This is a genomic window from Streptomyces sp. NBC_00647, assembly GCF_045207245.1.
Taxonomy (GTDB): Bacteria; Actinomycetota; Actinomycetes; order Streptomycetales; family Streptomycetaceae; genus Streptomyces.
In genome coordinates this window covers 3382453-3609508 of the sequence record NZ_CP109040.1, presented here as the reverse complement: position 1 = coordinate 3609508, position 227056 = coordinate 3382453, and the positions used below count along the sequence as shown (strand labels likewise).

Sequence of the window (227056 nt, the reverse complement as noted above, 5' to 3'; positions counted from 1 at the left end):
GGAGGGGCCCCGCCTTCTGGCGGGGCCCCGGCTGACTTACGAACCGACCTTGCGCTTGTTCCACACGTCGAACCCGACCGCTGCCAGCAGGACGAGACCCTTGATGACCTGCTGCCAGTCGCTGCCGATGCCGACGAGGTTCATTCCGTTGTTCAGCACGCCCAGGACGAGACCACCGATGATCGCGCCGAGGACCGTGCCCACGCCGCCACTCATCGACGCACCGCCGATGAACGAGGCCGCGATGGCTTCGAGTTCGAAGTTCAGACCCGCCTTCGGCGAGGCCGCGTTGAAGCGGGCCGCGAAGACCAGGCCCGCGAGCGCGGCGAGCATGCCCATGTTGAGGAAGACCAGGAAGGTGACCTTCTTGTCCTTCACACCCGACAGCTTGGCCGCCGGAAGGTTGCCGCCGATCGCGTAGATGTGCCGGCCGATGACCGCGTTGCGCATCAGGTAGCCGAAGCCGGCGACCAGGACGCCGAGGATCAGCAGGACCACCGGAGCACCCTTGTAGCTGGCGAGCAGCATGGTGACGGTGAGCACGGCGGCGACCAGCGCGACGAGCTTGAGCAGGAAGAGGTTCTTCGGCAGGACCTCGAGCGAGAACTCCTGCTGCCGCTTGCGGTCGCGGACCTCCTGGAACACCACGAACGCGACCAGGCCGATGCCGAGCAGCAGCGTGAGGTTGTGGTAGTTGGTGGTGGGTCCCACCTCGGGCAGGAAGCTGTTGGCGACCTTCTGCAGGCCCTCGGGGAACGGGCCGATCGTCTGGCCCTCGAGGAAGATCTCCGTCAGACCGCGGAAGGTCAGCATGCCCGCCAGGGTCACGATGAACGACGGTATGCCGGCATACGCGATGAGGAAGCCCTGCGCCGCACCCGCCATCGCGCCCATGGCCAGGCACAGCACCACGGCTATGGGCCACGGGATGTCGTGGTTGACCATCAGCACGGCTCCCACCGCGCCCACGAACGCCGTCAGCGAGCCGACCGAGAGGTCGATGTGCCCGGCGATGATGACGAGCATCATGCCGATCGCGAGGATCAGGATGTAGCTGTTCTGCAGCACCAGGTTGGAGACGTTGCGCGGCAGCAGCAGGTCACCGTTGGTCCACACGGCGAACAGGACCACGATCAGGCCGAGGGCGAACAGCATGCCGTACTGCCGCATGTTGCGGCGCATGCCGTCCAGCATCAGCTGGATCAGGCTCTCTCCCGTGTCCGAGCCGCTCTTGCCGGCCGGCGCCGGGGCCGGCGTCTTGGCGGTCACATCCGTGCTCATCGGGTTACCTCTTTGTCCTTCGTCATCTGGCGCATCAGCGTTTCCTGCGAGGCCTCCGCCCGCGAGAACTCACCCGTCAGCCGTCCCGCGGCCATCGTGTAGATGCGGTCGCACATACCGAGCAGCTCCGGCAGCTCGGAGGAGATGAAGACGACCGCCTTGCCCTCGGCCGCCAGCTTGTCGATGACCGTGTAGATCTCGAACTTGGCGCCGACGTCGATCCCGCGGGTCGGCTCGTCGAGGATCAGCACTTCGGGCCCCGCGAAGATCCACTTGCTGAGGACGACCTTCTGCTGATTGCCGCCGGACAGCTTGCCCACCGGCTCGAAGACGGTCGGCGCCTTGATGTTCATGGAGGTGCGGAAGCCCTCGGAGACCTGCCGCTCCTCGTGCTCGTCGACCACACCACGCTTCGCGACCTTGTTCAGGGCGCTGAGCGTGATGTTGCGGTTGATGGTGTCGATGAGGTTGAGGCCGTAGTGCTTACGGTCCTCGGTGACGTACGCGATCCCGTGCTTGACCGCTTCGGACACGGACTTGGTACGGATCTCCTTGCCGTCCCTGACCACCGTGCCGCTCGCGTACCGGCCGTAGGAGCGCCCGAAGACGCTCATCGCCAGTTCGGTGCGGCCGGCGCCCATGAGTCCGGCGATGCCGACGATCTCGCCGCGCCGCACGGAGATCGACACATCGTCGACCACCTTGCGCTGCTGGTCGATCGGGTGGAACACGGTCCAGTCGCGGATCTCCAGGGCGGGCGCGGCGCCCGCCTCCGGCTCGTGCGGTGTCCGCTCCGGGAAGCGGTGCTCGAGGTCGCGGCCGACCATGCCGCTGATGATCCGGTCCTCGGTGGTCTCCGGGGCCTTCACGTCGAGCGTCTCGATCGTCCGCCCGTCGCGCAGGATCGTCACCGAGTCGGCGACCCGCTCGATCTCGTTCAGCTTGTGGGAGATGATGATCGAGGTGATGCCCTGAGCCTTCAACTCCAGGATGAGATCGAGGAGTTTGCCGCTGTCCTCGTCGTTCAGGGCGGCTGTCGGCTCATCCAGGATGAGCAGCTTCACCTTCTTGGACAGCGCCTTCGCGATCTCGACGAGCTGCTGCTTGCCCACGCCGATGTCGGCGACGCGGGTCTGCGGGTTCTCGTCGAGTCCGACCCGCCGCAGCAGCTCGGAGGCGTGCCGCAGCGTGTCGGTCCAGCTGATGAGCCCGCGCGTGGCGTGCTCGTTGCCGAGGAAGATGTTCTCCGCGATGGAGAGATAGGGCACCAGGGCCAGTTCCTGGTGGATGATCACGATGCCGTGGTGCTCACTGGCCCTGATGTCCTTGAAGGAGCAGACCTCCCCCTCGAAGAGGATGTCCCCCTCGTAACTGCCGCTCGGGTGAACGCCGGAGAGGACCTTCATGAGGGTCGACTTGCCGGCGCCGTTCTCACCGCAGATGGCGTGGACCTCGCCCTGTCGGACGGTCAGAGTGACGTCCGACAGCGCCTTGACGCCGGGAAAGGTCTTGACGATCGAGCGCATTTCCAGGACGGGTCCCGCCATGGTCGTGCCTTCCAATCACTAGGAGGTGGCGGTTACTTGAGGTCGCTGTCCTTGTAGTAGCCCGTGGCGACGAGCTCCTTCTCGTAGTTGCTCTTGTCGACGCTGACCGGCTGCAGCAGGTAGGCGGGGATCACCTTGGTGCCGTTGTCGTAGGTCTTGGTGTCGTTGAGCTCGGGCTTCTTGCCCTTGAGGGCCGCGTCGACCATGTTCCCGGCGACCTTCGCGAGCTGGCGGGTGTCCTTGTAGACGGTCATCGTCTGCTCGTCCGCGATGATCGACTTCACCGAGGCGAGCTCGGCGTCCTGGCCGGTGACGACCGGAAGCGGCTTGCTCTTGGAGCCGTAGTCGTCCGACTTCAGCGCGGACAGGATGCCGATGGAGATGCCGTCGTAGGGCGAGAGCACCGCGTCGACCCGGGCGCTCTTGTACGACGAGGTCAGGATGTCGTCCATGCGCTTCTGGGCGGTGCCGCCGTCCCAGCGCAGGGTGGTGACCTGGTTCAGCGCGGTCTGGCCGGACTTGACGACGAGCTGCTTCTTGTCGATGTACGGCTGGAGGACCTTCATCGCGCCGCCGAAGAAGTACTTCGTGTTGTTGTCGTCGTTCGAGCCGGCGAAGAGCTCGACGTTGAACGGGCCCTTCTTGGAGCCGTCCGCGAGACCGAGCTTCTGCAGGATGTAGTTGCCCTGGAGCTCGCCGACCTTCGAGTTGTCGAAGGACGCGTAGTAGTCGACGTTCTTGGTGCCGAGGATCAGGCGGTCGTAGGAGATGACCGGGATGTTCGCGTCGGCGGCCTGCTGGAGCACGTTGTTCATCGACTTGTTGTCGATGGCCGCGATGATCAGGGCCTTCACACCCTGCGTGATCATGTTCTCGATCTGCGAGACCTGCTGGTCCGGGTCGTCCTCACCGAAGGCCAGCTTGGTCTTGTAGCCCTTGGCCTCAAGGTCCTTGACCACGTTGTTGCCGTCGCCGATCCAGCGCTCGGAGGACTTCGTCGGCATCGAGATGCCGATCGTGGCGCCCTTGGTGTCTCCCGACTTGTCCTTGCTGCCGCCGTCGCCGTTCTGGCCGCAGGCGGTCAGGGTGAGGGCGAGGGAGGCTGCTCCGGCTATGGCGGTGAGTGCGGCTCTGCGGTTACGCATGATCATCATCCTTGATGTCTTGGACCGGGCTCGGTCTCGCGGAACTCGAACGCTCCGGGAGGGTGGAGAGGAAGGCCGAGAAGGTGTGTTGGATTGTGCGCGACTGTGTCGGCTTGTGTGAAGGGGGTTTGTGCGAACGTTATGAGGGAGTGTCGAACCGTGTGAGCGCGCCGGGCAGGCGGCTGCCGAGCGGCGCCATGTCGCCGTCCGCTCCGTGCCGTGCGAGGAGGTCCAGGGCGAGCCGGCCGCGCCGCACCCTCTCCCGGGCCGTGCTCAGGGTCAGGTCCCGCAGATGGTGTCCGTACGGGTACAGCCCGGGGGTCTTGGACAGCCCGAACTTCAGATAGAGCGGTGCGCCGCGCCTGATCAGCTCGGCGACCTCGTACATCCGCACGTACCCGCCGAGATCGTCGGGGGCCTCGATGTACATGTCCATGGGGGCGGCGGAGACCCGCCGTATCTCGGTGAGGTGATCGAGCGTCAGATCGCTCGGCACGTTCACCGAGTCGGCGCCGAGGTTCTCGTACACGGCGTACGAGGCCGGGTTGACCGGACCGATCAGCGCCGAGACCTTGAGGGTGGTGTCGGCCGGGATGATCCCGGCGACCCGTGCCCGGTGGAGCGTCCACAGCACGCCCTCGTCCGCGACGAGCAGGCACTTGACGCCCAGCTCCGTCGCCCGGACGGCGTCCTCGACACAGCCGGCCACCGCGTCGTGGCCGCGGGCGCGCAGCCCGCCGCCGCGCGAGTCGGTACGGACCGAGGCGCCGATGTCCCAGGTGCCGCGCGGGCCGGTGAACAGGCAGAGCTCGATGTCGCGTTCATCGGTGGCCTCGACCATCTCGGTGATCTCGGCGTCGGTCAGCATCCAGACACCGCTGCCCTGGCTGATCCGGTGGATCGGCACGTCGAGCCGCGAGGACTCCTTGAGGACCACGGCGAGCGCCTCGGGCCCCTCCACGGAGGGAACCTCGGTGCGCCAGCGACCGCCTCCGGGGAAGGTGTGCGGCGAGGCGTCGGCGGGGGAGAGGGCGGGCGCGCCCAGGCCGAGCGCGGCGAGTGCCTGCTCACCGGGTCGACGGGCTGCCGTAGGGGAGGCGTCGGTCACGAGCTGTCCTTCATGTTCGATATTTCGGGCAAGGTTCGCGGCAATGGGTGTGCGGGGGCCCGGAGTACGCCGGTACGGAGCCGTCAGGGATCCCCGTACCGGCGTACGGCTCGGGTGGCGGTCACGGCTTCAGCAGGACCTTTCCGACCTTGGGATCGCCGGACCCCACCAGCTCGATGGCCTCCGGGAAGGAGGCGAGCGGCAGCTCGTGCGTCACCAGCGGCGACGGGTTCAGCAGGCCGGCGCCGAATACCCGCACCGTGTGCGCCCAGGCCTCCGGCGGAGCCCCGAACACGGTGTGCACCTCCAGCTGCCGTACGACGAGATCGGTCGGGTCGAGCCCCTCGGCACCCGGCGCCGGGATTCCGGTGAGGACCAGGCGTCCGCCGCGCCGCAGCAGGGAGGCGGCGGTGCGCGCGGCGGACGCGGAACCGGCGGTCTCGATGACGACGTCGAAGTCGTCGGGCAGTTCCTGGTCCCTGGTACGGAAGTCGGTGGCGCCGAAGTCCTTCGACAGCGTGGCCCGGTCCGGGCGGGTGCCCACCACGAGCAGCTCGGCCGGGGAACCCGCCCTCAGGAACTGCACGGCGAACATTCCGAGCGTTCCGGTGCCCACCACGGCCACGCGCTCACCGGGCCGCGCGTTCGCCTTGAGCGCGGCGGCCGCGATGCAGGCGGCCGGTTCGAGCAGGGCGGCGGCGGTCAGGTCGGCGTCGTCGGGCAGGACGTGGAGCAGTCGCGCGGGGAGCGTCAGCGTGCTCGCCATCGCGCCCGGCTGGGTGAAGCCCGTCTCCTCGTACCCGGCCGTGCACAACGTTGTCTCGCCCGCGTGGCAACGGTCGCAGACCTGGCAGTTGCGGAAGCCCTCACCGACGACCTTGCGGCCGACCAGCGTCCCGGGGACACCGGCGCCGACCTCCTCGACGGTGCCGGACCACTCGTGACCCGGGGTGAGGGGGTAGCGGACGTACCCCTCGGGCCGGTTGCCCTGGTAGACCTCGCGGTCGCTGCCGCAGATGCCGACCGCGTGCACCCGCACGAGCGCCTCGCCCGCCGCCGGCCGCCGCGGTTCGTGCGCGGTCAGCCGGTGCTCGCCCGGCCCCTCGACGACGACCGCGGTGCTCACTGTGCCCCCTTGGGCTTGCGCTGCTCCCAGCCGTCGGCCCACAGGTCGAACCGCGCCTGCTGCTGCGGGAACTCGGCCGCCGCGTCGACGTCCAGCTCGACGCCGAGACCGGGCTCGTGGGACAGCTGGAAGTAGCCGTCGACGACCTGCGGGGCGCCCTTCACCACCTTCTTGATCTCCGCGTCCGCGAAGTCGTTGAAGTGCTCCAGGATCTTGAAGTTCGGCGAGGTGAAGCCGACCTGGAGGGAAGCGGCGGTCAGGACCGGGCCGCCGACGTTGTGCGGCGCGACCAGGACGTAGTGGGCCTCGGCGGTGGCCGCGAGCTTCCGGGTCTCCCAGATGCCGCCGATGTGGCCGACGTCGGGCTGGATGATGTCGACCGCCTGGCTCTCGAAGAGCTCGCGGAACTCGATGCGGTCGTGGATCCGCTCACCCGTGGCCACCGGGATGTCGACCTTGGCGGCCACCTTCTCCAGCGCCTTGAGGTTCTCCGGCGGCACCGGCTCCTCCAGCCATGCGGGCTTGAAGGGCGCGAGTTCGTGGGCGAGCCGGACGGCGGTGGACGGCGAGAAGCGGCCGTGCATCTCCAGCATCAGCTCGGTGTCGGGCCCGATCGCGTCGCGCACCGCCTCGATGAGCGACACCGAGTAGAGGGTGGCCTCGTGGTCGAGCTCGAAGTGGCCGGTGCCGAAGGGGTCGATCTTGAGGGCCTTGTAGCCCCGCGCGACGACCTCCTGCGCGGCCTTGTGGTAGGCCTCCGGCGTCCGTTCGGTGGTGTACCAGCCGTTGGCGTAGGCCTTGACCTTGTCGGTCACCTTGCCGCCGAGAAGCTGCCAGACCGGCACCCCGAGCGCCTTGCCCTTGATGTCCCAGCACGCCATCTCGATGACCGCGATGCCGGACATCACGATCTCGCCGGCACGCCCGTAGTCGCCGTACTTCATCCGGCGGACCAGGTCCTCGACGGCGAACGGGTCCGAGCCGAGAATATGGTTGGCCTGCGCCTCGTGCAGATAGCCGAGCAGCGCGTCGGTGTGGCCCAGCATGCGGGTCTCGCCGACTCCGGTGATGCCCTCGTCGGTGTGCACCTGGACGTAGGTCAGGTTCCTCCAGGGTGTCCCGACCACGTGTGTGGTGATTCCCGTGATGCGCACGGCAGATGCCCCCTGTGCTTGAGCTTTGTTCGAAATTTCGTCACACGTTCGAAATGCTGGCGTGACAGTAAGGACGCGGCCCCGCGAGTGTCAATGGGTCGGGCACATAACGGTTTCGATGAGATGGGCGCAGGATGGCGGGGAATGTTCGGGGGTGTCTCCATCTGCCGTACCGGAACCTGGGATTCCGCACAGAACATTCACAACTGCGCCTAGGAACGTTACCCATGGCGAACTTAGTCTTCCCGCGTCATGGACTACTGCCACGTGTGCCGCAGGCACCTCAACGGCGCCCTCGCCTGTCCTGGGTGCGGCACTCCGGTCGAAGAACTCGACGCGGATGCGGAGGACACCGACGCGCGCCCCGAGGCGGGCGCCGACGCGTACGACGGCGGGCACGACGATGCCGAGGACGACGACGAGGAGCGCTCCGGACGGGCCCCCGCCCGCCGGCGCGGCCGCAGCCGCGGCCGGGACGCCGGGAGCCCGAGCGGCCCGCAGGGCCCGGCCGCTCCGGCCGGTACCAGCCGGCGCGACCGCAAGGCCGCCGCGCACCGCCGGCGCCGTCGCCGCACCCTGTTCGTCGCGGTGGGCTTCGTCCTCGCGGCCGCCGGTCTGAGTCTCGCCGAACTCGGCGTCGACGCACCCGGGTTGGGCCCCGGCCCCACCGCGGCCGGAGGCGAGTCGCCGGACGGTTCCGCCTCGGCGGCTGCGACCTCCCACGCGAAGAAGGCCCCGTCCGGCCGCGCCAGCGCCTCGGCCGGTACGCCCGACGCGTCGGCGTCGGCCTCCGGTTCCGCCTCCGCGTCCCCCTCCGTGTCCGCCTCGGCGACGAGCGAGAAGAGTGCCGACGGCGAGCAGTCGCCGACCGCGGGTACGCTCCCGGGCCGCTTCACCTCGGCCCCGGCGGTCTCTTCGCCACCCCGGACGTCGGCACCCGCCACGGCGGCACCGGCGACCTCGGGCCCCGGATCGGACCCCTCGCCGTCGGAGACGTGCAACCGCTTCCTGTGGTGGTGCAGCTGACGCCCGCCGTCGTACGCCGGGGCCCGCGCCGGCCCCGGCACGGCAACGGCGGCGCGACGCCGGGCTCTTGAGCCGGTCGCGCGACGGTCCGCGTTCCGGGACATCCACGGCGATTCCGTCCTGCGGGCATCGATGGACCGCGGCCAACACCCGAACCCCGACGGGCATCGAGCGCCCCGTGACCGCCCGTGAGCCACCACCCCGCGCCCGCGAGCCGCTGCACGCCACCGCGGCGCCGCGTTCCGTTCCGGTTCCGGCGCGTCGATCCGTTCCGCTTCCCGCGCTGGTCCGTTCCGGTTCCTGTGCGGCGACGTGCCGCGTTTCCTGTGCCGCCGGTCCGCTGCCGCGCCGCCGTGCCTTCGGTGGCCCCGGCCGCCCCCGCCGCGCCGCCGCCCCTGCCGCGCCCCCGCGCCGCCGCGCGGAGACTCAGCCCTCCGTGTCGTCCGTGCCCAGCATGCGGCGCAGCAGGTCGCGCAGCGTCAGGCGTTCCTCGTCCGAGAGTTCCGCGAGGGGTTCGCGGGCGAAGTTCAGCGATTCGCGCAGGCCGCGGGCGACGCCGCGCCCCTCGGTCGTCGCCGCGGCCAGTTTCACCCGGCGGTCCGCCGGGTCGGGGCGACGCTCCACCAGGCCCCGCGCCTCCAGCCGGTCCACGATCCCCGTGACGTTCGACGGCTCGCACTTCAGCTGCTGCGCCAGACGGCGCATCGGCAGCGGCTCCAGCGAGAGCAGGCTCAGCAGTCGCGCCTGCGCGCCGGTGAGGGCGTGCTCGGCGGCGGCGTCCTCGTACTCGTCGTGGTAGCGGGCCACGACCGTGCCGATCAACTCGACGACCTCCATGGTCAAAGGGTCGATCCGGGGTCTCTTTTGGGTGGCCATGCCTCCGAGCGTACCGCGTTACTTGACATCATGAAATATTCAGGCGCATGGTTGTTTCAGGTACTGAAGTATTAGAACCGCTCGCCGGTCACCGTGAAAGGCGCACCTCATGTCCGAGACCCCCCAGCTTCCCTCCACCGGTCGTGCATGGCACCTCGTCAGCCGTCCGGTCGGCTGGCCCGAGCCCGCGGACTTCGCCCTGGTCGAGGCCGAGGTCCCGCAGCCGGGTCCGGGCGAGGTCCTGGTGCGGAACAGCTATGTGTCCGTCGACCCGTACATGCGCGGCCGCATGAGCGCCGCCAAGTCCTACGTCGCTCCCTTCGAGCTCGGCAAGACCATGCAGGGCGGCGCGGTCGGTGAGGTCATCGCCTCGAACGCCGAGGGCGTCGACGTCGGCGACCACGTGCTGCACTTCTTCGGCTGGCGCGAGTACGCCGTCGTGGACGCCAAGCAGGCCGTCAAGGTGGACCCGGAGGCCGCGCCGCTGTCGACGTACCTCGGCGTCCTCGGCATGACCGGCCTCACCGCCTACGCCGGCCTCCTGCGCACCGCCTCCTTCAAGGAGGGCGACTCCGTCTTCGTGTCCGGCGCCGCCGGTGCCGTCGGCAGCCAGGTGGGTCAGATCGCCCGGCTCAAGGGCGCCTCGCGCGTCATCGGCTCCGCGGGGTCCGACGAGAAGGTCAAGCTGCTCGTCGAGGAGTACGGCTTCGACGCCGCCTTCAACTACAAGAACGGCCCGGTCGCCCAGCAGCTGCGCGAGGCCGCCCCCGACGGCGTCGACGTCTACTTCGACAACGTGGGCGGTGACCACCTGGAGGCGGCCATCGGCTCGCTGAACCAGGACGGCCGCATCGCGATCTGCGGCATGATCTCCGTCTACAACAGCACCGAGCCGGTCCCCGGCCCGAAGAACCTGGCCCGGCTGATCCAGACCCGCGGCCGCATCCAGGGCTTCCTCGTCGGCGACCACTACGACCTCCAGAAGGAGTTCGTCCAGGAGGTCGGCGCCTGGATCCGTTCCGGTGAGCTGAAGTACTCCGAGACGGTCGTGGAGGGCATCGAGAACAACCTGGAGGCCTTCTTCGGCGTCCTGCGCGGCGACAACATCGGAAAGATGATCGTCAAGCTCTGACCTGTCGCTGGACTTCCGGCATGCGGTAACTTCTTTCCGAAGTCGTCGCGATCGTGGGCGCGAGTCGCGGCGGACCAAGGAGGAACGCACCGTATGTCCATCCAGCAGACCGACGTCCTGTACACGGCCGTCGCCACCGCCGAGAACGGCCGCGACGGCCGGGTCGCCACCGACGACGGCCGGCTCGACGTCGTCGTCAACCCGCCCAAGGAGATGGGCGGAAGCGGCGCCGGAACCAACCCGGAGCAGCTCTTCGCCGCCGGGTACAGCGCCTGCTTCCAGGGCGCCCTCGGCGTCGTCGCACGCCAGGAGGGCGCCGACGTCTCCGGCTCGACCGTCACCGCGAAGGTCGGCATAGGCAGGAACGACGACGGCTTCGGGCTCGTCGTCGAGATCTCCGCGGTGATCCCGAACGTCGACGCCACCACCGCCCGCGCGCTCCTGGAGAGGGCCCACCAGGTCTGCCCGTACTCGAAGGCGACCCGCGGCGACATCACCGTGACGCTTGCCTGACGGCGCTCGTTGCACACGGCGGAGGCCGCACCCCGGGACGTGGGGTGCGGCCTCCGCCTTTCCTCAGAGCTCCGGGGACACCGTCAGCAGCGCCCTCGCCACCTGCGGGAACTCTCCCTTCGGGTGGTCGCGGAAGAGCGGCTCGGTACCGAACAGCACGGCATGCGGCCCCGAGACCACCGAGGCCCGGCCGCCGGCCGCCGTCGGCCCGCCCGATCCGTCGTCCAGCGGCCGCCAGTGCCCGGAGACCAGGGGATCGCCGGTCGCGTACGACTGCTCGACGCGAACCCCGGGGCCCGGGTCGGTGAACCAGACGGGCGCGTAGACGAAGCTGTGGTCGGGGGCGCCCGCCGTCACGGAACCGCCCGAATTCACGACGCGCACCACGCCGTTGGCGTCCTGGTTGCCCTCCACCGGCCGCACGTCGAGCAGGCCGGCGGCCGCGTTGAGCGCCGCACCCGTGGCACCGCGCCCGACGAGGCCGTGCGTGCCCAGGAAGGTGTCGAGAGCGGACCGCGCGGCCGGCGTGAGGTCCGCGTGGTTCAGCCCCGACGACACGAACAGCACGTCCACCGCCGACCAGTCGAAGCCCGCGTCGAGGATCGCCGTCGACACCGGGACCACGTCGAAGTTCATCTCGCGGAGCGCGAAGAGCTCGCCGGGCGTGACGGCGGCGGCGACACGGACACGCCGCAGCGGGCCGCCCCGCGCCGCCGCGCCGGGGGAGGCGTCGCGCGCCGTCCCCGCCGCGTCGAAGGAGACGTCGTACGCGCGGGCGGCCTCGACCGCCTTCGCACGGGCCGACGCCGGCACGACCGCCCCGCCGGCACCGTCCTGTCGTACCGGAACACCCTGCTTCAGAAGGGAGTTGAGAGCGGCGACCTCCTGCGGTGTGCCGAGCCGGAGCCGCAGGTCGCCGCGGGGGGCGACCCGTCCGGCGTGCGGCGCCGCGTCGACCGCGCGCAGCGGGAGGGCCGACAGGCCCCCGCTCTCCACGCGCTCGACCGTCGCGCCCCACAGCCGGCCGAGACTCCAGCCCGAGATGTCGTACATCGTCGACACCTTGTCGCTGATGTCCCGCCCGTCCGCGAGCATGACATTGGCCAGGCCGCGCTTGGGCTGACGCAGATCGACGACGAAGGAGCCCTTCGGGTACGAGCGTCCCGCGAGCCGGAAACCGCGTGCGGCGCGGGTGACACGTACGTCATTGGCGATCAGGTGGTCCACCAGACGCGCTGCGGCGGCGCCCGAACGCTGGGCCGTGCCCGCCGGAATGACGTACGCGCTCGGGAAGTCGGTCGTGTAGACGTCCTCGGGGCCGATGCCCGGGACGCCGGGAACCGTCTCGGAGGAGACCGGTACCTGCGCGGCACCCGTCGCGCCCCGCCGGAAGACCTCGATCTGGTCGGCGATGAGAGAAGTCCGGTGCGACCGGGCGAAGTCGAGCGTGGCACGCAGCGCGGCGCCCGCGACATCGACGTTGATCGCCGAGCGGCGCCTCAGTTCGGCCACCGGCAGGGTGTCGTACGCCGTGCCGTTCACGTTCATCGGGATCTCGACCGTGTGCGCGGCGACCGTGCCGTGGAAGGCCGCGTATTGCGGGGTGAAGATCGGCGGCCAGTCGTCCCAGCCCTCCTGCTGGTCGCGGAAGGGGATCTGGGCGGGCTCCACACCGTCGGCGGCGGGGGTGTACCCGAGGCCGTTGACGGCGGCCTCCATGCCGAGGGCGTTGGCGTAGGTGTTCTTGAGGAAGAGGTCGTACTCGTAGTTCTCGCCGTGCGGCGGGGTCGTCGGCTCGATGAGCGTGCCGTTGACGTAGCCGTGCAGATCGAGCATGACGGCCGGCTGCTTGTCGATCGCGATCTGCCGCATCGCGCGCGCCTCGGGCTGCGAGGCGGTGACGAGGTCCCGGTTCAGGTCGAAGCCGTTCGCGTTGGCGCGGGTGCCAGCGATCCGGCCGTCCGGGTTCGCGGTGATGTTGAAGTAGATCCGGCTGTGGGCGAGGAGGTCCTTCGTCCTCGCGTCCGTGTCCGTGGCGAGGTGCTCGATGAGGGAGAGGGCGGCGTCCGTTCCCTCCCACTCGTTGCCGTGGATGTTGCTGTTGAAGAAGACCGGCGTCTTGTAACCGCTCTTGACCGCGGGGTCCTCGGCGGCGGCGCCGGGCGCGTTCTCGATGAGCTCGCGCATCCGCTCCTGGGCGAGCGCCCGGGCGGCGGACTCCGGGGCGGTGACCGTGACGAGGAAGAGACGGTGGCCGCCCGCGGACCGCCCCGCGACCTCGACGCTCACCCGGTCGCCCAGCCGCTGAAGGGCGTTCAGCTTCGGCGCGATGGCGTGGTACGGAGTGAGGCCGAGCTTGATGGACTTGTCGGCGAGGTTCACCGGGTCGGGTGTGAGGACCTGCCGGCGGGGGTAGCCGCGGGTGCTCTCCGAGAGGTCGGTGACGGGGGCGGTGAGCGCGGCGCGGGCGGCGCTCACGGGCGCCCGGGCGGCGCTGTCGGCCGCTGCGGCGCCCTCGCGGACCGGTGGCCTGCGGTCCGCGGTGGCGCTGGTCGGGGCGAGCACCAGCGAGCCGGCCACGACCGCGGCGACGGCGGCGAGCAGGGCGGGTCTCGGCAGGGCTCGGCGAGGCTTCGGTAAGCGCATGCGTCGTACCTCCGGGGCAGGGGTTTCCTGAGGGCGTGCCGGCGGCTTCCCGAGGTCGGTCCGAGGCGCGCACGGACCGGCTCGGGTCGGTACGGCGAGGTGTACCTGTTCGACTCTTCCGCAACAAGGGCGCCTTCCCGTCACAACAGCCCTCACGTCCGTCCCGACGGCCGTCATGGATGCCCCGGACGGCGCATCACCGGGGGGCCGGAGCGGGCATGCTGAGTGCGGCACCCGGCCCGATCCGCCGGACAGGTCCGGCGGCGAAACGTGCGGCGAGGAGAGTCCATGTCCCCGATTCCGTCGCTCCCCAGCAGGGGGGACGTGCTGCGCGTGGTGCGCACCACGACCGAGATCACCGGCCAACTCCTCGACACCGCGGGGAACATCACCAGAATCGCCGTCAACACCCTCGACCCCCGGGACGGCTCCGGGACCGAGGCGCTGCGCGTCCTGCGCGAGACGACGGCGGAACTGGCCGAGGCGAGCGCCTCCCCGCAGGCGCAGGAGGCCTTCTACAAGATCGTCGACACGCTGACCCGGCTCGGCACCAGCGGGGCGCCGCTCGCCGTGCACCCCGTGAGCGAACCCGCCCAGGCGCTGCTCGCCGCGATCGGCGACAGCCTGCTGCCCGTCCTCGACGCGGTGGAACCAGCGGTTCAGGAGGCCGTCGTCGCGCTCGGCGAGCTCGTCGAGGCCACCTCACCGCTGCTGCCCGCGGCGGCCGGCGTCGCGGCGGGGGCCCTGCTCGCGCTCACTCCGGTGCTCCGGGCGGCGGCCGGCGTCCTGCGTGACTCCTCGCCCGAACTCCAGCGCGTCGCCGACGCGTTGACGGCGGCGCTGGCTCCACTGCTGCCCCTCCAGGTGGCCCTGGCCGAGCGGGCGGCCGCCGCGGGGGCCGGGGTCGTCCGGGCCGGGCTGCCCCCGCTCGCCGACCTCGCCGAGGCCGCTGCCGCCGCCGCGACGGCGGCGCGCCCGCTCCTCGTCGCGAGCGAGGAACTCCTCGTCGCCGGCCTCGAGCAGCTCCAGCCCGTGATGCTGGGCTCCGCCCGTCGCGCCGGGCGCGTCGCCCGGGCCGCCGCGGTCCGCGTCACCGCCGCGATGGCGCCCGCGGCGGATCAGGGGGTGGTGGTCGCCGTCACCGTCGCCTAGGACCTGTCGGGCGGGTCATGGCGGAGACGCGCGGTGCGGGACCGCCACGATCACCCGGACCGTCACCGGACCCGTCGCCGGGGCCGTCCGCACGGAGGCCTGCCGGCACGGAGGGGCCCGTCGGCATGGAGGCCTGTCGGCACGGAGGGGCCTGTCGGCACGGAGCGGGCCCGGCGGCACCCGGCCGGCGGACACCGCGACCCGGTGCCGTGCCGTCCCGCTGTGCCGTGGCGATCGCGACCGTCCGGTGCCGAGGGCCCTCCCCGTCGCGCCGAGACCGTCCCCCGCCCGGTGCCCTCTCCCGCGGCACCCCGATAAAGTTTCCCCCATGCGCGATCTTGGGGTGGGCTTCGGTTACTTGCTGCGCGGCCAGCGATGGGTGGCCCGGCACGGGAAGAGCTATGGGTTCGGGCTGGTGCCGGGGCTCATCACGCTCGTGCTCTACGCGGCCGCGCTGGTCGCCCTCGGCGTCTACGGGGAGGACTTCGTCACCTGGGCGACCCCGTTCGCGGACGACTGGACCAGTCCCTGGTCGGGCCTCTTCCGCGGTTTCCTCACCGCCGTGCTCTTCGCGCTCGCCCTCCTCCTCGCGGTCCTCACCTTCACCGCCGTCACCCTGCTCATAGGGCAGCCCTTCTACGAGAACCTCTCGGAGCGCGTCGACCGCGACGTCTCCCCGGACGGCACGGCCCCCGAGTCGGGGCTGCCGCTCTGGCGAGAGCTGTGGATCTCCGGACGCGACAGCCTCCGCATCCTCGTGAGGGCCCTTGTCTGGGCGGTCCTCCTCTTCGCGCTCGGCTTCGTCCCGTTCATCGGCCAGACCGTCGTCCCGGTGCTCGGCTTCGTCGTCACCGGCTTCTTCCTCACCGAGGAACTCGTCGCCGTCGCCCTGCAACGCCGCCGCGTCGACCTCCGTGAGCGCCTCGCCCTGCTCCGCTCCCGCAAGACGCTGGTCTGGGGCTTCGGGACCCCGCTGGGCCTCGCCTTCCTCGTTCCGTTCGTCGCGGTCTTCCTGATGCCCGGAGCCGTCGCGGGCGCCACCCTGATGGCCCGCGACCTGCTCGGCGAGGAGATCGGCGAGGGTGCCGGCGAAGACCCCGGGACAGCCGCCGACGGAGACCCCGAGACGGTTTCCGAGGGAGAGAGGACCACCCCCTGACGGAGATGCTCGCCGTCGCCGGCGGCAGTGTCCCGGCCGGATTCGGCGTCACCCCCGTGTGCGCCCCCTCCCCCTGACGGCCGGGGCGGCCGCGTCCGCGGCCACCGTCAGGATCGCCCGCACCTGCTCGATGATGTCGAGACGGTTGCGCACGAACTCGGGGTCCGTCACCGTCCCGGTCGCCGGGTCCGTGTTCCCCGTGCCGAACTGCAGGACGGGTGTGTGGACATGACCGCCGGGCAGGCTCGCACCGAGGCCGAGACGGTCGCGCAGCAGCGTCGCCCGGTAGGCGATCTCGTTCGACAGATAGTCCCCGCCGCCGCCCGCGCGGGCCCGTGAACCCGGAGTCGGTCCGTCGGGGCGCACGACGGGCTCGGTGCCTCCCGCCGGGATCTCGGTCACCGAGGTGTGGTCGTAGACCGGGAAGCGGCCCGTGTGCGCGGCGACGATCTGCGTGTACGGGAGGGTCGTCGACGTCCACTCGGGCTGCGAGCCCGGGTCGGTGACCGGGACGGTCCCCGTCCGGGAGATGTTCTCGTTGTCCGGAAAGCCGCCCCGCCAGGCCCCGTTGGTCCGCTCCACGTCGAACCGGCCGACGCGGCCCTGGCTGACCGTCGCGAACAGGTCCACGTGCGGGAGGTACGGCCGCAGGGTCCGCTCCACCGTCCCCTCCCCGGAACCGGATGTCCGGGAGGTGTCCCCGGCGAAGTCCCGCCAGCGGACCGGGAACACGACGGTCTCCACGCGCGCCGGACCGTCCGCCGTCCGGATCGTCGTGCCGTCGAGGGCGAGCGCGGTCGCCCCGGACGGGTTGGAGATCCGGATGTCGCGGTCGAGCGTGAACGGGTCGAACCCGGTGACCAGGATGCGCTTCACCCCCGTGCGCGACGGGTAGCGCACGGCGTCCTGGCCGCGCGAGCTCCGCTCCAGGTCGTCCAGCAGACGGGCGCGCCGGGCATCGGTCAGCGCGAACCCGGGCTCCCAGCCCCGCGTTTCGCGGGCCATGCCGAGCCGCGCCCAGTACAGCGGCCGGTCGTCGTCCCGGCTCAGGTCCCCGCCCGCCGGGCCCCGGCCCTGTGCCCGGTCGACCGCCCGCCGCCACAGCCGCGCACCCTGGCGCCGCACGATCCGCTCGGCCTGCGCGTACGACTCGGCCCGGCCCAGTGCCCGGACGAACTCCGGTGCCACCGTGTCGAATCCGGAGCGCCGCAGGATCTCCTGGGGCGCCGCTCCGTCCAGCCGTCGCTCCTCGGCGGTGGAGGTCTCGGCGGCCGTCGCCGACGGGGCGGGCGTCGCGGCGAGTCCCGCCAGCAGCGTCAGCCCGAGTATGCCGATCCGAACGCGTAACCGAGTCAAGGGAGTTCGTGCCTTCCGTCGCGTGGGGGTGCTGCCGGACGGCGGCAGTATCCCGTGACGGGCGGGGCGTGCACCACGGTGCGGGGAGGAAGTGGCCGAAGGGCGTGGGGCGTTGTGCGGGACGGAAGGGCGATTCCCCCGGGGCCCGGCAGGGCGGCTTCGTCCGCCGGCCCGTCCGGTGGCCGGTCAGACGGGTATCCTCGCCGCCGACTCCCGCAGCGCGGCCAGGAACGCTTCCGCCGCCGGCGTCAGGGACCGTCCGCGCACCGTCGCCGCGTACACCGCCCGGGCCGGCGCCGCCTCGTCGAGCACCGGCAGCAGCGCGATGTCCGGGCGTACGGACTCGGCGGCGAGCGCGGGGATCAGGGTCACTCCGAGCCCGGCGGCCACGTACCCCTGTTTCGCGGTCCACTCGGCGACGACGTGCGCCACCCGTGGCCGGAATCCGTGCCGCAGGGCCGCGTCGAGCAGGGTGCCCTCGGGCCGGGGGCTGCCGGATATCCAGTCGGCGTCTACGAGTTGGGGCAGGCGCACGGAGGACTCGGCCGCGAGGGGGTGGGCGGCGGGGACGGCGACGTAGAGGGACTCGTCGAGCAGGTGGTGCAGGGTGTAGGCGTCCAGTGGGGCGCGGCCCGTCGTCGAGACCACCGCCAGATCGAGACGGTCGGCGGTCAGCCGGTCCAGCAGGACGGGGGTGAACCCCTCCTGGCGGGTGAGCCGGACCGCGGGGTGCCGGGCGCGGAACGCCGCGATGGCCCGTGGCACCAGCGCCGCGTCCGCCGTGGCGAAGGAGCCCACCCGCAACCGCCCGCCCGCGGCCTCCCGCAGTGCGGCCAGTTCGCGTCCCGCCCCGCGCAGCCGCTCCACCACCGCCTCGGCGTGCGGCACGAGGACCCGGCCGGCCTCCGTCAGCCGCACACCCCGGGGCAGCCGGTCGAAGAGCGGCGCTCCGCCGAGCGCCGCCTCCAGCGCGGAGATCTGCCGCGACACCGCGGACTGCGTCCACCCGAGTGTCCGGGCGGCCACGGTGAACGAGCCGTGCCGCGCGACCTCGACAAGGACACGCAGCCACACGGTGGAGAGATCGGGGGCACCGTACGGAGCCGGGCCGTCCGGAGCCGTGTCGTACAGGGTCGAGTCCTTCGGGGCCGTTTCGTGCAGGGGCGAGGGGCGCGAGGAGTCGTCACGGGCGGCTTCGTCATGCGGATTCGGCATGGCACACATGCTAGACATTCGCTTGTCGCATCAATTCACCGCGCCTAGCGTCCCGTTCATGGAAAAGATCGCCTTTCTCGGACTCGGTCACATGGGCGCCGCCATGGCCCGCCGGCTCCTCGGTACGCAGCACCCGTTGACGGTGTGGAACCGCACCCCCTCGAAGGCCGAGCCGCTCGTCACCGCGGGCGCGGTGCTCGCCGCTTCGCCGGGCGAGGCGGCGCGGGACGCGGACGTGGTGATCACGATGCTCGCCGATCCCGCGGCTCTCGACGCGGTCGCCGAGGCGGTCGTGCCCCAACTGCGGCCCGGCGCCCACTGGGTGGAGATGTCGACGGTCGGCCCGGACGTGATCGTGGAGCTGGCCGCCCGGCTGGGAGAAGGGGTGACCCTGGTCGACGCACCGGTCATGGGCAGCACCGACAGGGCCGAGTCCGGCCGGCTCGGCGTTCTCGCGGGCGGCGACACCGCCGGTGTCGAGCACGTACTGGCCCGCTTCGGGACCGTGACCCGCACCGGCCCGCTCGGCTCGGGCGCCGCGCTGAAGCTCGTCCTCAACGCCGCCGTCCTCGGAGGCGTGGCCCTGGTCGCCGAGGCCCTGGTCCTCGCGGACGCCCTCGGCCTGGACGAGGACACCGCCCGCACCGCGCTGGCGAACGGTCCCCTCGGCGGCGCCGTCGGCCGCGCCTTCGCCGAAGGCGCGCACTTCGGCACCTCGCTCGCCGTGAAGGACATCGAGCTCGCCGTGAAGTCGGCCCGGCTTCCCGCCATGGAAGCGGTGCTGGAGCACTACCGGCACGCGGCCGAGGACCCCGCCGTGGCCGGTGCGGACATCACGCGAGCCGTCACCCGCATCCGCCACCCTGCCTGAGGAGCGCCATGCGCATCACACTCGGCAACCCGGCCTCGGCGCCGCAGCCCGCCAACGCCTACTACTCCCAGGTCGCCCGCGTCGAACTCCCCGGCGGCGGCGCCCTCCTGTACCTCTCCGGTCAGGTCGCGGACGGCGCGGACCTCGCCACCCAGAGCCGCGGCGTCTTCGAGACCATCGCCGCGCTGCTTCACGCGCACGGGGCGACCCTCGCCGACGTCATCAACATCCGGACGTATCTGACCGACATCGACCGGCTCGGCGAATACGGCGCCGTACGCCGGGAGTTCCTGACCGGGACCGTGCCGACCAGCATGACCTTCGAGGTATCGCGCCTGTTCGCGCCGGACGCCCTCGTGGAGGTCGAGGTCGTGGCGGCGGTCGGTGCCCGTCCGGAGGCCTGAGGGCGGTCAGCGCTCGCCCAGCAGCGTGAGGAAGTCCCGGAACGCGGCCGGCATGTCAACCGACTCCGGGTCCAGCAGCCATTGGTACTGGAGCCCGTCCATCACGGCGACGAGCAGGGGGGCGGCCCGCTCCGGGGTGAGGCCGCTCGGCAGCCGTTCCCCGTACTCGGCGCGCAGCACCGAGGCCATGTTCGCGCGCACCGCCGTGTAGCGCTTCGTGAAGAACTCGCGCGCCGGGTGCCCCTCCGTGACGCTCTCGCCGAGCAGCGCCGAGAAGGTCTGGATGATGCCGGGCCGCATGGCGTTGTACTCGACCAGCGAGACGAGCAGATCGGCCCGCCAGGTGGTGTCCGGCACGGCGTCCCACTGGTCCCGCTCCTTGAGCACGGCGACAAGCAGGGCCTCCTTGGTCGGGAAGTGGTGGAGCAGGCCTTGCTGGGTGAGACCCACGCGCTCGGCGACCGCGGCGAGGCTCGCGCCCCGGTAGCCGCGCTCGGCGATCACCTCGAGCGCCGCGCGCACGATCTCCGCGCGTCGCTCCTCACTCCTGGTCCTGGTCGCCATGGCGTCACCGTACGGCATCCCATCCCTCCCATCGTAACGGCTGAATAACGAAACCTACCGCTCTACAGGTAGCCGATGCAGGATGTGGGGAGACCGACGGCTTTCAACGAGGAGGTGCCGCCATGGCGGAGACTGCGGGGGAGACGGCGAAGGACCGGAGGGGCGCGGACGCGGCCCGCGAGGCCGTCGTCGAGGCGGCCTTCGGTCGGCTCGACCTGGACGCGAAGGCCCGGCTGCTGTCCGGCCGGGACATGTGGACGCTGCCCGCGCTCCCCGAGATCGGGCTGGAGTCCCTCGTCATGTCCGACGGTCCGATCGGCGTCCGGGGCGTCCACTGGACCGCCGACGACCCGTCCGTCGCGCTCCCCTCACCCACCGCGCTGGCCGCCGCCTGGGACCCGGAGCTGGCCCGCCGCGCGGGCACGCTCCTCGCCCAGGAGGCCCGCCGCAAGGGCGTCCACGTCCTGCTCGCCCCGACCGTCAACCTGCACCGCTCGCCGCTCGGAGGCCGCCACTTCGAGGCCTACAGCGAGGACCCGCTCCTGACCGGCGCGATCGGCAGCGGCTACGTCCGAGGCGTGCAGTCCGGCGGAGTCGGCACCACCGTCAAGCACTTCGTCGCCAACGACGCCGAGACCGACCGCTTCACGGTGAACAACCTCGTCTCCGAACGCGCCCTGCGCGAGCTCTACCTGGCCCCCTTCGAGACCATCGTCGAGAACGCCCACCCCTGGGGCATCATGACCGCCTACAACTCGGTCAACGGCACGACGATGTCCGAGCACCGCCATCTCGTGAACGAGATCCTGCGCGGCGAATGGGGCTTCGACGGGTTCAACGTCTCCGACTGGATGGCCGCCCGCTCGACCAGGGGCGCGATCGAGGGCGGACTCGACGTCGCCATGCCCGGCCCGAAGACCGTCTACGGCGCACCGCTCGCCGCCGCCGTCCGCGCCGGCGAGGTGGCGGAGGCCACGGTCGACGCGGCCGTCCGCAATGTGCTCCGCCTCGCCGCCCGAGTCGGCGCCCTGGAGGGCGCCGAGCCGGTCGTGACCGAGCCGCCCCAGGCCGTGGACGGGGAGGCGCTGGCCCGCGAGATCGCCCGCCGCGGCTTCGTCCTCGTCCGCAACGAAGGCGCCCTGCCGCTCGCCGAGGGGCACCGGGTGGCTCTCATCGGCGCGGCCGCCCGCGACGCCCGCGTCCTCGGCGGCGGCTCCGCCACCGTCTTCCCCGCCCGGATCGTCTCGCCCCTCGACGGACTCACCGCCGCCCTCCCCGAAGGCAGTCTCAGCTACGCCGTCGGCGCCGACCCGACGGTGGAACTCCCCGTCGCCGACAAGGGGTTCGAGCTGTGCGCGGTCTGCCGTGACGCGGCCGGCGAGATCATCGGCAGCGGTTCGGCCCCGAGCGGCCAGATCCAGTGGATGGGCGACGACCTGCCCGAGGGGGTCACCCACGACGCCCTCCACACCGTCGAGCTCACCGGCACCTTCACCCCGCGCGACAGCGGCCCGCACACCTTCGGGATCAAGGGCCTCGGCGCGTTCACCCTCACCGTCGACGGCACGACGTACTTCGACGACGTCCAGGGCACCGGCAAGGACGACCCCTTCGTGACGTTCTTCGGCGCCCCGGTGCCCCGCGGTCAGGTCGAACTCACCGCGGGGGAACCGGTCGTGGTCTCCCTCACCCATGTGATCGCGCTCCCCGAGGACATCCCGATGAAGGTCGTCGGCTTCTCGCTCGCGCACCAGGAGCCCGTACGCGACCCGGACGAGCTGATCGCCGAGGCCGTCGAGGCGGCCCGCGCCGCCGACACCGCCGTCGTCGTGGTCGCCACCACCGACCGCGTCGAGTCCGAGGGCTTCGACCGGGCGGACCTCCGGCTCCCGGGCCGGCAGGACGAGCTGGTGCACGCCGTCGCCGCCGCCAACCCGAACACCGTCGTGGTCGTCAACTCCGGCTCCCCGGTGGAGCTCCCGTGGCGCGACGAGGTCGCCGCCGTGCTCCTCGGCTGGTTCCCGGGCCAGGAGGGCGGCGCCGCCCTCGCCGACGTCCTCACAGGCGCCCACGAGCCGGGCGGCCGCCTCCCCACCACCTGGGGCTCCCTCGCCGACGCCCCGGTCACCCAGGTGCTCCCCGCCGACGGTGAACTCCCCTACACCGAGGACGTCTTCATCGGCTACCGCGCCTGGGAGAAGGAGGGCAGGACCCCCTCGTACGCCTTCGGCCACGGCCTCGGCTACACCGAGTGGACCTACGAGTCGATCGCGGTCGAGGGCGGCACCGTCACCGTCCGCGTCCGCAACTCCGGGGAGCGCGCCGGGCGCGAGGTCGTCCAGGTCTACCTCGCGCCGGCGGAACCCGACGCCGAGCGGCCCGTCCGCGCGCTCGCCGGTTTCGCGGGGGTCGAGGCCGGACCCGGCGAGAGCGTCGAGGCCGTCGTGGAACTCCCGCGCCGCGCTTTCGAGGTCTGGGACACCGCCGCGGGCGCCTGGGCGTTTGTGAAGGGTTCGTACGAGATTCAGGCAGGCCGTTCCCTCACGGACCACCGACTGAGCACGATCATCGAGGCGTGACCGGCGTACGCCCCCTTGAGCAGCCCCGGTCCGGAACCTGACCTCCGGACCGGGGCTCGCCCTTCTCTCCCGTGCCCCGTGCCCCGCGCCCCGTGCCCGCGGAACGAGGACCGGCCGCCCGGCCCCTAGTCCCGCACGGAGAACCCGTGCCGGCCCCTAGTCCCGCACGGAGAACCCGTACACCGTCTCCGACCGGAACACCTCGCCCGGCCGCAGTTCCGTGCTCGGGAACTCCGGCCGGTTGGGGGAGTCGGGGAAGTGCTGGGTCTCCAGCGCGATGCCGTCGTTGGGGGCGAAGGGGTCGCTCAGGTGATCGGCGGTGTAGAACTGGAGACCGGGTTCGGTGGTCGCCACGGTCAGCACCCGCCCGGACGCCGGATCGTGCAGCTCGGCGACCTCCACCGGAGCGGCGGTGACCCCCTTGTCGAGCACGTAGTTGTGGTCGTATCCCGCGCCGGTCTTGCGGGGTTCCCGGAAGTCGAAGCGCGTGCCCTCGACGGGGTCGATCTCCCCGGTCGGAATGAGGTCCGCGTCCACCCGCGTCAACCGCGAGGCGTCGAGGCGGAGTTCGTGCCCCAGCGCACTGCCCGAACCGCTCAGGTTCCAGTACGTGTGGTTCGTCAGGTTCAGGACGGTCGGCGCGTCGGTGACCGCCTCGTAGGCGATGCGCAGCGCACCCCGCCCGTCGAGCGTGTACGTCGCCGAGACCTCCAGACGGCCCGGGAAGCCCTCCTCGCCGTCCGGGCTGACCCGGGAGAGCCGCACGCCGTGTTCGACCGGCTCGGCGTCCCACACACGCTTGTCGAAGCCGCCGTCGCCGCCGTGCAGCGAGTTGGAGCCGTCGTTCGGGTCCAGGCGGTGGGCCGATCCGTCCAGCGAGAAGCGGGCGCCCCCGATCCGGTTCGCGTACCGCCCCACCAGCGCCCCGAGATACGGCCCCGGGTGCGCCGTGTAGCCCGCCAGGTCGGGGAAGCCGAGCGTCACGTCCACGGCCAGCCCGTCCCGGTCCGGCACCTCGGCCGACTGCACGACACCGCCGTACGTGAGCACGCGCACCCGGACCCCGGACCGCTCCAGCGTCCAGCGGTGGACCGGGGTGCCGTCGGAAAGTGTGCCGAAAAGTTCACTCATGAGGGAAACCCTAGGTCACCGGTTTGCGCGCGGTGACGGTCCGGTAGGCGATCTCCGCGAGTCGCGCCTGTCCGTTCTTGCTCGGATGGAACCAGTCCCAGTGGCTCAACTGGTCGGTCCCGAAGCGGTAGTCGAACACCGCGCCCCCGTCGAAGCGGCAGCGCCGGTCCTTGGCGCACACCTCCCGGAGCACCTGGTTGTACTCCTCCACCCGGTTCTGCACCTTTCCGCGCCGCAGGGTCGCCGCCGAGTCCAGCGAGTCCGCGTCGCCGAGCATGGACGGGCAGATGCCCAGCTTCCAGACCTGCTTGCCGAGCGGATTGCCGCGCCCCTCGGACCAGAGCCGCTTCAGATCCGGCACGCTCGACACGTACACCTGGGCCCTGGGCAGCGTGCCGCGCAGGGTGTCCATCGCGTCCTGGAACGCGGTTCGGAAGTCGGTGACGGAGGTCATCGCCGACGTGGAGGAGCGGCAGGCGTCGTTGGCGCCCGCCATCACTGTGACCAGCTCCGGCTTCCGGGTCGCCGCCTGCGCCATCTGACCGGGCAGGTCGGCCATCCGCGCTCCGGTCACCGCGTAGTTCCAACTGCGCTCGGCCGCCCCGGTCGTGCCGAGCAGACGTACGGCGAGGCTGTTGACCTGCGGATCGCTGCCGGTCGCCCACGACACCTCGGGGCAGTCGGACAGCACGCTGCAGGCGTCGAAGCCCCGGGTGATGGAGTCGCCGACCGCGGCCATGGACGCCGGACTGCGGTCCCAGACCGGCGTGGGCTTCGGGGACGGCCGCGTTCTCGTGCCGCTCGGCGCGGAGGAATTGCCACCGGTGGCGTCGCACGCGGCGATGCCCAGAAGAGCCGTCGCCGCTGCGAAGGCGAGGACGGCCCGTGAACGGTGGCTGCGATTCCGCATCCCCTGGTCCCCTCGATCGTTGTACAGGGTTGGTCGGCATCCGTCCCGCACGGTAGGTCGCACCACGTCGTACACGGCCGGTCGCACCGCGTTTCCATGTGCGGCCGTCTCTGCCCGGGGAACAACCCCGGACCCCCGGCAAGGGAGTCCGGACGCGTCCCGCCGGGTGAAACCTCGGAGGTTCACGGCGCTTGGACCGACGGTACGTCACACTCCTTGCGCCGCCGCACGGTAGCCTCGCCCCGTGGCCGCCCTGCCACTGCCGTTCCGCTAAGTTACAAGATGTCTCGCTCTGTCCGGAGGCCCCAGTGACGACACGTGGAGTTCTCTACGTGCACTCCGCGCCCCGCGCGTTGTGCCCGCACGTCGAGTGGGCGGTCGCGGGGGTGCTCGGCACGCGCGTCAACCTCGACTGGATCCGGCAGCCCGCCGCGCCGGGCACCTGGAGATCCGAGTTCTCCTGGAAGGGCGAGGTCGGCACCGCCTCCAAGCTCGCCTCCGCGCTGCGCGGCTGGCACCTGCTGCGCTTCGAGGTCACCGCCGAGCCCTGCCCCACCGCCGAGGGCGAGCGCTACAGCTGCACCCCCGAGCTCGGCATCTTCCACGCGGTCACCGGCATCCACGGCGACATCCTCATCCCCGAGGACCGCCTGCGCGCCGCGCTCCTGCGCTCCCAGCGCGGCGAGAGCGACCTGGAGGCCGACCTCGCCAAGCTTCTCGGCAAGCCCTGGGACGACGAACTGGAGCCCTTCCGCTACGCGGGCGAGGGCGCCCCGGTCCGCTGGCTGCACCAGGTGGTGTGACCCGTACGGACCGCCCCCGCGGGGAGTGGTCCGCGCACAGCACCCGACCGACGCCGAACGGCGTGTGGCCCGCACCCCCGGCAAGGGGGTGCGGGCCACACGCCGTTCGGCGGAGAGAACCCGGCCTCAGATGGTACGGAACGCCAGGACCACGTTGTGCCCACCGAAGCCGAACGAGTCGTTCAGCGCGGCGATCCGGCCCTCGACGGGCAGCTTGCGCGCCTCGCCGCGGACGATGTCGGCGGCGGCCTCGGCCTCGGGGTCGAGGTTCTCGACGTTGATGGTCGGCGGCGCGACCCGGTGGTACAGGGCGAGCACGGCCGCGACCGACTCGACGCCACCGGCGCCACCGAGGAGGTGACCGGTCATCGACTTGGTGGCGGAGACCGCGAAGTGGTCGGCCTCGTCGCCGAACACCTTGCGCAGCGCCTTCAGCTCGGCCACGTCACCGGCCGGCGTCGAGGTGGCGTGCGCGTTCACGTGCACGATCTCGGCGGGGTCCAGGTCGGTGTTGTCGAGCAGGTTCTGCAGGGCGTGCGAGATGCCGCGGCCCTCGGGCTCCGGCTGCACGATGTCGTGCGCGTCGGCCGAGATGCCCTGGCCGACCGCCTCGGCGTACACCCGGGCACCGCGCTTGGCGGCGTGCTCGGCGGACTCCAGGACGAGGACGCCGGCGCCCTCGCCGAGGACGAAGCCGTCACGGGCGACGTCGTAGGGACGCGAGGCACCCTGCGGGTCGTCGTTGTTCTTGGACATCGCCATCATGTTGCCGAACGCGGCGATGGGAAGGGGGTGGATGGCCGCCTCGGTGCCACCGGCGACGACGACGTCGGCGCGGCCCGTGCGGATCATCTCGATGGCGTAGCCGATGGCCTCGGCGCCGGAGGCGCAGGCCGAGACCGGGGTGTGCACACCGGCGCGGGCGCCCACGGCGAGCCCCACGTTGGCGGACGGACCGTTCGGCATCAGCATCGGAACGGTGTGCGGGGAGACACGGCGTACGCCCTTCTCCTTCAGCACGTCGTACTGGTCGAGCAGGGTCGTGACGCCACCGATGCCGGAGGCGATGACAGCGCCCAGCCGGTCGGGGTCGACGCTCGGGTCCTCGCCCGCCTTGTCGGTGAAACCGGCGTTCGCCCAGGCCTCCTTGGCCGCGATCAGCGCGAACTGCGCCGAGCGGTCCAGGCGACGGGCCTGCGGGCGGGGAATGACCTCGCCCGGCTCCACGGCGATCTGCGCCGCGATACGGACCGCCTGGTCGGCGGCCCAGTCCTGCTCCAGGGGGCGTACGCCGGAACGTCCGGCGATCAGGCCCTCCCAGGTAGAGGCTGCGTCGCCACCCAGCGGTGTGGTTGCGCCGATACCGGTGACGACCACGGTGCGATTGGTCGGGCTCACGGGAATTCTTTCTCCAACGGATACGAGGATTCAGCGGCGCCACCGCCGGGTGGCGGGGCATCAGACCGGGCGAACCTGGGCACGGGGCCCGGGCGAACCCGGGCGGTCGGCCCAGGTGACCGGAAGATCAGGCCTGGTGCTTGAGGATGTAGTCGGTCGCGTCGCCGACGGTCTTGAGGTTCTTGACGTCGTCGTCCGGGATCTTGACGTCGAAGCGCTCTTCGGCGGCGACGACGACCTCGACCATGGACAGCGAGTCGACGTCCAGGTCGTCGGTGAAGGACTTGTCCAGCTGGACGTCCTCGGTGGGGATCCCGGCGATCTCGTTGACGATCTCGGCGAGACCTTCGACGATCTCTTCCTGAGTGGCGGCCATGTCAGGCGCTCCTTCGGTGTGTTTCCAGAGGGGTGGCGGTTTCCGTACGGACCGGGTGATCCGGTACGGAGTGCCTAGGGGAGGGTAACGACCGTCGCGGCGTACACGAGACCCGCCCCGAAGCCGATGACGAGCGCGGTGTCGCCGCTCTTCGCCGCACCGGTCGCCAGGAGCCGCTCCATTGCGAGCGGGATCGAGGCGGCCGAGGTGTTGCCGGTGGTGCGCACGTCACGCGCGACCGTGACGTGTCCCGGCAGTTTCAGCGTCTTCACCATCGAGTCGATGATCCGCTCGTTGGCCTGGTGGGGAATGAAGACATCCAGGTCGTCCGAGCTGATGCCGGCCGCGTCCAGCGCCTGCTGGGCGACCTTCGCCATCTCGAACACGGCCCAGCGGAACACCGCCTGGCCCTCCTGCGTGATGGCAGGGAACTTGATCTCGCCCTTGGAGTCGAGCGGGAGCTGGGAGACGTCGCCGATCCTGAAGCGGTCCCACGGCACGGTCTGCTTGATCGTGCCCGCCTTGTCGCCCTCGCTGCCCCAGACGGTGGGGCCGATGTGCGGCTCCTCGGAGGGACCCACGACGACCGCGCCCGCGCCGTCGCCGAACAGGAAGGCCGTCGCGCGGTCCTCCAGGTCGGTGAGGTCGGACAGCCGCTCCACGCCGATGACGAGGACGTACTCGGCCGAACCCTCGACGATCATGCCCTTGGCGAGGGTGAGGCCGTAGCCGAAGCCCGCGCAGCCGGCCGAGATGTCGAAGGCCGCGGCCTTGTTCGTGCCGAGCTTGTCGGCGATCTCGGTGGCGATGGCCGGGGTCTGGCTGAAGTGCGACACGGTGGAGACCACCACGGCGCCGATCTGATCGGCGTTGATCCCGGCGTCGGACAGGGCCTTGCCGGACGCCTCGATCGACATCGCGGCGACCGTCTCCTCGTCGGAGGCCCAGTGCCGCGTCTCGATGCCGGAGCGCGAGCGGATCCACTCGTCGGACGAGTCGATCGTCTCCAGGATCACCTCGTTGGGCACCACCCGGACGGGACGGTAGCCGCCGACGCCGAGGATGCGCGCGAACGGAGCGCCCTTGGGTGCCTTGATCTTCGACATGGTCTCGGGCTCCTTAGGCCGCGCTGTGCTCGGCGATGAGCTCGCGAGCCGCGTCGAGGTCGTCGGGTGTCTTCAGGGCCAGCGTCGTGACGCCGGGCAGCGCGCGCTTGGCCAGACCGGTCAGCGTGCCGCCGGGGCACACCTCGATCAGCGCGGTCGCGCCGAGCTCCTTGAAGGTCTCCATGCACAGGTCCCAGCGGACCGGGTTGGCGACCTGGCCGACCAGGCGTGAGACGACCTCGGTACCGGAGCCGACGGCCTGGCCGTCCCGGTTCGAGACGTACGTGATCCGCGGGTCGGCCGGGCTCAGGTCCGCGGCCGCCTTCGCCAGCGCCTCGACCGCGGGGGCCATGTGGCGGGTGTGGAACGCGCCCGCCACCTTCAGGGCCACGACGCGCCGGACGCCCTCGGGCTTGTCCGCCTCCAGCGCTGCCAGCTGCTCCAGCGTGCCGGCGGCCACGATCTGGCCCGCGCCGTTCACGTTCGCGGGGGTCAGTCCGAGCTTCTCCAGGTGCGGGACCGTCGTCTCCGGGTCCCCGCCGAGCAGCGCCGACATACCGGTCTGCGTGATGGCGGCGGCCTCGGCCATCGCCAGGCCGCGCTTGCGTACGAGGGTCAGCGCGGCGGTGTCGTCGAGCACGCCCGCGAACGCGGCGGCGGTGATCTCGCCGACGCTGTGGCCGGCGACGGCACCGGGGTTCACGTCACCGAGTGCCGCGGCGGACAGGAGGCCGGCGGCGACCAGGAGCGGCTGGGCGACAGCCGTGTCGCGGATCGCGTCCGCGTCGGCCTGCGTGCCGTAGTGGGCAAGGTCGAGCCCGATGGCGTCCGACCACGCGGCGAGGCGTTCGGCGGCGCCGGGGAGGTCGAGCCAAGGAGTCAGGAAGCCGGGCGTCTGAGCGCCCTGGCCGGGAGCGACGAGTACGAGCACTCTCACACTCTCTCTTGTGGACGGCCACGGCCGCCCGTGGGGACAGGGACGAAGAACACGAGGGGGAATTGTAGGTCCCCGACAAAAGCCTAGGTTTGGGGATCTCCATCGGCCAGACGCCCCAGGATGAGCGCGATCCGCAGCGTGAACGCGGATCGTACATCCGAGGGCGACCAGCCGGTGACGTCAGTCACACGTCGGAGCCGGTAGCGCACGGTGTTGGGATGGACGAAGAGCATCCGGGCGGCCCCTTCGAGGCTGCTCGCCTGCTCCAGGTAGACGGCCAGCGTCTCGAGGAGTGCGGAGCCGGCTTCCTCCAGCGGTCTGTAGATCTCCTCCACCAACTGCTCGCGGGCGGACGGGTCTCCGGCGATCGCGCGCTCCGGCAGCAGATCGTCCGCGAGAACCGGGCGCGGGGCGTCCTGCCAGGCGAAACACGCCTTCAGTCCGGCCGCCGCGGCCTGCGCGGAGCGGGTCGCGGCGAGCAGATCGGGCACGATCGGCCCGGCGACGACGGATCCGGCGGCGTACGGACCGATCAGTGACTTGGCGACGGCGAGGGGGTTGTCGCTGCCGCCCGCGATGACGACCAGCCGGTCCCCGAGCACCCCCGTGAGCACCTGCAGCTTGGCGTGCCGGGCGGCCCGCCGGATCGCCTCGACCGTCAGTTCGCTGTCACCGTCGGGTGCCGTGCCCAGCACCACGCAGACATGTTCGGGCGAGTTCCAGCCGAGCGCGGCGGCCCGGGAGACGGCGCCCTCGTCGGCCTCGCCGGAGAGCACCGCGTTCACGACGAGCGATTCGAGCCGGGCGTCCCAGGCACCGCGTGCCTCCGCCGCCTGCGCGTACACCTGGGCGGTGGCGAAGGCGATCTCGCGGGCGTAGACCAGGAGCGCCTCGCGCAGCACGGACTCGTCGCCGGGAGCCGCCACCTCGTCGATGGCCGATTCCATGACCTCGATTGTGGTCCGCACCATCTCCACCGTCTGGCGCAGCGTGATGGCCCTGGTCAGCTCGCGTGGCGCGGTGCCGAAGACGTCGGTGGAGATGGCCTGCGGCGCGTCCGGGTGCCGGAACCACTCGGTGAAGGCGGCGATACCGGCCTGGGCGACCAGGCCGATCCAGGACCGGTTCTCCGGAGGCATGGCCCGGTACCACGGCAGCGTCTCGTCCATCCGCGTGATGGCCTGGGCGGCGAGAGTGCCGGCCGACTTCTCCAGCCGCTTGAGGGTCGCGGAGTGCGTGTGGACGTCGTGCGCTGGGCGCTCGGTGTTGCTGGATTCGGGTTCGGGCACGGGACAAGACTGCCTTATCAGGACGGAGCCGTGCGGCGCCGGGTCGCAAGTAAGGGCGGGGCGGTCGCCGGGCCGGGGCTAACGTGGTGGATGTGATGGACGTCCGCCGCGCCGACGAGCGCTACCGCGGAGGGGATCCGGCGGCCGGGATCTCCTCGCTCCACGCCTTTTCCTTCGGCCCGCACTACGACCCCGACAATCTCCGCTTCGGCGCGGTCATCGCCTGCAACGAGGAGCGGCTCGCCCCCGGCGCCGGCTTCGACGAGCACCCGCACAGCCACACCGAGATCGTCACCTGGGTGGTGGAAGGGGAGCTGACCCATCGCGACTCGGCCGGACACGAGTCGGTGCTGCGCCACGGCGACGTCCAGCGACTGAGTTCCGCGGGCGGCGTCCGGCACGCCGAGCGCAACGACGGCGAGCTGCCGCTGGTCTTCGTCCAGATGTGGCTGGCCCCGCTGGAACCGGGCGGCGACCCCGCGTACGAGACGGTCCACGGCATCGCCGACTCCACCCCGTACGCCGTTCCCGAGGCGGGTGCCATGCTCCATGTGCGCCGGCTGACGGCGGGCGAGCGCACGGCCGTCCCCGACGCGCCCTTCGTCTACGTCCATGTCGTGCGCGGCGAGGTCCGCCTGGACGGCGAGGAGCTGGGGGAGGGCGACGCGGCCCGCATCACGGACGCCAAGGACCTGGAGGCGGTCGCGGGCGCTCCCGCCGAGCTGCTCGTGTGGGAGATGACGGTCGTCTGACGCCGGGCGTGCCGTTCGGACCACCGCCTACGCCGACGCGTCGAGCTCGCGGATCAGCCGCTCTCCCTCGCGGGTCATGATCTCCGGGTCGCGCAGGGCGTGGGAGAGCAGGGACATGCCCTGGTAGGCGCCGACGAGCGCCAGGGCGCGGCCCCCGGGGTCGACGGCGCCGATCTCCCTGTACTGCTGTTCCACCCAGTCGAGCAGCTGGCGGACGACCTGTCCCGCCGTGAGGTCGAGGCCGCCCTCCTCCCGCTTGCCGAGCTCCGCCGCGAGGGTGCCGGTGGGGCAGCCGTAGCGCGCCGCGGTGTCCCGCCCGGAGACCCATGCCTCGATGAGCCCCTTGAGGCGGGTCCGCGGGTCGGGGAGCCGGTCGAGTGCGTCGGTCAGTTCCCGCAGCCGGCCGGAGTGCTCGGCCAGGGCGGCCTCGACCAGCTCGTCCTTGGTCTTGAAGTAGTAGTACACGTTGCCCGCCGGGACCTCGGCGGCGTGGGCGATGTCGGCGATCGTCGTGCGTTCCACGCCCTGCTCGTGCAGCACCCGGGCCGCGGCCGCCGTCAGCTGCCGCCGCTTGCCGGCCGCTCTGGCCCGCGGCCCCCGGGACTTCTCTGAGTCAGTCACCCGACTGACTATAGACAATCCGCGTCCCGCCTTGCTAGCGTCCGGCTCATCGAAGCAAGTCAGCTGACTAACTAACTTGTTGGTCGAGAATCATCGAGGAGATCCCCATGTACGTGGTGACGGGTGCGACCGGGAACGTCGGACGCGCGCTGGTGCGGACGCTCACCGGAGCCGGACTGCCGGTGACGGCGGTGGCCCGGAGGATCACCGCGGCCGATGTGCCCGAAGGCGTCCGGGTCGTCGCCGCCGACCTGGCCCGACCCGACGGGCTCGGGCCCGCGTTCGAGAGCGGCGAGGCACTGTTCCTGCTGGTCGCGGGCGAGGACCCGCGGGGCGTCCTGGAGGCGGCGAAGACCGCCGGGATCCGCCGGGTGGTGCTGCTGTCCTCACAGGGCGCGGGGACCCGCCCCGAGGCCTACGGCCACCCGGTCCGTTTCGAGACGGCCGTACGGGAGTCCGGACTGGACCGGACGATCCTGAGGTCGGGCGGAATGGCCGCCAACGCCTTCGCGTGGGCCGAGTCGATCCGGGCCCGGCGCGAGGCCGCCGCGCCGTTCGGTGATGTCGGTCTGCCCTTCGTCGACCCCGAGGACGTCGCGGCCGTCGCGGCGGCCGCCCTGCGCCAGGACACGCACGCCGGGGCCACCTACACCCTGACCGGTCCCGCGCCGACCACCCCGCGCGAACGGGCCGCGGCGATCGGTGCCGCCCTGGGCGAGCCGGTGCGCTTCACCGAGCAGACCCGCGAGGAGGCGCACGCCCTCATGGCGCGTTTCATGCCGCCGCCCGTGGTCGAGGGCACCCTCGCGGTCCTGGGCGAGCCGACCGAGGAGGAACGGCGGGTCAGCCCCGACGTGGAGCGCGTCCTCGGGCGGGCGCCGGGCACCTTCGCGGCCTGGGCGCGGCGCAACGCGGCGGCGTTCCGCTGAGCGCCCGGGAAGCGCCGCCGGCCGCCGTCAGGAGGTGAGGTCGGCCAGCACCGCGTCGGTGAAGGGCGTCCACGCCTCGACCGCCCAGGGGCCGAAGGGCCGGTCGGTCAGCGCGACGCACGCGGCGCCCACGACCGGGTCGACCCACAGGAACGTACCGGACTGCCCGAAGTGGCCGAAGGTCCGCGGGGAGGACGAACCGCCGGTCCAGTGGGGGGACTTGGAGTCACGGATCTCGAAGCCGAGCCCCCAGTCGTTGGGGTTCTGGTGGCCGTACCCCGGCAGGACGCCCTTGGTTCCGGGGTACTGGACGGTCATCGCCTCCGCGACGGTCCGCGGGTCGAGCAGCCGTGGCGCCTGGAGCTCGGCGGCGAACCGGACGAGATCGTCCACGGTCGAGACACCGTCCCTCGCGGGCGAGCCGTCCAGCGTCGTCGAGGTCATGCCGAGCGGTTCGAGGACCGCCTGGCGCAGATACTCCGCGAAGGGCATGTCCGCCGCCTTGGCGATGTGGTCCCCGAGCACCTCGAAACCGGCGTTGGAGTACAGCCGCCGCTCCCCGGGCGTGAAGGTCGCCCGGTGCTCGTCGAAGGCCAGACCGGAGGTGTGCGCGAGCAGATGACGGACCGTCGAACCGGTGGGCCCGGCCGGTTCGTCGAGCTCGATCGCCCCCTCCTCGTACGCGACGAGCGCGGCGTACGCGGCGAGCGGCTTGGTGACGGAGGCCAGCGTGAAACGGTGCCCGCCCGGCCCGTACGAGCCGGCGACCGTGCCGTCCGGGCGGACGACCGCCGCGGCGGCGGTGGGGACGGGCCAGTTCGAGATCAGCGCCAGGCTCTGCAAGGACATGCTGACGAGCCTAGATGCCTCACAGGCTCAGCCGCATCGAGGGGTCCGGCTTGCGGACGAACCCGAGGGCCGCGTAGAGCGGCTCGGCCTCGGCGGACGCGTTGAGGTCGACGTGGGCGACACACCGCTCGCGGAACCAGTCGAGCAGGGTCTCCATGCAGGCGCGGGCGTAACCGCGGCGCCGGGCGTCCGGATCGGTGGCGACGCTGAAGACGTGTCCGACCGCGCCGCGCGGATTGTCCGCCCGTCCGATCCGGTACTCGATCGTCCCGGCGACCAGGGCCGCGAGAGCCTCCGGGCGGTCCGGATGGTCGACCACGAAGGCCACGAAGGACCCCTCGGGGTCGGCGAGCTTCCCGCGTACGGTGGGCAGCGACGCGGCGTGCCACTCGGTGGAGCCGCCGCCGTCGAAAACGGAGTCGATCATGACCTGGCGCAGGCGCAGGACTTCCCCGGCGTCCTCGGGCGTGGCACGGCGTACGAGACTCATGATCCGCACGGTAGCCACCGCATCCCGGCCACGTCCTCGCATTTTCGACGGATTCCGCTTGCTTGGAGTGCACTCGAAGGTTTTAGCGTGGGAGTCATGACGGTGATGGAGACCACATCCGAGGCCACCGGGACCGCGACCGCGGCCGACACCTGCGCCGGCCCTCCCGAGAGGGAGCGGCGCCCTGACGGCCGGGACAACTACACGATCAGCGAGGTCGTCGCCTTCACCGGCCTCAGCGCACACACCCTGCGCTGGTACGAGCGGATCGGGCTGATGCCGCACATCGACCGCTCGCACACCGGCCAGCGCCGCTACAGCAACCGCGACCTGGACTGGCTCGGCCTCGTCGGCAAGCTCCGGCTCACCGGGATGCCCGTCGCCGACATGGTGCGCTACGCGGAGATGGTGCGCGCGGGCGACCACACCTACATGGAGCGCTACGAACTCCTGGAGGAGACCCGCCGGGACGTCAAGGCCCGGATCGCCGAGCTCCAGGACACCCTCGCCGTGCTCGACCGGAAGATCAGTTTCTACGGGGACGCGGGGCGCGCCCTCGCTTCGGAGAGGTCCTGACGAGGGACAGCGGGATCGCGGACCTGGACTGAGCGGCACCCGGTCCGCGCCGCACCCCCCGCGACTACAGCTGGGCCAGCAGCTCCGCCTTCTTGACGGAGAACTCCTCGTCCGTGACGAGCCCCGCCTCGTGCAGCTCCCCGAGATGCCGGATCCGGTCGGCGATGTCGGCCGGGTCCCGGCGCGGCGCCGAGGACGCGGCCGACGGCGCGGGACCGGCGGAGCGCGTGGCGGCGAGCACGGCCGCGGCGAACGGCAGCGACTCGTGGACGGGCCCGTACCCGAGCCCGAAGACGACCGCCGCCGGATCCTGGTCCGCCTGGGCGGGCTGCGCCGGCGCGGGGTCCCGCCGCAGCAGTCGCAGATGGCCCTCGAACACCTCCGGTGAGCGCCATTCGACCCCGCACAGCGCGGAGACCGGGAACGTCTGGTCGCCGGCCTTCCACTTCGCCGAGGACGCGCCCGTCCAGAACCACCGGAACGACACCGCCTTGCCGTCGAAGGAGGCCTTCCCGTCGTACGCCTTGAAGTGCAGGGGCGCCTCGGGCGGTCTCACGAGATAGCGCTCGGCGGGCTCGTCGTCCGTGGTGAGCTGTCCGCGCAGTTCGTCCGCGTAGTACTCGGCGAGCGTCTCGCGCTCGGCGGGCAGCACCAGACGGTAGGGATCGCACCCTTCCTTGAGCTGTCCCGCGGCCGCCTCCATCAGCGGATCGGCGCCGGGCCTCGGCACCGCACGCAGAACGACCGTGCCTCGCTTCCCGGGCGTCAGCGTCACCGCCGTGATCGCCTCCAGGGGGATACGGCGTTCGCCGAGCGCCTGGAACAGCTTCGGCGTGCGGATCCCCCGTTCGAAGCGGATGAGCACGGAGTCGGACTCGAACTCCCAGGCGGCATGAAATCCGGCCAGTACGTCACCCATGCGGGCCATCGTATGCGGCACGCAAGCCTCCGTCGCCTCTCCGGGCGGACCGCAGTTTTTCGTCCTCTACGCGCGTCAGACCGACGCGCCGGCGGACAAACCCGTCCGGCACGCGTCATCATCGTGCGCGCACTGGACCGCGCGGTACGCGCCAATGCCGATCTCCGCGAAGTTGCGGAGACTCTCCGTACCCGGCTCGAAGTAGCCGGCATGCCCCTTCGCCCCGTCGGCGGACAGGACGCGCGCCCCGAATCCCTGCGACACCGGGTCCGCTCCGTGCCCGAGGCCGCCGACCTCCATGTACGGCACGTCCTTGATCCAGTCGTCCGCGTCGCGCATCGCCCAGACCCGGGCGGTGGTGTGCAGGTTCGCCGCCTTCCCCGTCCGCATGCCGGGGCTGCCCGCCACCGCTATGTCGGAGACCCGGGAGGGCAGCGAGGAGGCGGCCACCCCGCACAGGACCGAGCCGTAGCTGTGGCAGTACAGCGCCACTTCCGTGTTCCCCGGCAGCGCCCGCACCAGGGCGTTCAGCCGTACCGCGCCGTCCTCGGCGCGCATGGCGGTGGCCGCGTCGATGCCCAGCCCGCTGGGCGCCGTGTAGTCGGCCCACGCGATCACGGCCGTGCGCGCACCCGGGTCGGCCGCGCGCTCCGCCCGGTACAGCGAACTCGCCATGCCGACGGGCGCCGAGTACTTCTTGTACGTGCGCTGGAAGGTGAGCAGATCGGTGTCGACACCGGGCACCACGACCGAGACGCGGTCCGCCTTGTCGAGATTGCCGAAGACCTCGGCGACCCGCCCCGAGCCGTTGGGGTCGAAGGCGAGGATCTTGCGGCCCTTGTGCAGCATCGCCTCGTAGCGGTGCATCCGGCGGCCCGCGTCGTGATGGCCGAGCGAGGAGAGCCGGCTGTCGTGCATGCGCTTGCGCTCGACCTTGCGCTCGTGCTGGAGCGCGAGGCGGTTCGCCTCGTAACGCAGGGTCACCGGCGCCCCGTTCATGTTGCCGACCGCGAGCGGGTAGCGGTGGGCGAGCCGGGCGAGCTGCTGGGCGTCGAGCGTGGTGAAGAAGTGGGCCAGCCGGTCCGGAGCGGAGTCCGGGTCCGGGAGCCGCTGTCCGGCGATGCTGCCGTGCTCCCACGCGGAGCGGGACGCCTGGAGCGGAGAAGCCGCTCGATGACTGTGGAGTGCGGTCCAGCCACTGGTGGCCAGCATCACGAACACCACGGCCAGCGCGAGCAGTGCGCGCCAGACGTTGAGTTGGGGGGTTGTGTCGAAGGAAGTCACTGAGAGGACACCCTAGGAGAAGTGAGGAGCCTCCCGTTAAACGAGTGACTGGGATCACGTTTCTCATGGGGCGATTGGGGCAAACCGGGTTCAGTTTGAGATAAATAGTGACGCTCTGTACGTGGTTCTCTGCGACGCGTGTGCGATATGTGGCGCTCCGCGTGGGGGTGTTGTGTGGTTGCGGGGATTCCGCGGAGATCTCGTGCGCGCGTCATCCGGACAACGTGCGCGAGTGCGTACCAAGTTCCGTACGCGGACGCCCGCGGGTGTCGCGCGAGGCCGGCGAGGGGCGGTGTGCCGGCGGCCCCGATCCGGCCCGCGCCCCGACGGCGACGGAGCGTCACCGGGTGTCACCGTGACCCGGTGCCCCACTTCTCCGCCAACGCGGGCCCCACATGGTCGAGATAGGTGGCGGTCAGCTCACGGATCGCCTCCACGCTGGTGTCCTCGCCGGCACCCCACAGGCGGCCCGTCACCCGCATCACCCCGCCGAACACCGCGACCGCGATGCGCGGGCGCGGGTCCGCGTCCACATCGAGGCCCTCACGCTCCGCGATCAGCCGGGCGATCTCCTCCTCGACCTCCTCCGAGCGGCGCAGATGGACGGCGAGCAGTGCGGGTGTCGACTCGATCAACTGGTAGGTGCGCATGTGCAGTTCGATCGGCACGACGGCCTCGATCGCCTCGCCGATGGTGTCCCAGCTCTCCAGGACCGCCCGGCGAAGGGCCTCCAAGGGGGCTTCGTGGGGCGGCCTTTCGCGCACCGCGGCGACGAAGTGCGACTCGGCGAGCCGCTGCAGGAAGAGCGCCACGTCCTCCTTGCCCGCGAAGTAGCGGAAGAAGGTGCGCTGGGAGACGTCGACCGCGTCGGCGATCTCGTCGACAGTGGTCCGCTCGTACCCCTGGGTGGTGAACAGCTCGAGGGCGGCCCGCAGCAGCGCGTCCCGGGTGCGCTGCTTCTTGCGCTCGCGCAGCCCAGGGCGTGGCGCCACCGTCTCCGTCGTGCCGACCGTGTCCGTCATCGTGTCGTGATCTCTCCTCGGCGAACCGTTCGCCCAGTTCAGCCTATCTGTGAGTGACGTGACAGTTACCGACTTGTGATTCGGTTTGTCAATTGTCAGTGGCTGTCACTAGCCTCGAAAACATGACTAGTCAGACCACCATCGACAAGACGGGCCCGGGGGACAAGACTCCGGTCTCCCCGTTGGACCAGGCCCCGTCCACGGGCCTGCGCGGCCATCCGTGGTTCACCCTCATCACCGTGGCCGTCGGGGTCATGATGGTGGCCCTCGACGGCACCATCGTGGCCATCGCCAACCCCGCCATCAAGGAGGACCTCGGCGCCAGCTTCGCCGACGTCCAGTGGATCACCAACGGCTACTTCCTCGCCCTCGCGGTCACCCTGATCACCGCGGGCAAGCTCGGCGACCGGTTCGGCCACCGGCAGACCTTCCTCATCGGTGTCGTCGGCTTCGCCGCGGCCTCCGGCGCGATCGGCTTCTCCAGCAGCATCGCCCTGGTCGTCACCTTCCGCGTCTTCCAGGGCCTGTTCGGCGCGCTGCTCATGCCGGCCGCGCTCGGCCTGCTCCGCGCCACCTTCCCGGCCGAGAAGCTGAACATGGCGATCGGCATCTGGGGCATGGTCATCGGTGCCTCCACCGCGGGCGGCCCGATCCTCGGCGGTCTGCTCGTCCAGCACGTCAGCTGGCAGTCGGTCTTCTTCATCAACGTGCCCGTCGGCGTCATCGCGCTGGTCCTCGGCGCGCTGATCCTCACCGACCACCGTTCGGCGAACGCCCCGCGCTCCTTCGACCTCCTCGGCATCGCGCTGCTCTCCGGCGCCATGTTCTGCCTGGTCTGGGCGCTCATCAAGGCCCCGGCCTGGGGCTGGGGCGATGTTCTGACCTGGTCCTTCCTCGGCGCCTCGGTCCTCGGCTTCGCGCTCTTCGCCCTCTGGGAGAAGCGGGTCGCGGAACCTCTGATCCCGCTCGCGCTGTTCCGCTCCGTGCCGCTGTCCGCCGGTGTGGTCCTGATGGTCCTGATGGCCATCGCCTTCCTCGGCGGACTGTTCTTCGTCACCTTCTACCTGCAGAACGTGCACGGGATGAGCCCGGTCGACGCCGGTCTGCACCTGCTGCCGCTCACCGGAATGATGATCGTGGGCTCGCCGCTGGCCGGCGTCCTGATCACCAAGGTGGGTCCGCGCATCCCGCTGGCGGGCGGCATGGCGCTCACCGCGATCTCCATGTACGGCATGTCCACGCTGGCCACGGACACGAGCAGCCTGGTCATGTCGATCTGGTTCGCGGGCCTCGGCCTCGGACTCGCGCCGGTCATGGTCGGAGCCACCGAGGTCATCGTGGGCAACGCGCCGATGGAGCTCTCCGGTGTCGCCGGCGGTCTCCAGCAGGCCGCCATGCAGATCGGCGGCAGCCTCGGCACGGCCGTGCTGGGTGCCGTCATGGCCTCCAAGGTCGACAGCGACCTCGGGGGCAACTGGGCCGACGCCAAGCTGCCGCCGCTCACCCCGGCCCAGCTGGACCAGGCGTCCGAGGCGGTCCGGGGCGGTGTCGCGCCGGTCACCAAGGACACCCCGCCCGCGATCGCCGCGCAGATCACCGATGTCGCCCACGACACCTTCATCTCCGGCATGAGCCTCGCCTGCCTCGTGGCCGCGGGGGTCGCCGTCGTGGCCGTCTTCGTCGCGCTGCTCACCAAGCGGGGCGAGAACGCGGAGGCCGCGGGAGCGGGCGCCGGACACATCTGACGGAGGCGCCGGCCCGGCCTTTCCGCGGGAAGTTTTCCCCCGTCGGAGTGATCGGGCCGGGATTCCCCCGTTCGGACGCGCCGCAGGTCGCAGTGGGTCACGTCCTCCGTAAGGCCCGGAGGGTGACCGGTTCCGCGGCGCGCCGCCGGAGGGGGACCGTGCGCGTGCAGGCCTGGAGGCGTGCAACGGGGGTACCCGGTTCATCGACCCGAACCGACCGCGAGGTCACGGGAGTTCAGGAGTTGATGATGGCGGGCTTCGGAAACGGTACGCGCAGGCACCCCCGTTCACGTGGCCGTACAGGCGCACGGACCGGGCCGGACAGCGCGACCCTGGGGATCGTCGGCGTCGTGTGCGCGGTGGCCGGCTTCTTCACACTGGGCATCGTCCTCGGGCCGGCCGCGATGGTCTGCGGCTGGCTCGCGATGGGCCGCCGCTGGACCGGCTCCGGGCCGGTGCCGGCCCTGATAGCCCTGGTGCTGGGAGCGATCGACACGCTCCTGGCGGTCATCTGGCTGGCCGGCGGCGCGGGCAACGGCCTGCTCTGACGCCGGCCGGGCGAGCGGCTGTCACGACCCGTGGGCCCGCGTGCCGCCCCGAGCGGCGCGCGGGCCCACAGGTCTGCGCGTGGGCCCACGGGCCTAACCGGGGGAGTGTTCCTCCGTCCCCGCCGACAGCGGGTGCGGCAGCATTCCCGGGCCGCCGGTCAGGGCGGCGACCTCCGCCCGCAGCGCCCGCACCTCCTCCGCGAGCGCCTCGATCGCCGCGGTCTGCCGCCGCTCCTCCACGTCGTCCTTCTCGAACCGGGAGATGAACCAGGCGGCGATGTTCGCGGTGACCACACCGAGCAGGGCGATCCCGGAGAGCATCAGGCCGACCGCCAGCACACGGCCCATCCCGGTGGTCGGGGCGTGATCGCCGTACCCCACGGTCGTCATCGTCGTGAACGACCACCACACCGCGTCACCCAGCGTCTTGATGTTCCCGTTCGGCGAGTCCCGTTCCACCGACAGCACGGCGAGTGAGCCGAACATCAGCAGGCCGACGACCGCGCCCCCGACGTAGGTCGTCAGCCGGATCTGCGAGGCCATCCGCGCGCGCCGCCCCACCAGCATCAGCGTGGAGACCAGCCGCAGCAGCCGCAGCGGCTGAAGGATCGGCAGGACGACGGCGCACAGGTCCAGCCAGTGCGTGCGGACGAAGTCCCGCCGCTGCCGGGCGAGGGCGAGCCGGACGAGGTAGTCGGCGGCGAAGGCCCCCCACACCGTCCATTCCACGACCGTGCAGACCTCCGTCACCGGACGGCCGGCGCCGCTGTCCACGATCGGCACGGCGTACGCGAGGGCGAACGCCACCGCGAGGACGAGCAGGGGCCGCTGGGTGCGCCGTTCCCAGCGGTCCTGTGCCGATTCTTCCTTCATGCCCGCATCGTAGGAAGAAAAAGAGGAGCGGGGGCGGCGGGTCCATGGCCCGCCGCCCCCGCTCCGCCGTACCGACGGCTACGCGTCACCGCCCGCCGCGCCCGGGTCGGCCGCCGTCACGTCGAGCAGCTGATAACGGTCGACCGCCTGCTTCAGCACCGACCGGTCCACCTTGCCCTCACGGGCCAGCTCGGTCAGCACGGCGACCACGATCGACTCCGCGTCGATGTGGAAGAAACGCCTGGCCGCGCCACGTGTGTCCGCGAAGCCGAAGCCGTCCGCGCCGAGGGACTGATAGGTGCCGGGCACCCACCGGGCGATCTGGTCGGGAACCGATCGCATCCAGTCGGAGACGGCCACGAACGGACCCTGGACGGCGGAGAGCTTCTGGGTCACGTACGGGACGCGCTGCTCCTCCTCGGGGTGCAGCAGATTGTGCCGCTCCACGTCGACGGCCTCGCGCCGCAGCTCGTTCCAGGACGTCGCCGACCAGACGTCCGCCCTGACGTTCCAGTCCTCGGAGAGGATCCGCTGCGCCTCGATCGCCCAGGGGACGGCGACACCGGAGGCCATGATCTGCGCGGGGATGGTGCCCGAGGTGCCCTCGCTGAAGCGGTACAGGCCCTTCAGGATGCCCTCGGCGTCCACGTTCTCCGGCTCGGCCGGGTGCTGGAGCGGCTCGTTGTAGACGGTGAGGTAGTAGAAGACGTCCTCGCCGTGCGGGTGCTCCTCGGACGAGCCGTACATACGGCGCAGGCCGTCCTGGACGATGTGCGCGATCTCGAAGCCGAACGCCGGGTCGTAGGCGACACAGCCCGGGTTCGTCGAGGCGAGCAGCTGCGAGTGGCCGTCCGCGTGCTGGAGGCCCTCACCGGTCAGCGTGGTCCGTCCGGCGGTCGCGCCCAGCACGAAACCGCGCGCCAGCTGGTCGGCCATCTGCCAGAACTGGTCACCCGTTCGCTGGAAACCGAACATCGAGTAGAAGACGTAGACCGGGATGAGCGGCTCGCCATGGGTGGCGTACGCCGAACCCGCCGCGATCAGCGAGGCCGTGCAGCCCGCCTCCGAGATGCCGTCGTGCAGCATCTGGCCGGTCGGCGACTCCTTGTAGGCGAGGAGCAGTTCGCGGTCCACCGACTCGTACTGCTGGCCGAGCGGGTTGTAGATCTTCGCACTCGGGAAGAACGAGTCCATGCCGAAGGTGCGGTACTCGTCGGGCGCGATCAGCACGAACCGCTTGCCGATCTCCTTGTCCCGCATGAGGTCCTTGAGCAGCCGCACAAAGGCCATGGTCGTGGCGATGGACTGCTGACCCGAGCCCTTCTTCACGCTCGCGTACGTCTTGTCCTCGGGCAGGGCCAGCGGCTTCGACCGCACGACGCGCGTCGGGACGTACCCGCCGAGCCCCTTGCGGCGGTCGTGCATGTACTGGATCTCCTCCGAGTTCCGGCCCGGGTGGTAGTACGGCGGCGCGCCGTCCTCCAGCTCCTTGTCGGTGATCGGCAGGTGCAGCCGGTCGCGGAAGCCCTTGAGGTCGGCGACCGTCAGCTTCTTCATCTGGTGCGTGGCGTTGCGGCCCTCGAAGTTCGGGCCGAGCGTCCAGCCCTTGACCGTCTGCGCCAGGATCACCGTCGGCTGGCCCTTGTGCTCCTTGGCCGCCGAGAACGCCGCGTAGATCTTCTTGTGGTCGTGGCCGCCGCGCCCGAGGTGCAGGATCTGGTCGTCGGTCATGCCATCGACCATCGCGCGCAGCCGGTGGTCGTCGCCGAAGAAGTGCTGGCGGATGTACGCGCCCGTCTCCGTGGCGTACGTCTGGAACTGGCCGTCCGGCGTGGTGTTCAGGCGGTTGACCAGCACCCCGTCGCGGTCCTGCGCGAGCAGCGGGTCCCAGGTGCGGTCCCAGACCAGCTTGATGACGTTCCAGCCGGCGCCCCGGAACTGCGACTCCAGCTCCTGGATGATCTTTCCGTTGCCGCGCACCGGGCCGTCGAGGCGCTGGAGGTTGCAGTTCACGACGAAGGTCAGGTTGTCCAGGCCCTCGCGCGCGGCGATCGACAGCTGGCCGAGCGACTCCGGTTCGTCCATCTCGCCGTCACCGAGGAACGCCCAGACGTGGGACTTGGAGGTGTCCGCGATGCCGCGCGCCTCCATGTAGCGGTTCATGCGCGCCTGGAAGATCGCGCCGAGCGGGCCGAGGCCCATCGACACCGTCGGGAACTCCCAGAAGTCCGGCATCAGCCGCGGGTGCGGGTACGAGGACAGGCCGTAGGGGGCCTTCGACTTCTCCTGCCGGAACGCGTCGAGCTGCTGCTCGGAGAGCCGGTCGAGGAGGAACGCGCGGGCGTAGATGCCCGGTGAGGCGTGCCCCTGGAAGAAGATCTGGTCGCCGCCGTCGCCCTCGTCCTTGCCGCGGAAGAAGTGGTTGAAGCCGACGTCGTAGAGCGAGGCGGAGGAGGCGAAGGTCGCGATGTGGCCGCCGACGCCGATGCCGGGGCGCTGCGCCCTGGAGACCATCACGGCCGCGTTCCAGCGGGTCGCGTTGAGGACCTTGCGCTCGATCTCCTCGTTGCCCGGGAAGAACGGCTCGTCCTTGGTCGCGATCGTGTTGACGTAGTCCGTGCTGCGCATCTCGGGCACGGCCACGCGCTTCTCGCGCGCCCGCTCGATCAGCCGCAGCATCAGGTAGCGGGCACGCTCACGGCCGCGCTGGTCGACGGCGGCGTCGAGGGAGTCGAGCCACTCCTGAGTCTCCTCAGGGTCGAAGTCCGGGACCTGGCTGGGAAGGCCGCCAATGATGATCGGGTTGCGATCGGATCCGGAAGCCACGCTGTTCCTTCGCTGTCAGAGGGCTGTCTACGGTGGGTTTTCCCTGTATCTGCACCGTTCCCCATCGTGTACCTCGGGAACGCGTACGTCATCTCTACTAAGGGGTAACCGAGACGTTCGTACAGACCGTTGGGACGGTCCCGACCAAAACGCAACGATACGCTCAGTACGTGACGCGTTCCGCAAAGCCGTTCGGCTCTCGTACGGTCCAAGGGTTCCGAAGCCCATAAATGGGGCAGAAGGGTGTGGTGCCCGTCACGTGGCGTCATGATGGCCCGCCGGGAGTTGCGTCGGCACTGCCAGGATCGTCACCGTTTCGGCGGTCTCGACGGCCGGGTACTTGCGCGATCCGCTCCGCCCGTGTGGACTACGGCCAACGCTTCGCGCACGCGCGTGGCTGAGACTCCCCCTGACTCTGGACGAGCAGAGGGAGACCCTAATTCCGAAACATGATCAGGAGGCAAGCCGTGAGCGCGACCGCGGACCACGCGGAGGAGCGGACCAACCCGGCCGCCAGGCTGGGGTTCGAGCCCGGACAGGTGGTCCAGGAGATCGGCTTCGACGACGACGTTGACCACGAGCTCCGTGAAGGCATCGAATCGCTGATCGGCCAGGATCTGGTCGACGAGGACTACGACGACGTCGCTGACGTGGTGTTGTTGTGGTTCCGGGACGAGGACGGCGATCTCACGGACGCACTGGTGGACGTCATCGGTCTCCTTGAGGACGGCGGCATGATCTGGCTGCTGACCCCGAAGACCGGCAGGGACGGTTACGTCGAGCCCAGCGACATCAGCGATGCCGCACAGACAGCCGGCCTCTCCCAGACGAAGAGCATCTCCGTCGGCAAGGAATGGTCGGGTACCCGCCTGGCCACCCCCAAGTCGAAGCGCTGAGCTGCAGCCCCGTCTGCAAGCAGAGCATCCGTGAGGCCCCCGCCGAGCCACCTCGGCGGGGGCCTCACGCATACGCCCGGACCGGCCCGGCGGGGCCGCGCCGGGGCCCGGTGTCGATCACTGCGTACGCTGGTCGTCACCCGAACAGACCTTTGGAAGGGAAGCGAGTGACTATGGCCATCGAGGTCGGCACCAAGGCCCCGGACTTCGAGCTGAAGGACAACCACGGCGCCACCGTGAAACTGTCCGACTTCCGTGGCGACAAGAACGTGGTGCTGCTCTTCTACCCGTTCGCCTTCACGGGCGTGTGCACGGGCGAGCTGTGCTCCCTGCGCGACAACCTGCCGCAGTTCACCGACCGCGACACCCAGCTGCTGGCGGTGTCCAACGACTCCATCCACACCCTGCGCGTCTTCGCCGAGCAGGAGAGCCTGGAGTACCCGCTTCTCTCCGATTTCTGGCCGCACGGCAACATTTCGCGCGCGTACGGCGTCTTCGACGAGGACAAGGGCTGCGCCGTGCGCGGCACGTTCATCATCGACAAGGAGGGTGTCGTCCGCTGGACGGTCGTCAACGCCCTGCCGGACGCGCGTGACCTGAACGAGTACGTCAAGGCGCTCGACACCCTGTGATTGGTCGGTTCCAAGCCCTGCAAGGCACGGGAACCCGTCACTAGGATCGAACCGTTGATCCGATACCAACGCACCTACGGGGCTCCCCGCCCCTGAACACCATTGGGAGGACTCGTGGGAGTCAGCCTCAGCAAGGGCGGCAACGTATCGCTGTCGAAGGAGGCCCCGGGACTGACCGCGGTCATCGTCGGTCTGGGATGGGACGCCCGGACCACGACCGGCGTGGACTTCGACCTCGATGCCAGTGCCATCCTCACGAACGCGGACGGCAAGGTCAGCACCGACCAGAACTTCGTGTTCTTCAACAACCTGAAGAGCCCGGACGGATCGGTGGAGCACACCGGCGACAACATCACCGGTGAGGGCGAGGGCGACGACGAGCAGATCAAGGTCAACCTCGCCGCCGTTCCCGCCGACGTCACGAAGATCGTTTTCCCGGTGTCGATCTACGACGCCGAGAACCGCCAGCAGTCCTTCGGCCAGGTCCGCAACGCGTTCATCCGCGTGGTGAACCAGGCCGGCGAGGCGGAGATCGCGCGTTACGACCTCTCCGAGGACGCCTCGACGGAGACCGCGATGGTCTTCGGCGAGCTCTACCGCAACGGCGCCGAATGGAAGTTCCGCGCCATCGGCCAGGGCTACGCCTCCGGCCTGCGCGGTATCGCGCAGGACTTCGGCGTCAACGTCTGAGCCTCAGGGCTTCGGACACTTCGGTCCGGTGCCGCACCTCTCCGGTGCGGCACCGGATCAGCCGTACCAAGTGAAGATCGACCTCGGGGAGGACCAGCATCATGGGCGTCACGCTCGCCAAGGGGGGCAATGTCTCCCTCTCGAAGGCCGCACCGAACCTCACACAAGTGATGATCGGGCTCGGCTGGGACGCACGTTCCACCACCGGAGCCGACTTCGACCTCGACGCCAGCGCGCTGCTGTGCAACGGCGGCCGTGTGCTCGGGGACGAGTGGTTCATCTTCTACAACCAGCTCAAGAGCCCGGACGGCTCGGTGGAGCACACCGGTGACAACCTCACGGGTGAGGGCGAGGGCGACGACGAGTCGATCCTGATCGACCTCTCCAAGGTCCCGGCCAACGTCGACAAGATCGTCTTCCCTGTCTCCATCCATGACGCGGACAACCGCGGCCAGACCTTCGGCCAGGTCAGCAACGCCTTCATCCGTGTCGTCAACCAGGCCGACGGCCAGGAGCTCGCCCGCTACGACCTCTCCGAGGACGCTTCCACCGAGACGGCGATGATCTTCGGCGAGGTCTACCGCTACAACGCCGAGTGGAAGTTCCGCGCGGTCGGCCAGGGGTACGCGTCGGGCCTGCGGGGCATCGCACTCGACTTCGGCGTCAACGTTTCCTAGGCCCACCTGCACCCGTCGAAGGCGGACCCTTAGACTTCGTGGTCAACAGTAGGTAAAGCCGAGTACGGCGCGGGGGCGACCCTCCCCCAAGCTAGCGCTTGGGGGTGCCCCCACCACACGATGATTGGGTAGCCAGTGCTTCTGAAAACCTTCGGCTGGTCGTTCGCGATTACCGCGCTCGGTCTGGTCGCAGCGGCCTTCTACGGGGGGTGGACCGCCTTCGGCATCGTGGCGATCCTGGCCGTCCTGGAGATCTCGCTGTCCTTCGACAACGCGGTGGTCAACGCCGGAATCCTGAAGAAGATGAATGCCTTCTGGCAGAAGATCTTCCTCACCATCGGTGTGCTGATCGCCGTCTTCGGCATGCGCCTGATCTTCCCCGTCGTGATCGTCGCCATGAGCGCCAAGATCGGCCCGATCGACGCGGTCGATCTCGCGCTGAACGACAAGGACCAGTACCAGCAGCTGGTGACCGACGCCCACCCGTCGATCGCCGCCTTCGGTGGCATGTTCCTGCTGATGATCTTCCTCGACTTCATCTTCGAGGACCGGGACATCCAGTGGCTGCGCTGGATCGAGCGGCCGCTGGCCAAGCTCGGCAAGGTCGACATGCTGTCGGTCTGCATCGCCCTGATCGTCCTGCTGATCACCTCCATGACCTTCGCGGTCCACGCCCACCAGCACGGCGGCGGACACGTCGACAAGGCGCAGACGGTGCTGATCTCCGGCATCGCGGGCCTGATCACGTACATGATCGTCGGCGGCCTCTCCGGCTACTTCGAGGACAAGCTCGAAGAGGAGGAGGAGCGCGAACACGAGGCGGAGGAGGAGGCCGAGCGGACCGGCAAGAAGAAGCCGGCCGTCGTCCTCGCCGGCCAGGCCGCGTTCTTCATGTTCCTGTACCTGGAAGTGCTGGACGCCTCGTTCTCCTTCGACGGCGTGATCGGTGCCTTCGCCATCACCAACGACATCGTGCTGATGGCGCTCGGCCTCGGCATCGGCGCCATGTACGTCCGGTCCCTCACGGTCTACCTGGTCCGCCAGGGCACCCTCGACGACTACGTCTACCTGGAGCACGGCGCGCACTACGCGATCGGCGCCCTCGCCGTGATCCTCCTCGTCACCATCCAGTACGAGATTCACGAGGTCATCACCGGCCTCGTCGGCGTCATCCTGATCGCCTGGTCCTTCTGGTCCTCGGTGCGCCGCAACAAGGCCCTCGCCGAGGCCGAGGGAAAAGGCCCGACCTCGGACGAGAAGGCTGAGGTCTCGTCCGGGGTGTGACACCCCTCTGGTTGAGGAACGCTCTGAGCGGGGCGGTCGTGGAGGACGAGTCCTCGGCGGCCGCCCCGCCGCACATCGAGGAACGTGGGGGGCGGAATGGGCATCTGGCAGGACCTGTGGCGCGGGCGCTCGGCGGACTTCGACTCCGGCAGCGCGGCTTCCAACTCCATCGAACTGACCAAGCGCAACCACACGGTCTCGCTCACCAAACAGGGCGCGGCCACCGGCAACCTCCGCATCAACCTGTCCTGGCGGATGCGTACCTCCGACATCAGCGGGCCGCAGCGCGGGAGCCTGCTGCGCCACCCCTTCCGCACCTTCAAACCGGAAGTGGTCCAGGCACACACCCAGAGCATGGTCAACGTCGACCTCGACCTCGGCGTCATGTACGAGCTGGCGGACGGCACCAAGGGCGTCGTCCAGCCGCTCGGCAGCTTCTTCGGCGAACTCAACGCCCCGCCGTTCGTCAAGCTCAGCGGCGACGACCGCTTCGGTTCGGGTTCGGGCGAGACGGCCTTCGTCAACCTCGATCACCGCGACGACATCAAACGGCTGCTGGTCTTCGTCTACATCTACGACCAGACGCCGGCCTTCGACCGTACGCACGCCATCATCACGCTGTATCCGAGCAACGGCCCGCGCATCGAGATCGGCCTAGAGGAACGCCATCCGCAGGCCCGCTCCTGCGCCGTCGTCATGATCGAGTTCAACAAGGGCGTGGTGACCGTACGCCGCGAGGTCAAGTTCGTGTACGGCTTCCAGGCCGAACTCGACCGCCTCTACGGCTGGGGGCTCCAGTGGGGACGCGGGTACAAGTCGAAGGTCGACCGTTAGCCGGTTCTGGCGGTCATCGGCCGGCCGGTGCTCACGCCCGGCGGACGGCCGGCGATCGAGCTCAGCGGCCGATGAACTGCGGCCCCTGCGGCGGCAGCCTGAAGTCCGGGTCCGGCCCCGCGCCCACCGCCTGCGGGAAGCCGTACGCGGGCTGCGTGGCCGGTGCCGTCTGGGGCTGCGGGTAGCCGTAGGCGGACTGGCCGCCCTGCTGGGCAGGCTGGGGGTAGCCGTACGCCGGCTCGGTCACGGCAGCGGCGGCCGGCTGCGGATAGCCGTACGCGGGCTGCTGGGGGACCGGGGCGGACTGCTGCGTGACCTGGGCGGACTGCTCCGGCGGCAGCGGCACCGAGGTCTCGGGAGCCGCGGCGGGCGCGGCCCAGGCGGTGGCCTCCGGCACGGATCCGGCCGCCGCGGCGGCCTCGGACTCGTCCACTGAGATCCCGAAGTCGGTCGCGAGCCCCACCAGACCGTTGGAGTAGCCCTCGCCGAGCGCCCGGAACTTCCAGCCGTCACCGCGCCGGTACAGCTCGCCGCAGATCAGCGCGGTCTCCGCACCGGTCTCCGGCTTGATGTCGAAGTACGCCAGCGGTTCACCGTCCGTGACGGCGGCGTCGTACAGCAGAATGCGCAGATCGCGTACGTGATCGAAGGTGACGTCATCCGCCGAAGCGACCAGGAGAATGCGTCCGACACCGGACTCGACACCCGTCAGATCTGTCTGGATCGTGTCGGTGAGGCCCTCGGTGACCCGCTTCTTGCCGAGTCGCCACACCTTGCCCGACGGATGGCGGGGCTGGTTGTAGAAGACGAAGTCCTCATCGGATCGCACACGACCGCCGGGGCCGAGGAGCAGCGCCGAGGCATCGACATCGGGGACACCCTGCCCGGGCGTCCAGCGCAGGACGGCGCGCACCGCTGTGGCGTCCAGCGGGACGTTCGACCCTTTCAGCATCGCGTGCGTCATGCGGTCATCCTGCCCTGTCGGTCCTGGTCACGACAATGCGGGGTCGTCCCGGAACCGGCGAGTGTTGGACACGGTGGAGTTACCTGAACTTCATGCCTGGTGGGAACCTGTGACATGGATCCATACGTACTATTACCGGCCACATCACATCCGGCCGCTCTAGCCGCCACGGGGGAGTTTCATGCGTCATTTCGGTCACATCACCCCGGAACAGCGGCAGCGCCTCTTCCACCGGGAACCGGGCGTCTTCACGTCCGACTCCCCGGCCAGAGTGCTCGCCGCGGCCCTCGGGGCGACGCTGTACAGCCCGGCGACCCGGCCTCAGCTCGCCGACGACATCGTCAAGCAGACCGCGCGGGGCGTGGTCTCGATGGTGCTGTGCCTGGAGGACTCGATCGACGACTCCGAGGTCGTGGGCGCCGAGGAGAACCTGGTCCGCCAGTTCACCGACCTCGCGGGGCGCCCGGACGCCGGTGAGCTGCCGCTGCTGTTCGTGCGGGTCCGCCACCCCGAGCAGATCCCCGACCTCGTGCAGCGCCTCGGCCCCGCCGTCCGGCTGCTGTCCGGATTCGTGATGCCGAAGTTCACCGAGGAACGCGGCACGCCCTTCCTGGAGGCCCTCTCCGCCGCCGAGGCGGCGAGCGGCCGGCGGCTCTTCGCCATGCCCGTCCTGGAGTCGCCCGAGCTGCTCTACCGGGAATCGCGCGTGGAGACCCTGGAGGGCATCTCCCGCGCCGTGGACAAGTACCGCGACCGGGTGCTCGCGCTGCGCCTCGGCGTGACGGACTTCTGCTCCTCGTACGCGCTGCGCCGGGCCCCCGACATGACGGCGTACGACGTCCAGGTGGTCGCCTCCGTGATCGCCGACGTGGTCAACATGCTGGGGCGGGCCGACGGCACCGGCTTCACCGTCACCGGACCGGTGTGGGAGTACTTCCGCGTCCAGGAACGCATGTTCAAGCCACAGCTGCGCCGCAGCCCCTTCCTGGAAGGACAGGCGGAGGAACTGCGCGCGACGCTGATCGAGCACGCCATGGACGGGCTGCTGCGCGAGATCACCCTCGACCAGGCCAACGGTCTGATGGGCAAGACCTGCATCCACCCCTCCCACGTGCTGCCCGTGCACGCACTGTCCGTGGTCAGCCACGAGGAGTTCAGTGACGCCCAGGACATCCTCAGGCCGGAGCGCGGCGGCGGGGGTGTACTGAGGTCGGCGTACACGAACAAAATGAACGAGGTGAAGCCGCATCGCGCCTGGGCCGAGCGCACCCTGCTGCGCGCCGAGGTCTTCGGGGTCGCCCACGAGGACATCGGCTTCGTCGAGCTGCTCACCGCCGGACTCCCGGCGTGAGCCGGACCGGCCGAGCGACCCGCAACCCCCGACAGCAAGGAACCGATGAACACCCCAGCGCACGACCCGAACGACCCCGACGACAGGAACGCCCCGGACGCCGCGCACGAAGCGGTGTGGACGGGCACCTGGGTCGCCGAGCGGCTCGGTGTCGAACTCGTCGGTGACGAGGGGCTGAGCGACCTCCTGGGGCTCGCCCTGCGGCGCAACCCCAAACGCGCCCACCTGCTCGTCTCGAACGTCCTGGGCAAGCACGTGCCGCAGTCGCCCTCCGTCGTCCACGGATACGGGTTCGCGCTCGGCCGGCGGGTGCGCGCGCTGCTGGGCACCGACGACGCCCGCGCCGCCGTGGTCCTCGGGTACGCCGAGACGGCCACCGGGCTCGGCCACTCGGTCGCCGACGGGGTGGGCGTCGCGCCCTACCTCCACTCCACCCGCCGCCCGGTCCGCGGCGTCCGGCGGGCGGGCGGCTTCGAGGAGTCCCACTCGCACGCCACCTCGCACCTCCTTCTCCCCGAGGACCCGGACCTGCTCGCGGGCTCCGGCCCGCTGATCCTGGTCGACGACGAGTTCTCCACCGGCAACACCGTCCTCAACACCATCCGTGACCTGCACGAGCGCTACCCGCGCGAGCGGTACGTCGTCGTCGCGCTGGTCGACATGCGGTCGGAGCCCGACCTGGTGCGCTTCGAGAAGTTCGCCGGGGAGATCGGCGCCCGCGTCGACCTGGTCTCGGCCGCGTCGGGCACCGTGCGCCTCCCCGAGGACGTCCTGGCCAAGGGAATGGCGCTCGTCGCCCGGCACGAACCGGCGGCGCCCGAGGCACCCGCCCCCGGGAGCGCGGGCCGGGCCGTCCGTGTCGAGCTCGGCTGGCCCCGCGGCCTCCCCGACGGCGGGCGGCACGGGTTCACGCCCGGACACCGAATACGCCTGGACGGTGCCCTGCCCGCCATGGCCGCACGGCTCGCCGACGCCCTGCCCGAAGGGGCGCGCCGCGTGCTGGTGCTCGGCTTCGAGGAACTGATGTACGCGCCGCTCCGCCTGGCCCGCGAGCTGGAGCAGGTGGTGTCCGCCGAGGTGCGCTTCTCCACAACGACCCGGTCCCCGGTGCTGGCCCTCGACGACCCCGGCTACGCGATCCGCAGCCGCATCGTCTTCCCGGCCCACGACAACCCGGACGACGGCCCCGGCGAGCGCTACGCCTACAACGTCGCGGGCGCCGGTTTCGACGCCGTCGTGGCGGTCGTCGACTCCACCGCCGACACCCCCGAACTGCACGCGTCCGACGGCCTGCTGGCCCAGCTGGCGGCGCACACCCCGCGTGTCCTGCTCGCCGTCGTCCCGTCGTACGTCCCCGCACGGCCGTCCACCGAAAGGCCCTTCATGCTGCCCGAGCCCCTCCGCGGCCCCGCCTTCTCCTCGTACGCCCCCGACGAGGTCGGCTGGCTGCTGCAGGACCTGTCGGACGTGACGCTGGAGGCGCCGACCGAGGAGCGCGAGGAGGCGATCCAGAGCGGCGGCGCCCACTACGCGGAGTCGCTGCCGGTCGAGTACCAGCCGAGCCCCCAGTACCAGGACCTCTTCCACGCGGCCCTCGCCACCTCGGCCGCCCGGATCGCCGAGGCCGTCGGCGCCGTCACCGAACTGGTGCTCGCCGAGCGGTCTCCCCGCCCCGTCCTGGTGTCCCTGGCCCGGGCCGGCACCCCCGTCGGCGTCCTGATGCGCCGCTGGGCCGAGCACCAGCACGGCATCGAACTGCCCCACTACGCCGTCTCCATCGTCCGCGGCCGCGGCATCGACGCCAACGCGCTGCGCTGGCTCGCCGCCCACCACGACCCGGCCGACGTCGTCTTCGTCGACGGCTGGACCGGCAAGGGCGCCATCACCCGCGAACTCGCCGACGCGATCGAGGAGTTCGAGGAGGCCGAGGGCATCACCGGCTTCGATCCGGAGATCGCGGTGCTCGCCGACCCGGGCTCGTGCGTGCGGACGTACGGCACCCGCGAGGACTTCCTGATCCCCTCCGCCTGCCTCAACTCCACCGTCTCCGGGCTGATTTCGCGGACCGTGCTGCGCTCCGACCTGGTCGGCGAACACGACTTCCACGGAGCGAAGTTCTACCGCGAGCTCGCCGGCTCCGACGTCTCCGTCGCGTTCCTGGATGTCGTCGCCGCCCACTTCCCCGACGTCGCCGAATCGGCCCGCGACCGGGCGAAGGAACTGCTCGCCGCCGACCGCGACCCCACCTGGGAGGGCTGGGCGGCGGTCGAGCGGATCAGCGAGGAGTACGGAATACACGACGTCAACCTCGTCAAGCCGGGCGTCGGCGAGACCACCCGGGTGCTGCTGCGCCGGGTCCCCTGGAGGATCCTCGCGCGCGCCGGAGCGGGCGCCGACCTCGACCACGTCCGGCTGCTCGCCGAACAGCGCGGGGTGCCCGTCGAGGAGGTCGAGGAACTCCCGTACACCTGCGTGGGGTTGATCCATCCGAAGTACACGCGCGGCGCGACCGGTGCCGACGGCAAGGCGGTGACCCTCTGATGTCCGCGCCCAAGGTGCTCGTCGCCAGCGACCTCGACCGCACACTCATCTACTCCTCGGCCGCGCTCGCGCTCACCATGCCGGACGCGCGGGCGCCCCGGCTGCTCTGCGTCGAGGTGCACGAGAGCAAGCCGTTGTCCTACATGACGGAGACGGCCGCCGCGCTGCTCACCGAACTCGGCGACCTCGCCCACTTCGTGCCCAGCACGACCCGCACCCGCAAGCAGTACCAGCGCATCAACCTGCCCGGTCCGGCCCCGGAGTACGCGATCTGCGCCAACGGCGGACATCTGCTCGTCGACGGTGTCTCCGACCCCGACTGGCACCGGAGCGTGACGGAGCGGCTCGCCTCCGAGTGCGCGCCGCTCGACGAGGTGCGGGAGCACCTGGTGGCCACCGCGGACCCGGTCTGGGTGCGCAAGCACCGGATCGCCGAGGACCTGTTCGCCTATCTGGTGGTGGAGCGGGAGCTGCTCCCCGAGCAGTGGGTGAAGGACCTGGCCGTGTGGGCGGAGAACCGCGGCTGGACGGTCTCGCTGCAGGGCCGCAAGATCTACGCCGTGCCGAAGCCGCTCACCAAGAGCGCGGCCGTGCGTGAGGTCGCCCGCCGTACCGGAGCCGTCCTGACCCTCGGCGCCGGGGACTCGCTGCTCGACGCCGACCTGCTGCTCGCCGCCGACCGGGGCTGGCGTCCGGGCCACGGTGAACTCGCCGAGGCCGACTGGACCGCGCCGGCGATCACCGCGCTGCCGGAGCGGGGTGTCGCGGCGGGGGAGCGGATCCTGCGCGAGTTCCTGAGCGCCTGCGCCGGCCCCGGACCGGCCTGACGGACAAGGGGACCTCGGTTCCGGCCCCTCCGTGTCAGGGGCCGGGACCACCGGGCCCGGGACACGCCCGGCACCTGACCGGTCCGGGCGACCTGTCGAACGTGGTCCCGGTCCCGCCGTGCCGGGGGTGCCCAGCGTGCCGGGCGTCCGACGCTCTCGCCCCGGGTCCGGTCTGCACGGTTTTGTCGAACTCCGTTCCGGTTCCGCACCGTTGAGGGCGCTCGGTGCCGTTCCGCCCCGGACGCGCCCGTCTCGGGGTCGTCCGGGGGATATGTGGAACTTGGTGCCGTTATCGTCCTGTTGGGGCGACCGAAACCGTTCCGCCGCGACACGCCGGAGCTGTTTCGGGCATAGCTGAAGAGTTCCTGAGAAATCCCCCGGGATCAGCCGCAGCAGCCGCCGCCGCAGCACCCGCCTCCGCCGCCACCGGCGCGCGGCGCGGGCGCCGGCGCGGACGCCGATCCACCCTTGGCGACGGCGACCGTCGACAGGAGTTTGACGGTGTCGTCGTGCCCTGCGGGGCAGTCCGCGGGGGCGGCGGATTCGGCCATCGGTCGGCTCAGTTCGAAGGTGTCGCCGCAGGTCCGGCAGCGGTACTCGTAGCGAGGCATGCGCACAGGTTAGCCGGAATCGGCCGACGTCCGTAGGGCCCAGGAGCCTTTCCCGGCGCGCCGGAGCGAGGCCCCGGCAGGGTGCGCGGGAGCAGGCCGTCCCCGGCCGACTGGTGCGCCAGGTTGACCTCTGAACTTTTTTGTCTGGTTGCTGATCGAAGAGATCGCATTGGTCGCTGATAATTTAATAGGGCCGCGACGAGCCGCAAGGTCGGGGAGGGGGGCTCGCAGCCGCGCAAGCGGCCGCTGCAACTACCCGCGCGCGCAATTCCGAAGTGCGGAGGGAGACGCAGTCGTGACCAAGACGTGGCATCGCAACGATGCTTCGAATCCCCTGTCTTTGGGCCGCCCACGCGCAGGAGCGTGCCGTGGCTAGCACATCCGGACCGCCTCGCGGTCGCGGCTCTCGTCGCAAGCCCTCGCAGCCCACCCGACTGTCCCGCCTGGCCGCACGTCTGGTGCCGCTCGCCCGCCGCCTCAGACCCGCCTACCCACGCCCCGGCCGGGCCGGCTGGCGACGCTGGCTGCCTTCCTGGCGGCAGTGGCTCGGCGCCTTCGCGCTGTCCATCGGCCTCAGCGGTTCGCTCCTGGTCATCGCCTACGCCGCAACGGACATACCCCAGAACCTGAACACATATGCCACCCAGCAGGACAATGTCTATTTCTGGGCGGACGGCAAGCCGATGGCCCGGACCGGCTGGGTGCGGCGCCAGGACATGCCGCTGAAGGACATACCCAAGGGCGTGCGCTCGGCGGTCCTCGCGGCGGAGAACGAGAGCTTCTACTCCGACCCCGGAATCTCCGCCAAGGGTCTGGTCCGCGCCCTGGTGCGCACGGTCGGCCAGGGGGACACCCAGGGTGGCTCCACCATCACCCAGCAGTACGTCAAGAACGTCTATCTGACCCAGAACCGATCGGTGACCCGCAAGTTCACCGAGGCGATGATCGCCCTCAAGCTCGACAACAAGATGAGCAAGGACAAGATCCTCGAGGGCTATCTCAACACCAGCTGGTTCGGGCGCGGCACCTACGGCCTCCAGCGGGCCTCCCAGGCCTACTACGGCAAGGACGTGAGCAAGCTCAACGCCAGTGAGGGCGCGCTCCTCGCCGCGCTCCTCAAGGGCGCGGGTCTCTACGACCCCACCCTGAGCAAGGCCAACCACGCCCGGGCGGTGGAGCGTTGGTCCTGGATCCTCGACCGCATGGTCAAGTCCGGCACGCTGTCGAAGTCCGAGCGGGCCACGTACACGAAGTTCCCCGAGCCGGTCGAGCAGAGCGGGGCGTACGACACCGGCAAGCAGAGCGACTACCTCGTCGAGCTGGCGACCCAGTACGCCAAGAAGGCCGGGCACATCCCGGCCCGGGAGTTCGACCTGGGCGGCTACCAGATCTACACGACCTTCGACCGCGACCGCGAGAGCGCGCTCACCGCCGCCGTGACCAAGGCCCGCAAGAAGGCGAAGAAGGACGACCCGGACAACGCGAAGGCCGCCCACTACGGAGCCGCCTCCATCGCCGCGAACGGGCGGATCCTCGCCGTCTACGGCGGCCCCGACCACCGCGAACAGGGCTACAACGAGTCCAACGCGACCACCGTCCAGGCCGGTTCGGCCTTCCTCCCCTTCGTCTATGCCGCCGCCCTGGAGCACGGCGTCACCAAGACCCGCGACAGCGCGGCCACGCCCGTCACCCCCGACTCGCTCTACGACGGCAACGACGGTGTCCCGGTCAGCACACCCGAGGGCCCCTACTGGGACCGCAGCGGCAAGAAGGTCGCCGCCCACAACGAAGGCAACAAGAGCTACGGCCAGATCACGCTGCGTTCGGCCCTCGCCGCGAACGTGAACACGGTGTTCATGCAGCTCGGCATGGACACGGGCCTGGATCGGGTGCGCAGGACCGCCGAGGCGTCGGGCCTGCTCCCCTCCAGCATCGGACCGCAGGTCCCCGGGCTGTCCCTCGGCACCTCCACGCCCAGCGCGATCCGTATGGCCAGTTCCTACGCCACCTTCGCCGCCGGCGGAACGCACATCGAGCCCTTCTCCGTGCGCCGCATCACCCGCAACGGAACCCGCGTCCGGCTGGACACGCCCGGACCCCATCGCGCGATGCGCGCGGAGGTGGCCCGCCAGGTCACCGAGGCGCTCTCGGACTCCTTCCGCACCGGCCACCCCGGCGCGGCCCCCGTCGGGGCGGAGGTGGCCGGCAAGAGAGGTTCCACGCTGGACGACAAGGCCGCCTGGTATGTGGGAACGAACCGCTCCGTGTCGACGGCGGTGGTCCTCTACCGCATCGATCTGTCCAAGAGCCTCGAACCGCTGCCGCTCGAGGGGATCGCCGGCGCACCCGTCGCCGACGTGCCGTACGGCATCTGGTCCGGTGCCATGAGCCCGCTCCGCTGACCCCGTCGGCCGGCCACCGGGCTCGGCCCCCAGTGACGGCCACCCGGTGGCCGCGCCACGAACCTTCCACCCCCCTCGCAGAATGTGCCCCGTATGAACTCGAAGCACAGCCGGCGCCGTCGCCGCGAGCCCGATCCCGGTTCTGCCGCCGCCTCCGCACGCCAGGGCTTCGCGGCCATGACCGCCTTCCTCGTCGTCACGTCCATGGCCGCCACCTACCTGGCCCTGAACACGGACAGGGCCGCACCGGCCGCGTCCGCCAGCGCGCACGCCTCCGGCGACGGCAAGACGAAGAAGGAACCGGTCTGGGACGGGAAGACCAAGGTGCTGGGCGACGGCTCCACGTCCTACACCGGCCCGCAGCAGGGCGAGTTGAAGGCCGTACCGCTCAAGCCCGGTGAGAAGCCTCCCCAGTTCGTCGTCTTCTCCTGGGACGGCGCCCTCCAGGGCGACGACCAGCTCTTCTCGCACTACCGGGAGCTGGCCAAGGAGTACAACGCCCACATGACGTTCTTCCTGACCGGCATCTATCTGCTGCCCAAGGACAAGAAGACGCTCTACGAGCCGCCCATGCACGCGCCGGGATCGGCGGCCATCAGCTACGCCACCGACGAGCACATCCGTACCACGGTGGAGGAGCTCGGCAAGGCGTGGAAGGACGGCAACGAGATCGGCACCCACTTCAACGGCCACTTCTGCGGCGACAAGGGCGGCGGGGACTGGAGCGTGGCGCAGTGGGAGAGCGAGATCGACCAGTTCTTCTCCTTCGTCGAGAAGTGGAAGACCAACACCGGCGACAGCGACCTTCCGGCGCTGCCCTTCGACCCCGCGCGTGCCGTCAGCGGTGGGCGCGCGCCCTGTCTCGAAGGCCAGAAGAACCTGCTCAAGGCCATGAAGGCCACGGCCAAGAAGTACGACTGGCGCTACGACGCCAGCTCCGCGGGCGACTTCCAGATATGGCCCGTCAAGAAGGAGGGCATCTGGGACTTCCCGCTCCAGATGCTCCCCTACGAGGACGGCAAGTACCAAGGCCTGTCCATGGACTTCAACTTCCTCTACAACCAGTCCGACGGTGAGACAGAGGGGGATCCGGCCAAGTACCCGCAGTGGGAGCAGGAGACCGTCAAGTCCTACATGGCCGGTTTCGACCGCGTCTACTACGGCAGCAGGGCGCCGCTGTTCATCGGCAACCACTTCGAGGACTGGAACGGCGGCATCTACATGAAGTCCATCGACCAGGTCATCAAGAACGTGTGCACGAAGAAGGGCGTTCGCTGTGTGTCCTTCCGTGAACTGACCGACTGGCTCGATGTACAGAAGCCCGAGACCCTGGAGCGGCTGCGCAGCCTGGACCCCGCCCAGTCGCCGGACTGGGCGACCGTGGTGAAGTAGCGCTCGCGGATCACGGTGAAGCGGTGGTCGCGGTAGGGCCGGCATGTCCGCGGCAACGCCTTGAGCGTCAACTTACCTCCGACATAAGGGACTTGGTTGTAGTCGACGCGAACTCCCCCCGGATTCAGCACAGTTGAGTGGGACATGTAAAGATTCCCTTCCCCGGAGTTCGACCGGGGATCAAGGAGAATCGTCAGTGATATCGAAGAAGTTGAGCCGCAGTTGCTCGACCGTGGGGGCCATCACCCTCTCCGCCCTCCTGTTGCCCCTGTCCGCCGCCCACGCGGCGGCCCCCACTCCCCGGGTGACCGCGTCGACGGCCGACGCCTTCGGCCGCGTGGCCGACGCCGTGTTCACCGACCGCACGGCAGCCCTGCTGGACCGGGCCCCGACGGCCCGTACGGCCCTGAAGGCGACCACGGCGGGGATACGGGTCTCCGACACCCTCGCGCACACCGAGAGCGCCGCGGTCTCCTCGCTGCACGGCACGCGGTCCCGTCTCGCGGCCCTCGGTGAGGCCTACAGCGCCGGCGACACCCGCGTCACCGTGAACAGGACCCGGGTGACGGGAAAGCGGGCCACCGCCTGGGTCACCGAGACCACCACCCTCACCTACCGCAGGATCCGCGGAGACGAGCCCGCCACCACGGGCTTCCGCGCACACCATGTCCTGACCTTCGCCGCCCAGGCGGACGGCACCTGGAAGCTGACGGGCGAGCGCTCGACGGACAAGGGTCCCCGGCAGGTCAACGAGCCCGTCACCACCACGCCCCGCAGGACCACGATGGCCGCTGTCGACGCCCCCCGGGCAGCGACCACGTATCCCGCGCCCGCCAACGCCAAGAACCTCACCGGCGGCCCGTACGACTACGCGGCCATGGCGACGTACGCCGAGACGTACTGGAAGAACTACAACCCCGCCTACCGGAGCTTCAACGCGGTCGGCGGCGACTGCACCAACTATCTGAGCCAGGTCCTGAAGGCGGGCGGCTGGACGACGGTCACCAGCTCGGACGAGGAGTACGGCACCTGGAACTACGGCACGTCCTCGCAGACCGACACCTGGGTCGGCGTCAACGAGTGGTCCTGGTTCACCCAGACCGCCCGGCGTTCCACCCCCCTGGCGAACGTCTACCAGATGGACATCGGCGACGTGATGCAGATGGACTTCGACAAGGACGGGTCCAAGGACCACTCCATGATCACGTCGTACCGGAGCTCCGGCGGTGTGCCGTATCTGACCTACCACGACGCCGACACCTACCGGCGATCGGTGTCGAGCCTCATCGCGTCGTACCCGAACTCGGCGTTCTACGCGTACCGCACCTGATCGGTTCCTGACGGGCACCTGATCAACAGCTGATCAGGCCGGACCTGGGCGAAGCCCCGCGGCGTGAGTGACGCGTGCGACACGTGCGACACGAGCGTCGCGGGGCTGCCGCCAGGCCGGTAAGGCCGCTCGGGCGAGCCTGGGACCTGGTGCTTCCCAGGGTGTCCCGCTCCCACGGGCATTCCAGCGAGCCCCTCATGCACTCCCGTGAACCCCCGTGAACCCCCGTGAACCCCCGTGAACCCCCATGCAACCGTGATCCCCCTCAGGCGCCGCCGCGCTCCTCGCGGATCTGCGCGACCACCCGTGCCACCGTCTGCCGCACCGCCTCCGTCTCGGTCAGGAAGTGCCAGTAGTCGGGATGCCGGCCCTCCAGCGTGGCGACCGCCCGGTCGAGCCGGGCCACGGAGTCGTCGAGCGGGCGGGCCTGCCGGGGATCGGGGGTGCTGCGGCCCGCCATGGCCAGCCGCTGCGCGTCCCGGATCGCGAACCGGGTGCGGTCGATCTCCTGCTGGGGGTCCTTCTGCACGGCGTTCAGCCGCCGCAGCCGGTCTCCGGCCGCCGACACGGCCTCGTCGGTGTTGTTCAGCAGCGCGCGCGCCGTCGCCAGCAGCGAGGTCGCGTCCGGCCAGCGCTGCGCCTCACGCGCGGCCCGTGCCTCCTTCAGCTTCAGCTCGGCCTGCCGTACGTTCTCCTCGGCCTGGTCCGGCACATGCTGGAGGTCCTGCCAGCACGCCGCGGAGAACCGCCGCCGCAACTCGCTCAGCACCGGCTCCACCTGCCCCGACCGGGTCGTCAGCGCCTGTGCGCGGGTCCGCAGGGAAACGAGCCGGTGGTCGATCTCGGCGGCCCGCTCCGGCAGCCGCGCCGCCTCCGCGCGCACCGCCGCGGCCTCCCGTGAAACCCGCTCGGCGCGCTCCAGCGTCTCCGGCACGCCGTGCTGTCCGGCGCCCTGGTTGAGCTTGGTCAGCTCGGGCCCGAGGGCGGCGAGCCGGGCGGCGAGGTCGTCGGCCCCGAGCCCCGACTGCCGTACGGAATCGAGGGCGTTCGAGGCGGCGAGCAGGGCCTGCCGGGCGCGCTCGACGGCCGGGGCCAGGCGGGCGAGTTGTGTCTCGGCCTTGCCGAGCAGCGGGCCGAGGCCCTGCTCGAACCGGTCCAGCTCGGACTTCACGCGGCCCAGTTCGTCCTTCGCGGCGGTGAGTTCGCCCCGGGCCCGCGCCGCGACCGACGCCTCCAGCTCGTCCCGGTCCAGATCGTGCGCGTCGACGGCGGTGATGTACTTCTGGCTGGCCTCGTCGATCCGCCGCCCCAGCGCCTCGAAATCGGAGACCGCGCGCCGGGCGGCGGGGGAGTCGTCCACGGCCGTGATGGTCTCGATCGAGATCCGCAGGTCACGCTGGGCGGTGTCGAGTTCGTAGAACGCCGCCGCCGCGGCGTCCTTGGCGGCCTGTGCCTCGGCCCGATGGCCCTCGGCCCGCCCGCCGAACCAGCGCCGGGTGCCGCCTCCCGCGAAGGCCGCGGGCAGCGCCAGGGCGGCGAGCAGGGGCAGCGCGACGAGAGTGAGCACGTCACGGGCGACGTACGAACGAGGACGGCTCACCGGCCGCCGCCCGGGCGAGACGTTCCGCCGAGCGGGAAGAGGGTGTGCCGGCCGCGCGCGTCGCGCGAACGGCGAGTACGGCTGCGAAGGTGTCGCCGTCACATCCCTCTCCCGTGCTGTCATCCGCCTTGCCCGGCTGTCATTCTCCCACCGGTTAAGGACGAACACACGGGCCGGTCAGTTCGCGGTTCGTACTGTGATCTTTCCGTCGCCCGTGTGCGCGGAGACCTGGTGGGCGCTCGTGTCGTCCCGGGGCACGTCCACGTCGACCGAACCGTCACCGCTGCCGGTCGTCACCCGGTAGGCGGCCCGGGGCAGCACGATCGAGACGGAGCCGTCCTGGCTGCGGGAGTCCACCAGGTCCGGCACGGAGCCGAGTTCGAGCCGTACCGAGCCGTCCTCGGTACGGGCGCGCACGCTCCGCGCGTCCACGCCGACCGCCCGGATCGAGCCGTCGCCGCTGCGCAGATCGAGCGGCCCCGAGGAGTCGTTGACCCGCACCGAACCGTCCGCCGTACGGATGCTCAGCGCCTCCTCGAAGCCCCGGGCGGTCACCCGTCCGTCCCCGTCCTCCACCTTGACGGCCGTTCCGCGCGGCACGACGATCCGGTGCCGGGCCGAGCAGTCGGCGATGACGCCCGAGCACTTCATCCGCAGCACCAGCCGGTCGTCGTCCTCCATCGCCCAGGTGACCTTCGGGTCCCCCCCGACGGCGACGTGCCCCTGGAACCACCGGGTGACCTGGACCTCACCGGCCTTCGCGGAGTCCGACACCACCAGATCGAGCGCGGAGTCGTCCGAGTCGACGGTCAGGGTCCGGCCCTGCAGCGCGAAGGACCGCTGCTCGGGCTCCTTGTCGTCCCCGGCGGACGCGCCGCACGCGGTGGCGCCGAGGACGATCGCGATCACCGCACCGCCGACGGCGGCGGCACGGGTGCGCGAGGCCCCACGGGTGCGGGTCCGGGTACCGCTGCGGGTGGGTGTGCGGGCCATGATGATCTCCCCCTGGGACGGTCTGCGAGTCGCTTCGACACCTGACCGGAGCCGGTCCGCGAAGCCTCTTCGACGTTAGGCACCAAGGAAGCCCGGGGGGATCCGGGCCGCTCCCGAATATGGGGTGGGGATAACCCCCGGGCCACCCCGCCGGCGGGACAGCGACACAGCCGGACCGTCGAGGCACCGACGCCGACGAGCCGCCCGAGCTGCCCCGCCCGACACCACACCGACGTCACCCACCCGAGGCAGGGGGACACCATCTGCTGCCTGCTGCCTGCTGCCTGCTGCCTGCTGCCTGCTGCCTGCTGCCTGCTGCGCGGCGAGCACTCCGTCCCGGGTGCGGATTCGTCGCACCCGCTCCGTCTTGTCCCGGGCGTGGTCCGGGCGTGGTCCGGGCCCGCCACTCGCCGGATACGGGTTTGCGGGGCATCCCCCCGGGCAATGTAGGCTGTCGACTCGTCCTGGGCGCGTAGCTCAGTGGTAGAGCGCCGCCCTTACAAGGCGGATGTCGGCGGTTCGAAACCGTCCGCGCCCACCAGGCCAAAGACCCCCAGCCGATCATGGCTGGGGGTCTTTGACATCCGGATCTGAAATCAGTGCTGGTACTACTCGCGCTGTAGGCGCCGCGTGAGTAGCCGATCGGTGGAGCGCCGCCGGCCCATGCGCGCGGCACTCCTGCAATGGCTGGGTGACCTCGCCGACGATGCGACGTACGACGAAGACGGCCCGGGAGAACCTGACGATGTCGCCGCGGTGCGCGCCGTCCTCCCGCTGATCTACGAGGCGGCGCGGCCGTACCTTGTTGATCCGGACCTTCTGATCCGGGAAGCTGCGGTGCACGCAGCCGCGATGACGCTCGCCGCGCCTGAACTGGCCGACCCATCCCGAAGCTCGTGCCGCTGGTCCGCAGCACTCTGAGCACCAGCGAGTACCGTGTTTACCGATACCTCGCTAAGCGGTGCCTCGTGACCTGGGGTGCAGAACCCGGCCCCCTACCCATGATCGCCGGAAGGCGTCGCTCATCCTTGCCTCGGGCGGATCAAGGGCACAGACGCCAGTCGCGCCACAGAGGTGACCAGCCCTGGTATGAGGAACCATGCCGGCAGATTCTCCGCCGGCATTCCGACGGAGAGGGCCGCTACGGACAGCATCAGCTGCACCGCTGCCACGAAGCAGCCGAACGTCCGGTTCGGAGGCAGCCAGGGCAGCGACGCCCAGGCGACTGGCAGCAGTAGCCATAGAACGAGCGCGATCACCATTAATACCTTCTGCCTACTGACTCACCGGCTTGGTGGCCCCGGAGGATTTGGGGCCACCCGCGAACCGTCGCGGTCGCTGCCGACGACCGAACGCGTCAGACCATATGCGCCTCGGTGCTGCTGAATGCCGGTCAGGCCCAACCTCCCCCCCCCCGCAGCCGTCGCCCCCGACCACAGCCGTGTAGGCCCCGACCACGCAGGCGGGCGGAAGCGAGAACGTCATCCGCGGTCAAGGGCATGCCTCCGGCGGGGGCGCTCAGACTCTGGGACGGGAGGGGCGCCGTAGGCGAGTGCCGGCCGGTTCGTGGCGAGCGGGGATATGGCACGTCCGAGGTGCGCCGAACCCCTTGGTGATGAGTTGGCCGCCTGTTACCTTCGCGCATGATTACGGGACTCTGCGCTTCCCTCGTCGGCGGCGTGATCGGGAGGCTTCTCCTTGCGCGGCGGGCGCGGCGAACAGCCACTCAGACCGAAGCGGGGCAGACAGTCTTCTTCCAGGTCGGGGCCAACCTGCCGGACGAGGGTCCCCGATACAGCCTCGGCCAGGTACGCGCCGGCGGCAGGTTCCAATGGAAGCCTCGCTGGTCGAGGACGCGCCTGCGTGAACTCCCGAAAGATCTGCGCTACATCCGCGCACGCCGAGCCACCCTCCGCGAAATGTTGTGGGTCCCGGCCAAAGCGCTGGTGATCGAGTGTGAATCGTCCGCGGTGCCTGTACGGCTATGGGCCTACCCGCAGCAGGCGGTGCACGTCGTGGAGATGATCCGGCGTGCAAGTGGCCCGAACGCGTCGAGCGCCCCGGTTCCGGACGTCAGCAGCTGACGCCGGTAGGCGCGCACAGCGGCGGTCGACGCAGCCCGTGCCACAACCGCGCCGGACTGGGCGGGGTCTCACGGGGAATTGCGGCTGCTGACGGAGGTCACAGCCGGCAGACGCCGAAGTCCCAGTAGCCTGCGGAACAGCCCGCGACCTTGGAGGCTCCGTGACCCTTGTTGCTCTCACCGAACCGGATCGGCTGTGGTCGGCGCAAGAGGTCTTGATGCGTCCCAGTCCGGTGCCGGCGGCGGCCGGGGTCTACGGATGGCACTTCGAAAAGGCTCCCTGCCCCGACCTTGATGCCGGGCGCCTGCTCTACGTCGGTATAGCCCCGCGACACATGGCGAACCGGACCAGCACGCAGAACCTGCGCAAGCGCGTGCGGTATCACTACCGGGGCAACGCGGCCGGGTCCACGCTTCGTCTCACGCTCGGCTGTCTGCTCGGGATGGAGCTGCGCCGCGTAGGCAGCGGGAAGCGCATGACCTTCGGCAGGACCGGGGAAGCCGCCCTCAGTCAGTGGATGGCGGAGAACGCCCGAGTGTGCTGGATCGAGCGGGAGGAGCCGTGGACGATGGAGTCCGAGCTCATCTCTCAACTCGATGTGCCTCTGAACCTCGACCAGAACCGCCACAACCCGTTCCACAGCCGCCTCACGGAAGTGAGATCCCAAGCCCGCCGTCTGGCAAGGGAGTTGGCCATCAGTACCTAGTCTGTCGGGAGCCGCGGAAAGTCGGACCCCTCTGACCTGTCCGTGCGCTGCCGAGGGACGCACCCAGCGTCTGTGCAGGCCCGTGCGAGGATCGCGACGTGAATGATCTACACGTCCGCCTCGCCGACGACGCCGACCTTGCCACTCTGGTTCGACTGCGCGACGACGCTGCCCGCTGGATGCTCGCCCAGGGCATCACCGGCCAGTGGCAGCCCGGCCAGCTGGACGAGGACCACTTCCGCCGGACCATGGCCGGTGGTGAGGTCTGGCTCGCCGAGGCCGACGGCCGCGTGGCCGGGGCCTGGGAGCTGTGGTGGGAGGACGAGGACGCCTGGGGACCGCAGCCGCCGGTGGCCGGCTATGTGCATCGGCTGATGGTGGACCGCGACAGCGCGAAGCCGGGAACGGGGCGGCTTCTGCTGCGCGCCGCGGAGCGCCGCGTTGCCGCGGCGGGGAGAGGGCTCGTACGTCTGGACTGCCTGGCCGGCAACGCACGTCTGAACGCCTACTACCTGGACGCGGGCTACCGGGTCGTTGGACGCAAGGCAGGCAAGCCGCAGCCGGGCGGTGCACCCAAGTCATTCACGCTCCTCGAGAAACCAGCGCTGACAACCGTCGACAGCTGAGTCGCAGTCACGGCAGCTCCAGGTCGACGTCGCTACGCCGACCGCCCGGCTCGTGCGCCCGCGAGGGGGCGTGATGACTCGTCCGGCCCCGAGCTCGGCGACCCCGGCCACCTCACATCGGGCACGCACCGGATGGAGCCGGACGGGACACGCGTACCCGGCATACGTGTTCCGCTCGCGGGTGCGCGGCTCCCCTGACGTGTCGCACGGGAGGAAGACGTGACCCGGATGGTGAAGATGGGGCACCGGCCGTGAAACGTGCAGGGGCATGGTCGGACGGCCCCGACGGAGGGTGTGGTGGCTGAGGTGGCGGAAGACTCGATGGAAAGTCAGGCGAGCGAGCGGGTCGAGACCTCCGTGGAGCTCGGGGGCTACCAGCAGGAGCTGAAACGGACGCTCGGCTCCTTTCAGGTGTTCGCGATCTCGTTCGCGTTCATCTCGGTGGCCGTCGGCATCTTCGCGACCTACGACGACGTACTGCAGACCGCGGGACCGGTCGGGATCTGGCTCTGGGTCATCGCGGCGGTGGGACAGGTCCTGGTGGCGCTGGTGGTCGCGCAGCTCGCTGCCCGCATCCCGCTCAGTGGCTCCTCCTACCAATGGGCGTCACGGTTGACCAACCCGAAAATCGGCTGGGGGTTCGGTTGGCTGGCCTTCTGTTACCTGGCGATCGGCGTGGTGGCGGTCGACAACGCGCTGGCGAGCCAGGCCTTCATGCCGCTCGCCGGCATCGAGCCGGACGAGGGCACCGCGCGCCTGATCACGGTCGTGGTACTTCTCCTCCAGGCCTTGCTGGCAGTGGCCTCGACCCGCATCGTCAGCGTGATCAACACAGCCGCGGTAGGCATCGAACTGGCACTGGTCGTGGTGGTGGCGATCGCGCTCACCATCGCCGTGGTGGTCACGGGTGACGGCGCGGCCGACAACCTCGTCTCGCGCGGTGTCACCGAGAACGCCCCCGACTACTTCGCCGTCGGCGGCGGGCTGATGCTCGCGATGATCATGGGCCTCGCGACGCTCGTCGGCTTCGACGCCGCGGCGAACCTGGCCGAGGAGGCCAAGGATCCCCATCGCAGCGTGCCGCGGGCGATCGTGGGGTCGGTCGTGGCGGCCGGACTGCTGGGCATGCTGTTCCTGATCGCGCTCACCGTCGCGATCGACGACATCCCCCGGGTCAGCGCCAGCGGCTCACCTGTCGCGGCGATCATGCGCGATCAGCTCGGCCCGGTGATGGAGAAGACGCTGCTGGTCGCGATCACGTTCGCGTTCTTCGGCGCGGGGATGGTCGTGATGGTGGCGTGCTCACGGATGATTTTCGCGATGTCGCGGGACTCGCGCTTCCCCGCCCATCGCTTGCTGCGACGGGTCAATCCGCGCACGCAGACGCCGATCCCGGCGACGGTCCTGATCTTCGCCCTGGGGGTCCTCCTGATGGTCGCCCTGCCGGGTGCCGCGCTGCTGGAGCTGATCACGGCGTCGACGATCCTCCCCGCCATCACCTACGGCTCGACGGTCGTCCTCTACTTGGCGGTGCGGGGTGGACTGGACCGAAGGAAGGGCGCGTTCGACCTCGGGCGCTTCGAGCTTCCCGTCGCGGTCTGCGCTCTGGTGTGGACCCTCGTGGCCCTCTTCGTGCTGGTGTCACCCCGGGACGCGCTCGTTTCCGTCGTGATCGTGGTCGGCCTGCTCGTCGCGGGCGGGCTGTTCTTCCTCTTCATGCTGAAATTCGACCGCGAGGTGCTGGAGGCCGAGCCCGGGGACGTGGGTGCCTTCAAGCACTGATCTTCCGGATCCGGTTCGAAGGATTCCGGAACCTCCGACCGGGCCTCCGGAATCCTTCAGATTCTCCGACCGGATCCTCCGGAATCCTTGAGATCCTCCGGAATCACCGGAATCACCGGAACCGGACGACGAAGCCCCCAGCCGTGACCGGCTGGGGGTCTTCGTCCTGGTGGGCGCGGATCAGGCGAGTGACGCCCATGTCTTCCAGTACGTCGAGTCTCCGGCCTGGACGCGGTTCTTGAAGGTGCCGGTGCCGGTGCCCGTGTTGAGCCAGAGGTTGTCGGAGGTGTCACGGGAGACGAGGTCGTTCTTGCCGTCGCCGTCGATGTCCCCGGCGCCGATGACGTCCTTGTAGGTGCGGCCCCAGTCCTTGAAGACCTGGACGCGGTCCTTGAGCTTCCCGGTGCGGGTGCCGTCGTAGCGCCAGAGCTTCCCGGAACCGTCGAGGGTGAGGACGTCACCGAGGCCGTCGCCGTTGAGGTCCCCGGCGCCGATGACACGCTTGTAGCCGGTCCAGGCGGAGCGGATCTTCACGCGCGGCAGGAAGCCGTCGGTGCCGTTGTGGGCGTAGAGGTAGAGGTCGCCGGAGGCCGCGTTGCGGGCCAGCAGGTCCGGGCGGCCGTCGCCGGTCTGGTCGCCGCTGGAGAGCAGGGTGTCGTAGGCGCTCCAGTCCCGGGACAGGCGACGGTAGGCGGAGTCGGGCGTGGGCAGTCCGCCGCAGACGGGGGTGTAGAGACGGGTCTCGCCGCCGGGCAGCCGCACGACGAGGTCGTTGCAGCGGTTGCCGTCGAAGTCGCCGAACGGCACGAGCCGGGTCTCGTCCGCCCAGGGGCGCGCCTGGAAGGTGAGGAGGGGGTTGGCGGTGTCCCGCGTGAGCAGGTTCATCGTGTCGCTGCGACCCGTGCCCAGGATGTCCGAGCGGGTGCTGTCGGCGTAGTCGTGCCACTTGGGCAGGGACCGGGTGGACGTGGTCGCGGTGAACGCGGCGCGCGAGGAGCCGTCGGCTGCCGACTGGGTCCAGACGGCCACCGGGCGTCCCTTGTCGTCGGTGGCCACCCGGCCCGCGCTGGTGGTCCCGTCCGTCAGGGAGTTGAGGGTGCGCGGCTTGGAGACGCTGCCGACCCCCACCGTCTGGGCGACGAAGTCGCGGCGGACGGTGCGGCTCGAGACGAAACGCTTCTGCGTGTACGTGACGACCAGTGATCCGTCCGCGGTCCGCGTGCTGCTGAACGAGTCGTCCTCGGTGGACCCGGCCAGATCCTGCCGGGCGTTCCAGCCGCTCCCGGCGGCGAGACGCGTGGCGACGGCCGGACCGCTCGCCCCTGAACCGACCGCCGTGACATCGCCGTTCGGGGCCGTGAGCAGCTCGGCGGGCTGGGAACCGTTCGCGTAGATCCCGGTGCTCTCGGCCGGACCCCAGTTCGCCGCCCCGGCCGGCTTGCGGGCGTAGTTGTTGAAGGAGAGCAGCTGGAACCCGCCCTGCGGGTGGGCGGCCAGCGTGACCAGCCGGGGCTTCTCGCCCAGTTGCGGCAGATCCCGCGGCGCGGTCCAGGACGCTGCCCCGGCGGGCTTCTCCAGGTACTTGTAGTGCCACTGGTACGCCGTCGGGTCCGGGTCGACCCCGTCACCCGTGTAGTAGCTGTCACCGCCCCAGATCAGTCCCAGGGCGCCGTCCTTGGCGACGGCGAGGCGCAGATCCCGCAGGTGGTAGTCGTAGACGTTGTCGGGCCGGACGATCGGCTCCGGGAGCCGGTCGAGGACCACGGGCGCGGACCAGGTGCCCGTCGGACCCGAGCGCTCGACCACGGTCAGCCGGTGGTCCTGGTCCATCCAGGCCACGGCCTGGCGGCCCGTGGTGCCGGCCGCGACGGCGGTGACGCGCGTTCCCCGGTAGTAGCCGTCGGTCGCCGAGGTGCCCTTCGCGACGACCTGGGCGGGACCGAAGGCGGTGGCGTCGGGCGCCAGCCGGGACATCCGCAGCGTGGCGGTCGTCGCGTCGGCGGCCTTCTCCCACCACAGGAGCGTGAGCGCGCCGTCGTCCGTGCGGTGGAGTGTGGCGCCGGGCGCGGGCTCGGCCGACTGCCAGGTGGAACTGCCCGCGGGCCTGACCGACAGCACGGTCTTGCCGCCCTGCTCGAAGAGCCCCGCCAGGGTGCCGTTGCGGGCCGACTGGAGGTCGATCACCGCGGTGACACCGGGCAGTTGCTTCGGCGTGCTCCACGGGCCGATCCCGACGGCGACCGCGGAGGTGGCGGCGGTGCCGGCGGCGGACGGAGCCGCGTGCGCGCTCGGCACGGTGACCGCCAGCGCGAGTACGGGAACCAGCGCGCTCCCCAGAAGCGCGCGCGACTGCATGATCATGTGGAAGGCCCCCCCGGGCTTGATCTCATGAAAGTAGTCGCAGCGTATATCAGCCAAGATCACGGAAATGGGTGTGCCCCGGTCCGCGCCGACGCCGGACCCGCACGGGGTGTACTCGCGCGGGCCGGCGGTGACCTCCGCTTCCGCGGGGACCAGGACCCGCGCAGGTTCTCCGGCTCGGTGGCGTCCACGGACCGTCCGCCTCGCTAGCCGGCGTCCAACGGCCTCTCGAAGAAGGTCTCCAGGACCACCGTGGCCTGCGTCCCGCTGACCCCGTCGATCGCGTACAGGCGGCGCAGCACGTCCTGGAGCCCCTCGGTGGTCGCCGTGCGCACCTTCACCAGGACGGTGGCGCTGCCCGCGATGACGTGGGCCTCCTGGATCTCCGGCACGGCGGCGAAGTCCTCGGCCCGGTCGCCCATCCACACCGTCGAGTCGACCAGCACGAAGGCGAGGACCCCGCGGTCGAGCGCCGCCGGGTCGACGTCGACCGTCGTGGCCCGGATGACCCCCTGTTCGCGCAGCTTGCGCACGCGCTCGTGCGCGGCGCCCGCGGAGAGGCCGACCGCCTTGCCCAGGGCGGCGTACGACTGGGTGGCGTCCTGCTGGAGCAGTGCGATCAATCCACGGTCGATGTCATCAACTGACTTCATGCGAAGACCATATCTGATTCGGTGCACTGCATGTTACGTTGAATCACATCTTGGTCAGTCACTTCGAGAGGATGCCATGTCCGTCGACGGCCCGTACGAGATCCTGGACGACCGTTTCCGCGCCGGACGCTGTGCGAACGGCGACAGCCGGCTGGAGGTCCTGTACGACGACTGCCGCTGGGCCGAGGGGCCGCTGTACCTCCCCGCCTGGCGTCAGGTGATCTGGAGCGACATCCCGAACGACCGCATCCTGCGCTGGGACGAGGCCACGGGCGCGGTCGGCGTGTTCCGTACCCCGGCCGGCCACAGCAACGGCAACACGCTCGACCGGCAGGGCCGCCTGGTCACCTGCGAGCAGGGCAACCGCCGCGTCACCCGCACCGAGCCCGACGGGACGGTGACCGTCCTCGCCGACCGGTACGAGGGCAAGCGGCTCAACAGCCCGAACGACTCCGTCGTCCGTTCCGACGGCACGGTCTGGTTCTCCGACCCGGACTTCGGTATCACCAGCGACTACGAGGGTCATCGCGCCGCGTCCGAGATCGGCGCGTGCAACGTGTACCGGATCGATCCCGCGACGCGGGAGGTGAGCCTCGCCGCCGACGGGTTCGCGGGACCGAACGGCGTCATCCTGTCCCCCGACGAGCGGCGGCTGTACGTCTCGGACTCGAGGGCCGCCCGGATCCATGTGTACGACGTCCGGGAGGACGGCACGCTCTCCGACGGGAAGGTCTTCGCGGAGGCGCGCGGCGACGTCCACTTCGACAACATCCGCTTCGACGACGAGGGCCGCCTGTGGGCCGCCGCGCTGGGGGACGGTGTCCACTGCTACGACCCCGACGGCACGCTCATCGGCCGGCTGCGCGTACCGGAGCCCGTCTCGAACATCGCCTTCGGCGGCCCGAAGAACAACCGCCTGTTCGTCACGGCCACCACCTCGCTGTACTCGCTGGTGATGTCGGTGACCGGGGCGCCGCGGCTCTAGAGCCCGACGGGCGCCGCCTTGTGACGGTGTCTCACATGTCCAGTGGGGTCACGCGCAGTTATGCCGGGGTCTCTCGCGTGTGCTTCAGCCGCATCCGGGCGTCGACCTTCTCCAGAGGGGTGACCTCCGACCAGAAGCGGTGACCGGAGACGAATACGGCGAGCTCGCGTTCGCGCTGCCGGAGCTTCTCGACCTCGGCCTGTTCGTCGTCGGTCCAGCCGGGGGAGGCGGGGCGCTCCACCTTGCGCCAGCCGCCGGTGTCGCTGAAGCCGTCCAGCGGTTCCACCGACCAGGGGAGTCGTTTCAGCAGGGCCAGTAGCTCGGCCCGGACCTGATGCAGCTCCTCCTGACCGGCGAGGAGGTCACTCGGAAAGTCATAGGTCGCAGCCACGCGGCAATGCTACGCCTGTTCGATTTTGTGATGCGAGTTCCTTCCGGGACTTCACGCGAACGGGTGTTCCGCACCGCTCTGACCTGGGGAGGGCCGCTCCGTCCCGGCGTGTGGCGCCGCGTGCCGGGACGGAAGTGTTCAGGCAAACTGTACAGGCTGAACTGGACAGTCTGGACTGTTTATTTTACCGTGGCCGTATGGATCAGAGCGGCAGTCACCGGACCGACGCGGGCGTCTCGGATTCCGCCGCCCGCGCCGCGCAGGATCTGCGGGTCGCGTTCAGCCTGCTCCGGCGGCGGATCCGTGAGGTCTCCGAGGCGCAGGACCTCACGCCCTCCCAGGTCTCCGCGCTCACCCTGGTGAGCAAGAGCGGGGCCGCCACGGCCAGCGCGCTGGCGGCGACCGAAGGGGTGCGCCCGCAGTCGATGGCCGCCACGCTCGCGGCCCTCGACCAGTACGGACTCATCCAGCGCAACCCGGACCCCGGGGACGGCCGGCGGCAGCTGGTCACCCTCACGGACGCCGGGCGCGAGCGCGTCGAAGGCACCCGGCAGGCCCGTTCCGAGTGGCTCGCCCGAGCCTTCCAGGAGCGCTGCACGGAGGACGAGCGGCAGAAGGTCATCGAGGCCATGGCCCTGCTGGAACGGCTCACCCGGCCGTGATACCCACGCTCCGGGAGCGGTTCCGGCAGCGACTCACCCTCGCGCACCGCCGTCCGCCCGATCGCTTCGACCGTCGGCTGATCGCCCCGATGGTCCTCGGTTCCGTGCTGAACCCGGTCAACTCCTCCATGATCGCGGTGGCGTTGGTGCCGATCGGCAGCGCTCTCGGGGCGCCTCCCGCTCAGACCGCGTGGCTGGTCTCCGGGCTGTATCTCGCCACCGCGGTGGGGCAGCCCGTCGTCGGACGGCTCGTCGACATGTACGGCCCGCGACGTCTCTACCTCGCCGGTACGGCGACGGTGGGCATCGCCGGACTGCTCGGCGCCCTCTCACCGAACCTCGGCGCGCTGGTCGCCGCCCGGGTCCTGCTCGGGTTCGGCACCTCGGCGGCGTACCCCGCCGCCATGCACCTCACCCGGAGCGAGGCCGAACGCACCGGGCAGGACAGCCCGGCCGGTGTGCTGACCGCGCTCGCGGTCTCGGCCCAGACCGTCGCCGTGGTCGGGCCCACCCTGGGCGGCCTGCTCATCGGTGTGGGCGGCTGGCGCACCATCTTCCTCGTCAACGTGCCGCTGTCGCTGGCCTGTCTGGTCCTCGGGGCGCTCCGGCTGCCGAAGGTCCGGAAGCCGACGCCGCACCCGGCCGGGAGGCCCCCGGCCCACCCCGTCCCGCCGACGCCGGGCACGAACGCCGCGGTGCACCCGAACACCACCCCGGATCCGGCCACCCCGCGGGGCGAGGCGCACGCTTCCGCCGCGCGCCGCAAGGGCTCAATGGCCTGGCCAATCAGAACGCCCTCTACCGGCAGGCCGACCCCGCCCGGATGGGTTCCGCGGCCGGACTGCTGCGCACCGCCACGTACCTCGGCGCGATGGCGGCCTCCGCCGCCGACGCCGCCTTCTTCACGCACGGCGCCGACACCGGCGGCCTGCACCACCTGGCCCTTTTCATGCTCGCCGGAGCAGTGCTGCTCCTGGCGGCGACCCTCATCGACCGATCCCTTCGCCAACTCACCCCCCGAAAGGCCTGAACCATGGCAGTCACCACGCTCGACCCCCGCACCGCGCTCGTCCTCATCGACCTCCAGCACGGCATCGTCGGCAACCCGGGCCTGGCCCCGCACGCCGCCTCCGACGTCCTGCCGCGGGCCGTCCGGCTCGCGGAGGCCTTCCGCGGCCACGATCTCCCGGTCGTCCTCGTACGGGTCACCGCCGCGGCCGACGGCGCGGACGCCGTACGGGGCCGCATCGACGGCCCGAGCCGTGGCCGCGCCTTCCCGGAGGGCTGGGACGTCATCGTCGAGGAACTGGCCGGGCACCCCGGGGACATCACCGTGACCAAGCGGAACTGGGGCGCCTTCTACGGCACCGACCTCGACCTGCAGCTGCGCCGCCGCGGCATCACCCAGATCGTGCTGGCCGGCATCGCCACCAGCATCGGCGTGGAGTCCTCGGCCCGTGCCGCCCACGAGCACGGCTACCACGTCACCCTGGCCACCGACGCCATGTCCGACCTCGACCCCGAGACGCACCGCAACAGCGTCGAGCGGATCTTCCCCCGCCTCGGTGAGACCGGGACGACCGAGGAGATCGTCGAGCTGCTCGACAAGACGCGGGCCTGAACGAAGGCTCCCGACGGGCCGCCGCTACCTTGGGGTCCGTGACCCTGGATGATCTTCGCGTGTTCGTCGCCGTGTGCCGGGCCGGGAGCCTGAGCGCCGTGGCCCGGGAGCTCGGCTGTACGCAGTCGGCGGTGAGTCAGCACGTGCGCCGGCTGGAACGGGAGGTCGGGGTCGCGCTCGTCGAGCGGCGGGCCCGGGGCGTGGTGCCCACCGGCGCCGGGCGGGTCCTCGAACGGGCCGCCGCCGACGGGATGGCCGGCCTCGACCTCGCGCTGCGCCGGCTCGACGAGCTGGCGCGCGGGGGCGGCGGTGCGGTGCGGATCGCCACCGGCGGCACCACCGTGCGGCACTTCATGGCCGAGGCCGTGGTCGAGTTCCGGCGGCACCATCCCCGGGTGAGCCTGGAGTTCCGGACCGAGAACTCCAGCCGGAGCTGCTTCGAGGCGCTCGCCGACCACGGCCTGGACCTCGCTTGGATCACCCTCGGCCCGCCCGTACGCGGGGTCGAGCAGCGGCCCGTCGCCGAACTCCCCTGGGTGCTCGCCGTACGCGCCGACGACGAACTCGCGGGGCGGGAGCGGATCGAGGGGGAGGAGCTGGCCGGGCTGCGGATCGTCGGGCTGCCCGAGAACTCCACCTCGCGCGCCCATCTCGACTCCGCCTACCGGGAGTTGGGGATACCTGCGGGCGCCTCCGACACCAGCGTCGCCGACTGGGACACCGCGATCCTGCTCGCCGAACTCGGCCTCGGCCATGCCGTCGTCCCCGACCTGCCCGGCCTGCGAGGCCCCGGCCGCCCCGGCCTCCGCTTCCTCCCGATACCCGCCCTGCCGCCCCTCACGGTCGGCTGGGCGGTGCGCCGGTGGGACGCCCTGTCACCCGTGGCGCACGCCTTCGCCGACACGGTGGCCCGGCACCGCGCGGGCGGCGCCGGGACCGTGGCGGGGGACTGACGCCGGTACCGGTCCCGTAAGCCCTGGCGTGCCCCGGATGTCGTCGGATGGTGCCGCTCGGTCCTGTAGGCCCGGACGGCATCGGGCACCGCCCGGATCTCACCGGCCCAGGACGCTGCCGTGCGCCACCCTGGTCCCGTGGGCCATGGACCTCGTCGACCGCCGCCCCGGTATCGTGAGCCGTGGACGTCATGGGGCGTCGCCCCGCCTTCAGTCGTCCGCGCCGGCGGCCGGTGTCAGCTCCCGCACCAGCGCGCTCGCCACCGGTACCGGTACCCCGGTCCGCTCCGCCGCCCGCAGCAACGCACCGCCGATGGCGTCGAGTTCGAGCGTGCGGCCCGCTTCGGCGTCGCGCTGCATGGAGGACTTGGTGCCCGCGGGGAAGGCGTCGTACCGGGCGAGGGCGGCCGCCGCGTCGACCGGGGCACCGCACGCGCGGCCGACCGCCGCCGTCTCCTCGACGAGAGCGGCCAACTCCTCGCGGTGCAGCGTGCGTACGTCGCCCACCGGCACCCCGTACCGCGTCGTCAGCAGCGCGAACGGCGCGAGGAACGACATCTTCGCCCAGAGCGTCGCCGCCTCGCCGTCCTGGACCCGGGCCCGCACCCCGGCCCACTCCAGGGCCCCGGCGAGCGAGTCGACCCGCGCCCTCGGCGCCGTGTCCCCGGTCAGATCGACCTCGGCGAACGGACTGCCGTGCTCGATCACCCCGGGCGCGATCCGCGTCGACTCCACGCGGATCACCGCGGGGGCCACCTGCTCGGGGCGGTAGCGCTCGCGCAGCGGTGCCGGGTGCTCGACGCCGTTCAGGAGCGGGACGACCAGAGCCTCCTCGCCCAGGGCCTTCGCCGGGACCCGCTCCAGGGCGGCGTCCAGGGAAGTCGCCTTGACCGCGATCAGGCACACGTCGACCGGCTCACGCAGTTCGGTGTCCGCCTCCACCCGCGCCGTGAAGTCGCCGAAGTGGCCGCTGCGCACCTCGATGCCGTCCGCGGCCAGCGTCCGCGCGGTCTCGTCCCCGGCGAGGCAGATCACCCGGTGGCCGGCACGGGCCAGAAGCGCGGCGAGCAGCCCGCCGATACCGCCCGGACCCAGCACCGCCACCGTCTGCCGGTCGTTCGCCATATGTCCTCGCTCCTCTCCGCGGGACCCCGAGCGGGGCCCCGGTGATGATCACAAGCGGCGGTCGCCCGAGTCAATCCTCGGATAACCTTGCCCAACTCCAAGGATTTGCTTGGGTATTGCGGGGGCGGGTTGCGCCGCTACGGCACCCGTACCGGGGCTCCCGGTTCCGGCAGGCGCAGCCGGTCCGTGAGACCGGCCTCCGCGAAGGCCTTCGTCAGGTTCGAACCGTCCTGGGTGAAGTGCCCCCAGTGCTCGAAGTGCAGCGGGACGACCCGGTCGGCACCGAGGATCTCCGCCGCCCGGGCCGCGTCCTCGCTGGTCAGGGTCAGCGGGGCGTCCGGCACCAACGGCGTGCGCGCCGCCCCCGCGAACAGCACGGCCACGTCGAAGGGCCCCTCCCGGCCCGCGATCTCCCGTACGACGTCCAGGGACGCGTTGTCGCCGCTCACGTACACCCGGGGCAGCCCCTCCCCGGACAGCACGAAGCCGGTCACCTCGCCCACGAGAGGCAGCGAGCCGTCGGGGCCGTGCTGCGCCGGGACGGCCGTCACGCGCAGCGCTCCGCCGTCCGGACGCTCCAGTTCGACGGACTCCCAGGGGCGCAGGGCCCGCACGGGCGCGCCGATCCGCTCGTGCGCCGACGCCGTCGACAGGGTCAGCGGGGCACCCCGGAGAAATGCGCGCCCGGACGTGTCCAGGTTGTCCGGGTGCTGGTCGTGGGAGAGCAGGACGGCGTCGACCGGGCCGAGCTCCTCGGCCCGCAGCGCGGGCCCCGCGGTCTTCACCAGCTCGCGTGCGCCGACGGGGTACTCGCCGGCGGCGTCGAAGGTCGGATCGGTGAGAAGCCGCAGGCCGCCGATCGCTATGAGGGCGGTGGGGCCGCCGACGTAAGTGATCTCCACTGAGGTCATGCTCTGCTCAATCCGCGGAGTCGGCGGCGGTATTCCCCGGCCGCGGCGGCCGGCTTCCGTCAGAAGTGACCACGACGGCGCCGTCCGCGCGAGACTGGAGTCATGTGCCGCAGCATCAAGACGCTTCGTCCGCCCGCGATCCCCGAGGAAGCCACCGAGGAGGAGATCCGTGCCGCCGCTCTGCAGTACGTCCGCAAGGTCTCCGGGTTCCGTGCCCCGGCCGCCCACAACCGTGAGGTCTTCGACCGTGCCGTCGAGGCGGTGACGGCGGCCACGGCCGAATTGCTGGACAGCCTGGAGGTGCGCGGGGCGGCCACCCAGCGCGCCGGATAGCGCGGCCGGCGGCTCAGCCGCCGGTGGCCGGCTGCCGTACCGCGGGACGGCGCACGAGATAGGCCGCGCCCGCTCCCGCGACGAACAGCGCTCCGAAGGAGACGCCCGTCGCGAGCCAGGTGGCGCCCAGCCACTGGCCGCCGAAGTAGCCGAGGGCGACGCTGTACCCGGCCCAGGCCAGTCCCGCGAGGACGGACCAGGGCAGGAACTCGCGGACCCGGCGGTGCGCCGCGCCCGCGCCGAGCGAGACGACCGAGCGGCCGGCCGGTGCGAAACGCGCGACGACGACCAGCACACCGCGGGCCCCGCCGCCGCGCGCCAGGACTTCGCCGAGACGTTCCTGCGCCCTGGTCAGGCGGCGGGAGCGGGCGATGGCGCGGTCCAGACGGTCGCCGCCGCGCCAGGCGAGGCGGTACGCCGCCAGGTCGCCGAAGACGGAGGCCGTGGCCGCGCAGAGGGTGAGCACCAGGATGTCGGGCACGGCGTGCGGAACGGCGCCGGTGGCCGAGCCCGCAGCGGCCGTCGCCGCCGCGATCACCAGGACACCGCTCGGCAGGACCGGCAGGAACACATCAAGAAGGACGGACACGGCGACCACCGCGTAGATCCATGGGCTGCCCGTCAGCGCCCCCACACTCTCCAGCACCGAAACTCTCCCCCGCTATCCCCCGTGGACACGACCGCGCCGCGACTCGCGGGGGAGTGGCGGGGCGCCGTGTGACAGCCATACAGCGTACGCCGCGGGTGTGACAGGAGATCCGCAGGGGCCGCATGTGTCGATCACATCACGTCCACGCCCCCGCACGCTCCGGTACGGCGTACGACTCGGATGTCCGCTATCGCCATGGATGCGGGCCCGGGTGAGCGGCGCGGAGGCGGGGCGAGCCGGTCCGGACGCGCGGGCGCCCGCCTCCGTGGGCGGGAGGCGGGCGCTCTCGGGCGGGGGTCAGGCGGTGACGGGCTCCGAGGCGCGCTGCTCCTCGGTGGCCGGGGAGGTGCGGGCGGCGAGCAGCCGGTCGAGGCCGAGGGCGCCGGAGCCCGTGAAGACGAGCAGGAGCATGGTCCAGCAGAACAGCGCGGAGAGCTCGCCGCCGTTCTGGATCGGCCACAGGGCCGCCGACTGGTGGACGTCGAAGTAGGCGTACGCCATCGAGCCCGAGGCGATGAACGCGGCGGCGCGGGTGCCGAGGCCGATGAGCACGAGCGCTCCGGCGACGAGCTGGATGACGGCCGCGTACCAGCCGGGCCAGGTGCCCGCGTCGAGGGTGCCGCCGTCGGTGCCGATCGCGCCGCCGAGCACGCCGAAGAGCGAGGCGGCGCCGTGCGCGGCGAAGAGCAGGCCGACGACGATGCGGAACAGGGCGATGGCGTACGGCTGGGCGCTGTTGAGGCGTCCGGTCATGTGGGGGAACTCCTTCGGTCTGGTTCGGTCCGGGCAGGGCCGGACCGTGGGACGGAACCGAGTGAGCCACCAAGGTTAGGTGCACCTAATCTATGCTTGCAAGTTCAACATTCAGCCATGGCCGGGCTTCCGTTTGCCGTTCCGCTTCGGCCGTCGCCGCACGTAGCGCGGCTCGCGCCACGGCATCGGCGTCCGAAAGGGTGACCGAATCCACTCCGGGCCGGGCGCCCGCCGCGGTCACCCAGTGCACGCCCTCCGTAGGCACCCCGAACGCGAACCGCCGTGCGTGCGGGCGGCCCTGACGGCTGATCAGGTGATAGGGGCGCGGCGTGACGTCCAGCCCCCCGGTCTCGTAGCCGTCGACGGTGTGCGGGCGGCACTGCCCCGTGCTCACCAGCCGGGCCAGGAGTTCGTCCGCGGTCCGTCGCACATCCGGTTCCGGTAGCCGTGCCTCCACGAGCGTCGTCGCGCGGACGGCCGACCCCGGAACATCGGGTGAGTGCGCCACCCATCCCCCGTCCTCGGCCCGCACCTCGAGCCGCGGACCGAGCACCTCCACGACGCCCGCCTCGATCAGCGCGGCCAATTCCTCGATGCGCCGCCGGGGCGGGCCGATGGAGAGGAAGGCGTTCAACGGCGTGTACCAGCGGTCCAGATGATCCCGGCGCGAGCCGCCCGGCAGCCCGCGGTGATCCACGATCCGGCGCAGCTCGTTGCGCAGATCCCGCAGCACGTCCAGGGCCGCCTTCTGCGGCCCGTCCACGTTGCCGAGCGCGGCCTGGGCGGCGTCCTCGCGCAGATGGCCGAGCAGCCACGCCCGCCAGCCGCCGGGACCGGCGAAGGCCTGCCCCGCGTACGGGCGCGCCATCCGGTCCCATGACCAGCGCTCGGTGTCCGCGACGCCGAACTCGTCCAGGAGGAAGGCCTCTTCGGTATCGCGGTGCGGGACGGCGAGGAATCGGTCCCGGAAATCGGCGGAGCCGCCGCGCCGCCCGGAATGCGCCAACAGGCCCTCGTAGTAGACCGATTCCACCTCCTTGGCGACCAACGGCCATATCTCGCGCAGGAAGTCCGGCGCCTCACCGGAGTCCGCGCGCTTGCGGAAGCGGGAGATCACCTCTTCGGTCAGGACGAGCGGCACATGACGGCCGTACGGGCCCTTCGCGTTGTCGCCGCGGGCCCGGTACGGGACGCCGCGCCGGGAGCCGGCGTACAGCCGCGGCTCGTCGCCCGAGGGCAGATAGCGCAGGCCGCCGCCCGCCCGGACGAAGCGGCCGCCGCGGCCGGTCGTCAACAGGGCCGTGTGGTCGAAGAAGTTGAGCCCGAGACCGCGCAACAGGACCGGCTCGCCCGGGGCGAGAGGGGAGAGGTCGACGTCGGCGGGGCCGGCCGGCGGAATGTGGGTCAGGCCGTGCCGCCCGGCGCACGCGGTCAGGCACCGCTCGGCCGGGTCCGGGAGCACCGGCAGATGGCCCTGCGCGAGGACCACGGCGGAGAGCCCCGACAGGGCGCGGCCGGTGGACAGGGCGAGCGCCTGGCGGCCGTCCGGTTCGTCCGTGAGCCGGAGCGCGCGGGCCGTGTGCACCTCGACCCGCACCTCGGGCGGGGCCCCGCGCACCACCTCGCCGAAGACCCACTCCAGGTAGCGGCCGTACTGGGCGCGGGTGGGATAGGCGTCCGGGCCGAGTTCGCCGCCCGCCCACGCGTGAAGGCTCGGCCCCGTGCGGATCGGCCCCGAACAGTCCACGCTCTCGTCGGTGAACAGGGTCACCTGCGAGGCCACGGTGTTCATCAGCAGATGCGGGGACTGCGCGGTGCGCCAGACGTGGCCGGGCCCCGGCGGGTCCGGATCGACGACGTGGACCGTCAACCGCCCGCCCGGAGCGAGGAGTTCGGGCGCGGAGGCGCAGAGGCGCTCCAGGACGCTGGTGCCCCGGGGGCCCGCGCCGACCAGGGCCACGGAGGCGCGGGGCCCGGCGGGTGACGAGGACCTCTGCGGTGCGAGGGCGGCGGAGCACTGGGGGGAGGGCTCTGCGGACAAGGGTGTGACTCCCGGGCGTGGGGGGCGCAGGGCGGCGGGCCGTCTACTGGAAGCGGACGGTCCGCCTCATCATGCCCGTCGCGTGCCGCGCCGGCCGAGCCCCGGGGCGTGTGATCGGCACCGGGTGTGGGATGCCTCACGCCCATCGGGGACGACACGCGCAACAACCGTGGGGAATGGCCCTATTGCGGGGTGATTACGGACTCCTCCACCGTCGTCAGCCGGGCGGCTCCCCCCGCGCGTCCGCCTCCGCCCCGTGTCTCCCGTGCCTGCTCGAGGCGGAGCGCGGCCGAACGGCCGTGCAGCGTCAGGGTCATCAGCTGATTGCCGAACCAAGGGCCGCCGGCCTTGCGCCAGTCGACCGACGGGCGCCCGCGGCGGCCGTGCCGGGCGAGGAGCCCGCCGAGCATCCGGGCCGGGTGGCTCCAGCCGAACCGGAAGCCGAGCCGTATGGAGAGCGGGATGGAGTTGTGGACGGGGGAGCAGGTCAGCTGGAGAACCCGGGCGGCGGGCTGCCGGGCCGGGTCGGCCCAGACCGGCTCGGCGACGTAGGCGTGGTGCACGTCTCCCGACAGCACGCACACCGTCGCCGGCGCGTGCTCTCCCGACCCGGCCTCGGCGATCAACTCCGCCAGCTCCTCGAACGACTCCGGGAAGGCCGCCCAGTGCTCCAGATCGGCCCCGCGGCGCAGCCGCTCGCCGAACCGCGCCCATCGAGCGCCGCGTTCGCCCCGGCACAGCACGGCGTCCCATGTCTCGGCCTGGTGGATCAGCGGGGGCAGCAGCCAGGGCAGGGAGGTGCCGATCAGGAGATGGTCCCGGGAGTCGGGAGTGTCCAGGGCCTGCTCGCGCAGCCAGGCCGCCTCCCCCGGATCGAGCATCGCGCGGTGCTGCTCGTCCAGGACGCGGGCCGAGCGGGTGTCGAGCATCAGGACCCGGGTCCGGCCGAAGTCGCGGCGGTAGCTCCAGCGGACCGAGGCCGGGTCGGCGTCGGCCTGGGCGGCGAAGGCGCGCAGCACGTCCGTGCCGTCGGGGGTCTCGCGCACGGCGGCGTACAGCAGGTCCCCGGCGAGCTCGCCCGGCGAGAGGTTGCCGAGGTGCTGGTGGACCCAGTACGACATCAGGCCGCTCAGCACCCGCTCGCGCCACCACGGGGTCGCCCGGATCTCGGCGAGCCAGGCCGCGCTGGTGTTCCAGTCGTCGATGACGTCGTGGTCGTCGAAGATCATGCAGCTGGGCACGGTGGACAGCAGCCAGCGGATCTCGGGGTCGAGCCAGGATTCGTAGTACAGGCGGGTGTATTCCTCGTAGTCCGCGACCTGATGGCCCGGGGGATCCGCCAGGCCCCGCCGCGCGGCGATCCACGCACGGGTCGCCTTCGACACCTCGTCCGCGTACACCTGGTCGCCCAACAGCAGCAGCACGTCCGGGCGTTCGCCCTCCGGGGCCGCGGCGATCCGGGCGGCGAGGGTGTCCAGGGCGTCCGGCCCCACCGGGTCCTTCTCGTCCGCGGGCGGTGCTGCCCAGCGGCAGGAGCCGAAGGTGACGCGGACGGCGGAGTCGTCGCCCTCGGGGGTGCTGACGACCGACGGGGGAAAGGGCGAGTCGGGCAGTGGCCAGACGGTCGTGTCGTCCAGCAGGACCTCGTACGCGGTGACCGTGCCCGGTGTCAGTCCGCTCACCGGCACCAGCGCGTAGTGATGGCCCGCGATCTGGAACGTACGGGCCTGTCCGCGGGAGCCGTCCGCGCAGCGCACCTCGGCCGTGCACGGGCGGCTCGCCTCGACCCAGAAGGTCGCCGACGAACCGTCCACGTACCTCAGCAGCGGTCCCAGGCGCAGTTCCGCCATGATGATCCCCCTCCTCCGTCGCCCCGTACGGTACGGAACGACGGAGGCCGGTGGGGAGGTTCCGGAAACCGTGGTGAACACCGTGGGGGGCGATGTCCGGAACCCGGGGGACCGGAGGCCGCCGACCGTGGGGGACCGGCGGCCGCCGGTGGGTGGGGCGGCGCGGGTCAGCAGCCGCTCAGGACCGAGGTCAGCTTGGTCTTCTCCGCGGAGTCGACCTTGAGGTTGTAGTAGTACTTCACCTGGACCCAGGCGCGGACGTAGGTGCAGGCGTACGCGGTGCGCGAGGGCATCCAGGTGGCCGGGTCCTGGTCGCCCTTGGCCTGGTTCACGTTGTCGGTGACGGCGATGAGCTGGGGGCGCGTGAGGTCGTTGGCGAAGGCCTGGCGCTGGGCGGTGGTCCAGGCGGAGGCGCCGGAGTCCCATGCCTCGGCGAGCGGCACGAGGTGGTCGATGTCGAGGTCGGAGGCGGCCGTCCAGGTGGCGCCGTCGTAGACCGAGTACCAGCTGCCGCTGGTGGAGGCGCAGGCCGAGTCGGTGACGACGCCGCTGCCGTCGCGCTTCAGGACCGTCTCGCGGGTGTTGCAGGCACCGGAGATGGTGATCCAGTGGGGGAAGAGGTCACGGTCGTAGCCGGTGCGGTTCTCCGTCGCGACGGTGAGGGACGCGAGGTAGGTGCGGGCGGTGGCCGCGCTGACCGGGGTGGGGAGGGCGGCGGAGGCGGTCGGTCCATTGAAAACACTGGCCATGGCTATCAGACCCGTGAAGGCTGCGAGTATGCTCAGTCGTCGACGCGCGTAGACTTTCGGCATGCGAACTCCCTTGGGGTGTGGGGGCGTTGGAGCGAGCGAACGAATGCTCGCGGCGTCGTGTTGCCGGGAGGTAAGTGCGCGGTTAGAAGCTAGTGACACGTACATGACATAACAAGGTTCATGACAGAACTTTCGGTTCCGTGGGATCTTCCGGCCCCGGGACTTTCGGCCCTGTGGGGCCGCTGCGGGGGTCGCGTACTATGGACGGCGCAGAAGGGGAGTAGCTCTTCGCCGGACCGTCGACATACTGCTCAGCTCGTCTGAGCCGGCGCCCGGAGGCAGGCCTCGTTTCACGAGGCCGGCCAGCGAGACCTTCGGCAAGCAGTGCACTTGCCCGTGCCGGGCCCTTCCGGCGGGGGTGCTTCTGCCCGTACCTCCCGGTGCGGGTGTCGCTGTGTGCTGCCGTGCCGAGGTGTCGCGCAGTCACAGCACGCGCAGTCGCAACACTCTCGGCGGGGCAGCCCGACCGATTGAGGAATTTTGATCAGCTTCAGCGTGATGGCGCTCGTCTTCGGTGTCGTCTTCCTTGCCGAGCTGCCGGACAAGACCGCCCTCGCCGGCCTCGTCCTCGGCACGCGCTACCGCGCCTCGTACGTCTTCGCCGGTGTCGCCGCCGCGTTCGCCGTCCACGTGTCGCTCGCCGTCGCGGCGGGCAGTGTGCTGACGCTGCTCCCGCAGCAGATCGTGCACGCGCTCACCGGTGTGCTGTTCCTCGGCGGTGCCGCGGTGCTGCTGATGAAGAAGGACGAGGGCGAGGGGGAGATCCGCAAGCCGGAGAACCAGAGCTTCTGGAAGGTCTCCGGGGCGGGCTTCATGCTCATCCTCGTCGCCGAGTTCGGCGACCTCACGCAGATCATGACGGCGAACCTCGCCGCGCGGTACGACGATCCGCTGTCGGTGGGGCTCGGTGCGGTGCTGGCGCTGTGGGCTGTCGCGGGGCTGGGGATCGTGGGCGGCAAGGCGCTGATGAAGCGGGTGCCGTTGTCGTTGATCACCAAGGTGGCGGCGGTTCTGATGCTGGGGCTCGGGGTCTGGAGCCTGTACGAGGCTGTCGCGGGCTGAGCCTTCTGAGTCGCTCGCGCCGGCGTTCGGGGGTGCGGGTGGCTGCCGCCGTGCCTGCCGGGGTGTGTGCCGCCGTGCCTGCCGCCGTGTCTGCGAGGGTGTGCCTCCCGGGGTGCCTGCGGGCCGGTGCGTCGTGGGTCGGGGCCGTGCCGGTACATCCCAGTCCGTCGCCGTTGGATCAGACGTCAGTTCTGAACGGGAACCGCTGCTCGATCCGGACGTAAGCGACGGACATCAGGGATGTACCGGCACGGCCCCTCCCGTGCGTGGACCGGTGCGGGTGCTTCGTGCTTCATGCTTCGTGGCTCGTGGCATTGGGGGCGTTCCTCTCGCAGGTGAAAGGCCGTGGCGCGGGGTGCCGGCGCTTCTGGTGGGTGGGGGGCGGTGGCGCTGGGGGAGGTTGTTTTGTATGTTGTAGGAACAAAGTGGTTCCCGTCCGCACCTCCCTGACCGGCGGACGGGGCCGCCTTGTTTCCCGGGGGGCATGTTGGACCTCCCTATCTGCGCCTTGGAGCATGCCGATGACGACGGCCACCACCGTTCTGACCGCCCGCGCCTTCCTGCTCGACATGGACGGCACCCTCGTCAACTCGGACGTCGTCGTCGAGCGCTGCTGGCGCGGCTGGGCCGACCGGCACGGGCTGGACGGGGACGAGGTCATGAAGGTCGTCCACGGCAGGCAGGGTTACGCCTCGATGGCGGTCCTGCTGCCGGACCGGCCCATGGAGCAGAACTACGCGGACAACGCGCGGATGCTGGCCGAGGAGACCGCCGACATGGACGGCGTCGTCGCGATTCCGGGAGCACCGGAGTTCCTCGCCTCCCTCGCCGGAGTGCCGCACGCGCTCGTCACCTCCGCGGACGTGGCGCTGTCGACCGGGCGGATGGCCGCGGCCGGGCTCGGGCTTCCCGATGTGCGCGTCACCGCCGAGTCGGTCGGCGCCAGCAAGCCCGACCCCGAGGGCTTCCTGAAGGGGGCGGCCGAGCTGGGCGTCGCACCCGAGGACTGTGTCGTCTTCGAGGACTCCGGTGCGGGGATCGCGGCGGGGCGGGCCGCCGGAATGCGGGTCGTCGGGGTCGGTCCTCGGGCGGGATTCCACGGGCCGGATGTGCTCGTACGTGATCTGACCGAGGTCCGGGTCGAGGCCCTCGCGGACGGGACAGTCCGCCTTCACATCGGCTGAGGGCTGCCCTCCGTATCGACGGGGGTCGCCGGGTGGGGTGAGGTGGCTGGGGTGGGGATTTTCGCCCCCTCCGCCCCTACCCGTCCCGTACCTGGGGCTCCGCCCCGGACCCCGCTCCTCAAACGCCGGAGGGGCTGGATCCTCGCCACGAAGCACCCGCAGCCGACCGCGCGCGGGAGGGGCCGTGCCGGTACATCCCTGATGTCCGTCGCTTACGCCCGGATCGAGCAGCGGCTCCCGTTCAGAACTCACGTCTGATCCAACGGCGACGGACCGGGATGTACCGGCACGGCCCCGACCCACCCACCGGGCGGCCCGACCCGGCCCCCCGCCGGCTACGGCTCGGTCGTCTCCGCCTCCAGGCCGGCCCGGGTGGCGGTGCCGTAGACCCCCGGCTCGTCCCCCGAGATGCCCCGCGCCCACTGGTACCAGCGCACCGCGTCCTCGAGGTGGCGGTCGAACCGGCCGTCGGCGTTACGCATGTACATCCTCAGCTGGGTCATCCGCAGCTGGAGTTCGGTCACCTCGGGGCCGCTGTCGCCGCGTCGCAGGGTCTGCGCGGACACTCCGTTCGAACCGCTGCCCGTGGACGCCGCCGATCCCGTCGCCGTCGCCTTCGCGCTCGGGGACGTGGACGCGGGGGCCGACGTGGCCGACCGGGACGGTGTCGCCGAGGTGTCCGACTCGGACGCCGACGGCGACGCGCTCGCGCTCAGGGAGGAGGTGGGAGCCGACGGCGCCGAAGACGTGGCGGACGTGCTCGCGGACGGCGACCCCGAGGTCTTGTCGGACAGCACCTCCGGCGCGCTCGCGCGGACGTCCTTCGGCAGTGCCTCGTCCCGCGCGGGAGTGTCGTACGACAGCAGTCCGCTCGCGAACCCCGCCGCGGCCACCATCGTCACCACGACTCCGGCGACGGCGATGACCCCGGTTCGCCGGCTGCGCCCCGGTCGATCGGAGGCAGGGGTGCCCGATCCGGGCTCGGGGGAGCGGTCCTGGAAGAGGCGGACGTCGGTGGCACGCGCCTCCGACGGGAGCGCCTTCAGTCGCATGGTCGCGTCGGCGGGAACCGGGGCCGGGCCCCTGGTCGCGTCGGCCGGAACGGCGTTCAGTCGCATGGTCGCGTCGGCCGGAACGGCGTTCAGCGGCATGGTGGAAGAGGCGGCGTCCTCTCCGTTCGCCGGGGGCATCGGCATTCCGCCGGCCGGCGCGACCCCGTTCGACCACGCGTCGTCGCCGTGCACCGGCGCCGTGCCGTGAAGAGGCGCTCCAGAGCCGTCCATCGGCGCTCCAGGGCCGTCCAGCGGCGTGGAGGTGCCCTCCGGGGCCCAGGAGCCCGCCCCCGCGGTCCAGGCGGCGGGGCCGGGGTCACCCGGGACCGCCGGGTCCGGACGGCCCGCGTTCGTACCGGGCGACCGGCCCCCTCCGGGATGCCCGGAACGCTCCGGGCCCAGCTCCACGTAGGGCCGGATGCGCAGCGGGTTGAAGTCCTCCGTGGCCGCGGCCTCCGCCGTGCGCGCGTCACGCAGGGCGTCGGACGCCCTGCTGGTGCAGGCGCAGGACGGGGTGCCGTCCTGCGCCCGGTGTGCGGCGCACTCGGGGCAGACATGCCCGGTCGGTTCAGTCACGAGTGGGTCCCTCCCCCTGAGATTTCCAGAGATTATCCGGATGACCTTCATACAACCTTCAAGCAGCCCCCCGGAATCCGGGATTCCGGGCGGCTCGACAGGCCATAACCGGACACACCGATCAGGATGGAGGGTGACCGGGACCCTCGGGGCTCAGGGAGGCCGCATGACCGGGGACGCGCACGGTTCGGACACACCGCCCGGCCGGGGGACGGAAGGCGCGGACGAGCCGACCGGCGTCGGTACGGGCGGTCCGACCGGCCTGCACGAGTCGATCGAGGTGAGTGAGTCCGCGGTGCGGCGCCGCACGGCGGCCGCCACCGACGCCCGGGACACGGTGCACGGCAGCGTCTTCGTGTCCATCGGCGCGCTGCTGCTCGGCATGCTGCTCGCCGCGCTGGACCAGACGATCGTCTCCACGGCCCTGCCGACCATCGTCAGCGATCTCGGAGGCCTGGAGCATCTGTCCTGGGTGGTCACGGCGTATCTGCTCGCGTCGACGGCGGCCACCCCGCTGTGGGGCAAGCTCGGTGACCAGTACGGCCGCAAGAAGCTGTTCCAGGCGGCGATCGTGATCTTCCTGATCGGATCGGCGCTGTGCGGCATGTCGCAGAACATGGGCGAGCTGATCGCCTTCCGGGCGTTGCAGGGGCTCGGCGGCGGCGGGCTGATGGTGCTGTCGATGGCGATCGTCGGCGATCTGGTCCCGCCGCGTGAACGGGGCAAGTACCAGGGGCTGTTCGGCGCGGTCTTCGGTGCGACGAGTGTGCTCGGGCCGTTGCTCGGCGGGCTGTTCACGGAACATCTCAGCTGGCGCTGGGTCTTCTACATCAACCTCCCCGTCGGCGTCGTCGCGCTCGCGGTGATCGCGGCGGTCCTGCACATCCCGAAGAAGTCGGCCCGGCACGTCATCGACTACTTCGGTACGTTCCTGATCGCCGCCGTCGCCACCTGCCTGGTCCTGGTGGCCTCGCTGGGCGGCACCACCTGGGACTGGGACTCGCCGCAGATCATCGGTCTCGCCGTCCTCGGCGTGGTCCTCGTCGTCGCCTTCGTCGTGGTGGAGCGGCGCGCGGCCGAACCCGTGCTGCCGCTCAAGCTGTTCCGGGTCCACACGTTCACGCTCTCCGCGATCATCAGCTTCATCGTCGGCTTCGCGATGTTCGGCGCGATGACCTACCTGCCGACGTTCCTCCAGGTCGTGCAGGGTGTGTCGCCCACGATGTCCGGCGTGCACATGCTGCCGATGGTGTTCGGGCTGCTGCTGTCGTCCACGGCCTCCGGCCAGATCGTCAGCCGTACCGGCCGCTGGAAGGTGTTCCCGATCGCCGGCACCGGGGTCACCGCCCTCGGCCTGCTCCTGCTGCACCAGCTGGACGAGAACAGCGGCACGGGCGAGATGAGCGCGTACTTCTTCGTCTTCGGCCTGGGCCTCGGCCTGGTCATGCAGGTGCTGGTCCTGATCGTGCAGAACGCCGTGTCGTACGAGGACCTGGGCGTCGCCACCTCCGGCGCGACCTTCTTCCGGTCCATCGGCGCCTCGTTCGGCGTCGCGATCTTCGGCACGGTCTTCGCGAGCCGCCTCGGTGACAACCTGACGAAGGTGCTGGGCGGGCAGCAACTGCCCCCCGGCATCACCACGGACTCCCTGAAGGCCGACCCGAAGGGGATCGGCCAACTCCCCGCCGATCTGCAGCAGCCCGTCCTGCACGCGTACGCGACGTCGATCACGGACGTCTTCCTGTACGCCGCCCCGGTGGCCCTGCTCGGCTTCGTCCTGGCCTGGTTCCTGCGCGAGGACAAGCTGCGCGCCTCCGTCACGGCCCCCGACGTCACGGAGACGCTCGCCAGCAACCCGGTCGAGCGGTCGTCGTACGACGAGGTGTGCCGGGCGCTGTCCGTGCTCGGCACCCGGGAGGGGCGCAGGGAGATCTACGAGAGGATCACCGCGCGCGCGGGCTACGACCTGCTGCCGGCGGCGAGCTGGCTGCTGCTGCGGATCAAGAAGTACGGGTGGGCGGAGCCCGCTCTCCTCGCCGAGCACAGCGCCGTACCCCTGAATGTCGTCCTGGCCGCCACGCGTCAGGTCGAGGAACGCCGGCTCGCCCGCCGCGAGGGCCTGGACCTGGTCCTGACCGACGCGGGGCACGAGGCCGCCGGGAAGCTGTCCCGGGCCCGCGAGGAGTCCCTCGCCGAACTCCTCGGGGACTGGTGGGGGCCGGACCGCCCGACCGACCTCGCCCAGCTGGTCGCGGAGCTGAACGACGAGATGTGCGGCTCCCTCGCGGACCGGCCCCACGACGAGCGCATGCTGCTCGGCCGGCCCGAGGGAGAGATGGGCTGAGCATCAGCCGGTCAGGTCCTTGCGGAACCAGTGCTCGGCGTAGGCCTCGTCGTTGTGCGCCGCGGTCTCCTCGTAGCCGTGCCGGGCGTACAGCGCCCGCGCCTCGACGAGGTCGCCGCGGGTGTCGAGGACCAGCCGCCGGGCGCCCAGGCCGCGAGCGGCCTCCTCGGCCGCCGTCAGCAGGAGGGGCGCGCCGCCCTTGCCGCGCAGGTCCTCCCGGACGAAGACGCGGCTCAGCTCGCCCGTGGTGGCGTCGATCATCCGCACCCCCGCCGTGCCGCCGGGCTCACCGTCGTAGCGCGCGACGAGCAGTACACCCGTCGGCGGCGCGAACTCGCCGCCGGTGTGCGCGGCGACCTCGCGCTCCAGCTCGCCGGGGTCCGTCGTACGCCCTTCGTGCAGCAGGTACCACCGGTCGCTGACCTCCGTGTAGTACGCCCGCCAGAGCGCGGCGGCGACGGGGGAGTCGAAGGGCTCGGGGGCCACGCTCCAGGAAGCGGGCGTGCCGGAAGGCGATCGGGTCATACGGGTCATTGTCGTCGGGTGCCCCACCCGGCACGCAACCGGATTGCACGCGGTCCCGAACAGCTCGGCGAGGAGCGGGCGTTGCCGGTGCTCCGGGGTGGGCGACGGACGGGTCGTCGGCGGGCGGCCGGCTCCGGGGCCGCGGCGGTCGCGTCGTGCGGGGGCCGTTTGAGGAGCGCCTTCCGGGCAACCCGGTCCAGGAACCGGCCCGTTGGGTCGAGAACCCCGGAAGGCACCCATGTCCACAGGCGTGATCATCGCTCTGATCGTGATCGTGGCGGCCGTTGCCGTTGTCGCGGCCGCCCTGCTGCTCCTCAACCGAAGGCCGCCCGGCGGGCGCACCCTGCGGCGGCGCTTCGGACCGGAGTACGACCGAACCGTCGCCCGGCACGACGGCGACACCAAGGCCGCCGAACGCGACCTCACCGAGCGCGTGAAGCTGCACGGTTCGCTGCGCGAGCGGCCGCTCGAACCCGCGGCCCGCGAACGGTACGCGGCCGGCTGGACGGCAGCCCAGGAACGCTTCGTCGACTCGCCGCGGGAAGCGGTGGCCGAGGCCGACCGGCTGCTCGGTGAGCTGGCCGGAGCGCGCGGGTTCCCCGACGAGGGCCGTTACGAGGAGCAGGTCTCCGCGCTCTCCGTGCACCACGGACACCATGTCCACGGCTACCGCCGCGTGCACCGTGCCGCGCTGGCCCGTACCGGCGGAGGCGGCCAGAACGGCGGCGCCGACACCGAGCAGATGCGCGAGGCGATGCTGGAGGCCCGCGCCCTCTTCGACGACCTGCTGACCCCGACCCGTCAGGACACCTCTCCCGACCGTGTGCGCGGCACGGACGACGTGAGTGAGCCCCGGCCCGCCCATCCGGAGCGCGCCAGGAGGTTCGGCATGAGCAAGGACGCCCCGAGCCCGGAGCCTGCGGGGACGACGGAGAGCACCGCGCGCGCCCCGCGCACCGAGCGCACCGAGACCACGGAGAACTCCACCCCCGACACCCGCTCCCGCCACCTGCCCTGGTCCTTCACCAGGCGTCAGGCGAAGGGGAGTTGAGGAAGGTGAGCACCATGAAGCCAGACCAGGATCCCGAGCGGACCCCCTCCCGCGAGCCGGGTGCGACGAAAGGCCGTGTGCCCCAGGTACCCGCCGAGCGCTCCCCGGACGACCGGGCGATGGCCGGCGAGAGCGCGGCGGACCGAGCGAACGAGAACCGCGAGGAGGCCGAGGAAGTGTCGCGCCGCGAGGCACTGAAGGGCCAAGTCGATCCCCCGTCCGCCGACTCAGCCCCGGGCGACCGGGCGAGGAACGGCGACGCTGCGGCGGCCCGGACGGCCGGGGCCGGTGCGCCCGACCGCGAGGCTGCGGGTGTCTCCTCCGACGAGCGGGCGAAGCCGCGTGCCGACCGTACGGGCCGTGCGGGTGCCGGCGCCACGTCCCGCGAGACCGGCGGCCCCGCGGTGCCTCCCACGCCCCGTGCCGCCGACGCGGCGCGCCGCGACGGTGAGCGGCGGGACGCCGGGGGAGCGCTCCCCAAGGGCGGCCCGGCGGACACCGAGGGCCACGCGGACGCGCGGGCGGAAGGCGGCTCCGGGCACGACGAGCGGCTGCTGCCGTTGGACGAGCACGACAAGTTCTCGCTGCGCATGCGGCACGCGGTCGGCGGGTTCGTCGACGGGCCGCAGGCCTCCGTGGAGGAGGCCGATCATGTGCTGGAGGAGCTCGCGGGCCGGTTCACGGAGGCCGTGACCCGGCGGCGGCGCACCCTGCGTACGTCCTGGCAGTCCGGCGGCGAGGGCAAGGCGACGGACTCCGACACGGAGCGGCTCCGCCTCGCCCTGCGGGACTACCGCGAGATGACCGAGCGGCTCCTGAAGCTCTGAGCGGGCTCGGACACCTCTCCACTCACCGGTGAGGCCGCGCCCCGGACCATGTTCCGGGGCGCGGCCTCACGGCGTTCGCGCGGACCGTCGTGTCCCTGCGCCGCGCGGCCCATCGCGCCGCGGGACTCCGCCGGATCGCGTCCGGCATTCCCGCGGTCGTCCTCCGTGGTCTCAGGCGGTTCCGCCGTCTCCCCGCTCCCCGGGTGGCCGGGCCTCGGGGTCCGGGTCCGCGCGGGCCGCGTGCCACTCCCGCACGATCTTCTCCACGTCGTAGGGCTTGAGCCCGAGGGGAGGTCCCGGCGGCGGCTTGAACATGACCTCGCGGATCTTGGCGTTGATGTCCTCGACGATCCGCCGCACGGCCCGCTCCGAGGGGGCCGCGGACGCCGCGACGAGGGCGTCCTCCGCCTCCTTGCGCAGGGCCAGGGTGGGCGGCAGGACCGACAGCCCCTCACGGGCCATCTTCCGCTTGATCCACCAGAGTTCGTCGTACGGCGTGTCGGTGACCTCCGGCAGCGGCTTGCCCGCGCCGGGGAGTTCCGCGAACTCGCCGCGGGCCTCCGCCTGGCGGATCTGCCGGTCGACCCAGGACTCGAAGCTGACGCCGGGTGGCTTGCGCTCGGTCATGCGTCCATTGTGCCGGAGGTCGCACCATGACGGGAAAGGTCGAATTATCATGCGGCGGCGGCGAAGCAACGACGTTTCGCGCCAGCATCATTGGACCAGCACCTCACGAAGGAGCGCGCGTGCTCGAACTCACCATGGCCTCGGTGTCCGGGGCGGACGCCGGCGCGACGGCCGGGATGCTGATGGCCGACGCGCCGAGCGACCCCGGGGCGATGCTGCGGGTGGGCCGGGACCGGGCCGTGTGCCGTCTCGCGACCCCCGACGACTGGCTGTTCGTGTCCCGGGTCCACCTGGAGTTCCTCTGCGGCCCGGACGGCTCCTGGCAGGTGACGTGGCTCCGTGGTTCCCACACGGAGCCGTCCTCCGAGGTCCGGCTGATCCTGGCGGGGCTGGCGCCCCAGCCCCTTCCGTACGGCGGGACGGCCAGGCTGCCGACGGGCGGCTCCGGTGAACTCGTCATCCACGACCGCACCGGCCCCCGCACCGTGAACGTGGGCTTCTATCACGAGGCCTAGGACGGGCTTCGGCACGGGACGGTGCGAAGGTCCGGGGCCGAAGGGCCGAAGGGCGAGGGCCTGTGCGGCTGTGCGGCAGTGGCGGCGGGGCGGGACGAGGGGATCAGGCGAGGACGCGTGCCAGCGCGAACCCGTCGTACCCCTTGCTGCCCACCGTCTGCACCGCCGTGCCGTTCAACTTCGGGTGGGAGGCGATCAGTTCGAGTGCGGCCCGGGTGCCCCGCACGCTCGGGTCGGTGCTCGCCCCGTCGGTGACGGCTCCGTCGCGGACGACGTTGTCGAGGACGATGACGCCGCCGGGCCGGGTGAGCCGGACCGCCCACTCGATGTAGTGGGCGTTGTTCACCTTGTCCGCGTCGATGAAGACGAAGTCGAACGGCTCCGGGTTCTCGTCCGCCAGCTTCGGCAGCGACTCCAGGGCGGGCCCCACCCGCACCTCGGTGACGTCGTCGAGCCCGGCCCGGGCGAGGTTGGCGCGCGCGACCTCGGCGTGCCGGGGGTCGTACTCGAGGGTGATCAGCCGCCCGTCGGCGGGCAGGGCGCGGCCCAGCCAGATCGTGCTGTAGCCGCCGAGCGTGCCGATCTCCAGGATGCGGCGGGCGCCCTGGATCTCGGCGAGCAGCTGGAGCAGCTTGCCCTGGTTCGGCGCGACGTTGATGGGGGGCAGTCCGGCCGCGTCGCTGTCGCGCAGCGCGGCGGCCAGGGTCTCGTCGGCGGGGGCCAGGAGGGTGGTGAAGTGGGCGTCGACGTCGTTCCAGACCTGCGACTCGCTCATGCACCGGGCCTTTCGTATGCCTAGTTAGATGCACTAAGTACTTCCGTGGACGAACTTAGTCCTCGACGCCGGTGCCTGCCAGCCGGATTCGGGCGCCCGGGGCCCGGTCTCAGCCGATCGGCGGCGGGACCCGCACCGGAGGGGGAGGCAGGACCGGACGGCGGCCGCGGGCCCGCACGAACGCCGCCACCACCACCGCCATGAGCAGCAGCACCCCGCCCACCGTCGGCAGCCACACCGGTGTCCCGCCCACCCTCAGCAGCCGGTCCTCGTAGATCACCCGCCGATGGGCCGCGTCCGTCGCGGTGCGGCGCAGATGATGGTCGCCGGAGATCAGCGACGGCCGGGGGAACTCCTGGTCGACGGCGGTGAGGAAGTCGGTGCCGCCTTCGGTGAACCGGGCCAGCGGGTCGGAGGCCGCCTCGACGCGGCCCGCGAACACGACCTCGGGCCGGTCGCCGCCGATCGCCGTGCGCGGCTCCATGCGGTGCGCGGCGAGGATGTACAGGCCGAGCGACTGCGGGGTCTGCGCCAGCCGGGAGAGCCGCATCGGGTAGATCAGCTCGTCGCTGGCGAAGGTGAGGTGGAGGGGGTCGAGGGTGCCGCCCAGCGGAGCGCCGGACTTCTCGGGGGCCAGCCGGATCGCCACGTACTCCCAGCCCAGGTCGACGTACGGGCGCAGCGCCCGGTCGAGCCGGGACGGCAGCCGGAATCCGTTGTCCGCGAGCCAGTCGCCGAGGGCGCCCGGGTCGGTGGCGGTGAGCCGGGCGACGTCGAAGGGGCCGAGGCGCTCGCGGCCGACCACGTTCACCGAGGGCGCCGTCGCGCCGGCCCGAGGGGCCGCCGCGGTGTCGGTGTCGTGGGTGAAGGGCCAGTCGCCGTCGCGCGGCCAGAAATGGTGGCGGGTCCGGTGCTCGGGCGCGGTCGCCTCGGCGAGCCGGTCGAACAGTGCGCTGCTGCCGAGTTCCACGGTCGCCCGGTGCGGGACCGGCATGATCCACGCGGCCTCGCGGGCGTCGCCGGTGACGGTCAGGGACATCACGATCTGTTCCTCGTGGCCGTCCCAGCGGACGGCGGACAGCTCGCGGCCGACGCCGACGTGCCGCTGCGCCTCCGGCACCATCGCGCCGCACCCGCACGCATAGGCGGGTGCCACCAGGGACCCCAGCTGGAGCATCAGCAGCGTCAGGAGGACGGCAGGCAGCCGCCCCCGTATCCACGCCCGCATCCGCCCTCGTTCGCCATTCGGCAGTTCCGCGCGCATCCCCCGTAGCCCTTCCGTCGTGCCGTCGGACAGGGACTCAGACGACACGACGGAGGCCGCGGTTCCAGGGCGCGCCGCGGGAGGCGCGGCGTCAGTGCCGCGCGGGTTCCACCGCGGGCGCGGAACCCGGCAGGGGGCGGCCCGCCGACTCCGTCATGAACCACACGGCGACGCCACCGATCACGGCCGCGGCCATCATGTAGTAGGCGGGCATCATCATGTTCCCGGTCGCTCCGATGAGGGCCGTGACCACCAGCGGGGTCGTGCCGCCGAAGAGCGAGACCGAGATGTTGAAGCCGATGGAGAGCGAGCCGTAGCGGACCCGGGTCGGGAAGAGCGCCGGGAGCGCGGCGGGCATCGCGGCGGTGAAGCAGACCAGCAGCAGGCCGAGGGCGCCCATGCCGAGCGCGATCGCGAACAGGCTGCCCTGGCGGATCAGCAGCAGCGCCGGGACGGACAGGGCGAGGAAGCCCACGCAGCCGGCGGCGATCACCGGGCGGCGGCCGATCCGGTCGGTCAGCGCGCCCGCGAAGGGCTGCACGATCATCATCAGCGCCATCACGCCGAGGACCACGAGCAGACCGTGGGTCTCGTCGTACTTGAGCTCACTGGTCAGGTAGCTCGGCATGTAGGACAGCAGCATGTAGTCGGTGACGTTGAAGACCAGGACCAGGCCCACGCACAGGAGCAGCGCGCGCCACTGGCCGGTGATCATCTCGCGCAGCGGCACCTTCGGGCGGTCGGCCTCGGACTTCTCGATCTCCGCGGCGAACGCCGGGGTCTCCTCGAGACGCATCCGCAGATAGAGGCCGATGATGCCCATCGGGCCCGCGATCAGGAACGGCACGCGCCAGCCCCAGGACAGCAGGTCCTCGGTGGACAGCAGGGCGGTCATGAGGGTCACCAGACCCGCGCCGCCGATGTAGCCGGCGAGCGTGCCGAACTCCAGCCAGCTGCCGAAGAAGCCGCGCTTCTTGTCGGGCGCGTACTCGGCGATGAAGGTCGAGGCGCCCGCGTACTCGCCGCCGGTGGAGAAGCCCTGCACCAGACGGGCCGCGAGCAGCAGGACCGGAGCGCCGACGCCGATGGTGGCGTACGACGGGATCAGACCGATCGCGAAGGTGCCCGCCGCCATCATGATCATGGTGAGCGCGAGGACCTTCTGACGGCCGATCCGGTCGCCGAGCGGGCCGAAGACCATGCCGCCGAGCGGGCGGACGAGGAAGGCCGCGGCGAAGGCGCCGAAGGTCGAGAGCAGCTGGGCGGTCGGATTGCCGGAAGGGAAGAAGACCTTGCCCAGGGTCACCGCGATGTAGCTGTAGACACCGAAGTCGAACCATTCCATCGCGTTGCCGAGCGCTGCCGCCTTCACGGCGCGCTTGACCAGCGCGGGGTCGGTGACGGTGACCTCGGGGGAGGCCGGGCGGGCGGGGGTCGGGACGAGTGCCGCGGGGGCTGTCGGGGTCGCGGTCGGCAAGGGCCTTCCTTTCGCCGGGGACAGGGACGGGTCCGCCCGGGGGCGGACCGGAGGCCCACCCGGAGGCGGACCGAAAAGCGACCTTAGGCCGGATCGTCCGCATGACGTACGGTGCGCGACCCGCCGCGCAGCGCACATAAAGGTGGCGTACGCAGGCGTGACGCGGCGGCCGGGGGTGCCCCTTCCCGGAACCGCCTGTGAGCTATGTCGCCAGGTCCGGGGGGAACCGCGGCCTTCGCATACCGTGACCTTCCGGGCGAAAAGGTGGCAGACATCCGCTGAAGTGCGGGTTTCCTTCGTCTTTCGACGGAAGCGGCACAAGCCCCATAAGGTCCTGATATCGAGTGACGTAAGGGATGCACGGGACACACCGGAACCAATGGGTCGGGAGGGCCGACGGGGCGTGGCGAACGTGGAGCACGGCGGACGAGCGGGCGATGCCTTCAGGGGGGCGGCGGAGACCGCGAGAACACGGGTGCGCGCGCTCCGTGTCGGGCTGTGGATGATCGCCGCGATACTCGCCGTACGACAGGTCGCCGCCGTTCTCAGTACGCCCACACCGGAGCGGCTGACGGACCTGGAGACCTGGGTCGGACCCCACGGCGTGCTCCACGTGAAGGGCTCGCTCTACGACTCGACACGGTTCACGGGTACCCCGTTCGGCGGACTCGTCCTCAAACCCCTCACCCGGTCGGCCGAACAGGCCCTCGGCTATGGCTGGACCTTCGGCACCCTGCTGCTGGTCGTCGCGCTCGGACTGGTCGCCGCGCGCGCCCTGCCGCACCCCGTGAGCCGCCGTACGTCGCTGCTCGCCGCCCCCGTCGCCATAAGCCTGCTCATGCTGTCGCTGCCGGTGCGCAACGCCCTCTACCTCGGCCAGGTCAGCATCATCCCGGTGCTGCTCGTCCTGCTCGGCTGCTTCGCCGTCCGCGGGGAGTACGTCTGCGGGGTCCTCATCGGCCTCGCGGCGGCCCTCCAGCCGACCGTGCTGCTCTTCGCGCCGCTGCTCTGGTTCACCGGCCGCCGCCGTGCCGCCGCCTCCACCGGGATCACCTTCGCCGCCCTCACCGTGCTCGCCTGGGCCGCGATGCCCCACGACTCGAACACCTACTGGGTGCACCACCTGGGGGGCGTCGGCCTCGGCAAGGACGCCGACGACCTCGCCAACCAGTCCCTGCACGGCGCGCTGCTGCGCTTCGGCCTCAGCGGGCCGCTGGAGGTCGGTCTCTTCCTGGCGCTCGGCGTGGCCGTCGCCGCCCTCGGACTCCGTCGCGCGGTGCGCTACGCGCGCGACGGGCAGCTGCTGCTCGCCGTGGCGATCACCGGCTGCGTCGCCGTCGCCGTCTCGCCCACCACCTGGCAGCACCAGCTGCTGTGGGTGCTGCTCGCGCTCGTCGGCCGGGTCGGCAGGAAGACCTCGGACCGCCCCATGTGGCCCGTCGCCGTCATCCTCGTCATGACACTGCCCGCCAGGACGATGCTGCCGGACACACCGCTGCTCCTGCCGGTGCGCGACGACGTGGTGCTGATCGCCGCGCTGGCCGCCGCCACCGTCGTACCGTTCCTGTCCCGCATCTCAGAGTTCTACCGGGCGCCGATCCCCACCGACTACGCGGAGCCCGTCCCCGCCCGCTGGAAGAGGGTGCCGCTGCTCCCGTCCCTCGGCCGGGTCCTCGCCCGCCCGAACCTGCTGCTCGAACTGCTCCTGATCCGTGTCGGCTACATCGCCTACCAGCAGGTCAGGCTCGCCGCGACGGGCGGCACCAGCTCCGGCGGGCGGGCCTCCGCCGAGCACCACGGCGACCAGATCCTCGCCGTCGAGCGGTTCCTGCACCTCGACATCGAGCACTGGGTCAACCACGCGGTGGTGAAGGTCCCCCTCCTGCGGGACTTCTTCGACTTCTACTACCAGTCGTTCCACTTCGGTGTCCCGCTCACCGTCCTGGCGGTGCTCTACGTCCGTCGCCCCGCCGACTACCGCTGGGCCCGCTCCGCCCTCGGATTCGCCACGCTGCTCGCCCTCGTCGGCTTCTGGCTCTACCCGCTCGCCCCGCCGCGCCTGATGCCGGGCCTCGGCGTCATCGACACCGTGCACGGCGTGCAGGACTTCTCCAAGCCGGACTACGGCACCCTGACCGAGCTGACCAACCAGTACGCGGCGATGCCCTCGCTGCACTTCGGCTGGTCCCTGTGGTGCGGGCTCGTCATCGCGATCCTGGCGCCCAGATGGTGGATGAAGGCACTGGGCCTGCTGCACCCGTTCTTCACGGTCTCCGCGATCGTGGCGACCGGCAACCACTGGATCCTGGACGCCGTCGGCGGCGCGGCCGTGGTCGCCGCCGGCTTCGGACTGACCCACATCCTCCAGGGCCCGCGGCCCCGGGCACCGATGGAACCGGTCGAGGCCGGCGCGAGGAAACCGGTCCCGGCGACGAGCCGTACCCCGAGCTGATCCGGGGGAGGCAGGGGCCGGGCGCGGGGGGATGCCCCTGCCTCCCGCGGGACGGGCCGACGGTGCCGGGAGGCCGTCGGCCCGAGCGTGCGGCGCCCGCTAGACGTGACTGACCTGGAGTTCCTTGACGCCGTTCAGCCAGGCGGAGCGGAGCCGGCGCGGGTCGCCGGCGAGCCGCAGGTTCGGCATCGCGTCGGCGATCGCGTTGAAGATCAGGTCGATCTCCAGCGTGGCCAGGGACTTGCCGAGGCAGAAGTGCGGTCCTCCTCCGCCGAAGCCGAGGTGCGGGTTGGGATCACGGGTGATGTCGAAGACCTCGGGGCTCTCGAACACCTCGGGGTCGTTGTTGGCGGAGGAGTAGAAGATGCCGACGCGGTCGCCCTTCCTGATCCGCTGTCCCCCCAGTTCGGTGTCCTGGGTCGCGGTGCGCTGGAAGGCGACGACGGGGGTCGCCCAGCGGACGATCTCCTCGGCGGTGGTCTTCGGCCGCTCCCTCTTGTAGAGGTCCCACTGGTCGGGGTGGGTGAGCAGGGCGTGCATCCCGTGCGTGATGGCGTTGCGGGTCGTCTCGTTGCCGGCGACCGCCAACAGCAGGACGAAGAAGCCGAATTCGTCGGAGGCGAGGTTCCCCTCGTCCTCCGCCGCCACCAGCGTGCTGACGATGTCCTTGGCGGGGCACTGCTTGCGGTCGGCGGCCATGTTCATCGCGTACGAGATGAGTTCGGTGGCCGACTCGGCGCCGATCTCCTCGGTGATCGCGTACTCCGGATCGTCGTACGCCACCATCTTGTTGGACCAGTCGAAGATCTTGACGCGGTCCTCCTGCGGGACGCCGATGAGTTCGGCTATCGCCTGCAGGGGCAGTTCGCAGGCGACCTGGGTGACGAAGTCGAAGGCCCCGTCGGGGCCGGCCTGCGCGAGCGCGTTCGCGACGATCGAACCGGCCCGGGCGCGCAGGGCGTCCTCCAGGGAGCGGATGGCGCGCGGGGTGAAGCCGCGCTGCACGATCTGGCGGACCCGGGTGTGTTCGGGCGGGTCCATGTTGAGCATGATGAGCCGCTGGACCTCGATCTGTTCGCGCTGGATGTGCTCGTTGAAGCGGATGACGGCCGTGTTGAGGAACGAGGAGAAGAGCTCGGGGTGCGTGGAGACGTACTTGACGTCCGCGTGCCGGGTGACGGCCCAGTAGCCGTCGTCCTCGAAGCCCGCGACACCGGGCTGTTGCGGGATCCAGCGGACCGGTTCGGCCCGGCGCAGCTCGGCGAACTCCGGGAGGGGCACGCGGTGGTGCAGTACATCGGGGTCGGTGAAATCGAACCCGTCGGGCAGCGCTGGACAGGGCATCGGCAACTCCAGGTCTCGCGCCTACGGTGGTGACGGCCCGTTCCCGCGGGCAGTTCTGACGGTCCATCAGGAACGTGGAATCGCCGTGAAGGTAGTAACGGGTTCTACAAGTGGCAAGAGGTGCGGGCCTCCGAATTGCGTGCGGGATTGGTGCAGATCACGACTTCGGGAGCTGCAGGACCCTTGCGGCGCGGGGGGTTCGCTCAGCAAACTGCACGCAGAACTGGTACGCGTTCTAGTTCTGCGCGGTGGGTGGGCCGGGACGCCCCGCGCTGCGCGGTTCAGCAGGGCCTGGCCGCCGGGCAGGCCTGAGGAGAGGACGAGCCCCCATGGCCGCGGAACCCGTGATCGTCGAAGCCGTACGGACCCCCATCGGCAAGCGCGGAGGCGCGCTCGCCAATCTGCATCCCGCCTATCTCCTGGGCGAGACCTACCGTGAACTCCTCGGCCGCACCGGCATCCACGCCGACTGCGTCGAGCAGATCGTCGGCGGAACGGTGACCCACGCCGGCGAGCAGTCGATGAACCCCGCGCGCACGGCCTGGCTGACGATGGGACTGCCCTACGAGACGGCGGCGACGACGGTCGACTGCCAGTGCGGCTCCTCGCAGCAGGCCTCGCACATGGTCGCCAACATGGTCGCGGCGGGTGTCATCGACGTCGGGATCAGCTGCGGCATCGAGGCGATGTCGCGGGTGCCGCTGGGCTCGGGGTCCAAGCACGGCCCGGGCAAGCCGTTCCCCGACGAGTGGAACGTGGACCTGCCGAACCAGTTCGAGGCCGCCGAGCGCATCGCGCGCCACCGCGGTCTGACCCGTGAGAACGTCGACTCCCTCGGGCTCATCTCGCAGGAGCGGGCCGCCATCGCCTGGTCCGAGGAGCGGTTCAAGCGCGAGACGTTCGCCGTACAGGTGCCCACCACCGAGGACGAGCAGCGCGCCGGGCAGGGCATGTGGCGGCTCGTCGACCGGGACGAGGGGCTCCGCGACACGTCCATGGAAGCGCTGGCGAAGCTGAAGCCCGTGATGCCGACGGCCGTTCACACGGCCGGCAACTCCTCCCAGATCTCCGACGGCGCGGCCGCCATCCTGTGGGCGTCAAAGCGGATGGCGCGGGCGCTGAAGCTGCGGCCGCGCGCGCGGATCGTGGCCCAGGCGCTGGTGGGTTCGGACCCGCACTTCCACCTGGACGGCCCGATCGACGCCACCCGTGCCGTGCTCGGCAAGGCCGGGATGTCCCTGAAGGACATCGACCTCGTCGAGATCAACGAGGCCTTCGCGTCGGTGGTGCTGAGCTGGGCGCAGGTCTTCGAACAGGACCTGGAGAAGGTGAACGTGAACGGGGGCGGCATCGCGCTGGGCCACCCGGTCGGCGCCACGGGAGCCCGGCTCATCACCACGGCCCTGCACGAACTGGAACGCAGGGACAAGGAGTTCGCGCTCATCACGATGTGCGCGGGCGGGGGGCTGGCCACGGGGACGATCATTCAGCGGTTGTAGAGGGCGTTCAGCGGTTGCAGCTGTCGTTCAGCGGCGGCGAAGGGGCGCTGTCGGGCGGCGTCCGGCGACTCCGGTAGAGGCCTTCACTCGCGGCCGGAGACCGATACCGCCAGGACCGCCGCCACCAGTGCCGCGATCAGCAGGGGGATGCCCAGGCCGTGGTGCAGGACCAGCCAGGCGCCGAGCAGGGCGCCGGCCAGCATCGCGAACACGGAGGCGGTGCGGCGCGGGGAGTGGTGGCCCGCGCTGCCACCGAGGCGGGAATCGGCGGCCAGGCCCGTCAGGGTCATCGTCAGGACGGTGGTCGTCAGGTCGGCCACGCCGAGCTTGCGGACCGTCGCGTTGCGCAGGCCCATCGCGAAGGCCGTGACGGCGATCAGGGTGTACGCGGTGGCGGTGGCGTCCGGGGCGGCGAAGGCGGCTGCCGCGCAGGCGGCCATCAGGACCGCCTCGGCGGCGAACGTGCCGCGGGCCCAGGCGCGGCGCGAGCCCTTGCCGAACCGCACCGCGATCCGCCCGCCGGCCACCGCGCCCGCCAGGAAGCAGCACAGCGAGGTCAGGGTGTGCGACACGGAGAAGCCGGGTGCCCCCGCCGCGGCGAAGCCGAGCACCACGACGTTGCCGGTCATGTTCGCCGTGAAGACGTGTCCGAGGCCGAGGTAGCTCACCGCGTCGATGAGTCCGCTGACCACGGTCAGTGACAGCAGCGCGGAGGTCAGTCGCATTCCTCGTGACTCCGGGTCGCGTGGCGTGTCCGTCTGCGTGGTCATGGAGCTCAGTCCACCACGGGGGCGCTCGCGTGTGGCTGCTCCCGGACGCGGGTGCGGCGTGCGTTCGGGCGACGGTCGTGGCGCGCGGGCCCGGCGGGTGGCCGGGAACGCCGACGGGGCGGCGTACGCCCGACGCGGTGTCGGGGTACGCCGCCCTCGGGCGGGACGAGTTGGGGGCGGTCCCGCTCCGCTACTTCGGGTCGCGGTCGAACACCGACTTCGACCAGCGATAGCCGAGGGCGGCCAGGGCCAGGCACCAGGCGATCGTGATCCAGCCGTTGTTGCCGATCTCGGTGCCGAGGAGGAGTCCGCGCAGGGTCTCGATGGCGGGGGTGAAGGGCTGGTACTCGGCGATCGGCCGGAACCAGCCCGGCATCGCGTCGACCGGGACGAACGCGCTGGAGATGAGGGGCAGGAAGACCAGCGGCAGCGCGTTGTTGCTGGCCGCCTCGGCGTTCGGGCTGACCATACCCATGCCGACCGCGATCCAGGTGAACGCCAGGGCGAACAGGGTCAGCAGCCCGAATGCCGCGAACCACTCCAGGACCGTGGCGTCCGTGGAGCGGAAGCCGATGGCCACGCCGACCGCGCCGACGAGGACCACGCTCATGATCGACTGCAGCACGCTGCCGACGACGTGCCCGATGAGCACGGAACCGCGGTGGATGGCCATGGTGCGGAAGCGGGCGATGATGCCCTCGGTCATGTCGTTGGAGACGGACACCGCGGTGCCGACCAGGGTGCCGCCGATGGTCATCAGCAGGATGCCCGGGACGAGATACGCGATGTACTCGGAGCGATCTGCGCCGCCACCGCCGATGCCCGCGCTCATCACGTCGCCGAAGACGTAGACGAACAGCAACAGCAGGACGATCGGCGTCAGCAGCAGGTTGAGGGTGAGGGAGGGGTAGCGGCGGGCGTGCAGGAGGTTGCGGCGGAGCATGGTGGTGGAGTCGCGTACGGCGAGGGGGAGGGTGCTCATCGGACGTTCTCCTTCGGCTGGTTCGGCTGGTTCGGTTGGTTGGGCTGGTTGGGGTGTTGGGTGGGGAGGGTGGTGTTGCCGGTGAGGGCGAAGAAGACGTCGTCGAGGTCGGGGGTGTGGACGGTGAGTTCGTCGGCTTCGATGCCGGCGGTGTCGAGTCGGTCGAGGATGGTGCGCAGGTCGCGTTGGCTGCCGTCGCTGGGGATCTGCAGGGCGAGGGCTTCGTCGTCGTGGGTGGTGTCGGGCAGTGTGCGGGTGGCTGTGCGGTAGGTGGCGGGGTCGGTGAAGCGGAGGCGGACGTGTCCGCCGGGGATGAGTCGTTTGAGTTCGTCGGCGGTGCCTTCGGCGGCGATCCGGCCGTTGTTCAGGACGGCGATGCGGTCGGCGAGTTCGTCGGCTTCGTCGAGGTATTGGGTGGTGAGGAAGACGGTGACGCCGTCGGTGACGAGTTCTCTGATGATCTGCCACATGTTGTGGCGGGAGCGGGGGTCGAGGCCGGTGGTGGGTTCGTCGAGGAAGATGATCCGTGGGGTGCCGACGAGGGTCATGGCGATGTCGAGGCGGCGTTTCATGCCGCCGGAGTAGGTGGAGGCGGGTTTGTTCGCCGCTTCGGTGAGGTCGAAGCGTTCCAGGAGTTCTTTGGTGACCTGGCGTCCCTCGGTGCGGGAGAGGTGGTGCAGGTCGGCCATGAGGAGCATGTTCTCCTCGCCGGTGATCAGGCCGTCGACGGCGGAGAACTGGCCGGTGACACCGATCGCGGCACGGACCGCCTGCGGGTCGGCGGCCAGGTCATGGCCCGCCACCTGAGCCTGCCCTCCGTCGGCCGAGATGAGGGTGGAGAGGATCTTCACGGCGGTGGTCTTGCCGGCGCCGTTCGGGCCGAGCAGCGCGAACACGGACCCGGCCGGGATACGCAGGTCGACGCCGTCGAGCACGGTCTTGTCGCCGTAGGACTTGCGCAGCCCGATCGCGGAGACGGCGGCCGGTGGCCGGGGAGCGCTGTTCCGGCTGGACGTGGGCATGACAGATGAAGGCATGGGGCCCTCCGGTCGAAGGCTGAAGTGGGTGAAGGGTGGGGCCGGTCGAGGCGGTGACGCTCAGGGCTTGGCGCGGCGGATGTCGATGTTGCCGTACCGGGTGCGGGCGCGGACCTGGACCGTGTCCTCGCTCTGCTCCGGGGTCTCGGACGCGGTGAGCGTGTTGCGCACCTGGCCGGAGCCCGAGCTGACGTCGAGCCAGGCGGCCGTGCCCTCGCGGACACCGACCTCGATGGCGCCGTAGGAGGTCTCCAACTGGACGGTGCCGCGGGCCACTTCGCCCACCCGCAGGGTGCCGTGGGCGGTGGTGGCGGTGACCGAGTCCTCGGCGCGCCGGATCTCGATGTCGCCGTTGGCGCCGCTCACCCGCAGCTCGCCGGTCGCGGCGCCGACGGTCGTGGTGCCGTGCGAGTTCTTCAGGACGGCCGGACCGTCGACGAGGCCGACGCGCAGGCTGCCGGAGCTGGTGGTGATCTCGGCCGTGCCCTCGACGCGGTCCACGGTGATCGACCCGTGCGACGCCTTCAGTTGCAGCGGTCCTGTCGTGTCGAGGCGGACGTCACCGGACGACGTCTTCACCCGGACCTCGCCGAGCCGGCCCTCGCCGAGCACCTGGGCCCAGGAGCCGGTCATGTCGACGCGCGAGCCCGTGGGCAGTTCGACCGTCACGTCGACGGTTCCGGTGCGGCCGAACAGATTGGACTTGGGCGTCCTGACGGTCAGCGCGCCGCTCGTGTACGTGACCTCGGTCTGCTCGGCCGCCCGCACGTCCAGGTCCTTCTTCGGGTCGCGGGGCCGCACCTCGACGACCGTGTCGAGACGGTCGGCCGCGGTGAACTGGATGGAACCGGCCTCCACGTGCGTCGTGGCCGAGATCGCTTCAGGAGTTTCGAAAGAAGGCATGGCTGTCCCGTCCTCTTGAGTCTCTGGGGCGTCCCCGCTGGTGGGACGTGGTGCGGATGAAGTGGAGCGGGCGGAGGCGCGGCTAGCGCACCCAGCCCGTGAAGCTCTGTCCTACGGTGCGGGCCTTCTCCGTCGTGCGCGGCCTGGTCTCGCCGTCGACCGCGGACGACACGGCGCGCACCAGCCACGCGTTGACCGACAGCCCGTCGCGGGTCGCGGCCTCCTCGGCGCGGGCCTTGAGGTGGGCCGGCAGGCGCAGGTTGACGCGGGCGGTGCCGCCCTCGTCGCCCTCGGCCGGGACCGGGGTCTTGAACGATTCGACGGGCGGGACCGGCTCCGCGGGGGCGCCGCCCTCGCTGGGCGGAAGTGTCACCACGAAGTCGGGGTCGAGCCCCCGCAGCCGTACGTCGACGGAGCCGGGGGCGAGTTCACGGGTGATCTCGTCCATCGCGGCGGAGAGCACGTTGAGCAGGGTCAGCCGGGTCGCCGACTCCAGGGGAGCGGTGAGCCTGTCGGCCAGCTCGCGGGCTTCGTCGCCGCCGGCCTCGGCAGCCACCGCGAGTTCGCGGCGGAGGGTGTCGACATACGGGGTGAGGTCCATAGCGCCATCATGGCACCACTGTGGTGCCACATGCAAGCCTGGATGGCGCCGCGCGGCGCCATTCTTGAGGGCGGCCGCTCTACCTGCGGAAATGCGGAGAGGCGGCTCGGTTTGTTGGGGTGTCATGGGTGCGCGCGGGATTCCGAGCGCGCGGAATGGTGCCAAGTGGCACCTCGTGGCACCCCGTAGTGCCAGGTGGCGCCAGTGGGTGCCGGTGGGTGTCACGGGGTGTCACTCGGCGTCGTGTGCGGCCGCGTGTGGCCGGGTGGTGCCGCGTGATGTCGAGTGATGGCACCTGATGGCACGTGATGGCGCCGGAAGGTGGTGGTGAACTGCCACCACCTGGTGGTCCGCCACCGGTGCTCGTCTGTCGCCGGGGAGCCCGGGTACGACGAAGGCGGCGACCCCGGGGTGTGGGGTCGCCGCCTTCGTGTGTGGCTGTGAGGCCTGTGGGCCGATCAGTACCAGCCGTTGGCCTGCCAGAAGTTCCAGGCGCCGGCAGGGCTGCCGTAGCGCGAGTTCATGTAGTCCAGACCCCACTTGATCTGGGTCTTGGGGTTGGTCTTCCAGTCGGAGCCGGCGGTGGCCATCTTCGAACCGGGCAGGGCCTGGACCAGGCCGTAAGCGCCGGACGAGGAGTTCGTGGCGCTGACGTTCCAGCCGCTCTCGTGCTCGACGATCTTGCTGAAGGCGTTGAACTGCGCGGCGTCCGGAATCATCTTGTGCGCGATCGACTTCGCGGAGGAGGCGGCGGTGGGCGTGGCGGCCTGAGCGGGCGCCGCGGCCAGAACCATACCGGTGGTGGCAGCTGCCACGGCGACACCGGCGAGGGCCTTCTTCGGGGAAGTGACGAAGCGGCGGATGACGGAGACGGACACGGAGAACCTTTTTCTTCGGGGACATGGAGTCGCTCGCAGGCCGTGACCACGTGGTGTGTGGAGGGGGCGTACGTCGGCGCCGCGATCCCGAGTGGGCTCGTGGCGCCTGGCGACTGCTCCAGAGAAACAGGCTTGAACCGCGTCCGCAATGACCCCTTTTACTAGTCGTGGTCGCATCCGAGGTGAAAGTCCCTCATGTGACGTGGCTCTCAAACCCCAGGTCAGAGGGCATGACGACGCGTTCATGTCATGGCGTGAGCTCTACGAAGGCGCTTCGTATGTGACCTGAGTCCTGTGGCCCGGTTCACCCCGCACCTGACGGACAGTGCGGGGCGCCGCACGGAGTGCCGCCGGGCGATGTGACGTGGGTCCCGGATCACCGGGGGTCGAACGTGACCGGGCTCTCGAAAGCCGCCCGGCGCGTGGCCCGGCGCAGCGCCTTGAGGAGGGTTCCGCCGACGGTCAGGGTCAGGACGACGGTGACGACCGCCCGGCCCAGGTCCCAGCCGAGGGACGTGGCCAGGCAGTACGCGAGGAAGCGGGCGAGGTTGGCGGGGACGGCGGAGTGCGGGTCGAAGGCGACGTTCGAGGCCAGTGCGTCCATGAAGGGCCAGCCGGCCAGATTCATGACGGTGCCGTAGGCGAAGGCGGCGAGGAAGCCGTATCCGGCGAGCAGCAGCAGTTCCCCGCGGCCGCGCAGGCGGTCCGCGCCCGGCAGTAGTCCGGCGCCCATCGTGAACCAGCCCATGGCCAGCATCTGGAAGGGCATCCAGGGCCCCACCCCGCCGGTCAGCAGTGCCGACGCGAACATCGTCACGGACCCGAGCACGAATCCGAAGCCGGGCCCGAGGACGCGTCCGCTCAGCACCATCAGGAAGAACATCGGCTCGATGCCCGCGGTCCCGGCCCCGATCGGGCGCAGCGCGGCGCCGGTCGCGGCCAGTACGCCGAGCATGGCGACCGCCTTCGGGCCGAGCCCCGACTCGGAGATCGTCGCCGCGACCACCGCGACCAGCAGGACGAGGAGCCCCGCGAACAGCCACGGAGCGTCCTGGGCGTGCGCGCTGACCTGCGAGCCGGGCCCCGCGAAGAGCGGCCAGGCGAATCCTGCGACTCCGGTGGCGCTGACCAGGGCGAGGGCGGCGACGGAGCGCGGGCCCAGACGGATGGCCCTGGCCTGGGGATGAGGCCGGGAGTGGGGACGGGAGTCGTGGACGGCGGTTTCGGGGGCGCTCATGCGAGGGCCTTCCTTACCTGGGCGACGGTGAGCCACGGCTCGGGGGCCAGGATCTTGGCGACCTGCGGGGCGAAGGACGGGGACGCGACGACCACCTCGGCGGTGGGGCCGTCGGCGACGATCTCACCGTCCGCGAGGATCACCACACGGTGGGCGAGGTCGGCGGCGAGTTCCACGTCGTGGGTGGCCAGCACGATCGCGTGCCCCTCGGCGGCCAGTCCGCGCAGCACGGTGACCAGCCGGGCCTTCGCCGCGTAGTCGAGGCCGCGGGTCGGCTCGTCGAGGAGCAGCAGCGGGGGGTTCGCCGTCAGGACGACGGCGAGCGCCAGCGCCAGCCGCTGCCCCTCCGACAGATCACGGGGGTGCGTGTCGTCCGCGATGTCCGGCAGCAGCCCGGACACCAGAGCCCGGCAGGTCCCGGCCTCGGCCCCGGCGTCCTCGTCGGCCGCCGCGCACTCGGCGGCCACCGTGTCCGCGTACAGCAGATCCCGTGGCTCCTGCGGTACGAGTCCCACGCGGCGCACGAGGTCGCGCGGCGCCGTGCGATGCGGCACCACCCCACCGACGCGTACGGATCCGGCGGCCGGTTCGACCAGCCCGACCAGTGCCGCGAGCAGCGTCGACTTCCCGGCGCCGTTGCGGCCCATCAGCGCGATGGTCTCGCCGGGCCCCGCGGAGAGGTCGACCCGGCGGAGCGCCTCGACCCGCCCGCGCCGGACGGCCAGCGACTCCACGACGGCCACTTCCGCCGGAAGCGGCGCGGCGCCGGGGCTGCGCCTGCGGAGGAGCCGGGTCAGGGAGAAGGAGGAGGCGGGGCGCGCCGGTGCCGAAGGGAGAGGGAGGGGGAGGGGCGCGGCGGGCTGCGTGCCTCCGGTGCCGGCGGCGTTTTCGCCGTTTCCTGTCGGTCCGGTGCCTCCGGTGCCTCCGGTGCCTCCGGTGGGTCCGCTGTCTCCGGTGTCAGCGGTGAGCCCGGAGCCTGCGGCGGATGCGGCGGGTCCGGGGTCTTCCGTGGCCGCGGTCGATTCCGGGGGCGTCGTGGAGAGTCGCTCGCGCAGTGTTCCCGCACGGCGTCGCGCGTCGCGCACGGTCAGGGGGAGCGGGGACCAGCCGGCCAGGCGGCCCAGTTCCACCACCGGCGGGCAGACCGGGGAGACGGCCATGATCTCGGACGGGGTGCCGAGCGTCAGGGGTGCTCCCGGCGCGGGCAGGAGGGCGAGCCGGTCGGCGTACTGGACGACGCGTTCCAGGCGGTGCTCGGCCATGAGGACCGTGGTGCCGAGGTCGTGGACCAGGCGCTGCAGGACGGCGAGGACCTCCTCGGCGGCGGCGGGGTCCAGGGCCGAGGTGGGTTCGTCGAGGACCAGGACCCGGGGGTGCGGGGTGAGCACCGAGCCGATCGCGACCCGCTGCTGCTGGCCACCGGAGAGGGTGGCGATCGGGCGGTCGCGGAGGTCGGCCAGGGAGAGGAGGTCCAGGGTCTCCTCCACACGGCGCCGCATCACCGCCGGCGCCAGACCCAACGACTCCATGCCGTAGGCGAGTTCGTCCTCCACGGTGTCCGTCACGAAGTGGGACAGCGGGTCCTGGCCGACGGTGCCGACCACGTCCGCGAGTTCGCGCGGCTTGTGCGTGCGGGTGTCCCGCCCGGCGACGGTGACCCGGCCGCGCAGCGTTCCGCCCGTGAAGTGCGGGACGAGTCCGCTCACCGCGCCGAGCACCGTCGACTTGCCGACCCCGGACGGGCCGACGAGCAGGACCAGTTCGCCCTCAGGGACCTCGAAGTCCACGCCCTGGACGGTGGGTTCGGCGGCCCCGGCGTACGTCACGGAGACATCCTCGAAGCGGATCACGATGGTTCCTCGGGGGCCGGGGTTCGCTGGGGGGTCGGGGCCACGAAGGCGGGGAGCAGGCCGAGCAGGACTGCCGCCGCCGGCCAGAGGGGAAGGGCGGGGGCCACCAGGGGAACGACTCCGGGGCGCAGCGCGGCGGGGTCGTAGGACGCGGCGACGATCATCAGGGCCGCCACCGCGACGCCCGACCCGGCGACCAGCCAGGCCCGGACGCCCCAGGTGTCCGGCCGGTACCGCGTCCGCGGTGAGCGGCGGCCGCCCAGCCACAGGCCGCCGAGCGCCGCGGCGAGGCCGGCCAGCAGGACCGGCAGGCCGTAGGTGTCGCCCTCGGCGGTCAACAGCCCGTATGTGCCCGCGCAGACGCCGATCAGACCGCCCAGGGTGAGGGCTCCGGTGGTCCGGTGGACGGCGGGCGGGACCTGCGCCGTCCGCCCGTACCCGCGTGCGTCCATCGCCGCCGCCAGCGCGACCGAACGTTCCAACGCGCCTTCCAGGACCGGGAGTCCGACGTGCAGCAGGCCGCGCAGGCCCCGGTCGGGGCGGCCGCGGAGCCGGCGCGCGGCGCGCAGCCGCTGGACGTCGGCGATCAGATGCGGGGCGAAGGTGAGCGCGACGACCACCGCGACGCCCGCCTCGTACAGCGCTCCCGGCAGCGACTTGAGCAGCCGCGCCGGGTTCGCGAGGGCGTTCGCCGCGCCGACGCAGACGAGGAGCGTGGCCAGCTTCAGGCCGTCGTACAGCGCGAAGAGCAGGCCCTCGGCGGTGACCCGGCCGCCGATGCGGACCCCCTGAGCCCAGTGCGGCAGGGGGATCTCGGGGAGCGTGACGATCACATGGGTGCCGGGGATGGGGGAGCCGAGGAAGACGGCGAAGGCCAGGCGGACGGCGAGGACGGCCGCGGCCAGTTTGACGAAGGCGGTGTAGGAGCGCGCCCAGGGGGCGTCGGTGCGATGGGTGGCCACCACGAAGCCCGCCACTCCGATGAGGAGGGCGAGCAGGAGGGGGTTCGTGGTGCGGGAGGCCGCCGTGCCGAGACCCAGGGCCCAGATCCACCAGGCGCCGGGGTGCAGGGCGTCCGCGCGGTGCGTCCGCGGTGCGGGAGAGGGCCGCGGTCGCCCGCTCGCTACGGCGCCCGCCGCCGACCGCCGCCACACCGCCCCGGGTCCCTGCCCCTGCCCGGGCAGCCCTTGCTTGGACGCGCCTTGCTTGGACGCGCCTTGCTTGGACGCGCCTTGCTCGGACGCGCCCTGCTCGGGCAGCCCCCGCTCGGACGCGCCCCGCGCGGACAGGTGCGACGCCTGTGGCCCCGCGGAGCGACGGGCGTTGCCTGTGGCGGTGATGGCGGTGGTGGTGGGGTCCTCGCGGTCGCCCTTGGTCATGATCCGGGCCTCAGTGCCTGTGCCGGCGGGCCTGCCAGACGGCCCCCGCGCCCAGCACCGCCACCGCGGCGGCGCCCGCCAGCAGGCCCACCGAGGGGCCGTGGTGGGCCGGCTCGGAGGCGTGCGGCCGGGCGGACGCGGTCGGCTCGGTGGCCGCGACCTGGTCGCCGCAGCCCGTCCGCGGATAGCCCGCTATCGCGCAGAGCAGGGCGTTGGTGTCGTAGCGCAGGGGTTTGGCGACCGTGGCCAGGGCCTCCGCGGTGCTCGCGTCGGGGGCGACGCGGGCGCAGGCGGTGCGCGGGGACGGCGGCGTCTCGCCGGACGGCGCGTGGGCGGCCGTACCGGAGTCGATGACCAGGGCCACGCGCTTTTGGCCCTTCTGGGCGGGCGTCTTGGCGCATATCGCGGCGAAGTCCCGTGCCCCGCGCGGCTGCACGGCGTGCTGGGAGTCCTCGCTCACCGCGAAGCGGAAGCCCTGGACATCGCCGTCGGACGGCCGCGCGGTCGACGGACCCTGGGTGGCGTACGTCCACTTCCCGCCGGTCAGGTCCCAGAAGGACCAGTAGCGGTAGCCGACGGCCCGGGCCTGCCCCGCGCCGCCGAGGACGAGGAGCAGAAGGGCCAGCGCGAGCGCCAGGGCGGGCGCGGTCGTCCGACGGCTGGTCACAGCTGCTGCTTCTTGTTGCGGCCGCTGATCAGGAAGCCGATGCCGATGCCGGCGACCAGGCCGACGCCGATGATCCACCAGACGCCGAGACCGTTGCCGTCGTCCTTCTTCTCGTCGTTCTTCTTCTCGCTCGGGGTGGCCGAGGCGCCGGCCGCGCTCGGCTTCGGGCCCGTGGCGCCCAGCTGCGCGACCAGGTCCTGGCCGCCGAAGTCGCGCGGGTCGGTGCCGGTGGCGTGCGCGGCGAAGATCAGCTGCGCGTAAGCGGCGGGACCCGACTTGGCCGCCCAGTCGGCGGAGTTCTTCTCCAGCCAGGCGAGCGGCGCCTTCGCGAGCGACGTCGCTCCGTCGGCCGCCAGGGCCACGACCGCGTCCGCGGTGTTGCCGTAGTCGGGCTGGTCCTCGGCACCTGCGAGCGCGGACTTCAGGTACGGGGTCTTCGCCAGCGACTTGGCCAGATAGCCGGCGCCGTTCGCCGCCGCGTCCCGCGGGGCGGGGGAGTCGGTGGTGCCGCACTGCGGGAGGTCGTAGGGCAGGCCGGCCTTCGCCACGAATCCCTTGCCCAGGCTGCCGACGACTCCCGCCGCGGTCGCGTCCGCGTTCGCCGCCAGCTCGCCCTTCTTGCCGGGCTGGTAGGCGAAGGCGCCGCCGCCCTCTCCCCCGCAGGGCATCGACAGCTTCAGCAGGGCGTCGTACGGGGACTTGCCGTCCTTGGAGATGTCCTGGGGCTTCTTGCCGACCGCCTTCAGCGCGCCGATCACGACGGACGTCGAGTTGGTGTCGCTGGGGCCACCGGCCATGTAGCCCCAGCCGCCGTCCTTGTTCTGCGCGGACTTCAGCCAGGTCACGGCCCTGCCGGTGGCGTCGTCGTGCCCGCCGAGCGCGGCGAGGGCCTGGACGGCGGCCGCGGTGCTGTTGGTGTCGACCTGCGTCTTGGCGTCGCACGCGGCCGCGGCGTCGGCGCGGTACGCCGCGAACGCGCCGTTCGCGCACTGCTGCCCTGTCAGCCAGTCGACGGCCTTCTCTGCGGGCCGCACCCCGACGGTGTGCTGGGCGAGCAGCGCCAGCGACTGGCGCCAGACGCCGTCGTAGGTCGGGTCGGTGGAGCCGTACAGGCCCGAGGGGATCGCCGTCGAGGGCGACGCCGAGGGGGACGAGTCGGCGGCGGACGCGGCCGGTGCGACGACCGCCCCGATCACGGCGGTGGCGGCCAGTACCGCTGCGGTGCGGCGAACAAACATGACTCTCCCTGCGGGGAGCCGGGCAGCACCGGGCACGTTGAGGCATCCGGGCGGCTCCGGCTCCGTATCCCTCGACGGTGCCGGCCGTCGGCGGGCTGCCGAGGGCACGAGCCGGTCACGTCCCGGCCGAGGCGATCCGGCTCACCACCGAAGTGGCTCACGGTTGCGGGTCAGCGCCGGATTTGCACCGGCTTCTCCTCGTACGGGTGTGATGACGACGCGCTCACTCTACCGGCGCGCGGAATCCGCTGAGTGTCGCCTGTGGCACGGGCCCGGAGTGATCCGGACGACATCCGCTAGGTTCGGGCCATGCGAACGGGGAGACTGCTCGGCTCGGGGCGTTCGGCGGACGTCTACGAGATCGACGAGGCGTGGGTGCTGCGGCGGGACCGCGAGGGCTGGGGAGATGCGACGGCCGAGGCGGCGGTGATGCAGCACGTGCGCTCGCACGGCTATCCGGTGCCGGGTGTGCGGGCGGCGACCCGCGGCGATCTGGTGATGGAGCGGCTGTCCGGGCCGACCATGCTGGAGGCCTTCGGCCAGGGCCTGCTCTCCGCCCAGGAGGCGGGCCTCACCCTGGCGCGGCTGCTGCGCAAGCTGCACGCCGTGCCCGCCCGGCTCTCCGCCGATCCGGCCGTCCGCGTCCTGCACCTGGATCTGCACCCCGACAACGTGATGCTCACCCCGGACGGCCCGAAGGTCATCGACTGGGCCAACGCCGAGGAGGGGCCGCCCGGTCTCGACTGGGCCATGTCCGCCGTGATCCTCGCCCAGGTGGCCGTCGGCGGCGAGCCGGTCGGGGACGTGGCCGCCGAGACGCTGGACGCGTTGCTCGACGGGAACGAGGGCCAGGTGACCGAGGAAGGGCTCGTGGAGGCGGGGCGGCGCCGGGCGGCCAATCCGACCATGAGCGCGCACGAGGTCCAACTACTGGGAGAGGCGGACGGGTTGGTCCGCGCGCTGCTGCACTGAGCGGTGGCCGGAGCCGCGGGTCACCGGACGCGTGCGGGGACCGTGGCCTCCACCGGCTGGCACAGCACCAGGGCGAGATCGTCGGCGAGGGGTGCCCCGGTGTGCTGGAGCAGGCGGTCGTGCAAGGTGCTCAGGGCGTCCTCGGGGAGGGGCTCGCGCAGCGCGAGGGCGGCCTCGCCGAGCAGCGGGAACGGGATGCCCTCCGGGTCGCGTCCCTCGGCCAGGCCGTCCGTGTAGAGGAGCAGACGGTCGCCCGGCTGGAGCCGCACGCGGTACTGGCGGGGATCGGGGCGCAGCCCCAACGGCGGTGAGGGGACCTTGGGTTCGAGGAACTCGATGCTCCGGCCGGAGCGCAGCGGCGCGGGGTGTCCGCAGTTCACCAGCCGCACCTCGCCGGGCGCGAACTCGGCGAGCAGTGCGGTCACGAAGTCCTCCGGTCCCAGCTCCGGGGTGAGGCGCGTGTCGAGACTGTCGGCAAGGGACGGCAAGTCCGGAGCCGTATAGGCGAGTTCACGGAAACCGGTGATCGTCTCGGCGGTCAGCCGGAGGGCGTCGAGGCCGTGTCCGCGTACGTCGCCCACCAGGACCCGCAGTCCGTACGGGGTCACCGCGACGTCGTACAGATCGCCGCCGACCGTCGACTCGTCGGCGGAGCAGTGGTAGCGGGTGCACACCTGGGTGCCGTCCAGGGTGCGGGAGATGGGCCGCAGGACCGCCTCCTGGGTGACCCGGGCGACCTCGCGGGACCGCGCGAGCGCGGCGGTCAGGCGCTCGCCCCGGCCGGCGGCGTGCACGGTGACCGCGCAGCCGAGCAGCAGCCCTCCGAAACGGACGCCGAAGCCGAAGCCGGCCACGGCGTCGTCGCCGAGATCCGTCGCGAGTCCCAGCGCCGCCGCCCAGGCGCAGACCAGCAGGGTGCACCGCACCCCGAACCGCACGCACGCCAGCAACGGCCCGATCAGCAGCAGGGTGACCAGGGACGGCACCCGGTGGTCCACCAGATGCGGCAGGGCGACCAGCAGACAGGCGGCCGGTGGCACGAGCATCAGCCAGGAGAACCCGGTTCTGACGTGCCCACCGCCTCCGCCGTCGGCGGACATCCGCTCGCCCCGCTGCTCCCACTCTCGCATCACCCGACAATCTCTGAAAAAAGCCCCTGTCGCGCTCGCCGACGGAGACTTGATCACATCTCGTCGCAAGGTGCCCGGAAGTGGCGTTGTGCTGCGGGCTTTCTGTCCGAGTCGGCGGACCGGCGCATCGAGGGCGGGTGATCCGGTCACACTGGTCCGCGTGTCCGACAAGACGACCGGTGGACGGCCCGGCAACCCGCCCTCACAGACGCGGAGTTTCATCGGACGGCTGGAGGAACTCGGCCGACTGGAGCGAGAGCTGGATCCGGGTGCCGGGATGGGCCGGCTGGTGAGCGTCGTCGGTGTCGGAGGGGTCGGCAAGACCCGGCTCGCCCTGCAGGCCGCCGGCCGGATCGACGGCGCGTACCCGGACGGCGTCTGGCTGGTGGAGCTCTCCCCGCTGCACACCGCCGGCCTGGTGGGCCTCGCCGTCGTGGAGGCGCTGCGGCTCACCGACCGGTCGACACGGCCGGTCACCGAGGTGGTCGCCGAATGGGCCGAGGGCAAAAGGCTGTTGCTGGTCCTCGACTCCTGTGAGCACGTCCTCGCGGACTGCGTGGGCTTCGTCGAGGAACTGCTGCCCCTCCTGCCGGGCCTGCGGGTCCTCGTCACCAGCCGTGAGCCGCTCGGCCTGCCGGGCGAACACGTCCTGCACCTGGACCCGCTGCCGGTCGCCGACGACGCGGTGGCCCTGTTCGCCGACCGAGCGGCCGAGACCGGACGCCCCCTGGACGACACCGACCGTCCCGTCGTGGAGGCCGTCTGCCGTCGCCTCGACGGCATCCCGCTCGCCATCGAGCTCGCCGCCGTCCGGCTCTGCGAGATCACCCTGGACCAGTTGGCCGGTCTGCTCGGCGAGCGGCTGCCGTCCCGGCTCGACCTGCTGGCCGCGCGCGAGGGCGAGGGGCCGCCCCGTCACCAGACCCTGCGGACGGCCATCGGCTGGAGCCACGAGCTGTGCGCACCCCTGGAACGGCTGCTGTGGGCCCGGCTCTCGGTCTTCGCGGGCGGCTTCTGCGCGAGCGCCGCCGACGACGTCTGCGCGGGCGGTCCGCTGCCCGCCGACCTGATTCCCGGACTGCTCGCCCGGCTCGTCGAGCAGTCCATCGTGGGCCGTCACCCCACCGACCCCGCTCGCTTCCGGCTCCTCGACACCGTGCGGGAGTTCGGCGCCGACTGGCTGCGCGCGCTGGGCGAGGAACGCACCGTAGGGCTGCGCCACCGGGACCACTACCGGTGGCTGGCCCGGCAGGGCTGCGCCGAGTGGAACACCGCACGCCAGGCTGCCTGGTGCGAGAGCGTCCTCACCGAGCATGCCAATCTCCGCGCGGCCATGGACTGCGCGCTCACCGAGTCCGACGGACGGGTCGCCCTGGCGATGGCGTCCGACATCGGCTTCCTGTGGCGGCACTGCGGCTATCTGCGCGACGCCCGGCACTGTCTCGACCAGGCGCTGACGGCGGACGCGGCGCCCGGGCCCGACCGTACCCGCGCGGTGTGGACACGGGGCGCGGTCGCGCTGCTCCAGGGCGACCTGGAGGCCGCGGCCAACTGGGCGGTGCGCTGCGCCGACGCGGCGAGGGAAGAGGGAGACCCGGCGGCGGTGGCGGCCGCGCTGTACCTGCGGGGTGGACAACTCGCCCTGAGCGGGCGCTTGTCCGAGGCGGTCCACGTCCTGGCCGGCGCACCTCGGCTGCCCGTCCGGGGGGACTGGCTCGGGGCGGCACAGCTCCAGGTCCGGGTGGCGCTGGCGTACGCGTATCTGTTGGGCGGGGAGCAGGAACGGGCGCGTGCGGTGGCCGAGGAGGTCCGCGCGGCGAGCCTGGCGTGCGGGGAGTCGTGGGCGGGAGCCTTCGCCGACGGGCTCGTGGCCCAGATCGACCTGGCCCGCGGGGACATCGCTGCGGCCCTCGGCAACGCCCGGACCGCGCTGGCCGGCCACGGGCTGCTGCACAACACCGTGGGCGCCGCGATGGCCCTCGACGTGCTCGCCGCGGGGATCGTCGCGGCGGGCGACGGACACCGGGCGGCCCGCCTCCTCGGCATCGGCGAGCGCGTGTGGGAACTCACCGGGCGGGCCCAGATGGACTCACCCGATCTGATCGCCACCCGCCGGTCGCACGAACTCCGCGTCCGTGGCGAGATCGGCGACCCGGCGTACGAGAAGGCGTACGAGGAGGGCCGCACGATGGCGTACGAGGAGGGGCTGGACTACGCGGCCCACAGCCACAGCCACTGAGTTCGGGGCGAGGGCGTCACACCGCCACGTATGTCACCGGGTCGCTGCCCGTCACCGCCTCCGCCCGTCCCAGCTTCACCAGTCGCCGTACATGTGCCTCGGCCTCCGAGACCGCGATGTTCCGTGATCCGTAGGGGATGTCGGCCCAGGGACGGTTCCACTCCATGAGCTCGGCGAGCTGCCACGGCGTGAGCGGGACGGAGAGGAGGGCGAGCAGGCCGGTGAGCCGCTCCTCGTGGTGTGTGAGCAGCTCCGCGACCCGGGACGGGGCGTCGGTGAACACGTGCTGGTGGGCCGGGAGCACCTCGGCGGGGCCGAGGCGGCCGACGCGCTCCAGGGAGTCGAGGTAGTCGCCGAGCGGATCGGCGATCTCGCCGAGGCTCTCGATCCCGTTCGCGGAGGGGGGACGCCCGTGGGTGTCCGGGTCCTCGTAGAGGCCGATGTGCGGGGTGATCCTCGGGAGCAGGTGGTCGCCGGAGAACAGGCGTCCGTTCCCGGGCAGCCGGGCCGGGTGGTCCTCCTCCAGGTGGAGGCAGACGTGTCCGGGCGTGTGGCCGGGGGTCCAGATGGCGCGCAGCCGGCGGCCGGGCAGGGCGACGAACTCGCCGGGGACGATCTCGCGGTCGGGAAGAGCGGGGGAGAAGCCGGGAAGGGTGCTGGGACGGCGGACGGACTTGTGTGCCTCGCGCAGCGGGGCGATGTGCTCCTCCGGGGCGCCGGAGGCCGCCAGCTTGGCTGCCATGTAACCGAACCAGCGCTCGGGCCGGTTCTCCCGGGTGCGCCGGACGATCGCCGTGTCGGCGGCGTGCATCGCGATCCAGGCGCCGGACGCCTCGCGGACCCGGCCCGACAGGCCGTGGTGATCGGGGTGGTGGTGGGTGATGACCACGCCGTGGATCTCCGCGACGGAGGTTCCGCAGTCGGTGAGTCCCTCGACGAGGGTGTCCCAGGAGGCGGGGTCGTCCCAGCCCGTGTCGATGAGCACGGGCCCCGCGTCGGTGTCGACCAGGTACACCAGCGTGTGGCCGAGCGGATTGTCCGGGATGGGGACCCTGATCGACCGTACGCCCCCGCCGTGATCGGTCACCTGCGTCATGCGCTTCCACCCATCGCCGAGTTGTCGCCACTATAACTAGAACGAGTTCCAATGGGAGCCCGAGTCGACTGTTCTGTCCGTCGAGGTGGCCGCGTCCCTGCCGTGGACTCATTCGGCCGGAACTGGTATCAGTTCTCGTATCTGATGAAGCGTCAGAAGTGGTGGCAGAGAGCGTCCCTGGAGGCAGTCGGCCATGACCGAGCTCGTGGAACACGGACAGCTGTTCATCGGCGGGGAGTTGACCGACCCCCTCGGCAAGGACGTCATCGAGGTGATCTCGCCGCACACCGAGGAGGTCATCGGCCGGGTGCCGCACGCCTCGGCGGCCGACGTGGACCGGGCCGTCGCCGCCGCGCGCGAGGCGTTCGACCAGGGCCCCTGGCCGCGGATGAGCCTCGACGAGCGGATCGCGGTCGTGACGCGGATCAAGGACGCGATCGCCGTACGCCACGAGGAGATCGCCCGCGTCATCTCCTCCGAGAACGGCTCCCCCTACTCCTGGAGCGTCCTCGCGCAGGCCCTCGGCGCGATGATGGTGTGGGACGCGGCGATCACGGTCGCCCGCGGCTATACGTACGAGGAGGCACGCGACGGAGTCCTCGGCAGGATTCTGGTGCGCCGTGAACCGGTGGGCGTGGTGGCGGCCGTGGTGCCGTGGAACGTCCCCCAGTTCGTGGCCGCGGCCAAGCTCGCGCCCGCGCTGCTGACCGGCTGCACCGTCGTCCTGAAGCCGTCGCCCGAATCGCCCCTGGACGCCTATCTGCTCGGGGAGATCGCGAAGGAGGCCGGGCTGCCCGAGGGAGTGCTGTCGATCCTCCCGGCGGACCGCGAGGTCAGCGAGTACCTGGTCGGACACCCCGGCATCGACAAGGTCTCCTTCACCGGCTCGGTCGCGGCGGGCAAGCGCGTGATGGAGGTCGCAGCCCGCCATCTCACCCGCGTGACACTGGAGTTGGGCGGCAAGTCGGCGGCCGTGGTGCTGCCGGACGCGGACATCGACACCTCGGTCCCCGGGATCGTCTCGGCGGCCTGGATGAACAACGGCCAGGCCTGCGTCGCCCAGACCCGCATCCTCGTACCGCGCTCGCGCTACGACGAGTTCGCGGACGCCTTCGCCACCGCGGCGAACGCGCTGGTCGTCGGCGACCCGCTCGACCCGGCCACCCAGGTCGGCCCGCTGGTCGCCGAGCGGCAGCAGCGGCGCAACCTCGACTACATCCGCATCGGCCAGGAGGAGGGTGCCAAGATCCTGGCCGGCGGCGGACGTCCGCCCGGACTCGACCGCGGCTGGTACGTCGAGCCGACCCTCTTCGGCGACGTCGACAACTCGATGCGCATCGCCCGGGAGGAGATCTTCGGCCCGGTCATCTGTCTGCTCCCGTACGGCGACGAGACCGAGGCCGTGAAGATCGCCAACGACTCCGACTACGGGCTGAGCGGCAGCGTCTGGACGGCGGACGTCGCCCATGGCATCGACATCGCCCGCCAGGTCCGTACCGGCACCTACTCGGTCAACACCTTCAGCCTCGACATGCTGGGACCGTTCGGCGGCTACAAGAACTCCGGCCTGGGCCGGGAGTTCGGACCGGAGGGGTACGGCGAGTTCCTGGAGCACAAGATGATCCACCTGCCGGCCGGCTGGGAGGCGTGAGGATGGGCGACCGCTGGCAGGTCGAGGTCGACCGCTCCGTCTGCATCGGCTCCGCCCAGTGCGTCCACCACGCCCCGGACGCCTTCCGCCTCGACGTCGGCATGCAGTCCCACCCGGTCGAACCGGAGACCGACGCCAACGAGAAGATCCTCGAAGCGGCCGAGGGCTGCCCGGTGGAGGCCGTCATGATCTCCCTGCTGGGCAGCGGCGAGCCGGTGTTCCCGCCGGAGGAATAGGGGCGGGGCCGGACGCGGGCACTTCCCGGTCCCCGCATAGCCTCCAGCCGATTCGACGGATCGACCGGGGCGGGGAAGCGTGCACAAGTCCGAGGCCAGGAAGCTGATCGAGCAGGCGCGTACGGCGTGGGAGGCCGAGGAGTGGCAGCGGGCCGCCGACCTCTACGAACAGGTGCTCGCGCAGTTCCCCGACGAGCGGCCGAGCGCGGAGTGGTGGTACGACGCCGCGCTCGCCCACAAGTTCCTGCGGAACTGGGAGAAGGCCCGCGACCTCGGACGCGAGGCGGCGGCCCGCGCTCCACGCGGCGAGGGCGATCCCGCGTTCTGGAACCTCGGGATCGCCGCCACGATCCTGCGCGACTGGGCGACGGCCCGCGACGCCTGGACCGGTTTCGGCATCGGACTTCCCGACGGGGAGGGTGAGATCGCGGGGCGCTTCGGCGCCGCCTGCGTACGGCTGGACACCGACGGAGAGCGGGAGGTCGTGTGGATCGAGCGGTTGTGCCCGACCCGCGGGCGGGTGGTGAACGTGCCCGTCACGGGCGGGCGGCGGTACGGCGAGATCGTCGTGCACGACGGCGAGCCCAAGGGAGAGCGGGTGTACAACGGCACGACGTTCCCCGTCTTCGACGAGCTGACGCTCTTCGAGGCGTCCGCGCTGCCGACCCTGGAGGTGACGGTCGGCGCCGGCGAGGCGGCCGACCTGGAGGCCCTGCTCGCCCTGTTCACCGAGCACGGCTTCGGTGCCGAGCCCGCCAGTGCCGTGCGTGTCCTCTGCGCCTGCTGCAGCGAGGGCACCCATCAGCAGGAACGCGATGTGCGGGCGGGCGCCCAGGCGGTGTCGCTGGCGGCTCCGGAGCACGAGGCGCGGCGGCTGCTGGAACGCTGGGCCGGGGAGACGGCGATCGGGCGCAGCTGGAGCGGGCTGGAGCAGGTGGGCTAGCCCGGGCTCCCGAGGCCGGGCGGGCCGACCCGGTGGTTCCGGTCGTCCTGGGCGTTCCGGCGGTTCCCGCTGTCCTGGCCGTGCCGGCTGTCCTGGCCGTTCCCGTCGCGCCGGCCGCCCATGCCCTCCCGTTCGTCCTGGTCCTACCGGCCCTTCGGGTCGGTCAGGTCGATCAGGCGGCACACCGTCTCGATGTCTATCTTGACCTGGGCGATCGAGGCGCGGCCCGAGAGCCAGGTGATCAGGGCCGAGTGCCAGGTGTGCTCGATGACGCGGACGGCGGAGAGCTGGGCCGGCGTCGGGTCGTCGAGGCCCATCGCGTCGAGGATGATCACCGTGGTCTGCCGCGAGACCTGGTCGACCTCGGGGCTGACGCTGCGGTCCGCGAAGGTGAGCGCGCGGACCATGGCGTCGGCCAGGTGCGGCTCCCGCTGGAGGGCGCGGAACGCCCGCATCAGGGTCTCCGCCACCCGCTCCGCGGCCGTGTCCCCGGCCGGCGGCTTCTTGCGCAGCGTGCCGTGCATGTGCTCCAGCTGGTCCTGCATCGTGGCGACCAGCAGATGCACCTTCGAGGGGAAGTAGCGGTACAGCGTGCCGAGAGCGACCTGCGAAGACTCCGCGACCTCGCGCATCTGCACGGCGTCGAAGCCGCCCCGGCTGGCCAGCTGCGCGCTGGCGTGCAGGATCCGGCGACGGCGCGCCTCCTGCCGCTCGGTGAGCGGGGGAGAGGCGGGATGTGCGATGGGGTGCGGGGTGGAGCGCGCGGGGGTGGACGGCGTGGCGGGCGTGCCGGCCCCCGGCGCCGGTCGCGCGTTCTTCGAGTCCGCCTTGGCTTCCGCAGGCATGGGTCCGTTCCGTGACATCAGCGAGAGGGAGCGACGAGTCAGCATGGCAGGGTGTGTCACTGCCGTGCCGACCAGCCGACCCCGCCGCGCCGTCGTGGCGTGAATCACCTGATCCACCACTCACAGCGGCGCTACCTGCCGGTAGATTCAGTGCTCCTTGAACGATCAAGTCTGAAACTTGTTCTAGATTAGCGTCCCGGCGTAATCTCGCGGGAAAGTGCAGGGAGAAGGGGACCGGAAGTGACCGCTGAGGCCATGGAGGCGGGCCCCGGGAAGGGCGCGGCAGCCGACGGGGACCAACCCCTGCGCATCGCGCTCCTCACCTACAAGGGCAACCCGTTCTGCGGCGGCCAGGGTGTGTACGTACGGCACCTCTCGCGCGAACTCGCCCGACTCGGTCACCGCGTCGAGGTCATCGGCTCCCAGCCCTACCCCGTGCTCGACGAGGGTCTTCCCGAGCTGAGCCTCACCGAGCTGCCCAGCCTCGACCTGTACCGCCAGCCCGACCCCTTTCGCACTCCTGCGAGGGGCGAGTACCGGGACTGGATCGACGCCCTCGAGGTCGGCACCATGTGGACCGGCGGCTTCCCCGAGCCGCTGACCTTCTCGCTGCGCGCCCGCCGGCATCTGCGCGCCCGGCGCGGCGAGTTCGACGTCATCCACGACAATCAGACGCTCGGATACGGCCTGTTGGGGGATGTCGGCGCCCCGCTGGTGACCACCATCCACCACCCCATCACCGTCGACCGGCAGCTGGAGCTGGACGCCGCCGAGGGCTGGCAGCGCCGCGCGTCCGTCCGCCGCTGGTACGCCTTCACCCGCATGCAGAAGCGCGTCGCGCGCCGTCTGCCGTCCGTGCTCACCGTCTCCGGCACCTCCCGCCAGGAGATCGTCGACCATCTGCGGGTCGAGCAGGACCGCATCCACGTCGTCCACATCGGCGCGGACACCGACCTCTTCTCGCCGGATCCGTCCGTGCCCCAGGTGCCCGGCAGGATCGTCACCACGTCCAGCGCGGACGTGCCGCTCAAGGGCCTGGTGTTCCTGGTCGAGGCGCTCGCGAAGGTGCGCACCGAACACCCCGGCGCGCACCTCGTCGTCGTCGGCAGGCGCGCCGAGGACGGACCGGTCGCCCAGGCCATCGAGCGGTACGGCCTCGACGGCGCCGTCGAGTTCGTCAAGGGCATCTCCGACGCCGAACTCGTCGACCTCGTCCGCTCGGCCGAGGTCGCCTGCGTGCCCTCCCTGTACGAGGGCTTCTCCCTGCCCGCCGCCGAGGCGATGGCCACGGGGACGCCGCTGGTGGCCACCACCGGCGGAGCGATCCCGGAGGTCGCGGGCCCCGACGGCGAGACCTGCCTGGCGGTTCCGCCGGGCGACTCGGGGGCGCTGGCGGCGGCCCTGAGCCGGCTCCTCGGCGACCCGGAACTGCGGGCGCGGCTCGGCTCCGCCGGGCGCGAACGCGTCCTCGCGCGCTTCACCTGGGCCAAGGCGGCCGAGGGCACGGTGGCCCACTACCGCGAGGCGATGGCCCTCCCCGCGTCCCGGTCCCGCTCGCGGAGGGCGACCCCCGCCGCGGGCACGGCCGGGCGCGGCATCACGCCCGGCCCCGAACACTCGGCGGCCCCGGGCCCCGACCGCTCCGAGGCCGCGGACAGGACTCCCGCCGCCGAAGAACTAGTTGCAGCCAACCGCGAAAGCAGGGCCACGTGCTGACCGTCGACTTCTCCCGGTTCCCGCTCGCCCCGGGCGACCGCGTTCTGGACCTCGGATGCGGTGCCGGCCGGCACGCGTTCGAGTGCTACCGGCGCGGCGCGCAGGTCGTGGCGCTGGACCAGAACGGCGAGGAGATCCGCGAGGTCGCGAAGTGGTTCGCGGCGATGAAGGAGGCCGGGGAGGCGCCCGCCGGCGCCACCGCGACGGCCATGGAGGGCGACGCGCTCGCGCTGCCCTTCCCCGACGAATCCTTCGACGTCGTGATCATCTCCGAGGTCATGGAGCACATCCCGGACGACAAGGGCGTTCTCGCCGAGATGGTCCGCGTGCTCAAGCCGGGCGGCCGTATCGCCATCACCGTGCCGCGCTACGGGCCGGAGAAGGTCTGCTGGACGCTGTCCGACGCGTACCACGAGGTCGAGGGCGGCCACATCCGCATCTACAAGGCGGACGAACTGCTCGGGAAGATCCGCGAGGCCGGCCTGCGGCCCTACGGCTCCCACCACGCCCACGCGCTGCACTCGCCGTACTGGTGGCTGAAGTGCGCGTTCGGCGTCGACAACGACAAGGCGCTGCCCGTGCGGGCGTACCACAAGCTGCTGGTCTGGGACATCATGAAGAAGCCGCTGGCCACCCGGGTGGTCGAGCAGGCGCTCAACCCGCTGATCGGCAAGAGCTTCGTGGCGTACGCGACCAAGCCGCACCTGCCCGAGCTCGCCGAGCCGACCGCCGCCGCGACGACCGCCCCCGAGGCGGACGCCACGTGACCACTCCCCGGACAGAACACCTCGTCCTGCCCGGGGTCCTCACCGACGAGGAGGCCGCCGCCACCGTGCGCGGGATCCTCGCGGTGCAGCGCCCCGACGGAGCCATCCCCTGGTTCCGCGGCCACCACCTCGACCCGTGGGACCACACCGAGGCCGCCATGGCGCTCGACGCGGCCGGGGAGCACGAGGCGGCCGAGCGCGCCTACGCGTGGCTGGCACGGCATCAGAACGCGGACGGATCCTGGTACGCGGCGTACGCCGACGGGGACTTCGAGGACGTCACCGACCGCGGCCGGGAGACCAACTTCGTCGCGTACATCGCGGTGGGCGTCTGGCACCACTACCTGGCGACCGGCGACGACATGTTCCTGGACCGCCTGTGGCCCGCCGTCTACGCGGCCGTCGAGTTCGTCCTGCGGCTCCAGCAGCCGGGCGGGCAGATCGGCTGGAAGCGCGAGGACGACGGGACCGCGGTCGAGGACGCGCTGCTGACCGGGAGCTCCTCCGTCCACCACGCGCTGCGCTGCGCGCTCGCCATCGCCGAGCAGCGCGAAGAGCCGCAGCCCGACTGGGAGTTGGCCGCCGGAGCACTGCGGCACGCGATCCGGCGCCACCCGGAGCGGTTCCTGGACAAGGACCGCTACTCCATGGACTGGTACTACCCGGTACTCGGCGGAGCGTTGACGGGCGCCGAGGCCAAGGCCCGCATCGAGGAGGGCTGGGACCGCTTCGTGGTGCCCGGCTTCGGGGTCCGCTGCGTGGTTCCCAACCCGTGGGTGACCGGTGGTGAATCGGCCGAACTCGCCCTCGCCCTCTGGGCGGTGGGCGAGTCCGACCGCGCCCTGGAGATCCTCCAGTCCATCCAGCACCTGCGCGATCCGAAGACCGGTCTGTACTGGACGGGTTACGTCTTCGAGGACCGGGCCATCTGGCCCGAGGAGCTCACCACCTGGACGGCGGGCTCCCTGCTGCTGGCGGTCGCCGCCCTTGGCGGCGACGAGGCCACCTGCGCGGTCTTCGGCGGCGAGCGCCTTCCGACCGGCCTGGACCCCGACTGCTGCGACCTGACCCGCTGAACCGTCCGGACGGTCCGGAGCCGCCGGGCCGTCCGGAGGCTCCGGGCCGTCGGCACGCTCCGGTCCGTCGGGATGCTCATGCTCCGGACCGTCGGTTCCGTCAGTGCCGGTGCATGCGGTTGGCGACCGCGTGGCCCACGAACAGGTAGACGACGGCGGCGAGACCGTAGCCGGCGACGACGCGCGCCCACTGCTCGTCGAAGGTGAACAGGTCACGCGACCAGCCGGCCAGCCAGCTTGCCGCGTCATGGATGAACTGCACGAGGTCGTTGCCGGGGTTGGCGTCGAGCAGGTACATCAGAATCCAGAGACCGAGGATGACGGCCATAACATCCGCGACGATCGCGATGACCGTCCCCGCCTGATTCGAGCCGTTGCGATATCTAGGGGACATGACCAGCGGGTTGCCCGTCAATCCTGGATGAAACCCGAACGGGTGGGCCCGAGTGGCATGGCCGCCGCGGCCGGGTGAGGCTGCCGGGGAGCGCCGTGTCGCCCCGGGACCGGGGAGAACCGGCGGACCGGGGAGAACCGTTCCCTCATCCGGAGGATCCCGTGCCCGTACCGATGCGGCGCCTGATAGTGGCGCTGACCCTCTGCTGCGCCCTGCTCGGCGGTACCACAGCATGTGGTGGCGGCGGCTCCGGGCAGGACACCGCCGCCGTGGTGCAGGCGGCCGCCACCCCGACCCCGACCACCTCCGCGGAGAAGCAGAAGTTCGCCAAGACCCGGTTCGTGGCGAACGCGGGGCTCGCGGCGGGCGCCACCTACCAGTGGATCGTCAAACCCTGGAAGGCGGGCAAGTTCAAGAAGGGCGCCAAGGGCCGCAGGGTCGCCCTGGTCAAGGCCGGGCTGGCGGGCGCCTTCGCGTACAACCGGCTCAAGGCCGCCACGAGGAACGCCCAGGGCGACCCCACGCTCTCCAAGGCCCTCGCCCCGCTCGCCGCGGGCATCGAGGCGCTCAAGGACCTGCCCGCCAAGCTGCGCAAGGGCGACTCCACCGACGCCGTGGCGAACTCCTTCGACGACGTCATCAACAAGGTGAAGGCGGCCGGGAAGAGCGCGGGCGCCGAGGTCAAGGACCAGGTGCCGTCGGCGTCCCAACTCAGCGGCGGCTAGGCGGATTCGGCGGTCGGGCCGCTCGGGCGGTCGGGGGCGCTCCGGCGGTCGGGCCGCTCCGGTGGCCGGGTTCCCCTCCGAGGGCCGGACCGCCTGGGGCAGCTCGGTCCGTCCGGCGGCCGGGGCCCGGGGAGCGCGCCCGCGCCCGGCCGGCGACCCTCGGCGTGATCCGGTCCGCCGCCACAGCTAGGAGTTCAGCTCGGCCAGGACACGCAGTGTGTGCGGGTCCGGGGACAGGACCAGCAGGTCGGTTACCGGGCCCTTGCGCCACAACTCCAGCCGCTCGGCGATGCGTTCACGCGGTCCGACGAGCGAGATCTCGTCCGCGAAGGCGTCCGGCACGGCCAGCACGGCCTCCTCGCGACGCCCTTCGAGGAACAGCCGCTGGATCCTGCGGGCCTCCTCCTCGAAGCCCATCCGGGCCATCAGGTCGGCGTGGAAGTTGCGGGCCGCGTGCCCCATCCCGCCGATGTAGAAGCCGAGCATCGCCTTGACGGGCAGCAGTCCTTCGGCGACGTCGTCGCAGACGTGCGCGCGGGCCATCGGCGCCACGAGGAAGCCGTCGGGCAGATCGGCGAGCGAGGCCTCGTACGCCCCCGGACGCGTCGGCGACCAGTACAGCGGCAGCCAGCCGTCCGCGATCCGGGTCGTCTGCGCGATGTTCTTCGGGCCCTCGGCGCCGAGCAGGACGGGCAGTTCGGCCCGGAGCGGGTGCGTGATCGGCTTCAGCGCCTTGCCGAGTCCTGTGCCGTCGGCGCCCCGGTACGGGTGGGAGTGGAAGCGTCCGTCCAGCTCGACCGGCCCCTCGCGCCGGAGGACCTGGCGCACGACATCGACGTACTCCCGGGTCGCGGTCAGCGGCGATCTGGGGAACGGCCGCCCGTACCAGCCCTCGACGACCTGAGGTCCCGACAGACCGAGGCCGAGCATCATGCGTCCGCCGGAGAGATGGTCGAGGGTGAGCGCGTGCATCGCGGTGGTGGTGGGTGAGCGGGCGGCCATCTGCGCGATGGCCGTGCCGAGCAGGATGCGCTCGGTGTGGGCGGCGATCCAGGTGAGCGGAGTGAAGGCGTCCGAGCCCCACGACTCCGCGGTCCACACCGAGTGGTAGCCGAGCCGCTCCGCCTCCTGGGCGAGCGGCAGATGGTCCGCCGAGGGGCCGCGCCCCCAGTAGCCGAGCGCGAGACCGAGCCGCATGTCGCCTCCAGAAGCAGAGTCCTGACGGTCCGTCAGATCGTGGGGTGCTGCGACTGTACGACAACGGCCCCCCGCCGGAAAGGGCGAGGGGCCGGTGCCACGGCGATGAGGCGGGGTCAGCCGCGCTGGATCCCCGAGGTGTCCTGCAGCACGCCACGACGACCGTCCTGCGTCTGCGCCACCAGGGTCGCGCCGCGCTGCTCGACGGCCAGGTACCAGGTGCCCGGCGCCAGTTCGGCGATCGGCGCCTGGGCGCCGTCCTCCGAGAACAGCGGCCGCGCCACCGGAACGGCGAACCAGAACGGCGAGAAGTCCTGCGCGGGCTGCTGCGTCTGCGGGGCCGACGGCTGGCTCGGCTGCCCGCCGAACGGCTGCCCCTGCTGCGGCTGCGGCGGCTGGGCACCGTAGGGCTGCTGACCGGGCTGACCCGGCTGACCCGGCTGCGGGGCTCCCGGGTACCCGTAACCACCCTGCGGCTGACCGCCGTAGGGCAGGGGGGCCGGCGGCTTGGGGGCGCCGACGAGGGCGACCTGGAGCGCGGGGACGAGCGGGGTGGCCACGGCGGCACCGGCCAGGACCAGGGTGGCGATGAGGCCGAGGATGGCGCCGGTGCCGGCGTCCGGGCCGGTGGAGCCCAGGCCGAAGTTGTTGCCGCCGCCGGCCGGGTCGAAGATGTTGCCGAGTGCGCTCCACGCCGCGAAGACCGTGAAGGCGATGCCGAACTGGCCGAGGTCGAGGCCGACGACCTTGGGGGCCTGCGGCAGACCGCGCGCGACGACGATGAGTGCCGCGCCGATGATGCCCGCCAGGAAGACGCTCATCAGAAGCGGCGCGCTTCCCCAGGCGTTCGGCATGTCGACGCCCGAGGCACCGTCGGAGGAGTAGATGTCGAGGAACGAGGCGATGAACAGCAACACCGCTGCTCCGATCACCACGCCGTCGCCTCTAGTGAGGGAGCGGATATTCACTTCAGGTCCTTCGTCAGTCGTCTCGTCATCGATGGAGGCATCGCTGCTCGCCGTGTCGCCGTCATGGTGTCGCCGTCGGGACTCGGTGTGAAGCTTGGGGGTGGCCCTTTATCGTACGGACGACACTATCGTCCGTACGATCCGGGTGTCCGCCGGGTTCGGTCCGTAGATCACTACCCGTGCAGGAAACTCACGATTCCCTCAGAGATCCCCCGTGCCGCCTTCTGCCGCCATGCGCTACTGGTGAGCAGCGCAGCGTCCTTGGTATCGCGCATGTTGCCGCACTCGATGAACACCTTCGGAACCGTTGACAGATTGAGACCGCCGAGATCCTTCCGGACCACCAGTCCGGTGCCGTCGCCGATGTAGTTGGAGGGCGCGCTGCCCGTCTCGCGGACGAACAGACCCGCGACGCGCTCACCCAGGTCGCGGGAGGAGTCGACGATCGGGCGGGTGTCGGCGGCGTTCGCGTGCACCGATCCCGGAAGGATCACGTGGAAGCCGCGGTTGCCGGCCGCCGATCCGTCGGCGTGGAGGGAGACGACCGCGTCCGCGTGCGCCGCGTTGCCGATGCGGGCCCGCTCGTCGACGCAGGGACCCCAGGAGCGGTCGCCGTCCTGGGTGAACTTCACCGTGGCGCCCTGCTCTTCGAGGATCTTCCGCATCCGGTGCGCGACGTCGAGGGTGAACCGGGCTTCCGTGTAACCCGCGTTGGTCGACGTGCCGGTGGTGTCGCACTCCTTCGAGTTCGTCCCGATGTTCACCTGGCGGTTGATCTCGGACGCGTGCCGGAAGTTGCCGGGGTTGTGCCCCGGATCGATGACGACGACCTTGCCCTTGAGGGAGCCGGAGGCGGCGGGCCGGGAGGAGGACGGCGCAGGGGCCGACGACTTGCCCGGCTTGCCGTCGTCCGTCGTCGAGGCGGACGGACGCGCGGAGGGGGAGGCGGGACCGGGCGCGGAGGACGACGACCCGGGAACGGCCCGGTCGGACCCTCCTTCCGAATCGTCCCCCACAGCCTGCCACACCAGCCAGCCGGCCAGTGCGCCGGGTACGAGCGCGGCGAGCGCGACGGTGAGAGGTCCGCGCCGGGAGCGGCGCGGCTGGGGCGGATCGAAGTCAGGGCCTACGTACGACACGTCAGCGACTCTAACCGGGCCCTCAGATCCCTGCTCCGGTTCGCCGCAGGACGCGCAGCGAGTCGGTCACCGCGATCTCGGTGAACGCGCCTGATTCCAGGGCCCGGAGATAGACGCGGTAGGGAGCCTGGCCGGTGAACTCGTCGGCGGGGTCCGGGAACACGTCGTGGATCACCAGGAGGCCGCCCTCGGCGACATGCGGTGCCCAGCCCTCGTAGTCGCCGCTCGCGTGCTCGTCGGTGTGGCCGCCGTCGATGAACACGAGACCGAGGGGCGTGCGCCAGAAGGCGGCGATCTGCGGGGAGCGGCCCACCAGCGCGACCACGTGCTCCTCGAGGCCCGCCCGGTGGAGCGTGCGGCGGAACGTGGGGAGCGTGTCCATGAGGCCGATCTCCGGGTCCACCGTGGACGGGTCGTGGTACTCCCAGCCCGGCTGCTGCTCCTCGCTGCCCCGGTGGTGGTCGACGGTGACCGCGGTCACCCCGGCCTCGCGCGCCGCGTCGGCGAGCAGGATCGTGGAGCGGCCGCAGTAGGTGCCGACCTCCAGGAGCGGCAGCCCGAGCCGGCCGGCTTCGACGGCCGCCTCGTACAGCGCGAGTCCCTCACCCCGGGGCATGAACCCCTTCGCGGCCTCGAAGGCGGCGAGGATCTCGGGCTTGGGTGCCGCGGGCATGGGGTCTCCTCCATCGGGTGGGAACAGTGCGTGCGGATGTCCGGCGCGGACGTCGGGTCCGGACGTCCGGTGTCGGCCTCCGGTGTCGGCATCGGCGCGCACGAACCGGGCGTACGGGTCCTGACCGCCGCCCCATCGTGCACCACACCCCCGCCGCGTGGGCGGCGGGGGTGTGAATGATCACTCGGCGGCGGGTCCGGCGTCAGGCGGTGACGTCGGCGTTCTCGCCCGGCAGCGACAGGTCGAGGGCGACCGGCCGGTCGTCGCCCGTGTGGGTCGCCGACGAGGCGAGCGGGCCGTGGCCGGTGGCCCGGGCGGCGAGCACGTACGGGCCCTGGGCCGGCACGGCGAGCGCGTAGCTGCCGTCCTCGGCGGAGAGCGTGGCGCCCGCCTGGCGTCCGCGCCGGTCGATCAGGGTGACCTTGGCGCGGGCGACCGGGGCGCCCTCGGAGTTCAGGACCCGGCCGCGGAAGCCGCCGAGCACTTCGTGCGCCCGCTCCAGTGCGGCGTCCTCCTCGCTGCTGGCACGCAGCTGGGGCTTGGTCGCCGGGGGCCGGCCGGGCAGGAACAGGGCCATGAGCAGGCCGACCGCGACCGCGCCCGTGGCGATCAGGAAGGACACGCGGAAGCCGTGCATCGTCGGGACCGCGGCCCCGCCGACGTGGTTCGCCGTGTTGGCGAGCACCATGCCGATGACGGCGCTCGACACGGACGTACCGATGGAACGCATCAGCGTGTTCAGGCCGTTCGCCGCGCCCGTCTCCGAGGCCGGGACGGAGCCGACGATCAGGGCGGGCAGCGAGGAGTAGGCGAGGCCGATGCCCGCGCCCAGGACGACCGCGATGACCAGGGACTGCCAGGCGGCGCTCATCAGGCCGAGGCCCGCGCCGTAGCCGATCGCGATGATCACCATGCCGATGATCAGCGTGACCTTCGGGCCGTACTTCGCCGACAGCCGGGCGTACACGGGTGCCGTGACCATCATCGTCAGGCCGAGCGGTGCCACGAGCAGACCCGCGGTCACCATCGACTGGCCGAGGCCGTAGCCGGTGGACGTCGGGAGCTGGAGCAGCTGCGGCAGGACCAGCGAGACGACGTAGAAGGAGACGCCGACCATGATCGAGGCGAGGTTGGTGAAGAGGACCGCGGGGCGGGCCGTGGTGCGCAGGTCGACCAGCGGGGCCTTCAGGCGCAGCTCCATCACGCCCCACAGCAGGAGCACGGCGACCGACGCGCCGAACAGGCCGAGCGTGGTGGGCGCGGTCCAGCCCCAGTCGCTGCCCTTGGTGATCGGCAGCAGGAAGAGCACGAGCCCGGCCGACAGGCCGATCGCGCCCAGCACGTCGAAGGTGCCCTCGGCGCGCATCGGGGACTCCGGCACGAAGACGAGGGTGAGGACGATCGAGAGGACGCCGAGGCCCGCGGCGCCGTAGAAGAGGGCGTGCCAGTCGGCGTGCTGGGCGACGAGGGCCGCGGCGGGCAGCGCGAGCCCGCCGCCCACGCCGATGGAGGAGCTCATCAGGGCCATCGCGGAGCCGAGCTTCTCGCGGGGCAGCATGTCGCGCATCAGGCCGATGCCCAGCGGGATCGCGCCCATCGCGAAGCCCTGGAGGGTACGGCCCGCGATCATCGGGAGCAGAGTGCTGCTCAGCGCGCTGACCAGGGCGCCGACCACCATCACGGCCAGGCTGGTGAGCAGCATGCGCCGCTTGCCGAAGAGGTCGCCGAGGCGGCCCATGATCGGCGTGGCCACGGCCCCCGAGAGAAGGGTCGAGGTCAGGACCCAGGTGGCGTTGCTGGGCTCGGTGCTCAGCAGCGTCGGCAGGTCCTTGATGACCGGGACGAGCAGGGTCTGCATCACCGCGACAACGATGCCCGCGAAGGCGAGCACCGGCACGGTCGCGCCGCTCGGCCTCCGTGCGGGCTGGTCGGTCGTCGTGTGCGTCATCGCGTGGGGCCTCCAGGCCGTAAGGAAGGGGGGTGCTCGGGAGAGAAGCGAGCGGTGATCCGTGCGGGATGCGGGGACGGTCGGTCGGGTGATCCGTGCGGACACGGGGACGTCGGTCAGGTGATCCGTGCGGGATACGTGCAGGGGGAACCCGGTGCGCCTGGGCAACTATTCCGATGCTTCGGCGTACTAACGAATTCTTGACCGATCCATGGGTATCTGACCTACCGTCAGAATGAAACGTGTTCTAGTCTGGCGCGGATCCACGCACCTTGGGCCTTTGGGGAGGCACGCATGGGCATCGCGATCACGCCGGAGCAGCGGGAGCTGGCCGAGGCCGTACGCGGCTGGATCGCCCGGGCCGTGCCGCCCGAGGAGGTCCGCAAACTCCTGGACGCCCCCGGCAGCGGCAGGCCACCGTTCTGGGACGCGCTCGCCGCACAGGGGCTCCTCGCCGCGCACCTTCCCGAGGCGTACGGCGGTGGCGGCGGCGACCTCGTCGACCTCGCCGTCGTCGTGGAGGAGGCCGCGCGGGCGGCGCTGCCGGGACCGTTCGTCGCGAACGTCCTGGCGTCGGCGGTACTGACGGCGGAGGCTGCCGGGGGAACGGGCGATGCCGTACGAGCGGCGGGGCGCGGGGATCTCGTACGGGCCCTGGGCTGCGGGGAGCGCATCGGCGCCGTCGCGTTCGGTGCCGGCTCCCTGACGGCCCGGGCGGCGGACGGCGGGTACGTGCTCGACGGGACGGCGCCCCCCGTGCTGTCCGGCGCCGACGCGGACGTGCTCCTCCTGGCGGCGTCGTGCGACGGGAGGACGGTGCCCGGCGACGGCAGGGCGGCCCGAGGAGCCGTGGCGTCCCGCCTCGGCGCGGAGGCGGGTGCGGACATGTCGTCCGATGGTGCCGCGCCACCGGGAAGAGGCGGCTCGTCCGGCAGGGGGACGGTGCCCGGCGGAGAGGCGGCGGCAGGCGGGGGGACGGTGTCCGGCGGAGAGGCGGCGGCAGGCGGGGGCGGGGCGCCGGACGACGGCACGGCGTCCCCCGGAGAGGCCGTGTCCGGGGGCGTCCTCTGGCTGGTCGTGGACGCCGCCGATCTCGTCGTCCGGGCGCACGAGAGCGCCGATCCGACGCGGGCGACCGCCGAGGTCCGGGCGGAGAGGGTGAGGGTTCCCGCCGGCCGCGTCCTCGCGGTCGACCCGTCGCTGGTGCGGGACCTCGCCGCCGTCGTCCTCGCCGCGGACGCCTGCGGCACCGCGACATGGGCGCTGGACGCGGCGGCCGGGCACGCCAAGGTCCGCGAGCAGTTCGGCCGGCCCATCGGGCACTTCCAGGGTGTCAAGCATCTGTGCGCCGACATGCTCGTACGGCTGGAGCAGGCGAGGGCCCTCACCTGGGACGCGGCACGCGCCGGACAGGAGCCTTCCGGAATCGGGCAGGAGTCGTCCGGCGTACGAGAGTTGGTGGCGTCCCTCGCGGCCGGAGCCGCCCTCGACGCCGCCTGCTCCTGCGCCAAGGACTGCGTCCAGATCCTCGGCGGCATCGGGTTCACCTGGGAGCACGACGCCCATCTGTATCTGCGCCGGGCCTTGGTTGCACGGCAGCTGCTCGGGTCGGGAAGCGGACACCTGCGGCGGGCCGCGCGACTCGCGCGCGGCGGCGTACGGCGCGAACTGCGCCTGGAACTGCCGCCGGAGGCGGACGCGTACCGGGCCGAGGCCCGTCGGGTGATCGACCGGGTGCGGGGGCTCGGTCCCGCGGCCGTACGCCGGTCCCTGGCCCCCACCGGACACGCCGCCCCGCATCTGCCCCCGCCGTACGGACTCGGCGCGGGACCCGTCCAACAGCTCGCCGTGCAGCAGGAGTTGGCGGCGGCGGGGGTGCGGATCAGTGACCTGGGGATCGCGACCTGGGTCGTGCCGTCCCTCATCGCGTACGGCACCGGCACGCAGCAGGAGCGCTATCTGCTGCCCACCCTGCGGGGCGACCTGCTCTGGTGCCAGCTCTTCTCGGAGCCGGGCGCCGGTTCCGACCTCGCCTCGCTGCGGACCCGCGCCGAGCGGACGGCCGACGGGCGGTGGCGGATCAACGGGCAGAAGGTGTGGACGAGCGCGGCGCAGTGGGCCGACCACGGGATCCTCCTCGCCCGGACGAACCCGGCGGCACCCAAGCACAAGGGGCTCACCTACTTCGTCGTCGACATGAAGAACACGCGCGGCATCGACATCCGCCCCCTGAAGGAGATCACCGGGGACTCCCTCTTCAACGAGGTCTGGTTCGACGACGTGCTGCTGCCCGCGGACGCGGTCGTCGGCGAGGTCGACGACGGCTGGCGCGTCGCCCGCAACACGCTCGGCAACGAACGCGTCCACATGGCCGACCAGTTGACCTTCGACACGGGCCTCGAGGCCCTGATCTCCGCCGACGCGGACGACTCCCGGCTGGGAGCCCTGCTCGCCGAGGCGCACGCGCTGGCCTGCATCGGCCTGCGCACCACCCTCCGGCAGGTCTCCGGCGAGGAACCGGGCGCTGGCGCGTCCGTGCGGAAGCTGGTGCAGACCGCGCACCAGCAGAAGGTCGCCGAACTCGGGCTCGAACTCCTCGGCCCCGAGGGCGCGTTGCGCGAAGGCCCGGGTGAGCGGGCCGTGCACGGATTCCTGCTCTCCCGCTGTCTGACCATCGCGGGCGGCACCACCCAGGTCCAGCTCAATGTCGTCGCCGAGCGCATCCTCGGCCTGCCACGAGACTAGGAACGCCATGAGGACGTACATCGTCGGTGTCGGCATGACCAGGTTCGAGAAGCCCGAGACCCGGGACCGGCAGTACTGGGACATGGTCCGGGAAGCCGGCTCCAACGCCCTGGCCGACGCGGGGATCTCGTACAAGGACGTGGAGCAGGTCCCAGTCGGCCACTGCTTCCAGGCGTCCACCGCAGGTCAGCGCGCCGCCTACGAACTCGGCCTGACCGGCGTGCCCGTCTACAACGTCAACAACAACTGTGCCACCGGGGCGAGCGCGTTGATGCTGGCCCGGCAGTTCGTGGAGGGCGGGATCTCCGACTGCGTCCTCGCTCTGGGCTTCGAGAAGATGAAGCGGGGAGCCCTCGGCTCGGGCGCCGACGGCGGGGACTTCGCGACCTCGCCCGTCGCCCGCCACTACGGGATCATGGCCGCCCGGCACGGCTTCGAGATGTCCCCGCCCACCGCGCAGATCTTCGGTGACGCGGCCCGCGAACACATGGAGCGGTACGGCACCACGGAGGCTCAGCTGGCCGCCGTCGGAGCCAAGAACCACCGCCACTCGGCTCACAACCCCTACGCCCAGTTCCAGGACGTGTACTCCGTCGACGAGATCCTCGCCGCCAAGGCCGTGCACCGGCCGCTGACCAAGCTCCAGTGCTCGCCCACCTCGGACGGAGCCGCCGCTGCCGTCGTCGTGTCCGAACGGTTCGCCGAACGGCACGAGTTGGGGGACAGGGCGGTCGAGATCGTCGCCCAGTCGATGACCACCGACACCGAGGAGTCCTTCGCCTCCGGCTCCTGCATCGACGTAGTCGGACAGCCGATGTCGCGGGAGGCCGCGCGCCAGGTCTACGAACACTCCGGACTCGGCATCGAGGACGTGGACGTCGTGGAACTCCACGACTGCTTCTCGATCAACGAACTGCTGACCTACGAGGCGCTCGGCATGTGCGCGGAGGGAGAATCGGGCGAACTCGTCGAGTCGGGCGCGACGACGTACGGCGGACGGTGGGTGGTGAACCCCTCGGGCGGGCTGATCTCCAAGGGCCATCCCCTGGGAGCGACCGGGATCGCCCAAGTGGCCGAACTCGTATGGCAGTTGAGAGGGCAGGCCGAAGCGCGGCAGGTGCCGGGGGCGCGGGTCGGACTCGCCCACAACATCGGACTGGGCGGCGCCGCGGTGGTCACGCTGCTGCGCGCCGGGACCTGAGCGGGCACCGCGTCCTCAGCCGACGTGGTGCCCGTCCGGGCCCCGGGGCCGGGACGGAGTCGGGTCCCGGTGCCGGCCCCGGTGCAGGTGCCGGTCCGGAGTGGGTGCCGGGTGGGTGCCGGTGCCGGGCCGCGGGCCCGCTCGCTGACCCGCGGGAGGTCCTAGGTCCCGTGACGCACGCTCGCCTGCGTCGAAATCCCGATGCAGGGGCGTAGGCCGCTTGAGAGCATGACACCCATGCTCCGAGCCGCTGAAGACTCCCGCGTCACCGCACGCAGCGCGCCACCCACTTGGGTGGTGGTCGCGCTCGCGTGCGCGGGACAGTTCCTGGTCGTCCTGGACGTGTCCGTCGTCAACGTGGCCCTGCCGTCCATGCGGACCGACCTGGGGCTGAGCGCGCCGGGGCTCCAATGGGTGGTGAACGCCTACTCGATCGCCTTCGCGGGATTCATGCTCCTCGGCGGGCGGGCCGGGGACCTGTACGGGCGCAAGCGGATGTTCCTGGTGGGTCTCGCGCTCTTCACGCTCGCCTCGGTCGGCGGCGGCCTCGCCCAGGAGGGCCCCCAGCTCCTGGTCGCGCGGGCCGTGCAGGGACTGGGAGCGGCGGTCCTCGCGCCCTCGACCCTGACCATCCTGACGTCGGCCGTCCCGGAGGGCGCCGCACGCGCGCGAGCCATCGCCACCTGGACCGCCGTGGGCGCCGGTGGCGGCGCGGCGGGCGGACTCGTCGGCGGGCTGCTGGTCGACGGGCTGTCGTGGCGCTGGGTGCTCCTCATCAACGTGCCCGTCGGCGCGGTGGTGCTGGCCGGGGCGGCACGCTGGCTGGTCGAGAGCAGGGCCGGGGACGGGCGCCGGCTCGACCTGCCGGGCGCGCTCCTGGTGACGGCGGGACTCGCCACCCTGGCGTACGGGATCGTGCAGACCGAGGCCGAGGGGTGGACGGCGGCGGCGACGCTCGTGCCCCTCTGCGCGGGAGCGGCCCTCATCGGCCTCTTCCTGGTCGTCGAGGCGCGGACCAAGGCGCCGCTCATGCCGCTGAAACTGCTGCGGCTGCGGTCCGTGTCCTCGGCGAACGCGGCCATGTTCGTCTCCGGCTCCGCGATGTTCTGCATGTGGTTCTTCATGACGCTGTACGCGCAGAACGTGCTCGGCTACTCGCCGCTGGACGCCGGCCTCGCCCTGGTGCCCAGCTCGCTCGCCGTGGTCATCGGCTCGAAGCTGGCGCCGCGCCTCATGCCGGTCATCGGGGCGCGCAATGTGGCGGTCCTCGGCACCCTCCTGGCCGCGGCCGGCTTCGGCCGCCAGTCCACCATGACGGCGGACGGTTCGTTTCTCACGGCGGTGATGCTCCCGGGCGTCCTGATGATGGCCGGCGCGGGCCTGGCCGCGACCCCGCTGGCCGCGATCGCGACCTCGGGGGCCGCTCCGGAGGACGCGGGACTGGTGTCGGGCCTGGTCAACACCTCACGGGTGATGGGCGGTTCGCTGGGGCTCGCGATCATGTCCACGATCGCCGCCGCCCGTACGGGAGGCAGCGTCTCCGGGGAGGCGCTGACCGCGGGATACGCCCTGGCGTTCCGCGTGAGCGGCGTGCTGCTGCTGGTCGGCGCTGTGTTGATGTTCGTCTGGCTGCCGCGGAAGAACCCACGTATGTGAGGCAACGAAAACCGATCCTCGCGGACTCCTTCAAACATCTAGGAGGTGCTCATGGGGGATCGGAAACAGGCTCGGGACGAGGAGTTCCGGAATTTCGTCGTCGGCCGCTGGCCGCGGCTGATGCGTACGGCATATCTCCTGACGGGGGAGCAGCACGCCGCAGAGGACCTGGTCCAGACGACGCTGGAGCAGGTGTACGTGGCCTGGCGCAGGGTCGGCGCGGCCGACGAACCCGAGGCGTACGTACGGCGCGTGATGATCAACGCGCACGCTCGCAGGCACCGCCGAAAACTCAAGGAGTTCCTCGCCCCGAAGGACGACTCGGGCCTGACGCGCGAGCTCCCCGACAGCGGTGACCCGATCGCCCGGGCCGACGACCGCGGCGCCCTGCTCACGGCACTCGCCCAACTGCCCCCGCGCCAGCGCCAGGCGGTGGTCCTTCGCTACTGGGAGGACCTCAGCGAGAGCCGGACGGCCGAGGCGATGGGCTGCTCGGTGGGCGCGGTGAAGAGCAACGCGGCCAAGGGGATCGCGAAGCTCCGGGTGATACCGGGCCTGGCCGACACGGTGACGCACGGAGGGCGGAAGTGATGAGCGCGAACCGGGAGACGAACCACGACATGGCGACGGACAGGGACATCGCCCTCCTGCTGGCCGAGGCCGCGGACGAGGTCGAGATCGGCATAGCCCCCTACCAGGCGGTGCTGCGCGGCGGCCGCCGCCGCAAGGCGCGCCGCTGGGCGACGGCGGCAGCGGCGGCCCTCGTCATCGCCGGTTCCACGGGGACGCTGGCGCTGGCCGGGGGGACGGGCGACGACGGCAACAGGGTCAGGCCGGCCGTCACCGCGCCGCCGACTCCGGATCGGCGGCATGTGTACGACCCGCAGATGACCACGCTGGCCAGGGCGCGGGACAACGGCAAGGACTGGACCGTCAGCATCATGGTCTGGGATGCGCCGAAGAACGAGGCGGAGGCGCAGTACCAGCGGACCCTGATGGGCGAATACGGCCTCACGCCGACGGCCACCGAGGTCGCCTCGGACCTCATCGGCAAGAGCTGGATCTTCGTCCGGTTGCTCGTGGGCGACGGGGATCCGACGACGGTGCTGGACGGAGCGGTCGAGAAGGGCGACGCGGACGGGAGCACGGACGTCGAGGTCGTCTCGAAGTCCCCGTTGGAGACCGGCCGGTCCGGTGCGGCGGGAGCGGCTGAGCGGCTGGTGATCGGCAAGGTCGATCCGACCGCCCGGGACGTCACCTGCGTCTGGGACGACGGCACGTCGACCCGGGTTCCGATGGAGGAGGAGGGCGCCGGTCACGGCTGGGAACGCAAGTCGATGATCCACCGGGTCGCGGGTTCCCCGGCCAACTGGTTCGTGTGCCTCGCCCCGGAGGGCAGGACTTTCAAGGGGGCGCACATCGACGCGCTGACCTGAGGGCGGTGAGGTGAGCGGAGTCGGCGGGCGGGGCCGGGCGGGCCGAGCCTGGGACGGGCCGCGCCGGGGGCGGGACCGGTGGCGGGACCGGCGTCGGTGGAGGTCGGCGCCGGCCGCCCCGCTACAGCCAGCCCTGTTGGCGGGCTTCCCGCATCGCCTCCATGCGGTTGCGGGTGCCCGTCTTGCCGATGGCGGCGGAGAGGTAGTTGCGGACGGTCGACTCGGAGAGATGGAGCTTGCCGGCGATGTCGGCGACGGTCGCGCCGTCCGCCGAGGCCTTCAGTACGTCGCACTCGCGGGCGGTGAGCGGATTGGGCCCGGCGCTCAGCGCGGCGGCGGCGAGCGCCGGATCGATGACGGTCTCCCCGGTCAGCACCCGCCGGATCGCCTCGGCCAGTTCCTCCACGGGGCCGTCCTTGACCAGGAACCCGGCGGCGCCCGCCTCCATGGCCCGCCGCAGGTAGCCGGGGCGGCCGAACGTGGTGAGGATCAGCACCCGGCAGTCCGGCGCCTGCTCGCGCAGTTCGGCGGCGGCGTCCAGCCCGCTCATCCCCGGCAACTCGATGTCCAGCAACGCCACATCGGGCCGGCTGATCAGAGCCGCGTCCACGATCTCGTCCCCCGCGGACACCTGCGCGACCACCTCGATGTCCGCCTCCATCCCGAGCAGCAGAGCGAGTGCCCCGCGCATCATTCCCTGGTCCTCGGCGAGCAGGACACGGATGGACTTGGCGGGCCGGTGGTCCCGGGGCATTTCGTTCACGGGGCAAGGGTAGGTGGCGGGCGCCGGCACCGGCCCCTGCCGGCGGCCCTTCGGCCGGCGATCTTTCGGCCGCCGACTCCGAGGGGGCGGCCCTCGTCCCGGCGGCCTGTCGCCCCCCGGCCCAGGCATCGCGCCGGGGCCGGAGGTTCTTCTAGATCGACGCCTCCGTCAAGTCCGCAGCCTCCACCGGCAGTTCGGCCGCCACTTCGAAGCCGCCGCGGGGAGTCCGTCCCGCCCGCAGGGAGCCGCCCGCCGTGGCGAGGCGCTCGGTGAGGCCCTTGAGACCGGTGCCGCCGATACCCGGCTCGGGAGCGGCCGGGGAGGCGTCGGAGCCGTTGTCCGAGACGGTCAGGCGGACGAGGTCCGGCGTGCCGTCGACGGTGATCTCGCAGCGGGTCGCGTCACTATGGCGTACGACGTTGGTGACGGCCTCGCGGAGCACCCAGCCGAGCAGGGCCTCGGTCTGCGGGACGAGGGGTGGCCCCGACTGCCGTACGACCGGCTCCACACGCGCCGCGGACAGCGCCGAGCGGGCGCGGTCCAGCTCCGTGGCGAGGCTGCCCTCGCGATAGCCGGTGACCGCCTCGCGGATCTCCGTGAGGGCCTGCCGGCCGACCGACTCGATGTCCGTGACCTGTACGAGGGCCGCGTCCAGATCGCGGGGTGCCAGCCGGCGGGCCGCCTCCGACTTCACCACGATGACGGAGAGCGTGTGCCCGAGCAGGTCGTGCAGGTCGCGGGAGAAGCGCATGCGTTCCTTCTCGACGGCCCGGCGTGCCAGCTCCTCGCGCGCTTCGCGCAGTTCGCGCACCGCCTCGGAGAGGGACAGGATCGCGGCCGTCACCATCGTGGACAGGAACGTGCCGTAGGCGACGTTCACCGCGTCCCAGCCCGCCCGGACGACGGAGACCGCCGCGGCGAGCGCGGTCAGGCCGAGGCCGATCTGCCCGAGCCGGGGGCCGCGCAGGACCGCACCGGTGGCCAGTCCGAGCAGCGGGAAGAAGTACAGCCAGCTGCCGCCGTACCCGAGGGCCAGCGCGCAGGTGACGATACCCATCAGGACGAGCGCCACCCGGGTGGAGCGCGACTCCCGCGTCTTCTTCACGAACGCGCGGAACGTCACGTAGATGTAGAGGGAGTTGAAGACGAACAGGCCCAGGCCGCCGATCCAGGGCTGCGGTGTCGTGCCCTGGAAGAGGTTGGAGAAGGCGCCCATCCCCAGCAGCAGCCAGGGCAGCAGCGCGAAGCCGGTGGGCGGCGGGCCCGGGTTCTCGGGCATCTGGCCGCCGCTCCTGCGCGCGGCCCGCTGCTCGGCCTTGAACCGCGCCATGTCCGCCTTCCAGCGGATCCGCTCGGCCCGCCACACGCGGATCTGGCAGCCGAAGCCTCGCATCCAGGACATGTCCCGCTCCCCGTTCAGACGGTTCGTGCTGATCGACGGTACGAGACCACGGCGTACGAACCGAACGCCAGTAGCCAGGCGGTCAGAACCGCCACCGCTCCGAGGGCCGGCGCCCGGCCCTCCGTGACCGACACTCCCAGCTGCGCGAAGCGGTTCGTGGGCGTGTACGCGGCGATCGAGCGCAGCCAGCCGGGGAAGAGGGCGAGCGGGAACCACAGCCCGCCGACCACCGAGAGCCCCAGATTGCACACCATGTTCGCGACGCCGGTGGTCTGCGGGGTCAGCCGGTAGCCGTTGCCGAGCCCCAGCAGGGTGAAGGGGACCGAGCCGAGCCACAGCAGCACGGCCGTGGCCGCCCACTGCCAGGCGTCCAGCCGTACGCCGTTGACCAGACCGCCGGCCGCCAGCACCGCGATGATCGCGGGCAGCACGGTCACCGAGCCGGTCAGCGCCCGCCCGAGCACCACCTCGCGGGGTGTCATCGGCGTCACCCGCAGCTGCCGCAGCCAGCCGGTCCCCTTGTCCTCGGCGACCCCGCCACCGGTGTTCAGCGCCGAGCCCACCGCGCCGTACGCGGCCATGCCGACCATCGACGCCGTCCTCCACTCGCCGTCGTCGCCACCGTCGAGGTTGGTGAACAGCAGATACATCATCACCGGCATCGCGATGCCGCCGATCACGAAGCCGGTGTCGCGCAGCGTCCGGCGCACTTCGAGCCGCAGATAGTCGAACATCACACCTTCTCCGGGGCGCGTGAGGTGAGGGCCATGAACGCGTCGTCCAGGGACGCGGGGGCGACCTCCAGGCCGCGTATCGCGCCCAGCCCGGCCAGCGCGATCACCGTCGCGTCCGAGTCGTCCGTGCGCAGCCGGGCGCGCTCCCCGCGCACCTCCACGGCCACCACGCCGGGCAGCAGCGCCAGGTCCCGCGCGCCGCGTCCCGCCAGGTCGAAGGAGACCAGGCTGCGGCCCGCCGACCGCTTGAGCTGCTCCCCGGTCCCGTCCGCGACGATCCGCCCGCGGTCGATGACGACGATCCGGTCGGCGTGCGCGTCGGCCTCCTCCAGATAGTGCGTGGAGAAGAGCACCGTGTGACCGCGCCGGGCATACGCCCCCATCGACTCCCAGAACGCGTGCCGTGCCTCCACGTCGAGTGCGGCGGTCGGCTCGTCGAGCACGATCAGCGCGGGGTTCCCGGCGAGCGCCACCGCGAACCGCACCCGCTGCGTCTGCCCGCCGGACAGCCGGTCGACGCGCCGCCCCGCCAGCTCCGTGACACCCGCGAGGCGCAGCGCCTCGGCCACCGGCAGCGGCGCCGGATAGCGCCCCGCCACGAAGGAGACCAGCTCCTGGACGGTGACGCGCGGCACCGGCCGGGTGTCCTGGAGCATCGCGCCGACCCGTCCGGCGCGCACCGACTCCTCCGGGCGGCCTCCGAAGAGGGCCACCGAGCCCTCGTCCGGCTCGTCCAGGCCGAGCAGCAGCGAGATCGCGGTCGACTTGCCCGCGCCGTTGCGGCCCAGCAGCGCCACCGTCTCGCCGCACGCCACCTCGAGGTCGAGACCGGCCGCGGCGCGCACGTCGCCGAAGGTCTTGACCGCCCCCGTGAAGGACACGGCCGGTGGTGCCCCTGTCGTCCGCGTCCCCGAAGTCCGCGTCCCCGTCGTCTGTGTCATGGGAACGACGCTAGGGCCCAGGGGGCCCGCCCCGGCAGATGCACTTGTCGGCGATCGGCCGGGACAAATGTCACGGCCGGCCGTCGCGGCACGCGCTCGCCCAGGGCCGTCGCACCCCTTGGATCTGACATGGCGTCAGTAGTCTTCACAAGTAATGGGCGCTGGGCTATACAAGGGTTCGCCGGACTGGAACGCGTTCTAGAACGAGCGGGTTCCACGGCCCAGTGTCGACCTCGGTGCGGCCGACGGTGCGGACGGTCGCACCGAGGTCTTTCGCGCAGTCGAGTCAGGAGCCCCATGCCCATTGACGCCGCCAAGGCCGTAGCAGCGGAACCGCGGACCGGAGAGATCACCTGGAACCACAAGGACGTCCAGCTCTACCACCTGGGCCTGGGCGCCGGGATCCCCGCGACCGACCCCGACGAGCTGCGCTACACCCTCGAATCCCGGCTGCACGTCCTGCCGAGCTTCGCCACGGTGGCGGGCGCCGGATCGCCGGGCGTGATCAGCGGCCTCTCCATGCCCGGCGTCGACGTCGATCTCGCTCGCGTCCTGCACGGCGGCCAGACCGTCCGGCTGCACCGCCCGATCCCCGCCGAGGGCACGGCCACCGCCACCGGCCGCATCGCCGCGGTGTACGACAAGGGCAAGGCCGCGATCCTCGTCATGCGCACCGAAGTGGCCGACACCGAGGGCCCGTTGTGGACGAACGACGCCCAGATCTTCGTACGGGGCGAAGGCGGCTGGGGCGGCGACCGCGGCCCCAGCACCCGCCTCGAAGCACCGGTGGGCCCGCCGGACAGAACCGTCGAACGCCCGATCCGCGAGGACCAGGCCCTGCTCTACCGGCTCTCCGGGGACTGGAACCCGCTGCACGCCGACCCCGAGTTCGCCAAGCTCGCCGGATTCGACCGGCCCATCCTGCACGGGCTGTGCACGTACGGCATGACGCTCAAGGCCGTCGTCGACACCCTGCTCGGCGGTGATGTGGCCCGCGTCCGCTCGTACACCACCCGCTTCGCCGGAGTCGTCTTCCCCGGCGAGACCCTGCGCATCCGGATGTGGCGGCTCGACGGCGGGGTCCGGGTCGCGGTGAGCGCGGTCGAGCGGGACGACGCGCCGGTCCTCGCCGACACCGTCGTCGATCACACCTGACTGTCGTACGAACCGTCCTGAGGGGAGCCGCACCATGCGCGCAGCCGTACAGCACGAGATAGGCCAGGACAAACTCGAAGTCCTCGACGACGTCGAGGCGGTGGGCTTCGGACCCGGCAAGGTGCGCATCCGGGTGCGGGCCACGGGGCTGTGCCATTCGGACCTGTCCGCGATGAACGGCGTCCTGCCGCAGCCCGCGCCGTTCGTGCCGGGACACGAGGGCGCCGGCGAGATCACCGAAGTCGGCGACGGCGTCACCCATCTGAAGCCCGGCGACCGGGTCGTCATCTGCTGGCTCCCCGCCTGCGGCGTCTGTCCCGCCTGCAAGCGCGGTCAGACGGAACTGTGCCTGGCCGGGTTCATGAACGCGGGCACCCCCAACTTCAAGCGCCCCGGCGGCGACGTCTTCGGTTTCGCGGGCACCGGCACCTTCGCCGAGGAGGTCGTCGTCGACGCGGGCTGCGCGGTACCCATCCCCGACGACGTGCCCTTCGACATCGCCGCACTGATCGGCTGCGGCGTCACCACCGGACTCGGCGCCGCGCTCAACACCGCCGAGGTGGAGGCCGGTTCATCCGTCGCCGTCATCGGGTGCGGAGGCGTCGGCATCTCCGCGATCCAGGGCGCCCGGCTCAAGGGAGCCGCCGAGATCGTCGCCGTCGACCCGGTCGCCTCGCGCCGCGAGGCCGCGCTCGGGTTCGGCGCCACGAAGGCGGTCTCGCCCGACGAACTCGCCGACGCCAAGCAGTCGGTGACCGCGGGCGAGGGCTTCGACTACGTCTTCGAGGTCGTCGGCAAGTCCGCCACCGCACGCACCGCCTACGACCACACCCGCCGCGGCGGCACCCTCGTCGTCGTCGGAGCCGGCGCCATGGACGACTACCTCCAGCTCAACATGTTCGAGCTGTTCTTCGACGAGAAGCGCATCCTGCCCTCCATGTACGGCGGCGGGGACGTCCTGCGGTCCTACGAGCGGACCATCGCCCTGTGGCGCGCGGGCCGCATCGACCTCGAAGGCCTGATCACCCACCGGGTGCCGCTGGCCGAGATCAACGAGGCGCTCGACCAGATGCGTTCGGGCACCGCGCTGCGGACGTGCATCGAGATCTGACCCCCGCCGGCCACCGAAGGGCCGGGACAGCGGCCGGGCCCCCGCCCCGGGGCGGCTGAGGTCCCGGCCCCCGGGGTGTCCGCCGCGGGCCGGGGCCTCCACGACAACCGTTAAGGACCTTGATGTCACTGCCACTTGAAGGGCTCACCGCGATCGTCACCGGCGCGGGGAGAGGGCTCGGCCGGGCCGAGGCACTGGAACTCGGCCGGCTGGGAGCGGCCGTCGTCGTCAACGACTACGGGCAGCCCGGACGGGACGGCTCGGGCGAGTCCTCGGCCACCCCGGCCGAGGAGGTCGCCGCCGAGATCCGTGCGGCGGGCGGCCGTGCCGTCGCCCACACCGGGGACGTCGCCGACCACGAACAGGCCCGCGAACTGGTCGACCTGGCGGTCGCCGAGTTCGGGAAGCTGGACATCCTCGTCAACAACGCGGGCATCCTGCGCGACCGGATGGTCTTCTCGATGACCGAGGACGAGTGGGACTCGGTCATCCGGGTGCATCTCAAAGGCCACTTCAACACCACCCACTTCGCGTCCGTGCACTGGCGGGCCCGCTCCAAGGCGGCCGACGGACCCGTGTACGGGCGGATCGTGAACACCTCGTCGGAGGCGTTCCTCGCCGGATCCGCGGGACAGCCCAACTACGCGGCGGCGAAGGGCGGGATCGTCGGTCTGACCACCTCGACGGCACTGGCGCTCGCCAAGTACGGCGTCACGGCGAACGTCATCTGCCCTCGCGCCCGGACCCGTATGACGGAGGACGTCTTCGCCGGTTTCGGGCGGCCCGACGACGGCCTGGACCCGCTCGCCCCCGAGCATGTCGCCCCGCTCGTCGGCTATTTGGCCTCACCCGTCGCCGCGCACGTCAACGGCCAGCTCCTCGTGGTGCACGGCGGCATGATCGCGGTCGTCGAACGGCCGCGTGTGGCGGCGAAGTTCGACAGCAAGCAGGACACCTTCAGCCACGACGAACTCGACGCGCTGCTCACGCCGTACTACGCGGACCGGCCGGGCGGCGAGACGTTCGCGGCGGCGGAGGTGCTGGGGCTGAAGCGGGACAGCGAGGGCTCTCCCCGCTGAGCGGAGCTGCTCGAGCCCCACACGGGAACGGCCCCGCTCGTCATGGTGCGAGCGGGGCCGTCTGCCGGTTCGGCGTGCCGTCTGCCTGGTCAGGCCGTCGTCGTGCCCGTCTGGCCGGACGGCTTGCGGTGGCGGCCCTGAGGGGTCGCCTCGCCGTCACGGCCGGAGACCGGCCCACGGTGCTTGCCGTGGCCTTCGGAGCGGATCGCCGACGTCTCGTGGACGTCCGTGGCCTGCGCTTCCATGGTGCTGATGTCGTTCATCGAAATGTTCACCCCGTTGACAAGATTCTTCTTTGCAGCCGGGGGATTTTAACGTGCCGTCATCGCGCGGGGGTCGGAGGGTGACGTTTCTTCGCCCTCTCCGCCCCGTTCCGTCCCTTCCGCGGGGGCTGCCGCTTCCGCACTCACGACGGGGGGAGCGGCCTCGTCCGCGGACGCCGGACCGGCCGACTGGAGCGGGCCTGTGTGGAGGGGCCTGCGGTGAGTCGGCGGGGTCCGTGGTCCGACGGGCTCCTGCTTCTCCGCGGGCGGCTGCGGGCCGGCGGGGAGCAGCGAGGCCCGCTCGGCGGGGAGCAGCGAGGCCCGCTCGGCCTCCGCCCCGAACCCCGGGCCACTCGTCAAGGGCCTCAGGGCCACTTCGCCCCTGAACTCCCCGAAGGCCGAAGGCGCTTCGGCCTGCGTGTTCCCTGCTCCGAGTCCCGTGCCGACGGGGAGTGCCGCACGGGTCCTGGTGCCGAGGCTCATGCCGGGTGGGGGTGAGTCGGCGACCTTGGTCCAGAGGGACGGCTCGGGCGTGGGCGGTTCGGTGATTGCGGTGGGGAGGCTCCCGGCCGGTGCGACTGCTGCGACGGGAGGGAGTGGCGCAGAGGGCGCGACCCTGTCGGCACCGGCACCGGCACCGGCACCGGCAGTGGCGGCGGCACGGGCAGTGGCGTCGCCGCCGGAATGGGCAACGAGCCTCGTCACGGGCGGGAGTGGTTCGGCCGTGTCGGTGTGGTGGCCCGTGACGGGCGGGAATGCTCCAACGGCTCTGGTGCCGAGGCTCATGCCGGGTGGGGGTGTGTCGGCGACCTTGGTCCAGAGGAGCGGCTCGGGCGGGCGGGCGCCGGCCGAGGGGTGGAGACCCCCGAAGGCTGAGGCTGCCGCGGCCGGCGGGAGTGGTCCGGCGGTGTCGGGGCCGATGCGCACGACGGGCGGGAGCGGTCCGGCCGTTTCGTTGCCCGGGCCCATGTCCGCCCGCCGTACTTCGGCGGACGCGGTCCTGGTGGTGAGGCTCGTCACCGTCGGCAGCGGCTCCGCGTCCCTGGACGCGGGACCCGCACCGGTGCGCGGTGCCTCGGCGGCGTCGGCATCGCGGACCGCGTCGGTGCTCGGCGCCCCCGTCGTGTCCGTCCTCAGGGTCAGGTGCACCGAGGGCGTCCGGTCCGGGCCCGGTCTCGCCGCCTGGTCGGGCGACGCGGTCGACCGGCCCTTCAGGGGCGCCTGCTGGAGGGGGACCGGGCGCGGCGCGGGGGGTCTCGAGGGAGCCGGATTCCCCACGTCCGGCTCCCCCGCCCCGTCGGGTGCTTCCAGTCGTGCGACGCCGCACGGTACGACCCCCGTCGCGTACGGCAGTTGGAGCACTCCCTCGGTGGTCCACAGTCCGGTGCCGGGCAACCAGCCCTCGGGTGCCTGGTGATGGTGGATCCGGCGCTCGGCTGGGCGCCACACGCCCACCCAGGTGCCGCCCGGCCCGTCGATGCGCAGGGCGACGGCGCAGGACTCCGGGGTCAGCACCTGGCCCGGCTGGATCGCGAACGGGGTGATCGAGCAGCCCGTCGCGGTCAGGCAGTCCGGGAAGCGGACGGGCAGCGTGCTGCCGAGCACGCCCCAGCCCAGGCGTTCCCGGCCGGGGGACGGCGCGTCGGAACGGATGAGGAGAAGTCCGCTGTCCGCGTCCGCGAGAAGCAGCCGGTCGTTGCTGTGCTCGGCGATCTGGAGGAGCGGCGACACCTCTCCGCCCCGCTCCAGGTCGACGACCACCGTCTTGGTGCGGCCGTTCTGGACACGGTCCAGCGCGAGCAGGCGGCCCGTGCCGTCCAGCCACACCCCTCCCGAGCAGTGGCCCGGCACCTCGGCCAGGTGCTCGGGGCCGAAGGCGCCGCCCGCCACCAGCCACACCGCCGTGGATCCCCGGCCCACGGCGAGGGCGTACGCGCGTTCCCCGTCCGGCGCGGGCGGCAGCAGCCGCAGCCGGGTGCCGGCGTCGGGGCACTCCACCGCGCCGAGCGGGAGCTCGCCGGTGCCGGGACCGGTCGGGTAGAGGAGCGAGAAGGCGTGACGTCCGTCGGCCACGCGATGGATCAGCACCCGTCCGTCGGTCAGCGGCAGCACCTCGGTGCCGGGCTCCTCGGGCTGAGGGCCGGGCAGCGGCACGGCGTACGGCTCGGGGCCGTCCAGCGTCCAGCGCTCCGGGTACCAGGACTCTCCGTCGCGCGCGAGGCGCGCCCCGTAGGCGCCGTCGACGGTGATCACGCAGAGGGGACGGGCAGGCCACCGACTCGCGTCGTCGCCGTACTCGCCGCCGTTCTCGCGTTCGCTCTGCACCACGGGCTCCGTCGCACCGACCGTCATCGTTCGGTCACCTCCGGCGACGAAGGTAGTTTTCGCACGCACAGACGTGGGACCGACGGGCTGCCGCTTCACACATAAGGGTGGCCATGTCGGGATTCGCCTGAGGGAACGGGGGCGGATGTGCTGAACGATGGTGCGGAGACCGGGCCAGGAGCGGCGGGAACGCGTTCGGTCCGCCGTCCGGGTGCCGGTCCCGTGGTCCGCGACCGGTCGGACCGTGACGTAAGCCAGGTAGCCTTTCCCCGTGCCCCGTCTGTCTGAAGTCATCGCCGCGCTCGACGCCCTCTGGCCCCCGGAGCGGGCCGAGGGGTGGGACGCGGTCGGCACCGTCTGCGGCGACCCCGACCAGGAGGTCACGCGCGTTCTGTTCGCCGTCGACCCGGTCCAGGACATCGTCGACGAGGCCGTGAAACTGGACGCCGACCTGCTCGTGACCCACCACCCGCTCTATCTGCGCGGTACGACGACCGTCGCGGCCGGCACGTTCAAGGGCCGCGTCGTGCACACGCTGATCAAGAACGACATCGCGCTGCACGTCGCCCACACCAACGCCGACCGCGCCGACCCGGGAGTCAGCGACGCCCTGGCCGGGGCGCTGGACCTGCGGGTCGTACGGCCTCTCGTGCCCGACGCCACCGACCCAGAGGGGCGCCGAGGCCTCGGCCGTGTCTGTGAGCTGGACCACCCGCTGACCGTGCGCGAGCTCGCCGCCCGGGTCGCCGAGCGGCTGCCCGCGACCGCGCAGGGCATCCGCGTCGCGGGCGACCCCGAGGCGCTGGTGCGTACCGTCGCGGTCAGCGGCGGCTCCGGGGACAGCCTCTTCGACGACGTGCGCGCCGCGGGCGTGGACGCCTTCCTCACCGCGGACCTGCGGCACCACCCGGTGTCCGAGGCCCGTGCCCACAGTCCTCTCGCGCTGCTCGACGCGGCGCACTGGGCCACCGAGTGGCCCTGGTGCGAGCTGGCAGCAGCCCAGCTCGACGAGATCTCCGACCGGAAGGGATGGGGACTGCGCGTCCACGTCTCCCGGACGGTCACCGACCCCTGGACCGCCCACGCGGCCTCACACACCGACACATCAGGAGCCCCCAACTGAACGCCGCGCCCGCCGACCAGATCCGACTTCTCGACGTCCAGACCCTCGACGCCCGCCTGCAGCAGCTCGCGCACAAGCGCAGGTCGCTGCCCGAGCACGCCGAGATCGAGTCGCTGAACAAGGACCTCACCCAGCTGCGCGACCTGCTCGTCGCCGCGCAGACCGAGGAGAGCGACTGCGCCCGCGAGCAGACCAAGGCCGAGCAGGACGTCGACCAGGTGCGTCAGCGCGCCGTCCGCGACCAGCAGCGCCTCGACTCGGGTGCCGTCACCTCGCCCAAGGACCTGGAGAACCTCCAGCGCGAGATCGTCTCCCTCGCCAAGCGCCAGGGTGACCTGGAGGACGTCGTCCTCGAGGTCATGGAGCGCCGCGAGTCCGCCCAGGAGCGCGTCGCCGAACTGACCGAGCGCGACGCCTCCGTCCAGGCGAAGATCGACGACGCGACCGGGCGTCGTGACGCCGCCTTCGAGGAGTTCGACGGCGAGGCCGCCACGCTCACCAAGGAGCGCGAGGTCATCGCCGCCTCGGTGCCCGCCGATCTCCTCAAGCTCTACGACAAGCTGCGCCTCCAGCAGGGTGGCGTCGGCGCCGCCCGGCTCTACCAGCGCCGCTGCGAGGGGTGCCGCCTGGAGCTCAACATCACGGAGGTCAACGAGGTGAAGGCGGCCTCCCCCGACACCGTGCTGCGCTGCGAGAACTGCCACCGCATCCTCGTACGCACGTCCGAGTCCGGCCTGTAGGGAGTTCGGCTCGTGCGGGAGTTCATCGTCGAGGCCGACGGAGGTTCCCGGGGCAACCCGGGGCCCGCGGGCTACGGCTCCGTGGTCATCGACGCGGCCACGGGGGAGACGCTGGCGGAGCGCGCCGAGTACATCGGCATCGCCACCAACAACGTCGCGGAGTACCGGGGCCTGGTCGCCGGTCTTGAGGCGGCCCGGGACCTCGACGCGACCGCACGGGTCCGGGTCCGGATGGACTCCAAGCTCGTCGTCGAGCAGATGTCCGGACGCTGGAAGATCAAGCATCCGGACATGAAGCCCCTGGCGGCGGAGGCAGCCCGCGTCCTCCCGCCCTCCCAGGTCACCTACGAGTGGATGCCGCGCGAGCGGAACAAGCACGCGGACCGGCTGGCCAACGAGGCGATGGACGCCGGCAAACGCGGCGAGACATGGTCGCCGTCGGCCTCGACGGCGGAACTGGACGCCCGGGCGGCACGCTCCGCGGCGCCCGAGCCGACGGGCCCACCCGGCGACGCGAAGGCGGGCGCGGCGAAGGCGCGCGCAGCACTGTCCACCACCCGCGGCGAGGCGGCGCCCCGAAAGGGGCGCGAGGAACTGCGCGACCAGCCGCGGGCGGGTAGCACCCGGACGACGGCTTTGGGCCCCATCCCGTCTTCCGGCGGCGAGGCCGCGAGGTCGGCGGGCGAGGCGGCGCCCCGAAAGGGGCGCGAGGAACTGCGCGCCCAGCCGCGGGCGGGTAGCACCCGGACGACGGCTTTGGGCCCCATCCCGTCTTCCGGCGGCGAGGCCGCGAGGTCGGCGGGCGAGGCGGCGCCCCGAAAGGGGCGCGAGGAACTGCGCGCCCAGCCGCGGGCGGGTAGCACCCGGACGACGGCTTTGGGCCCCATCCCGTCTTCCGGCGGCGAGGCCGCGAGGTCGGCGGGCGAGGCGGCGCCCCGAAAGGGGCGCGAGGAACTGCGCGCCCAGCCGCGGGCGGGTAGCACCCGGACGACGGCTTTGGGCCCCATCCCGTCTTCCGGCGGCGAGGCCGCGAGCTCGGCGGGCGAGGCGGCGCCCCGAAAGGGGCGCGAGGAACTGCGCGCCCAGCCGCAGGCGGGTAGCACCCGGACGACGACTACGGGCCCCACCCCGTCACCCGGCGGCGAAGCCGCGGAAACCACAGACGACGGGCGGGCCGCGAAGCCGGCGAAGGACGCGAGGGCCGCGACAGCGGCGAAGGACGGGCAGGCCGCGACAGCGGCGAACGACAGGCGGGCCGCGCAGAACGTGGCCACCACCGCTCCGACGACCGGCTGGGGCGCCGCCCCCGACATGGGCGCGCCCGCCACCTTCGTACTCCTGCGGCACGGCGAGACCCCGCTGACGCCGCAGAAGCGGTTCTCGGGGAGCGGCGGCAGCGATCCGTCCCTGTCCGACGTGGGCCGGGAGCAGGCGGAGCGGGTCGCCGCCGCGCTGGCGGCACGCGGCACCATCCAGGCGATCGTGGCCTCCCCGCTGGCCCGGACCCGGGAGACCGCGGGAGCCGTCGCCGACCGGCTCGGCCTCGAGGTCGTCGTCGAGGACGGCCTGCGCGAGACGGACTTCGGCGCCTGGGAGGGGCTGACCTTCGCCGAGGTGCGCGAACGCCACCCGGAGGACCTGAACACCTGGCTCGCCTCACCGGAGGCCGAACCGACCGGCGGCGGCGAGAGTTTCGCCGCGACCGCCCACCGCATGGCGGCCACCCGCGACAAGCTGATCGCCTCCTACGCGGGCCGCACGGTCCTGCTCGTCACCCATGTCACCCCGATCAAGACCCTCGTACGACTGGCGCTCGGCGCCCCGCCGGAGTCCCTGTTCCGGATGGAACTGTCGGCGGCGTCGCTCTCGGCGGTGGCGTACTACGCGGACGGCAACGCCAGCGTCCGGCTCTTCAACGACACCTCTCATCTGCGGTGAGCGGCACCGTGGTCAGCCCCTCCGGGCGGCACGGTCGCGCAGGATCCCGGCGGTCTCCCGGTCCGCCGGGAGGAACGCCTCCAGATGGAGCTCCGCGAGCGTGACGTCCACCGCCGTCGCGAACGATGTGAGCGTGGTGAGCAGCCTCAACTCGCCCTCCGGGCACCGCAGTCGCAGCGGCACGGCGAAGCCGAGGTAGTCCGCACCGGGCTCGCTCGCCGGCACGTACTCCGCCAACTCCTGCACCAGCGCGTCGAGATGCGGATCGGGGCTGCGTACGGACCGGGCCCGCAGGTTCTCCACGATGTGCCGGCCCCAGGCGTCCAGGTTCACCACGCGTGACGCCATCCCGCGCGGATGCAGGGCCAGCCGCAGGACGTTCACCGGCGGGGCCAGCAGCTCGGGAGCGGCCCCCTCGGCCAGGACGTCGAACGCCGCGTTGGCCGCGACGAGTTCACCGCGCGGCCCCGCCACCATCGCCGGATACGGCAGATGCCCTTCGAGGATGCTGTCCAGCGCCTCCCGTACGGGCTTCAGCGCGGCCGCGTCGAGCGGCGACTCCGTGAACGCGGGAGCGTAACCGGCCGCCAGCAGAAGCAGGTTGCGCTCCCGAAGGGTCAGGCCCAGTGACTCGGCGAGCCTGATCACGATCTCCCTGCCGGGCACCGAACGCCCGCGCTCGATGAAGCTGACGTACCGCTGCGTCGTGCCCGCCCGGGAGGCGAGCTCCAGCTGGCTCACCCTGCGCGCGTGCCGCCAGCGCAGCAGCTCCCGGGCGAAGGGAGGGGGTGGGGTGGAGATACCGGTCGTCATGGGATCAGTTGTACGTCATGGGGAGGACGGCGGGGCGGGAGCAGGCGCCACCCGCTCCGCGGCCAGGTGCCCGTCTCCTGTCGCCTGATCCACGACCGTGTGCCGGTCCCCGTCCGCTTCCCCGTACCGCCCGGCCCGTACCGCCGCCCCGGCCCGTCATACCTCGCCGGGAATTGAGGCGGACACCCGTTCCGAACAGCATGGACGCATCCACTCAGAGCCCACTCAGGGAGCGGACATGCGCGCCTACCACCTCGAAACGCTCGGCACCGTCGACGGGATCGTCCCGCGCGAGTCGGCCCGGCCCGAACCGGGGCCCCGCGAGATCCTCGTCCGTGTCCGGGCCGTCTCCCTCAACAAGCGCGACCTGCTGATCCTGAAGGGGACCTACCCGCTGAAGGCCGTACCGGACGTGATCCCCGTGAGCGACGGAGCGGGGGAGGTCGTCGCGGTGGGAGCGGAGGTGACCCGGTTCGGGGTGGGCGACCGCGTGGCGGGCACGTACTTCCCGAACTGGCTGGACGGCCGCATCACCCCGGCCCAGTTCGACCAGCCCGGCGCCACCCTCGACGGCATGCTGACGGAGTACACCTGTCTGAGCCAGGAGGCCGCGGTCCGGGTTCCTGACCATCTGACCTGGGAGGAGGCGGCCTGTCTGCCCTGCGCCGGGGTGACCGCCTGGCAGTCCCTGACGGGTGGCGAGCCGCTCACCCCCGGCCGGACCGTGCTCACCCTCGGCACCGGCGCGCTGTCCCTCTTCGTCGTGCAGTTCGCCAAGACGATGGGCGCCGAGGTCATCGTGACGACATCGAGCGCGGCCAAGGCGGACCGCCTCAAGGGGCTCGGCGCGGACCACGTCGTCAACTACGCCGAGAACCCGGAATGGGGGCTCGCCGTCAGGGAGTTGACCGGGGGGCGCGGTGCCGATCTGGTCGTCGAGACCAACGGGCCCGACACGATCGAGCAGTCGATGCGGGCGGCCGCGCTCCACGGCCAGATCGTGCTCCTGATCACCGGCAACCCGCGCAGGCACGGTATCGAGATCTCGAACGCGGCCTACGCGGCGAGTCTGGCCACGATCCGCCGGGTGTTCGTGGGCAGCCGCGCGCACTTCGAGTCCATGAACAGGTCGCTGGAGCTGCACGGGACCCGCCCGGTCGTGGACCGTGTGTTCGGCTTCGACGAGGTGCGGGAGGCGTTCCGTCACTACGAGAGCGGCGCGGCCTTCGGCAAGGTGGTCGTCCGCGTGGGCTGAGCGCGGGCTACCGGCGCAGCGCCGACGCCTCCCGCGCCAGTTCCTCCACCCGGCGCCAGTCCCGCGCGGCGATCGCGTCGGCCGGGAGCATCCAACTGCCGCCCACACAGCCCACGTTGGGGAGGGCGAGGTAGTCCGGCGCGCACGCGGGGCCGATGCCGCCCGTCGGGCAGAACCGGGCCTGGGGGAGCGGCCCGGCCAGCGACTTCAGATACGCCGTGCCGCCCGCCGCCTGTGCGGGGAAGAACTTCATCTCACGCACCCCGCGCTCCAGCAGTGCCACCACCTCCGAGGTGGTCGACACCCCCGGCAGGAACGGCACCCCGGACGCCTTCATCGCGCCGAGCAGCACCTCCGTCCAGCCCGGGCTGACCAGGAAGCGGGCGCCCGCCGCGACGGACTCCGCCACCTGCTCCGGTGTCAGCACCGTGCCCGCGCCCACCACCGCGTCCGGCACCTCCGTCGCGATGGCCCGGATCGCGTCGAGCGCGGCCGGGGTCCGCAGCGTCACCTCGATCGCGGGCAGCCCGCCGGCGACCAGGGCTCGCGCCAACGGCACGGCGTCAGCGGCGTCCGCGACCACGACGACGGGGACGACGGGCGCGAGATCCAGGACGGAGGCATGCGGAGACGGGGGCAGCGGCGAGGTCATGCCCACATCCTGCCCGGGTGCTGCATCATGCGCAAAGGTCGTTGCGTATGTTGCAACGCTACCGAAAAGGGGAGGTGGTCGAAAGGGGGAGCGTCCCAGCGGTGGCCCCGCCGCTCAGTGGATCTCCTTCACCACCACGTCGAGCGCCCACGGCCTGCCCGCCCTGCCCGGAGCCTCCGCCTCCACGGCGTACCCGAGGTCCCGCAGCGCCTCCACCAGCTCCGCCGGGCTCTTCGGTGCCGCGCCCGCGGTGAGCAGGCTACGGACGATCTTGCCCTTGGTCGCCTTGTTGAAGTGGCTGACGACGGAACGCTTCTCGACCCCGTTCACCATCTGCGCGTGCAGCACCCGGACGGTCGCCGTCCGCCCCGCGACCTCGCCCTTGGGCTTCCACGCCGCCGTGTAGGCCGAGGACCGCAGGTCCAGCACGAGCCCGTCGCCCGCGGCCTCGGGGAGGGCGGTCGCCATCGGTGTACGCCAGTGCGCGCCCAGCGCTCCGAGACCGGGCAGCTTCACGCCCATCGAGCAGCGGTACGAGGGGATGCGGTCGGTCACACGCACCGCGCCCCACAGTCCGGAGAAGACCAGCAGCGAGCGGCCCGCGCGCCGCTTGGCGGGGGTGTCCAGCGAGGCCAGGTCCAGGGCGTCGTACAGGACCCCCGTGTAGATCTCCCCGGCCGGGCGCGCGCCCGCGGTCCGCAGTTCCGTGTTCTTCGCGATCTCGCCGCGCAGCCCCTCGCTCAGGCCGAGCACCTCGCGGGCCTTCTCCTCGTCGGCCGCGCACAGTTCGACCAGCTCGTCGAGGACCGCCTGGCGTGCCTCCGTGAGGCCGGGCAGGGACAGCGACTCCGTCTTGAGCGCGGTTCCCCGGCCGGAGGGGGCCTTGCCCTCGGAGGGCGGCAGCAGCACGAGCACGGTTGGTTCTCCTCACGGTGGATATGGCCCGGCGCCAGCCTACGGGGTGCGTCCGGGGCGCTTTCGCCGTCCGGTCCAGCCCCGGCCCCGGGCGCCGGCCGGAGCCCCGGACGCGCACCCCACCGGGCAGCCGCGCGGTCACCCCACCGGACAGTCGCGCGGTCGGCGTGCTGCCACTCCCGCCCCCCCCGGCCCCCCGGCCGGCCGCCCGCTGGGCGTGCTCAACGCTTGCCCCCGGCCTACGCTCGATCCATGCCTCGCCGTCACGTCCGTGTCACCGGTGCACCGGAGGCTCCGCTGCGAGCCGCCCTCGGCGCTCTGCGGACCGAGCTCGGGGTGCCCGTGAGCTTCCCGGCCGAGGTCCTCGCCGAGGCCGGACGGCCGCCCCGCCTGCCCTCGTACGACGCGACGGACATCCCCCTGTTCACCATCGACCCGCCGACGTCCGACGACCTCGACCAGGCGATGCACCTGTCGCGCCGCGAGGGGGGCGGCTACCGCGTCCGGTACGCCATCGCCGACGTCGCCGCCTTCGTGGCGCCCGGCGGAGCCCTGGACGCCGAGGCGCACCGACGCGTGATGACCCTCTACTTCCCGGACGGGAAGATCCCCGTCCACCCGCCCCGGCTCTCCGAGGGCTCCGCGAGCCTCCTGCCGGACCAGACCTGCCCGGCCGTCCTGTGGACGATCGACCTCGACGCGGACGGCCGAACGCAGTCGACCGGAGTCCGTCGCGCCCTGGTCCGCAGCCGCGCCAAGCTGGACTACGCACACGTGCAGCGGCAGATCGACGCGGGGACGGCGGAGGAACCGCTCGCCCTGCTCAAGGACATCGGCGCCCTGCGCGAGGGCCTGGAGATCGAGCGCGGCGGCATCTCGCTCAATGTGCCCGAGCAGGAGATCGTCGAGAAGGACGGGACGTACGAACTCGTCCACCGGGCCCCGCTGCCCGCCGAGGGCTGGAACGCTCAGGTCTCCCTGCTCACCGGCATGGCGGCGGCCGACCTGATGCTCGCGCACGGTGACGGGGTGCTGCGGACGCTGCCCGCCGCGCCGGACGGGGCGGTCGGACGGCTGCGCCGCACCGCGCTGGCGCTGCACGTCGACTGGCCGCACCACGTCTCGTACGCGCAGCTCGTCCGCTCACTCGACCCGCACCGCCCGAACCACGCGGCCTTCCTCCAGGAGTGCACGACGCTGCTGCGCGGTGCCGGGTACACCGTCTTCCGGGACGGGGCGCTCCCCGAGGTCACCGCGCATGCCGCCGTCGCCGCGCCCTACGCCCACTGCACGGCCCCGCTGCGCCGGCTCGTCGACCGCTACAGCTCGGAGATCTGCCTCGCGGCCGCCGCCGGTGAGCCGTCTCCCGAGTGGGTCCTCGAGGCCCTCGACGCCCTGCCCAAGGAGATGGCGGAGGGCAGCCGGCGCGCGGGAACCGTCGAGCGCGAGTGCGTCGACATCGTGGAGGCCGCGCTGCTCAAGGACCGGGTCGGCGACCTCTTCGAGGCCTGCGTCGTGGACGTGCAGGAGCACGAACCCACGGTCGGCACCGTGCAGTTGGAGTCTCCGGCGGTCTTCGCCCGGATCGTGGGCGGCACGACGAGGCTGCCCCTGGGCGAACGCCTGCGGGTCCGGCTCACCCAGGCGGACCCCGGAACGGCGAAGGTGCAGTTCGCGCCCGCTTGAGCAGGGGACGAACCCGCCCGGCTCGTCGCCGAGTTCGCCTCCCTCCTCTCCCTGCCTTGCCCACCTCCCGCCTCCTGCCCCCACCCCCGTCCTGCCCCCCGCCTCCCTCACCTCGACCGATTTCCCCGGCGCGGCATGGAAACGGGGGACACGCGTGTTGCCCTCGTAGCGGCGACCGGTGCTGCGGGAGAAGAGGTGGCGGCGGTGACACGGGCGACGGCGACTCCGGGCGGACCGGGAGACGCGTTCACGGTGCTGCGGGGCGGGACGGCCGCGGTCCGAACGGGGACGGCGACCGCGGGCGTACGGCGTGGGCCGACGGCGGCGGTGAAGGAGGAGGCCCGCTGGACCAGGGCCACCCTCGGCCGGGACGGCCGGCCCCTGGACCTGCTCACCGCCCGCTTCGACCAGCACCGCTACGCACCGCACGCCCACGACGAGTTCACCATCGGCGTCTGCGTCGGCGGCTCGGAGATCATCGACTACCGCGGCGGCCACATACGGACCGGCCCGGGGTCCATCGTCGTGCTGGCCCCCGGCGAGATGCACACCGGCGGCCCCGCCGCCTGCGACGGCTACGCCTACCGGGCCCTGTACGCGGAGCCGTCCCTGCTCTCCGAGGGCGCCGGCGGCGGGCTCCCGCACTTCCGTGAACCCCTCCTCGACGACCCCGAACTCGCCGCCGCCTTGCGCGTCGCGCACACCGAACTGAGCGTCCGCCCCGACCCGCTGGAGGCCGAGTCCCGCTTCCCGTGGCTGCTGGCCGCGCTGGCCCGGCGCCACTCCACGGCCCGCCCCGACCGCGACGAGATCCCCGGCGCCGCACGCGTGGCCGACGCGGTACGGGACCGCCTGGCCGGCGAACTCCAGGCGCCGCCCTCCCTGGCCTCCCTCGCCCTCGACCTGGGCCTGTCCCGCTACCAGCTCCTGCGCGCCTTCCGTACGACCATGGGGATACCGCCGTACGCCTGGCTGGCCCAGCACCGGGTGCACCGGGCCCGCCGGCTCCTGGAGTCAGGACTGCGCCCGGCCGAGGTGGCCGGACTCGTTGGCTTCGCGGACCAGGCGCATCTGACCCGCTGGTTCCGCCGCGTGCTGGGGGTGACACCGGCGGCGTACCGCGCGAGCGTGTCCCCGTCGCCGTAGCGCGGACCGGTCGTGGCGCCCGCGGCCCGGACCGGCCGGCCGTGGTGGCGCAACAGCGTTCAAGACGCCGCGCCGTGCGGCGGCCGAGACTGCCCCCATGACTGCACGCGGCTGGTTCCTGTTCTCCCTGATGGGAGTGGTCTGGGGCATCCCCTACCTGATGATCAAAGTGGCGGTGGACGAGCTGTCCCCGTCGGTGGTGGTGTTCACGCGCTGTCTGATCGGTGCCGCGCTGCTGCTGCCCTTCGCGATCCGTCAGGGCGGCCTGACCCGGACCGTACGGGCCCACTGGCGCCCGATGCTGGCCTTCGCGTGCATCGAGATCATGGTCCCCTGGTGGACCCTGACGGACGCCGAACGCCATCTGTCCAGCTCCACCGCGGGCCTGCTGATCGCCGGGGTGCCGATCATCGGCGTGGCCGCGGCCCGGCTCTTCGGCGACACGGAACGACTCGGCACCCGCCGTGTCGCGGGCCTCGCCCTCGGCCTGAGCGGCGTCGCCGTCCTCACGGCCCCGCATCTGACCGGCGGCGACGCCAGGTCGCTCGTCGAGGTGCTGCTCACGGTCGTCGGCTACGCCACCGCGCCGGTCATCGCCGCCCGCCGGCTCAAGGACGTGCCGTCACTCCACCTCACGGCCCCCTGCCTGGCCCTGGCGGCGCTGGTCTACGCCCCCGCGGCGGTGGTCACCCGGCCGGACGCGATCCCTTCCGGACAGGTCCTGGCCGCCCTCGCGGGCCTGGGCGTCGTCTGCACGGCCGTCGCCTTCGTGGCCTTCCTGGAACTGATCAAGGAAGCGGGCCCGACCCGGGCGACGGTCATCACCTACGTCAACCCGGCGGTCGCGGTGGCCGCGGGCGCGGTGTTCCTGGACGAACGCCTGACCTCCGGCATCCTCGCCGCCTTCGCCCTCATCCTGGCGGGCTCGGTACTGGCCACGGCGACGGCCGGTCCTCGGCGCCGCCCCCGCCCGGTACCATGGTCGACACGGCAGACGAGCCGGGCGGACGGCCGCGTGGAGGTTCTTGTGGACCTTCCCGAGGAACGTCCGGGCTCCACAGGGCAGGGTGGTGGCTAACGGCCACCCGGGGTGACCCGCGGGACAGTGCCACAGAAAGTAGACCGCCGAGAACTCCGGTTCCCGGTAAGGGTGAAACGGTGGTGTAAGAGACCACCAGCGCCTGAGGCGACTCAGGCGGCTAGGTAAACCCCACCCGGAGCAAGGTCAAGAGGAGCCGCTGTGAAAGGTGGCTCTGCGCGGACGTCCGAGGGCTGCCCGCCCGAGTCCGCGGGTAGACCGCACGAGGCCGGCGGCAACGCCGGCCCTAGATGGATGGCCGTCTCCCCGGCCGCCGCGAGGCGACCGGGCGACAGAACCCGGCGTACAGCCCGACTCGTCTGCCATCAGGGCTCCGACCTGGTCCTATGACCTGGTCGGAGCCCTTCGGCATGTCCGGGAGCGTCAGGTGCCCCCGGGTCCCCGCGGGCTCAGTTCGTGACCGTGAACCAGGTGGCCCGGGACTTCTTCCACTCCGCGTGGGTGAGGTCCTTGGCCTCGGTGCCGTCGCCGTACAGATCGGCGGAACCGTCGTCGGTGATCAGCTGGGCGCGGGCGCCGGACACGGTGAGGTCGGGGACGTCGACAATCGCCTCCCAGCCGCCGGGGTCCGAGGTGGGCAGGTCGAGGCGCTTGACCGGCGCGTGCCCGGGGACGCCGTCCCAGGAGTAGAGGGCGTACGGGTCTGAGTTGTCGTCGGCGGCCCAGGAACCGGCCACGATCAGGTACTGGTTCGACGCGTTCTTGTGGATGTCGCGGATCGCCAGGCCACCGAGGTCGAGTTCGATCGGCGTGCCGAAGGCGGCCGACGTGCCGCTGCTCAGCACCTTGTCGAAGTTGGTGACCGGCACGATCAGGGCCTTGCCGCCGGGCACCGCGGGGGCGAGCGGCGCGCGGAAGCCGAGGTAGGCCGTGGTCGTCGAGCCCGGCGCGAACTCCAGGCCCTCCACGTTGAACCCGTCGATCTGCTTGGGCACCTGGCCGTCCTCGGTGCCCGCCGCGAACCTGTAGCGGTCGCCGTTCGCCTCGTCCCAGGCGACGAGGTTGTCCCGCAGCTTCTTGTACGAACGGCCGTACGTCAGGGCGGTCGAGGCGCCGGAGCCGGTCACCGTGGTGGTGAAGACCGTGTTGCGGTCCGCCTTGTACTCGCCGTCCTTGTTGTTGCCGAGCGAACCCGTCCAGTAGACGGTGTCGCCGACACGGGTGGCCGCCTCGATGTCGATCTCCTTGGAGACACCGATCCTGGAGCCGAAGTCCCAGGTCCTGACCGGCGCGCCGGACGTCGAACGGTCGTACAGACGCAGGGTGTTGGACTCGTCGTCCGCGACGACCGTATAGCCGCCGCCCACGTCGACGGCCGCCGAGGCGTCGCTGGAGCCGGTGAAGTACCGGCTGTCGGAGGCCAGTTGGACGGGGGCCGACGCGGCGTAGTGCAGCGTCTTCGTGGCCGTCTGGCCGTCGACCCCGGTCACCTTCACGGTGAGGTCGGTGTAGCCCAGGCCGCGCGCGGCGACGGCGACCTTCCGGGTGGCGCCCGTGCCGGTGACGGTCACGTCGCCCGTGGTCGCCACCGCGGTCCTGCTGCTCTTGCTGACCGTGACGGTGAGGGCGCCGACGTCGGCCCCGCTCTGCGCGACGGTCACGTTCACGGCCGGATCGGCGGTCGCGCCCACCGCGCCCGACAGATACGCGGCCGACAGCGAAAGGCTCGGCGTGCCGTAACTCGCCGCGTGTGCCTGGCTTCCCAGGCCCAGGGTCGCGAGGGTCAGCACGCCGGTGAGCATGGCTGCCGTCCTGCGGCCGGTGGGGAAAACGTAGTCCTGCACGGGGACCCTTTCGTCGGCTCTGCGTCGACGAGAAGGCTGAGCCGCGCCCGCCAACTCCAGGCCGCGCGGACACGTCCACGGAGTGAACACTTCCGGTCACCGCAGGCACGTTGGGGACCGGGGCCGCGGAGTCCCGTGCCTCGTCAGGGCGTTGACGCCGTGCCGAGCGGGTGATCGGCGGCGGACGCCGTGTCGAGCGGGCGGTCGGCGACGGGCGCCGTGTCGAGCGAGCGGTCGGCCACGGACGCGAGATGGGCCGTGAAGGCCTCGCGCGCGTCCGGAGCGAGGGTGCGCAGCGCCACCATCGCGGTGATGACGACATCGCACAGTTCCGCGCGGACGTCGTCCCAGGTGTGGCTCACGCCCTTGCGCGGGTTCTGGCCCGTCGCGCCGATCACCGCCTGCGCGACCTCGCCGACCTCCTCCGACAGCTTCAGCACGCGCAGCAGAAGGCCCTCCCGGCCGCGGTGCGGCTGGTTGGCGTCCAGCCAGGCGTGCAGCCCCTCGATCGTGTCCCAGACGTCCGGGCCGCGTGCCTCCGCGCCCACGCCGACGGTGGTGTGGCCGGCCGGCTGGGCGGGGGCGCGCACCGCTCTGTCGCCGTCGGCGTGTCCGGCCGGATCGTGTGCGGTGTCATCAGCCATGGACCGAGCCTCCCCAGTGCGCGGAGGGCCGACTCCTACTCGTCGAACAGGGCCTCCTGCTCGCCCTCCCGCGCCTTGCGCACCCGGTTGTTCCGGACGCCCACGACGACCGCGGTGACCGCCGCCGTGGTACCGAGCGCGATCGGCACCATCCAGCCGCGGTTCACCGCGTGGCCCATCAGATGGTCGAGGGACAGCCGGCCGGGGCCGGTCACCGCGAGGCCCGCCGCCGCCAGACCGAGGGACGCCGTGTACTCGTAACCACCGCTCTGCGCGAAAAACCCGTTCGGTACGTGCACGGCCGCCGCGCCCGCCATCGCACCGGCCGCCGCGGCGCCCGCCGCGGGCGTGGCGAGGCCCAGCGCCAGCAGCGTGCCGCCGCCCGCCTCCGCGAGGCCCGCCGCCGTGGCGCTCGCCCTCCCGGGCGCATAGCCCATGGCCTCCATGGCCGCTCCGGTCCCCTCGAGGCCGCCTCCGCCGAACCAGCCGAACAGCTTCTGCGCTCCGTGCGCGGCCAGCACGCCGCCCGTGCTCAGACGGAGCAGCAGCAGTCCCAGATCACGCCGGTCGATACAGGTCACGGTGACTCCCAGTGCAGACAGCGGCAACGGTTCCCTCCCGGGTCTCCACCGTCGCACCGAACGGACGGGTCCGGTGTACCCGCGCCGCCGTTCGGGTGGCGGGTGCGGGGGACCGGTGTGAGTCTGGCTCCCATGACGATTCAGGTAGCGAAACTCAGCGACCCGTCCGTCCGGGCCTTCGTCACCGCGGTGAACGCCCATGACCGGGACGCCTTCGCGGCGCTTCTCGCGCCCGGCGCCACCATGTCGGACGACGGCTCCGACCGTGACCTCGACGAGTGGACCGACCGGGAGATCTTCTCCTCCCGCGGCCACATGGACGTCGACAACGAGTCGGGCGGCGGGCGTTCGCTCCTCGTGCGGTACCGCAACGACACCTGGGGCGAGATGAAGACGAAGTGGAGCTTCACGGTCGACGACGGCGGCCGGATCAGCCGCTTCGAGACCGGTCAGGCGTAGCCGCCCGTCGACCCGCGAGCGTGACCGCCGGGTCCCGCCCCGCGGTCTTGCCTTCGTGTGCGCTCCAACTCCTAGGGTGCGCGGGCATGGAGAGCTTCGGGAACAGGACCCTGGGAAGCAGCGGGATCGACGTCAGCGCCCTCGGCTTCGGCTGCTGGGCCATCGGCGGTGAGTGGTCGGCGCCGGACGGGCAGCCGCTGGGCTGGGGCAAGGTCGACGACGAGGAGTCCGTACGGGCCGTCCGGCGCGCCCACGACCTCGGCGTGACGTTCTTCGACACGGCGGACGCGTACGGCACCGGGCACAGCGAGCGCGTGCTCGCGCGGGCGCTCGGCAAGCGGCGGGCCGATGTCGTCGTCGCCACCAAGTGGGGCAACGTCATCGACGAGGAACGGCGGCTGCTCACCGGCAGCGACGACTCCCCGGCGTACGCCCGGCGCGCGCTCACCGCCTCGCTCCGGCGCCTGGACACCGACTGGGTCGACCTCTACCAGCTGCACCTCTCCGACGCCGACCCCGAGCGCGCCGCCGAACTCCGCGACACCTGCGAGGAGTTCGTACGGGAGGGGCTGATCCGGGCGTACGCGTGGAGCACCGACGACCCCGGACGGGCCGCGGTCTTCGCGGCGGGCGAGCACTGCGCGGCGGTGCAGCACCGGCTGAACGTTCTGCAGGACGCGCCCGAACTCGTCGCCCTCTGTGAGGAGTCGGGGCTCGCGAGCATCAACCGCTCCCCGCTGGCCATGGGGCTGCTGACCGGCGGGCATGCGGCGGGGCGCGCCCTCGAAGCGGGGGACATCCGCAACGCGCCGCCCGCCTGGCTGCAGGGCTTCACCACGCAGGGCTGCGCCGACCCGGAGTGGCTCGCCCGGGTGGAGGCCCTCGAGGAGATCCTGACCAGCGGCGGACGCACCCTCGCGCAGGGCGCCCTCGCCTGGCTGTGGGCCCGCAGTCCGCGCACCGTGCCGATCCCGGGATTCCGCTCGGTCGCCCAGGCCGAGGAGAACGCGGGCGCGATCGCCAAGGGGCCGCTCACCGCGGCGCAGTTGACCGAGGTCGACGGCGTGCTCGGACGGTGAGCGGCCCGGGAGGCGCGCGCTGACGCGTGCGGGGCGAGAACGAAGGCGGGTACGGAGCCGCGTACGGGAGCCGGGGCCGCCGCGGGCTCAGTTGCCCTGAGCGGCGCCGTACTGCTGCTGCGCGTACTGCTGCTGCCCGGACAGGTGGTCCGCCTGCTGAGGGACGGCACGGCGGGTGCCGCCCTGCTCGGTCAGGCTGATCTGCCCGGCCTTGATGGTCGCGAGGCGCGGAGCGCGGCGGGCGATGGACGAGTCGTGGGTGACCATGATGAAGGTCAGCCCGTACTCGTGCCACAGCCCTTCGAGCAGGCCCATGATGTCGTCGCGGGTGCCTTCGTCGAGGTTGCCGGTGGGTTCGTCGGCGAGCAGCACCTTCGGCTTCTTGACCAGCGCCCGGGCGATGGCGACCCGCTGCTGCTGACCGCCGGACAGCTCGGTCGGGACGTGCGTGAGCCGTTCGCCGAGGCCGACCGAGCGGAGGGCTTCGGCGGCCCGCTCGCGCCGCTCGGCGGGCTTGACGCCGAGGGGGACGAGAGCGGTCTCGACGTTCTCCTGCGCGGTCAGCGTCGGGATGAGGTTGAACGACTGGAAGATGATGCCGATCTTCTCGGCCCGCAGCCGGGTCAGCTTGGCCTCGCTGATGGAGGCGAGGTCCACGCCGTCCAGCTCGACACTGCCGGAGGTCGGCCGGTCGAGCCCGCCGATCATCTGGAGCAGCGTCGACTTGCCGCCGCCGGTGGGGCCCTGGATGACGAGCTGGTCGCCGTCCTCGATGGCGAGGTCGACGCCGCGGAGCGCCTCGACCGTCTCCTTGCCCCGCGTGTAGCGCTTGGTGACGCCGGTGAGCTTGTACATGAGTTTCTCCGAGGATGAAGGGGGTGGGGCGCCGCGGCCCGGGGGAGTGGACGCGGCGCCCCGGCTCAAGGGGTGTGGCCCGGGGAGGGTCAGGAGACGCTGCGGAGCGCGTCGGCAGGGCGCATCCGGGAGGCACGCCAGCCGCCCATGGCGCCGGCGATCAGACCGCCCGTGATGGCCAGGCCCGCGGCGAGCGCGATGGTGGTCAGCGAGACCGGCGCGGTGAGCGCGATGTCGATGGTGTTCTTGGCCGCGGAGGCCGCCTGACCACCGGGACCGCCACCGCCGGGGCCGCCGCCCATGCCGCCACCGCCGCCGGTGGAGCCGAGCTCCGCCGTCAGCTTCGGGCTGATCGCGGTGACGGCGTAGGCCGCTCCGAGACCGAGGGCGATGCCGAGCGCGCCGCCGAGCAGACCGTTGACGATGGACTCGCCGACGACCTGGCGGGTGACCTTGCGGGACGGCCAGCCGAGCGCCTTCAGGGTGCCGAACTCGCGCACCCGGCGGGAGACGGCGGAGGAGGTGAGCAGCGCCGCGACCAGGAACGCGGCGACGAGGACCGCGATGGACAGCCACTTGCCGACGCTCGTCGCGAGGTTCGAGGCGGTGGACAGCGAGCCGGAGACGGTGTCCGCGAGGTCGGCCGAGGTGGTGACCGTCGTCCCGGAGATGTTCTTCTGGATGGCCGCCTTGACCGTGTCGATCTGCTTCGAGTCGGTCGCCTTGACGTAGATCGTGGTGACCTTGTTCTTCGCGTCACCGAGCGTCTGGGCCTGCTTCAGCGGCAGGTAGACGTCGGTGGTCGACTCGCTGCTGTCGGGCGTCGCGATGCCGATGACGGTGTACTTCTTGCCGGAGATCGTGATGGTCTTGCCGACCGTCTTCTTGTTCTCCTTGGCGTACGACTTGCTGAGCACCGCGACCTTCGCGTCGGTCTGCGCGGCGGTGAACGTCCTGCCCGTGGTGATCTTCGAGGTGGCCAGCGGGCCGAGGTCCTGGTGGGCCACGTCGACGCCCGCGACGGAGTAGGAGTTCACGTCGAAGGAGGCGCCGCCGCCCTGCACCTGCGGCGCACCCGTGCTGCCGCCGTTCTGGCCGCCGGGGCCGCCCTGCTGGTTCGAGCCCGAGGTGGAGGACTTCGCCTTGCCCTGGGTGAAGGAGCCGTCGACCTTGGTGACGTTCAGGCTGAGCGCGCCCACCGCGCTCGACACGCCCTTCTGCGCCGCGACCTCGGTGACGAGCGAGGACTTCAGGGACTGCCCGCCCTGGGTCATCACGCGGTCCGAACTCTGTGTCTTGCTGCTGTCCGACTTGGCGTCGAAGTCGAACTTCGGCCGCCCCGAGGAGTTGCCCGTCGGTGCCGTCTGGGCCTTGGTGACCGTCATGTCCGTGCCGAGCCCGTACAGCGACTTCAGGACCTTGTCCTGTGCCTGCTGCATGCCGGCCGACACCGAGTTGACGGTGATGACCAGCGCGATACCGAGCGCCAGACCCAGGGCGATCACCAGCGCCGCCTTCTTGCGCCGGCTCAGCTCACGCTTGAGATAGATGCCAAACATCCCGTTCCTCAAAGGTTCTTGGCGCCCGCTGTGGGCGCGGCCACAAGCTATGGAGAAACCTTTGAGTCGGGCTGAGTAAGGGATGTGCGAGGGCTGAGAATCCGGACCTCCGAATCAATATTGCGTCAGACAGCCCATTCCTAAGCTCTCTAGGGCTCACTGCCAGGAAACGCCTGTTGAGTGGCCCTGGGTGAAGATCGGCGGGCCCGTTCTCCGAGCGTCTCCCGGTGGGACGGTGGAGGGCGTGAAGGGGCGGGCCCGCCCCTTCACGCGCTGTTTTGCCGCCGCTTTGGAATCGGCATTCCTTCTCTTTGTGACCCCGCTGTCGGGCGTCCCGGACAGACTTTGTACGGTCCCGGGATGCGTGATTCTTCCGGGCTCTCCCGCCGTGCCGCTCTGGGCCTCGCGGCCGCCGTCCCCCTCGCCGCCACGACGGCCACGACCGCGCACGCCGCGACGACGATCGGCGGAGCCCGACTGGCCCGCGCCGGGGTCCAGGCGAGCCGCGCGTCGGGCCTGCCCAAGCGGCTCACCGCCCGCGCCTGGCTGGTCGCGGACCACACGACCGGTGAGGTGCTCGCCTCGTACAACGCGCACCGGAGGCTCGCGCCCGCCTCCACCCTGAAGATGCTCTTCGCGGACACCGTGCTGAAGAAGTTCGAGCGCACCGAGACGTACAAGGTGACCGACGCCGATCTCGCCGACGTCCCCGCGGGCTCCAGTCTCGTCGGCGTGAAGCCCGGCATCACCTACACCGTCGAGCAGTTGTGGCAGGGCGTCTTCCTGCGCTCCGGCAACGACGCGGTGCACGTGCTCAGCCACATGAACGGGGGCGTCGCGGCGACGGTTGCCGAGATGCAGGCCCTGGCGAAGGACCTGCAGGCCCTGGACACGCATGTGGTCAGCCCCGACGGCTTCGACCACAAGGGCCAGTTGTCGTCCGCGTACGACCTGACGCTCTTCGCCCGGCACGGCCTGGCGAGCGCCGACTTCCGCGGCTACTGCTCGACGAAGACCGCGGACTTCCCGGCCGGAGGCAAGAAGACCTTCCAGATACAGAACACCGACCGTCTGCTCACGGGCGCGTGGGGCCTGGAGACGTACGACGGCCTGATAGGTGTGAAGAACGGTTACACCAGCCATGCCGGCAACACCTTCACGGGTGCGGCGACCCGGGGCGGACGGACCCTCCTCGTGACGGTGATGCACCCGAAGAGCGGTGGCAACGGCGTGTACGAGGAGACGGCCCGACTGCTCGACTGGGGTTTCGGGAAGGCGGCGGACGCGGAGCCGGTCGGCACGCTGGTCGATCCGCTCAGTGAGGGCGGCGCGAGCGCGGCGCCCACGCGGAAGGCGGCGAAGGGTGCCGGGGGAGCTCCGGCGGCGGACGCGACGGCGGACACGGGCGGACCGTCGTGGGGGCTGGTCGGCGGGGCCGGGGGAGCGGTCGCGCTCCTCGCGGGGGGTGCGCTGGCGCTGCGCAACCGCAGGCGCGGGTCCGCTGAGGAACCGGCCGAGGCGGAAGGCCGCAGCCCGCGCCGATGACGGGGGCAGCCGCCCCGCGGTCCGGTGCACACCTCGCGTCCCGCGCGAGGTCCGCCCCCTCCCGGGCCGCGGAGCGACTGCCACCTCCCCCATCGGTGTGGACCGTGGTCGAACCGAAGTCTCGTGCTTCAAGTGTGAAGCTCTGGTGGGGGAGATGCCGAGCATAGGCCCACTAACGGCTTATATGGTCCGGAGGTTCAGCTTCCGTTTGTGCAGGTTGACTTCTTGACCAGTTGCCGGTGAACCGCGCGGGCGCTCCGTACGTAGTGGTTCAGCCACGCCCGACGTACGGCATGGCTGTCGCCAGTACCGTGGCGAACTGCACGTTCGCCTCCAGTGGCAGCTCGGCCATGTGCCGCACCGTGCGCGCCACATCGGCCACGTCCATCACGGGCTCCACCGCCAGTTCGCCGTTCGCCTGGAGCGTCCCGGTCCGCATCCGCTCGGTCATGTCGGTGGCCGCGTTGCCGATGTCGATCTGACCGCAGGCGATCCGGTACGGGCGCCCGTCCAGGGACAAGGACTTGGTCAGGCCCGTCAACGCGTGCTTGGTCGCGGTGTACGCGACCGAGCGGGGGCGGGGCGTGTGGGCCGAGATCGAGCCGTTGTTGATGATCCGCCCGCCCTGCGGGTCCTGTTCCTTCATCTGCCGGTACGCCGCCTGCGCGCACAGGAAGGCGCCGTTCAGGTTGGTGTCGACGACGTGCCGCCACGCGTCGTACGGCAGCTCTTCGAGCGGCACGCCGCCCGGCCCGAACGTCCCGGCGTTGTTGAACAGCAGGTCGAGCCGCCCGAACCGGTCCCGCGCGGCGGCGAAGAGGGCCGCCACCTCGTCGGGGCGTGAGACGTCCGTGCGTACGGCGACCGAGGGCCCCTCGGGCACGAGGGCCGCCGTCTCCTCCAGGGTCTCGGCCCGGCGCCCGGCCAGCGCCACCGACCAGCCGGTGCGCAGCAGTTCGGCGGCCACGGCGCGGCCGATGCCGGAGCCCGCCCCGGTCACCACCGCGATCTTCGTCTGCGCGGGATTCATGGCGTTCATGGGCCCGCAGCGTACGGGAGGGGGCCGGCCGTTCCCGCGTCCGGAACTCACCCACCCGTCATCCGGCTGTTGTGTACGCGCCAAGTTGACGTTGATCCTGGCCACTCCAATGCCTCGTACGACCACTGTCAGGGGAGGGCCAGATGACACCCGCAGGCCACGACCATCCGTCGCAGCACACCCCCGAACTCCGCGCTGTCGCCCGTCACATCGGGCGGCGCCGGTTCCTCACCGTCACCGGCGCCGCCGCCGCGCTCGCCTTCGCCGTCGACCTGCCGGCCGCGGGCGTGGCGAGCGCCGCCGAACTCGACGCGGCGAAGATCACCGACGACCCCTTCACGCTCGGTGTCGCCTCCGGCGATCCACTGCCCGGCTCCGTGCTCCTGTGGACACGGCTCGCACCCGCGCCGTACCAGGCCGACAGCGGCCTGCCCGCCGAACGCGTCACCGTGCACTGGGAGCTGGCGCACGACGACGGCTTCCGCAAAGTCGTCAGACGCGGAACGGCCACCGCGCACCCCGAGTTCCACCACGCCGTGCACGTCGAGGTCGGCCACCTCGACGCGGACCGGGTCTTCTACTACCGCTTCCGGGCGGGCGGCTGGGTCAGCGAGACGGGCCGCACGCGCACCGCGCCCGCGCCCGGCGCCCGGGTGTCCGCCCTCAGGCTCGCCGCCGTCTCCTGCCAGGCCTACCACGACGGGTACTTCACCGCGTACGGCCATCTCGCCGAGGAGGACGTCGACGTCGTCTTCCACCTCGGGGACTACCTGTACGAGTACGCCGTCAACTCCGTCGGCGGCGCCCGGAAGTACACCGACCGGACGCTCCCCGACCTCTTCAACCACGAGACCGTGACCTTGGAGGACTACCGGCTGCGGTACGCCCTCTACAAATCCGACCCCGATCTGCGGGCCGCCCACGCCGCGCACCCCTTCGCCGTCACCTGGGACGACCACGAGACCGAGAACAACTACGCCGACGACATCGACGAGAACGGCGGCCCGCCCGAGGAGTTCCTGCTGCGCCGCGCCGCCGCCTACCGCGCGTACTGGGAGAACCAGCCCCTGCGCCGGCCGCAGCTCCCGCACGGGCCCGACGCCCAGCTGTACCGCCGGCTGCGCTGGGGCCGGCTCGCGCAGTTCGACATCCTCGACACCCGGCAGTACCGCTCCAACCAGGCCTACGGCGACGGGTCGCACATCCCCGGGCCCGAGTCGGACGACCCGGCGCGCACCATCACCGGGCCGACGCAGGAGCGGTGGCTCATCGACGGCTGGCGCCGCTCACACGCCCTGTGGAACGTCGTACCGCAGCAAGTCACCTTCTCCCAGCGCAAGCTGGACCTGAACCCGGTCGCCAAGGTGTCCATGGACGCCTGGGACGGCTACCGGGCCTCGCGGCAGCGGATCCTCGACGGCGCCAGGTCCACCGGGACCGAGAACCTGATGGTGCTCACCGGAGACGTGCACGTGGGGTACGCCTTCGACATCCTGGACGACTTCGACGACCCCGCGTCGGCGACGCTCGGCACGGAGATCGTCGCCACCTCCATCACCAGCGGCAAGGACGGCGCCGACAAGCCCGCCAACTGGGCCACCTACACGCAGGCCAACCCCCACCTGAAGTTCTACAACGGGCGGCGCGGCTATGTGACCGTCGAGCTGGGACGGGAGGCGGCGCGGGCCGACTTCAGGACGGTGTCCGCCGTGACGACCCCTGGGGCGCCCGTCACCACGGCCGCGTCCTTCGTGACGGAGGCCGGGAACCAGGGGCTCGAGCCGGCCTGACGTCCTACGCGTCCCGCTCTCCGGGGTAGCGGACGCCGACGCGGTCCCGGATCGTGTCGAGCGTCCGCATCACGGCGAGCGTGCCGTCGAGCGGGACGAGCGAGGACTCTCTCTCGCCGGCACGCAGGGCGCGCATCACCTCGGCGGCCTCGTGCTTGAGGCTGTCGCGCCGGCCCGACGCGGGGTCGGCGCGGAACGTCTCGGGCTCGCGGCCGTCGCGGTGCAGGACGAAGTGGTCCGGGAAGAAGAAGCCGTCCGGGACGTCGATGCGGCCCGCGGAGCCGGTGACGGAGGCGGCGACGGGGGTGCCGCCGTTGATGGAGCAGTGCACCGAAGCGAGAGCCCCGCTCTCGAAGGAGAGCAGCGCACCCGTCTGGAGATCGACGCCCTCGTCGGAGAGCACCGCTCTCGCGACGACGTCCGAGGGCTCCCCGAGCAGCAGCTGCGCGAACGACACCGGATAGACGCCGAGATCGAGCAGCGCACCGCCGCCCTGCGCCGGATCCCGCAGCCGGTGCGAGGGCGGGAACGGCCCCGCGAGACCGAAGTCGGCCTGCACCGTGCGCACCTCACCGATCACGCCGTCGTCGACGAGCGCCTTCAGCCGCCGGACCAGCGGATTGCAGTACATCCACATGGCCTCCATCAGGAAGCGGTCGTGCCGCCGTGCGAGCGCGACCAGTTCCTCGGCCTCCCGCGAGTTCAGCGTGAACGCCTTCTCGCACAGCACATGGCGCCCCGCCTCCAGGCACATCCCGGCCGCGGCCCGGTGCGCCGCGTGCGGCGTGGCGACGTACACGATGTCGACATCCTCGTCCGCGGCGAGCGACGCCCAGTCGCCGTACGCCCGCGGAATCCCGAACCGCTCCGCGAACGCCTTCGCCGAGGCGTCCGACCGTGAGGCGACGGCCACCACCTCGGCGTCCGGCATGTCCACGAGATCAGCCGTGAACGCCGCGGCGATCCCGCCGGTCGCAAGAATTCCCCACCGCACGCGTTCCCGCTCGCCCGTCATGCCCGCCCCTTGATCCGTGACCCGAACACGCTGTTCGAACTGAGAGCATAGGGTGCGCATCTTTCGGAGAGGGAGGGGATCATGCCCGAGCGTGGCCGCACCACGCGGGACCAGGAGGGCCCGCGAGGGCACATACCGAACGCGGGTGCCGCCGACCCAGCGCCGGTGGCCGTCGAGGCGACCGGGCCGGCCGGCGAACCGGCGTCCGGTGCCGTGCCACGACCGTCAGCCGGTCTCGGCGCCCCGGGCCGCACCGGACTCCTCGTCACCCTGATTCTCGGCGGGCTCACCGCCACACCCCCGCTCGCGATGGACATGTACCTCCCCGCGCTGCCGGAGGTCACCGGATCGCTGCACGCGCCCGCCGCCACCGTGCAGCTCACGCTCACCGCGTGCCTCGCGGGCATGGCGCTCGGACAGCTCGTCGTCGGGCCGATGAGCGACAGATGGGGCCGCAGACGCCCGCTGCTCGCCGGCCTCGCCGTCTATGTCGTCGCCACCGTGCTGTGCGCCCTCGCGACCGATGTCGGACTCCTCGTCGCCTTCCGCCTCGCCCAGGGCCTCGCGGGCGCGGCCGGAATCGTGATCGCCCGCGCCGTCGTCCGCGACCTGTACGACGGCGTGGCGATGGCCCGCTTCTTCTCCACCCTCATGCTGATCTCCGGCGTCGCCCCGGTCGTCGCGCCGCTCATCGGCGGACAGATCCTGCGCCTCACCGACTGGCGGGGCGTGTTCGTGGTCCTCACCGCGGTCGGCATCGCCCTGACCGCCGTCGTCTGGGCGAAACTGCCCGAGACCCTCCCGCCCGCCGAACGGCACGGCGGCGGCGTCGGCGAGGCGCTGCGCGCGATGCGCGGACTGCTCGCCGACCGGGTCTTCGCCGGGTACATGCTCGCGGGCGGCTTCACCTTCGCGGCACTGTTCGCCTACATCTCCGCGTCACCCTTCGTCATCCAGGAGATCTACGGCGCCTCCCCGCAGACCTTCAGTCTGCTCTTCGGCGCGAACTCCGTCGGCCTCGTGATCGCCGGCCAGGTCAACGGCAAGCTGCTGGTCGGCCGGGTCGCCCTGGAGAAGGTCCTCGCCGTGGGCCTCTCGCTCGTCGTCCTCGCCGCGACCGCGCTGCTGCTCATGTCCAGCGGCGTCCTCGGCACGGTCGGGATCGCTCCGGTTTCCGCCGCGCTGTTCGTGCTGATGTCCGCCATGGGCCTCGCCCTGCCCAACACCCAGGCGCTCGCCCTCATGCGGGTGCGGCACGCGGCCGGATCCGCCTCCGCGCTGCTCGGCACCTCCTCCTTCCTCATCGGCGCGATCGCCTCCCCCCTCGTCGGCATCGCCGGAGAACGCACGGCTGTCCCGATGGCCGTCGTCCAACTGGCGGCAGCACTGGTCGCCGTCGCCTGCTTCGTGGGACTGTGCCGTCCCCGGAGGACGGGACGCACACCGAACGGAAAGGCGGCGGACAGCTGAGCGCACCAAGACTGCGGACCGGCACACCGGAACGGGCCGGACTCGACAGCGGAGAACTGCGTCAACTCGTCCACGAGGTCCGCGCCCTCACGCGCGGAGCCGACCCCTGGGCGGCGGGCGTGGTGCTGGTCGCGGGGCGGGGCCCGGTCATCGCCGTCGAGGAGGCGGCGGGATGGGCGGTGCGCTACGCCGCCTACGACGGGGAGAAGGGCACCGGGGCCGAACTGCCGCCGGGCGCGCGCGTGCCGGCGACCGTCCACACACCCTTCGACCTGGCCTCGCTCACCAAGCTGTTCACGGCGGTCGCCGCGGTGCAGCAGCTGGAGCGCGGCACGCTGGGCATCGACGCGCGGGTCGGCGCCTACCTGCCGGATTTCCGCGCCGCCCGCGAGCACGGCATCACCGTACGGCAGTTGCTCACCCACACCTCCGGGCTGCGCCCCGAACTCCCGCTGTACGGCTGCGCGGACGACGCGGCCCGGCTGGCGCTGCTGCGCGCGGAGGCCCCCTCGTCCGAGCCGGGCGCGTACCTGTACTCCGACCTCAACCTGCTGCTTCTGCAGTACGTGCTGGAACGCGTCACCGGCCGGGCGCTCGACGTCCTCGTCCGGGACGGCATCACCCGCCCGCTCGGGATGAACGCCACCACCTTCGGACCCTGCCCCGGCGCGGCGGCCACGGAGGACCAGCGGCGGCCGTGGGCCAAGGCGGACCGGGGCATGCTGCGGGGCGTGGTGCACGACGAGAACGCCTGGGCGCTCGGCGGGGTGGCCGGTCACGCCGGTCTCTTCTCCACCGCGCGCGATCTGGCCGTGTTCTGCCGCACCCTGCTCGCGGGCGGCTCGTACGGCCCCGCCCGCATCCTCGGCCCCGACTTCGTCGAACTCCTCCTCACCCCGCCGGGCCTCGGATTCGCCCTCGACCAGCCCTGGTTCATGGGCACCCTCGCGGGCCGCGGCGCGGCCGGCCACACCGGTTTCACCGGTACCTCGCTGGTCCTGGACCCGGCGACGGACACGTTCCTGGTGCTGCTCGCGAACACGGTCCACCCCCGCCGCCGCCCGGCGGACAACGCGCCCAGGGCGGCAGCGGCCACCCGGCTGCGGCGGGCGGTGCGGGGCACCTGAGAGATCGCCTCGTGGGCGCGGGCGGTACGGGGCACCTGAGAGAATCGGGCCGTGAACGCCCCCGTACCCCCCGCCGACACCCTGCGCAGCGCCCTCGCCGGGCTCCTCGACGGCCTGCCTCCGAAGGCCGCCGCACAGGCGGTCGAGCGGCTGATCGTGAACTACCGGGGGACCACCCCGACCCACGCGCCGATCCTCCGGGACCGCTCGGACGTGGCCGCCTACGCCGCTTACCGGATGCCCGCGACGTTCGAGGCGGTGTGCGCCGCGCTGGACGCGTTCGCGGACGCGGTGCCCGGCTGGGTGCCCGGGAGTCATGTGGACGTCGGCGGCGGCACCGGCGCGGCCACCTGGGCGGTGAACGCGACCTGGGAGGGCGTCCGCCCGGTGACCGTGCTCGACTGGGCCGAGCCCGCCCTCGCGCTCGGCCGGGAGATCGCCGCCGCCAACCCCGAGCTGAAGGGCGCCGAGTGGCACCGCTCCCGTATCGGAGCGGCGCTCACCATCGAGAGCACTGATCTCGTCACTGTCTCCTACGTCCTGGGCGAGCTCACCGACGCCGACCGCGTCTCGGTCGTGGACGCCGCCGCGAGCGCCGCCCGGGCCGTCGTGATCATCGAACCCGGCACCCCCGACGGCTACACCCGGGTCCTCGCCGCCCGTGACCGGCTGATCGGCGCCGGCTTCCACATCGCGGCCCCCTGCCCGCACAGCGCCGCCTGCCCCATCGTCCCGGGCCAGGACTGGTGCCACTTCTCCGCCCGAGTCGCCCGTTCCTCCCTGCACCGCCAGGTCAAGGGCGGTTCCCTGCCCTACGAGGACGAGAAGTTCAGCTACGTGGCCGCGACCCGCTTCCCGCCCGCCCCGGCGCCCGCCCGTATCGTGCGCAAGCCGCAGATCCGCAAGGGGCAGGTCCTCCTCGACCTGTGCGAGCCGGACGAGGCCCTGCGCCGGGAGACGGTGACCAAGCGCCACGGACCGCTGTACAAGGCGGCCCGTGACGCGGAGTGGGGCGACGCCTGGCCGCCGCCCGAGGACACTCCCTAGATCCCCGCCCTCGCGCCGGCCTCTTGCCCCCGCCCCTGGCTCCCGGCCGGGCCGCGCAGTTCCTGCGTGCAGCACTTCACGCTGCCGCCGCCCTTGAGGAGTTCACCGAGGTCGACGCCGACGGGTACGAAGCCGCGCTCCCGGAGCCGGTCGAAGAGCCCCGTCGCCTCCTGCGGCAACAGCACGTGCAGGCCGTCCGAGACCGCGTTGAGGCCCAGCGCGGCGGCGTCCTCGTCCTCGGCGGTCAGCGCGTCCGGGAACAGCCGGCGCAGCACCTCGCGGCTGCCGGGGGAGAACGCCGGCGGGTAGTACATGACCTCGTCCGCCGTGTCGTCGAGGACGGCGAGAGCCGTGTCCAGGTGGTAGTAGCGCGGGTCGACCAGGTCCAGGCCGATCACCGGACGGCCGAAGAACTCCTGTGCCTCCCCGTGCGAGAGCGGGCTCGCGCGAAAACCGCGGCCCGCGAGCAGGTACGACCCCGTGACCACGAAGTCGCCCTCTCCCTCGTTGATGTGCGCCGGCTCGCGGATCTGCGCGAAACCGCGGGCGCGGAACCACTCCAGGTGTGCCGCGGCCTCCGGTTCGCGCTCCCGGTAGGCGAACCGGGCTCCCAGCACCCGGCCGTCCACGACCGTCGCGCCGTTCGCCGCGAAGACCATGTCCGGCAGTCCGGGACGGGGCGTGAGTTCCTCGACCGAGTGGCCGAGCGAGCGGTAGCGGTCCCGGAGGTCCTCCCACTGGGCGAGGGCGAGCGGTACGTCGACCGGTTTGGCGGGGTCCATCCACGGATTGATCGCGTACGTGACGTCGAAGTGCACCGGTGGGCACATGAGGTAGCGCCGGGGCGTGGCACGGCGGAGAGGATGCAAGGAAGGCTCCTTACGCAACCGCAGGGGCAGTTGATGCTCATGGTGCGGTGCGCGCCCTCCCGGGAGCGGGAGGCGGACGGGCCGTGTCCACCGGAGGGACGGCGCCCCCACCGGAGGGACGGCGCCCCCGCCGGAGGCGAGACGCACCGTATCGCCGCCCTGATAGGTTTCCCGCATGGCCGAGAAGCCCAGCTCCAGCCCCGATTCCACCCGCCGCAGCGAGAAGTCCCGGCGCGCGATCTACGCCGCGGCCCTCGCCCTGGTCGGCGAGGCCGGCTACCCGAGGACCACGATCGAGGGCATCGCGGCCCGGGCCGGGGTCGGGAAGCAGACGATCTACCGGTGGTGGTCGTCGAAGGCCGAGGTGCTGCTGGACGCCTTCATGGACCTCGGCGAGCAGGCCGCACGGGCGGCGGGGCAGGAGCCGTACGAGATCCCGGACACCGGGGACCTGGCCGCCGATCTGAAGCTGGTGCTGCGCGCCACCGTCGACGAGCTGCTCGACCCCGCCTTCGAGGTGCCCTCCCGCGCCCTGGCCGCCGAGGGCCTGGTGAACGAGCGGCTCGGCGCCGAGTTCGTGGCCAAACTGCTCGAGCCCCAGCTCCAGCTGTACGTGCGGCGGCTGCGTTCGGCACAGGCCGAGGGCGACGTGCGCCGGGACGTCGACCCCCGGATCGCCCTGGAGCTGTTCGTCTCCCCGCTCGCCCAGCGCTGGCTCCAGCGCACGGCCCCGATCTCGTACGACTACACGGACACGCTCGTCGACTACGCCCTGCACGGTATCGCCCCCCGCTGAGGGCCGAGAAAACGCCTCACATCATGAAATAACACCTGATCAGGGTGGGGTGAGCGCATCGCCCCACCTACCCCGGTTGTCGGCTCCGGCCACCCGGGGCGCAGGATGGTGGGACCATGGGCAAGAAGGACGAGTGCACCGAGGCGAGGCGAGGGGATAGATGAGCGCAGAGTTCGGCCGCCGCTCCGGCGCGCAGGGCAGGATCTCCCGATGGCTGCGCGGACGCGGGCCGAAGGGCCCTGCGCAGACGTCCGAGGGCGGGCGTGAGGCCCTGCTGCTCGCCGCCGCCGCCGCGGGTCTGCCGCTCGCGCAGGCCGCGTACCCCTCCGGCTACCGCTGTTCCTGTGACCGTGTCGGCTGTCCGACCCCCGCGCGCCACCCCGTCTCCTTCGCCTGGCAGACACAGTCGACGACCGACCGCGCGCAGATCGAGCGCTGGGCCCGGCACCAGCCGAAGGCGAACTTCATCACCGCCACCGGCATGGTGCACGACGTCCTCGACGTCCCGCTGGACGCCGGGCGCGAGGCGCTGGAGCGGATACTGGCCTCCGACATCGAGGTCGGACCCGTCGCGGAGACCGGCGACGGCCGCATGCTCTTCTTCACCCTCACCCGGGGTACGCCCGAGGACGAGGACGAGTGGTGGCCCTGCGAGCTGGACTGCCATCCGGAGACGATGGACGAGCACCCCGGCTTCCGCTGGCACTGCCGCGGCTCGTACGTCCTCGTGCCGCCGGCCCAGCTGCCCGGCGGTCTGAGCGTCGACTGGGTGCGCGGGCCCGAGCATCCGCTGCCGGATCCGCTCACTCTGCTGGAGATCCTGACCGACGAGTGCGCCCGCTACGCCGGGGAGAACGGCGCGGACCAGCTCGCCGCCTGGCCGCACCGGGGCTGAGATCCCGCCTGGCCGCCCTGCCCGCGAGGGCCGCCGTGCGCGGCTGCCGGAGCGTGCTCGTGGCGAGTGCGCGTGTGCCGGAGTGTGCTCGTGGCGAGTGCGCGTGTGCCGGAGGTGGGTGTGCCGGACCGCTCGGGCCGGGCTACTCGCCCTTGGCCCCCGTCAGCCCCTCGATCCGTCCGAGGACCGCCACGCGCTGGTCGCCCGAACCCTTCGCCGGGTCCAGGACGACCTGGTTGGAGACGAACTCCAGGGTGAGGGACTGCTTGACCTCACCGGTCGTCAGGGCCTCGACGTCGGCGCTCGGGGCGGGAATCGCGGTACCCGCCGCGGCGGTCTGCTTCTCGAAGCGCTGCGTGGCGAAGAACACCAGCGCCCCGCCGTCCGTGGTGCGCAGACCCACCGGCGCGTAGGCGCGCGCGGTCAGCGGCTCGTCGATGTACTGCCTGGCGAGGCCGGGCTTGCTGGCGAACTTCTTGCGCTGGGCCCGCCACTGCGAGGTGTGGACGCCCGCGGCGAAGGTGCTGCCGCCCGCCTTCAGATAGGTCGCGTACGTCCGGCCGAGCTTCTCCGGCTCTATCGCGAGCGCCGGGTCGTCGGCCGTGACCGGCTGCGCCCAGCCGTCCTTGTCCTTCGTGAACTTCGGTACGTCACCGGCCCCGAGGACCGTCAGATACGAGGCCTGCCACACCTCGTCGGCGCTGCCCCGGGTGAAGACGAGCAGCCAACGGCTGCCCGGCACACCCTTGTTGGCCGCCGCGTTCGCCACGAACCAGCGCGGCCAGCCCGCCTTCGCCGGTACCGCGTACTCGGCGTCGCTGAACTTCAGCGGCGAATGCGCCGGATTCCCGCCGGGGTTGTTCGTGTGCCCGGCCTTCAGCTTGGCGCCGTCGATGTCCGCGAGCGGACCGGACACCCGGTCCGCGTCCTTGGAACGGTCGTACGTCCTGTCCGCCTCGTTGTAGGCGGCGGTGAAGTCCCCGAGCGCGCGGGCGGCTTCGGCGGTGGTCGCCGCGGGCACGACCTTTCGCTCGCCGTGCACCACCACGCAGCCGTTCGCCGCCAAGGACAGGACGGTCACCGTCCCTGTCGCCAGGGCGAAACGGATGGGACTACGAGGCCTTCGTGGGCTGTGACCCGTGCGATCCCTGCTCATCAGGTGCCTTCACCTTCCCCTTCCCGGAGGCGAACCCTACCGGGGCGAGGAAGATCGTGAGCGTCGGGACCAAGTACAGCGCCCACACCGTGACCTGAAGGACGGTCGGGTCGGGCTGGAAGTTGAAGACGCCCTTCAGCAGGGTGCCGTACCAGCTGGTGGGGTCGATCGTGTTGCTGATGTCGAAGGCGAGGTTCGTCAGGCCGGGGACGAAGTCGGCTTCCTGGAGGTCGTGGACGCCGTAGGCGAGGACGCCGGCGGCGACGACGACGAGCATGCCGCCGGTCCAGGTGAAGAACTTGGCGAGGTTGATCTTCAGGGCGCCGCGGTAGAAGAGCCAGCCGAGCAGGACGGCGGTGGCCAGGCCGAGGGCGACGCCGATCAGCGGGCGGGGGGTGCCGTCGCTGGCGGCGTGCACCGACGCCCAGACGAACAGGGCGGTCTCCAGGCCTTCGCGGCCGACGGCGAGGAACGCGGTCGCGACCAGCGCGCCGGTTCCCATGGCCAGAGCCGCGTCGAGCCTGCCGTGGAGTTCGGACTTCAGGTGGCGGGCGGTGCGCCGCATCCAGAAGACCATCCACGTGACCAGGCCGACGGCGAGGACCGACAGCGAGCCGCCGAGCGCCTCCTGCGCCTGGAACGTCATCTCCTGGGAGCCGAATTCGAGGGCGCAGCCGAAGCCGAGGGCCACGGCGATCGCGACGCCGATGCCGATCCAGATCGGCTTCAGGGCGTCCCTGCGCTCCGTCTTCACCAGGTAGGCGATGAGGATGCAGACGACGAGGCTTGCCTCCAGGCCCTCGCGCAGCCCGATCAGGTAGTTGGAGAACACGGTCAGGCCTCCTTGGAGAACAGCGTGCTGCCCCACCAGTCGTCCTTGTCGCGGACGCCGGGCGGGACGGCGAAGACCGCCGAACCCACGTGCTGGATGTACTCGTTGAGCGCGTCGAGGCGTGACAGGTTGCGCTGCACGGGGATGAAGCCCTTGCGTACGTCGCGCTGGTAGGCGAGGAAGAACAGGCCCGCTTCGAGGCGGCCGAGACCGTCGGTGCCGTCGGTGAAGGAGTAGCCGCGGCGCAGGATCGTCGCCCCGTCGTTGGAGTGGGGGTGCGCGAGCCGGACGTGGGCGTCGGGCTTCATCGCCTTCAGGAACGGCTCGTCCCGCTCCTTGGCCTTGCCGACGGGGGCGCCCTCGCCCTTGTCGCGGCCGAAGATGTCCTCCTGCTCCTGGAGCGGGGTGCGGTCCCAGGTCTCGATGTTCATCCGGATGCGGCGGGCGACGAGGTAGGAGCCGCCGGTCATCCAGTCGGGGCCGTCCTTCTCGCCGACCCACACGAACTTCTCGAGCCGGTCGGTCTCGGTGCCCGCGATGTTGCGGGTGCCGTCCTTGAAGCCCATCAGGTTGCGCGGGGTCTGCGCGTCCGGAGTGGTCGAGGACGTCTTGCCGAAGCCGAGCTGCGACCAGCGGACGGCGACCTTGCCGAAGCCGATGCGGGCGAGGTTGCGGATCGCGTGCACCGCGACCTGGGGGTCGTCCGCGCACGCCTGGATGCAGAGATCGCCGTTGCTGCGGACCTTGTCGAGGTTGTCGCCGGGGAACTTCGGCAGGTCGACGAGCGCTTCCGGCCGCCGGTCCGCGAGGTCGAACTTCTCGAACAGGGAGGGGCCGAAGCCGATGGTGAGGGTCAGCCGGGAGGGTTTGAGTCCCAGCGCCTCGCCGGTGTCGTCCGGCGGGGCCTCGGCGAGACCGCCGTAGGCACCCTCGCCGACGGCGTGTCCGGCGGTCATCCGGGCGGCGGCGGCCGTCCAGTCCTTGAGGAGCTGGACGAACGCGGCCCGGTCGTCGGTCTTCACGTCGAACGCGGCGAAGTGGAGGCGGTCCTGCACCGCTGTCGCGATGCCGGCCTGGTGGGCGCCGTGGAAGGCGACCGCGGCGCCGGTCTCGGCCGCGGCCGGGTCGACGTCGTTACCGGTACGGGTCATCGCGACGGCGCCGCCGGCCGCGGCGGCGCCGAGCGCGAGCCCGGCACCGCCCCAGCCGATCAACGAACGCCGGGACGGCGCGGAGCCGGTGCCGGCCGACGTGGCCGGTCGCGTGCCGTCCGTGCCGTCCGTGCCGTCCGTGCCGTCCGTGCCGTCCGTGCCGTCGGTGTTGTCCGTGTTGTCCGTGCTGTCCTGGGAGTCCGTCATGGCGTTGCTCCTACTTCACGACGGCGGCGGCGAGCTTGGACAGGGGCTCGGCGAGCGCGTTGACCGCGTCGATGAGCTCCTTGCGGTCGGCCTTGCCGACCTTGTCGTACGAGACGAAGTCGTACGAGGTCTTGTCCGTGCGGTACTTGTCGAGCAGCGTGTTCAGCGCGGCGAACTGCTTGTCCAGCTCCGTCGTCAGCGCGGCGTCGTTCTCCGCGGCGACGGGCTTGAGCAGCTCGTAGGCCTTCTGCGCGCCCTCGACGTTGCCCTTGAAGTCGGACAGGTCGGTGTGCGAGTAGCGGTCCTCCTCGCCGGTGACCTTGCCGCTCGCGACCTCGTCCAGCAGTTCCTTGGCGCCGTTGGCCATGGAGGTCGGGGTGATCTCGGCCTTGCCGACCCGCTTCTGCCAGTCGGTCAGGTCCGTGACCAGCAGACCGGCGAGCTCCTTCTCACGGTCACCGATCTTCTTGTCCTGCCACAGGGACTTCTCCAGGCGGTGCCAGCCGGTCCAGTCCGTGGCCGGGTCCTGGCCGTCCTCCAGGCCGTCCTCACGGACGTCGACCTTCGGGTCGATGTCACCGAAGGACTCGGCGACCGGCTCCGTGCGCTCCCAGCCCAGACGCGAGGAGGCGAACTCCTTCTTCGCTGCCTCGATGTCACCGGCCTTGACGGCCTTGGCGAACGCCTCGGCCTTCGGCAGCGTGGCGTCGGCCTGCTCCTGCGCGTACTCGCGGTAGGCGGCGACGGCCTTGTCCAGGCGCGGGTCGCGCTTGGCGACCTTGCCGCCGGTGACGGTGAGCTTCTGGCGGACGCCGTGGCCCTTCATGCCCGGGCGGCAGGCGATCTCGTACGAGCCGGCCTTCACCTCGGCGGTCAGCGTGTACTTGGTGCCGGGGCCGATGTTCTCCTTCTCGGAGACGATCCGGTCGTCGGGGAACACGATCTCGACCTCGGTGGCCTTCGACCCCTTGTTCTCGATCTTCAGCGTGACCTGGCCGGCCGGAACGGTCTTGGCGGAGGTCTCGCACTTCGAGTCCGCGGCGGTCACCTGGATCGCGTCGCCGTTCTTCGCGTCACTCTTCTCGGTGCAACCCGTGACGGCGGCCAGAGCTGCCGCGGTGGCGGCAGCGGTGACAACAGAGAGTCGGACGGCTCGCATTCAGGCTCCAAGAGAAGTTCGGACAAACCGCACGGTGGGGCCCGTTCGGCATGGTGAGGCTGGCCTAACTTATCTGAGGCTTCCCTCACTGATACCCAGCCGTGCAGTGATTCAGCTCTCACGGATGTCGCACAGGAACGGCTTGATCACGGTGACTCAAACCGGACCCCATGAAAAGGTCAAGGGAGAGTCAAGGTTCCCGTTTCGGGGTGACCAGGGCGGCGCCGGTCCTGGGGTGCGGCAACACCTCGACCGGCTGCCGGTAGACGTCGGTCAGAAGCCGGTCGGTGAAGACCTCCGCCGGCCGGCCGTGGGCCGCGACACGACCGGCGCACAGAATCGCGACCCGGTGCGCGTACGCCGCGGCGAGCCCGAGGTCGTGCAACACCACGACCACCGCGTCCCCGGCGTGCGCCCTTTCCCGGCACACCCGCAGCACCAACTCCTGGTGCCGCAGGTCGAGGGCGGCGGTCGGTTCGTCGAGCAGCAGCAGCGGGGCGCGCTGCGCGAGCACCCGGGCGAGCGCGACCCGCGCGCGCTCCCCGCCGCTGAGCGCGGCGAACGAGCGTGGCGCGAACGCGGTGACCTCGGTGGCCGCCATGGCGGCGGCGACCGCCGCGTCGTCGTCCCGCGGAGCGCGGGCCCAGGGCGCCCGCCCCATCCGGACGACCTCCTCGACCGTGAACGGGAAGGACAGCGACGCCGACTGGGGGAGGACGGCCCGGCGCAGGGCGAGTTCGGCCGCGGTCCAGTGCGCCGCCGGGCGCCCGTGCAGACGGACGACCCCTTCCGTGGCGGGCAGATCGGCCGCCAGCGCGGACAAGAGGGTTGATTTTCCCGCCCCGTTGGGCCCGACCAGCGCGAGCACCTCACCGGCGCGGGCGGCGACGTCGACACCGCGCAGCACCTCGTGGGCGCCGAGCCGGACATGGAGACCCTCGGCCGCGGCGAGTACGTCGCCGGGCGCGGACGGGGGAGGCGGCGCGTGCCGCGCCGTACCGGAAAGCCGCGGGCCCCTGGCCGTACGCGGGAACCTCAAGAGCGCGCGCCCGGTGTCCCTTCGGGGGGATCTCACGCCCAACCTCCTTGCTTGCGGCGGGTCCTGCGCAGCAGCCAGAGGAAGAACGGGCTGCTCAGCAGGGCGGTGAGGACACCGAGGGGAAGTTCGGCGGGCTGCGCGATCGTCCGGGCGGCGAGGTCGGCCGCGAGCAGCACGGCGGCGCCGCCGAGCACGCTGCCCGACGACCTCACCCTCAGCGGGCTCACGGTGGAACTCGACGGCGGCTCCGGCGAGTTGACCGCCGACGTCGACAGCCTCGGCGACACCTCCGAGGATGTCGTCCTCGCCGACCTGAGCGCGGACACGGCCGACCTGACGGCGCGGGACGACGTGATCACCCTCGACGATGTGACCGCCACGCTGACCAAGGCCGGTGCGAGGCCTTCGGCGGCTTCTACGCCGAAGGCGCCGCCCTCGACCCGGTCGACCTGTCGGTCGCGCTGAGCGAGGACGCGCAGCTGCCGGAGGGGGACGGCGGGTCGGGGTCGGGCTCGGGTTCGGGCGGGTCCGACGGTTCGTCGGGCACCACCACCGGCGGCGCGGGGACGACCGGGTCCACGACGGGCGGGGTGAGCGGTGCGCTCGCCTCCACCGGTTCGCAGATGCCGGCCGGCGCGCTGGGAGCGGCGGCCGCGGTGACCGTCGCGGCGGGCGCCGGCGTGGTGTTCGCGATGCGCAGGCGGCGCACGCAGTAGTCCGCCGGGGATTCGGCGGCCCGTCCCTGACACCGCTTCCCCTGAACACGGAGCTGCCGGGGGCGGGCGGCTCCATGAGGTGACCGCTGTTCGTGCACGCCGGGGGGTGTTTGAATGCCGGAGTGACTGACTACGACGTGCTGCGGGTCTTCTGCGGACCAGGCGGCGGGTATGGCAATGAACTCGGTGTCGTGCGCGAGGGCTCGGTGATGCCGGACCGCGCGGAGCGGCAGGAGTTCGCCGCGAAGCTGGGCTTCAGCGAGACGGTGTTCGTCGATGACCCCGAGCGCGGGGTCATCGACATCTACACCCCGACGCTGCGGCTGCCGTTCGCGGGGCACCCGTGCGTCGGGGTGGGCTGGCTGCTCGACGTGCCCGAACTGGTCACGCCCGCCGGTGCGGTGGGGGTCCGGCTGGACGGCGAGTTCAGCTGGATCGAGGCACGGGCCGAGTGGGCGCCGCCGCGGACGCTCCGGCGGTACGCGTCCGCCGCCGAGGTCGACGCGCTGGAGGTGCCGCCGTCGGGGGAGTGGATCTACGCCTGGGCCTGGGAGGACGAGGCCGGCGGCCGGGTGCGGGCCCGCGCCTTCCCCGGCCGGAACGACGGCATCGAGGAGGACGAGGCCACCGGAGCGGCGGCGCTGCTGCTGACCCAGCAACTGGGCCGGGCCCTCAACATCACCCAGGGCAGGGGCTCCCAGATCCTCACGGCTCCCCAGCCGAACGACTGGGTCGAAGTGGGCGGACGCGTCCACCTGGAACGCTGAGACCCGCCGGGTTCGTACAGGGCCGGTCTACGGGCCCGTCAGGGGCGCGGGGAGGGATCGGAGCCGCGTGGGCCGGTCCACGGGCCCCGTCAGGGGCGCGGGGAACTGCGCGGCCAACCCCCACCGGCCCGCGGCCGTGAACGCCACTTGATTCCCCGGAGCAATCCGGGAGCCGGGACCCGGGACCCGGGAATCCCGGGCCAAGGGTGACCCCGGGCCCGGGAGCGGATTGATCACGCGGTCAGCGGGAACTCCTCACCGAGGGCCCGGAACACCCCGGTGTTCAGGGCGAACGCCCGCTTGCACTCCGTCACGATCCGCTGCTTCTCCAGATCGTCGGCCGGGACCCCGTCCAGCAGCTCGCGGTAACTCCGCTTGAACGCGGCCGGGTTGGAGATGTCCTCGAAGACGTAGAAGCGGACTCCGTCCCCCTTGCGGCTGAAGCCCCAGGTCTGCTCCGCCTTGCCGCGGATGATCTGGCCGCCGGAGAGGTCGCCCAGGTACCGGGTGTAGTGGTGGGCGACATAGCCGCCCGGCCACTCCCGGGCGCACCGCGCGACACGGTCCGCGTACGCGCGGGTCGCGGGCAGCGCGGTGAGCGTCTCGCGCCAGTCGGGGCCCCGGAGATGGGCCAGGTCGCGCTCGAGAGCGGTGCGCCGCAGCAGCTCGGGCCGCAGGAAGGGCCCGGCCACCGGATCGGCGGCCAGCCGCCCGGCGTCCGCCTCCAGCGCCTCGTACACGAACCACAGCTGCTCGGTGTAGCGCGCGTACGCCTCGACGCCGAGCCGGCCGCCGAGCAGGTCGCTCATGAACGTCGACGTCTCCGCCTCGGTGTGCTGCTCGTGCGAGGCGGTGCGGATGAGCGTCGAGAACGGGGTGCTCGCCGTGGTCGTGGGGTCCGGTGTGCTCATCGTGGCCGACGTGTCCGACGCGTTCATGGGGCCTCCGGAGCCGCTGAGGAAGGGCGAGAGCTGTTGCAAGGTCATGCGCATCTTCTATGGTTAGGCTTACCTAAGTCAACAGCCTTCCCGACACCCTGTCGGTAAAACCGTACCCCGATTCCCGGTCGCTTCCACATGAGAAAGCCCGCCCTGTGGACAGGGCGGGCTCGGACGGCTCGGGAACTCCGGACGGCTACGGCAGAGTGAGGATCTCCGCACCGCTCTCGGTGACGACGAGGGTGTGCTCGAACTGCGCCGTACGCTTCCGGTCCTTCGTCACGACGGTCCACCCGTCGTCCCACAGGTCGTACTCGTGCGTGCCGAGCGTGAGCATGGGCTCGATCGTGAAGGTCATCCCGGGCTGGATGACGGTGGTCGCGTGCGGGCTGTCGTAGTGCGGGACGATCAGCCCGGAGTGGAACGACGAGTTGATCCCGTGCCCGGTGAAGTCCCGGACGACCCCGTATCCGAACCGCTTCGCGTACGACTCGATGACGCGCCCGATGATGTTGATCTGACGGCCCGGCCTGACGGCCTTGATCGCGCGGTCGAGGGACTCACGGGTCCGCTCGACGAGCAGCCGCGACTCCTCGTCGACGGCGCCGACCAGGTAGGTCGCGTTGTTGTCGCCGTGCACGCCGCCGATGTACGCCGTCACGTCGAGGTTGATGATGTCGCCGTCACGCAGGACCGTGGAGTCGGGGATGCCGTGGCAGATGACCTCGTTGACCGAGGTGCACAGCGACTTGGGGAAGCCGCGGTAGCCGAGGGTCGACGGGTAGGCGCCGTGGTCGCACATGTAGGCGTGGGCCACCCGGTCCAGCTCATCCGTCGTCACACCCGGCGCGATGAGCTTCGCGGCCTCGGCCATCGCCTGCGCGGCGATCCGCCCGGCGATCCGCATCGCCTCGATCGTCTCGGGCGTCTGCACCTCCGGTCCGGTGTACGGCGTGGGGGCGGGCTTTCCCACGTACTCGGGACGCCTGATGTTTCCGGGCACGGGACGGGTGGGAGAGAGCTCCCCTGGTACGAGCAGCGACTGGCCAGACATGGCAGCGAGTCTAACCAGCGGGCATGGGGGAACATGTCCCTGGCGAAAGGAGCTGGTGATGGCCCTGTTCAAGAAGCGGACGGTCGGCAAGCCCGGCGAGTGGTACTACTGCCTGGAGCACAAGAAGGTCGAGGAAGGCCCCGAGTGCCCGGCCAAGGACCGCTTCGGCCCGTACACCACCCGTGCGGAGGCCGAACACGCGATGGACCTCGCGCGGGAACGGAACCTCGAGTGGGAGACGGACCCGAAGTGGCACGACGCGTCGGGCAAGGCGCCGGGCTCCGAGGACGACTGAGACACCGGGCCCGGGGGCCGAGGACCGAGGACCGAGGGCTGCGGAGACGCCGCGGCGGTCGTGGCCGCTCGCCGGGTCCGGCGAGCGGTCGCACGCGCCACCTCAGGAAGCGGTCACCGGGGGCGCGGGCGGGAGGTCCTCCGCCCGTGCGGACCGCATCCGCAGCACGTGCTCGTTCGTGCGCTCGTCGTACGACATCAGCTTCGGAAGGCCGACCGCGAGCAGCCCCACCGCCCCGACACAGAGCGCGCCGCCGGCCCAGACCGAGGTCCGTACGTTCGTCCACGCGGCCATGCCGCCGGAGCGGACCTGGCCGAGCTGGGGTCCGACGGAGTACGACAGCAGCTCGATACCGGCGAGCCGTCCGCGCAGTTCGTCCGGGATCGTCCGGTTCCAGATGGCGGCGCGGAAGATTCCGCTGACCATGTCGCAGCAGCCGCCGAGGACGAGGCAGAGCAGCACCAGCCAGACGTTGTGCGCGACGCCCGCGGCGGCCATCGCGAGCCCCCAGCACGCCGCCGCGAGCACCACCATCCGCCCGTGCCGGCGCACGTGCGAGGTCCACCCGCTGGTGAGGCTGACGAGCAGCGAGCCGGCCGGGATCGCCGCGTACATCAGCCCCAGCGACCACGCGGCGTCCAGCTCGTCCGCGAGGAACGGCAGCACCGCGAGCGGCATCGCGAAGAACATCGCCGCGAGGTCGATGGCGTAGGTGCCCAGGAGCTCCTTGCGGCTCCACGCGTAGCGCGCGCCCTCGGCGATGGACCGCAGCGACGGTCTCGCCGCCTCGTGCGAGGCCGGCGACGCGGCGATCCCCACGATCATGGCCACCGACACGGCGAAGGTGACCAGGTCGACGGCATAGGCCCAGCCCAGTCCGGCGTACGCCACGACGACGCCCGCCAGCGCCGGGCCGGCGACGCCGCCCACCGTCCAGCGCAGCGAGTTGAGCGCGCCCGCGGCCGTCAGATGCTCGTGGGCCACGATCCGCGGGGTGAGGGCGTCCATGGCGGGGCGCTGGACCGCGCCGAGGGCGGCGGAGAGCGCGGCGACCGCGTAGAGGGGCCAGACCGCGGGGTGCGGCAGTGTCGCGTCGACGAGCAGGACGGCGCACAGCACGCCCTGCCCGGCCTCCGTCCAGATGATCAGCTTCCGCTTGTCCAGGGCATCGGCGAGCGCCCCGCCGTACAGCCCGAAGACCACCATCGGGATCAGTTCCACGGCGCCGATCGCCCCGACCGCCGCCGCCGAACCGGTGAGCGTCTTCATCTGCACCGGCAGCGCGACGAACGTCAGAAAGCTCCCGAAGTTGGTGACGAGCCCCGCCACCCACAGCCGCCGGAAGTCGGCGGAGGTCCGCCAGGGCGCGAGATCGGGCAGCAGAGCACGCAGCGGGGAAGTGGGAACGTCATCACTCACGACGGGCCATGCTCGGCGGACCGAGGACGCGGGGCAACTGCTTTACGGCGCCGGCCGCGGACCGGGACAGGTCTCCGGCCCCCGATGGCGAGAACGGCTTCCCGGCCGCCGCCGGGGCAAGATCCCCTTCGGTCACCACCGGCGAGGGGCCGCCTCGGCCGTCACCGGCGGGGAGAGCCTTCGGCCGCCGTCAGCGGGGTCGAGCCCCTTGGGGCACCTGCGCAGGGGCCTGCCGCGGGCTGTCCGTGGCGGAAGCCCGCCCCGGTACCGGACCCGCGGAAGATCGCTCGGGCGTCACCGGCCGGAGCCGGCCTCCGCTACCACCGGTACGACGGTGGGGCAGTCAGCTGGTCCGCGAAGCGGGACAGACGGTCGCGGAAGCGGCGTCGCCCCCGGGGTGAGGGCAGGGCGTTCTCCCCGGCCGCCGCGCTGACCAGATGCTGCACGGTGTCGAGATCGAGCTCGGTGTCCGGTGGCACGGCGAGCGACTCGTGGGCCAGCGCCGGCAGTTCACCGCCTCCCGGGGACAGGGCCAGCACCGTCGCACCGGCCCGGCGGGCGTCGTGCACCCGCTCCAGCAGCGGGGCCCCGGGCGCGTCCGGCGCCACCACGAGCAGTGTCTCGCCGCGCCGGGCCGCCTCGATCCGGCCGAGCCCCACCGCCAGGTGGGCCGGATCGGACTCCCGCGCCCCGTGCCGCACCAGCGTCGGCGACAGCTCCGGCGTCCCCGACCACGCCGCCTCGTCCACGAGATGTGCCGCGAGGTGCCAGGGCTCGTACTCCTCCGAACCGACCAGCAGCAGACCGCCGCCGTACGACACCACGGACCCCCGCAGCGTTCCCCCGAACCGCCGTGTCGCACCCAGCCATTCGGTCCCGGCAAGCACTTCGCGCAGCAACGCGACCCGTACGGCATCCATGTCCGCATCCTGCCGCAACCTGCTACTCGTGACCGGGAGTTCACCACGAATTCGCCCAAGTTGGGCAGAAGTCCACACCACTGACCCCACCAGCAACCACAGGAGGGAGCCCGGCCATGACGGAGTCGAGCGCCGAGCCCAGCACCGGTACGGGCCCCGGGACGGACACGGCGACGAACACCGGCACGCGTACGGACGCGGCGGCCAGTGGCGGGGTGAGCGTCCCCTTCCGCGCCGGGCGGGAGGGCTACGCGAGCTTCAGGATCCCCGCGGTCGTCGCCACCGGAACCGGCACCCTGCTGGCCTTCTGCGAGGGCAGAGTCGGTTCCGCGCACGACCACGGCGACATCGACATCGTGCTCAAACGGTCCGCGGACGGCGGCCGCACCTGGGGCCCGCTCCAGGCCGTCGCCAAGAACGGCGCCAACCTCGCCGGCAACCCCGCGCCCGTCGTCCTCGACACGGGCCGCGTCCTGCTCGTCCATGTCCGCAGCGCGGCCTCCGCGTCCGAGGACGCCCTGCTGCGCGGCAAGGTGAAGGCGGCCGACGGGCGGCGCGTATGGGTGCAGCACAGCGACGACGACGGGCTCACCTGGTCGGCCCCGAAGGAGATCACCGGGCAGGTGAAGAAGGCCGGTTGGCGCTGGTACGCCACCACGCCCGGGCACGCCGTCCAGCTCGGCTCCGGCCGGGTGCTGGTCCCCGGCAACCACACCCTGCCGCCCACGGGCACGGACAACGGCACCGAGGCGAAGTACAACAGCGGCCACTGCCTGCTCAGCGACGACCGCGGCGCGACCTGGTACCTCGGCTACCTGGACGAGAACACCAACGGCTACGTCAACGTCAACGAGACCACCGCGGCCGAACTCCCCGACGGCCGCGTCTACTTCAGTGCCCGCAACGACTCCCCGTCGCCCGGCAACCGCGCCGACGCCCACTCCCGCGACGGCGGCAGAACCCTGGTCAGGCCGTTCCGCCCGCAGGCCGGCCTCGTCACCCCCGTCGTCCAGGGCAGCCTCCTCCAGCTCCGCGACCCCGACCTGCTCCTGTACTCCGGGCCCGCGGATCCGGCGTTCCGCGCCGTGATGACGATCCGTGCCTCGGCCGACGGCGGCACCACCTGGCGGTCAGTGCACACGGTGGACGGGCTGCCCGCCGCGTACTCCGATCTCGTGCGCGTCGACGCCGAGACCGTCGGACTCCTCTACGAGACGGGTGACTTCGGCGCCTACGAGACGATCGCCTTCCGGCGCGTCCCGGTGGCCGGGCTCGGGTGACCGCGGTCACCCGGGGAGCGCGGCCACCTGAGGCGCACGGCCGCAGCGCGCGCACGTAAAGTCGGCCCATGACCTCTACTGACAGTGCACAGAAGGCCCCCGCGAAGGACCCCTGGGACCTGCCCGACGTGTCCGGGCTCGTCGTCGGCGTGCTCGGTGGCACCGGTCCGCAGGGCAAGGGCCTCGCCTACCGGCTCGCCAAGGCCGGGCAGAAGGTGATCATCGGCTCGCGCGCCGCGGACCGTGCGCAGAGCGCGGCCGAGGAGCTCGGCAACGGCGTGGAGGGAGCCGACAACGCGGAGACCGCGCGCCGCAGCGACATCGTGATCGTCGCCGTGCCGTGGGAAGGTCACGGCAAGACCCTCGAATCGCTGCGCGAGGAGCTGGCCGGAAAGCTCGTCGTCGACTGCGTGAACCCGCTCGGCTTCGACAAGCAGGGCGCGTACGCGCTGAAGCCGGAGGAGGGCAGCGCCGCCGAACAGGCCGCCGCCCTGTTGCCCGGCTCCCGGGTCACCGCGGCCTTCCACCACCTCTCCGCCGTGCTGCTCGCGGACCCGGAGATCGAGGAGATCGACACCGATGTGATGGTCCTCGGCGAGGAGCGGGCGGACGTCGAGATCGTCCAGGCCCTCGCGGGCCGCATCCCCGGCATGCGCGGCGTCTTCTCCGGCCGCCTGCGCAACGCCCACCAGGTCGAGGCCCTGGTCGCCAACCTGATCTCGGTGAACCGCCGCTACAAGGCCCACGCGGGTCTGCGGGTGACGGACGTATAGGTCGCGTGGGGGACACTGGTCGAAAGCAGTGTCCCCCCGACAGGAGCCGACCCCATGCCCCGCCTCGCTCTCTACGCCCTCGCCGTCTGTGTCCTCTCCGTGGCCGCGGCCGTCGTCTCGTTCGTCCAGGGCAGCTGGCTGGGCGTCGTGTGGGTGCTGATCGCGGGCCTGTCGTCGAACATGACCTGGTACTACGCGCGGCGCGGCCGGGCGTAGCGGCCGACCGGGACTCCGGACAGGTCAGGAGTCCAGGCAGCCGGTCAGGACTTCAGACAGATGTCGTTGTTCTCCTGCCAGAAGCGGTAGAGCCACTGGCCGCAGTCCGCTTCACCCGGGCCGATGCCCAGGCCGCCCAGGACGGCGTCGATGATGTCGAAGAACTCGCGGTTCACCGACGGGATCCACAGCACCGCGAACACCGCGAGCAGACCGAACGGCGCGAAGGGCTCGACCTGACGGCGGACGCCGTACGACAGCCAGGGCTCGATCACGCCGTAGCCGTCCAGGCCCGGGACCGGCAGGAAGTTCAGGATCGCGGCCGTGACCTGGAGCAGCGCGAGGAACGCCAGCGCGTAGCGGAAGGCTTCCGGGACGCCGTCCAGGGCGTGCAGCCAGAACGGCGCCGTGCACACGACGGCGAACAGGACGTTCGTCAGGGGGCCCGCCGCAGAGATCAGGCTGTGCTTCCAGCGGCCCTGGATGCGGCCCCGCTCGATGAAGACCGCGCCGCCCGGCAGCCCGATCCCGCCCATGATCACGAAGATCACCGGCAGCACGATGCTCAGCAGCGCGTGCGTGTACTTCAGCGGGTTCAGGGTCAGATAGCCCTTGGCGCCGATCGAGATGTCGCCGCTGTGCAGGGCGGTGCGGGCGTGCGCGTACTCGTGGAGACAGAGCGAGACGATCCAGGCGGCCGTCACGAACAGGAAGACGGCCATACCGGGCAGCTCGGCGAATCCGGTCCAGGTCGCCCAGCCGGTCACCGCCATGACGGCCACGATCCCGACGAAGACGGGGCTGATCCTCCGGTCGCTGCGGCGGGTCACGGCGGTGGTCATGGGGCTCCCTGGACTGGCTGGGCTGACGCATGTGTGCTCGGGCCTGCCCGACCGTACCGGGCTCACGCCGAAAACGTCTCGCCATCGGACATTGGTTCCGGGGAGGGTGGGGGGATGGGGCGAAGGCAAATCTGTTGGCGGGTACGGCACGACGGACCCGGGGACGGAGCGGGACCCGGCCCCGGCCGAGGGGTCGGGAGGACCGGTCCGCCCACCGGCGAGCGGCACGGTGCCCGGTGAGCGGCGCGGTGCCCAGTGGCCCGGGACGACCGGCACGGTCCGTACGATCCACCTGGTGCACCAGGACTTCCCGGAGACCGCGCCCGGCTCGCGCACCTGGGTACCGGTGCCCGCGTCGCGGTCGCCGGCGGCGGCGGACAGCGGCCCCGAGCGGTTCGGCGACGGCCGGGCCGGCGTCCTCGCCGAACTCGAACTCCACGTACCCGACCCCCGCACCTGATGCCACCGGAGACAATGGACCCCGTGCGCTATCGCATCCTCGGCACCACCCAGGCACTCCGCCCCGACGGCACGTCCGTCCCGGTCGGCGGGGCGCGGCTGCGTGCCCTGCTGACCGTCCTCGCGCTGCGGCCCGGGCGGACCGTTTCGGCGGCCGTCCTGGTCGACGAGGTGTGGGACGGCGACCCGCCCGCGGACGCGCCCGGCGCGCTGCAGGCGCTGGTCGGGCGGCTGCGCAGGGCGCTCGGTGCCGACGCGGTGGAGTCGGTGGACGGCGGCTACCGGCTGGCGGTGTCCTCCGACGACGTCGACCTGCACCGGTTCGAGCGGCTCGCCGGCGAGGGCATCCGCGCCCTCGCCGACGGCGACCCCGCCAAAGCGGCCGCCGTCCTGGACGACGCTCTCGCCCTGTGGCACGGACCCGCCCTGGCCGACCTCCCGGACCGCACCGCCGAGTCGGCCCGCCGGGAGACCCGGCGTCTCGACGTCCGCCGTGCCCGACTCGGCGCGGCCCTCGCCCTCGGCCACGCCGAACAGGCCCTGCCCGAGCTCACCGCCCTCTGCGATCTGCACCCGCTCGACGAGCCGCTGCACGTCCTGCGGCTGCGCGCTCTCCGCGACGCGGGCCGGCCCGCCGAGGCCCTCGCCGCCTACGAGTCCGTACGCGCGCTCCTCGCCGATCGCCTGGGCTCGGACCCGGGTCCGGAACTGCGTTCCCTGCACGCGGAACTGCTGGCCGGACCCCGGGAGCGTTCCGGCACCGGAACGCCCGCCCCCGCCTCTGCCGCGCCCGCCTCCGCCGGAGGCGCCCTCACCCCGGCCGCGGACAGCGCGGCCTCGGCCGAGGGCACCGGCGTCGGCACCGGCGCCTCAGGCACCGCCGTGGCACGCGCGAGCGCCGGCCGCCTGGTCCCGGGCGCCGGGCACCCGACTCCGGGCGCCGGGCACCCGACTCCGGGCGCCGGGCACCCGACTCCGGGCGCCGGGCACACGGCCCCGGAAGGCCCCGGACCGGCCGAAGGCGGAGCCGCCCACCTCCCGGGCCCGGTGGACACCATCCGTGCCCGCCCCGCGTCGCCGCCGCCCGGCAACCTCCGGGCCCGGCTCACGTCCTTCGTGGGACGGGAGCCCGACATCGATGCCATCCGGGGCGATCTCGCGGGGGCCCGGCTCGTGACCTTGCTCGGGCCCGGTGGGGCGGGCAAGACACGGCTGTCCCAGGAGGTGGCGGAGGCACTGGCCCCCACCCTGCGGGACGGGGTGTGGCTGGCCGAACTGGCGCCGGTGGACGACCCGAAGGCCGTGCCCGAGGCCGTGCTGACCGCGGTCGGCGCCCGCGAGACCGTGCTGCGCGGCGCAGGTGCCGAGGAGATGCGGGCCGTGGCCGACCGGCACGACGACCCGCTCACCCGGCTCGCCGAGCACTGCGCCAAGCGCCGGATGCTGATCGTCCTCGACAACTGCGAGCATGTCGTCGAGGCCGCCGCGCGTCTCGCCGAGGCGCTGCTGGAACGCTGCCCGGGACTGACGGTGCTCGCCACCAGCCGTGAACCCCTCGGCGTACCGGGGGAGTTGCTGAGACCCGTGGATCCGCTGCCGGAGCCCGTCGCGCTGCGGCTGCTCGCCGACCGGGGAGCAGCCGCCCGGCCCGGCTTCCGTGTCGAGGACGACCCCGGAGCGGCCGCGGAGATCTGCCGGCGCCTCGACGGTCTACCGCTCGCCATCGAACTCGCCGCCGCGCGGCTGCGGATGCTCACCCCGCGGCAGATCGCCGACCGGCTCGACGACCGGTTCCGGCTGCTGACCTCGGGCAGCCGCACCGTGCTGCCCCGGCAGCAGACCCTGCGTGCCGTCGTCGACTGGTCCTGGGACCTGCTCGACGAGGCCGAACGGGACGTCCTGCGGCGGCTGTCCGTCTTCGCGGGCGGCTGCGACCTCGCCGCCGCCGAGGCCGTCTGCGGCCCGGCCGCACTGGACGTCCTCGGCTCGCTCGTCGACAAGTCCCTTGTCGTCGCGGCCCCTTCGGGCGAAGGGGAGACGGAGATGCGCTACCGGCTCCTGGAGACCGTGGCCGAGTACGCGGGGGAACGCCTCGACGAGTCCGGCGGCCGCCACGCCACCGAGCGCGCCCACCTCACGTACTACCGCGAACTCGCGCGCACCACCGACCCCTTGCTGCGCGGCCCCGGACAGCGTGCCGCGATCGACCACATCGAGCGCGAGTACGAGAACCTGCGCACCGCCCTGCGGCACGCCGTCGCCGAACGCGACGAGCAGGAGGCGCTGTGCATGGTCCTCTCGCTGGCCTGGTACTGGCAGATCCGCGACCAGCGCGTCGACGCCCGTGCCTGGTCGATGGAGGTGATGGGCCTCGGCCCCGACCCCTTCGCACCGCCCGTGCGCCCGGCCGTCCCGCTGTACGAGCGCTGTACGGACGCGCCACCGCCGATGCGCGAGGAGGTCCTCGAAGAGGCCCGGCGCGGCGTCCACCTCGTCCATCTCGCCTATATGGACATGGACATGGGGGCCTGGCAGACCCCGGAGGCCCAGGAGAAGCTCCGTACCATCAGTGCGACCTACGAGCCGGGGATGCCGCAGACCTGCCGCACCCCCGGCTACCTCTGGTTCTACGCCGTGCTGCTCACCGGCACGATGGAGCGGTTCACCGAGGTGATCAACAAGACGGTCAGCACCTGCCGCGAACTCGGCTACGACTGGGAACTGGCCACCGCCCTCCAGATGCGCGCCAACATCCTCGCCAACCGCGCCGACATGGCGGGCGACGCCACCGTGGACGCCGACGAGGCACTGGAGCTGTTCGGACGCATCGGTGACGCCTGGGGCGCCGCCGAATCCCTCTCCGCGCGCGGGGAGGCCCATGAACGCAAGGGCGACTTCCGGGCCGCCGCCGCGGACTACGCGGAGGCGGGGAAGTACGCCGAGCGTCTGGGAGCGCGCGCCCAGACGGCCGTGCTCGACGTCCGGCTCGGCTGCATGTACATGGAGCTGGGGCAGGCCGAGCGCGGCGAGCGGCTGATCCGCGACGTCCTGGCGAACGGACACGGCGCCCACAACGAGGCCATGCCGGCGGCCCACCTCTTCCTCGCGACCTGGCTCGGCCGCAGTGGCCGGATCGATGAGGCGCGCGAGCAGATTTGGCTGCTCCGCCAGGACTTCGGGGCCGGCTCCTTCGTCCTGTTCGACGGGTTCATGCTCGGCATCGAAGCCTGGCTGGACGCGATCGAGGGGCAGAGCGAGAGCGCCCTGGACAAGGTGCGCGTGGCTCTGGAGCGGTCCGCCGACCGGCTGTCGCGGATGATCGCGCCGCACATGCCCTCCGCCCATCTGACGACGGCGGCCATCGCCCTCGACGAACTGGACGGCGGCCGTCGCGCCCCGGACGCGGCCCGGCTGCTGGGCGCCGCCGACGCCCTGCTGCCGCCGGGCCATTTCGCCGGTCCCATGGAGGTCGAGGTGCGCGAGCGGGCCGAGGCGGGCGCGCGGGCCGTGCTCGGCGACGCGGCGTACGAGGCGGCATACGCGGAGGGCGGTGGCCTCTCCCTGGAGGAGGCCACCGCCCTCATCTGAGGCGCGGACGCGAACCGGCGCGCCCCGGCCCCGGTGACGGGGCCGGGTCCGTGCGTGGGACGTCAGCTCTTGGTGCGGAACTTGTGGATGGCGACGGGTGCCATCACCAGGGTGAGGGCCAGCGACCAGCCGAGCGTCACCCACAGGCCGTGCGCGACCGGACCGCCCACCATCAGCCCGCGTGCCGCGTCCGCGAGGGAGGACAGCGGGTTGTACTCGGTGAAGTTCTGCAGCCAGCCCGGCATCGACTTGGTCGGCGCGAAGATCGACGAGCCGAACTGGAGCGGCATCAGCACCAGGAAGCCCATGGCCTGCACGGACTGCGCACTCTTCATGATCACGCCGAGGGTGAGGAACACCCACATCAGGGCTGAGCCGAAGACCGCCGACAGGGCCACGGAGGCGAACAGACCGGGCCAGTTGGTGATGTGGAAGCCGACCAGGACGCCGACGATCATGAGGATCGCGGTCGCGATCAGCATCCGCATCACCTCCACCGAGATCTTGGCGAACAGCACCGAGCCGCGCCCGATCGGCAGGGACCGGAACCGGTCCATGACACCGGAGTTGAAGTCGGTGTTGAAGCCGGTGCCCACTCCCTGGGCCATGTTCATGCCCATCATGGCCATCAGGCCGGGCACGACGTACTGGACGTACGCCTCCTGTCCGCCGCCGAGCGACTGCCCGATGGAGCCGCCGAAGACGTAGACGAACAGCAGCGTGAAGATGACCGGGAACAGGATCGCGTCGAACATCGACTCCGGGTCCTGGCGGATCCACAGCAGGTTGCGGCGGATCAGCGCGCCGGTGTGGCGGGCGTGCGCGCGGAGCGAGATGCGGGGGTCGGCCTCGACCGTGAGGGGGGCTTCGACCATGGCGGTGCTCATGCGGAGACCTCCTCGTAGGCGCGGGCGGGGGTCTCGTCCTGCGGGGCACTGGCCTTGTGGCCGGTGAGGGAGAGGAACACCTCGTCCAGACTGGGCAGTTCGGTGGAGATGGAGGCGATCGTGATGCCGCGGGCGGTGACCGCGCCGACGACGGCGGTGAGCTGCTCGTCGCTGAGGATCGGGACCAGCACGCTGCCGGTCTCGCTGTCCACGATCGTCGTGGCGAGGCCGGTGAGCCCCAGCTCGTCGAACATGGAGGCCAGCGGGCGCAGTTGCAGCGGGTCCACCGGGCGGATGCGCAGCGTCCGGCCGCCGACGCGGGCCTTCAGCTCGTCGATCCGGCCGTTGGCGATGACCTTGCCGCGGTCGATGACCGTCAGCTCGGAGGCGAGCTGCTCGGCCTCCTCCATGTACTGGGTGGTGAGCAGCACGGTGACGCCGTCGGCGACCATGCGCTTGACCTCCTGCCACACCTCGTTGCGGGTGCGCGGGTCGAGGCCGGTCGTCGGCTCGTCCAGGTAGAGCACGGCCGGGCTGCCGATCATCGAGGCGGCGAGGTCGAGCCGGCGGCGCATACCGCCGGAGTACGTCGACGCCGGGCGCTTGGCGGCCTCGGTGAGGGAGAAGCGCTCCAGGAGCTCGTCGGCCCGCCGGCGGGCGTCCTTGCGGGGCAGGTCGAGCAGCCGCCCGATCATGTAGAGGTTCTCCCAGCCGGGGAGCTTCTCGTCGACCGAGGCGTACTGGCCGGTGAGCCCTATCACCCGGCGCAGCTGCCGGGGCTGCTTCAGCACGTCGTAACCGGCGACCGTGGCCTGTCCGGCGTCCGGGGTGATGAGGGTGGACAGGCAGCGGACGAGGGTGGTCTTGCCGGCGCCGTTGGGACCCAGCACACCGAGGACGGTGCCCTCGCGCACATCCAGGTCGACCCCGTCCAGCGCCTTGGTCTCGCCGTAGTGCTTGACCAGCCCCCGTACGGTGACGGCGCTGCGGCCGGTCGCAGCTTGTCGGGGCGTGTTGTCGATTCGCGTCATGTCCATCAAGGTGCCAGTCGCCACCGACAAACGACCGACAGGACGCCTACAGGTCCGCGCCGCTACCGATGGGTCGCCGACAGTCGGCCGACAGGGCGTGGAGGGGAAGCGGAAAGGCGGCAACCCGCCGACGGGGGAAGATCGGCGGGTTGCCTTGGTGCCGCAGTGGCTCGGGGGCCTCGGTGGGCCTAGTGGACGGAGTGCTCCTCCAGCGGGAACGTCCCGCCGACCACGTCCTCGGCGAACGCCTTCGCCGCGTCGCCCATGACACGGCGCAGGTCGGCGTACTGCTTGACGAACTTCGGCACCTTGCCGCCGGTCAGGCCGAGCATGTCGGTCCACACCAGGACCTGCGCGTCGGTCTCGGGGCCCGCGCCGATGCCGACGGTCGGGATGTGCAGGGTGCGCGTGACCTCGGCGGCGAGCTCCGCCGGGACCAGTTCGAGGACGACGGCGAAGGCGCCCGCGTCCTGGACCGCCTTGGCGTCCCGCAGCAGCTGCTGCGCGGCCTCCTCGCCCCGGCCCTGCACGCGGTAGCCCATGGAGTTCACGGACTGCGGGGTCAGGCCGATGTGCGCCATCACCGGGATGCCGGACTCGACCAGCAGCTCGATCTGACGGTGCGAGCGCTCGCCGCCCTCCAGCTTCACCGCGCCCACCCCGGCCTCCTTGACCAGGCGGGTCGCCGAGCGCAGCGCCTGCACCGGACCCTCCTGGTAGGACCCGAAGGGCAGGTCGCCGACGATCAGGGCGCGACTGGTGCCCCGTACGACCGCTGCGGACAGCAGGGTCATCTCGTCCATGGTGACGGGGACGGTCGTCTCGTACCCCAGGTGGCAGTTGCCCGCCGAATCGCCGACGAGCATGACCGGGATGCCGGCCTCGTCGAAGACGGACGCGGTCATCGCGTCGTAGGCGGTGAGCATGGGCCACTTCTCACCGCGCTCCTTGGCGGCGGTGATGTCGCGCACCGTGATACGGCGAGTGCTCTTGCCCCCGTACAGCGCCTTGCTGTCGGTGGCCTTGAGGGCACCCTCGGCAGACTGCTTCGGGGCAGCCGAAAGCTGCGTCATCGCAACGGCTCCTTCTGTCATCTCGAGGCACCCTGACGGCGTCCCCGGATCACCTCCATGGTGGCACCTCGTGTCACGCGGGGCTAGACCGGGCCCGGCGGCCTCCGTGTCGCTCTCGCCACGCCCGCCCCGCCGGGCGGGCCGTCTCCGACCGGAGACCTAGGTCCCTTCGTAAGTTCTGCGTAAAGCCTTTCCAATACGGAACGGTGCCGTATCGAATTGGTTCTAGGGTGGTCGTCATGACAACTTCCGCTCCTCCGCCCGATCGACGCGTGCCCGAGGCGGTGCACCGGCGCCGCTGGGCGATCCTCGGCGTGCTCATGCTGAGCCTGCTGATCGTGGTGCTCGACAACTCCATCCTGAACGTCGCGATCAAGACGATCTCGACCCCGGCGCCCACCGGCCTCGGTGCCACGCAGGGTGAGCTGGAGTGGGCCATCAACGCCTACACCCTCGTCTTCGCCGGGCTTCTGTTCACCGCGGGCCTCCTCGGTGACCGGCTCGGCCGCAAGAAGGTGCTGCTCGGCGGTCTCGCCGTGTTCGGCCTCGGGTCGGCGCTGGCCGCCGAGTCCGGCTCGCCGGTCCAGCTCATCGTGTTCCGCGCGCTGATGGGTCTCGGCGCCGCCTTCGTCATGCCGGCCACCCTCGCCGTCCTGATGAACGTCTTCGAGCGCGACGAGCAGCCCAAGGCCATCGGCATCTGGGCCGGCGGCGTCGGTCTCGCCATCGCGATCGGCCCGATCACCGGCGGCGTCCTGCTCGACCACTTCTGGTGGGGCTCGGTGTTCCTCATCAACGTGCCGATCGTGCTGCTCGCGATAGCCCTGATGATCTGGCTGGTCCCGGACTCGCGCGACCCGAACCCGGGCCGTCTGGACCCGGTCGGTGTCGTCCTCTCCGTCATCGGCCTCGTCCTGCTCGTCTACGGCATCATCAAGGGCGGCCAGCTCGCCGACTTCACCGACCCGAAGGTCCTCGCGACCATCGGCGCGGGACTCGTGGTCCTCATCGGCTTCGTGATGTTCGAGAAGCGCAGCGACCACCCGTCCATCGACGTGACGTACTTCAAGAACAAGGTCTTCTCGGCGGCGATGTCGGCCATCGCGCTGGTCTTCTTCGCGCTGATGGGCGTGACCTTCTTCTCGGTCTTCTACACCCAGAGCGTCCGCGGCTACTCGCCGCTGCAGACCGGTCTGTTGATGCTGCCGCTGGCCGCGGCCCAGATCATCTTCGCGCCGCGCGCCCGGCTGGTCGTCGACCGCTTCGGCAACCGCGCCACCTGCACGGCGGGCCTGGTGATCATCGCCGCGATGCTGGCCGCGTTCGCCACGCTGGAGGCGGACACCCCGATCTGGCTTCTCGAGGTCATCTTCTTCCTGATGGGCACCGGTATGGCGCACATCATGACCCCGACCAGCGTCGTCATCATGCAGGCGCTGCCGCGCGAGAAGGCCGGCTCCGCGTCCGCGCTCAGCAACACCTTCCGCCAGGTCGGCGGCGCCCTCGGTATCGCCGTCCTCGGTTCCGTGCTCTCCACCGCCTACCGCAACGGCATCGAGGACAAGCTCGGCCTCGTCCCGGCCCCCCTGCGGCACACCGCGGGCGAGTCCATCGAGGCCACCCTCGGGGTCGCCGCCAAGCTCGGCCCGCAGGGCAAGGCACTCGTCACCCCGGCGAACGACGCCTTCCTGCACGCCATGCACGTCACCGCCCTGTGCGGCGCGGGTGTCGCGGTCATCGGCGCGGTCGTCGTCGCCCTGTTCCTGCCGGGCCGTCCGGCGGCCCCGCACCAGGGCGAGGACGAGGCCGAGTTGGTGACGGCGGACCTCGGACAGGACTGACGACGGCGTCCGGGGCCGCGCGGGCACCCCTCACCGGGTGCCCGCCGTCGCCGTACATCGGAGAGAATGACACCAGGTCGACGATGGGAACGGAGTTCGACGTGAGCCTCGCGGACAGCCGGGACAGACAGGGGTGCCCCACCCGGGGCCGTCCTCGGAGCGAGGCCGTGGAGCGCGCCATCATCGAGGGCGTCATGAAGCTCCTGGAGGAAGGGGTTCCGCTCGCGGACATCTCCATCGAGCGTCTCGCCCGCACCGTCGGGGTCGGCAAGGCGACGATCTACCGCCGCTGGAGCGGCAAGGAGGAGCTCTTCGTCGACGTGCTGCGCGCCGCCGAGCCCTCGGACCCCGAACTCCCCGGCGTCTCCATGCGCGAGGACCTCGTCGTCCTGCTGGAGTCGCTGCGCCGGCGCGGCCTGGTCAGCCGCTCGTCGGCGATCCTGCACAACGTGCACGCGCAGATGAAGAGCAGCCCCAAACTGTGGGCCGCGTACGACGCCACGGTCATCGCCCCGAGGCGCCAGCTGGGCTACGAGGTGCTGCGCCGCGGCCAGGAGAACGGCGAACTCCGCGTCGACGTCGACATCGAGCTGCTCAACGACATGTTCGTCGGCCCGATGCTCGTCCGGACCGTCATGCGCCCGGACACCGAACTCTCCGAAGGGCTCGCCGAACAGATCGTCGACACGCTGCTGGAGGGCCTGCGCCCCGCCCGGCCGTGACGCGCCCGGTTTCTGACGGGTCGAATGTGCGCGTTTCGTCACAGAGGGCGCATCGCGGGCCCGTATGCGGAACTCCGGGCGGGAAGTTGGACGTCCCCTTGCCTGTACGGCCGTCACGGACGGCGAGAACGACACCGAACATCCCCTAGGGTCGTAGTCGAGGGGCAGACGGTGCGCACGGCAGTTTGTGAGGCGACGGTATGGCGCAGGCGTATATGACGGAGACGGGCAGCGGCGGCCAGGGGCCGGACCGCAGAGAGTCCCGGCTTCGACGCCTGCTCGACGGCTGGCGCGGCGACCGCGGCATCTGGCGGCGCGGGCTGATCCTCGCCGCGATCGCGCTCCTGCTCGCCCTGGTGATGCTGACGCACGCGCAGATCCCGAACCGGATCGGCAACCTCGGCAGCCTCACCGAGACGTTCCTGCCGTGGCTCGGGGTGTTCATCCCGGTCCTGCTGGTCCTCGCCTTCGTGCGGAAGTCCGCCAGTGCCCTGATCGCCGTGGTGGTGACGGGCGCGGTCTGGCTGAACCTCTTCGGCGGACTGCTCACCGACAAGACCGGCGCCGGCGGCGATCTGACCGTGGCCACCCACAACGTCAACGCCGACAACCCGGACCCCTCCGGCACCGCCCGCGACGTGGCCGCCTCCGGTGCCGACGTGCTGGCTCTGGAGGAGCTGACGGCCTCGGCCGTGCCCGTGTACGAGAAGGCGCTCGCGTCGACGTACAAGTACCACTCGGTGCAGGGCACCGTCGGGCTGTGGAGCAAGTACCCGCTCAGCGCGGCCCGGCCGGTGGACATCAAACTGGGCTGGACGCGCGCCATGCGGGCGACCGTGACGGCGCCCGCCGGCCGGGCCGCGGTGTACGTGGCCCATCTGCCCTCGGTGCGGGTGAAGATGAAGGCCGGGTTCACCGCCCGGCAGCGCGACAAGAGCGCGGACGCGCTGGGCGAGGCGATCGCCGGCGAGCCCGTGAAGCAGGTCGTCCTGCTCGGTGACCTCAACGGCACGATGAACGACCGGGCGCTCAACGCCGTCACCGCCCAGATGCGCTCCACCCAGGGCGCGGCGGGAACCGGCTTCGGATTCAGCTGGCCGGCGTCGTTCCCGATGGCCCGGATCGACCAGATCATGGTCAGGGACATCGAGCCGGTGACCTCGTGGACCCTGCCCGAGACCGGCAGCGACCACCTCCCGGTCGCGGCCCGCGTCCAGCTGGACGCAACCGCTTCGTAACCCCTGGAGCACCTCCCGGAATACTTCGCCGGGCATCATTTGTTCAGCGACTGAACTTAATGTTCTGATCGACCCGTGACCCGCGCACATCGCTGTGCGCGGGCACGTCCGTGCGCGCCCGTGTCTCCCGCATACCGCCCGCGTCGGCACGGAGCCCCGCTCGTCCCCGCTCCTTGGAAAGGCCTCTCATGCCTCTGGCCCTGCTCGCCCTCGCCGTGGGCGCCTTCGGCATCGGCACCACCGAGTTCGCCATGATGGGCCTGCTGCCCGATGTCGCGGACGACCTGCACATATCCATCCCGGCCGCCGGACACCTGGTCTCCGCGTACGCGCTCGGCGTCGTCATCGGCGCCCCGCTGCTCGCCGCCGCCACCGCCCGGATGTCCCGCCGCACGGTCCTCATCGCCCTGATGGGCCTCTTCGTGGCGGGCAACGCGCTCTCCGCCCTCGCCCCCGACCACCACTGGCTGCTCGCCGCCCGCTTCCTGAGCGGCCTGCCGCACGGCGCCTTCTTCGGCGTCGGGGCCGTCGTCGCCACCGGCCTGGTCGCCCCCGAGCGCAAGGCCCGCTCCGTGTCGCTGATGTTCCTCGGACTGACCGTCGCGAACATCGCCGGCGTCCCGGTCGCCACCCTCGTGGGGCAGCACCTGGGCTGGCGGGCCGCCTTCCTCGGGGTGAGCGTGATCGGCGTGGCCGCCATCGCCTCGCTGTTCCTGCTGATCCCGCAGGCCCCCGCGCACACCCCCTCCGGCGGCCTGCGCGGCGAGCTCGCCGCCCTGCGCTCGCTGCCCGTCTGGCTCGCCCTCGGGACCACGGTCGCGGGCTTCGGGGCGCTCTTCTCCGCGTACAGCTACATCGCGCCCATGCTCACGGACGCCGCCGGATACGCCGAGGGCAGCGTGACGCTGCTGCTGGCGCTCTTCGGGGTCGGCGCGACGGTGGGCAACCTGCTCGGCGGCCGCCTCGCGGACCACTCCCTGCGCGGCACGCTGTTCGGCGGCCTGGTGTCCCTCGTCGTCGTCCTCGCGCTCTTCCCGGTCCTCATGGGCGCCCAGTGGAGCGCCGCCGTCGCGGTCACGCTGCTCGGCACGGCCGCCTTCGTCACGGGCTCGCCCCTCCAGATGATGGTCATGGAGAAGGCCTCCGCCGCGCCCTCCCTCGCGTCCTCCGCCAACCAGGCGGCGTTCAACCTCGCCAACGCGGGCGGCGCGTGGATCGGCGGGCTCGCCCTGGCGGCGGGCTTCGGCGCGACGGCGCCGGCGGTCGCCGGGGCGGGGCTCGCGGTTGTGGGGATCGCCGTGGCGGGTGCGGCGTACGCGGTGGACCTGAGCCGTACGGCGCGGCCGGCCCGGCGCGCACGTGTGGTCGCCACGCGCGTACCCGACCGGCAGGGGGCGCTGCGCCCCTGAACGGTCAGCCCTCCGTCTCCGGGAGGTCGAAGCGGGCCAGGTCGCGCAGCCAGACGCGGGCCGAACTGTCGGACGGCGCGCGCCAGTCACCGCGCGGTGAGAGCGAACCACCGGCCGAGACCTTCGGCCCGTTCGGCATGGCCGAGCGCTTGAACTGCGCGAACCCGAAGAAGCGGCGGAAGAACACGTCCAGCCAGCGCCGGATCTCCGGCAGGTCGTACGCGACCCGCTCGGCCGCCGGGAAGTTGGGCGGCCAGGCACCCGCGTCCGCGTCGTGCCACGCGTGCCACGCCAGGAAGGCGATCTTCGACGGCCTGAAGCCGTAGCGCAGCACGTGGAACAGGGTGAAGTCGTGCAGCGCGTACGGGCCGATCTTCGACTCGGTGGACTGCATCTCCTCGCCTGGCACGAGCTCCGGGCTGATCTCCGTGTCGAGGATCGCGGCGAGCGTCCGGTCGGTGTCCTCGCCGAACTGCCCGCTGCCGATGACCCAGCGGATCAGATGCTGGATCAGCGTCTTCGGCACACCCGAGTTGACGTTGTAGTGACTCATCTGGTCGCCCACGCCGTACGTGGACCAGCCGAGCGCGAGCTCCGACAGGTCACCGGTCCCGAGCACGATGCCGCCCCGCTGGTTGGCGAGCCGGAACAGGTAGTCGGTGCGCAGTCCGGCCTGCACGTTCTCGAAGGTGACGTCGTACACGGGCTCGCCGGAGGCGAAGGGGTGGCCCATCTCGTCCAGCATCAGCCGGGCGGTCGGCGTGATGTCCAGCTCGGCCGCGGTGACGCCGAGGGAGCGCATCAGCTCGTGCGCGTTGCCCTTGGTGTGGTCGCTGGTGGCGAAGCCGGGCAGGGTGAAGGCGAGGATGTCGCTGCGCGGGCGGCCCGCCCGGTCCATCGCGCGGGCGGCGACGATCAGGGCGTGCGTGGAGTCGAGACCGCCGGACACCCCGATGACCACCTTCGGGCCACCGATGGCCGCGAGCCGCTGCTGGAGCCCCGCGACCTGGATGTTGTAGGCCTCGTAGCAGTCCTGGGCCAGCCGGTCGGGGTCCGCGGGCACGAAGGGGAAGCGCTCGACGCGGCGGCGCAGGCCCAGGTCGCCGGTCGGCGGGTCGAGCCGGAACGACTGTGTCCGGAAATCGGCGGTGCGGGCGGCGTGGGTGCGGCGGTTGTCGTCGAAGCTGCCTGTCCTGAGCCGCTCCTGACGCAGCAGGTCGAGGTCGACGTCCGCCACCGCGAACTGGTCGTCGAGCGGGAAGCGGCCGGACTCCGCCAGCAGCGCCCCGTTCTCGTAGATCATGGTCTGGCCGTCCCAGGACAGGTCGGTCGTCGACTCGCCCAGGCCGGCCGCCGCGTAGACGTAGGCGGCGATACCGCGTGAGGACGCCGAGCGGCACATCAGCTTGCGGTCCTCGGCCCGGCCGACGGTGATCGGGCTGCCGGAGAGGTTGGCGAGGACGGTGGCGCCCGCCAGGGCCGCCTCGGCGCTCGGCGGCACCGGCACCCACATGTCCTCGCAGATCTCCGCGTGCAGCACCAGGCCCGGCACGTCGTCGGCGGCGAACAGCAGGTCCACGCCGAACGGCACGGACTCACCGCCGACCCGGATCGTGCCGCCGCGTTCGTCGTCGCCCGCGGCGATCTGCCGGGCTTCGTAGAACTCCCGGTAGTTCGGCGGGTACGACTTGGGAACGACACCGAGGACGCGGCCGCGGTGCACGACCACCGCGCAGTTGTAGACCCGGTTGCGGTGGCGCAGCGGGGCGCCCACGACCAGGACCGGCAGGAGTCCCGCCGACCCCGTCACCACCGCCTGGAGCGCCTCCTCGACCTGGTCGAGCAGCGCGTCCTGCAGCAGCAGGTCCTCGATCGAGTAGCCGCACAGCCCCATCTCCGGGAAGACGGCGACGGCCACACCCTCCCCGGCGCATCTGTGCGCCTGGCGCAGGACCGCCTCGGCGTTGGCCTGCGGGTCCGCGATGACGGTGTGGCCCGTGCAGGCGGCGACGCGTGCGAAGCCGTGCTGATAGAGCGACCGGAAGTTCAGAGGAGGCACCCGGTCAGTGTAATCGTCAGAGCGACGCGATGTGGTGCGGGGTGTGGGGTGGACCGTCTTCCACGGCGGACCTCGGGTGCCGGGGGTGCCGGGCCCGGTCGGCCGCGATCCCGGCGTGGCGAGAAGGGCGTCTTTCGCCGAACGGGCGCACAGCGGGCGCGGATCCCGGAGAACGCGCGATGCGCCCGCCTCCACTGGAGAGGCGGGCGCATCGTCCGTGAACGCCGGTCAGTGACGGGAGTACGACTCGACGTAGCCCGGGGCGGGGGAGCCCACACCGGTGACGTCGTCGTAGCCCTTCACGGCCTTCAGGGAGCTGTCCTTGCCGAGGCTGCGGACGGAGGTGAGGACGCCGTCCGCGGCGTCGAAGCCGTTCGCGAAGTCGACACGCGCCACGGCGAGTCCGGAGCCCGTGGGCTTGTCCGTGACGTCGTGGTACGCCTTCGAGCCGATCTTGGAGTAGATCGACGGGTTGGCGAAACCGATCGCCTTGCCGCCGCGCGCCTCCTGCGCGAGCGCCTGGACGGCCGCGATCACCGGCGCGGCGAGCGAGGTGCCGCCGATCCGGTACTCGCTGTACTGCTCCGTCCCGTCCGGGAAGGTCTGCGTCTGGCCGACCTTGAAACCGGTGTTGGGGTCGGCGATCGCCGCGATGTCCGGGACGACCCGGTTGCCCGCGGCGTTGTTGGCGTTGGCCAGCGCGTTCGGGACGACACCCTTCTGGTAGTAGGGCTCCGCCACCGTCTTGCTGGTGCCGCCGCCCGCGCCCGAGGTGAACGCGCCCGGGAATCCGGTCCAGCTCTTGCCGTCCTCGGACAGCGAGGCCTTCTCGGTGCCCCAGCCGGTTTCCCACAGGTACTTGTCGCCCTTGCCGACCGCCAGCGAGGTGCCGCCGACCGCCGTCACCCACGCCGAGTTGGCCGGGGTGTCGACCTGCTTCGTCCCGGTGTTGGCGACCTCGTCGCCGTTGTCGCCGGAGGAGAAGTAGAAGCCGATGCCCTCGACCGCGCCGAACTGGAAGACCTGGTCGTAGGCCGCGGCGAGGTCCGGGGTCTGGTTGGCCTCGATGTCGCCCCACGAGTTGGAGACGATGTCGGCCAGGTGCCCGTCGACGATCTTGTTGAGCGAGTCGAGCAGATCGTCGTCGTAGCAGGAGGCGGCACCCACGTACGTGATGCTCGCGCCCGGCGCGACCGCGTGCACGGCCTCGACGTCGAGGGTCTCCTCGCCGTACCAGCCGGCCGCCCCGCACTCCTCGGTCTTCGTGTACTTCTTGGGCAGCACCTGACGCAGCTGACCGCTGGTGTACGCGGCGTCGCCGTGCTTCGCGGCGTAGGTGGCCGCGTCGAAGGCGATGGTCGGCGAGGCGTACGCGTCGGTGATGGCGACCCGCACGTTCTTGCCGGTGCGCGTGCCCGCTCCGTACGCGGCGCGCAGCTGCTTGCCCGTGTACCCCTTGACCGCGTACGGGATCTTCGTTCCGTACGCGTCCGGCAGGGTGCTCGCGACGTTCGAGCCGTAGTACGAGGAGAACGGCCCGGAGTTCTTGAACACCGCGTCCGGAGGCGGCAGTTGATCGGCGTGCGTCGCCTTGTGCGGGGCGTTGTCCAGGCCGGTGACGGTCAGGACGGCGCCGTTCAGGGCGGCCGGCGCGGAAGCCGTCTTCGACGGCGCCCGGTAAGTCTTCTTGCCCTTGGCGTAGTTGTGCAGCTGCGTGCCGAACGCCTTCTCGGCGGCGGCCACGTCGCCGGTCACCGAGACGTAGTGCTGCGTCGTCCCGGTGACGGTCAGACCCGCCGACTTCAGCCATGAGGTCACGGCCGTGACCTGGGCCTTGGTGGCGCCGAAACGTGCCTGCGCCTTCTTGGCGCTCAGGTATTTCCCGTACGAAGCCGAGTGCGGGTCGGACACGGACCTGGCGTACGCGGCCAGTCCCTTGGCGTCCCGTCCGGCGAGGTACACCCGGGCCGAGACCTGGGAGCTGTCGGACGCCGCTCCCTTGTCCGCCTTGGCCGTCGCCCACGCGGGCCTGGTGCCCGCGAGGGTGTCCCGGCTCGGGCCGTCCGCGGCGTGGGCCGCGGGTATGCCGAGCGCCAGCGCACCGGCGAGCAGAGGCAGTGTCGCCGCCATGCTCACTCCGGCGCGCGCGGTGGCGCGGTTGGATCTCATAGAGCCCCCTGCGATGCGGTTCGTCGCATGTAGTGGTTGGTCGGTGATCCACGCGAGACCCTCGCGCCCCACCAGGGCGGGAGGAATGGATCACAGATGGGGGCCACTCTTTCGATGAACCGTTCATGCCAGGGGAATGAACAAGCCAAGGAAAGCCCAAGTGGCCGCGATTGGCGGCTGTTTGAGGTGATTTGGGATGGGTTCTTGACCACAATCGAGGGTTTTCCCTCTGTCTCGTCCCGGGCTCTGTAAAGAGGTGCCCGTCTTCTGTAAGCGGATCGAGTCCCTGGAGCGTGTTGGGGATGTGAAGCAGCTGGAGTTCGAGGAGTTCTACCGCCGCGGGCGGGACGTCTGTCTGAGGGCGGTCCTCGCCGCGGTCGGCGACCGGCAGCTCGCCGAGGACCTCGTGGCCGAGGCGTTCGCCCGCGCCTGGGCGGCCTGGCCCCGGGTCCGCGGCCATCCCGCCCCCCGCGCGTGGATCGTCCGGACAGCGCTCAACACCCGTGTCTCGTGGTGGCGTCGGCGCCGGCACGAGGTCGCGCTCGGCGACCACGACGGCCGGGACACCGCCGGCGCGGAGCCCGACGGAGCCGGGCTCGACCCCGGGCTGCTGGCCGTGCTGCGAGAACTGCCGCGCCGACAGCGGGAGGTCGTCGCGCTGCGGGTCTTCCTCGACCTCGACACGGCGACCACGGCGAAGACGCTCGGCATCGCGCCCGGAACCGTCACCGCCCATCTGGCCAGGGCCGTCGGGACACTCCGCGGCCACCTCGTCACCCTCGACACCCCGGAGGCAGGATCATGAACGGAACCGACGACGACAGGGACGTCCTGGACGCCCTGAAGGGTTCCCTCGACGACGTCGCCATGGTGGTGCCCGTCGAACGGATCGTGGCCGAGGGCCGCGCGGTCCGGAGGCGGCGCGGGCGGCTGGCCGTCGCGGCCGTGGGCGTCACCGCCGCCGCGGGCCTCGCGCTCGGCGCGCCGGGCTACGGCCACCCGTCCACCGCCCCGCCCGCGGGCGGGGACGCCGAAGCCGTCGCGTTCACCGTCGCCAAGCGGTCGGACGGCAAGGTCGCGGTGACCTGGACCAAGGAGCAGTACTTCAAGAACCCGACGGGACTCCAGAAGGCGCTGCGCGGGGCGGGATTCCCCGTCCTCGTGAAGACCGGGGTGTTCTGCAAGGGACCGGACGACCGCACGGGGGTCGACGAACACGGCTCGGGAGCGGGGGTCGAGGACGTCGTGAAGCGGGAGAGGCGGGACGACGGCACCGTCGTCTTCGTCTACGACCCGGCGGCCATGCCCGCCCACACCCAGCTCTTCATCGGCTACCTGAACCGGGCCCAGCTCGCCGTCACCCAGGGACGGCCCGGCTCGGTGGAGCGGCTCGTACCGGCCGGCGTCCACCTGAAATGCGGTACGGACTGGCGCGGCTGACCGCGCGGCGGCGGAGGGGCGGGGTGAACGGTCCGGGGCGCTGCCCCGGACCGTTCCACGCACCCGGCCGCCGCACCCGGCCGCCGCACCCGGCGAAACGCGCTAGTCGCGCGCCTTCGCGCCCCGTTCCTTCAACATGTCGGCCATCAGCCTGATCTCCGACTGCTGCGCGTCGACCATGCCCTGCGCGAGCCGCCTCTCCACGCCGACGGTGCACTGGGCGACACAGCCCTCGGCCATGTGGATGCCGCCCTTGTGATGGGCGGTCATCAGCTGGAGATAGAAGACCTCGGCCTGCTTCCCGTCGAGCGTGCCGAGCCGCTTCATCTCGCTGTTGGTGGCCATGCCCGGCATCAGCGAGCCGTCCTTGCCGGACGCCATGTCCCCCATGCCCATCCAGGTCATCGGCGCGTCCGAGGACACCTTCGGCAGCTCCCACAGGTCGAGCCAGCCGAGCAGCATGCCGCGCTGATTGGCCTGCGTCTGCGCGATGTCGTACGCGAGACGCCGTACCTCCACGTCCTTGGTGCGGTCCCGCACGATGTACGACATCTCGACGGCCTGCTGGTGGTGGACCGCCATGTCCCGCGCGAAGCCAGCGTCCGCCGAGTCGGCGGCGGGTGCCCGCGTCCCGGAGTCGTCGCCGTCGGCGACCGCGTAGGTGATCGCCCCGGCCGCGACGAGCACGGCCGCCGCGGCGCCCGCGATCCAGCCGACCTGCCTCACTGGGCCAGACCGTTGGTGCAGGCCGCGCCCGGTTCGGGCGTCTGCTTGCCCTGCACGAACTCCGAGAGGAACGCGTCGACGTTCTTGTCGCTCGCGCCGGTCACCGTGCGCTGCTTGCCCCAGGCGCTCATCATGATCGGGTCCTTCTGGTCCTCGACCGGGCTCATCAGCGTGTACGGGGTCTTCTTGACCTTCGCCGCGAGCGCCTTCACATCGGCGTCGGGCGCCTTGCCGTTGTACGTGATCCAGACCGCGCCGTGCTCCAGCGAGTGCACGGCGTTCATGTTGTCGACCGCCTTGGAGTAGACGTCGCCGTTGCAGTTCATCCAGACCTGGTTGTGGTCACCGCCGACCGGCGGCTCCATCGGGTAGCTCACGGTCTTCGTGACGTGGTTGCGCGCCAGGGTGCCCTTCCAGGTCTTCACGCCGTCCGCGCCCGTGACGAAGTGCCCCGACGCCGCCTTCGAGTCGCTCGCCGTGTCCTTCTTGTCCGACTGGGACCGGACGAGCACGACTCCGCCGGCGACGAGACCGGCGACGACGACCGTGCTCGCCGCTATCACGAGGATCCGGTTGCGCCGCTCACGATTGCGCTCGGCGCGGCGCAGCTCTTCGATGCGCGCCTGGCGCGAGGCGGTGCTGGTGTTCTTGGCGGAACCCATGGTGAGTCCTTATGGGGATGGGGCGGTCGGGTTCGCCGATCGTAATCGGGAAGGGAGGGGCGTCGGCAGGGAGGGCACGGGATTGGCCGAAGAAAGGGCGGGCCGGGAGGCGGGCGGGGGAGAGGCGCGCCGTGATGGCGGAGGGACGCGGGAGCGGAGGGACGCGGGACGCGGCGGCGGGATGCGGGACGGGGGCGGAGGGAAAATTTGAACCTAAGATGCGCATTACCTACGCTGTCGGGCATGCGGTTGTTGCGATCCACCGACCTGGCCCTGCGCTTCCTGATGCGACTGGCCGTCGTCGGCGACTCGACGCCCACCACGCGCGAGGTCGCGGCCGACATGAACGTCCCCTACACACACGCCGCCAAGGTCGTCGCGGAGCTCCAGCACCTCGGGCTGCTCGATGCCCGGCGCGGCAGGGGAGGCGGTCTCACGCTCACCGAGAAGGGGCGCGGAGCGTCCGTCGGCGCGATCGTGCGCACCTTCGAGGGAGACGGCGAGGTCGTCGAGTGCGAGGGGGACACGCCGTGCCCGCTCGTCTCCGCGTGCCGGCTGCGGGGTGCTCTGCGGCGGGCCCAGGAGGCCTTCTACGCCTCACTGGACCCGCTGACCATCGCCGACGTGGTTGCCGAGCCGACCGGGCCCTTGCTGCTCGGCATCAGCCGGAGGCCGTAGCTTCGCCCCGGAGCCCGGAGCCCGGAGCCCGGAGCCCGGAGCCCGGAGCCCGGAGCCCGGAGCCCGGAGCCCGGAGCCCGGAGCCCGGAGCCCGGAGCCCGGAGCCCGGAGCCCGGAGCCCGGAGCCCGGAGCCCGGAGTACGCGCACGGCCCTGACCGGGCATCGTGCTCCGTGGAGCCCGGGGGTCCGGCCGGCCGTGTGGGCGTGCCGGACCCCGTCTCCACGGTGGATCCGCCGGACAGTCTCAGTCCTGGGCCAGCCAGAGGTCCGGCCCGAAGACCTCGTAGTGGATGTCGGCGGCGGGCACGCCCTTCCCGAGGAGCTGGGTCCGTACCGCTCGCATGAAGGGCAGCGGGCCGCACAGGTAGGCGTGCGTGCCCGGCCGCACGGTCACTCCGGAGAGGTCGACCAGACCGGTCCGGTCGGCGGGGTGGCCCGGCTCCGGGTGCTCGTACCAGAAGTGGGTCTCCGCGTCGGCGAGCTTGCCCGCGAACGCCTCGTGGTCGGCGCGCAGCGCGTGCTCGGCGGGGGAGCGGTCGGCGTGCACCACGGTGACGGGGGCCTTGTGGCCGGAGACCGCGAGCTGCTCCAGCATGGCGATCATCGGCGTGACGCCGATGCCCGCGGAGGCGAGGAGGACGGGGGCGTCGGCGTCGTCGAGGACCAGGTCGCCGTACGGCGCGGAGACCTCGAGGACGCTGCCCTCGCGGACGTGGGCGTGCAGGTGGTTCGAGACCTCGCCCTCGGGGCTCGCCGCGGCGCCGGGATTCTCGTCCGCGCGCACCCGCTTGACGCTGATCTGGCGCACCGGTGAACCGGGCGCGCTGGAGAGGCTGTACTGGCGTATCTGGCGGGCGCCGTCCGGGAGCCGGACGCAGACCGAGACGTACTGGCCCGCCCGGAAGTCCGGGAGGGGGCCGCCGTCGGCCGGGCGGCTCCGGAAGGTGGCGACGTCGGCGGTCTCCTCGACGCGCTCGGTGACCACCCAGGGGCGCGGGACCCCGTCGTCCGCCTGCTCGTCGTACAGGCGCTTCTCGATGGCGATCAGGGCGTTCGCCATGAGCCAGTAGACCTCGTCCCAGGCGGCGGCGACCTCCGCGGTGACCGCGTCGCCCAGCACCTCGACGATGGCGGCGAAGAGGTGCTCGTGCACGACCTTGTACTGATCGGGCGCGACACCCAGCGAGGCGTGCTTGTGGGCGATGCGGTTCAGCATCGCGTCGGGCCGCTCGTCGGGGTGCTCGACCAGGTAGGTGGCGAAGGCGGCGATGGATCCCGCCAGGGCCTGACGCTGGGTGCCGGCGGCCTGGTTGCCGCGGTTGAACAGATCACGGAGCAGCTCGGGGTGGGCGGTGAACAGCCCGGAGTAGAAGCGCTCGGTGATCTCGCCGATGGCGGCGCCGACGACGGGGAGTGTGGCGCGCACGGTCGAGGCGGATGGTTCGGACAGCATCAGGACTCCTCAAAGCCAGGGCGGAAACGGTGGGTTGCGGCCCCCTTGTACGCACCGCACCCTAGTAAAACTTGCATCTGAGATGCAAATTAAAGCCCGTGGGGCCGGAGAGTGAGGGTGGGCTATTACGGGGGCGGGCGTGAGCAGGCAGTATGTGCAGCAGAGCAGGACACCTGCCGTACGCGAGGCGTTCAGACCGAGGTCGCCCGGCCGATCAAGGTCCGCAACGCGCATGAAATGGTGTTGTGGTGGGATGCTCAGGTGCGCCGATCGTCTTCGAGGCGTGGGAGCAGGCGGCCTGACCAGCAAGGATGGGTGGAAGCGGAAGATGGACAAGCAGCAGGAGTTCGTGCTCCGGACGCTGGAGGAGCGTGACATCCGGTTCGTACGTCTGTGGTTCACGGACGTACTCGGCTTCCTCAAGTCGGTGGCCGTGGCCCCGGCGGAGCTGGAACAGGCCTTCGACGAGGGCATCGGCTTCGACGGCTCGGCCATCGAGGGCTTCGCCCGCGTCTACGAGTCGGACATGATCGCCAAGCCGGACCCGTCGACCTTCCAGGTGCTGCCCTGGCGCGCCGAGGCCCCCGGTACGGCCCGTATGTTCTGCGACATCCTCATGCCGGACGGCTCCCCGTCCTTCGCGGACCCGCGGTACGTCCTCAAGCGCGCCCTCGCCAAGACCTCGGACCTGGGTTTCACGTTCTACACCCACCCCGAGATCGAGTTCTTCCTGCTGAAGAACCGCCCGCTGGACGGCTCGCGCCCCACCCCCGCCGACAACTCCGGCTACTTCGACCACACCCCGCAGAACGTCGGCCAGGACTTCCGGCGCCAGGCCATCACGATGCTGGAGTCGATGGGCATCTCGGTCGAGTTCAGCCACCACGAGGGCGCCCCCGGCCAGCAGGAGATCGACCTGCGCTACGCCGACGCGCTCTCCACGGCCGACAACATCATGACCTTCCGGCTGATCATGAAGCAGGTCGCGCTGGAGCAGGGCGTGCAGGCCACCTTCATGCCGAAGCCGTTCTCGGAGTACCCGGGCAGCGGTATGCACACGCACCTGTCCCTCTTCGAGGGCGACCGCAACGCGTTCTACGAGTCCGGCTCGGAGTACCAGCTCTCCAAGGTCGGCCGCTCCTTCATCGCCGGGCTCCTGAAGCACGCCGCGGAGATCTCCGCCGTCACCAACCAGTGGGTCAACTCGTACAAGCGCATCTGGGGCGGCTCGGAGCGCACCGCGGGCGCCGGCGGCGAGGCCCCCTCGTACATCTGCTGGGGCCACAACAACCGCTCCGCCCTGGTCCGCGTGCCGATGTACAAGCCCGGCAAGACGGGCTCGGCGCGGGTCGAGGTCCGCTCGATCGACTCCGGCGCTAACCCCTACCTGGCGTACGCGTTGCTCCTGGCCGCGGGCCTGAAGGGCATCGAGGAGGGCTACGAGCTCCCGCCGGGCGCCGACGACGACGTCTGGGCCCTCTCCGACGCCGAGCGCCGCGCCATGGGCATCGAGCCCCTCCCGCAGAACCTCGGCGAGGCGCTGGCCCTCATGCAGCGCAGCGAACTCGTCGCCGAGACCCTCGGCGAGCACGTCTTCGACTTCTTCCTGCGCAACAAGAAGTCGGAATGGGAGGAGTACCGCTCCGAGGTCACCGCCTTCGAACTGCGGAAGAACCTGCCGGTGCTGTAGGGGCAGGTCGGGGCGGGTTTCCCGCGAGAACGGCGCGTGGGGCCGACGGTCGGTGACCGTCGGCCCTGCGGTGTCTTCGGGGGCCGGGGCCGCCCCCGGGCCGGGGACGGCGCCGGGCGGTGAGGCGGGTGCCCGGGCCGCCCCCCGGCGGTGAGGCAGGGATCGGGAGTTCGGCTCCCCCTGGGCCGGTGTGTCCGGAGGGTCGGAGTCACGCGCATGGGTGGGGAAGCTGAGGCGCGGAGCACCGGGTTCCGCCGTCAACTCCGCTCCTTGCGACGCCTGTTGGTCGGTGGAGCGGGCCGGTGATGAAGACTGTGGGGATGGAGTTCTTCTGTTATCACCGTGACCGGCCCGGCTCCCTGGAACTGCGCGACGAACTGCTGGAGGAGCACTGGTCCTACATGGACCGGTACGCGGCGGAGATGATCGCCCGCGGCCCGACCCTCGACGGTGACCGGGACGCGCCCACCGGCAGTGTGCACATCGTCGACCTGCCGGATCCCGCGGCCGCCCACGCGTTCGCCTTCGGTGAGCCCGGTTACCAGGCGGGCGTGTACCGCGACGTGCTGGTGCGCCGGTGGCGCAACACGCTGGGGCGCACCATGTGGGAGTTTCCCGGCGGCCGTACCGGTGGCGACCGGTACCTGGTGCTCGGCCTCGGCGCGGGTCGGGCCGCCGACCTCGAGGTGCCGCCGGAGCAGGACGGGCTGATCGCCTACGGGCCGCTGCTGTCGGACGACGGCTCCGCCTGGCTGGGTACGGCGGCGCTGGTGCGGGCGCCGGACCGGGGCGCGGCCCGCGCCGTCCTCACCCCCGACAGGTACGCCGACATCGAGGTCCACGACTGGCAGTTCGGCGGGCGGCCGTCGTGAAGCGAGGCGGCGGCGGAACCGGTGGGGCCGGCCCTGGCCGCGCTACGACGCGCCGAAGGTGACCCGCGGGCGCACATACGCGGGAGACACCGCCGCGGTGCTGATGCGCCGCGGCTTTCCCGTGCCGTCGGACGGGACCATGTACAGGTCGGCTCCGTAGTCGCCGGGGAGGGCGTAGACGAGGGTGCGGTCGTCGCGCCAGACCGCCTGGTCGTCGACGCTGCGGGGCTCGGCGAGCGGGGTTTCGCGCCCGGTGCGCAGGTCGAGGACGTACAGGCGCCAAGGGGCGTCCTGGGGAAGGCCCTTGACGCGCTTCTTGAACGCGACGCGGGTGCCGTCGGGTGAGAGGGACGGGCATTCGACGTTCGTGCGCAGGGTGGTGACGGTGCGGGTGCGCAGGTCGCCGCGGACCAGGTGCGTGGTGCCGTGCGTGGCCATCGTGGCGTAGAAGGTGCGGTCGTCGTCCGCGAAGGTCACGCCCCAGAAGTTGACGTCGGCCGCGTGGTAGGTCCTGCCGTCCTTCACCACGCGGTACGCCTCCATGGACGGTGTCAGCCTCCCCGTGCGGGTGTCGACGACGGCCGCCCGGGTCGAGAAGTTCGTGCCCGCGTAGGAGTCGCCGCCCACGAACGCCGTCCAGGCCGCGTACCGGCCGCTGGGGGAGACACGGGCGCGGGACGGGATGCCGGGCACGTCGTAGCGGGCCGTCACGCGCAGACCGGCGTCGAGGATCACCGCCCGGTAGGTGTCCCGGACCGTGCCGTGCACCGCCTGGAGGCACACGCCGGTGCCCGAAGCGGCGTAGAAGCGCAGGCACTTGACCTTGGACGCCGTGCGCGGGCCCGACGGGTCGGACGCCGGGACGGAGGTCAGCTCGTCGCGGTGCGGGCCCCAGGCCATGTTCCGGAACACCAGCCGCCGGGGGTCGGTCAGGGAGACCCGCCCCGCGGTGATCCGCGGGCCGCCGGGGCGGGCCTCGTTCCTGCGCTCGGCGCGGGCCGAGGCGTGCAGCACGGAGGCCGTGGCGACGCCCGCCAGGACGACCAGGGCGCAGACCAGGACCAGGATGCGGGTTCGCAGCGTCATGCGGGACCTTCTGCCGAGGGGGTGCGGTGGGTGGGGCGCAGGCTCAGCGCGAACAGGGCGCCCAGGGCGAGTGCGCCGGCCGAAGCGGCGAGCGCCGTACGGTCGCCCCACGCCGTCCACGCCGCGCCGAAGCCGAGCGAGCAGACGAACCGGGCCAGTGCCTGACCCGTCTGGACCAGCGCGAGCCCGGACGAGCGCAGCTCCTTCGGCACGCTGTCCGAGGCCGCGGCCATGAGCACCCCGTCCGTCGCCGCGTAGAAGCCGCCGTGCAGGAGCAGGACGGCGTACGGCAGCGCCGTACCGTGCCAGGACGTGAGCAGCAGGGTGTACGCGAGGAGCAGGGCGCCGTGTCCGGCCAGGAACACCGGCCACCGGCCGGCCCGGTCCGCGAGCCGGCCGAGCGGGACGGCCAGCAGCAGGAACGCGGCGGCCGTGCCGAGGGGCAGCAGCGCGAACCAGCGGTCCGGCACCCCGAGCCTGCGCTGGAGCAGCAGGAACACGAACGAGTCGCTGACCGTGGCGAGGCCGAGCAGGGTCGCGCAGAGCGCGATGCGGCGCAGTTCCGGGCGGCGCAGGAGAGCGAGGGCGGCGCGCAGGGTGGGGCGCGGCGCGGCGGGGGCCGCGGGGGTGGAGGTCGCGGCGGCGTCTTCGGTCGTCGTACGCGGGGCCCGCGCACCCGAACGCCCCGGCACGAACAGGACCAGGACCAGAACGCCGACCAGGGCCACGCAGAAGCTCACCATGAACACCGCGTCGTAGCCGTCGACGGTGGCCCGGAGGATCAGGAAGGCGGCCAGCGGGCCCAGCAGGGCGCCCGCCGTGTCCATCGCGCGATGGACGCCGAAGGCGCGGCCGCGGGTCTCCGGGGTGCTCGACAGGGAGATGAGGGCGTCGCGCGGGGCGGTGCGCAGGCCCTTGCCGGTGCGGTCGGCCGCGAGGACCAGGCCGATGGGGGTCAGGGTCTGCGCCACCAGGAGCAGGGGTTTGCAGGCCGCCGAGATGGCGTACCCGGCGCCCGCCACCCACTTGTGGCGGCCGCCGCCCCGGTCGGCGAGATGGCCCCCGGCCAGGCGGACCAGGGCCGAGAAGCCGTTGTAGATCCCGTCGAGAAGTCCGAAGCCCAGCGGGGACAGGCCGAGGCCCGCCACCAGGTACAGGGGCAGTACCGCCGTCACCATCTCCGAGGAGACGTCGGTGATCAGGCTGACCGTGCCGAGTGCCAGCACCGTGGGCGCGACCGCGTTACGGCGCCGCCCGGCGCGGGGCCGGGCGGCGCTTTCCGCGGACGCCGCCGGAGACTCCGGTGTACCGGCGCGGCTGTCCGCTACGTACATGTCAGGACGTCCAGATGCCCGTGATGTCCTTGGCGGAGGCCGCGTTGCCCGCGTGCGGGAGGCCGTGCATGTCCTCCAGCGTGCGCAGCAGGTCGTAGTGGTTGTAGGTGGTGGTGGAGGAGGAACCCGCGGTCACCTGCTGGCCGTAGAGCACCGTCGGGATCTTGTTGCCGCTGAGCCGGTTGTCCTCGTCGAAGGTGACGACGAGCAGGCTGTTGTGGGTCTTGGCCCAGGTGGCGTACGCGCTCAGGTTGTTCTTCAGCCAGGTGTCGCCGGTGGACACCGAGCAGTCGTGCATGTCGCTGCACAGGTTCGGGACGACGAAGGAGACCTGCGGAAGGGTCGTGTAGTCCGTCGGGAACTGGGCGAACGTCCTGGCGCTGGACGTCGGAACGTTGCTGAAGCCGAACCAGGGGTTGTGCTTGCGCGCGTACTTGCCGCTGCTGCACGTGGTCGAACCCTGGCTGGGGAGGGTCTCGTTGTAGCTGCCCCACGTCCTGCCCGCGGCGATCAGCTCGGAGGCGAGGTTCGGGGCGGAGGAGAAGCCGGGCGTGTAGCAGCTGTCGTCGGTGATGCCCTGGGTGGAGCCGGAGAACAGGGCGAAGTAGTTGGGCTGGCTCGGGTGCGTCTCGGCGTACGACTGGGAGAGATTGGCCCCGCCGGTCTTGAGCGAGTTGATGTACGGCGCGCTGGAGGAGCCGATCACCTGGCTGTACGCGTGGTTCTCGAAGACCACGACCACGACGTGGTCCGGGGTCGGGACCGCGGCCGCGGCGCGGGCGGGCGACGAACCGGCGAACCCGGTCCACAGCCCGGCCGCGGCTGCGGTGAAGGCGAGGGCGGATGCCACGAGGGCACGACTGCGGCGGTACACGTTTCTGCCGGACACTTCAGACCTCCGGTGGGGGGAGAGGCGACGGTGGCGGTGCGGACAGAGCATGCACACGCCAAGATTCCCTCTCCTCACGTCCCCCAACCGGAGGGATGAAGAGCGGATGAACTACTGCCGCTGGGCGGCCAGCTCGCTCAGCAGCCGGTGCAGCGGCTCCGTCTCCCGCCGCCGGTACTCCTGGATCGCCCAGCCGTTCCCGTCCGGGTCCTTGAAGTACATGAACGTGGCACCGTCCCGCGGAGCGAACTCCACCGGCTCGCTGACGTCGAGCCCCCGGGCCGTGAGCTCCTCGTACGCCGCCTTGGCGTCCGTGACGCACAGCTGCATCCCGTGGTACGTCCCCGGCCGCGGCGTCCCCGTCGGGACCTCGAGCCCGTCGACGAGCGCGATCGAACACCCGGACCCGGGCGGCGTCAGCTGCACGATCCGCACCCCCTCCATCACCTCCCCGTCCAGGTCGACATGGAAGCCGACCTTGTCCCGGTAGAACTCCTTGGCCCGGTCCACGTCGGAGACCGGCAGCAGGATCACTTCGAGGGTCATGTCCATGGCTTGACTCCCTTGTCGTACGGCTCATGGCTCAGTCCACAGAAGCCCAGACCGGCGCGGGGCGCCACCCTGGGGACCGGGGTTAGGCTCGCTTCGCACGACCTTGATCCGATGTTCCGTGGAGTCCGATCCGACAGGAGGCCGGGATGACGGCGCCGGGGCGCAGAAGCAGTACCTTCACGCGGCTGCTGCGACACGGCTTCACCGATCCGTCGGCGGCCGAGCGGCTCCTGGAGGGGCCCGAACTGGCGCCCGTGCGGTCCGACCCCGTCCTGCTGGACGCGCTGGGCGCCACCGCCGACCCGGACCTCGCGCTGCTCGGACTCGTCCGGCTCGTCGAGGCGCAGGACGGGCACCCCGCCCAGCGGGAGCTCCTCGACACACTGATCGCGGCCAAACCGCTGCGGGACCGGCTGCTGGGCGTGCTCGGCGCCTCCGCCGCGCTCGCCGACCACCTCGCCCGGCACCCGCACGACTGGCAGGCCCTCGTCACCTACGAGGCACAGGACCTGCATCCCGGGGTCCAGGAGTTCGAACGGGGACTGGCGGACGCGACGGACCCCGTCTCGCTGCGCGTGGCCTACCGCCGCTGCATGCTCTCCATCGCCGCGCGCGACGTCTGCGGCACCACCGACCTCGCCCAGACCGCCGCCGAACTCGCCGACCTCGCCACCGCGACCCTGCGCGCCGCGCTCGCCATCGCCAAGGCCGCCGCGCCCGACGACGCCGCCCTGTGCCGGCTCGCGGTCATCGCGATGGGCAAGTGCGGTGGACACGAGCTCAATTACGTGTCCGACGTCGACGTGATCTTCGTCGGGGAGGGTGTCGAGGGGGCCGACGAGCAGAAGGCCGTGCAGGCGGCCACCCGGCTCGCCTCGCACATGATGCGGATCTGCTCCGAGACGACCGTCGAGGGCAGCATCTGGCCGGTCGACGCCAACCTGCGCCCCGAGGGCCGCAACGGTCCCTTGGTACGCACGCTCAGCAGTCATCTCGCCTACTACCAGCGGTGGGCCAAGACCTGGGAGTTCCAGGCGCTGCTCAAGGCCCGCCCCGTCGCGGGTGACCTGGAGCTGGGCGAGAAGTACGTGGCCACGCTCTCCCCGCTGGTGTGGCAGGCCGCCGAGCGGGAGAACTTCGTCGCCGACGTGCAGAAGATGCGGCGCCGCGTCGTCGAGAACATCCCGGCCGCCGAGATCGAGCGGGAGCTGAAGCTCGCTCCGGGAGGGCTCCGGGACGTCGAATTCGCCGTACAACTACTCCAGTTGGTGCACGGCCGGGCCGATACGTCCTTGCGCAGCGGTACGACACTGGACGCCCTCGAGGCGCTCGCGGCGGGCGGATACGTGGGACGCGCCGACGCCGTACAACTGGACGACGCCTACCGCTTCCTGCGGACGATGGAACACCGCATCCAGCTCTTCCGGCTCCGGCGCACACATCTGGTGCCGGAGGACGAGGCCGATCTGCGGCGGATCGGGCGGTCGCTCGGGCTGCGCGCCGACCCGGTCAAGGAACTGAACCGGGAGTGGAAGCGGCACGCGGCCATGGTGCGGCGGCTGCACGAGAAGCTGTTCTACCGGCCGCTGCTGGACGCCGTGGCCCAACTTGCGCCGGTCGAGGCCCGGTTGAGCCCGGGAGCGGCCCGGGAGCGGCTCATCGCCCTCGGGTACGCCGATCCTGCCGCCGCGCTGCGCCACCTGGAGGCGCTGGCCTCCGGGGTCAGCCGCAAGGCAGCGATCCAACGGACCCTGCTCCCGGTGCTGTTGGGGTGGTTCGCGGACTCCGCCGACCCTGACGCCGGCCTGCTCAACTTCCGCAAGGTGTCGGACGCGCTCGGCAAGACCCCCTGGTATCTGCGCCTGCTGAGGGACGAGGGCGCCGCCGCCGAGAACCTCGCGCGGGTGCTCTCGGCGGGGCGGCTCGCCCCGGACCTGCTGATGCGGGCGCCGGAGGCGGTGGCACTGCTGGGCGACGGGGAGAGCGGCGGCCTCGAACCGCGCGTCCGTGCCCATCTGGAACAGGAGATCCTCGCCGCGGTGCGGCGGGCCGACGGCGGCGAGCAGGCGGTGACCGCCGCGCGCGGCGTGCGGCGGCGGGAGCTGTTCCGCACCGCCGCGACGGACATCGTCGCCTCGTACGGAACCGAGGAGACGCCGGCGGTCGCCGATCAGGGGGCACTGGTCGACCTGGTCGGCGGCGCGGTGTCCGATCTGACGGCGGCGACGCTGGCGGGAACGCTGCGGGCCGTGGTGCGGGACGGCTGGGGGGACACGCTCCCCACGCGGTTCGCGGTGATCGGGATGGGCCGATTCGGGGGCCATGAACTCGGCTACGGCTCCGACGCGGACGTGCTCTTCGTGCACGAGCCGCGGGAGGGCGTCGACGAACAGGAGGCGTCGCGGGCCGCGAACGCCGTGGTGTCCGAGATGCGGCGGCTGCTCCAGCTGCCCAGCGCGGACCCGCCGCTGCTGATCGACGCGGATCTGCGGCCCGAGGGGAAGTCCGGGCCGCTGGTCCGGAGCCTGAACTCGTACGAGGCGTACTACCGGCGCTGGTCGCTGGTGTGGGAGTCGCAGGCGCTGCTGCGCGCGGAGGTCGTGGCGGGGGACGCCGACCTCGGGAGCCGCTTCATGGAGCTGGTCGATCCGCTGCGGTATCCGGCGGAGGGGCTGGGCGAGGAGGCCGTGCGGGAGATCCGGCGGCTGAAGGCCCGGATGGAGACGGAGCGGCTGCCGCGCGGCGCCGACCCCACGCTGCACACCAAGCTCGGGCGCGGTGGTCTCTCCGACGTGGAGTGGACGGTTCAGCTGATCCAGCTGCAGCACGGCTGGGTCGAGCCGGGCCTGCGGACGACCCGGACGCGGGAGGCGCTGGCCGCCGCCTGCGCGGCGGATCTGCTGTCCACGGAGTACGCGGCGACGCTGGACGAGGCGTGGGTCCTGGCCACCCGTGTCCGGAACGCCGTCATGCTCGTGCGGGGCCGGGCCGGGGACACCTTCCCCTCGGACGGCCGTGAGCTCGCCGCCGTGGGCCGGTACCTGGGGTACGACCCGGGGCACGTCGGGGACATGCTCGACGACTACCGGCGGACCACCCGGCGGGCCCGGGCCGTGGTGGACGAGCTGTTCTACGGAGCCTGAGGGAGCCCCGGACGGTCACGGAACGTGACGGCGGGCGGCGGTCAGGCCTTCAACGGCAGGGCCGGCGCCCCGCGCGTTCCCGGTACCCACTGCGGCAGGGAGTACGGCAGCGCCCCGTACCACAGGCGCGCCACCAGGAAGCCGAAGGCGAGGCAGAGCAGGCCGCC

202 protein-coding genes, 1 tRNA gene, 1 other RNA gene, 4 pseudogenes and 1 riboswitch (1 of these 209 cut by a window edge) are annotated in these 227056 nt (G+C 71.8%); of the genes and pseudogenes, 100 read left to right on the top strand and 108 right to left on the bottom strand.

The genetic code is table 11. From position 1 onward, the window contains the following. Window positions 1–36: 36 nt before the first annotated feature. The 6 genes from mmsB to OG788_RS15915 all read right to left on the bottom strand — a co-directional run bounded on the left by mmsB (window position 37) and on the right by OG788_RS15915 (window position 7361). Entirely contained in the window at window positions 37–1281 is a 1245-nt protein-coding gene (gene mmsB / locus OG788_RS15940) for a multiple monosaccharide ABC transporter permease (protein WP_406371505.1), read from the bottom strand. Beyond that, complete coding sequence (mmsA, locus tag OG788_RS15935) at window positions 1278–2828, bottom strand: multiple monosaccharide ABC transporter ATP-binding protein (protein ID WP_406371503.1); 1551 nt, start codon at window positions 2826–2828, stop codon at window positions 1278–1280. Before mmsA ends, mmsB begins: the two co-directional genes overlap by 4 nt. A 32-nt stretch (window positions 2829–2860) precedes the next feature. After that, window positions 2861–3973, bottom strand: a complete 1113-nt coding sequence (chvE, locus tag OG788_RS15930) for a multiple monosaccharide ABC transporter substrate-binding protein (protein WP_351538884.1) — start codon at window positions 3971–3973, stop codon at window positions 2861–2863. A 139-nt stretch (window positions 3974–4112) separates the two neighbouring features. Beyond that, the gene (locus OG788_RS15925; protein ID WP_356754223.1) at window positions 4113–5081 is read right to left on the bottom strand and encodes a hypothetical protein; all 969 of its coding nucleotides are present in this window, start codon (window positions 5079–5081) and stop codon (window positions 4113–4115) included. A gap of 121 nt (window positions 5082–5202) precedes the next feature. Beyond that, entirely contained in the window at window positions 5203–6207 is a 1005-nt protein-coding gene (locus OG788_RS15920; protein WP_406371501.1) for a zinc-binding dehydrogenase, read from the bottom strand. Further along, complete coding sequence (locus OG788_RS15915) at window positions 6204–7361, bottom strand: mandelate racemase/muconate lactonizing enzyme family protein (RefSeq protein WP_351538871.1); 1158 nt, start codon at window positions 7359–7361, stop codon at window positions 6204–6206. Before OG788_RS15915 ends, OG788_RS15920 begins: the two co-directional genes overlap by 4 nt. 252 nt (window positions 7362–7613) lie before the next feature. Here OG788_RS15915 and OG788_RS15910 point away from each other — a divergent pair, with 252 nt between their 5' ends. Then, complete coding sequence (locus tag OG788_RS15910) at window positions 7614–8387, top strand: hypothetical protein (RefSeq protein WP_406371498.1); 774 nt, start codon at window positions 7614–7616, stop codon at window positions 8385–8387. Window positions 8388–8813: 426 nt separating this feature from the next. Here the strand turns inward: OG788_RS15910 and OG788_RS15905 are convergent, their stop codons facing one another. Beyond that, on the bottom strand, window positions 8814–9263 hold the full coding sequence (locus OG788_RS15905) for a MarR family winged helix-turn-helix transcriptional regulator (RefSeq protein WP_406371497.1): 450 nt from the start codon (window positions 9261–9263) through the stop codon (window positions 8814–8816). Window positions 9264–9372: 109 nt separating this feature from the next. On the opposite strand from OG788_RS15905, the gene OG788_RS15900 reads away from it, so the two are divergent. Together OG788_RS15900 and OG788_RS15895 are read left to right on the top strand one after the other, a co-directional pair. Further along, entirely contained in the window at window positions 9373–10395 is a 1023-nt protein-coding gene (locus tag OG788_RS15900; RefSeq protein WP_351538863.1) for an NADP-dependent oxidoreductase, read from the top strand. A gap of 93 nt (window positions 10396–10488) precedes the next feature. Next, window positions 10489–10908, top strand: coding sequence for an organic hydroperoxide resistance protein (locus tag OG788_RS15895; RefSeq protein ID WP_406371494.1), 420 nt, complete (start codon window positions 10489–10491; stop codon window positions 10906–10908). Between the two features lie 63 nt (window positions 10909–10971). Here the strand turns inward: OG788_RS15895 and OG788_RS15890 are convergent, their stop codons facing one another. Continuing rightward, the gene (locus tag OG788_RS15890) at window positions 10972–13554 is read right to left on the bottom strand and encodes a M14 family zinc carboxypeptidase (protein WP_406371493.1); all 2583 of its coding nucleotides are present in this window, start codon (window positions 13552–13554) and stop codon (window positions 10972–10974) included. Between the two features lie 288 nt (window positions 13555–13842). Between OG788_RS15890 and OG788_RS15885 the strand changes: the two genes are divergently transcribed. Next, a complete protein-coding gene (locus OG788_RS15885; protein WP_351538854.1) occupies window positions 13843–14706 on the top strand; it encodes a hypothetical protein in 864 nt (287 codons plus the stop codon). Between the two features lie 328 nt (window positions 14707–15034). Continuing rightward, a complete protein-coding gene (locus OG788_RS15880) occupies window positions 15035–15865 on the top strand; it encodes an EI24 domain-containing protein (protein WP_406371491.1) in 831 nt (276 codons plus the stop codon). Between the two features lie 48 nt (window positions 15866–15913). On the opposite strand, the gene OG788_RS15875 is transcribed toward OG788_RS15880, so the two are convergent. Together OG788_RS15875 and OG788_RS15870 are read right to left on the bottom strand one after the other, a co-directional pair. Next, the gene (locus OG788_RS15875; RefSeq protein WP_406371489.1) at window positions 15914–17221 is read right to left on the bottom strand and encodes a pyroglutamyl peptidase; all 1308 of its coding nucleotides are present in this window, start codon (window positions 17219–17221) and stop codon (window positions 15914–15916) included. Between the two features lie 186 nt (window positions 17222–17407). After that, window positions 17408–18436: a LysR family transcriptional regulator gene (locus tag OG788_RS15870; protein WP_406371487.1), complete on the bottom strand. Its 1029-nt coding sequence runs from the start codon at window positions 18434–18436 to the stop codon at window positions 17408–17410. A gap of 58 nt (window positions 18437–18494) precedes the next feature. Here OG788_RS15870 and OG788_RS15865 point away from each other — a divergent pair, with 58 nt between their 5' ends. Together OG788_RS15865 and OG788_RS15860 are read left to right on the top strand one after the other, a co-directional pair. After that, entirely contained in the window at window positions 18495–19307 is an 813-nt protein-coding gene (locus tag OG788_RS15865; RefSeq protein ID WP_406371486.1) for an NAD(P)-dependent oxidoreductase, read from the top strand. An 8-nt stretch (window positions 19308–19315) separates the two neighbouring features. Continuing rightward, window positions 19316–19711 carry a RidA family protein gene (locus OG788_RS15860; RefSeq protein WP_406371484.1) on the top strand — a complete coding sequence of 132 codons (396 nt, stop codon included), beginning with the start codon at window positions 19316–19318 and terminating at the stop codon, window positions 19709–19711. Window positions 19712–19717: 6 nt separating this feature from the next. On the opposite strand, the gene OG788_RS15855 is transcribed toward OG788_RS15860, so the two are convergent. Beyond that, complete coding sequence (locus tag OG788_RS15855; RefSeq protein ID WP_266758329.1) at window positions 19718–20293, bottom strand: TetR/AcrR family transcriptional regulator; 576 nt, start codon at window positions 20291–20293, stop codon at window positions 19718–19720. Window positions 20294–20397: 104 nt separating this feature from the next. Here OG788_RS15855 and OG788_RS15850 point away from each other — a divergent pair, with 104 nt between their 5' ends. Beyond that, window positions 20398–22854: a glycoside hydrolase family 3 protein gene (locus tag OG788_RS15850; protein ID WP_406371482.1), complete on the top strand. Its 2457-nt coding sequence runs from the start codon at window positions 20398–20400 to the stop codon at window positions 22852–22854. A 156-nt stretch (window positions 22855–23010) separates the two neighbouring features. On the opposite strand, the gene OG788_RS15845 is transcribed toward OG788_RS15850, so the two are convergent. Beyond that, window positions 23011–23985: an aldose epimerase family protein gene (locus OG788_RS15845; protein ID WP_406371481.1), complete on the bottom strand. Its 975-nt coding sequence runs from the start codon at window positions 23983–23985 to the stop codon at window positions 23011–23013. Window positions 23986–23995: 10 nt separating this feature from the next. Further along, window positions 23996–24895: an SGNH/GDSL hydrolase family protein gene (locus tag OG788_RS15840; RefSeq protein WP_406371479.1), complete on the bottom strand. Its 900-nt coding sequence runs from the start codon at window positions 24893–24895 to the stop codon at window positions 23996–23998. Window positions 24896–25203: 308 nt separating this feature from the next. Between OG788_RS15840 and OG788_RS15835 the strand changes: the two genes are divergently transcribed. Further along, window positions 25204–25698 (top strand): DUF3145 domain-containing protein, encoded by a 495-nt coding sequence (locus tag OG788_RS15835; protein WP_261702513.1) that lies wholly within the window; start codon window positions 25204–25206, stop codon window positions 25696–25698. Between the two features lie 126 nt (window positions 25699–25824). Here OG788_RS15835 and fabF read toward each other — a convergent pair whose 3' ends face one another. The 5 genes from fabF to OG788_RS15810 form a co-directional block, all read right to left on the bottom strand. Continuing rightward, a complete protein-coding gene (gene fabF, locus OG788_RS15830) occupies window positions 25825–27096 on the bottom strand; it encodes a beta-ketoacyl-ACP synthase II (RefSeq protein WP_351538827.1) in 1272 nt (423 codons plus the stop codon). 127 nt (window positions 27097–27223) lie between these two features. Then, complete coding sequence (locus OG788_RS15825) at window positions 27224–27472, bottom strand: acyl carrier protein (RefSeq protein WP_028800941.1); 249 nt, start codon at window positions 27470–27472, stop codon at window positions 27224–27226. Window positions 27473–27546: 74 nt separating this feature from the next. Then, a complete protein-coding gene (locus OG788_RS15820; RefSeq protein WP_351538824.1) occupies window positions 27547–28578 on the bottom strand; it encodes a ketoacyl-ACP synthase III in 1032 nt (343 codons plus the stop codon). A gap of 13 nt (window positions 28579–28591) precedes the next feature. Then, window positions 28592–29509: an ACP S-malonyltransferase gene (locus OG788_RS15815; protein WP_356754259.1), complete on the bottom strand. Its 918-nt coding sequence runs from the start codon at window positions 29507–29509 to the stop codon at window positions 28592–28594. An 89-nt stretch (window positions 29510–29598) separates the two neighbouring features. Further along, on the bottom strand, window positions 29599–30804 hold the full coding sequence (locus OG788_RS15810) for a helix-turn-helix domain-containing protein (RefSeq protein WP_351538818.1): 1206 nt from the start codon (window positions 30802–30804) through the stop codon (window positions 29599–29601). A 95-nt stretch (window positions 30805–30899) separates the two neighbouring features. Here OG788_RS15810 and OG788_RS15805 point away from each other — a divergent pair, with 95 nt between their 5' ends. Then, window positions 30900–31556: a pirin family protein gene (locus OG788_RS15805; protein WP_351538815.1), complete on the top strand. Its 657-nt coding sequence runs from the start codon at window positions 30900–30902 to the stop codon at window positions 31554–31556. A gap of 27 nt (window positions 31557–31583) precedes the next feature. On the opposite strand, the gene OG788_RS15800 is transcribed toward OG788_RS15805, so the two are convergent. Next, window positions 31584–32177 carry a TetR/AcrR family transcriptional regulator gene (locus OG788_RS15800; RefSeq protein ID WP_351538812.1) on the bottom strand — a complete coding sequence of 198 codons (594 nt, stop codon included), beginning with the start codon at window positions 32175–32177 and terminating at the stop codon, window positions 31584–31586. A gap of 107 nt (window positions 32178–32284) precedes the next feature. On the opposite strand from OG788_RS15800, the gene OG788_RS15795 reads away from it, so the two are divergent. Next, window positions 32285–33106: an NAD(P)H-binding protein gene (locus OG788_RS15795; RefSeq protein WP_406371477.1), complete on the top strand. Its 822-nt coding sequence runs from the start codon at window positions 32285–32287 to the stop codon at window positions 33104–33106. Between the two features lie 27 nt (window positions 33107–33133). On the opposite strand, the gene OG788_RS15790 is transcribed toward OG788_RS15795, so the two are convergent. Beyond that, window positions 33134–33955: a serine hydrolase domain-containing protein gene (locus OG788_RS15790; protein WP_406371475.1), complete on the bottom strand. Its 822-nt coding sequence runs from the start codon at window positions 33953–33955 to the stop codon at window positions 33134–33136. Between the two features lie 19 nt (window positions 33956–33974). Beyond that, the gene (locus OG788_RS15785) at window positions 33975–34445 is read right to left on the bottom strand and encodes a GNAT family N-acetyltransferase (protein ID WP_406371473.1); all 471 of its coding nucleotides are present in this window, start codon (window positions 34443–34445) and stop codon (window positions 33975–33977) included. A 96-nt stretch (window positions 34446–34541) separates the two neighbouring features. On the opposite strand from OG788_RS15785, the gene OG788_RS15780 reads away from it, so the two are divergent. Continuing rightward, a complete protein-coding gene (locus OG788_RS15780) occupies window positions 34542–35021 on the top strand; it encodes a MerR family transcriptional regulator (protein WP_406371471.1) in 480 nt (159 codons plus the stop codon). Window positions 35022–35085: 64 nt separating this feature from the next. Here the strand turns inward: OG788_RS15780 and OG788_RS15775 are convergent, their stop codons facing one another. The 3 genes from OG788_RS15775 to OG788_RS15765 all read right to left on the bottom strand — a co-directional run bounded on the left by OG788_RS15775 (window position 35086) and on the right by OG788_RS15765 (window position 38246). Beyond that, window positions 35086–35949, bottom strand: coding sequence for a DUF4429 domain-containing protein (locus OG788_RS15775; RefSeq protein WP_351539086.1), 864 nt, complete (start codon window positions 35947–35949; stop codon window positions 35086–35088). 66 nt (window positions 35950–36015) lie between these two features. Then, on the bottom strand, window positions 36016–37224 hold the full coding sequence (locus tag OG788_RS15770) for an alpha/beta hydrolase (protein WP_406371470.1): 1209 nt from the start codon (window positions 37222–37224) through the stop codon (window positions 36016–36018). A 350-nt stretch (window positions 37225–37574) separates the two neighbouring features. Then, window positions 37575–38246, bottom strand: a complete 672-nt coding sequence (locus OG788_RS15765) for a TetR family transcriptional regulator (RefSeq protein WP_406371468.1) — start codon at window positions 38244–38246, stop codon at window positions 37575–37577. A gap of 122 nt (window positions 38247–38368) precedes the next feature. Between OG788_RS15765 and OG788_RS15760 the strand changes: the two genes are divergently transcribed. After that, window positions 38369–39991 (top strand): MFS transporter, encoded by a 1623-nt coding sequence (locus OG788_RS15760; RefSeq protein ID WP_351538792.1) that lies wholly within the window; start codon window positions 38369–38371, stop codon window positions 39989–39991. Window positions 39992–40236: 245 nt separating this feature from the next. Beyond that, a complete protein-coding gene (locus tag OG788_RS15755; protein WP_351538789.1) occupies window positions 40237–40539 on the top strand; it encodes a small hydrophobic protein in 303 nt (100 codons plus the stop codon). Between the two features lie 93 nt (window positions 40540–40632). Here OG788_RS15755 and OG788_RS15750 read toward each other — a convergent pair whose 3' ends face one another. Together OG788_RS15750 and aceE are read right to left on the bottom strand one after the other, a co-directional pair. Then, window positions 40633–41412: a potassium channel family protein gene (locus tag OG788_RS15750; protein WP_406371466.1), complete on the bottom strand. Its 780-nt coding sequence runs from the start codon at window positions 41410–41412 to the stop codon at window positions 40633–40635. A gap of 78 nt (window positions 41413–41490) precedes the next feature. Then, window positions 41491–44238, bottom strand: coding sequence for a pyruvate dehydrogenase (acetyl-transferring), homodimeric type (aceE, locus tag OG788_RS15745; protein ID WP_406371464.1), 2748 nt, complete (start codon window positions 44236–44238; stop codon window positions 41491–41493). Between the two features lie 467 nt (window positions 44239–44705). Between aceE and OG788_RS15740 the strand changes: the two genes are divergently transcribed. The 6 genes from OG788_RS15740 (at window position 44706) to OG788_RS15715 (ending at window position 49251) form a co-directional block, all read left to right on the top strand. Beyond that, the gene (locus OG788_RS15740; protein ID WP_081217087.1) at window positions 44706–45134 is read left to right on the top strand and encodes a DUF3052 domain-containing protein; all 429 of its coding nucleotides are present in this window, start codon (window positions 44706–44708) and stop codon (window positions 45132–45134) included. 173 nt (window positions 45135–45307) lie between these two features. Beyond that, the gene (locus OG788_RS15735; RefSeq protein ID WP_406371463.1) at window positions 45308–45766 is read left to right on the top strand and encodes a peroxiredoxin; all 459 of its coding nucleotides are present in this window, start codon (window positions 45308–45310) and stop codon (window positions 45764–45766) included. A gap of 114 nt (window positions 45767–45880) precedes the next feature. Then, window positions 45881–46456: a TerD family protein gene (locus tag OG788_RS15730; RefSeq protein WP_266758290.1), complete on the top strand. Its 576-nt coding sequence runs from the start codon at window positions 45881–45883 to the stop codon at window positions 46454–46456. A gap of 101 nt (window positions 46457–46557) precedes the next feature. Further along, window positions 46558–47133, top strand: a complete 576-nt coding sequence (locus tag OG788_RS15725) for a TerD family protein (RefSeq protein WP_081217084.1) — start codon at window positions 46558–46560, stop codon at window positions 47131–47133. Between the two features lie 135 nt (window positions 47134–47268). Continuing rightward, window positions 47269–48417 (top strand): DUF475 domain-containing protein, encoded by a 1149-nt coding sequence (locus OG788_RS15720; protein WP_406371461.1) that lies wholly within the window; start codon window positions 47269–47271, stop codon window positions 48415–48417. A gap of 96 nt (window positions 48418–48513) precedes the next feature. After that, window positions 48514–49251 carry a Tellurium resistance gene (locus OG788_RS15715; RefSeq protein WP_351538778.1) on the top strand — a complete coding sequence of 246 codons (738 nt, stop codon included), beginning with the start codon at window positions 48514–48516 and terminating at the stop codon, window positions 49249–49251. 61 nt (window positions 49252–49312) lie between these two features. On the opposite strand, the gene OG788_RS15710 is transcribed toward OG788_RS15715, so the two are convergent. After that, a complete protein-coding gene (locus tag OG788_RS15710) occupies window positions 49313–50215 on the bottom strand; it encodes a TerD family protein (RefSeq protein ID WP_406371459.1) in 903 nt (300 codons plus the stop codon). Between the two features lie 181 nt (window positions 50216–50396). Here OG788_RS15710 and OG788_RS15705 point away from each other — a divergent pair, with 181 nt between their 5' ends. From OG788_RS15705 to OG788_RS15695, 3 genes are read left to right on the top strand one after another with little or no spacing between them, the layout of a single operon-like run. Beyond that, window positions 50397–51566, top strand: a complete 1170-nt coding sequence (locus tag OG788_RS15705; protein WP_406371457.1) for an HpcH/HpaI aldolase/citrate lyase family protein — start codon at window positions 50397–50399, stop codon at window positions 51564–51566. 45 nt (window positions 51567–51611) lie between these two features. After that, the gene (locus tag OG788_RS15700) at window positions 51612–54107 is read left to right on the top strand and encodes a phosphoribosyltransferase (protein ID WP_406371455.1); all 2496 of its coding nucleotides are present in this window, start codon (window positions 51612–51614) and stop codon (window positions 54105–54107) included. After that, window positions 54107–54934, top strand: coding sequence for an HAD family hydrolase (locus OG788_RS15695; protein WP_406371453.1), 828 nt, complete (start codon window positions 54107–54109; stop codon window positions 54932–54934). The genes OG788_RS15700 and OG788_RS15695 overlap by 1 nt, the downstream gene beginning before the upstream one ends. 383 nt (window positions 54935–55317) lie before the next feature. Here the strand turns inward: OG788_RS15695 and OG788_RS15690 are convergent, their stop codons facing one another. Beyond that, window positions 55318–55545 (bottom strand): zinc ribbon domain-containing protein, encoded by a 228-nt coding sequence (locus OG788_RS15690; RefSeq protein WP_266758276.1) that lies wholly within the window; start codon window positions 55543–55545, stop codon window positions 55318–55320. A gap of 320 nt (window positions 55546–55865) precedes the next feature. Between OG788_RS15690 and OG788_RS15685 the strand changes: the two genes are divergently transcribed. The 3 genes from OG788_RS15685 to OG788_RS15675 all read left to right on the top strand — a co-directional run bounded on the left by OG788_RS15685 (window position 55866) and on the right by OG788_RS15675 (window position 60669). Next, on the top strand, window positions 55866–57947 hold the full coding sequence (locus OG788_RS15685) for a transglycosylase domain-containing protein (protein ID WP_406371452.1): 2082 nt from the start codon (window positions 55866–55868) through the stop codon (window positions 57945–57947). Between the two features lie 93 nt (window positions 57948–58040). Continuing rightward, on the top strand, window positions 58041–59339 hold the full coding sequence (locus OG788_RS15680) for a hypothetical protein (protein ID WP_406371450.1): 1299 nt from the start codon (window positions 58041–58043) through the stop codon (window positions 59337–59339). A 196-nt stretch (window positions 59340–59535) separates the two neighbouring features. Further along, window positions 59536–60669, top strand: coding sequence for an amidase domain-containing protein (locus tag OG788_RS15675; protein ID WP_406371448.1), 1134 nt, complete (start codon window positions 59536–59538; stop codon window positions 60667–60669). A 265-nt stretch (window positions 60670–60934) separates the two neighbouring features. Here OG788_RS15675 and OG788_RS15670 read toward each other — a convergent pair whose 3' ends face one another. Further along, window positions 60935–62371: a hypothetical protein gene (locus OG788_RS15670; RefSeq protein WP_406371446.1), complete on the bottom strand. Its 1437-nt coding sequence runs from the start codon at window positions 62369–62371 to the stop codon at window positions 60935–60937. 75 nt (window positions 62372–62446) lie between these two features. Continuing rightward, window positions 62447–63262, bottom strand: coding sequence for a DUF4097 family beta strand repeat-containing protein (locus OG788_RS15665; protein WP_406371444.1), 816 nt, complete (start codon window positions 63260–63262; stop codon window positions 62447–62449). Between the two features lie 466 nt (window positions 63263–63728). Between OG788_RS15665 and OG788_RS15660 the strand changes: the two genes are divergently transcribed. The 6 genes from OG788_RS15660 (at window position 63729) to OG788_RS15635 (ending at window position 68460) form a co-directional block, all read left to right on the top strand. Next, window positions 63729–63803 (top strand) — tRNA-Val (locus OG788_RS15660). 122 nt (window positions 63804–63925) lie between these two features. After that, on the top strand, window positions 63926–64183 hold the full coding sequence (locus OG788_RS15655; RefSeq protein WP_406371443.1) for a hypothetical protein: 258 nt from the start codon (window positions 63926–63928) through the stop codon (window positions 64181–64183). Window positions 64184–64905: 722 nt separating this feature from the next. Further along, on the top strand, window positions 64906–65346 hold the full coding sequence (locus tag OG788_RS15650) for a hypothetical protein (protein ID WP_406371441.1): 441 nt from the start codon (window positions 64906–64908) through the stop codon (window positions 65344–65346). A 217-nt stretch (window positions 65347–65563) separates the two neighbouring features. Further along, on the top strand, window positions 65564–66052 hold the full coding sequence (locus tag OG788_RS15645; protein ID WP_351553765.1) for a GIY-YIG nuclease family protein: 489 nt from the start codon (window positions 65564–65566) through the stop codon (window positions 66050–66052). A gap of 98 nt (window positions 66053–66150) precedes the next feature. Continuing rightward, window positions 66151–66678, top strand: coding sequence for a GNAT family N-acetyltransferase (locus OG788_RS15640; protein ID WP_406371439.1), 528 nt, complete (start codon window positions 66151–66153; stop codon window positions 66676–66678). A 321-nt stretch (window positions 66679–66999) separates the two neighbouring features. Beyond that, window positions 67000–68460, top strand: a complete 1461-nt coding sequence (locus OG788_RS15635) for an APC family permease (RefSeq protein ID WP_406371438.1) — start codon at window positions 67000–67002, stop codon at window positions 68458–68460. A gap of 180 nt (window positions 68461–68640) precedes the next feature. Here the strand turns inward: OG788_RS15635 and OG788_RS15630 are convergent, their stop codons facing one another. Both OG788_RS15630 and OG788_RS15625 read right to left on the bottom strand, forming a co-directional pair. After that, window positions 68641–70821, bottom strand: a complete 2181-nt coding sequence (locus OG788_RS15630) for an FG-GAP repeat domain-containing protein (protein WP_406371436.1) — start codon at window positions 70819–70821, stop codon at window positions 68641–68643. Window positions 70822–71027: 206 nt separating this feature from the next. After that, a complete protein-coding gene (locus tag OG788_RS15625) occupies window positions 71028–71474 on the bottom strand; it encodes an Lrp/AsnC family transcriptional regulator (RefSeq protein ID WP_406371434.1) in 447 nt (148 codons plus the stop codon). A 76-nt stretch (window positions 71475–71550) separates the two neighbouring features. Here OG788_RS15625 and OG788_RS15620 point away from each other — a divergent pair, with 76 nt between their 5' ends. Next, complete coding sequence (locus tag OG788_RS15620) at window positions 71551–72459, top strand: SMP-30/gluconolactonase/LRE family protein (RefSeq protein ID WP_406371432.1); 909 nt, start codon at window positions 71551–71553, stop codon at window positions 72457–72459. A 58-nt stretch (window positions 72460–72517) separates the two neighbouring features. On the opposite strand, the gene OG788_RS15615 is transcribed toward OG788_RS15620, so the two are convergent. Further along, window positions 72518–72850, bottom strand: coding sequence for a hypothetical protein (locus tag OG788_RS15615; protein ID WP_406371430.1), 333 nt, complete (start codon window positions 72848–72850; stop codon window positions 72518–72520). Window positions 72851–73047: 197 nt separating this feature from the next. Here OG788_RS15615 and OG788_RS15610 point away from each other — a divergent pair, with 197 nt between their 5' ends. The 5 genes and pseudogenes from OG788_RS15610 to OG788_RS15590 all read left to right on the top strand — a co-directional run bounded on the left by OG788_RS15610 (window position 73048) and on the right by OG788_RS15590 (window position 76086). Next, on the top strand, window positions 73048–73512 hold the full coding sequence (locus OG788_RS15610; RefSeq protein WP_356754317.1) for a MarR family transcriptional regulator: 465 nt from the start codon (window positions 73048–73050) through the stop codon (window positions 73510–73512). A gap of 89 nt (window positions 73513–73601) precedes the next feature. Continuing rightward, window positions 73602–74114 (top strand): annotated as a pseudogene (locus OG788_RS15605) (MFS transporter); the annotation flags it as partial. Window positions 74115–74335: 221 nt separating this feature from the next. Next, window positions 74336–74542, top strand: a complete 207-nt coding sequence (locus OG788_RS15600) for a hypothetical protein (RefSeq protein ID WP_406371428.1) — start codon at window positions 74336–74338, stop codon at window positions 74540–74542. A gap of 3 nt (window positions 74543–74545) precedes the next feature. Further along, a complete protein-coding gene (locus OG788_RS15595; protein ID WP_351553789.1) occupies window positions 74546–75133 on the top strand; it encodes a hydrolase in 588 nt (195 codons plus the stop codon). A 38-nt stretch (window positions 75134–75171) separates the two neighbouring features. Next, window positions 75172–76086, top strand: a complete 915-nt coding sequence (locus OG788_RS15590; protein WP_406371426.1) for a LysR family transcriptional regulator — start codon at window positions 75172–75174, stop codon at window positions 76084–76086. Window positions 76087–76296: 210 nt separating this feature from the next. Here OG788_RS15590 and OG788_RS15585 read toward each other — a convergent pair whose 3' ends face one another. Next, a complete protein-coding gene (locus tag OG788_RS15585) occupies window positions 76297–77211 on the bottom strand; it encodes a ketopantoate reductase family protein (protein WP_406371424.1) in 915 nt (304 codons plus the stop codon). 137 nt (window positions 77212–77348) lie between these two features. Further along, window positions 77349–78122, bottom strand: a complete 774-nt coding sequence (locus tag OG788_RS15580; protein ID WP_406371422.1) for an MBL fold metallo-hydrolase — start codon at window positions 78120–78122, stop codon at window positions 77349–77351. 102 nt (window positions 78123–78224) lie between these two features. Here OG788_RS15580 and OG788_RS15575 point away from each other — a divergent pair, with 102 nt between their 5' ends. Next, window positions 78225–78455, top strand: a complete 231-nt coding sequence (locus OG788_RS15575; protein ID WP_351553801.1) for a DUF2277 domain-containing protein — start codon at window positions 78225–78227, stop codon at window positions 78453–78455. Between the two features lie 13 nt (window positions 78456–78468). Here OG788_RS15575 and OG788_RS15570 read toward each other — a convergent pair whose 3' ends face one another. From OG788_RS15570 to OG788_RS15550, 5 genes are all read right to left on the bottom strand, one after another. Continuing rightward, the gene (locus OG788_RS15570; RefSeq protein ID WP_351553804.1) at window positions 78469–79101 is read right to left on the bottom strand and encodes a VTT domain-containing protein; all 633 of its coding nucleotides are present in this window, start codon (window positions 79099–79101) and stop codon (window positions 78469–78471) included. A gap of 300 nt (window positions 79102–79401) precedes the next feature. Beyond that, window positions 79402–79857, bottom strand: a complete 456-nt coding sequence (locus OG788_RS15565; protein ID WP_406371420.1) for a DoxX family protein — start codon at window positions 79855–79857, stop codon at window positions 79402–79404. Window positions 79858–79942: 85 nt separating this feature from the next. Next, window positions 79943–81817 (bottom strand): FAD/NAD(P)-binding protein, encoded by a 1875-nt coding sequence (locus OG788_RS15560; protein WP_406376764.1) that lies wholly within the window; start codon window positions 81815–81817, stop codon window positions 79943–79945. 263 nt (window positions 81818–82080) lie between these two features. Then, on the bottom strand, window positions 82081–83748 hold the full coding sequence (locus OG788_RS15555; protein WP_406371418.1) for an alkaline phosphatase D family protein: 1668 nt from the start codon (window positions 83746–83748) through the stop codon (window positions 82081–82083). A 167-nt stretch (window positions 83749–83915) separates the two neighbouring features. Beyond that, entirely contained in the window at window positions 83916–84560 is a 645-nt protein-coding gene (locus OG788_RS15550) for an HNH endonuclease family protein (protein ID WP_351553813.1), read from the bottom strand. A 480-nt stretch (window positions 84561–85040) separates the two neighbouring features. Between OG788_RS15550 and OG788_RS15545 the strand changes: the two genes are divergently transcribed. Next, entirely contained in the window at window positions 85041–85622 is a 582-nt protein-coding gene (locus tag OG788_RS15545) for a TMEM165/GDT1 family protein (protein ID WP_406371416.1), read from the top strand. Between the two features lie 515 nt (window positions 85623–86137). Further along, window positions 86138–86806 (top strand): HAD-IA family hydrolase, encoded by a 669-nt coding sequence (locus OG788_RS15540; protein WP_406371414.1) that lies wholly within the window; start codon window positions 86138–86140, stop codon window positions 86804–86806. A 335-nt stretch (window positions 86807–87141) separates the two neighbouring features. On the opposite strand, the gene OG788_RS15535 is transcribed toward OG788_RS15540, so the two are convergent. Continuing rightward, window positions 87142–88434 carry a peptidoglycan-binding protein gene (locus tag OG788_RS15535; RefSeq protein WP_406371413.1) on the bottom strand — a complete coding sequence of 431 codons (1293 nt, stop codon included), beginning with the start codon at window positions 88432–88434 and terminating at the stop codon, window positions 87142–87144. Window positions 88435–88600: 166 nt separating this feature from the next. On the opposite strand from OG788_RS15535, the gene OG788_RS15530 reads away from it, so the two are divergent. Continuing rightward, window positions 88601–90778: an MDR family MFS transporter gene (locus OG788_RS15530; RefSeq protein ID WP_406371411.1), complete on the top strand. Its 2178-nt coding sequence runs from the start codon at window positions 88601–88603 to the stop codon at window positions 90776–90778. Between the two features lie 3 nt (window positions 90779–90781). On the opposite strand, the gene OG788_RS15525 is transcribed toward OG788_RS15530, so the two are convergent. Continuing rightward, window positions 90782–91303: a GNAT family N-acetyltransferase gene (locus OG788_RS15525; RefSeq protein ID WP_406371410.1), complete on the bottom strand. Its 522-nt coding sequence runs from the start codon at window positions 91301–91303 to the stop codon at window positions 90782–90784. Between the two features lie 238 nt (window positions 91304–91541). On the opposite strand from OG788_RS15525, the gene OG788_RS15520 reads away from it, so the two are divergent. Further along, window positions 91542–92354, top strand: a complete 813-nt coding sequence (locus tag OG788_RS15520) for a hypothetical protein (protein ID WP_406371408.1) — start codon at window positions 91542–91544, stop codon at window positions 92352–92354. 14 nt (window positions 92355–92368) lie between these two features. Then, window positions 92369–93181, top strand: coding sequence for a hypothetical protein (locus tag OG788_RS15515; protein WP_406371407.1), 813 nt, complete (start codon window positions 92369–92371; stop codon window positions 93179–93181). Between the two features lie 171 nt (window positions 93182–93352). Here the strand turns inward: OG788_RS15515 and OG788_RS15510 are convergent, their stop codons facing one another. After that, window positions 93353–93808: a DUF1992 domain-containing protein gene (locus OG788_RS15510; RefSeq protein WP_406371405.1), complete on the bottom strand. Its 456-nt coding sequence runs from the start codon at window positions 93806–93808 to the stop codon at window positions 93353–93355. A 119-nt stretch (window positions 93809–93927) separates the two neighbouring features. On the opposite strand from OG788_RS15510, the gene OG788_RS15505 reads away from it, so the two are divergent. Then, window positions 93928–94323: a hypothetical protein gene (locus tag OG788_RS15505; protein WP_356754345.1), complete on the top strand. Its 396-nt coding sequence runs from the start codon at window positions 93928–93930 to the stop codon at window positions 94321–94323. A 103-nt stretch (window positions 94324–94426) separates the two neighbouring features. Here the strand turns inward: OG788_RS15505 and OG788_RS15500 are convergent, their stop codons facing one another. The 3 genes from OG788_RS15500 to proP form a co-directional block, all read right to left on the bottom strand. Further along, window positions 94427–95098: an O-methyltransferase gene (locus tag OG788_RS15500; RefSeq protein ID WP_406371403.1), complete on the bottom strand. Its 672-nt coding sequence runs from the start codon at window positions 95096–95098 to the stop codon at window positions 94427–94429. 109 nt (window positions 95099–95207) lie between these two features. Then, window positions 95208–96326 carry a DUF2330 domain-containing protein gene (locus OG788_RS15495; protein WP_406371401.1) on the bottom strand — a complete coding sequence of 373 codons (1119 nt, stop codon included), beginning with the start codon at window positions 96324–96326 and terminating at the stop codon, window positions 95208–95210. 127 nt (window positions 96327–96453) lie between these two features. Then, window positions 96454–97839, bottom strand: coding sequence for a glycine betaine/L-proline transporter ProP (gene proP / locus OG788_RS15490; protein WP_356754351.1), 1386 nt, complete (start codon window positions 97837–97839; stop codon window positions 96454–96456). A 403-nt stretch (window positions 97840–98242) separates the two neighbouring features. Between proP and OG788_RS15485 the strand changes: the two genes are divergently transcribed. Continuing rightward, a complete protein-coding gene (locus tag OG788_RS15485; protein WP_406371399.1) occupies window positions 98243–100291 on the top strand; it encodes a bifunctional glycosyltransferase 87/phosphatase PAP2 family protein in 2049 nt (682 codons plus the stop codon). Window positions 100292–100390: 99 nt separating this feature from the next. Here OG788_RS15485 and OG788_RS15480 read toward each other — a convergent pair whose 3' ends face one another. Further along, the gene (locus OG788_RS15480; RefSeq protein ID WP_406371397.1) at window positions 100391–101635 is read right to left on the bottom strand and encodes a cytochrome P450; all 1245 of its coding nucleotides are present in this window, start codon (window positions 101633–101635) and stop codon (window positions 100391–100393) included. A 329-nt stretch (window positions 101636–101964) separates the two neighbouring features. Here OG788_RS15480 and OG788_RS15475 point away from each other — a divergent pair, with 329 nt between their 5' ends. Then, entirely contained in the window at window positions 101965–103134 is a 1170-nt protein-coding gene (locus OG788_RS15475) for a steroid 3-ketoacyl-CoA thiolase (RefSeq protein WP_351556204.1), read from the top strand. Window positions 103135–103217: 83 nt separating this feature from the next. Here OG788_RS15475 and OG788_RS15470 read toward each other — a convergent pair whose 3' ends face one another. From OG788_RS15470 to OG788_RS15420, 11 genes are all read right to left on the bottom strand, one after another. Next, a complete protein-coding gene (locus OG788_RS15470; protein ID WP_406371395.1) occupies window positions 103218–103904 on the bottom strand; it encodes a YoaK family protein in 687 nt (228 codons plus the stop codon). A gap of 190 nt (window positions 103905–104094) precedes the next feature. Next, window positions 104095–104886 (bottom strand): ABC transporter permease, encoded by a 792-nt coding sequence (locus OG788_RS15465; protein ID WP_406371393.1) that lies wholly within the window; start codon window positions 104884–104886, stop codon window positions 104095–104097. Then, window positions 104883–105923 carry an ATP-binding cassette domain-containing protein gene (locus OG788_RS15460; protein ID WP_406371391.1) on the bottom strand — a complete coding sequence of 347 codons (1041 nt, stop codon included), beginning with the start codon at window positions 105921–105923 and terminating at the stop codon, window positions 104883–104885. The genes OG788_RS15465 and OG788_RS15460 overlap by 4 nt, the downstream gene beginning before the upstream one ends. A gap of 60 nt (window positions 105924–105983) precedes the next feature. Beyond that, complete coding sequence (locus OG788_RS15455) at window positions 105984–106826, bottom strand: DUF4097 family beta strand repeat-containing protein (protein ID WP_406371389.1); 843 nt, start codon at window positions 106824–106826, stop codon at window positions 105984–105986. 82 nt (window positions 106827–106908) lie between these two features. Beyond that, window positions 106909–107427, bottom strand: a complete 519-nt coding sequence (locus OG788_RS15450) for a hypothetical protein (protein ID WP_406371387.1) — start codon at window positions 107425–107427, stop codon at window positions 106909–106911. 458 nt (window positions 107428–107885) lie between these two features. Beyond that, window positions 107886–108305 (bottom strand): transglycosylase SLT domain-containing protein, encoded by a 420-nt coding sequence (locus tag OG788_RS15445; protein WP_351539511.1) that lies wholly within the window; start codon window positions 108303–108305, stop codon window positions 107886–107888. 376 nt (window positions 108306–108681) lie between these two features. Beyond that, a complete protein-coding gene (locus tag OG788_RS15440) occupies window positions 108682–109542 on the bottom strand; it encodes an ECF transporter S component (RefSeq protein WP_406371385.1) in 861 nt (286 codons plus the stop codon). Continuing rightward, entirely contained in the window at window positions 109539–111392 is a 1854-nt protein-coding gene (locus OG788_RS15435; RefSeq protein WP_406371384.1) for an ABC transporter ATP-binding protein, read from the bottom strand. The genes OG788_RS15440 and OG788_RS15435 overlap by 4 nt, the downstream gene beginning before the upstream one ends. Next, on the bottom strand, window positions 111389–112546 hold the full coding sequence (locus OG788_RS15430) for an energy-coupling factor transporter transmembrane component T (RefSeq protein WP_406376763.1): 1158 nt from the start codon (window positions 112544–112546) through the stop codon (window positions 111389–111391). Before OG788_RS15430 ends, OG788_RS15435 begins: the two co-directional genes overlap by 4 nt. Window positions 112547–112781: 235 nt before the next feature. Then, window positions 112782–113438 carry an SCO2322 family protein gene (locus tag OG788_RS15425; protein WP_406371382.1) on the bottom strand — a complete coding sequence of 219 codons (657 nt, stop codon included), beginning with the start codon at window positions 113436–113438 and terminating at the stop codon, window positions 112782–112784. After that, window positions 113435–114676 carry a prenyltransferase/squalene oxidase repeat-containing protein gene (locus tag OG788_RS15420; RefSeq protein WP_406371380.1) on the bottom strand — a complete coding sequence of 414 codons (1242 nt, stop codon included), beginning with the start codon at window positions 114674–114676 and terminating at the stop codon, window positions 113435–113437. Before OG788_RS15420 ends, OG788_RS15425 begins: the two co-directional genes overlap by 4 nt. Window positions 114677–114809: 133 nt before the next feature. Then, window positions 114810–114873, bottom strand: a riboswitch (cobalamin riboswitch). 112 nt (window positions 114874–114985) lie between these two features. Here OG788_RS15420 and OG788_RS15415 point away from each other — a divergent pair. Next, the gene (locus OG788_RS15415; RefSeq protein ID WP_406371378.1) at window positions 114986–115648 is read left to right on the top strand and encodes a phosphotransferase; all 663 of its coding nucleotides are present in this window, start codon (window positions 114986–114988) and stop codon (window positions 115646–115648) included. A gap of 20 nt (window positions 115649–115668) precedes the next feature. On the opposite strand, the gene OG788_RS15410 is transcribed toward OG788_RS15415, so the two are convergent. Further along, the gene (locus OG788_RS15410; protein ID WP_406371376.1) at window positions 115669–116778 is read right to left on the bottom strand and encodes a PP2C family protein-serine/threonine phosphatase; all 1110 of its coding nucleotides are present in this window, start codon (window positions 116776–116778) and stop codon (window positions 115669–115671) included. A gap of 160 nt (window positions 116779–116938) precedes the next feature. On the opposite strand from OG788_RS15410, the gene OG788_RS15405 reads away from it, so the two are divergent. Next, entirely contained in the window at window positions 116939–119017 is a 2079-nt protein-coding gene (locus tag OG788_RS15405; RefSeq protein ID WP_406371374.1) for an ATP-binding protein, read from the top strand. A gap of 16 nt (window positions 119018–119033) precedes the next feature. Here OG788_RS15405 and OG788_RS15400 read toward each other — a convergent pair whose 3' ends face one another. Next, entirely contained in the window at window positions 119034–120113 is a 1080-nt protein-coding gene (locus OG788_RS15400) for an MBL fold metallo-hydrolase (RefSeq protein ID WP_406371372.1), read from the bottom strand. 193 nt (window positions 120114–120306) lie between these two features. On the opposite strand from OG788_RS15400, the gene OG788_RS15395 reads away from it, so the two are divergent. The 3 genes from OG788_RS15395 (at window position 120307) to OG788_RS15385 (ending at window position 122943) form a co-directional block, all read left to right on the top strand. Beyond that, window positions 120307–121764 carry an aldehyde dehydrogenase gene (locus OG788_RS15395; protein WP_406371370.1) on the top strand — a complete coding sequence of 486 codons (1458 nt, stop codon included), beginning with the start codon at window positions 120307–120309 and terminating at the stop codon, window positions 121762–121764. Window positions 121765–121766: 2 nt separating this feature from the next. Next, entirely contained in the window at window positions 121767–122000 is a 234-nt protein-coding gene (locus tag OG788_RS15390) for a ferredoxin (RefSeq protein WP_328555812.1), read from the top strand. A gap of 79 nt (window positions 122001–122079) precedes the next feature. Continuing rightward, the gene (locus OG788_RS15385; protein WP_406371368.1) at window positions 122080–122943 is read left to right on the top strand and encodes a tetratricopeptide repeat protein; all 864 of its coding nucleotides are present in this window, start codon (window positions 122080–122082) and stop codon (window positions 122941–122943) included. 143 nt (window positions 122944–123086) lie between these two features. Here OG788_RS15385 and OG788_RS15380 read toward each other — a convergent pair whose 3' ends face one another. Further along, window positions 123087–123788: a TetR family transcriptional regulator gene (locus OG788_RS15380; RefSeq protein ID WP_351539541.1), complete on the bottom strand. Its 702-nt coding sequence runs from the start codon at window positions 123786–123788 to the stop codon at window positions 123087–123089. A 240-nt stretch (window positions 123789–124028) separates the two neighbouring features. Here OG788_RS15380 and OG788_RS15375 point away from each other — a divergent pair, with 240 nt between their 5' ends. From OG788_RS15375 to OG788_RS15365, 3 genes are read left to right on the top strand one after another with little or no spacing between them, the layout of a single operon-like run. Then, window positions 124029–125504 (top strand): glycosyltransferase family 4 protein, encoded by a 1476-nt coding sequence (locus OG788_RS15375; RefSeq protein ID WP_406371366.1) that lies wholly within the window; start codon window positions 124029–124031, stop codon window positions 125502–125504. Next, window positions 125498–126271, top strand: coding sequence for a class I SAM-dependent methyltransferase (locus OG788_RS15370; RefSeq protein WP_406371364.1), 774 nt, complete (start codon window positions 125498–125500; stop codon window positions 126269–126271). Before OG788_RS15375 ends, OG788_RS15370 begins: the two co-directional genes overlap by 7 nt. Next, complete coding sequence (locus OG788_RS15365) at window positions 126268–127347, top strand: prenyltransferase/squalene oxidase repeat-containing protein (RefSeq protein WP_351539549.1); 1080 nt, start codon at window positions 126268–126270, stop codon at window positions 127345–127347. The genes OG788_RS15370 and OG788_RS15365 overlap by 4 nt, the downstream gene beginning before the upstream one ends. Window positions 127348–127447: 100 nt before the next feature. Here the strand turns inward: OG788_RS15365 and OG788_RS15360 are convergent, their stop codons facing one another. Further along, complete coding sequence (locus OG788_RS15360; protein ID WP_351539552.1) at window positions 127448–127741, bottom strand: hypothetical protein; 294 nt, start codon at window positions 127739–127741, stop codon at window positions 127448–127450. A gap of 161 nt (window positions 127742–127902) precedes the next feature. Between OG788_RS15360 and OG788_RS15355 the strand changes: the two genes are divergently transcribed. Then, on the top strand, window positions 127903–128466 hold the full coding sequence (locus tag OG788_RS15355) for a hypothetical protein (RefSeq protein WP_406371362.1): 564 nt from the start codon (window positions 127903–127905) through the stop codon (window positions 128464–128466). A gap of 186 nt (window positions 128467–128652) precedes the next feature. On the opposite strand, the gene OG788_RS15350 is transcribed toward OG788_RS15355, so the two are convergent. The 5 genes from OG788_RS15350 to OG788_RS15330 all read right to left on the bottom strand — a co-directional run bounded on the left by OG788_RS15350 (window position 128653) and on the right by OG788_RS15330 (window position 134391). Beyond that, a complete protein-coding gene (locus OG788_RS15350) occupies window positions 128653–129663 on the bottom strand; it encodes an LLM class F420-dependent oxidoreductase (protein WP_406371361.1) in 1011 nt (336 codons plus the stop codon). A gap of 116 nt (window positions 129664–129779) precedes the next feature. Beyond that, on the bottom strand, window positions 129780–130631 hold the full coding sequence (locus OG788_RS15345) for a hypothetical protein (RefSeq protein WP_406371359.1): 852 nt from the start codon (window positions 130629–130631) through the stop codon (window positions 129780–129782). A 173-nt stretch (window positions 130632–130804) separates the two neighbouring features. Beyond that, window positions 130805–131770, bottom strand: coding sequence for an N-acetylmuramoyl-L-alanine amidase (locus OG788_RS15340; RefSeq protein ID WP_406371357.1), 966 nt, complete (start codon window positions 131768–131770; stop codon window positions 130805–130807). Window positions 131771–131792: 22 nt separating this feature from the next. Continuing rightward, a complete protein-coding gene (locus OG788_RS15335; protein WP_351539567.1) occupies window positions 131793–132443 on the bottom strand; it encodes a class I SAM-dependent methyltransferase in 651 nt (216 codons plus the stop codon). Window positions 132444–132645: 202 nt separating this feature from the next. Next, window positions 132646–134391, bottom strand: a complete 1746-nt coding sequence (locus OG788_RS15330; RefSeq protein ID WP_406371355.1) for an MFS transporter — start codon at window positions 134389–134391, stop codon at window positions 132646–132648. A 294-nt stretch (window positions 134392–134685) separates the two neighbouring features. On the opposite strand from OG788_RS15330, the gene OG788_RS15325 reads away from it, so the two are divergent. The 5 genes from OG788_RS15325 to OG788_RS15305 all read left to right on the top strand — a co-directional run bounded on the left by OG788_RS15325 (window position 134686) and on the right by OG788_RS15305 (window position 141429). Then, window positions 134686–137136, top strand: a complete 2451-nt coding sequence (locus OG788_RS15325) for an acyl-CoA dehydrogenase (protein WP_406371353.1) — start codon at window positions 134686–134688, stop codon at window positions 137134–137136. Between the two features lie 7 nt (window positions 137137–137143). Then, window positions 137144–138337: a lipid-transfer protein gene (locus tag OG788_RS15320; protein ID WP_406371351.1), complete on the top strand. Its 1194-nt coding sequence runs from the start codon at window positions 137144–137146 to the stop codon at window positions 138335–138337. Window positions 138338–138565: 228 nt separating this feature from the next. Further along, window positions 138566–139993: an MFS transporter gene (locus OG788_RS15315; RefSeq protein ID WP_406371349.1), complete on the top strand. Its 1428-nt coding sequence runs from the start codon at window positions 138566–138568 to the stop codon at window positions 139991–139993. A gap of 51 nt (window positions 139994–140044) precedes the next feature. After that, the gene (locus OG788_RS15310; protein WP_406371348.1) at window positions 140045–140584 is read left to right on the top strand and encodes a SigE family RNA polymerase sigma factor; all 540 of its coding nucleotides are present in this window, start codon (window positions 140045–140047) and stop codon (window positions 140582–140584) included. Then, a complete protein-coding gene (locus OG788_RS15305; RefSeq protein ID WP_406371346.1) occupies window positions 140584–141429 on the top strand; it encodes a hypothetical protein in 846 nt (281 codons plus the stop codon). Before OG788_RS15310 ends, OG788_RS15305 begins: the two co-directional genes overlap by 1 nt. 121 nt (window positions 141430–141550) lie before the next feature. Here OG788_RS15305 and OG788_RS15300 read toward each other — a convergent pair whose 3' ends face one another. The 4 genes from OG788_RS15300 to OG788_RS15285 form a co-directional block, all read right to left on the bottom strand. Continuing rightward, window positions 141551–142183, bottom strand: coding sequence for a response regulator (locus tag OG788_RS15300; RefSeq protein ID WP_406376762.1), 633 nt, complete (start codon window positions 142181–142183; stop codon window positions 141551–141553). Window positions 142184–142343: 160 nt separating this feature from the next. Beyond that, the gene (locus OG788_RS15295; RefSeq protein ID WP_406371344.1) at window positions 142344–143594 is read right to left on the bottom strand and encodes a sensor histidine kinase; all 1251 of its coding nucleotides are present in this window, start codon (window positions 143592–143594) and stop codon (window positions 142344–142346) included. A 14-nt stretch (window positions 143595–143608) separates the two neighbouring features. Further along, window positions 143609–144328 carry an ABC transporter permease gene (locus tag OG788_RS15290; protein WP_406371342.1) on the bottom strand — a complete coding sequence of 240 codons (720 nt, stop codon included), beginning with the start codon at window positions 144326–144328 and terminating at the stop codon, window positions 143609–143611. Then, on the bottom strand, window positions 144328–145269 hold the full coding sequence (locus OG788_RS15285; RefSeq protein WP_406371341.1) for an ATP-binding cassette domain-containing protein: 942 nt from the start codon (window positions 145267–145269) through the stop codon (window positions 144328–144330). The genes OG788_RS15290 and OG788_RS15285 overlap by 1 nt, the downstream gene beginning before the upstream one ends. Before the next feature lie 297 nt (window positions 145270–145566). Here OG788_RS15285 and OG788_RS15280 point away from each other — a divergent pair, with 297 nt between their 5' ends. From OG788_RS15280 to OG788_RS15270, 3 genes are all read left to right on the top strand, one after another. Beyond that, window positions 145567–146424, top strand: coding sequence for a MaoC/PaaZ C-terminal domain-containing protein (locus OG788_RS15280; protein WP_406371340.1), 858 nt, complete (start codon window positions 145567–145569; stop codon window positions 146422–146424). A gap of 34 nt (window positions 146425–146458) precedes the next feature. Continuing rightward, on the top strand, window positions 146459–147535 hold the full coding sequence (locus OG788_RS15275; protein WP_406371338.1) for a Zn-dependent alcohol dehydrogenase: 1077 nt from the start codon (window positions 146459–146461) through the stop codon (window positions 147533–147535). Between the two features lie 122 nt (window positions 147536–147657). Further along, a complete protein-coding gene (locus OG788_RS15270) occupies window positions 147658–148614 on the top strand; it encodes a 3-oxoacyl-ACP reductase (protein ID WP_406371336.1) in 957 nt (318 codons plus the stop codon). Between the two features lie 89 nt (window positions 148615–148703). Here the strand turns inward: OG788_RS15270 and OG788_RS15265 are convergent, their stop codons facing one another. Both OG788_RS15265 and OG788_RS15260 read right to left on the bottom strand, forming a co-directional pair. After that, a complete protein-coding gene (locus tag OG788_RS15265) occupies window positions 148704–148877 on the bottom strand; it encodes a hypothetical protein (RefSeq protein ID WP_351539607.1) in 174 nt (57 codons plus the stop codon). A gap of 1194 nt (window positions 148878–150071) precedes the next feature. Further along, window positions 150072–151229: pseudogene (locus tag OG788_RS15260) on the bottom strand (hypothetical protein); the annotation flags it as partial. Window positions 151230–151473: 244 nt separating this feature from the next. Here OG788_RS15260 and OG788_RS15255 point away from each other — a divergent pair. From OG788_RS15255 to OG788_RS15245, 3 genes are read left to right on the top strand one after another with little or no spacing between them, the layout of a single operon-like run. Next, on the top strand, window positions 151474–152325 hold the full coding sequence (locus OG788_RS15255) for a Nif3-like dinuclear metal center hexameric protein (protein ID WP_406371334.1): 852 nt from the start codon (window positions 151474–151476) through the stop codon (window positions 152323–152325). Beyond that, a complete protein-coding gene (locus tag OG788_RS15250) occupies window positions 152322–153065 on the top strand; it encodes a C4-type zinc ribbon domain-containing protein (protein WP_351539869.1) in 744 nt (247 codons plus the stop codon). The genes OG788_RS15255 and OG788_RS15250 overlap by 4 nt, the downstream gene beginning before the upstream one ends. 12 nt (window positions 153066–153077) lie before the next feature. Continuing rightward, window positions 153078–155003 (top strand): bifunctional RNase H/acid phosphatase, encoded by a 1926-nt coding sequence (locus OG788_RS15245; protein ID WP_406371332.1) that lies wholly within the window; start codon window positions 153078–153080, stop codon window positions 155001–155003. 12 nt (window positions 155004–155015) lie between these two features. Here the strand turns inward: OG788_RS15245 and OG788_RS15240 are convergent, their stop codons facing one another. Further along, entirely contained in the window at window positions 155016–155816 is an 801-nt protein-coding gene (locus tag OG788_RS15240) for a helix-turn-helix transcriptional regulator (protein ID WP_356754615.1), read from the bottom strand. 238 nt (window positions 155817–156054) lie between these two features. On the opposite strand from OG788_RS15240, the gene OG788_RS15235 reads away from it, so the two are divergent. Beyond that, complete coding sequence (locus tag OG788_RS15235) at window positions 156055–157071, top strand: NAD(P)-dependent alcohol dehydrogenase (RefSeq protein WP_406371330.1); 1017 nt, start codon at window positions 156055–156057, stop codon at window positions 157069–157071. A gap of 7 nt (window positions 157072–157078) precedes the next feature. Here the strand turns inward: OG788_RS15235 and eda are convergent, their stop codons facing one another. Next, the gene (gene eda / locus OG788_RS15230; RefSeq protein WP_351539620.1) at window positions 157079–157723 is read right to left on the bottom strand and encodes a bifunctional 4-hydroxy-2-oxoglutarate aldolase/2-dehydro-3-deoxy-phosphogluconate aldolase; all 645 of its coding nucleotides are present in this window, start codon (window positions 157721–157723) and stop codon (window positions 157079–157081) included. A gap of 114 nt (window positions 157724–157837) precedes the next feature. After that, window positions 157838–158638 carry a peroxide stress protein YaaA gene (yaaA, locus tag OG788_RS15225; protein WP_356754619.1) on the bottom strand — a complete coding sequence of 267 codons (801 nt, stop codon included), beginning with the start codon at window positions 158636–158638 and terminating at the stop codon, window positions 157838–157840. Between the two features lie 252 nt (window positions 158639–158890). Here yaaA and OG788_RS15220 point away from each other — a divergent pair, with 252 nt between their 5' ends. The 4 genes and pseudogenes from OG788_RS15220 (at window position 158891) to rnpB (ending at window position 162871) form a co-directional block, all read left to right on the top strand. Beyond that, window positions 158891–160324: an RNB domain-containing ribonuclease gene (locus OG788_RS15220; protein ID WP_406371327.1), complete on the top strand. Its 1434-nt coding sequence runs from the start codon at window positions 158891–158893 to the stop codon at window positions 160322–160324. Between the two features lie 327 nt (window positions 160325–160651). Further along, complete coding sequence (locus OG788_RS15215) at window positions 160652–161470, top strand: AraC family ligand binding domain-containing protein (RefSeq protein ID WP_406376761.1); 819 nt, start codon at window positions 160652–160654, stop codon at window positions 161468–161470. 97 nt (window positions 161471–161567) lie between these two features. Then, window positions 161568–162395, top strand: a pseudogene (locus tag OG788_RS15210) (DMT family transporter); the annotation flags it as partial. A 70-nt stretch (window positions 162396–162465) separates the two neighbouring features. Then, window positions 162466–162871, top strand: an RNA gene (gene rnpB, locus OG788_RS15205) — RNase P RNA component class A. 87 nt (window positions 162872–162958) lie between these two features. Here rnpB and OG788_RS15200 read toward each other — a convergent pair. The 3 genes from OG788_RS15200 to OG788_RS15190 form a co-directional block, all read right to left on the bottom strand. Further along, on the bottom strand, window positions 162959–164311 hold the full coding sequence (locus OG788_RS15200; protein WP_406376760.1) for a hypothetical protein: 1353 nt from the start codon (window positions 164309–164311) through the stop codon (window positions 162959–162961). 185 nt (window positions 164312–164496) lie between these two features. Further along, window positions 164497–164901 carry a MazG-like family protein gene (locus tag OG788_RS15195; protein ID WP_406376759.1) on the bottom strand — a complete coding sequence of 135 codons (405 nt, stop codon included), beginning with the start codon at window positions 164899–164901 and terminating at the stop codon, window positions 164497–164499. A gap of 131 nt (window positions 164902–165032) precedes the next feature. Beyond that, on the bottom strand, window positions 165033–165578 hold the full coding sequence (locus OG788_RS15190) for a DoxX family protein (protein WP_406371326.1): 546 nt from the start codon (window positions 165576–165578) through the stop codon (window positions 165033–165035). A gap of 132 nt (window positions 165579–165710) precedes the next feature. Here OG788_RS15190 and OG788_RS15185 point away from each other — a divergent pair, with 132 nt between their 5' ends. Next, a complete protein-coding gene (locus OG788_RS15185) occupies window positions 165711–166037 on the top strand; it encodes a nuclear transport factor 2 family protein (RefSeq protein ID WP_406371324.1) in 327 nt (108 codons plus the stop codon). A gap of 86 nt (window positions 166038–166123) precedes the next feature. Beyond that, window positions 166124–167116, top strand: a complete 993-nt coding sequence (locus OG788_RS15180) for an aldo/keto reductase (protein ID WP_406371322.1) — start codon at window positions 166124–166126, stop codon at window positions 167114–167116. 87 nt (window positions 167117–167203) lie between these two features. Here OG788_RS15180 and OG788_RS15175 read toward each other — a convergent pair whose 3' ends face one another. Then, the gene (locus OG788_RS15175) at window positions 167204–167971 is read right to left on the bottom strand and encodes an ABC transporter ATP-binding protein (RefSeq protein WP_406371320.1); all 768 of its coding nucleotides are present in this window, start codon (window positions 167969–167971) and stop codon (window positions 167204–167206) included. A gap of 89 nt (window positions 167972–168060) precedes the next feature. After that, complete coding sequence (locus OG788_RS15170; RefSeq protein ID WP_406371318.1) at window positions 168061–169530, bottom strand: ABC transporter permease; 1470 nt, start codon at window positions 169528–169530, stop codon at window positions 168061–168063. Window positions 169531–169890: 360 nt separating this feature from the next. Here OG788_RS15170 and OG788_RS15165 point away from each other — a divergent pair, with 360 nt between their 5' ends. Beyond that, entirely contained in the window at window positions 169891–171075 is a 1185-nt protein-coding gene (locus tag OG788_RS15165) for a D-alanyl-D-alanine carboxypeptidase family protein (RefSeq protein WP_406371316.1), read from the top strand. Between the two features lie 271 nt (window positions 171076–171346). Here the strand turns inward: OG788_RS15165 and OG788_RS15160 are convergent, their stop codons facing one another. Next, window positions 171347–172114 carry an SDR family oxidoreductase gene (locus tag OG788_RS15160; protein WP_406371314.1) on the bottom strand — a complete coding sequence of 256 codons (768 nt, stop codon included), beginning with the start codon at window positions 172112–172114 and terminating at the stop codon, window positions 171347–171349. A gap of 143 nt (window positions 172115–172257) precedes the next feature. On the opposite strand from OG788_RS15160, the gene OG788_RS15155 reads away from it, so the two are divergent. Continuing rightward, window positions 172258–173904: an alkaline phosphatase D family protein gene (locus tag OG788_RS15155; RefSeq protein ID WP_406371312.1), complete on the top strand. Its 1647-nt coding sequence runs from the start codon at window positions 172258–172260 to the stop codon at window positions 173902–173904. 4 nt (window positions 173905–173908) lie between these two features. Here the strand turns inward: OG788_RS15155 and OG788_RS15150 are convergent, their stop codons facing one another. Further along, window positions 173909–174919 (bottom strand): Gfo/Idh/MocA family protein, encoded by a 1011-nt coding sequence (locus OG788_RS15150; protein WP_406371310.1) that lies wholly within the window; start codon window positions 174917–174919, stop codon window positions 173909–173911. An 81-nt stretch (window positions 174920–175000) separates the two neighbouring features. On the opposite strand from OG788_RS15150, the gene OG788_RS15145 reads away from it, so the two are divergent. From OG788_RS15145 to OG788_RS15135, 3 genes are read left to right on the top strand one after another with little or no spacing between them, the layout of a single operon-like run. Then, window positions 175001–176389, top strand: coding sequence for a multidrug effflux MFS transporter (locus tag OG788_RS15145; protein ID WP_406371308.1), 1389 nt, complete (start codon window positions 175001–175003; stop codon window positions 176387–176389). Then, window positions 176335–177516, top strand: a complete 1182-nt coding sequence (locus OG788_RS15140) for a serine hydrolase domain-containing protein (RefSeq protein ID WP_351539658.1) — start codon at window positions 176335–176337, stop codon at window positions 177514–177516. Before OG788_RS15145 ends, OG788_RS15140 begins: the two co-directional genes overlap by 55 nt. Window positions 177517–177567: 51 nt before the next feature. After that, window positions 177568–178563, top strand: coding sequence for a small ribosomal subunit Rsm22 family protein (locus OG788_RS15135; protein ID WP_406371305.1), 996 nt, complete (start codon window positions 177568–177570; stop codon window positions 178561–178563). On the opposite strand, the gene ddaH is transcribed toward OG788_RS15135, so the two are convergent. After that, window positions 178560–179432 (bottom strand): dimethylargininase, encoded by an 873-nt coding sequence (gene ddaH, locus OG788_RS15130; RefSeq protein WP_406371303.1) that lies wholly within the window; start codon window positions 179430–179432, stop codon window positions 178560–178562. The genes OG788_RS15135 and ddaH overlap by 4 nt on opposite strands. A gap of 175 nt (window positions 179433–179607) precedes the next feature. On the opposite strand from ddaH, the gene OG788_RS15125 reads away from it, so the two are divergent. Together OG788_RS15125 and OG788_RS15120 are read left to right on the top strand one after the other, a co-directional pair. Next, complete coding sequence (locus tag OG788_RS15125; protein WP_351539667.1) at window positions 179608–180228, top strand: TetR/AcrR family transcriptional regulator; 621 nt, start codon at window positions 179608–179610, stop codon at window positions 180226–180228. 160 nt (window positions 180229–180388) lie between these two features. Further along, window positions 180389–181123 carry a bifunctional DNA primase/polymerase gene (locus tag OG788_RS15120; RefSeq protein WP_406371301.1) on the top strand — a complete coding sequence of 245 codons (735 nt, stop codon included), beginning with the start codon at window positions 180389–180391 and terminating at the stop codon, window positions 181121–181123. A 142-nt stretch (window positions 181124–181265) separates the two neighbouring features. Here the strand turns inward: OG788_RS15120 and OG788_RS15115 are convergent, their stop codons facing one another. The 6 genes and pseudogenes from OG788_RS15115 to OG788_RS15090 all read right to left on the bottom strand — a co-directional run. Next, window positions 181266–182279: a hypothetical protein gene (locus OG788_RS15115; RefSeq protein ID WP_406371299.1), complete on the bottom strand. Its 1014-nt coding sequence runs from the start codon at window positions 182277–182279 to the stop codon at window positions 181266–181268. Next, window positions 182236–183111, bottom strand: a complete 876-nt coding sequence (gene efeU / locus OG788_RS15110; RefSeq protein ID WP_356754650.1) for an iron uptake transporter permease EfeU — start codon at window positions 183109–183111, stop codon at window positions 182236–182238. The genes OG788_RS15115 and efeU overlap by 44 nt, the downstream gene beginning before the upstream one ends. 2 nt (window positions 183112–183113) lie before the next feature. Next, window positions 183114–184469, bottom strand: coding sequence for an iron uptake transporter deferrochelatase/peroxidase subunit (gene efeB / locus OG788_RS15105; RefSeq protein WP_406371297.1), 1356 nt, complete (start codon window positions 184467–184469; stop codon window positions 183114–183116). A gap of 10 nt (window positions 184470–184479) precedes the next feature. Next, a complete protein-coding gene (gene efeO, locus OG788_RS15100) occupies window positions 184480–185628 on the bottom strand; it encodes an iron uptake system protein EfeO (protein WP_351539680.1) in 1149 nt (382 codons plus the stop codon). 190 nt (window positions 185629–185818) lie between these two features. After that, on the bottom strand, window positions 185819–186667 hold the full coding sequence (locus tag OG788_RS15095; RefSeq protein ID WP_406376757.1) for a heme ABC transporter ATP-binding protein: 849 nt from the start codon (window positions 186665–186667) through the stop codon (window positions 185819–185821). Between the two features lie 32 nt (window positions 186668–186699). Continuing rightward, a pseudogene (locus OG788_RS15090) lies at window positions 186700–186867 on the bottom strand (iron chelate uptake ABC transporter family permease subunit); the annotation flags it as partial. Between the two features lie 28 nt (window positions 186868–186895). Here OG788_RS15090 and OG788_RS15085 point away from each other — a divergent pair. From OG788_RS15085 to OG788_RS15075, 3 genes are all read left to right on the top strand, one after another. After that, window positions 186896–187132, top strand: coding sequence for an HtaA domain-containing protein (locus OG788_RS15085; RefSeq protein WP_406371295.1), 237 nt, complete (start codon window positions 186896–186898; stop codon window positions 187130–187132). A 125-nt stretch (window positions 187133–187257) separates the two neighbouring features. Next, window positions 187258–187383: an LPXTG cell wall anchor domain-containing protein gene (locus tag OG788_RS15080; RefSeq protein WP_406371293.1), complete on the top strand. Its 126-nt coding sequence runs from the start codon at window positions 187258–187260 to the stop codon at window positions 187381–187383. 122 nt (window positions 187384–187505) lie between these two features. Beyond that, a complete protein-coding gene (locus OG788_RS15075) occupies window positions 187506–188150 on the top strand; it encodes a PhzF family phenazine biosynthesis protein (RefSeq protein WP_406371291.1) in 645 nt (214 codons plus the stop codon). Between the two features lie 233 nt (window positions 188151–188383). On the opposite strand, the gene OG788_RS15070 is transcribed toward OG788_RS15075, so the two are convergent. Then, entirely contained in the window at window positions 188384–189061 is a 678-nt protein-coding gene (locus OG788_RS15070) for a heme oxygenase (biliverdin-producing) (protein WP_406376756.1), read from the bottom strand. A gap of 223 nt (window positions 189062–189284) precedes the next feature. After that, the gene (map, locus tag OG788_RS15065; RefSeq protein ID WP_351539695.1) at window positions 189285–190142 is read right to left on the bottom strand and encodes a type I methionyl aminopeptidase; all 858 of its coding nucleotides are present in this window, start codon (window positions 190140–190142) and stop codon (window positions 189285–189287) included. 58 nt (window positions 190143–190200) lie between these two features. Here map and OG788_RS15060 point away from each other — a divergent pair, with 58 nt between their 5' ends. Continuing rightward, window positions 190201–190437 carry a hypothetical protein gene (locus tag OG788_RS15060; protein WP_351539697.1) on the top strand — a complete coding sequence of 79 codons (237 nt, stop codon included), beginning with the start codon at window positions 190201–190203 and terminating at the stop codon, window positions 190435–190437. 102 nt (window positions 190438–190539) lie between these two features. Here OG788_RS15060 and OG788_RS15055 read toward each other — a convergent pair whose 3' ends face one another. Continuing rightward, a complete protein-coding gene (locus tag OG788_RS15055) occupies window positions 190540–191856 on the bottom strand; it encodes an MFS transporter (RefSeq protein ID WP_406371289.1) in 1317 nt (438 codons plus the stop codon). 317 nt (window positions 191857–192173) lie between these two features. Beyond that, on the bottom strand, window positions 192174–192776 hold the full coding sequence (locus tag OG788_RS15050) for a hypothetical protein (protein WP_406371287.1): 603 nt from the start codon (window positions 192774–192776) through the stop codon (window positions 192174–192176). A gap of 116 nt (window positions 192777–192892) precedes the next feature. On the opposite strand from OG788_RS15050, the gene OG788_RS15045 reads away from it, so the two are divergent. The 3 genes from OG788_RS15045 (at window position 192893) to OG788_RS15035 (ending at window position 195045) form a co-directional block, all read left to right on the top strand. Next, window positions 192893–194056: an exo-alpha-sialidase gene (locus tag OG788_RS15045; protein WP_406371286.1), complete on the top strand. Its 1164-nt coding sequence runs from the start codon at window positions 192893–192895 to the stop codon at window positions 194054–194056. A gap of 68 nt (window positions 194057–194124) precedes the next feature. Further along, window positions 194125–194829 carry an NADPH-dependent F420 reductase gene (npdG, locus tag OG788_RS15040; RefSeq protein WP_406371285.1) on the top strand — a complete coding sequence of 235 codons (705 nt, stop codon included), beginning with the start codon at window positions 194125–194127 and terminating at the stop codon, window positions 194827–194829. Window positions 194830–194883: 54 nt separating this feature from the next. Then, window positions 194884–195045: a hypothetical protein gene (locus tag OG788_RS15035; RefSeq protein ID WP_406371283.1), complete on the top strand. Its 162-nt coding sequence runs from the start codon at window positions 194884–194886 to the stop codon at window positions 195043–195045. A gap of 44 nt (window positions 195046–195089) precedes the next feature. Here OG788_RS15035 and OG788_RS15030 read toward each other — a convergent pair whose 3' ends face one another. Continuing rightward, window positions 195090–195887 (bottom strand): site-2 protease family protein, encoded by a 798-nt coding sequence (locus OG788_RS15030; protein WP_351539712.1) that lies wholly within the window; start codon window positions 195885–195887, stop codon window positions 195090–195092. On the opposite strand from OG788_RS15030, the gene OG788_RS15025 reads away from it, so the two are divergent. Then, window positions 195817–196347 carry a DUF6578 domain-containing protein gene (locus tag OG788_RS15025; protein WP_406371281.1) on the top strand — a complete coding sequence of 177 codons (531 nt, stop codon included), beginning with the start codon at window positions 195817–195819 and terminating at the stop codon, window positions 196345–196347. The two genes, OG788_RS15030 and OG788_RS15025, sit on opposite strands and share 71 nt — an antisense overlap. A gap of 14 nt (window positions 196348–196361) precedes the next feature. Beyond that, window positions 196362–199934, top strand: a complete 3573-nt coding sequence (locus OG788_RS15020; protein WP_406376754.1) for an AfsR/SARP family transcriptional regulator — start codon at window positions 196362–196364, stop codon at window positions 199932–199934. A gap of 62 nt (window positions 199935–199996) precedes the next feature. On the opposite strand, the gene OG788_RS15015 is transcribed toward OG788_RS15020, so the two are convergent. From OG788_RS15015 to panB, 3 genes are all read right to left on the bottom strand, one after another. Beyond that, window positions 199997–200821: an ABC transporter permease gene (locus OG788_RS15015; RefSeq protein ID WP_351539715.1), complete on the bottom strand. Its 825-nt coding sequence runs from the start codon at window positions 200819–200821 to the stop codon at window positions 199997–199999. Next, window positions 200818–201852, bottom strand: coding sequence for an ATP-binding cassette domain-containing protein (locus OG788_RS15010; protein WP_406371279.1), 1035 nt, complete (start codon window positions 201850–201852; stop codon window positions 200818–200820). Before OG788_RS15010 ends, OG788_RS15015 begins: the two co-directional genes overlap by 4 nt. Window positions 201853–202040: 188 nt before the next feature. After that, window positions 202041–202925: a 3-methyl-2-oxobutanoate hydroxymethyltransferase gene (gene panB / locus OG788_RS15005; RefSeq protein ID WP_351539721.1), complete on the bottom strand. Its 885-nt coding sequence runs from the start codon at window positions 202923–202925 to the stop codon at window positions 202041–202043. A gap of 239 nt (window positions 202926–203164) precedes the next feature. Between panB and OG788_RS15000 the strand changes: the two genes are divergently transcribed. The 4 genes from OG788_RS15000 (at window position 203165) to OG788_RS14985 (ending at window position 208135) form a co-directional block, all read left to right on the top strand. Further along, the gene (locus OG788_RS15000; RefSeq protein WP_351539724.1) at window positions 203165–204766 is read left to right on the top strand and encodes an MFS transporter; all 1602 of its coding nucleotides are present in this window, start codon (window positions 203165–203167) and stop codon (window positions 204764–204766) included. Window positions 204767–204867: 101 nt separating this feature from the next. Beyond that, entirely contained in the window at window positions 204868–205488 is a 621-nt protein-coding gene (locus OG788_RS14995) for a TetR/AcrR family transcriptional regulator (RefSeq protein WP_406371276.1), read from the top strand. Between the two features lie 200 nt (window positions 205489–205688). Further along, entirely contained in the window at window positions 205689–206726 is a 1038-nt protein-coding gene (locus OG788_RS14990; RefSeq protein WP_351539735.1) for an endonuclease/exonuclease/phosphatase family protein, read from the top strand. Window positions 206727–206914: 188 nt separating this feature from the next. Next, entirely contained in the window at window positions 206915–208135 is a 1221-nt protein-coding gene (locus OG788_RS14985; RefSeq protein WP_406371275.1) for an MFS transporter, read from the top strand. A gap of 4 nt (window positions 208136–208139) precedes the next feature. Here the strand turns inward: OG788_RS14985 and OG788_RS14980 are convergent, their stop codons facing one another. Both OG788_RS14980 and OG788_RS14975 read right to left on the bottom strand, forming a co-directional pair. Beyond that, entirely contained in the window at window positions 208140–210185 is a 2046-nt protein-coding gene (locus OG788_RS14980; protein WP_406376753.1) for an NAD(+) synthase, read from the bottom strand. A 237-nt stretch (window positions 210186–210422) separates the two neighbouring features. Continuing rightward, window positions 210423–212363: a protease pro-enzyme activation domain-containing protein gene (locus tag OG788_RS14975; RefSeq protein ID WP_406371273.1), complete on the bottom strand. Its 1941-nt coding sequence runs from the start codon at window positions 212361–212363 to the stop codon at window positions 210423–210425. A gap of 256 nt (window positions 212364–212619) precedes the next feature. Here OG788_RS14975 and OG788_RS14970 point away from each other — a divergent pair, with 256 nt between their 5' ends. After that, window positions 212620–213168 carry a sigma-70 family RNA polymerase sigma factor gene (locus tag OG788_RS14970; protein WP_406371271.1) on the top strand — a complete coding sequence of 183 codons (549 nt, stop codon included), beginning with the start codon at window positions 212620–212622 and terminating at the stop codon, window positions 213166–213168. Next, on the top strand, window positions 213165–213803 hold the full coding sequence (locus tag OG788_RS14965) for a hypothetical protein (RefSeq protein ID WP_406371270.1): 639 nt from the start codon (window positions 213165–213167) through the stop codon (window positions 213801–213803). The genes OG788_RS14970 and OG788_RS14965 overlap by 4 nt, the downstream gene beginning before the upstream one ends. 102 nt (window positions 213804–213905) lie before the next feature. Here OG788_RS14965 and OG788_RS14960 read toward each other — a convergent pair whose 3' ends face one another. Both OG788_RS14960 and OG788_RS14955 read right to left on the bottom strand, forming a co-directional pair. Beyond that, window positions 213906–214529, bottom strand: coding sequence for a DUF305 domain-containing protein (locus OG788_RS14960; protein ID WP_406371268.1), 624 nt, complete (start codon window positions 214527–214529; stop codon window positions 213906–213908). Continuing rightward, window positions 214526–215191: a DUF3105 domain-containing protein gene (locus OG788_RS14955; RefSeq protein WP_351539753.1), complete on the bottom strand. Its 666-nt coding sequence runs from the start codon at window positions 215189–215191 to the stop codon at window positions 214526–214528. Before OG788_RS14955 ends, OG788_RS14960 begins: the two co-directional genes overlap by 4 nt. 243 nt (window positions 215192–215434) lie before the next feature. Here OG788_RS14955 and OG788_RS14950 point away from each other — a divergent pair, with 243 nt between their 5' ends. Then, window positions 215435–215869, top strand: coding sequence for an Rrf2 family transcriptional regulator (locus OG788_RS14950; RefSeq protein ID WP_351539756.1), 435 nt, complete (start codon window positions 215435–215437; stop codon window positions 215867–215869). A 245-nt stretch (window positions 215870–216114) separates the two neighbouring features. On the opposite strand, the gene OG788_RS14945 is transcribed toward OG788_RS14950, so the two are convergent. Then, on the bottom strand, window positions 216115–217323 hold the full coding sequence (locus tag OG788_RS14945; RefSeq protein ID WP_406371267.1) for a globin domain-containing protein: 1209 nt from the start codon (window positions 217321–217323) through the stop codon (window positions 216115–216117). Between the two features lie 328 nt (window positions 217324–217651). Here OG788_RS14945 and glnA point away from each other — a divergent pair, with 328 nt between their 5' ends. Beyond that, window positions 217652–219013 carry a type I glutamate--ammonia ligase gene (gene glnA, locus OG788_RS14940; RefSeq protein WP_351539761.1) on the top strand — a complete coding sequence of 454 codons (1362 nt, stop codon included), beginning with the start codon at window positions 217652–217654 and terminating at the stop codon, window positions 219011–219013. A gap of 320 nt (window positions 219014–219333) precedes the next feature. Then, window positions 219334–219885 carry a YciI family protein gene (locus OG788_RS14935; protein ID WP_406376752.1) on the top strand — a complete coding sequence of 184 codons (552 nt, stop codon included), beginning with the start codon at window positions 219334–219336 and terminating at the stop codon, window positions 219883–219885. A gap of 42 nt (window positions 219886–219927) precedes the next feature. On the opposite strand, the gene OG788_RS14930 is transcribed toward OG788_RS14935, so the two are convergent. The 4 genes from OG788_RS14930 to OG788_RS14915 form a co-directional block, all read right to left on the bottom strand. Then, window positions 219928–220971, bottom strand: a complete 1044-nt coding sequence (locus OG788_RS14930) for a TolB family protein (RefSeq protein WP_406371264.1) — start codon at window positions 220969–220971, stop codon at window positions 219928–219930. Next, window positions 220968–222305, bottom strand: coding sequence for an MFS transporter (locus OG788_RS14925; protein WP_406371262.1), 1338 nt, complete (start codon window positions 222303–222305; stop codon window positions 220968–220970). Before OG788_RS14925 ends, OG788_RS14930 begins: the two co-directional genes overlap by 4 nt. Before the next feature lies 1 nt (window position 222306). Beyond that, complete coding sequence (locus tag OG788_RS14920) at window positions 222307–223194, bottom strand: alkaline phosphatase family protein (RefSeq protein ID WP_406371260.1); 888 nt, start codon at window positions 223192–223194, stop codon at window positions 222307–222309. 111 nt (window positions 223195–223305) lie between these two features. Then, a complete protein-coding gene (locus tag OG788_RS14915) occupies window positions 223306–223746 on the bottom strand; it encodes a VOC family protein (protein ID WP_351539775.1) in 441 nt (146 codons plus the stop codon). A gap of 146 nt (window positions 223747–223892) precedes the next feature. On the opposite strand from OG788_RS14915, the gene OG788_RS14910 reads away from it, so the two are divergent. Next, window positions 223893–226889 (top strand): bifunctional [glutamine synthetase] adenylyltransferase/[glutamine synthetase]-adenylyl-L-tyrosine phosphorylase, encoded by a 2997-nt coding sequence (locus OG788_RS14910; protein WP_406371258.1) that lies wholly within the window; start codon window positions 223893–223895, stop codon window positions 226887–226889. A gap of 41 nt (window positions 226890–226930) precedes the next feature. Here the strand turns inward: OG788_RS14910 and OG788_RS14905 are convergent, their stop codons facing one another. Further along, window positions 226931–227056, bottom strand: partial view of a phosphatase PAP2 family protein gene (locus OG788_RS14905; RefSeq protein WP_351539781.1) — the end only. Its footprint extends 735 nt past the window's final position; the window shows 126 of its 861 coding nt (coding positions 736–861); the start codon falls outside the window, past its right edge; it ends in the stop codon at window positions 226931–226933.

Bases quoted from the DNA above. Each gene is read 5' to 3' on its own strand.
- OG788_RS15650 (WP_406371441.1), top strand. From the start codon at position 64,906: ATGATTACGGGACTCTGCGCTTCCCTCGTCGGCGGCGTGATCGGGAGG.
- OG788_RS15415 (WP_406371378.1), top strand. From the start codon at position 114,986: ATGCGAACGGGGAGACTGCTCGGCTCGGGGCGTTCGGCGGACGTCTAC.
- OG788_RS15610 (WP_356754317.1), top strand. From the start codon at position 73,048: ATGGATCAGAGCGGCAGTCACCGGACCGACGCGGGCGTCTCGGATTCC.
- OG788_RS15845 (WP_406371481.1), bottom strand. From the start codon at position 23,985: ATGAGTGAACTTTTCGGCACACTTTCCGACGGCACCCCGGTCCACCGC.
- OG788_RS15765 (WP_406371468.1), bottom strand. From the start codon at position 38,246: ATGACGGACACGGTCGGCACGACGGAGACGGTGGCGCCACGCCCTGGG.
- OG788_RS15275 (WP_406371338.1), top strand. From the start codon at position 146,459: ATGCGCGCAGCCGTACAGCACGAGATAGGCCAGGACAAACTCGAAGTC.
- OG788_RS15630 (WP_406371436.1), bottom strand. From the start codon at position 70,821: ATGATCATGCAGTCGCGCGCGCTTCTGGGGAGCGCGCTGGTTCCCGTA.
- OG788_RS15760 (WP_351538792.1), top strand. From the start codon at position 38,369: ATGACTAGTCAGACCACCATCGACAAGACGGGCCCGGGGGACAAGACT.
- OG788_RS15125 (WP_351539667.1), top strand. From the start codon at position 179,608: ATGGCCGAGAAGCCCAGCTCCAGCCCCGATTCCACCCGCCGCAGCGAG.
- OG788_RS15360 (WP_351539552.1), bottom strand. From the start codon at position 127,741: ATGTCCCCTAGATATCGCAACGGCTCGAATCAGGCGGGGACGGTCATC.
- OG788_RS15780 (WP_406371471.1), top strand. From the start codon at position 34,542: ATGACGGTGATGGAGACCACATCCGAGGCCACCGGGACCGCGACCGCG.
- mmsB (WP_406371505.1), bottom strand. From the start codon at position 1,281: ATGAGCACGGATGTGACCGCCAAGACGCCGGCCCCGGCGCCGGCCGGC.
- OG788_RS15870 (WP_406371487.1), bottom strand. From the start codon at position 18,436: ATGCCGAATCCGCATGACGAAGCCGCCCGTGACGACTCCTCGCGCCCC.
- OG788_RS15540 (WP_406371414.1), top strand. From the start codon at position 86,138: ATGCCGATGACGACGGCCACCACCGTTCTGACCGCCCGCGCCTTCCTG.
- OG788_RS15145 (WP_406371308.1), top strand. From the start codon at position 175,001: ATGCCCGAGCGTGGCCGCACCACGCGGGACCAGGAGGGCCCGCGAGGG.
- OG788_RS15115 (WP_406371299.1), bottom strand. From the start codon at position 182,279: ATGAGCAGGGATCGCACGGGTCACAGCCCACGAAGGCCTCGTAGTCCC.
- OG788_RS15565 (WP_406371420.1), bottom strand. From the start codon at position 79,857: ATGACCGGACGCCTCAACAGCGCCCAGCCGTACGCCATCGCCCTGTTC.
- OG788_RS15170 (WP_406371318.1), bottom strand. From the start codon at position 169,530: ATGTTTGGCATCTATCTCAAGCGTGAGCTGAGCCGGCGCAAGAAGGCG.
- OG788_RS15200 (WP_406376760.1), bottom strand. From the start codon at position 164,311: ATGCTCACCGGCGTGCTGACCCTCGCGACCCTGGGCCTGGGAAGCCAG.
- OG788_RS15035 (WP_406371283.1), top strand. From the start codon at position 194,884: ATGCCCCGCCTCGCTCTCTACGCCCTCGCCGTCTGTGTCCTCTCCGTG.
- efeO (WP_351539680.1), bottom strand. From the start codon at position 185,628: ATGCGAGCCGTCCGACTCTCTGTTGTCACCGCTGCCGCCACCGCGGCA.
- OG788_RS15895 (WP_406371494.1), top strand. From the start codon at position 10,489: ATGTCCATCCAGCAGACCGACGTCCTGTACACGGCCGTCGCCACCGCC.
- OG788_RS15525 (WP_406371410.1), bottom strand. From the start codon at position 91,303: ATGACCCGATCGCCTTCCGGCACGCCCGCTTCCTGGAGCGTGGCCCCC.
- panB (WP_351539721.1), bottom strand. From the start codon at position 202,925: ATGACGCAGCTTTCGGCTGCCCCGAAGCAGTCTGCCGAGGGTGCCCTC.
- map (WP_351539695.1), bottom strand. From the start codon at position 190,142: ATGTCTGGCCAGTCGCTGCTCGTACCAGGGGAGCTCTCTCCCACCCGT.
- OG788_RS15160 (WP_406371314.1), bottom strand. From the start codon at position 172,114: ATGAACGCCATGAATCCCGCGCAGACGAAGATCGCGGTGGTGACCGGG.
- OG788_RS15000 (WP_351539724.1), top strand. From the start codon at position 203,165: ATGACAACTTCCGCTCCTCCGCCCGATCGACGCGTGCCCGAGGCGGTG.
- OG788_RS15460 (WP_406371391.1), bottom strand. From the start codon at position 105,923: ATGCCTTCATCTGTCATGCCCACGTCCAGCCGGAACAGCGCTCCCCGG.
- OG788_RS15585 (WP_406371424.1), bottom strand. From the start codon at position 77,211: ATGGCGAACGACCGGCAGACGGTGGCGGTGCTGGGTCCGGGCGGTATC.
- chvE (WP_351538884.1), bottom strand. From the start codon at position 3,973: ATGCGTAACCGCAGAGCCGCACTCACCGCCATAGCCGGAGCAGCCTCC.
- efeB (WP_406371297.1), bottom strand. From the start codon at position 184,469: ATGACGGACTCCCAGGACAGCACGGACAACACGGACAACACCGACGGC.
- OG788_RS15885 (WP_351538854.1), top strand. From the start codon at position 13,843: ATGTCCCCGATTCCGTCGCTCCCCAGCAGGGGGGACGTGCTGCGCGTG.
- OG788_RS15790 (WP_406371475.1), bottom strand. From the start codon at position 33,955: ATGTCCTTGCAGAGCCTGGCGCTGATCTCGAACTGGCCCGTCCCCACC.
- OG788_RS15440 (WP_406371385.1), bottom strand. From the start codon at position 109,542: ATGAGCGCCCCCGAAACCGCCGTCCACGACTCCCGTCCCCACTCCCGG.
- OG788_RS14935 (WP_406376752.1), top strand. From the start codon at position 219,334: ATGGAGTTCTTCTGTTATCACCGTGACCGGCCCGGCTCCCTGGAACTG.
- OG788_RS15510 (WP_406371405.1), bottom strand. From the start codon at position 93,808: ATGACCGAGCGCAAGCCACCCGGCGTCAGCTTCGAGTCCTGGGTCGAC.
- OG788_RS15825 (WP_028800941.1), bottom strand. From the start codon at position 27,472: ATGGCCGCCACTCAGGAAGAGATCGTCGAAGGTCTCGCCGAGATCGTC.
- OG788_RS15690 (WP_266758276.1), bottom strand. From the start codon at position 55,545: ATGCCTCGCTACGAGTACCGCTGCCGGACCTGCGGCGACACCTTCGAA.
- OG788_RS15530 (WP_406371411.1), top strand. From the start codon at position 88,601: ATGACCGGGGACGCGCACGGTTCGGACACACCGCCCGGCCGGGGGACG.
- OG788_RS15185 (WP_406371324.1), top strand. From the start codon at position 165,711: ATGACGATTCAGGTAGCGAAACTCAGCGACCCGTCCGTCCGGGCCTTC.
- OG788_RS15680 (WP_406371450.1), top strand. From the start codon at position 58,041: ATGAACTCGAAGCACAGCCGGCGCCGTCGCCGCGAGCCCGATCCCGGT.
- OG788_RS14985 (WP_406371275.1), top strand. From the start codon at position 206,915: ATGCCTCTGGCCCTGCTCGCCCTCGCCGTGGGCGCCTTCGGCATCGGC.
- OG788_RS15795 (WP_406371477.1), top strand. From the start codon at position 32,285: ATGTACGTGGTGACGGGTGCGACCGGGAACGTCGGACGCGCGCTGGTG.
- OG788_RS15465 (WP_406371393.1), bottom strand. From the start codon at position 104,886: ATGAGCACCCTCCCCCTCGCCGTACGCGACTCCACCACCATGCTCCGC.
- OG788_RS15235 (WP_406371330.1), top strand. From the start codon at position 156,055: ATGCGCGCCTACCACCTCGAAACGCTCGGCACCGTCGACGGGATCGTC.
- OG788_RS15320 (WP_406371351.1), top strand. From the start codon at position 137,144: ATGAGGACGTACATCGTCGGTGTCGGCATGACCAGGTTCGAGAAGCCC.
- OG788_RS15625 (WP_406371434.1), bottom strand. From the start codon at position 71,474: ATGAAGTCAGTTGATGACATCGACCGTGGATTGATCGCACTGCTCCAG.
- OG788_RS15285 (WP_406371341.1), bottom strand. From the start codon at position 145,269: ATGACACAGACGACGGGGACGCGGACTTCGGGGACGCGGACGACAGGG.
- OG788_RS14925 (WP_406371262.1), bottom strand. From the start codon at position 222,305: ATGTACGTAGCGGACAGCCGCGCCGGTACACCGGAGTCTCCGGCGGCG.
- OG788_RS15695 (WP_406371453.1), top strand. From the start codon at position 54,107: ATGTCCGCGCCCAAGGTGCTCGTCGCCAGCGACCTCGACCGCACACTC.
- glnA (WP_351539761.1), top strand. From the start codon at position 217,652: ATGGACAAGCAGCAGGAGTTCGTGCTCCGGACGCTGGAGGAGCGTGAC.
- OG788_RS15350 (WP_406371361.1), bottom strand. From the start codon at position 129,663: ATGCGGCTCGGTCTCGCGCTCGGCTACTGGGGGCGCGGCCCCTCGGCG.
- OG788_RS15270 (WP_406371336.1), top strand. From the start codon at position 147,658: ATGTCACTGCCACTTGAAGGGCTCACCGCGATCGTCACCGGCGCGGGG.
- OG788_RS15685 (WP_406371452.1), top strand. From the start codon at position 55,866: ATGCTTCGAATCCCCTGTCTTTGGGCCGCCCACGCGCAGGAGCGTGCC.
- OG788_RS15410 (WP_406371376.1), bottom strand. From the start codon at position 116,778: ATGCGAGAGTGGGAGCAGCGGGGCGAGCGGATGTCCGCCGACGGCGGA.
- OG788_RS15240 (WP_356754615.1), bottom strand. From the start codon at position 155,816: ATGACGACCGGTATCTCCACCCCACCCCCTCCCTTCGCCCGGGAGCTG.
- OG788_RS14930 (WP_406371264.1), bottom strand. From the start codon at position 220,971: ATGACGCTGCGAACCCGCATCCTGGTCCTGGTCTGCGCCCTGGTCGTC.
- OG788_RS15420 (WP_406371380.1), bottom strand. From the start codon at position 114,676: ATGTTTGTTCGCCGCACCGCAGCGGTACTGGCCGCCACCGCCGTGATC.
- OG788_RS15295 (WP_406371344.1), bottom strand. From the start codon at position 143,594: ATGTCCTGGATGCGAGGCTTCGGCTGCCAGATCCGCGTGTGGCGGGCC.
- OG788_RS15785 (WP_406371473.1), bottom strand. From the start codon at position 34,445: ATGAGTCTCGTACGCCGTGCCACGCCCGAGGACGCCGGGGAAGTCCTG.
- OG788_RS15840 (WP_406371479.1), bottom strand. From the start codon at position 24,895: ATGCGGAATCGCAGCCACCGTTCACGGGCCGTCCTCGCCTTCGCAGCG.
- OG788_RS15310 (WP_406371348.1), top strand. From the start codon at position 140,045: ATGGGGGATCGGAAACAGGCTCGGGACGAGGAGTTCCGGAATTTCGTC.
- OG788_RS14955 (WP_351539753.1), bottom strand. From the start codon at position 215,191: ATGGGTTCCGCCAAGAACACCAGCACCGCCTCGCGCCAGGCGCGCATC.
- OG788_RS15645 (WP_351553765.1), top strand. From the start codon at position 65,564: ATGCGTCCCAGTCCGGTGCCGGCGGCGGCCGGGGTCTACGGATGGCAC.
- OG788_RS15715 (WP_351538778.1), top strand. From the start codon at position 48,514: ATGGGCATCTGGCAGGACCTGTGGCGCGGGCGCTCGGCGGACTTCGAC.
- OG788_RS15860 (WP_406371484.1), top strand. From the start codon at position 19,316: ATGCGCATCACACTCGGCAACCCGGCCTCGGCGCCGCAGCCCGCCAAC.
- OG788_RS15655 (WP_406371443.1), top strand. From the start codon at position 63,926: ATGCGCGCGGCACTCCTGCAATGGCTGGGTGACCTCGCCGACGATGCG.
- OG788_RS15600 (WP_406371428.1), top strand. From the start codon at position 74,336: ATGGGTTCCGCGGCCGGACTGCTGCGCACCGCCACGTACCTCGGCGCG.
- OG788_RS15910 (WP_406371498.1), top strand. From the start codon at position 7,614: ATGGACTACTGCCACGTGTGCCGCAGGCACCTCAACGGCGCCCTCGCC.
- OG788_RS15155 (WP_406371312.1), top strand. From the start codon at position 172,258: ATGACACCCGCAGGCCACGACCATCCGTCGCAGCACACCCCCGAACTC.
- OG788_RS14945 (WP_406371267.1), bottom strand. From the start codon at position 217,323: ATGCTGTCCGAACCATCCGCCTCGACCGTGCGCGCCACACTCCCCGTC.
- OG788_RS15855 (WP_266758329.1), bottom strand. From the start codon at position 20,293: ATGCCGTACGGTGACGCCATGGCGACCAGGACCAGGAGTGAGGAGCGA.
- OG788_RS15030 (WP_351539712.1), bottom strand. From the start codon at position 195,887: ATGACCACCGCCGTGACCCGCCGCAGCGACCGGAGGATCAGCCCCGTC.
- OG788_RS15020 (WP_406376754.1), top strand. From the start codon at position 196,362: ATGGACCCCGTGCGCTATCGCATCCTCGGCACCACCCAGGCACTCCGC.
- OG788_RS15290 (WP_406371342.1), bottom strand. From the start codon at position 144,328: ATGTTCGACTATCTGCGGCTCGAAGTGCGCCGGACGCTGCGCGACACC.
- OG788_RS15390 (WP_328555812.1), top strand. From the start codon at position 121,767: ATGGGCGACCGCTGGCAGGTCGAGGTCGACCGCTCCGTCTGCATCGGC.
- OG788_RS15820 (WP_351538824.1), bottom strand. From the start codon at position 28,578: ATGTCGAAGATCAAGGCACCCAAGGGCGCTCCGTTCGCGCGCATCCTC.
- OG788_RS15305 (WP_406371346.1), top strand. From the start codon at position 140,584: ATGAGCGCGAACCGGGAGACGAACCACGACATGGCGACGGACAGGGAC.
- OG788_RS15455 (WP_406371389.1), bottom strand. From the start codon at position 106,826: ATGCCTTCTTTCGAAACTCCTGAAGCGATCTCGGCCACGACGCACGTG.
- OG788_RS14950 (WP_351539756.1), top strand. From the start codon at position 215,435: ATGCGGTTGTTGCGATCCACCGACCTGGCCCTGCGCTTCCTGATGCGA.
- OG788_RS14915 (WP_351539775.1), bottom strand. From the start codon at position 223,746: ATGGACATGACCCTCGAAGTGATCCTGCTGCCGGTCTCCGACGTGGAC.
- OG788_RS15265 (WP_351539607.1), bottom strand. From the start codon at position 148,877: ATGAACGACATCAGCACCATGGAAGCGCAGGCCACGGACGTCCACGAG.
- OG788_RS15165 (WP_406371316.1), top strand. From the start codon at position 169,891: ATGCGTGATTCTTCCGGGCTCTCCCGCCGTGCCGCTCTGGGCCTCGCG.
- OG788_RS15050 (WP_406371287.1), bottom strand. From the start codon at position 192,776: ATGGATGCCGTACGGGTCGCGTTGCTGCGCGAAGTGCTTGCCGGGACC.
- OG788_RS15555 (WP_406371418.1), bottom strand. From the start codon at position 83,748: ATGGCGGAACTGCGCCTGGGACCGCTGCTGAGGTACGTGGACGGTTCG.
- npdG (WP_406371285.1), top strand. From the start codon at position 194,125: ATGACCTCTACTGACAGTGCACAGAAGGCCCCCGCGAAGGACCCCTGG.
- OG788_RS15335 (WP_351539567.1), bottom strand. From the start codon at position 132,443: ATGCCCGCGGCACCCAAGCCCGAGATCCTCGCCGCCTTCGAGGCCGCG.
- OG788_RS15015 (WP_351539715.1), bottom strand. From the start codon at position 200,821: ATGAGCACCGCCATGGTCGAAGCCCCCCTCACGGTCGAGGCCGACCCC.
- OG788_RS15180 (WP_406371322.1), top strand. From the start codon at position 166,124: ATGGAGAGCTTCGGGAACAGGACCCTGGGAAGCAGCGGGATCGACGTC.
- OG788_RS15905 (WP_406371497.1), bottom strand. From the start codon at position 9,263: ATGGCCACCCAAAAGAGACCCCGGATCGACCCTTTGACCATGGAGGTC.
- OG788_RS15805 (WP_351538815.1), top strand. From the start codon at position 30,900: ATGGACGTCCGCCGCGCCGACGAGCGCTACCGCGGAGGGGATCCGGCG.
- OG788_RS15500 (WP_406371403.1), bottom strand. From the start codon at position 95,098: ATGAGCGAGTCGCAGGTCTGGAACGACGTCGACGCCCACTTCACCACC.
- OG788_RS15480 (WP_406371397.1), bottom strand. From the start codon at position 101,635: ATGCCCTGTCCAGCGCTGCCCGACGGGTTCGATTTCACCGACCCCGAT.
- OG788_RS15380 (WP_351539541.1), bottom strand. From the start codon at position 123,788: ATGCCTGCGGAAGCCAAGGCGGACTCGAAGAACGCGCGACCGGCGCCG.
- mmsA (WP_406371503.1), bottom strand. From the start codon at position 2,828: ATGGCGGGACCCGTCCTGGAAATGCGCTCGATCGTCAAGACCTTTCCC.
- OG788_RS15635 (WP_406371438.1), top strand. From the start codon at position 67,000: ATGGAAAGTCAGGCGAGCGAGCGGGTCGAGACCTCCGTGGAGCTCGGG.
- OG788_RS15495 (WP_406371401.1), bottom strand. From the start codon at position 96,326: ATGCGGGCGTGGATACGGGGGCGGCTGCCTGCCGTCCTCCTGACGCTG.
- OG788_RS15060 (WP_351539697.1), top strand. From the start codon at position 190,201: ATGGCCCTGTTCAAGAAGCGGACGGTCGGCAAGCCCGGCGAGTGGTAC.
- OG788_RS15775 (WP_351539086.1), bottom strand. From the start codon at position 35,949: ATGGCCCGCATGGGTGACGTACTGGCCGGATTTCATGCCGCCTGGGAG.
- OG788_RS15475 (WP_351556204.1), top strand. From the start codon at position 101,965: ATGGCCGCGGAACCCGTGATCGTCGAAGCCGTACGGACCCCCATCGGC.
- OG788_RS15850 (WP_406371482.1), top strand. From the start codon at position 20,398: ATGGCGGAGACTGCGGGGGAGACGGCGAAGGACCGGAGGGGCGCGGAC.
- OG788_RS15175 (WP_406371320.1), bottom strand. From the start codon at position 167,971: ATGTACAAGCTCACCGGCGTCACCAAGCGCTACACGCGGGGCAAGGAG.
- OG788_RS15120 (WP_406371301.1), top strand. From the start codon at position 180,389: ATGAGCGCAGAGTTCGGCCGCCGCTCCGGCGCGCAGGGCAGGATCTCC.
- OG788_RS15070 (WP_406376756.1), bottom strand. From the start codon at position 189,061: ATGAGCACACCGGACCCCACGACCACGGCGAGCACCCCGTTCTCGACG.
- eda (WP_351539620.1), bottom strand. From the start codon at position 157,723: ATGACCTCGCCGCTGCCCCCGTCTCCGCATGCCTCCGTCCTGGATCTC.
- OG788_RS15580 (WP_406371422.1), bottom strand. From the start codon at position 78,122: ATGACCTCAGTGGAGATCACTTACGTCGGCGGCCCCACCGCCCTCATA.
- OG788_RS15515 (WP_406371407.1), top strand. From the start codon at position 92,369: ATGAAGCCAGACCAGGATCCCGAGCGGACCCCCTCCCGCGAGCCGGGT.
- OG788_RS15620 (WP_406371432.1), top strand. From the start codon at position 71,551: ATGTCCGTCGACGGCCCGTACGAGATCCTGGACGACCGTTTCCGCGCC.
- OG788_RS15045 (WP_406371286.1), top strand. From the start codon at position 192,893: ATGACGGAGTCGAGCGCCGAGCCCAGCACCGGTACGGGCCCCGGGACG.
- OG788_RS15330 (WP_406371355.1), bottom strand. From the start codon at position 134,391: ATGACGCACACGACGACCGACCAGCCCGCACGGAGGCCGAGCGGCGCG.
- OG788_RS15755 (WP_351538789.1), top strand. From the start codon at position 40,237: ATGATGGCGGGCTTCGGAAACGGTACGCGCAGGCACCCCCGTTCACGT.
- OG788_RS15520 (WP_406371408.1), top strand. From the start codon at position 91,542: ATGTCCACAGGCGTGATCATCGCTCTGATCGTGATCGTGGCGGCCGTT.
- OG788_RS14990 (WP_351539735.1), top strand. From the start codon at position 205,689: ATGGCGCAGGCGTATATGACGGAGACGGGCAGCGGCGGCCAGGGGCCG.
- OG788_RS15300 (WP_406376762.1), bottom strand. From the start codon at position 142,183: ATGCCCCGGGACCACCGGCCCGCCAAGTCCATCCGTGTCCTGCTCGCC.
- OG788_RS15550 (WP_351553813.1), bottom strand. From the start codon at position 84,560: ATGCCGAAAGTCTACGCGCGTCGACGACTGAGCATACTCGCAGCCTTC.
- OG788_RS15890 (WP_406371493.1), bottom strand. From the start codon at position 13,554: ATGCGCTTACCGAAGCCTCGCCGAGCCCTGCCGAGACCCGCCCTGCTC.
- OG788_RS15025 (WP_406371281.1), top strand. From the start codon at position 195,817: ATGACGGCCACGATCCCGACGAAGACGGGGCTGATCCTCCGGTCGCTG.
- OG788_RS15575 (WP_351553801.1), top strand. From the start codon at position 78,225: ATGTGCCGCAGCATCAAGACGCTTCGTCCGCCCGCGATCCCCGAGGAA.
- OG788_RS15400 (WP_406371372.1), bottom strand. From the start codon at position 120,113: ATGACGCAGGTGACCGATCACGGCGGGGGCGTACGGTCGATCAGGGTC.
- OG788_RS15325 (WP_406371353.1), top strand. From the start codon at position 134,686: ATGGGCATCGCGATCACGCCGGAGCAGCGGGAGCTGGCCGAGGCCGTA.
- OG788_RS15280 (WP_406371340.1), top strand. From the start codon at position 145,567: ATGCCCATTGACGCCGCCAAGGCCGTAGCAGCGGAACCGCGGACCGGA.
- OG788_RS15710 (WP_406371459.1), bottom strand. From the start codon at position 50,215: ATGACGCACGCGATGCTGAAAGGGTCGAACGTCCCGCTGGACGCCACA.
- OG788_RS15150 (WP_406371310.1), bottom strand. From the start codon at position 174,919: ATGACGGGCGAGCGGGAACGCGTGCGGTGGGGAATTCTTGCGACCGGC.
- OG788_RS15700 (WP_406371455.1), top strand. From the start codon at position 51,612: ATGAACACCCCAGCGCACGACCCGAACGACCCCGACGACAGGAACGCC.
- OG788_RS15705 (WP_406371457.1), top strand. From the start codon at position 50,397: ATGCGTCATTTCGGTCACATCACCCCGGAACAGCGGCAGCGCCTCTTC.
- OG788_RS14975 (WP_406371273.1), bottom strand. From the start codon at position 212,363: ATGAGATCCAACCGCGCCACCGCGCGCGCCGGAGTGAGCATGGCGGCG.
- OG788_RS15880 (WP_406371491.1), top strand. From the start codon at position 15,035: ATGCGCGATCTTGGGGTGGGCTTCGGTTACTTGCTGCGCGGCCAGCGA.
- OG788_RS15725 (WP_081217084.1), top strand. From the start codon at position 46,558: ATGGGCGTCACGCTCGCCAAGGGGGGCAATGTCTCCCTCTCGAAGGCC.
- OG788_RS15665 (WP_406371444.1), bottom strand. From the start codon at position 63,262: ATGGCCCGCACACCCACCCGCAGCGGTACCCGGACCCGCACCCGTGGG.
- OG788_RS15450 (WP_406371387.1), bottom strand. From the start codon at position 107,427: ATGGACCTCACCCCGTATGTCGACACCCTCCGCCGCGAACTCGCGGTG.
- OG788_RS15595 (WP_351553789.1), top strand. From the start codon at position 74,546: ATGGCAGTCACCACGCTCGACCCCCGCACCGCGCTCGTCCTCATCGAC.
- OG788_RS15900 (WP_351538863.1), top strand. From the start codon at position 9,373: ATGTCCGAGACCCCCCAGCTTCCCTCCACCGGTCGTGCATGGCACCTC.
- OG788_RS14965 (WP_406371270.1), top strand. From the start codon at position 213,165: ATGAACGGAACCGACGACGACAGGGACGTCCTGGACGCCCTGAAGGGT.
- OG788_RS15750 (WP_406371466.1), bottom strand. From the start codon at position 41,412: ATGAAGGAAGAATCGGCACAGGACCGCTGGGAACGGCGCACCCAGCGG.
- OG788_RS15315 (WP_406371349.1), top strand. From the start codon at position 138,566: ATGACACCCATGCTCCGAGCCGCTGAAGACTCCCGCGTCACCGCACGC.
- OG788_RS15865 (WP_406371486.1), top strand. From the start codon at position 18,495: ATGGAAAAGATCGCCTTTCTCGGACTCGGTCACATGGGCGCCGCCATG.
- OG788_RS15395 (WP_406371370.1), top strand. From the start codon at position 120,307: ATGACCGAGCTCGTGGAACACGGACAGCTGTTCATCGGCGGGGAGTTG.
- OG788_RS15735 (WP_406371463.1), top strand. From the start codon at position 45,308: ATGGCCATCGAGGTCGGCACCAAGGCCCCGGACTTCGAGCTGAAGGAC.
- OG788_RS15220 (WP_406371327.1), top strand. From the start codon at position 158,891: ATGCCTCGCCGTCACGTCCGTGTCACCGGTGCACCGGAGGCTCCGCTG.
- OG788_RS14910 (WP_406371258.1), top strand. From the start codon at position 223,893: ATGACGGCGCCGGGGCGCAGAAGCAGTACCTTCACGCGGCTGCTGCGA.
- OG788_RS15470 (WP_406371395.1), bottom strand. From the start codon at position 103,904: ATGACCACGCAGACGGACACGCCACGCGACCCGGAGTCACGAGGAATG.
- OG788_RS15010 (WP_406371279.1), bottom strand. From the start codon at position 201,852: ATGACGCGAATCGACAACACGCCCCGACAAGCTGCGACCGGCCGCAGC.